The organism is Nonomuraea dietziae (assembly GCF_014195505.1).
GTDB classification, from domain to species: domain Bacteria; phylum Actinomycetota; class Actinomycetes; order Streptosporangiales; family Streptosporangiaceae; genus Nonomuraea; species Nonomuraea roseola.
Genome location: NZ_JACIBV010000001.1, coordinates 7024079 through 7243889 on the forward strand (window position 1 = coordinate 7024079; position 219811 = coordinate 7243889).

Here is a 219811-nt window from a genome sequence, read left to right on the forward strand (position 1 = left end):
GCCCGAGGGCTCGTGGTCGGCGCCGCCGTCGCCGATCGGCACCATGAACCCGGCGGGGTTGGTGGAGTGCATGATGAAGCCGCCCAGCTTCGACCAGCGCGCGGAGATGTCGCCTGGCACCTTGCGGCCGCAGTCCTTGAGGTTGGTCATGGCGACCTTCAGCCGGTCGTGGACGTAGATCGCGTAGCGGGGGGCCTGCTCCATCAGCGCGCCCTGCGAGTCGATGTCGAGCTTCACGGTCTTGGTGAGGCGCCTGATCGCGTGGTCCTGCCAGCGCCTGTCGTTCAGGCGGCAGCCGATGCCGAGCAGCGCGATGTCCTGGTCGATGCCGTGGTTGTGGCCCCACTCGTAGAGGCGGTCGTCGCCGAGGACCCTGGCGTGCTCGGACAGGCTGTCCTTGAGCCACTTGGCGTCGACGTGCCTGCTCAGGCAGACCAGCGCGGGAGCGCGCAGCGCGATGGGGTGCTCGGCCCAGGCGTACGGGCTGGCGGGCCGGCCGCGCGGGTTGTCCTTCACCCAGTCCTGGGCGATCTCCGTGGCCCTGGCGAGGTAGCGCTCCTCGCCGTTGTTCTCGTACTCGGCCACCAGGCGGCCCATCCACCGCAGCGAGTGGAACACCATGCCCCACGAGCGGTTCTTGTACGGGTTGGTGCGCCAGTCGACGTCCTGGCCGACCTTGACGGGCGGCAGGTCGAGGAAGGCGACCTCGCCCTTCATCACCTCGGCCGCCGTCGGCGTGGCGGGCAGCCAGTCGCCCTGGCACTCCGCGGTGCGTTTCACCGTGGCGCCCGCGGTGTCGGCCGGCCCGCCGAGGGCGAGCAGGAGAGCGAGGGGGAGAGCGAGGCGACGCACGCCAGATCCTTCCGGGCCGAACCGAGGGGGCGGAACATGCTGTCCGGAATAAGATCACCTGGTCAAGCTGGTATGAGACATCGTTATCGTGACGGCATGAACCTCGTGATCCCGGACACATCGGCGTGCCGAGCGTCGCTCGAAGTGGCGACCGCCTACCACTCGCCCGCGCTGCTCAACCACTCCGTGCGCTCTTATCTGTGGGCCGCCTACTACGCGCGCAGAAGGGGCATCCACTTCGACGCCGAGCTGCTCTACGTGGCGGCGATGCTGCACGATCTCGGCCTGGCCGAGGCCTTCGACAACCACAGCCTGCCGTTCGAGGAGGCGGGCGGGCACGTGGCGTGGGTGTTCGGCGCGGGCGCGGGCTGGCCGGTGGAGCGCAGGCGGCGCGCGGCCGAGGTGATCGTCCGCCACATGTGGGACGAGGTCGACGTGCGCGACGACCCCGAGGGCCACCTGCTGGAGCTGTCGACGGGCATGGACGTCTCGGGACGCGGCACCGACGCGATCCCCGGCGACGTGCGCGAGGAGGTGCTGGGCCGCTACCCGCGCCTCGGCCTCGCCGAGGAGTTCGTGGCCTGCTTCGAGAGCCAGGCCGCGCGCAAGCCGGACAGCCTGGCGGCCAGCTTCGTGCGGAGCGGGTTCGCCGCGAGAGTGGCGGCGAACCCGCTCGACCACTAGCCCTTGGGCCCCGTGCTCTGGACGACCTCGAAGGACCACAGCTCCGCCCCCGAGGCGGCGGGGCCCTGGCCGTGACCGTGTCCCTGCCCGTGGCCCTCTCCCTGACCGTGGCCGTGCCCGGGCCGCTCTCCTGCGGCCTGGGCGTGGCCGGCCTGGAAGGCCCTGCTGGACTGCCAGGCCTGGAAGTCCTCCTCGCTGCGCCAGCGGGTGTAGACGAGGTAGGTGTCAGTGCCCTCGACGGGGCGCAGCAACTCGAACCACTCGAAGCCGTCGGACGACTCCACCATCCCCGCCCTGCCGGAGAAACGCCGCTCCAGCTCCTCGCGCATCTCGGCGGGCACGGTCAACGCGTTGATCTTCACCACGGACATGTCAGGCTCCCTTCACCCTCCTGCCAGCCTTCCACACACCCGTCACGTGATCGGGATCGGACATGGCCGTGATGTCGTCGAGCGGGTCGGCGTCGAGCGTGATCACCTCGGCGTCGTACCCCTCGGCCAGCACCCCGCTGCGCGGCGCCTGGGCGCCGAGCGCGAGAGGGCCGTGCGTGGTGGCCGCCCTGATCGCCTTCAGGGGAGGCAGCGGGCGGCGCGCAGGCCGGGGGAGACGGTGAGGACGCGCGCGGGGTCGAGGTCGGGGGCGCCGAACAGGTGGATGTGACAGTCCCACAGACCAGGCATGACGACGGGCGCGGAGGTGTGCGTCGCGCCCCTCGTGTCGGGGGCGTTCCGGGCGGAGCCCGCGTAGCGAACGAGGCCGTTCTCGATGACGACGGCCGCCTGCCGTACGGGCTGGCCGTCGCCCGGAATGAGTAGATCGGCCGTGATGAGCCCCATGCGGCTGATGATGCCAATCTTTTTGCCCACTGTTGGCACCCGGCTTGGTACTTCGCTCGTCTGCGGAGCCGATTGCGGGGTAGGGTCCGCAACGCAGCCCTGCTGAAGTAGCGGGGCTCATCAGAAGGAGAAGCAGTTGTCTGAAGGCACCGTGAAGTGGTTCAACGCCGAGAAGGGCTTCGGGTTCATCGCGCCCGACGACGGCAGCGCGGACGTGTTCGTGCACTACTCGGCCATCACCACCAACGGCTACCGCTCGCTCGAGGAGAACCAGCGGGTCTCGTTCGAGACCACCCGTGGGCCGAAGGGTCTGCAGGCTGAGCAGGTTGTTCCGCTGTAACCAACGATGAAGCGGGGCCCCTTCGCCGGGGCCCCGCTTCTTCATCTCACCACTCGTTTGGGCGGAGCCGCCGATTCCAGGCTGACCCTGACGATCGTGGGCAGCCGGTCGGCCCCGAGCGCCAGCCTCATGTGTGGCACGGTCACCGTGCTCAGCTCCTCGCGCAGCGCGCTCATCGGCATCCGCTCGTCGGCCGCCAGGCGCAGCCGTACCTTGGGGTGGTCGTGGTCGCCCGCCAGCGCCGCGGTCGCCGACGTCACCGACGGCACGGCGGTCAGCTCGGCCGCGGCCGCCTTCGCCACGGCCGCCGAGGTGACGGTCGTCTGGCCCTCGGCTCCGTCTTCCACCCTGACCTCGCCCATGGTCTCGTGACGGCTCTGCGCGACCAACCACCGCAGGCCGGCCAGCGCGAGGACCACCGCCAGCACGGCCAGCGCCCACCAGAGCCATGGGGAGAATCGGGTGAAGAACTCCCGGACGGGCCCGTTGACCAGCGGTTCGTCGGCGGGCGCCCAGTTCTGCGGGAAGGCGCGCAGCCCCCTGGCCAGCGCCAACCCGCCGCACACGAGACAGATCAGGCCGAGGACGGCCAGCCCGATGCGGTTGGCGCGGCCGGTGCTCATCGCCGCTCCTTCATCGTGACGGACACCCTGTAGGGGTTGATGGGGCCGATCGTGCCGAGCCGTGCGAGGACGGCGTGCCGGACGGCCTCCGTCAGCCTGGCGTCGTTCCACCCTGACGCGTAGGCGGTCACGGCGACCCTGCCGCCGCCCACGCTGGCCTTGGCCGAGTGGACCCCCGGCACGTCCTCGGCCGCGCGGGCCAGCGCCGCGGCGAAGCCCTTCGGCTGCAGCCCGATGATCAGGTCGGGATCGCCCGTGCGCACCGGCACCAGATGAGGACGGCCCGCCTTCATCGCCAGCGCCAGCAGCCCGAGCCCCACCAGGACGAGGACGCTCGCCGCAGCCAGGACCCGCGGGCTGCTCCACGGGGTCGCCGAGGCCCACGACAGCGCAGGAGCCTTGGGCAGCCAGCCGACCGGCCTGTTGACGAGCGTCGAGATGATCTCGACGGCGGCCACGAAGCCGATCCCGATCAGCACCAGAGCCGCCACGGAGGCGGCGACCATCCTGCGCGGTTTGAAGGCACGGAGCGCGGCCTTGTCGGCCGCAGGATCGACCGGCGCGACGGGAGCGGTCTCCGGCGCGGTCTGCTGCTGCGGCGTCGTCTGCGGCTCCGGCTTGGCCTCCAGCGTCATGACCTCACCTCCAGGCTCGTCACGCGCACGTCGACCTGGGCGACCTCGAGGCCGGTCAACTCCAGCACCCTGCGCGCCACGTGGTTTCTGATCTCGGAGGCGATCGTGCGGACCGGCGCCGGATAGTCCAGCGCCACGTCCACGCGGATCGTCGTCAGGTCGCCGTCCACCCTGGCGGCGGGTGAGCGGCGGTGCAGCACCTCGCGCACCTGCTCCACCTCGTTGGCCGCCTGCAGCGCGATGCTGGAGACGACCCTGTCCTCGATACGCGTGCGTCCCCGCTGCTCGGCGGGGATCCGCTGGGCGGGGATGAGCACGCCGTGGGCGGGGAGTGTCATCGTCGCCTCGCTGTGAGGTGCGACAGGTCGATCTCGCCGCCCTCCGCGATGCGCCCGACCAGCAGGCCCAGCGCGCCGAGCACGAGGACCAGCAGGAACGCCCCCAGCCCGCCGAAGGCGCCGGCCAGGCCCAGGATGATGCCGACCGCCATGCCGATGATCGGCAGCACGGGGATGGTGTTCATGAGTCCTCCAGATCTTGGATCGCCACGTTCACGCGGCGGCCTTCCGTCAGCGGGACGACGACGCTGCGCACCTGGTCGGCGGTTTCGAGGAGGGAGCGGCCGGCCCGGGCGACGATGGCGATCTCCACCTCGTCGTCGCGAACGGCCACCCCCTTCAGCCGCCTGCCCGGCAGGTACGTCGCCACGGTCCCGAACGGGCCGCCCGAGAGATCCGCCACACCCGGGCAGCTCCGTACCCGTTCCGCTATGGCATGGGCCAGCCCGTCATCTGTCATTGGACTCGTGGCCCCCTCTCCCTTTCGGTGGACTCCTCCTCGTTCTTGGGCGACTCGGGCAGGTGCACGTCGTTGACGCTGACGTTCACCTCGGTCACCTCCAGGCCGGTCATCCGCTCGATCGCCGAGATCACGTTCCTGCGGACCGCGCCGGCCAGGTCGGGGATCGCCGCGCCGTACTCCACTGTGAGGTCGAGGTCGACGGCTGTCTGCCGCTCGCCCACCTCCACCGACACACCCTGGCTCACGCTCTTCTCGCCGCCGACCATGCCACGCATGGCGCCCAGGGCCCGCGCGGTGCCACCGCCCATGCTGTACACGCCGGAGACCTCCCGCGCGGCCAGTCCTGCGATCTTCGCCACGACGCCGTCGGCGATGGTCGTCCTGCCCTGCTCGGTGACGAGCGAGCTGCCGCCCTGCGTCCGTGCTCTCGGTACGGCCGGCGTCGCCGTGCCGCTGTCTCTGGCCATCGTGTCAGCCACGATCAGTCACCCCCGGTGTCGATATCGACTCACTTCGACCTGTTACCAGGCGGTTCACTGCCATTCAGGGTTTAAAGCGGGTTTTGGGGATTAATAGACCCGACGAGGCACCAGGTGGACGGCACTAGCCTTGTCATGTGCGTATAGCGAGGTTCTCCACAGGCGACGAGGTTGTCTTCGGCGTGGTCGAGGGCGACGTCATCTCGACGATCGCCGGTCATCCGTTCAACCAGATCCAGTTCACCGGTGAGCGCTACCCGCTGGCCGAGGTGCGGCTGCTGGCGCCGATGCTGCCCAGCAAGGTCATCGCCATCGGCAGGAACTACGCCGAGCACGCCAAGGAGCTCGGCAACGAGGTCCCCGAAGAGCCGCTCATCTTCATGAAGCCGTCCACCTCGGTGGTCGGCCACGGCGACGCCATCGCCTATCCCACCTCGCAGTCGGAGCGCGTCGACTTCGAGGGCGAGCTGGCCGTGGTGATCGGCAGGCTCTGCCGTGAGGTGCCCGCCGAGCGGGCCAAGGACGTCATCTTCGGCTACACCTGCGCCAACGACGTCACCGCTCGCGACCTGCAGAAGAAGGACGTCCAGTTCACCAGGGCCAAGGGGTTCGACACCTTCTGCCCGATCGGCCCGTGGATCGAGACCGACCTCGACGCCTCCGACCTGGCGCTGACCACCACGGTCAACGGTGAGATCAGGCAGAGCGGACGCACCTCCCAGCTCATCAACGACATCCCCGCGCTGGTGGCCTACGTCAGCGCGGTCATGACGCTGATTCCCGGCGATGTCATCCTGACCGGCACCCCGGCGGGCGTGGGCCCGATGGAGATCGGTGACGAGGTCAGCGTCGGCATCGAGGGCATCGGCACTCTGACGAACAAGGTGGTCTCCCGTGACTGAACCCGACGCAGTGAGCGGAGTGGGCGGCGCCGCGACGCGGGCCGGCCGCGCTACTGACATACGGGTGCGCTTCGCCCCGTCCCCCACTGGCATGTTCCACGTGGGCGGCGCCCGCACGGCGCTGTTCAACTGGGCGCTGGCCGAGCAGTCCGGCGGCAGGTTCGTGCTGCGCATCGAGGACACCGATGCCACGCGTAACAGGCCCGAGTGGACCGAGGGCATCATCTCGGCGCTCGACTGGATCGGCATCAACGGCACCAACCCGGTCTTCGAGGGGCCCTACTTCCAGTCGGCCTTCGAGCCCCAGCACCGCGAGGCGGTCGAGCTCCTGCTGGCCAAGGGCATGGCCTACTACTGCGACTGCACCCGCGACGACCTGGTCGCGCGCACGGGCTCGGAGCACAAGGGCTACGACGGCCACTGCCGTGATCGGGGGCTGACCTCGGGTGCGGTGCGCTTCCGCACGCCGGACGAGGGCGTCACCGTGGTCGAGGACGTCATCCGCGGCCGGGTGGAGTTCCCCAACAACGCCCAGGAGGACTTCGTCGTCGCGCGCACCGACGGCTCGCCGCTCTACGTGGTCGCCAACGCCGTCGACGACATCACCCAGAACATCACCCACGTCGTGCGCGGTGAGGAGCACCTCGGCAACGCGGCCAAGCAGATGCTGCTGTGGCCGGCCCTCGGCGCCCAGCCGCCGGTGTGGGCGCACCTGCCGGTGATCGTCAACGAGCAGCGCAAGAAGCTGTCCAAGCGCCGCGACAAGGTGGCCCTCGAGTCCTACCGCGACGAGGGCTACCTCGCGGAGGCGATGGTCAACTACCTCATGCTGCTCGGCTGGGGCACCGGCGAGGACCGCGAGATCATGCCGTGGGCGGAGATGGTCCCGAGGTTCCGCCTCGAGGACGTCAACTCCGCCAGCGCCTTCTTCGACGAGAAGAAGCTGCGCGCCTTCAACGGCGAGTACATCCGCGCGCTGCCGCTGGAGACGTTCGAGGAGCGCTGCCTGCCCTACCTCGATCCCTCCTGGGACGCCGAGCTGTTTAGCAAGGTCGCCTCGCTCGCCCAGACCCGTGTCGCCGTGCTGTCGGAGATCAGGCAGAACGTCGACTTCCTCTTCCTCGAGCAGCCGGTCTTCGACCAGGCCTCGTGGGACAAGGCGATGAAGGCGAACGCCCCCGAGGTCATCGAGGGCTACCTGGCCAGGCTCGACACGGTCAACTGGGACCCCGAGTCGCTGAAGGAGGCGCTCGAAGAGGTCGGCGCCGCCCTCGGAGGGCTCAAGCTCAGCAAGACCCAGGCGCCCATCAGGGTCGCCGTCACGGGTCGCACCGTGGGTCTGCCGCTGTTCGAGTCGATCGAGGTGCTGGGCCGGGAGCGCGCCCAGGAGCGCCTGCGCGCCGCACTGGAGCGGCTGCGAGGCTGACCGTGGTCCCGGCCGCCATGGCCAGCCACACACCCGGGAGACCGAGCCAGGAGCTCAGCAGATAGGCGAGGGGCAGCTGCACCGCGAAGCCCGCCAGCGTGGCGGCCAGCAGGCGGCTGCCCCTTCCGCTCGCCTGGGCCACCCCGCCCGCCGCGATCAGGCCGCCGAAGGGGATCAGGTAGAGCGTCATCCAGCGCAGGAAGCTCACCGCCGCCTCGGGGTCGTCGGTGAACAGGCCGGCGGCGGGCGCGGCGACGAGGTTGAGCGCCGCCGCGACCGCCACCCCTGCCAGCAGCCCCGTCCTCAGCGGCGAGCCCGTCTCCTCTGATCGGGCCGTACGGATCATCGCGGCCTGCCTGAGGGCGTAGAACGCCATCACCCCCACCAGCATGATCTTCAGACCGATGCCGTAGCCGGCCTGGGCCGCGAGGCCGAACCTGGCGACGATCTCCATCAGGAGCAGGCCGACCACGGCACGGGCCAGGAAGTCGCCCGACATGGGCAGGCCGGTGCCGATGATCTGCCAGGCGCCTGCCCGGCCCTCGGCGTCGCGGGGAGCCAGCCGGGCCAGCGTCTTCAGGGAGACGGCCAGGGTGAGGGCGCGGGCTAGCACGGTGGCCAGCGCCGCGCCCTGGACGCCGAGGCCCAGGCCGTAGATGAACAGGGGGTCGAGCGCGATCACCAGGGCGTTGCAGATCAGCGCGTTGCGCATCGGGATCCTGGCGTTGCCGAGCCCCTTGAGCACGCCGTCGGCCACCGTCTGGGCGAAGTAGATCGGCAGCCCCGCCATCGCGACGAGCAGGAAGTCCGCGGCCAGCGCGGCCGTGGCGGCGTCGGCGGTGAGGAGCCTGGCCAGCGGCTCCCTCAGCAGCACGCAGGGGAGCGCGATCGCGGTCGAGCCGGCCAGCCACAGCAGCCAGCCCGACCTGATCAGTGGGGCGACGGGGGCCACGCCGTCTCGCCTGCCGACCAGGACCGTGAGGCCCGTCGGCAGCGCCAGGATCAGCCCGTAGGCGAAGTACTCGACGGTGGTGGCCATGGTCACGGCGGCGATCGCGGCCTCGCCGAGCCCGGAGACCCAGAGCAGGTCGATCACGCTCACGGCGACGACGGCGGTGAGCAGCTCCACGTAGATCGGGACGGCCAGCTTGAGCATCTTTTCGTTATACATCGAATAGAGGTATAGCGATACGATGCTTCCATGGCAAGTGGCGGTGATCTGACGCTGATGATCCTGGGGTTCCTCAACCGGCGGCCGATGCACGGCTACGAGCTCAAATCGCGCCTCACCGCGCTGAGCGGGCATCTGAGGCCCGTCAGCGACGGCGCGCTCTATCCGGCCATCGCCAGGCTGGAGGCCAGGGGCCTGCTCGAACGGCACGAGGAGGAGGGCGCGGCCGCGGCGCGCAGGCAGGTGCTCACCATCACCGCCGAAGGGCGGGAGGAGCTGCTCAGACGGCTGCGGGAGCCGTCCGAGCTGGACATCAGCGACCAGACGCGGTTCTTCGCGCTGCTGACGTTCCTGTCGGCGCTGGAGGATCCCTCACTCCAGGCCGGGGTGCTGCGCAGGCGCCTCGACTTCCTCGAGGCGCCCGCGAGCTTCTTCTACGAAGGGGACAGGCCGCTGCGGGCCGAGGAGGTCTCCGACCCTTTCCATCGCGGCATGCTGCTGGTCGCCAGAGCCACAGGTACGGCGGAGCGTCAGTGGCTCAAGGAGACACTCGCCGAGCTCAGTCGAGGCCGCGGCGCTTGAGCAGCGGCTCGATGCGCGGGTCGCGGCCGCGGAAGTTGCGGAAGGCGGTCAGCGGGTCCATGCCGCCGCCCCGCGAGAGCAGCTCCTTACGGAAGTGGTCGCCGTTCGCGCGCGTGAGCCCGCCGTTCTCCTTGAACCACTCCACGCTCTCGGCGTCGAGCACCTCGCTCCAGATGTAGGAGTAGTAGCCGGCGCTGTAGCCGCTGGCGAAGATGTGCTGGAAGTAGTTGGTCCTGTACCTCGGCCGGACCAGAGGGAAGGCGATCTGCGCGGCCTCCAGTGCCTCGGCCTCGAACGCCTCGGCGTCCTCGACCGTCTGTCCGTGCTCCAGCTTGTGCCAGGCCCAGTCGAGCAGCGTCGCGGCGAGGTACTCCACCGTGGCGAAGCCCTGGTTGAACTTCTCCGCCGCCTTCATCTTCTCCACCAGCTCGGCGGGCATGGGCTCGCCGCTCTCGTGGTGCCTGGCGTAGTTGGCCAGGATCTCGGGCCAGGTCGTCCACATCTCGTTGACCTGCGAGGGGTACTCCACGAAGTCGCGCGGCACGTTGGTCCCCGACACCCTGGGGTAGCGCACCTCCGAGAACAGGCCGTGCAGCGCGTGGCCGAACTCGTGGAAGGCGGTGTTGACCTCGTCGTAGGTCAGCAGCGTCGGGCCGGAGGCCGGCTTGGTGATGTTGAGGTTGTTCATCACCACGGGCTTCTCGCCGAACAGGTACGACTGGTCGACCAGGTTGTTCATCCACGCCCCGCCGCGCTTGGTCGGCCTGGCGTACGGGTCGAGCAGGAACAGCCCGAGCGCCGAGCCGTCCTCGTTGAACACCTCGAAGACCGTCACGTCGGGGTGGTAGCCCTTGAGGTCGGGGCGCTCGGTGAAGGTCAGGCCGTAGAGCTTGCCTGCCGCGTAGAAGATGCCGTCCTCGACGACCCTGTTCAGCTCGAAGTAGGGCCGCATCGCGTCGGCGTCGAAGTCGTAGCGGGCCTGGCGCACCTTCTCGGCGTAGAACGACCAGTCCCACGGCTCGATGTCGAAGCCCGCCATCTCGGCGAGCGCCTGCGCCTCCTTCTTGGCATTGCGTACGGCGGGCTCCACCAGCTGGCCGAGCATCGCCTCGACCGCCTCGACGGTCTTGGCCGTCTGGTCGGTGACGGTGTAGGCGGCGTGGTTGGGGAAGCCCAGAAGAGCGGCCCGCTCGGCGCGCAGCGTGGCGATCCTGATGGCCAGCTCGAAGTTGGGCCGGGCCCGCTCGACGCTCAGCTGGTAGAGCCTGCGCCTGGTCTCCCTGTTCGTCAGCTGGGCCAGCCCCGGCTGGTTGGTGTAGTTGAGCAGAGGAAGGACGTACGCGTCGTCCTTCCTGATCGACTCGATCCTGGCCTCGTCGAAGCCGTCGAGCTCCTTGGCGTCGTGGACGACCAGCGCCTCCTCCGTGGAGGCCTTCAGCAGGTTCTGTGAGAACTCGGTGGAGAGCTTCGACACCTCCTCGTTGAGCTCCTTGAGCCTGGCCTGCTCGGCCTCTCCGAGGTCGGCGCCCGCGCCGATGAAGTCCTCGCGGTACTTCTCCAGCAGCCACGACTCCTCGGCCACGTCCGTGGAGACCTGCTTGATGCGGGCCCACAGCGCCCGGTTGAGCTTGACCTCGTCGGTGTGCTTGGTCAGCTTGGGGGAGATCTCGGTCTCGATCGCCATCATGCCGTCGGTGGAGTCGGAGGCGGCGACGCTGAAGAAGGCCATCGCGGCACGCTTCAGGACCTGGCCCGCGCGCTCGAGGGCGGCGAGGGTGTTGTCGAAGGTGGGCGGCTCGGTGCTGTTCGCGATCGCGTCGACCTCGGCGAGGTGCTCGGCCATGCCACGCTCGAACGCGGGCAGGTAGTGCTCCTCGCGGATCTCCTCGAACGGCGGCAGCTGGTAGGGCAGGCTGCTCGGTGCGAAGAACGGATTCTCAGCCAACGCTTGGCTCCTCCACGTGGTGTTTTGTCCCCTTCAGCTTGGCATGTGCGGGGCGTCGGCGCGCTTGTTGAGCAATCGTTTTGGTCTTGTCCCCCTACCTGGGCTATTCTTTCGGAGTCGCCAGCGAACGGGCCTCGCAAGAGGGTCGTGGCCGGTGGGGTATGGTGTAATTGGCAACACGACTGATTCTGGTTCAGTTATTCTAGGTTCGAGTCCTGGTACCCCAGCTCTGCAACGGATGTCCGATCATCGGGCATCCGTTTTTGCTTTTCCGGGCTGGTTCCGTGAGTTTGGTTGTGCTCCTCGAGGTGCGGTAGAGTTACATCCGTTGCCGGGGAGGCCCCCGGCACATCGCTTGTGGACAGGGTCCCGTCGTCTAGTGGCCCAGGACGCCGCCCTCTCAAGGCGGTAGCGCCGGTTCGAATCCGGTCGGGACTACCACTGTCACAAGCTGCTTCGGTCCCGTCGTCTAGTGGCCCAGGACGCCGCCCTCTCAAGGCGGTAGCGCCGGTTCGAATCCGGTCGGGACTACACCGAAGAAAAAAGCCCGGCCGCTCACGCGGCCGGGCTTTTTCCTTTCAGCGCCGCAGGTTCTCGGCCACCCGCTCGGCGTGGCCGGCCAGCGTGCCGTGCAGCAGTTCGATCCTGTGCACGACCCGAGGCGCGACCAGCGGCACCGCCGCAGGCGAGGCGGCGCCCGCGGGCAGCAGGGTCAGGCCGTGCCCGGCCGCCACCAGGCGCAGCACGGTGTGGAGGTCGTCGCCCGTGTAGGTCATGCCGATCCTGAAGCCGTCTCCCGCGATGTCGCGCAGCCGTTCCACGGGACACAGCGGGGTCTGCAGCCAGAGCGCGTCCACGAGATCGGCCAGCCGCAGCCCTGCGCGACCCGCCAGAGGATGACCTTCCTGCAGGGCGACGACGAGGTCCTGCTCGCCGACGCCGATCGTGGACAACGGGCCCACGTCGGGCAGCCGCAACGGGTCGCTCGGGGCGGCGATGCCGTCGACCAGGCCCAGGTCCGCCTCGCCCGAGGCGACCACGGCGGCCACGTCGTCGCGACTGGTGGCCCTGATCGTGAGCTCCCCGCGGGGTGGTCTCGCCAGCCGTACGGCCAGGTTCTCGGTGAGGGCGAGCGGGGAGGCGGCGAGGGTGAGCCTGGGGGAGGGGGCGGCCGCCGCGCGCAGGACGTCGGCGCGCGCCGCCCCCAGGCGCAGCAGCAGCGGCTCGGCGTGCTCCAGCAGCCTGGCGCCCGCCGGTGTGGGCTCCACCGGGCGGCGGCGCAGCAGCGCCAGCCCGAGATCGGCCTCCAGCGCGGCGATCTGCTGGGAGACGGCCGACTGGGTGTACCCGAGTTCCTCGGCGGCGGCCGAGAACGATCCGCGGTGGGCGACCGTCACGAAGGTCCTGAGCAGATGGGGGTCCATCAGCAATGCTTATCAGAGCAGCAGCGATTATCGTTGGCGCTTAACTCGGCGGACCCGCAGGATGGCTGGCATGAGACTCGCCCTGGTCGGGGACCGTTCCGCCACCGTCCGCTCCCATGTCCGCGTGCCGCTACTGCTGGAGGCGCTGCGCGAACGTGAAGGACTCACTCTTGACGCCTACTGGATCCCCACCGAGCAGGTGGACGATCTGCGGGGCTTCGACGGCATCTGGCTGCTGCCCGGCAGCCCCTATCGCAGCGAGGACGGCGCGTTGCGGGCGGTCAGGACCGCCCGCGAGCACGCCATCCCGTTCCTGGGCACCTGCGGCGGCTTCCAGCACGCGATGCTGGAGTACGCCCGCCACGTCTGCGATCTGGACGTCGCCCACGCGGAGAACGAGCCCGACGCCGAGCGCGACCTTCTGCTCGCGCCGCTGACCTGCTCGCTGGTGGGTCACGAGGGCGAGGTACGGCTCGCGCCTGGCTCGCTGGTCGGCCAGGCCCTCGGCGCCGAGCGCGCGATCGAGCGCTACCACTGCTCGTTCGGCCTCAACGCGGCCTATCTGCCCACGCTGGAGGAGGGCGGGCTGCGCTTCACCGCGCACGACGAGGACGGGGAAGTACGCGCCGCCGAGCTGCCCGGACACCCGTTCTTCCTGGCCACGCTCTTCCAGCCGGAGCTGTCGGGAGACGGCACCAGGCCGCACCCGATCATCGCCGCCTTCGCCCGCGCGGTCTCCGCCGGTGTCCTCACCGCAGGCAGGCCGTAGCCCTCCAGGGCTTCGGGCGAATCCCGAGCCGTGAAGGACCCCACAGCCGGCCATGAGCCGCTCCCCGCGGCTCTCGGGGTGGGGGTCCTTCGGGTGGCCGTCGGGATCAGGCGGTCGAGCGGGCCTTGAACAGGGCGCGCTTGGCCGCCTTCGCCACGTTCTTGTCGGGGTGGACCTGCGAGATCAGCTCCAGCAGCTCCTCCACGTGCGCGTGCGGGATCTTCCAGATCACCTCGAGCAGGTTGTTGAGCAGGTCAGGCCCTATGTCGCGCAGGCTACTGACGAACTCCGAACGCCCCAGGCCCGCGGAGATCGTCCACATGTCGAGAATGAGCCAGTGGGTGTCGTCCTGGGTGGGCTCGGGCGCGTCCTCCACCTCCAGCTGCGTGAGGTGCGTGGCGGCGTACGGCCGCAGCGACGGCTCCTTCAGCGCGGACTGCCAGGCGGGGACGGCGGCCTCGCCCAGCGTGCCGACCACGCTCGCGGCCTGCACCCTGATCAGCGCGTCGGTGTCGTCCTCCGCCGCAGCCTCGAGCAGCTCACGGGCCGCCTCGGCGGGCTCACGCAGCTCCATCCAGGCGGCGAACTCGGCGTCCGCCTCGTCCTCGGGCAGCTCGGCGCTGAAGGCCAGCAGCTCGAGGGCGGTCATCGCGTCGATCGCAGGACGGGCGTCGAGCTCGATGTCGGAGTCGTCGACCAGGTGCACCACGCCCTCGGTACCGAGGGCCGTCAGCGCGACCTCGTCGCCGTTGACGGTCACCATGCCGTAGCCGACCAGCCAGTCGAGCACCGGCGCCAGCGGGTCGCCGTAGTGGTCGCGGGCCTCGTTCCACGCGTCGGCGCCGAGCTCGTCGAGGTCGGCGGCGGCCTCGGCCAGCTCCTCGCGCAGCTCGCCCAGGTTGCGCGAGCCGCCGCCGATCAGCAGGCGGACCAGCAGCGCGCGGGTGAGACCGACGAGCGTCATCGTGAGGTCGTCGTCCTCGAGCTCGGGGTCGCCGTAGTCGATCGAGTTGAGGCCGAGCATCCAGGCGTCGAGCACGTCCTCGTCGTCGTCGAAGGGCCACTCGGAGGTGTCGTCGTCGACGCCGACGGTGCCGGCGCCCTCGGGTTCGAGGAACTCAAGGTCGACGGCGAGGTTCCAGATGTTCCACAGCTGCGGGACGGCGGCGGACAGCGGGCCGTCGGTCTGCGGCTTGGGCAGGCCGATGACGCCGAGCGCCTCCTCGACCTCGGCGTCGGACAGCAGGCTGTCCTCGCCGACCTCGCGCGCGTCGCCGACCCATACGGCCAGGTCACGAGCCTTGGCGATCAGCGGCACCGCACGCGCGGCCGCGGCCAGCTCCGCGTCGGGACGCAGCCTGATCGTGGGCAGATCGGCCAGCTCGTCGGCGAGAGCCTCGAAGTCGCCGAGGTCGCCGCCCTCTTCACGCACGTCGTCGTCGCCCACGTCGTCGATGAGATCCTCCATGGCCTCGACGAAGTCGTCCTCGAGTTCGTCGAGTTCGTCGAGCAGATCGTCGAGGGAGTCGGACGGTTCGACCAGCTTGCCGGTGTCCGACAGGAAGGTCAGGTAGGCGCGGACGGCGCCGATGGTTCCATCGGCCGCTTCGTCGGGATCCTCCACGACCTTGGGCATGCGCTCGAGCAGCACGGGCCGCAGGTCGGCGCGCCGCCAGCGGCGGACGTCGTCGGAGGCGGCGAGCCTGTGCCACAGCGCCGCCGGGCCGACCAGGTCGGGGTCGCTGCCTGGGGCGTGTTCCCGGGCCCACACGATGAACTCTTCGAGCAGGGGACGCAGCTCAGCGGCGGCTACCTCGATGCGATCTGTCACGCACTCAGGCTAGTGCGCCCTGGCTGCGGTCGGCCCCCGAAATGCCCCTAGCGCCGATCACGAAAAGTCGTGACATGGGGGGATGGTGCGTGTGGGAGCGCGTTCAAAGCCGACCGAACCCCTGCCGCGGGCGTCCCGCGTCTCCCTGCCGACGCGCCCGAAGGAGGCGGGGCTGTGACGCAGGCGAGGGCGAGGGGGAGGGGGAGGAAGGCGGGTGAGGAACGGCCGGAGTCCGACGCCCGCCCTCGCTGCTCGCCCGGCGTGTCTTCGGAGCCGGGGGCGAAGGCGGGCCTGGGGGATCACGGAAGAGGAAGGTTCAGTTGGCGCGGCGCATGGCCTCGGTGATGCGCTCGGCCGCGGCCATCACGGGAACGGCGTGCAGCCGTCCGGGCGTGCGCGTCAGGCGCTCGATCGGTCCGGAGACCGAGACGGCCGCGATCACCTTGCCGCCCGTACCCCTTATGGCGGCGGAGACGCTGGCCACCCCCTGCTCGCGCTCTCCCACGCTGTGGGCCCATCCGCGCCGCCGTACCGAGGCGAGCGTGGCGGCGGTGAACTTGGCCCCGCGCAACCCCCTGTGCAGGCGGTCGGGCTCCTCCCATGCCAGCAGGATCTGCGCCGCCGAACCTGCCGTCATGGGCAGCGCCGAACCAACGGGGACGGTGTCGCGCAGGCCGCTGGAGCGCTCGGCGGCGGCGACACAGACCCGTTCGTCACCCTGGCGGCGGTACAGCTGCGCGCTTTCTCCCGTCAGATCCCTGAGCTGGGTCAACACAGGAGCGGCGACGGCGAGCAGCCGGTCCTCGCCCGCCGCCGTGGACAACTCCGAAAGCCTCGGGCCGAGGACGAATCGCCCCTGCGTGTCACGCGAGACGATCCTGTGGTGCTCCAGCGCGACCGCGAGCCGGTGGGCGGTCGGGCGGGCCAGTCCTGTGGCCTGAACCAACTGGGCGAGGGAGGCCGGACCTGCTTCGAGGGCATTGAGCACGAGAACGGCCTTGTCCAGTACGCCGACTCCGCTAGAGTTGTCCATACACCGATACTGCCGTCTCGACATATGAGAAGGCAAGTCGGGGCAAAGTCTCAAGGAGGAGATCATGGGCCGCACACTCGCGGAGAAGGTCTGGGAGCAGCACGTCGTGCGCCGCGCCGAGGGCGAACCCGACCTGCTCTTCATCGACCTGCACCTCATTCACGAGGTGACCAGCCCGCAGGCCTTCGACGGCCTGCGCATGGCAGGGCGCAAGGTGCGGCGGCCCGATCTCACCATCGCCACCGAGGACCACAACGTCCCGACGGTGCTCGGCCCAATCTCCGACCCCGTCTCCAAGACGCAGGTCGAGACGCTGCGCAAGAACGCGGCCGAGTTCGGCGTCAGGCTGCATCCGATGGGCGACGCCGGTCAGGGCGTGGTGCACATCATCGGCCCGCAGTTCGGCCTGACCCAGCCGGGCATGACCATCGTCTGTGGCGATTCTCACACCTCCACGCACGGCGCCTTCGGCGGCATCGCGTTCGGCATCGGCACCTCCGAGGTGGAGCACGTGCTGGCCACCCAGACGCTGCCCGCCTACCGGCCGAAGACGATGGCGATCGAGGTCTCGGGCGAGCTGCCCCTGGGCGTCACCGCCAAGGACCTGATCCTGGCGATCATCGCGAAGATCGGCACCGGCGGCGGCCAGGGCTACATCGTCGAGTACCGCGGCGAGGCCGTCCGCAAGCTCTCCATGGAGGGCAGGATGACGGTCTGCAACATGTCGATCGAGGCGGGCGCGAGGGCAGGCATGATCGCGCCGGACGAGACGACGTTCGAGTACCTGAAAGGCCGTCCGCACGCGCCCGAGGGCGAGGCGTGGGACCAGGCGGTGGAGTACTGGCGCTCGCTCAGGACCGACGACGACGCCGTCTTCGACAAGGTCGTCGAGATCGACGCCTCGACGCTGACCCCGTTCGTCACGTGGGGCACCAACCCGGGGCAGGGCCTGCCGCTGGACGCCGCCGTGCCCGAGCCCTCCTCGTTCGACGACCCCACCGAGCGGGCCGCGGCCGAGCGGGCGCTGGAGTACATGGGGCTGACCGCGGGCACGCCGCTGCGCGAGATCGAGGTCGACACCGTCTTCGTCGGCTCCTGCACCAACGGCCGCCTCGAGGACCTGAGGGCCGCCGCCGACATCCTGCGCGGACGGCAGGTCAGGACCAGGACGCTCATCGTCCCCGGCTCGATGCTGGTCAAGCTGCAGGCCGAGAAGGAGGGCCTCGACGAGGTCTTCACTGCCGCGGGCGCGGAGTGGAGGCAGGCGGGCTGCTCGATGTGCCTGGGCATGAACCCCGACACCCTCGCGCCGGGCGAGCGCAGCGCCTCGACCTCCAACCGCAACTTCGAGGGCCGTCAGGGCAAGGGCGGGCGCACCCACCTGGTCTCTCCCGCCGTCGCCGCCGCCACCGCCGTCACCGGCAAGCTGACCGCCCCCGCCGACCTGTAAGGACCGCTGATCATGGACGCTTTCACCACCCACACCGGTACGGCGGTGCCGCTGCGCCGCAGCAACGTCGACACCGACCAGATCATCCCCGCCGTCTGGCTCAAGCAGGTCAGCCGCACCGGGTTCGAGAAGGGCCTGTTCTCCGCCTGGCGCGAGGACCCGGCCTTCGTCCTGAACGACCCGTCCTACGAGGGCGCCAGCATCCTGGTCTCCGGCCCCGACTTCGGCACCGGCTCCTCGCGCGAGCACGCCGTGTGGGCCCTCCAGCAGTACGGCTTCCGCGTCGTGATCGCCGCCAGGTTCGGCGACATCTTCCGCAACAACTCCACCAAGATGGGCCTGCTGCCCGTCATCCTGCCCGCCGAGAAGGTCGAGGCGCTGCAGGCCGCCGTCGAGGCGGATCCGAAGCTGGCCGTCACCGTCGACCTGGGCGAACGCCAGGTGCGCTGGGCGGGCGAGAGCGTCGGCTTCGAGATCGACGACTACACCCGCTGGCGCCTGATGGAGGGCCTCGACGACATCGGCCTGACCCTGCGTCACGCCGACGACATCACCACGTACGAGAATGGTCGGCAGCCATGGCTGCCGACGACCGTCTAGAAGACGACGAACTGGCGCGGCGGTTGCGCGAAGCGCACCGCCGCGTCCGCATGCTCCCCGCCGCCGACCGAGAACGCTTTTCCCGCAGATATCTGGCGATCTGTGATCTCGCCAAGCGTGATCCGGACCGGGCGGCGACCCGGCTGGAGACCTTCCTTACCGATCTGACCAGCGATTTCGACACGCCGGACGCCCAATAAAACCGCCAGGGTGATTGAGTTCACAGGCGGTCCCGCTTTAGATTCAACCCGTAAGGGGTTTCTCGACCGTTGGACTCGTCTGCTGGAACCCCGAGCCGTAACAGGGGGAGCGAAACCTAATGAACAAGCGGGAACTCGTCGACGCCATCGCGGACCGGGTGGGCGACAAGAAGACGGCCACCGAGGCCGTGAACGCCATTCTCGAGGCCATCCAGAAGGCCGTGGCGGCCGGTGACAAGGTCTCGATCACGGGCTTCGGCGCGTTCGAGATGGTTCACAAGCCGGCGCGCACCGCAAGGAACCCGTCAACCGGCGCGGAGATCAAGGTCGCCGAGAGCTGGGGGCCCAAGTTCCGTCCGGGCTCCGACTTCAAGGAGCTGGTGAACGTCAGCGGCAAGAAGTCCGCGAAGAAGAAGTAGCCGCAGCGCGACCGCGCCCGGACACCTTTCATGGGTCCGGGCGCTTGTCGTTTTCCTGACGTGATCAGGGCAGCGGAAACGTCGACAGCGTGACGAAGGTGATGTCGTCCCCCGCAAGGACGAGGTTGACCCGCTGGCCCGTCCGCAGCAGCCGCAGCGGGCCGGCGTCGAACGCGCGCGTGCCGAATTCCAGCACGCTTCCGTCGTCGAGGAACACCGACCCCGATCGGGTCACCGGATCGAAACTCCGCACTGTCGCCTGCACGAACCCAGCGTAAATGGTTTGACCGCCGAGAAGGAGGCGGGTGAGGATCACGGGTCGTGCCGACGAAACAGAGCATCTGGCGGAACACCGCCTTCCAGCGGATGGTGGGCGCCGACGCACTCAGTCAGTTCGGCACCCAGGTGACGCTGGTGGCGCTGCCGCTGACCGCGCTGCTGACACTGGAGGCCAGCCCGTTCCAGCTGGGTCTGCTCACCGCCGCCGAGATGGCCGCCTTCCTGCTCATCGGCCTGCCCGCGGGGGTGTGGGCCGACCGGCTGCGCCGCCGTCCGATCCTGGTCGCCGCCGACGCCATGCGCGCCGTGGCGCTGCTCAGCATCCCGCTGGCCGCCTTCGCGGGGGTCCTGTCGCTGGCGCAGCTCTACGTCGTGGCGCTGATCGTCGGCGTGGGCACGGTCTTCTTCGACGTCGCGCACATGAGCTTCGTGCCGTCCATCGTGGACAGGGACGACCTGCCGAGGGGCATCGGCACCATGGAGACGCTGCGCAGCGGGGCGTCGCTGGTGGGCCCCGGGCTCGGCGGCTGGCTGGTGCAGGTACTCACCGCCCCCTTCGCGCTGCTGGCCGACGCGATCACCTACGCCTGCTCCGCGACCGTCCTGGCCACGATCAGGACCGAAGAGCGCCCGGTCCCGCAGGAGCGCAGGAGCCTCAAGGCCGAGGTCGCCGAGGGGCTGAGGTACGTGCTCGGGCACCGCGTGCTGCGCCGCATCGCCATGGTCGGCTCGTTGAACATGCTGGCCAACGGCCTGTGGGCGGTGGTGCAGCCGCTGCTGCTCGTGCGCGAGCTCGACCTCGGCGCCGGCGCCTACGGTCTGATCGTCTCGGCCACGGGTCTGGGCGGCGTGGTCGGCGGCGTGCTGGCGCCGAAGATCGTCGACCGGTACGGCAACGGCGGCGCCATGTACGGCGGAGCGGTCCTCGCCGGGCTCTTCATGCTGGTCGTCGGCTTCACCGGCGAGGGCTGGCAGGTGATCTTCTACCCGGTGGGCATGGCCCTGACGGTCGCCTCCTCGGTCGTGCTCAACGTCGGCCAGGGCAGCTACCGCCAGGCCGTCACCCCCGACCACCTGCGCGGCAGGATGAACGCCAGCATGCGCTTCCTCATGTGGAGCGCGATGCCGGTCGGCGGCATCCTCGGCGGGCTGCTGGCCGAGCAGCTGAGCGTCTGGCAGCTGCTCTGGGTGAGCTGCCTGGCCACCGTCGTGGGGCATCTGCCGTTCATCGTGTCGCCGTGGATCCGCAGGCTTCGCGTCGAGGCGGCCTGACGGCCCTCCCGACCTAGGGAGCGGCGAGCCCGAGCAGCTCCGCCACCGCGGCGGTGTGCGGGCCGAGGCCGAGTCTGATGGCCGCGCGCAGGTCGTCGGGGGTGTCGACGTCGCGCCTGACCGAGTCGATCCCGTCGGGCGTGAGCTCCTTGGCGCCCCCTCCGAGGTGCTTGGCCCTCGACTCGCCGCCGAAGCGAGGCTCGAAGGGCACCCCCGGCCGCACGCCGTAGAAGGTGGTGCCGACCTCCAGGGCGTCGGGCACGAACGACTGGTCGAAGTCGGCCGCCGCCTCCAGCACCCTGCCGAGCTCGGCGGCGCGCAACGCGGGCAGGTCGGCCTGGAGCGCGCCGATCCCGTCGTGTGGCGCCAGCCGTACGGCATGCGCGGCGCCCGCGCGCAGCGCGGTGTTGAGACCGCGGTCAGGGTCGGGGACGACCACGGCCCCCAGGGCCGCCAGCGGGCCCGCGGCGGCGGGGTCGGCGGTCACCACGATGACGCGCGCCACGGCGGGGCAGGCCAGCGCGGCGGAGAGCGTGTCGCTGGCCACCGCGACCGCCAGCGCGGTGCGGTGCGGGCCCGTCGCGGCCGCCAGCCGGGTCTTGGCCGCTACCAGGGTCTTCACCGGGATGACGAGTGACCAGCGGAAGCTCATAGGCTTAAGCATCTCGTCTCGACATCCTGCGCGGCCAACCGGGAGACTTGGGGCGCAAGCCGTCTCTCTTGGAGGAGTTCATGAGCCGCCGCCCCGGCAGACCATCGCGTCCCTGGGAGACCTTCGCCGTCGTGATCGTCAAACCGCTCTCGTGGCTGCTGGTCAAGAAGGACTGGCGCAGGGGCGAGCTCCTCCCGAGGACCGGCGGCATCATCATCGCGACCAATCACCTCTCGTGGGCCGATCCGGTCCTGCTGTCGCACTTCCTCTACAACAACGGGCGCTGGCCGACCATTCTCGCCAAGGCCGCGCTGTTCAGGGTGCCGCTGCTCAAGGTCGCGGTCCGCGCGCTGCAGGCGATCCCCGTCTCGAGGGGCACCAGCGAGGCCGCCAGGTCGCTGGAGATCTCCGAGCAGCGGCTGCGCGCGGGTGGCGCGATCCTGTTCTACCCGGAGGGCACGGTCACCCGTGACCCCGCCCTGTGGCCGATGGTGGGCAAGACGGGCGCGGCCCGCCTGGCCCTGGAGACCGGCACCCCGGTGATCCCCGTCGCGCACTGGGGCGCGCACGAGCTGCTGCCCTACGGCCAGAAGAAACCAAGGCTCCTCCCGCGCAAGACGTTCTCCGTGCGGGTCGGGCCACCAGTCGACCTGTCGAAATACGAAGGGCAGCCGTTGCGAGGGTCCGTGTTGCGTGAGGCGACCGCCGACATCATGGCCGCCATCACCGTTCAGCTTGCCGAAATCAGGGGAGAGAAAGCTCCGGAGACCCCCTACGATCCGGCTGGACGGTGAAGCGGATGACCAAGGCCGCCGTGTTCGGGACCGGATCATGGGGCACGACGTTCGGCATGATCATGGCGAGGGCGGGCGTGGAGACCACGCTGTGGGGCCGCCGCGCCGAGATCGTCGAGGCGATCGACCGCCGCCACGAGAACCCCGACTACCTGCCGGGCGTCACACTGCCCCCCACGATGCGCGCCACGGGTGATCCCGCCCGCGCGCTGGAGGGCGCCGACTTCGTCGTGCTGGCCGTCCCCTCGCAGACGTTGCGGTCCAACCTCACCGCGTGGAAGCCCCACCTGCCGAAGGGCGCGGTGCTCGTCAGCCTGATGAAGGGCATCGAGCTCGGCACGACCAAGCGCATGAGCGAGGTCATCATGGAGGTCGCCGAGGTGCCGCAGGAGCGGGTGGCCGTCGTCTCGGGGCCCAACCTGGTGCCTGAGATCGCCCAGGGCCAGCCCGCGGCGACCGTGGTGTCCTGCCCCGACGAGCGGACCATGGAGCACCTGCAGGAGGCCTGTCACGTGCCGCCGTGGTTCCGCCCCTACACCAACCCCGACGTGGTGGGCGTGGAGCTGGGCGGGGCGGTCAAGAACGTGATCGCGCTGGCGGTCGGCGTCGCCTCGGGCATGGGCATGGGCGACAACGTCGGCGCGATGCTCATGACCCGCGGCCTGGCCGAGATCTCACGCCTGGGGGCGGCGCTCGGCGCCGACCCGCACACGTTCGCCGGCCTGGCGGGCATGGGCGACCTGGTCGCCACCTGCACCTCGCCGCTGTCGCGCAACCGCACCTTCGGCGAGAACCTCGGCAAGGGCATGACGCTGGCCGAGGTCGTCGCGGCCACCAAGCAGACCGCCGAGGGCGTCAAGTCCTGCGAGTCGGTGCTCGAACTGGCCAGGAAGCACGACGTGGAGATGCCGATCACCGAGGTGGTGGTGGGCGTGGTCCACGACGGGATGACCCCGGACGAGGCAGGGGTGCTGCTGATGTCACGCACCCCCAAACCGGAGAGATACGGCGTGTGAGAGAGAACACCAGGTGCGTGCGCGCGCCGGCCGAGGGCCGGTTCGCCGCCGCCGTGGCGGCCCTCGAAGGGGCGGCGGCGCCGGAGAACGTGGCGGGCCAGTCCTACGCCACGGGTGAGGCGGCGCTCGCCGCCGTCCTGCTGTCGTTCCTGCGCGGCGGCACGCACGTGGTCGCCCCCTCGAGGGCGGGCCTCGTCGCCAACGTGCTCGGCAGGTTCGGCGTGAGCGCCGACTTCGTCGACACGGCCGACCTGCCCGCGGTACGGCAGGCCGTCCGCGGCCACACGAAGCTGATCTACGCCGAGACGCTCTCGGACACCGGCGTGGCCGATCTGCGCGGCCTGTACCGCCTGGCCCGCGAGGTCGGCGCGATGCTCGTGGTCGACTCCACCCTCGCCACGCCGATCGTCTGCCGGCCGCTGGAGCACGGCGCCGACCTGGTGCTCCACTCGACCGGCCTCCTGCTCGGCGACCGCGAGGGCGGCGTCGTGGTCGGCAGGCACGACCTCATGCACAGGCTCACCAAGGACCTCGGCGCCCCGCTGTCGCCTGCCGACGAGCCCGCCCTGCTCAGCGCCATGGGGACACTGACGCTGCGGGTCAGGCGCAGGTGCGCGACCGCCATGGAGTTCGCCGCCGCCGTGGCCAAGCATCCGTCGGTCGTCGCCGTCGGCTATCCGGGCCTGCCGCAGGACCCGGGCCACCACCTGGCGCGCCAGCTGTTCGACTCAGGGCCTGAGGGCACCAGGTTCGGCACCCGCGTGATCGTCACGCCACGCGGTGACGCGGACGAGCTGGTCAAGTCGCTGAGGCTGATCGGCGACAGCACATGGGCCGTGAGACAGGGCAAGGCGGTCAGCTTCACGATCGGATTCGAAGACGTCGAAGATCTCGTCGCGGACGTGACACGAGCCCTTGACTCACAAGCAGGGTAGATTCGGGCGTCATGAGCAAGCCACGCGTCGCGGTCGTTTTCGGGGGTCGCAACTCGGAGCATGCCGTCTCCCTCATGGGGGCGGGCAGCGTTCTCGAGGCGATCGACAGGTCGAAGTACGAGGTGGTCCCCATCGGGATCGCCCAGGACGGCCGCTGGGTGCTGGCCGCCGGCGACCAGCGATACGCGATCGAGGACGGCAAGCTGCCCGTCGTCGACACCTCGGGCGCGGAGCTGGCGCTGCCCTCGGGGGAGGCGGCGCTGGTGGCCTACGAGCCGGGCAGCATCCCGGTCGAGCTGGGCACGGTGGACGTGGTCTTCCCCGTCATGCACGGTCCCTTCGCCGAGGACGGCACGATCCAGGGCCTGCTGGAGATGGCTGGGGTGCGCTACGTCGGCTCGGGCGTGCTGGCCAGCGCGGTCGGCATGGACAAGGCCTACATGAAGGCGATCCTGGCCGCCGCGGGGCTGCCCGTCGGGCCGTACGTGGTGGTGCGCGAGCGCGACTGGCGCCTCGACAAGGACCGCGTGGTCAAGGAGGTCGAGCAGCTGGGCTGGCCGGTCTTCGTCAAGCCGGCCCGCGCGGGCTCCAGCCAGGGCATCTCCAAGGCGCACGACCTGGCCTCGCTCGAGACCGCCGTCGAGTTCGCCCAGGCCCACGACCCCAAGGTGCTGGTCGAGGCGGCCATCGTCGGACGCGAGATCGAGTGCGCGGTGCTGGAGTCGCTCGGCGACGAGCCCCCCGCCGCCTCGACGCCCGGTGAGGTGCTGGTCGAGGGCGGGCAGGAGTTCTTCGACTTCGAGGCCAAGTACTACCCCGACCAGATGTCGCTGACCGTGCCCGCCGACATCCCCGCCGAGACGGCCGAGGAGCTGCGGGCGATGGCCGTACGCGCCTTCGAGGCGCTGGGCTGCGAGGGGCTGTCGCGGGTGGACTTCTTCTACACCCCCGACGGCAGGCTGATCCTCAACGAGATCAACACCATGCCCGGCTTCACGTCGCTGTCGGTGGCTCCCCAGCTGTGGGCGGCCAGCGGCCTGACCTACGCCCAGCTGGTCGAGCGCCTCATCCAGCTGGCGCTGGGTCGCAAGGCGGGTCTGCGCTAGCCGGTGGCCTTCTTCACCGGCCCTGAGAGCTCCATCAGGACACCGGTGGCCTCGTGCGTCCTGGCGATCGTCACCTCCACGTAGGCGGTGCTCGTCACGGCGGTGAACAGGGTGGGCACGGTGGGGTCGGCGAACCACCCGACCCCGTCGAGCTCGGCCAGCTGGTCGGTGGCCGCCATCCGCGCAGGGCGGGGCACCCCGCAGCGCAGCGCGATCTCAGCCGACCCCCACACGGCGACATAGGGAGACTCGGGTGTGGAGGTCGTGCGCTCCGCGCCGTCGAGCGTGGCGGGCAGCAGGGGGCTGAGTCTGGTGCAGGCGGCCACCGCGTCACCCTCGGGGACGGGCGGCTCCACCTGGACGGCGCTGCCGCATCCGGCGAGGAGGAGCAGCGCCAGGACGGCAACACCTTGCTTCATATGTGGACAATAGGGCACGTCAGAGTACGGGTGATGCCATCGACGGCCTGGATCTGCGCGACGACGAGCTTGCCGAGCTCGTCGACGTTGCGAGCCTCGGCGCGCACGATGACGTCATAGGGGCCCGTCACGTCCTCGGCCTGGGTGACCCCGGTGATGCCGGCGATCTCACGTGCCACGGCCGCGGCCTTGCCCACCTCGGTCTGGATAAGGATGTACGCCTGCACCATTACGTCCTCCCGGGCGATTGGATCAGCGCCGAAGGGCCACCGTACCCTGTGTGCCGACAGGAGGTGCGCCATCACAGTCGGAGATCTCGGCGAATTCGGAGTTGTAGCACGTATCACCGGACGATTGCCACAGGGCGAGAGCGTGCTGCTCGGCCCCGGTGACGACGCTGCGGTGGTGAGAGCGCCCGATGGGCGGGTCGTAGTGTCAACGGACTTGTTGATCGAGGGTAGGCACTTTCGCCGCGATTGGTCCAGCGCGTATGACATAGGCAGGAAGGCCGCAGCACAGAATCTTTCCGATGTCGCCGCGATGGGGGCGATTCCGACAACCCTCGTGGTGGGCCTCGGGATGCCCGCAGACGTTCCCGTGGCCTGGGTCGACGGCCTCGCCGACGGGTTCCGCGAGGAGTGCGCGCTGGTGGGAGCCAGCGTGGCGGGCGGCGACATTACCCGCTCCGAACTCGTGGTCATCGGCGTGACGGCGCTCGGTGATCTCGGCGGGCACGCGCCCGTCACCCGCTCGGGCGCGCGGCCTGGACAGGTCGTGGCCTTCGCCGGGCGGCTGGGATACGCGGCCGCAGGGCTCGCCCTGCTGGAGGCGGGGCTGGAGCCGGAGGGCGGGCCGCTTCTCGAGGCGGTCGAGGGGCACAGGAGGCCGCGTCCGCCGTACGCGTGCGGGCCCGAGGCAGCGCGCATGGGCGCGGCCGCGATGCTCGACGTGAGCGACGGTCTCCTGCAGGACCTCGGGCACGTGGCCGCCGCGAGCGGCGTGGGCATCACGCTCGACCCCACCGCCTTCCCGATCGGCGAACCGGTGGCCGCCGCCGCCAAGGAGCTCGGCGCCGACCCGGTCGAGTGGGTGCTCACGGGTGGTGAAGATCACGCTCTGGCCGCAGTCTTCCCTCCGGAGGTACGGCTGCCGCCCCACTGGACGGTCGTCGGACACGCCGTGGAAGGCGCGAAGGTCCAGGTCGCGGGCCGTACGACAGGGCTCGGCGGGTGGGACCACTTCAGAGAGTGAAATGTCGGTTTCGAGAAGATACCCCCGTGAAAGTTGAGACAAACGCGTATTAAAGATGTTATTAAGATGGGCGGCCCATGTATCCGGCAGGAAGGGCGCCCATGGCCCGCCACGGCACCGGCGAACCAGAGCACGCGTGGTCTCAGGGGGGACGCGACTCGGAAGACCCGCAGGAGGCGGACTTTCGCTCCTTCGACGACCCCATAACCACGGGAGCCTTCATGGCCCCCGTGGCGGAGCAGTCGGGCTGGCCCGCGCCGCCCGACCAGCTCGACCAGCAGGTCCAGGCAGGGCCCTCCACGGGAGAGTGGGCCGTGCCGCCGCACCACCCTGACGTCTTCGGCGGCCCCGCGACGGGGCCGATGTCGGCGAACGACGCCTTCGGCGGGCCTGTGTCCGCCTTCGGCGGCGCTCCACAGGCCGTCCCAGGGTCTCAGGGGGGACCCACGCCCTACGGTGAGCCCGCGGGCCCTGCCGGCCAGCACGCGACCCCCGGCGGTGAGGGCGTGGGACCGGAGAGCGAGCCCACGGCCGCCTACAACCCGCCGACGGACCGGCTGGTGGCCACAGGGCCTCCCAGGCAGCCGGTGGCCGCCTGGGAGGAGCCCTCCGACGTTCAGGAGACCGGCTTCCTCGGCGCGGGCGGTTGGGACGAGGGGCCCGCGGGCTGGGACGAGGAGCCGGGCGACAAGGGCTCCCGCAGGCGCGGGAGGCGACGCCCCTCGGCCCCTCCGCGTGAAGCGGCGTCCGGCGGCAGGGGCAAGGTCGCCATCCTGTCGGTGGCGGCCGTCGCGATCGTGCTCGGCGGCACCGTCGTCGGCGTGCGGATGGTCGGCTCGTCGGAGAAGACGCCGACGGCGGGCAAGGTGTCGGTCACCCAGGCGCCCCCCTCGATCTCGGATGAGCCCGAGCCGGAGCCTGAGCCCGACGCCGCCGAAGGCACCGAGGAGGCTCCCGTGGCAGGCGGCACGGAGGAGCCGAGCGAGGAGCCCTCGGAGACCAGGAACGTGAGGCCCCGCCCCACGGCCACGGCCTCCGCGCGGGCACCCCGACGTACCAGCACGCCCAGGCCGACCGTCAAGAACACCCCTCGGTCGACGCCTGAGGACGACTTCGCGCCCAGTGAGGAGCCCACGGCCTCGGCCGAGCCCTCGGGGATGAGGGAGGCCGACAACACCGCTCCGCCCCCCGTCAGCGACGTGGAGCCGGGACCGACCGCCACCTCGCAGGTGGGCAGCGGCACCACCAGCAGCACCAACAGCACCAGGAGCACCGCCAGGGGCGGCGCCGCGGTCAACGTCACGTTCGACGTGGTCAGGCAGCGCCTGGCCGGCTACACCGCCGAGCTGCGGGTCGTCAACGAGTCGGGCAAGGCGCTGGCCGACCTGACCGTCAGCGTCCCCGTGGACGGCACCGTGTCCGCCGTGAGAGGCGCGCAGTGGAGCCAGGACGGCCAGCTGCTGGTCATCCAGCCCGACGCGGATCTGGAGGCGGGGGAGGCCGTCCAGATCACCTTCACCGCGGACGGCACCGCCACCGAGCCCCAGACCTGCGGCATGGTGGGCGGGGAGTGCACGGTCGCCTGATGGTTGGATGGAGGCCATGACCGTTTCGTCCCCTCCTCGCGTCCTCACCGTCGCCGGCTCCGACTCCGGCGGCGGCGCGGGCATTCAGGCCGATCTGAAGACGATGCTGGCGCTCGGCGTCCACGGCATGAGCGTGATCGCCGCCGTGACCGCCCAGAACTCCCTGGGCGTCCAGGGGTACTGGGAGCTGCCGCCCGAAGCGGTGCGCGCCCAGCTCGACTCGGTGCTGAGCGACATCGGCGCGCAGGCCGTCAAGACGGGCATGCTGGCCTCGCCCGTCCTGGTGGAGACGGTCGCCGAGGCGCTGGCCGCCGCGGGCGCGCCCGTCGTGGTGGACCCCGTCGGCGTCTCCAAGCACGGCGACTCGCTGCTCGCCCCCGAGGCCGTCGACACCCTCAGGACGCTGCTGCTGCCCGTCGCCACGGTCGTCACGCCGAACCTGTGGGAGGTCGAGCAGCTCACCTCCGTCAAGGTCGAGGACGAGCGCGACCTGCGCCGAGCCGCCGACGCCGTCCTGGCGCTCGGCCCCACCTGGGTCCTCGTCAAGGGCGGGCACCTGCCGGGCGAGCCCGTCGACCTGCTGACGGACGGAGCTGCGGAGTTCCGCTTCAGGGCGCCGCGTCTGGACAACCGCCACACCCACGGCACGGGCTGCACGCTCGCCTCGGCGATCGCGTCGTACCTGGCGATGGGCGACGACGTGCCGACGGCGGCGGGCAAGGCGAAGGACTACGTCACCGGCGCGATCGGCCGCGGCTTCCCCCTGGGCGACGGCATCGGCCCCGTGGACCACGCCTGGATGTGGCGCTCGTAGCCGTTCAGGGCCGTCACGGAAAGCCGAAAGCCCGTCGCTCGGATGAGCGACGGGCTTTCGGAAGTTGTGAAGACTAGCGGGTGACCTTGCCAGCCTTGATGCACGAGGTGCAGACGTTCATCTTCTTGGGCGTGCCACCAACGACCGCGCGCACCGTCTGGATGTTGGGGTTCCAACGACGACGGGTGCGACGGTGGGAGTGGGACACGTTGTTACCGAACGTCGGGCCCTTGCGGCAGACATCGCAGACGGAAGCCACGGTATCGCTCCTTTTCAGTCGATAAGCCCAGTCCGCTTGGATGTTGCGGGCGGAGGGCATGCCGGGGACAACCGGCCAGCCAGACGAGGATATCCGATCCGCACCCCTGACCGCGAACTCGAGCGGCAGCGGGTGGGTGTTGGGGATATTCTCCGCAATAACGCTAGCGCATCGGGGCCGCGAGGGAGCACACATGGAGGTTCTCGATCCGCCCGCGGTGCGCCGCTGGGCGCGGCTGGCCGCCGACACCCTGGGAAGGGCGAGGGCGGAGATCGACGCGCTGAACGTCTTCCCCGTGGCCGACGGCGACACGGGCACCAACCTGCACCTCACGATGCTCTCCGCGGCCGAGGCCGTGGAGGCTCTGCCCGACGACATGGGCGCCGCCGTGGTGTGGCAGACCATGGCGTACGGCGCGCTGGTCGGGGCCAGGGGCAACTCGGGCGTCATCGTCAGCCAGGCGCTCAGGGGGCTGGCCGAGGTGCTCAAGGATCGCGAGGGCACCGGCGCCGACCTGTGCGAGGGACTGGCGCGGGCGGCGGAGCTGGCCAGGTCGGCGGTGGCCAGGCCGGTCGAGGGCACGGTGCTGACCGTGCTCGAGGCGGTGGCGGCGGCCGTACCCGCGGGTGATCTCGCCGCGACCGCGCGAGGAGCGGCGGCGGAGGCGAGGGCGGCGCTGCGCCGCACCCCCGGCCAGCTGGACGTGCTGGCCCGCAGCGGCGTGGTGGACGCCGGAGGTGCGGGGATGGCGATCATCCTGGAGGCGCTCGCCGCGGTGATCACCGACTCCTACGCCGAGCGGTACGACGTGCCCGCGCCGACGGGCAGGGTGACGCCGATGACCGAGTCGGGCGCAGGTTACGAGGTGATGTACCTGCTCGACGCCGACGAGGAGGCGGTGGGCAAGCTGCGCGCCGAGCTCGACTCGCTCGGCGACTCGCTGGTGGTGGTCGGCGGCGACGGGCTGTGGAACGTCCATGTGCACGTCGACGAGGCGGGCCAGGCGATCGAGGCGGGCATGAGGGCGGGCAGGCCGCACCGGATCAAGGTGACCTACCTGGCCGCGCCCGGCCGCACGCACAGGGCCGGCGGCGGCAGGGGAGTGGTCGCGGTGGCCGCGGGCGACGGCATCGCCGCCCTGTTCGAGGAGTGCGGGGCCGTCGTCGTACGGCGGGAGCCAGGTTCGAGCCCTCCGCTGCCGGCGATGCTGGCGGCCATCCGCGAGGCGGGCAGCGAGGTGGCGGTGCTGCCCAACGACGAGGGCGTGAGGGCGGTCGCGGTCGCGGCGTCGGAGATCGCGCGCGAGGACGGCGTGGTGGTGAGCGTGCTGCCCACCAAGGCGACCGTGCAGGGGCTGGCCGCGCTGGCCGTCCACGACCCGCTGCGCCGCTTCGACGACGACGTGGTGGCCATGACCGACGCCGCGGGCCACACCCGCTACGGGCATCTGACGGTCGCCGACAGGCAGGCTTTCACCAGCGCGGGTATGTGCACGCCGGGCGACGTGCTCGGCATGATCGACGGCGACGTCGCGGTCATCGGCGGCTCGCTGACCGAGGTCGCGGCGCTGATCGTGGACAGGATGGTGGCGGGCGGCGGCGAGCTGGTCACCCTGGTCACAGGGGCGGGCGCGCCGGTACGGCTCGCCGCGTCGGTGGAGGAGCGTCTGGCGGCCACCAGGCCCGACGTGGAGGTCGTCGTCTACGACGGAGAGCAGGGCGGTTACCCGTTGCTCATCGGTGTCGAGTGAATCCTGTCGGTCGCAGGCGGTACAACTGGTTGACGTGAGTCGATTCGACGAGCCCCTGAGCAAGGCGCTCGATCCCAAGACCGCCAAGCTGCTGCACAGCGTGCTCGACCTGGAGACGGTCGGCGACCTGCTGCGCCACTACCCGCGCCGCTACGCCGAGCGCGGCGAGCTGACCTCGCTCGACGCGCTCGAGGTCGACGAGCACGTCACGGTCGTCGGCGAGGTCACCAGGCTCATGCGCAAACCCATGCGCAACAGGGGCGGCACCTGGCTCGAGGTCGAGGTCGTCGACGGCACCGGCAAGAAGATCTACCTGTCGTTCTTCGGCAAGGGCTCCCACGTGGCCGAGTCGCGCCTGAAGACCGGGCGGCGCGGCATGTTCGCGGGCAAGGTGGGGCTGTTCGGCGCCAGGGCGACGCCGCGCTGGCAGCTGACCCATCCGGAGTTCGAGCTGTTCGAGGAGGAGGCCGAGGCGAACGCGGCCGAGTTCGCCGCCGCGCCCGTGCCGATCTATCCCGCGGGCAAGGACCTCACCCCCTGGGCCATCCGCAGGGCCGTCGGGGTGGTCCTCGACACGCTCGGCCCGCTGGAGGATCCGCTCCCCGCCGAGCTGCGCCGCAGGCACGAGCTGCCCGACCTGGCCGACGCGCTGGTGGCCGTCCACAGGCCGCGCGACTTCGGCGACGTGACGAGGGCGCGCAAGAGGCTGAAGTTCGACGAGGCGTTCGTGCTGCAGGCCGTCCTGTTGCAGCGCAGGGCCGCGGCGGTGGCCTGGCCCGCCAAGGCCCGCCCACGCGTGGCGGGCGGCATGCTGGCCGCCTTCGACGAGCGGCTGCCGTTCTCGCTCACCGAGGGGCAGGCGGCCGTCGGTGAGGAGATCGCGGCCGACCTCGCCATGGAGCACCCGATGCACCGGCTGCTCCAGGGCGAGGTCGGCGCGGGCAAGACGGTGGTGGCGCTGCGCGCCATGCTGCAGGTCGTCGACGCGGGGGGCCAGGCCGTCCTGCTGGCGCCCACCGAGGTGCTGGCCCAGCAGCACCACCGCTCGATCACCTCGATGCTGGGCGACCTGGCGGCCGGCGGCATGTTCGGCGGCACCGCGGTGGGTCTGCTCACCGGCTCCATGGGCACGGCCGCGCGCCGCTCGGCCCTGCTCGACGCCGCCTCGGGCACCGCGGGCATCGTCGTCGGCACCCACGCGCTGCTGCAGGAGCACGTCCAGTTCGCCGACCTGGGCCTCGTCGTCGTCGACGAGCAGCACAGGTTCGGCGTCGAACAGCGCGACGCGCTGCGCGAGAAGGTGTCGGGCGGGCGTCCACACGTGCTGGTCATGACCGCCACGCCCATTCCGCGCACGGTCGCCATGACCGTCTTCGGCGATCTCGAGGTCTCGACGCTGTCGCAGCTGCCCTCGGGCCGCGCGCCGATCACCACCCACGTCGTTCCCGCCGCGGAGAAGCCCCACTATCTCGAACGCACGTGGGAGCGCGTGCGCGAGGAGGTCGGCCTCGGCCGCCAGGCCTACATCGTCTGCCCCCGCATCGGCGACCTGGAGGGCGACGAGGGAGACCTCGCGGCGGGCGACGACGACAAGCGGCCGCCGCTGGCGGTGCTCGAGGTGGCCGAGATGCTCGCCTCAGGGCCGCTGCACGGGCTGCGCGTCGAGGTGCTGCACGGCAAGCTCCCTCCCGAGGAGAAGGACGCGATCATGCGCGCCTTCTCGCAGGGCGCCGTCGACGTGCTGGTGGCCACGACCGTGATCGAGGTGGGCGTCGACGTGCCCAACTCCTCCGTCATGATCATCATGGACGCCGACAGGTTCGGGGTCTCGCAGCTGCACCAGCTCAGGGGGCGCGTGGGCCGAGGCGGGCTGCCCGGGCTGTGCCTGCTCGTCACCGAGTTCCCCGCGGGCACCCCCGCGAGGGAGCGCCTCGAGGCGGTCGCCTCCACGCTCGACGGGTTCGAGCTGTCGAGGGTCGACCTGGAGCAGCGGCGTGAGGGCGACGTGCTCGGAGCGGCCCAGTCGGGCAAGCGCTCCTCGCTCAAGATGCTGCAGCTGCTCAGGGACGAGGACGTGATCGTGGCCGCCCGCGAGGAGGCGGCGGCGCTGCTGACGGCCGACCCCGAGCTGTCGTCCCTGCCCGGCCTGCGCGCCGAGATCGACAGGCTGCTGGCCGACGAGCGGGCGGGATACCTGGAGAAGACCTGAGCTCCGGTCCACGCAGGTTCGGGCCGGAGCCCCCGGCCCTGCGGGAAGCACGTCCTGCGGGGAGGCCGTGTCCTGCGGAAAGCTCGTCCTGCGGGAAGCTTCGTCCTGCGGGGAAGTTCGTCCTGCGCCGCCCGTCACCACCGCCGATGCGGTGGTGACGGGCCCAGCGCCGGGGACGGCCTCCCCCCGAATGCCGTCCCCGGCTGGGCCCACCCTCGGGTCAGGTGCCGAGGGAACCGGCGTGCGGAAGGGCTCACGATCACGCCGGTCGACCTTCATTTGGGTCACCTCGAAGGTCGCAGAACTCATCATGCGGGCCGATCGGAGCGATAGCTACGACCCTTGCGCAGTCGAGGCAGACACTTGTCCACTCTTGACCTGCGCTGACATGCGGAACAATGGGTGGCATGACGCGGATCATCGCGGGGAGCGCGGGTGGCAGACGGCTGGCGGTGCCGCAGGGCCGTACGACGAGGCCGACGAGTGACAGGGCAAGAGAAGGGATCTTCTTGACGCTCGACTCGCTGCACGGGCTCGGCGGCGCCAGGGTGATCGATCTCTACGCCGGTTCGGGGGCGGTCGGGCTGGAGGCGGTGTCCAGGGGAGCGGCCCACGCGCTGCTGGTGGAGTCCGACCCCAGGGCGGTGAAGACCATCAAGGCCAACATCAGGGAGCTCGGCTTCGGCGAGGCGACGGTGGTGGCCGACAGGGTGGAGCGGCTGCTGGCCAGGCAGGGCGAGCCGTACGACATCGTCTTCGCCGACCCGCCCTACGCGGTCACCGACGAGGACGTCACGAGGATGCTCGAACTGCTGCGCGACAACGGCTGGCTCACGCAGGACGCGCTCGTCGCGGTGGAACGCGAGAGCAGGGGGAAGGACCTGGTGTGGCCCCCTGGCTACGAGGAGGAGAGGGTCCGTCGTTACGGCGAAGCGTCCGTTTGGTACGGTCGCGCCGCCGGGAACCCGTAAACGTGGGAGGCGATGTGCGCCGCGTAGTGTGCCCAGGGTCGTTCGACCCCATCACCAACGGACACCTCGACATCATCGGCCGGGCCGCCCGGCTGTATGACGAGGTGACAGTCGCCGTACTGATCAATGTCGAGAAGAAGAGCCTGTTCACGGTCGAGGAACGCATCGACATCCTCACCACGGTCACCAAGGACTACCCCAACGTCAGGGTCGAGAAGTTCCACGGCCTGCTCGTCGACTTCTGCCGCCAGAACGACATCCCGGCGATCGTCAAGGGCATCCGCGTGGTCAGCGACTTCGACTACGAACTGCAGATGGCGCAGCTCAACTACCGCCTGTCGGGCGTGGAGACGCTTTTCATGCCGACGAATCCGGAATATTCGTTCCTGTCGTCGTCCAGGGTGAAGGAGATCGCCCGGTACGGTGGCGATGTCTCCGGGCTCGTCCCTGATCTGGTGCACAAGCTCTTGATCGAACGGCTCAGGGGCTGACCCGCGCCTGGTATCGTTGCTATCTGGCCTTGTACGACGGCGATATTTCGCCATGCCTAGCGAGAGCAGGATGACTCAGCACCTCGACCCCCGCGCCCCTTGGGTGATCTCCACTCATGACCTGGGCAGGCGGCCGGGCTCGATGCGGCAGATGACTCTGTCCCTCCCGGCACCGGCAAATCTCGGCGTCGACATGATCGGTGTCCCCAAGGACACCGAAGTCGAGCTGAACATCAGGCTCGAAGCAGTGATGGAAGGCGTGCTCGTCTCGGGCACCGCACACGCTCCCCTCGCGGGGGAGTGCTCGCGGTGTCTCGACCCGTTGTCCTCGGAGATCGAGGTCAACCTGCAGGAGCTGTTCTTCTACTCCGACGAGGACGCCTCGGAGGAGGACTCACTGCTCGACGGTGAACTTCTCGACCTCGAGCCGACGTTCCGCGACGCGGTGGTGCTCGCACTGCCGCTCAGCCCCGTGTGCAGGGAAGACTGCCAGGGGCTGTGCGTGGACTGCGGGGTCAAGCTGGCCGAGGCCGGCCCTGACCACGGGCACGAGAAGATCGACGCTCGCTGGGCGTCGTTGCAAGGTCTGATTTCCGAGAACGATAACGATCAGGAGAAGTGACGTGGCCGTCCCGAAGCGGAAGATGTCGCGGAGCAACACCCGCTCCCGCCGCGCCCAGTGGAAGACGTCTGCTGTCGCGCTGGTGAGCTGCCCGCAGTGCCGTTCGCCCAAGCAGCCGCACATCGCGTGCCCGACCTGCGGCACCTACAACCGCCGTCAGGTCATCGAGCCGTCTGCCTGATCGCACAATGACGGAATGCCGGCCGGTGCCCATGCTGCTCCGGTCGGCGTCACCGTCTCAGGTGCGTGCGGCGGCGGTTCGCCCGCGGCCGTGGTGGACGCCGGGGCTGGTCCCCGACGCCCACCACGTTTTCGGGCATCTCTCAGTTCCCTCGCCCACGCGCTTCGGAGAGATGCTCTGAGGAGGTAACACGTGGGCGCAGGTCCCAAGCCGGTGGCCGTCGAGGTCGCCAGAGACGAGCTGGAGCGGGTCCTTTCCGTCAGGCTCGACGCGGACATTCTCGAGCGGGCGCTGACGCACCGCTCCTATGCGTACGAGAACGGCGGCCTGCCCACCAACGAGCGCCTGGAGTTCCTCGGCGACTCGGTGCTGGGCCTGGTGGTCACCGACACGCTCTACCGCAACCACCCCGACCTGCCCGAGGGCCAGCTGGCCAAGTTGCGGGCGGCCGTGGTCAACATGCGCGCGCTGGCCGACGTGGCCCGCCACCTCGGCCTGGGCCGCTTCATGCGGCTCGGCAGGGGCGAGGAGGGCACCGGAGGGCGCGACAAGTCCTCGATCCTCGCCGACACCCTCGAGGCGCTGATCGGCGCCGTCTACGTCGACCTCGGGCTCGACGAGGCCTTCAGGGTCGTGCACCTGCTGTTCGACCCGCTGATCACGCGCTCGGCCTCGCTGGGCGCGGGGCTCGACTGGAAGACCTCGCTGCAGGAGCTCACCGCCTCGGAGGCGTTGGGCGTGCCCGAGTACCACGTCGAGGAGAGCGGTCCCGACCACGCCAAGTCCTTCACCGCCGAGGTGCGGGTCGGCGGCGAGTCCTACGGATCGGGCAAGGGCCGCAGCAAGAAGGAGGCCGAGCAGCAGGCGGCCGAGGCGGCCTGGACCCGCATCAGGGCCCGCAGAGAGCAGCGCGAGAGCCAGCCGGCGGGCTAGCATGCCTGAGCTTCCCGAGGTAGAGGTCGTCCGCAGGGGTCTGGCCGACTGGGTGACAGGGCGTACGATCGGCGCCGCCGAGGTCCTGCACCCGAGGGCCGTGCGACGCCAGATCGGGCCGTTCCTGGTCGCGGGGCGCACGATCACCTCCGCCGAGCGGCGCGGCAAGTACCTGTGGTTGCCGCTCGACGGCGAGGAGGCGATCCTCGCCCATCTCGGCATGAGCGGCCAGTTGCTCGTGGTCTCGCCCGACTCCGTGCTCGAGAAGCATCTGAGGGTACGGCTGGCCTTCGCCGACGGCGGCAACGACCTGCGCTTCGTCGACCAGCGCACCTTCGGCCACGTCATGCTCACCTCGCTGGTGAACGGCGTGCCCGAGCCCATCGCGCACATCGCCCCCGACCCGTTCGAGGCGGCCTTCGACGACGACGTCTTCGCCCGCAGGCTCAGGGCCAGGCGCACGGAGATCAAGCGGGCCCTGCTCGACCAGTCGCTGATCAGCGGTGTCGGCAACATCTACGCCGACGAGGCGCTCTGGCTCGCCAGGCTCCACTGGTCGCGCTCCACCGAGACCCTCACCAAGCCGAAGATCGCCGAACTGCTCGCCGCGGTCCGCCAGGTCATGGGCGCCGCCCTCCTGCAGGGCGGCACCTCCTTCGACAGCCTCTACGTCAACGTCAACGGCGAGAGCGGCTACTTCGACCGCTCCCTCGAGGCGTACGGCAGGCGCGACCAGCCGTGCTCGAGGTGCGGCACGCCGATCAGGCGTGAGGCGTTCATGAACCGATCGTCCTTCTCCTGCCCCAGGTGCCAGCGTAAGCCGCGGTGAGCAGGGCGAGCACGGCCCCGAACCACATCACCGCGCTGGGGGAGGCGGCGTCCACGATCACCCCGCCGAGCAGCGCGCCCAGCGCGATGGCCGCGTTGAAGACCGACGACAGCATGGCCATGCCCGCCTCGCCGCCGCCCGACCTGGCGACCCAGAGCTGTCCGGTCACCGAGACGCCGCCGTAGGAGAGGCCCCACAGCAGCAGCATCGCGGCGCCCGCCAGCGGCATCCCCATGGTGGAGACGGCGATCAGCACGGCGAGCACCACCATGATCTGCCTGGGCCCGCGTGCGGCCTGGGCTCCCGAGCCGAAGTTGCCGACCACGCCCGCCACGCCGTACGCGAGGAGGAGGCCGCTGATCAGCGCGGGCCCCGCGCCGGAGACCTGCTCGAGGAACGGGCGGATGTAGGTGTAGGCGGCGAAGTGGCCCGTCACGACGAGCGCGGTGGCGACCAGGGCGGTCCTGAGCGCGCTGTCGCGCCAGACGGCGAGCAGCTGGGCGGGCCGTACCGCCTGGGTGGCGGGCAGCGGCGGCAGCACCAGGACCAGCGCGACCAGGACCACGACGGCGAGCACGGCCACCGCCACGAACGCCGTGCGCCACCCGGCCAGTGACAGGATCAGGGTGCCTGCCGGCACGCCGAGCACCGACGCCACGGAGACACCGCCCGCGATCATCGCGGCGGCCCTGCCGACGTGCTGCTCGGGCACCAGCCGAGTGGGGAGGGTGGCGGCGAACGCCCAGAAGCCCCCGATGCTGACACCGACCAGCACCCTGGCGACCAGCATCACCGCGTAGGTGGGAGAGTAGGCGGCCAGGAGGTTGGCGCCGGCCAGCAGGGCCATCAACGCGATCAGCACGATCCGCCGGTCGAGCCGTCCTGCCACGACGGTCAGCAGGGGCGCGGAGAGGGCGGCGACGACTCCCGGCGCCGACATGGTCAGCCCGGCCACGCCGTCGGAGACGCCCAGCGTGGAGCCGATGGGCGTCAGCAGGCCGACGGGCAGCATCTCGCTGGTCACGATCGTGAAGGTGCCGACCGCGACGGACGACACGGCAGGCCATGGCGCGCGGGCGGTTTCGATTGTCGTCATGACCCCCAGCGTTCTGGGCCTGACGTGCGGGAACAATGGCGAAGATCGAAGCCTTGGTTTAGTCAGGCTAAGGAGTCGTAGATGGAGTTCAGGGAGCTGGAGTGCTTCGTCGTGCTCAGCGAGGAGTTGCACTTCGCCAGGGCCGCCGAGCGGCTCTACCTGTCACCTGGCAGGGTCAGCCAGCTGGTGCGGGCGCTGGAGACCCGCGTCGGCGCCAGGCTGTTCGACAGGACCAGCAGACGCGTACGGCTGACGCCGCTGGGCGAGCGCTTCCTCGCCGACCTGCGCCCCGCCTACGAAGGGCTGGGGGCCGCGCTCACCAGGGCGAGGTCGGCCGCCCGGCTGGTCGAGGGCGTGTTGCGGGTCGGCTTCCTCGGCACGCCGACGGAGGTCGTCACCAGCACGGTCAGGGAGTTCGAGCGGCGCAACCCGGCCTGTGAGGTGGAGCTGGTCGAGGTCCCGATGGCCGATCCCTTCGGCAAGCTGCGCGTCGGCAGGGTGGACGTGAGCTTCACCCTGCTGCCCGTGGACGAGCCCGACCTCGAGACGGGAGCGGGCCTGAACAAGGTCCAGATGCAGGTGGCCCTCTCCCCGCGGCACCCACTGGCGGACAGGGCGCGCATCGAGGCCGAGGAGCTCGCGCAGCTGCCGCTGGTCGGGCTCGACGATCCCGCGCCCCGCAGGTGGCGTGAGCTCGTCGCTCCCACGAGCACGCCGATGGGCCGGCCCATCCCTTCGGCGGGTACTGTCTCCACCAGCCAGGAAGGCCTGACTCAGGTCGCGCTGAACAGGGGCGCCATGCTCTTCTGCACCCCCACGGCCGCCTACCACGGGCGCGACGACGTCACATTCGTGCCGGTCGCCGGCCTGCCCGACTCGGTGCTCGGCCTGGTCTGGCGCAAGGAGGGGGAGACGGCCGCGGTGCGCGCGTTCCAGCAGGCAGGAGTGGATCATGAGTGACGTGGTGAGGCTGACCGCCTGGGTGCGCGGACGCGTCCAGGGCGTCGGGTTCCGATGGTGGACCAGGGCGAGGGCGCTGGAGCTCGGGCTGGTGGGCTGGGCGCGCAACACCGACGACGGCCGGGTGGAGGTGGTGGTCGAGGGCCCTCGCGAGGCGGGAGTCAAGCTCCTGGAGCTGATCAAGGGTTGCGACACACCCGGCCGAGTCGATGGAGTTGTAGAACGCTGGAGTGAAGCCCGAGGTAGTTTGCGAGGCTTTGTGGAGCGGTAGCCCTTCCGCCAAACCAGCCAAATAGGGTATATTTATATGTCGGGAGTGCCCGACGGTAGCCCTGTGCGGTGCGTTCGACTTGACCACCCACACTGCCGGTGCGACTCTTGTTAGGTACCACGCGCACCCCTCCCGCGGAACACGAAGTGCGCGAACCAGTCTGGTCACTCAGCGTGGAGGACCCTTTACTATGGCGAAGGCTCTACTCGGCCACGTCGGCGGTCCTGACCCTCGGATGGTCTCGGAGATGCGCCGCTTGCAGCAGCGAATCCGCGACCTGGAGGCAGAACTCACCCGGCTCCAGGCACAGAACGACGCTCTTGCAGCGCAGACCCGCGATGAGGCGTTCAGCCGCCTGCAGGAGCGCGAGCCGGCTCTCACCTGAGAGGTCGGAGCGCGAATCAGGGACGTCTCGGAGAGGCGTCCCTCGTAATTTTTCGACCCCCGTCCGCGGGGGTCTTTTTACTGCCCACCTGACCGCTGGATCGCTGTGACCAGCGGCGGGCGGCGCGTGCCAGTAGGCTTTCCCGCAGTCGGTTCAGGGGAGGGCAGCGTTCGGTGTACCTGAAGACGCTCACGCTGCGCGGATTCAAGTCCTTCGCCTCCGCCACCGCCCTGCGCCTGGAGCCCGGCATCACCTGCGTGGTGGGGCCCAACGGGTCAGGCAAGTCCAACGTGGTCGACGCCCTGGCGTGGGTCATGGGCGAGCACAGCGCCAAGTCGCTGCGCGGCGGCAAGATGGAGGACGTCATCTTCGCCGGCACCTCCAGCAGGCCGCCCCTGGGCAGGGCCGAGGTGACGCTGACGATCGACAACTCCGACGGCGCGCTGCCCATCGACTACACCGAGGTCACGATCAGCCGCCTGATGTTCAGGTCGGGGCAGAGCGAGTACGCGATCAACGGCGACACCTGCCGGCTGCTCGACATCCAGGAGCTGCTGTCCGACTCGGGCATCGGGCGCGAGATGCACGTCATCGTCGGTCAGGGTCAGCTCGACGCGGTGCTGCACGCCGGTCCCGAAGACCGCAGGGCCTTCATCGAGGAGGCCGCGGGCGTCCTCAAGCACCGCAAGCGCAAGGAAAAGGCGCTCCGCAAGCTCGACGCGATGCAGGCCAACCTCACCCGCGTCCAGGACCTCGCCACCGAGCTGCGCCGCCAGCTCAAGCCGCTGGGCAAGCAGGCGGAGATCGCCCGCAAGGCCGCGGTCATCCAGGCCGACCTGCGCGACGCGCGGCTGCGGCTGCTGGCCGACGACGTCTGCATCCTGAGGGAGAACCTCGCGAAGGAGGCCGCCGACGAGGCGGCGATCCTGACGCGCAGGACCCAGGTCGAGGGAGAGCTGGCCGAGGGCCAGCAGCGCGAGCAGGCGCTGGAGACGGCCGAGGCCGAGGCGCAGCCGAGGCTGAGCGCCGCCCAGGAGACCTACTTCAGGCTGGCCTCTCTGCGGGAGCGTTTCACCGGGCTGGAGCACCTGGCGGCCGAGCGGCACAGGCACGCGCTCGACGCTGCCTCCATCGAGCGGCGCGGGCGCGACCCCGAGGAGCTGGAGCGCGAGGCGGCCGAGGTCCGCGAGCAGGAGCTGGAGCTGGCGGCCGCGCTGGAGCAGGCCCAGGAGCTGCTCGAGGCGGCCGTCGCCAGGCGCGAGGAGGCCGAGGCCGCGCTCGACGCCGAGGAGCGGCGGCTGGCCATGGCCTCGAGGGCGGCGGCCGATCGGCGCGAAGCGCTGGCCAGGCTGCGCGGGCGGGTCGAGTCGGCCCGCAGCAGGGCGCGCGCCGCCGAGGACGAGATCGGCAGGCTGAGCAGGTCCTTCTCCGAGGCCGAGCAGCGGGCCCAGCGCGCGCGCGAAGATCTCGAGGAGCACGAGAGCGAGGAGCCCGCCGCCGATCCCGCGCTCGCCGAGGAGCTGGCGGCCGCGCAGGGCGCCGTCGAGGAGGCCAGGGCGCTGGCCGAGGCGGCCCGCGAGATGGTGGAGCAGGCCAAGGAGGCGCTGGCGGGCCCGCGCGCGGCCCTGCAGGCCGCCAAGTCGGCGGTCGGTACGGCCCGCGCCGCCGACCAGCAGGCCCAGCGCGCGGTCGCGGCGCTCGACGCCCGGCGTGAGGCCCTGGAGCTCGGCCTGGCCAAGGGGGCCGACGGCGGCGCCGCGCTGCTGGCGGCGGGGCTGCCAGGGGTGCTCGGGCCGCTGGCCGCGTCGATGACGGTGACGCAGGGCTTCGAGGTGGCCATCGCGGCCGTGCTGGGCTCGGTCGCCGAGTCGGTGGCGGTCGAGTCGGTGGGCGCGGCCGTGGAGGCGCTCGACCATCTCAGAGCCAAGGAGGCGGGCCAGGCGACGCTCCTGGTGGCAGGCGCTTCAGGAGGCTCTCCCTCGCCCGCGGGCTCGTCCGGGGCGCGGGCCGAGCTGACAGGAGAGGCGCGGTGGGCCGCCGAGCTGGTCGGCGTGCCCGACCACCTCAGAGCGGCGGTCGACCACCTGCTCGCCGACGTGGTCGTGGTCCAGGACCTCGACGACGCCCGCGCGCTGGTCGGGCGGCATCCCGAGTTGAGGGCCGTCACCCGCGGCGGCGACCTGGTCGGCTCGCGTCTGGCGGTCGGCGGCTCCGCGGGCGGCACCTCGGTGCTGCAGGTCAGGGCCGCCCTCGACGACGCCGTCGCCGACCTGGAGGAGGCCAGGGAGCGGGCCGAGCACACCGCGACCGCGCTGGAGGAGTCGGTCCAGGCCGAGCAGGCCGCCCAGGCGGCGCTGGAGGCCGCACAGGCGCATGTCAACGAGGCGCAGACCGCTGCAGGTGGCGCGCAGGCGGGGGTCAACGCCGCCCAGGGCACGCTCGACCAGGTCAGGGCGCGCCAGCGCGAGGCCGACCAGGCGAACGCGGCGGCCGCGCGGCGGCTGGCCCAGCTCGGCGCCGCGGCCAAGGCGGCGGCCGATGAGGCCGAGCGTCTCGCGGGCGGCGTGCGAGCGGCGCAGGAGGCGCGCGAGGAGGGGCTGGCCGAGCTCTCGGAGCTGGAGATCGAGCTGGCCGAGGCCGAGTACTCCCAGGAGCTCGAGACCGAGCCGACCACCGAGCTCCGCGACGATCTGGCCGCGACCTGCCAGGTGGCCAGGCAGGGCGAGATGGAGACCAGGCTGCAGGTCCGCACGGCCGAGGAGCGGGTCAAGGGCATCGCGGGCAGAGCGGAGGGCCTGGTGAGGGCCGCCCAGCGCGAGCGCCAGGAGCGGCTGACGGCCGCCGCGCAGCGTGAGCGGCGCAGGAGGCAGGCGGTGGTCGCCGAAGCCGTGGCGCTCGGGGCCAGGCAGGTGCTGAAGGCGCTGGGCGCCTCGGTCGAGCGGGCGGCGCGCGAGCGCGACGAGGCCGACCTGGCCAGGGTGGCGATCGACGCCGAGCTGAAGCAGGTCAGGGTCAGGGTCCGCGAGCTGAGCCAGGAGCTCGACAAACTGGTCAACAGGGTCCACGGCAGCGAGGTGGCCAGGACCGAGCAGCGGCTCCGGCTCGAACAGCTCGAGCAGCGGGCGCTGGAGGAGTTCGGCGTCGAGGCCGAGGCCCTGGTCGGCGAGTACGGCCCCGCGGCGCCCGTGCCAGGCGATCCTCCCGTGCCCTACGTCAGGGCGGAGCAGGAGAAGCGGATGCGCGCCGCCGAGCGGCAGATGAACCAGCTCGGCAAGGTCAACCCGCTGGCGCTGGAGGAGTTCGCCGCGCTGGAGGAGCGCCACGCGTTCCTGACCTCCCAGCTGGAGGACCTCAAGAAGACCAGGCGCGAGCTCATGACCGTCGTGCAGGAGGTCGACAACAGGGTCGAGCAGATGTTCTCCTCCGCCTACGCGGATGTCGCCCGCGAGTTCGAGCAGATCTTCTCCAGGGTCTTCCCCGGCGGCGACGGCAGGCTCGTGCTGACCGATCCCGACAACATGCTGACCACCGGCATCGAGGTGGAGGCCAGACCGCCAGGCAAGAAGGTCAAGCGGCTGTCGCTGCTGTCGGGCGGCGAGCGGTCGCTGACGGCCGTGGCGTTCCTGATCTCGATCTTCAAGGCCAGGCCCTCGCCGTTCTACGTGATGGACGAGGTCGAGGCCGCCCTCGACGACACCAACACCCAGCGGCTGCTGACCCTCTTCGAGGAGCTGCGGCAGAGCTCCCAGCTGATCGTCATCACGCACAACAAGCGGACGATGGAGATCGCCGACGCCCTCTACGGCGTCTCGATGCGCGGCGACGGTGTCACCCAGGTGGTCTCCCAGCGGCTCAGGGAAAAGGTCTGACTCGCCAGGGTGGGTCGTAAGGCGTGACCATCCCGGACGATCTGGAAAACTGAGTGCTTGTGAACGACTACCTCGGCATCATCGTGATCGTGGTCGTCGTCGCCCTCTTGGCGGCCGGCGGCATGTTCTTCCTGTTCAGGCCGGGCGGAAAGGCCGTGCCCCCGCCGGCCGAGCCGCCCGAGGTGAAGCCTGCGCCCGAACCGCAGGTCAAGCCGCCCGCGCCGGAGGAGGAGGGCAGCACCACCACGGTGCCGCCACCGGTCAAGCCGGCCGAGACCGTCATCAAGGCGCCCGAGCTCGAGGTTCCTCCGCCGTCCGCGGGCCGGATGGTGCGGCTGCGCTCGCGCCTGGCACGCTCGCAGAGCGCCCTCGGCAAGGGCCTGCTGGAGCTGCTGTCCAGAGACCGGCTCGACGATGAGGTCTGGGACGAGATCGAGGAGAGCCTCATCACCGCCGACGTCGGCGTCGCGCCGACCCAGGCCATGGTCGAGGAGCTGCGCACCAAGGTCAAGGTCCTCGGCACCCGCACCCCCGAGGAGGTGCGCGGCCTGCTGCGCGAGGAGCTGCTCAAGCAGATCGACCCCAACCTCGACCGCACCCTTCACGTCGCCAAGCACGGCGAGCGTCCCGCGGTCGTGCTCGTCGTGGGTGTCAACGGCACGGGCAAGACCACGACCACGGGCAAGCTGGCTCGCTCGCTGGTCGGCGACGGGAAGAAGGTCGTGCTCGGCGCGGCCGACACCTTCCGCGCCGCCGCGGCCGACCAGCTGCAGACCTGGGGCGACAGGGTCGGCGCCGAGGTGGTGCGCGGCCCCGAGGGCGGCGATCCCGCCTCCGTGGCCTTCGACGCGACGGCCAAGGGCATCGAGGACAAGGTCGACGTGGTCATCGTCGACACCGCGGGCAGGCTTCACACCAAGACGGGCCTGATGGACGAGCTCGGCAAGGTCAAGCGCGTCATCGAGAAGAAGGCGACGGTCGACGAGGTCCTGCTGGTCCTTGACGCCACGACGGGCCAGAACGGCATGCGCCAGGCGCAGGTCTTCGCCGAAGTGGTGAACATCACGGGCATCGCGCTGACCAAGCTCGACGGCACGGCCAAGGGCGGCATCGTCATCTCGGTGCAGCGGGAGCTCGGCGTGCCCGTCAAGCTGGCGGGGCTCGGAGAGGGCCCTGACGATCTGGCGCCCTTCGACCCCGAGGTGTTCGTCGACGCCATCCTGGGTGACTGACCAGGCGAATAGCTCGCTCTTTAAGCGACAGTAGGGAAACCAGTAGGGAAATGTCCCTTACCGGTCAGGGGCTTGTGGGTACACCGTTCCCGTGTTGATATTGGGCGATCGTCTGTCATTGATCCGAAAGAAGGCCGTATGAAGAAGGTCGTTGTTCACAAGCCCGGCACGGTCAGGTTGACCGGTGCCGCGACTCCGAAGCACGCGGCCTGACCAAGGCTGAGGGAGTCGGTGCCTACGGTGAGGGCATCGGCTCCCTTCCGCATCTTATGAACCAGATCGTTCTTGACGCAGACAGGCGGCTGCGCGGGCCGTACACGCTGGCCGGCGGGCTGCTGCACGTGCTCGTGCCCGAGGCGCTGGCCCGGTGGCCCGAGCTGGTCCACTCGCACGACATCGAGATCAGGGCGGCCGCGCCGGGGCTGAGGGAGCTCGTTCCGGCCAGCCGCACGTCGCTGGCCGACAGGGTGGCGCAGGAGGAGCGCATCCTGGTGCCGGCGCCCCGCCGTACGCTGCGGCTGGCCAACGGGCTGGCCGAGTTCGTCCGTGACCACCTGGCCCGGGGTGGCCCCTTGACGGTCACGGTCGCCAACGCGGGCGAGGCCGACGCGACCGACATCGAGTTCCTCGAGGTGCTTCGGCGCAGGGTGCCCGCCGAGCTGCTGGTGGTCGTCGAGGGGCCGAGCACGCCCAGGGACGGCACGCTGCCGCTCGACACCGACCGCTACCGCAACGAGGGCTTCCACCACGCGATGGCCGAGGCGGGCGGCCTGCTGCTGCCCGAGCTCGCCGAGGACTCGGAGGAGTGGTGGACGATCCTGCACAGGACCACCACGGCCCTGGCCGCGCTGGAGCGGGAGGAGGAGGCGCGGGCGCTGCTCGACCACGCGAGGCGGGTGAGCGTCACCGCCAAGCACCGGGCGACGTGCGCGTACGCGACCGCGATGCTGCTGGTCAGGCACCACGACCCGGCCATGCGCGACCCTGAGGAGGCGCTGGCCTGGATCAACGAGGCCATCACGATCACCGACCTGCTGCCCGACACTCGGCTGCGCGCCTTCCACCTGAGCTTCGACCTCAACGGCAAGGCGCTGGTGCAGGTGCGGAGGGGCCGCTTCGAGGAGGCCACGGAGCTGGTGGAACGCGCCATCGAGCTGGCCGAGCGTGATCTCGGCCCCGGCGAGCAGCCGATCCACAAGCTGGTCCTGCGCGCCAACAGGGCGTTGCTTCGGGGCACGAGCACGGCGGCGCTGGCCGACCTCGACCACACGATCGCCGCCGACCCCGGCTACCCCGACTACTACCTCGACAGGGGAAACCTGCTGGTCAAGCTGGGCAGGTCGCAGGAGGCGCTGGCCGACTACGAGCGGGCGATGCGGGTCGGCCCCCCTTTCCCCGAGCCCTACTACAACAGGGCCGAGCTGCGGTTCGCCGAGGACGACCTGGAAGGGGCGCTGGCCGACCTCGACTACGCGATCGAGCTGGACCCCGATTTCACCGACGCCTACGTCAACAGGGCCGGCCTGCTGGTGGCCATGGGCGAGTACGGCAGGGCGAGGGCCGACGCCGAGCGCGACGCCGCCAACCCCTACCTCCTGTGCGCGCTCGGGCAGGTGGAGGCGGCCGAGGGGAACCCGGAGGAGGCCTACAAGGCGTTCGGCTCCGCGCTCGAACGCGACCCCTCCATGGTGACCGCGCTGGCGGCCAGGGGCGTGCTCTCCTACGAGAACGGCGACCTGGCCTCGTCGGTCGCCGACCTGACCAGGGCGATCGAGCTGAAGGAGAGCGCCGAGCTGCGTTTCAACCGGTCGGTGGCGCTACGGGCGCTGGGCAGGCTGGAGGAGGCGCGCGCCGATCTGGTCAGGGCGAGGGAGCTGGCCCCCGCCGACGAGGACGTACGGCGGGCGCTGGCCGAGCAGTGACGCGCGGGGCCGGGCGCGGGCTAGGACCTGCGGCCGATGGGCACCACCAGCGGGGTGCCCGCGACCGGGTCGGCGATGACCTTGGCGTCCAGGTCGAACACCCCGCGCAGCAGGTCCTCGGTCAGCACCTCGTGCGGGGTGCCCGCCGCGACCACCCTGCCCTCGCGCATGGCGACCAGCCTGTCGGTGTAGCGGGCGGCCAGGTTGAGGTCGTGCAGCACCATGACGATGGTCCTGCCCGCCTCCTGGTGCAGGTGGCGTACCAGCTCCAGCACCTCCACCTGGTGTGACAGGTCGAGGAAGGTGGTCGGCTCGTCCAGCAGGAGCAGGTCGGTGCCCTGCGCCAGCGCCATGGAGATCCACGCGCGCTGACGCTGCCCGCCCGACAGCTCGTCGAGCGGGCGCTCGGCCAGGTCGGCCAGGCCGGTCATGGCCAGCGCCTCGGTGACCGACGACTCGTCGTCGGAGGACCACTGGCGGTACCAGGTCTGGTGCGGATGCCGGCCCCTCGCCACCAGGTCGGCCACGGTCAGCCCCTCGGGCGCCGTGGGCGACTGGGGCAGCATGCCGAGGACCTTGGCCACCTCGCGGGTGGGGATCTTGTCGATGCGCTTGCCGTCGAGCAGCACCTCTCCGCCCGTGGGCTTCATCAGCCTGCCGAGGGCGCGCAGCAGTGTGGACTTGCCGCAGCCGTTCGGCCCGATGATCGTGGTGACGGTGCCCGCCTCGATGCCGAGGTCGAGACCGTCCACGATGACGCGCTCGCCGTAGGCGAGCCTGACGTCGCGTGCCTGAAGTCTCATTTGCGGGCCCTCCAGATGAGGTGGATCAGGTACGGCGCGCCCAGTACCGCTGTGACGACGCCGACGGGCAGCTCGATGGGGGAGAAGGCGGTGCGGGCGATGAGGTCGGCGGCGGTGGTGAGCAACGCGCCGACGACCGCGGAGGCCAGCAGCGGCGGCTGCGCCGACCTGGTCAGGCGCAGCGCGATCTGCGGCGAGGCCAGAGCGACGAAGGCGATGGGCCCCGCCGAGGCGGTGGCGACCGCGGCGAGCAGGACGGCGGCGAAGATCATGAGCCCGCGTGCGAGGTTCATCCGCACGCCGAGCGAGGTCACGGTGTCGTCGCCGAAGCGAAGCGCGTCGAGCGAGCGGGCGCCGAGCAGCGTGGCGGGGATCAGCAGGACCAGCGCCAGGGCGACGGGTCCGACGTGCTCCCATCCGCGCCCGTTGAGCGAGCCGCTGATCCAGACCATGGCTCTGCCGGTGTCGTTGACGTCGCCGACGGTCAGCAGCCAGAACTTCACGTTGGTGAACACCGCCGCCACGCCGATGCCGACGAGGACCAGCCGGTAGCCGTCGAGGCCGCGCCGCCACGCGAGCGAGTAGACGATCACCGCGCCGGTCAGGCCGCCGAGCAGGGCCAGGGCGGGGATGCCGAAGCTGGCCAGCGCGCCGCTCACCCCTCCGGCCGCGCTGCCGCTCAGCACCACGCCCGCGACCACGGTGACCGAGGCCCCCGTGGTGACGCCGAGGATCTCGGGGCTGGCCAGCGGGTTACGGGCGATCGACTGGGTGATCGCGCCCGCCAGCGCGAGCGCCGCGCCGACCAGCGCGCCGGTCAGCGCGCGGGGCAGGCGCAGTTCCATGACGACGAAGTGGTTGTCGCTGCCGGCGTCGACGACCGCGCGCAGCACCTCGGCCACGCTCATCGGGATGTCGCCGAGTCGCATGTTGAGCGCCATGAGCAGTACCACGGCGGCGAGAGCGCCGACGGTGACCGCGACGCCGCGCGGCCGCACGCGCCAGGACAGCCCCGCCACCCGCAGGGCGAGGGCGCTCACAGCCGCACCGGCTTCCTGCGCCTGACCAGCGCGACGAAGAACGGCGCGCCCATCAGGGCGAGCACGATGCCGACCTCCAGCTCGCCGGGCGGCGCGACCACGCGGCCGATGACGTCGGCGAACAGCAGCAGCGCCGCTCCCACCAGCCCCGAGTACGGCAGCAGCCACCGGTGGTCGGTGCCGGACAGCGGGCGGACCAGGTGCGGGACGATGAGCCCGATGAAGGACAGCGAGCCGCACGCCGCGACGCTCGCCCCCGACAGCAGGGTGACCGCGGCGATGCCGATGCCCCTGGTGAGCGCGATGTTCTGGCCGAGGCTGCGGGCGACGTCCTCACCGAGGGAGAGGGCGTTCAGTCCTGGAGCGTTGATCAGCGCGAGCAGCAGCCCCGCCACGATGAAGGGCAGCACTTGCCACACCACCTCCTCGCCTCTCGCGGCGATGGAGCCGGACTGCCAGAACCTGAAGACGTCCATGGCCTGCTCGTCGATCAGCACCAGCGCCGAGGTGAGCGCGTAGAGGAAGGCGCTGACGGCGGTGCCCGCGAGGGCCAGTGTGACGGGAGTGGGGCCGCCTCTGCCGCCGACCATGCCCAGCGCGAAGACTCCGACGCTGGCGATCAACGCGCCTGCCATGCCGAACCAGATGTAGGCGTAGAGGCTGGTCATGCCGAGAAAGATGATGCCTGCCACCATGGCGAACGCCGCGCCCTGGGTGACTCCGAGCAGCCCTGGGTCGGCCAGCGGGTTGCGGGTGTGGCCCTGCATCAGCGCGCCCGCGACGCCCAGGGCGATGCCCGCCAGGACGCCCAGCACGGTGCGCGGCACGCGCAGCGAGCGGATGACGATGTCGTTCTCCGTGCCGGTCGGTGAGGTCAGCGCGTGCCAGGCGTCGGTCAGCGGGACGGACTTCGAGCCGATCGTGATGCTCATCACAACGGTGATCAGGACGATGACGAGAAGCGCGCCGAACACGGCGGTGCGTCTCCTCACCTGCTCCTCCTCGCTGTTGCTGACCCGGGTGAAGTATGCCAGCTTAGGCATAGCTAATCTAAATGAGGTTTGCCTTACCTAATGCGAGAGGGATCCTGATGAGAGCGTTTCGCGCCGTGGCCATGGGCGTGGCGGGGGCCGTACTGAGCCTGGGCCTGGCCGCCTGTGGCTCGACCAGTACCACCGCCGGAAGCCAGCCCGCCGGGACGCAGCCGGCTGAGGGTCAGCCGTTCCGCGTGATCAAGCACGCGATGGGCGAGACGAAGATCCCCGCTCAGCCGAAGCGCGTCGTCGCGCTCGACCAGAGCTTCGTGGACGCGGTCCTCACCCTGGAGACCCCGGTGGTCGGCTACTCGACCTACCGCTCGATCGAGGACAAGCTGCCTGACTACCTCGGCTCCGTCGCCGCCGAGTACGGCAAGGAGGCCACCCCTGTCGGCACCCTCGAGCAGCCGAGCCTTGAGAAGATCATGGCGCTCAAGCCCGACCTGATCGTCTCGGCGAAGGTCAGGCACGAGGCCCTCTACGCCAAGCTGTCGCAGATCGCGCCCACGGTGTTCAGCGAGACCACCGGCGCCATCTGGAAGGAGAACGTCCGCCTGATGGGGCAGGCGCTCGGCAAGGAGGAGCTGGCCGACACCAAGCTCAAGGAGTTCGAGGCCCGCGCGGCGAAGGTCGGCGAGGCGATCAAGGCGAAGGAGGGCAAGCTGCCGACCGTCTCGGTGGTCCGTTTCGCCGGTGAGCCGACGACCAGGCTCTACGTCGAGAACTCCTACTCGGGCATCGTGCTGAAGGACGTCGGCTTCCCCCGCCCCGACAACCAGCCGAAGGACCCGAACGCGATCGCCGTGGACATCAGCCAGGAGCGCATCGCCGACTTCGACGCCGACCACATCTTCGTCTCGACCTACGCCGACCCGTCGGCCGAGGGGCCGAAGAAGCAGTTCGTGAACAACCCGCTGTGGGGCAAGCTCAAGGGCGAGAAGCACGACGTGACCGACACCACGTGGATGAGCGCGGTGGGCATCCAGGGCGCCCACTCCATCCTGGACGACCTCGCCAAGATCTTCGAGGTCGACCCGGCGCGCGGCGCCTGACCTCTTCCTCTCCCGAAGCACGCGAGCCCCGCGCCGTACAAGGCGCGGGGCTCGCGTCCGTCCTGGCCCCTGCCGGGGCCTGCGCCTTCACGCGGGCCGCTCGTCGTGAAGGAGGCCACCGGAGTCCCGCTGGGCGGGTGTCTTCGGCGGAACCGCGGCGAGGCCGGCGTGCCTGCCGTCCTAGCTGGTCAGGAAGGAGCGGAAGGCCGCGAGATCGGCGGAGATGTCGATGCCCTTGGCTGCCAGCCACGCGTCGTCGCCGTAGGTGCCTCGGTAGCGGTCGCCGCTGTCGCAGATCAGCGTGACGACGCTGCCCTGGTCACCCGCCGCCCGCATCTCGGTGATGAGCTGCACGGCCGCGGCCACGTTGGTGCCGGTGGAGCCGCCCACGTCGCGGCCCGTGACCTCGCGCACCCAGCGCATCGCGGCGATCGAGGCCGCGTCGGGCACCTGGATCATCCTGTCGATCACACCGGGCAGGAACGAGGGCTCCACCCTGGGCCTGCCGATGCCCTCGATGCGCGAGCCCGGCGCGCCGACCTCCTCGCCCGTGGTCCACGACGGGTAGAACGCCGAGCCGGCGGGGTCCACGACGGCCAGGCGCGTGTCGTAGCGCCGGTAGCGGATGTAGCGGCCGATCGTGGCCGAGGTGCCGCCGGTGCCCGCCCCGACCACGATCCACTCGGGCTCCGGGAAGGGCTCCATGGCCATCTGCGCGTAGATCGACTCGGCGATGTTGTTGTTGCCGCGCCAGTCGGTGGCGCGCTCGGCGTTGTTGAACTGGTCCATGAAGTGGCCGCCGGTCTCCGCGGCGATCCTGTGCGACTCGTCGTAGATCGAGGACGGATCCTCCACGAGGTGGCACTTGCCGCCGTAGAACTCGATGAGCGAGATCTTCTCGGGAGAGGTGGTCGCCGGCATCACCGCGACGAAGGGCAGGCCGACGAGCCTGGCGAAGTAGGCCTCGCTGACCGCGGTGGAACCGCTGGAGGCCTCGACGATCGTGGTGGTGGGGCCGATCCACCCGTTCGCGAGCCCGTAGAGGAAAAGGGAGCGGGCGAGGCGGTGTTTGAGTGAACCGGTGGGGTGGACCGACTCGTCTTTCAGATAGAGGTTTACCCCCCAGTGCGGGGGCAGCGGAAACACATGGAGGTGAGTGTCAGAGCTGCGGTTGGTGTCGGCCTCGACCCTACGAATGGCCTCAGCCACCCAGCGCCGGGCTCGACTGTCGTGTCGGTCCACGTATTCCATGGTCAATACGCTATCTCATGTGACTCTGACCACTATTCAGGCAAAATTGAGTAGAGAGTGTTACGATAATGAGACTTGTCCGGCCGTGGACGTGATGGTGCACGCCGCGAGCATACGGACCAAATGGCCCCCTGACCAGGTAGAACCCCTAACGCCGCCCTTACGCCGGGCTTGCGAGGATGGTTACGCCTGGGCGATTGACAGGCATCCGGGGGGAGAGCACGGAGGGGGATTCCATGATCACTATGACCGATGAGCAGCGCCAGGACTGGTTCGAACGCGACGTCGTTCCGGTGACCTCACAGCTGTTCGCCTCCGCGATGCGCCTTACCCGCAACACGGCCGACGCCGAGGACCTCGTCCAGGAGACGGTGGCGAAGGCGTACACGTCCTATCACCAGTTCCGTGAGGGCACCAACCTCAAGGCATGGCTGCACCGCATCCTGACCAACAACTTCATCAACGACTACCGCAAGAAGCAGCGCTCGCCGAAGCTCGCCGCCGCCGAGGAGGTCGAGGACTGGCAGCTGCACGCGGCTGAGTCGCACATGTCCAGCGGGTTGAAGTCGGCCGAGACCGAGGCGCTTGAGCGGCTGCCCGACAGCGCGGTGATGAACGCGCTGCGCGCCCTTCCCGAGGACTTCAGAGTCGCTGTCTACCTGGCCGACGTGGAGGGCTTTCCCTACAAGGAGATCGCCGAGCGCATGGGCACCCCCATTGGCACCGTGATGTCGCGTCTGCACCGCGGCCGGCGCCAGCTGCGCTCCATGTTGGAGGGGTACGCCCTCGAGGAGGGCGCCTTGCGCCTTCCCGCCCAGCGTGCCGCCGCCTAGATTCTCATGTGCAGGCGCACGCGCAGGCCGTCGCTGTCGGCCCGTACCAGCACCTGATCGCACAACTGACGACTTATCCAGAGCCCGTATCCCCGAGGGGATTCGGGCTCTGGCGGTATGTAGCCGGGTAAGGGATCGTCCAGTTCGCCGCCGCCCGGATCGAGGATCTCGCACACCACCTCGTCGCCCTCCGTCCACATGGCGACCGTGCCGTGGCCTGCGCCGTGCTCGACGCTGTTGGCGGCGATCTCCGAGACGCTCAGCACGAGGGAGGCGACGAGGTTGCGGTCCATGCCCGCCTGCCTGGCGAAGTCGGAGACGCTCCTGCGCAACCGGTTGAGCGTCCGGGCGGCGAACGGCGTGATCACCGTGGTGCCGTTCGGCTCGGGGAGCGGGGCGAGGTCGCCGTCGAGCACCAGCGACCACGGCTCCACGTAACGGGTGCTGAGCACCTCGGGGTGGGTCAGGTAGGCCCGCGAGGCGAACTCCGTGCGATAGAGGCACAGCAGCGTGGCGTCGACCCCGCCCAGCGCCGCGTTGGTGATCGACTCGTAGCGGATCCACTCCCTGGACTCGCGTTCGTCCCAGCCCTCCCACGGCGGCTCGCCGACGACCAGCGTGCGCCTGCCGCGCATGTAGTCGAGATAGGCGGCCAGCGTGCGGTGCGGGTGACCGTACCAACGGCTGGCGAGCCTGGTGTCGACGTCGAGGCCCAGCAGCGCGAGCTTGGCCTCGTCGGTGACCACCAGCACCTGCCTGCCCTCGGCCAGCGCGTGCCGCACCCTGGGCAGGACCATCCGGAGGAAACCCTCATCGGAGTCGTACGGCACGGCGACATGCCTGAACGTCCGATGGGCGCGCACGGCCAGACCGTAACAAGCGCTTGACTAACTGGCAACGGCTATCAGTGCGACCGCGCCGAGCGCGAAGGCGACGCCCGCCATCTGGATCGCCTGCAGCCGCTCGCCGAGCACGTATCGCGCGAGCACCAGCGTGCTGGCCGGGTAGAGCGAGACCAGCACGGCGACCAGGCTGAGCAGGCCCTGCTGCTCGGCCAGCAGGTACAGGACGTTGGCCGCCATGTCGAGCACCCCGGCCAGCGCGATGATGCCGAGGGCGCCCCCGCCAGGCTTCAGCGTCCTGCGGGTGACGACGGCCAGCAGGACCACCAGGCTGATCGAGGCGAGCCTGGCGCCGACGAGGGGCCACAGACCGCTGCCGTCGGGCGCCTGGGCGAGCAGGATGAAGAAGCCGCCGAAGCCCGCGCCGGCCGCCAGCGCCATGGCGATCGAGGCGGGCGAGGAGGGCTGCTCGGCCGAAGGGCTCCTGCTGACCAGCAGCACCGACAGCAGGGCGAGCACGACGCCCACCACCTGCACGACGGCCGGACGCTCCCCGCTGACCAGCCCGAACAGCACGGGCAGCGCCGCCGAGGTGACCGCTGTCGTGGGCGCCACCACCGACATCACGCCGGCGGCCAGCGCCCGGTAGAACAGCACCAGGCCTGCCGCTCCGGCCGCGCCCGCGCCGAGGCCCCAGCCAAGCGCGGCCTCGGAGGCCGCCCCCGGCAGGACCGGCATCATCGCCAGGACCAGGGCGAATCCGGCTATCTGCGACAGCGCCACGACTGAGAGCACGCGGGAGCGTCTGGTGGCCAGTCCGCCGCAGAAGTCCGCTGTGCCGTACACGATCGCGCAGGCTGTCGCCAGGATCACCGCCGTCATGGGCTCAGTACACCACATTGATAAGAGTGTTCACTACACTGGACTACATGGACCCCGAGACGATCACTGCGGCGATCGCCACCAACGTGCGCGCCCAGCGCGCCCACCGAGGGCTGACACTCGACGCCCTCGCCGCCAGGTCGGGAGTGAGCCGCGGCATGCTCGTGCAGGTCGAGCAGGGCCGTACCAACCCGAGCATCACCACCCTGGTCAGGATCGCCGACGCGCTCAGCGTCAGCGTCGCCCGCCTGCTGGAGGTCTCCGACACCCCGCTGGTGCGGGTGGTGCCCGCCGCCGAGATCGTCACCTTCAAGCAGGGGGAGGGCTCGGCCAGGCTGCTGGTCGGCACCGACGCCCCGGCCATCCTCGAGCTCTGGGAATGGCGTCTCGCGCCGGGCGAGCACCACGACGGAGACGCGCACCTGCCGGGCGCGCGCGAGATGCTCTGGGTGCTGTCGGGCGAGCTGACGCTGAGCGTGTACGGCCAGAGCCACGCCGTCGCGACAGGCGACGCCGTCGTCTTCTCCGCCGATCGCCCACACCGCTACGCCAACCAAGGAGAAGATGAGCTCCGGATGGTGATGGTCGTGAGCGAGCCAAGGGAGACCCCTGATCACTAGGCCCCGAAACCCCGGCGTTCGCGGACTCGATCGTGTCCAAGCTGGGTACATCCCTAGTTGCTGGGACACGTCCTCGACAGGGGGTTGTGCGTTGACTGAGTCCCGTGCGGCGATCGAGAAGCTTCACGCGGAGTTGACCGGCCTGGGGGTGACCAGCGCCTACGAGGTGGGCGACGACGCCACTCTTTCGGTCTGGATCGGGCTTGTCGTGCGGTTCCGTGAGGGGTTCTACCGTTGGCAGGAGGGCCCGGTGAAACGTCGGCATCTGGGTACGGATCCGGTTGGATGTGCCATACGCGTGGCGCGTCGTTACACGGAATTGCAGGCTGATGTCCCAGTCTGGTGGGAGGACCTGGCCAAAGAGCTTCGGGGGGGCTCTGTTCAGGACTATCCGTGATGTGACCCCCCGTGTCGCTTTCGGGGGGAAGCATGCGGGTGTGGTCGGCGCTGCTCGCCTTGGCGCTGGTTGCCGGGTGCACCGCCCACGAGACGGTCAAGGAACCCTCGGCCGTCCCCCTCAACGCCAGGATTCCCGCCCAGCTCGAGCCCGAGATTCTGGCCAAGCTGCTGGCCGCCGTCCAGCCGGACTGGCCGCGGCCTACCGAGCCTGTCGACTGCACCAGGTCCAAGTGCGTGGCGCTGACCTTCGACGACGGCCCCGGTGACCACACGAGGCGGCTGCTCGACCTGCTCGACGAGCGGGAGGCGAAGGCGACCTTCTTCGTGGTCGGGCGGATGGTGGCCGCCGACAGGCACCACAATCTGCAGCGCATGGTCGAAGACGGGCACGAGCTCGGCAACCACTCGTGGAGCCACGCCCAGCTCACCGCGCTGCCGCTGGACGGCATCAGACACGAGCTCCTGCGCACCCAGAACCTGGTGGAGAAGATCACCGGGGTCCGGATGAGGGTGATGCGCCCGCCGTACGGGGCGACCGACGGCAGGGTGGCGGCGGAGACCCGCAGGGAGCGGCTCGCGCAGATCCTGTGGAACGTCGACACCTTCGACTGGCGCGACCGCGTGCCCTCCATGATCGCCCGGCGCGCGGCCAGGGCGACGAAGGGCTCCATCGTGCTGCTGCACGACATCCATCGCACGACGGTGCAGGCCGTGCCCCACCTGATCGACACCCTGGCCAAGCGTGACTACAGGTTCGTCACCGTCTCCGAGCTGTACGGCGGGACGCCCGATCCAGGCAGGAAGTACACCGAACGATGACGCAAGGCTATGACTTCGAGGGGCCCGCGCTGCAGCTGGGCGTCCTCATGGAGAACGGCGAGCCGCGTCCCGGCGCGCCCGTCAGGGTGCCGCTGCGGATGTTCAACAGGCACGGGCTGGTGGCCGGAGCCACGGGCACGGGCAAGACCAAGACCCTCCAGCTGATGGCCGAGCAGCTGTCGGAGCAGGGAGTACCGGTCTTCCTCGCCGACATCAAGGGCGACCTGTCGGGCATGGCCTCGCCAGGCGAGCCCTCCGAGGGACTGCTCGAGCGGACGGCGGGCATCGGCCAGGACTGGTCGGGCGTCGCCTGCCCCGTGGAGTTCTACGCGCTGGGCGGGCTGGGCGAGGGCGTGCCGCTGCGCGCCACGATGACCGCCTTCGGGCCGACCCTGCTGTCCAAGGTGCTCGAGCTGAACGAGACCCAGGAGTCCTCGCTCGGCCTCATCTTCCACTTCGCCGACACCAACGGCCTGCCGCTGCTGGACATGAAGGACCTGAGGGCGGTCATCCAGTACCTGATCGACAACCCTGACGTGCTGAAGGGCGTCGGCGGGCTGTCGAAGCAGACGGCGGGGGTGATCCTGCGCGCGCTGACCAACCTGTCGGCGGAGGGCGCCGACCGGTTCTTCGGAGAGCCCGAGTTCGACACCCACGACCTGCTGCGGGTCACGCCCGACGGCAGGGGAGTGGTCTCGATCCTGGAGCTGCCCTCGGTCCAGGACAGGCCCCTGCTCTTCTCCACCTTCCTGATGTGGCTGCTGGCCGACCTGTTCAGCGACCTGCCGGAGGTGGGCGACCCCGACAAGCCCAAGCTGGTGTTCTTCTTCGACGAGGCGCACCTGCTCTTCACCGACGCCTCCAAGCCGTTCCTGCGCTCGATCACCCAGACCGTGCGCCTGATCAGGTCGAAGGGGATCGGCGTCTTCTTCGTCACCCAGACGCCCAAGGACGTGCCCGCCGACGTGCTGGCGCAGCTCGGAGCGAGGGTCCAGCACGCGCTGCGGGCCTTCACCCCGCAGGACGCCAAGGCGCTGAAGGCGACGGTCTCCACCTTCCCGCACTCCTCCTACGACCTCGAGGAGCTGCTGACCCGGCTCGGCATCGGCGAGGCGGTCGTGACGGTGCTGTCGGACAAGGGCGTGCCGACCCCGGTGGCGTGGACCCGGCTGCTGGCGCCTCGCTCGCTCATGGCGCCCTCGGATCCCTTGGTCGTCGGCGGGATCGTCGCGGCCTCGCCGCTGCGGCCCAGATACGGCCAGGAGATCGACAGGCAGTCGGCCTACGAGCTGCTGGCGGCGAGGGTCGCGCCGCCGCCCGCGGCGCCCGAGCCCGTGCCGTCCTCGCCCGCGCCCGAACCCGCTCCCGAGCAGCCGTCGGTGCTGGAGTCGGTGCTCGGCTCGTCGATCTTCAAGTCGTTCGCCAGGTCGGCGGCCAGCTCCCTCGGACGCGAGATCAGCCGCTCCATCTTCGGTACCGCCAAGCGGCGGCGCTAGGTGTCGGTGCCGCATGGCACGCTGTGAACATGGGATTCACCGGCTTCCCCGACGAGGCCTTCGTCTTCTACGAGGGCCTCGAGGCGGACAACAGCAAGACCTACTGGACCCGCCACCGGCAGCTCTACGAGGAGGCGGTCAGGGCTCCCATGCTGGCGCTGACCGAGGAGCTCGCGACGGAGTTCGGGGCCGCCCAGCTGTTCAGGCCGCATCGCGACGTGCGCTTCGCCAAGGACAAGTCGCCCTACAAGACCCATCAGGGCGCCTTCGTCGACTTCATGCCCGGCATCGGCCTCTACGTGCAGCTCGACGCCTCCGGCCTCTACACCGCGGGCGGCTTCTACTCCACCGCCACCGACCAGGTGGCCCGCTACCGCGCGGCGGTCGACGAGGACCTGTCGGGCAAGCGCCTGCAGCGCATCGCCGACGAGCTCACCGCGAAGGGCTACGCCGCCGAGGGCGACAGGCTGAAGACCAGGCCGCGCGGGGTGCCCGACGACCATCCCCGCATCGAGCTGCTGCGGCACCGTTCGCTCTACTTCGGCCGCCGTTTCGAGCCCGAGCCGTGGGTGCACACCGAGCAGGCCGCCGACAGGGTCCGGGTCACGTGGCGCGACTACAGCGCGCTGGTCGAGTGGGTCTGCACCCATGTCAGGGGCAGCGAGCTGCCTGCCCGCTGACCCATGGTGCTGAGTGCGGCCCACCGCGCCCGGATCCCCGCCTCTGTGCGCTTCGAGCCGCGTCCCATGCTGTGGCGGTGGCCGTTCCTGGTCGCGGCGGGCCTGCTGTTCGCCGGCAACGCGCTGATCCTGCGCGACCCCGCGGGCGTGCTGGTCGCGCTGCTGCTGGCGCTGCCCGTCGCGCTGTGCTGGTACCGACCGATGGCGGCGTGGTGGGTGATGGTGGCGGGGCTCGCCGTCGCCACGCCCTTCACGATGCTCGCGGGCGGGCTCGTCGTGCCGCCCTGGTACCTCAACCAGCTGCCCGTTCCGCTGATCGTGCTCTACGTGCTCGCCCTGTCGGTCCCGCTGAGGGTGGCGCTGCCCGCGCTGACGATCACGCTCGGCGTCGGGTGCGCCATCGCGGTACTGGTCGTGGCCGGTGGGCCGAACACCCCGATGGGCGCGCTGACCTGGGCGCTTGCGCTGGTCGTGGCGCTGCTCCTCGGACACGCCAGCAGGGCGCGGAGGGAGAGCACGCTGCGGATCGCCGACGAGCGCGGCCTGCGGAGGGTGCTGGAGGATCGCGCGCGGATCGCGCGCGACCTGCACGACGTCGTGGCCCACCACATGTCGGTGATCGCGGTCCAGGCGGCGACCGCGCCCTATCGGATCGGTGAGGGGATGTCCGAGCGGGTGGCGGAGGAGTTCGAGACCATCAACGCGGCCGCCCGCTCGTCGCTCGGCGAGCTGCGGCAGCTGCTGGGCGTGCTGCGCGATCCGTCGGCGCCGCAGCCGGGGCTGGCCGAGCTGCCGGGGCTGGTCGCCGCCACGCGGAGCGCCGGGCTCCCCGTACGGCTGGAGCTGCCCGATCCGCTGCCCGACCTGCCGGAGGAGGTGTCCCAGGCGGCCTACCGGATCGTGCAGGAGTCCGTGAGCAACGTGGTCAGGCACGCGGCAGGGGCTTCCACCGTGGTCCGCGCCCACCTCGACGAGAAGGGCGGCGGTCTGGTGGTCGAGGTGGTCAACGGGCGGCCGGCCGCGTCGCTGCCGCCGCTGCGGTCGGGTAGCGGCTTGGCGGGCATGCGCGAACGGGTCGCCGCCCTCGCCGGTTCGTTCACGGCCGGCCCGGACGGCGAGGGCGGCTTCGCGGTGCGGGCGATCCTGCCCCTGGAGTTCGATGGCGAGCCGGCACGGTGAGGTGGTGACGATGATCTCGGTTCTGGTCGCGGAGGACCAGGGCATGGTCCGCGCGGGGTTCGCGGCGCTGTTGGCCGCTCAGCCCGACATGCGGGTCGCGGGGGAGGCCGCCGACGGGATGGCGGCGGTCGAGGCGGCGCGCGAGCTGCGACCCGACGTCGTGCTCATGGACATCAGGATGCCGCGCATGGACGGCCTCGAGGCCACCAGGCGGATCATGGCGGCCGGGCAGGCGACGAAGGTGCTCATCCTCACCACCTTCGACGTCGACGACTACGTCTACGCGGCCCTGCGGAGCGGCGCGAGCGGGTTCCTGCTCAAGGACGCGCCGCCGTACGACCTGATCAACGGGGTCAGGGTGGTCGCCGCCGGCGACGGGCTGCTCGCGCCCTCGGTCACCCGCAGGCTGATCGAGGAGTTCGCCGCGCGGCGGCCGGCTGACACCCGCGAGGCGCTGAGGCTCAACGCGCTGACCGCCCGCGAGACCGACGTGCTCAGGCTGATCGCGGGTGGGCTCGCCAACGCGGAGATCGCCGCGGAGCTGACGGTCGCCGAGGAGACGGTGAAGTCGCACGTCGGCCGCCTGTTCGGCAAGCTCGGCCTGCGCGACAGGGCCCAGGCCGTGGTGTTCGCCTACGAGAGCGGGCTGGTCGTCCCCGGCGGGTGAGTGCCTCCGTAGGGGGAGCCCGAGACCGAGCGGTGCGCTCCACGGAGGGATCCCCACGCACCCTTCGCCTTCCTACCGTCTCCCTGTCACCACACGGACGGGGAGATCATGTTGACGAGACTGGACCTCATGGCAGGCGCCTTCCGCGCGGGCGCCGCGCTGGCGCTGAGTGAGCCGGAGATCCGCGGGCTGGGCCGGCTCGTCCGGCAGGGCGACGTCTGCTTCGACATCGGGGCGGCCTACGGCATGTACACCTATCCGCTGGCCGCGCTCGTCGGGCCCGGCGGTCAGGTGCACAGCTTCGAGCCGCTGCCCAATCCCTTCCGGCTCCTGGCGGCGGGGCGCCGCGCCTCGGGGGCGGAGCGCATCCGCGTCAACAACGCGGCGCTCGGCCCCGCGCCCGGCCGCGAGCTCATGACCCTGCCCTACCGGTTCGGCCTGCCCATCCACGGCTGGGCCCATCTGCGGACCGGCCAGCGCCGTCCGGGCCGGCCGATCTCCTTCTCCTCCACCAGGACGCTGAAGGTGGAGGTGCGGGGCGTCGACGAGTACTGCGAGGACCACGGCATCGACAGGGTCGCCTTCATGAAGGTCGACGTGGAGGGGTTCGAGGCCAGGGTGCTGGAGGGCGCGGCGCGGACCATCGACAGCCACCGCCCTTCGCTCCTGCTCGAGATCGAGGACCGTCACCTCGACAAGTACGGCATGACCTCGGCCGACCTGGCCGACCCGCTGCGCGAGCGCGGCTACCTCATGTACGCCTGGCACCGCGGCCGCTGGGCCAGGGTGAACTCGGTGACGACCGCGCGGCGCAACTACCTGTTCGCGGCTCAGGGCGGGCTCTGACTCGTGGAGGAGCCGCCCTTGAGGATGCGGTCGACGGTGTTGCCCGCGGCCGAGGTGGCGGCCGCCGTGCCAGCCGCGATCACGACCGCGACCACCGGGGTGGCCAGGCTGCGCACGCTCCTGATGTTGCGCACCCTGGCCCACGGCTCGCCCGCGACGTACATGATCCGCCACTCCCAGTAGAGGCCGAGGCCGATGCTGACCAGCGCCACCTGTCCGACCACGATCGCCAGCACCTGCAGCTTGTCCCAGCCGCCGATGTCGGGGTCGACGAGCGCGGGGATGTAGGCCGACAGCTCGGTGACCAGCGCCGCGCTCATCAGGTAGAGCGCCTTGGTGACCGGCTGGGTGCCCCTGATGCGGGGATAGAAGTAGCCGTAGACGAACCCGAAAGCCGACAGCGCGACCAGGAAGCGCGAGTCGAACACCCAGCTCGTCAGCTCGACCCCCGAGGGCCAGCCGTAGATGAGCGCGAAGGGCATTGACAGCAGCACGCTGACGACGAAGGCCGCCAGGCCGTTGTGCCACGGCGAACAGCCCGCGGAGGAGGCGAAGGCGGTCTCGGTGTGCGGAGGGTCCCTGGTGAGGGCCTCGTCGAGGACGAGACGCTGCTGCTCGAAGTCCTCCATCGTGATCTCGCCCGTGCCCAGCCTGGACCTGCCGAGCCGATAGAGCTCCTGCTCCGACACGTGCAGCAGCCGCCGGTGCAGCGCCTGCCTGATCAGCTCGCGGTGTTCGAGGCGGGAGGCGGGCTCGGGGATCTCGGGCCTGGGCCCGCTCAGCAGCCAGCCCGCAGCGGCCCACGCCACCAGCGAGGTGATGGCCAGCGACGGCAGCGGCAGGTCGATCACGCTGGATCCCGCCTCGGCGCGCGGGGTGAGATAGAGCACCATCAGGCAGACGAGCACCGTCGCCTGGACCGCCGGGTCCGCCATGGCGGACAGCTCGGAGCCGAGGCGGCGCAGCCTGAGCACGAACAGCACGAAGGTCAGCAGCAGCAGTCCGAGCACGCCGCGGGTGACCTCGTTGAGCGGCTGACCGAGCACGGGAGGCAGCGGGCTCTTGGGCGGCTGCTGGTCGGGCTGCACACTCCACGAGCCGGTGTCGAGCCACTCGGTGGGCCAGCCGAGCAGTAAGAGGCTGCCGAGCACCGCCACCACGATCGCCGTGCGCGACCACGACCGCGTGGCGACCGCCGCCCCCGAGATGGCGATCAGCGACCAGCACAGCGCGAGGACCAGCCGTACGCTGTCGGGCGGGTAGTAGCCGCCGCTCATCAGCGCGCGCACCCACAGCGCCAGCGCCAGCGCGCCGACGGCGACGCCCGCCGTCACCCCCGCCATCCTCGCGATCAGGACGGGGATGCCGAGATCGCCGCCGAAGGCGACCGCCGAGCCCGCAGCCGCCAGCGCCGCCGTCACGGTGCCCACGACCAGGGTCTGCGGCGGCACCTGCCCGTGGATGAACGACCAGGTCAGCATGCCGCTGGCGACGAGCACGCCGATGAGGGTCACGAGCAGCGCGTCCATGGAGCTCCATGGGGGCGGCCCCGGCACGACGCGGCGCGCGTGCCGCAGCGCCAGCACCGGCAGCGCGCCGAAGAGGATCACCGGCCCGAGGTACGGCATGTCCGCCATGAACATCGCCGCCGCGAGCGCCACCGCGCACAGGCCGACGCCCGCGACCAGCTCGCGGTTGGACCGGCGCCGCCACCAGATCGGCCCGAGCGCCCTGACCATGTAGACCGTCAACGCGATCGCGGTGAAGACGCTGAGCACGGGGGTCCACGAGAACAGGTCCTGCGGCACGGCGTCAGGCCTGCCGTACGTCTTGTGGGCCAGTTGGAGGCGCACGGGGCTCGCGTGGGCGGTGAAGTCGAGCCGCCCCGCCTCCTCGCGCTCGGGAGTCACCCTGTCGGCCCTGAACACGACCCACTGGGGAGAGATCACCGCGATCTCCCGCTCGGACACCGCCCCGGGCGCGGTGGGCGGAAGGAGGTCGAGCGTGGGCAACTCGTCCTGCCCGATCTGGCGCAGCAGCGTGAGGGTGAAGCGGATGGTGGTGCGCTCGCCCGAGGTCGACAGCACGGGCGCGAGCCTGGTGGTGGGGGCCAGGACGGCGCCGCCCTCGGCCTTCACCGCGCCGAGCTGCCGGTCGGTGAAGCCCTGGATGTCGTCGGGGAAGGCGCCCTCCGAGCGGAGGATCGCGGCCTGCGGGTCGGTGCTGTCGAGCACGAGACGATGCTCGACGACGATCTTCAGCTGTCGGAGGCGCTCGTCGATCTTGCCCTGCGGGACCGCGGACAGGTCGGCGTCCGTCGCGTCGGTGACCCTGATCTCGGTGACCAGCTCGGGAGGGGTGCGCGGGGTGTGCTCCTGCAGCCCGTAGGTCTCCAGCAGGGAGGGTGAGTGGGGGGCGGGGCGCGGGACCGCCGTGGTGACCGGCCTGGCCTCGACCACGCACCAGACGATCGCCCCTATGGAGAGCGCGGCGAGCGCGTACCCGACGATCTTCCGCAGCCAGCCCACACCCAGCATGATCCACGGCATACGGTAACGGAGTGGTTACCGGGGAGCACCAGCAGGAGCACGATGGCCGCCGCCCTGTGGACAGGACGGCGGCCGAGGCGAGGGCGTCAGTTGGTGCGCTTGGCGCGGGCGGCGGACCTGCCGCGGGTGGACGCGTCGAGCACCACCTTGCGGATGCGGACGTTCTCCGGCGTGATCTCCACGCACTCGTCCTCGCGGATGAACTCCAGCGCCTGCTCGAGCGAGAGCACCCTCGGCGGGATCAGCGTCTCGGTGACGTCGGCCGTGGAGGAGCGCATGTTGGTGAGCTTCTTCTCCTTGGTGATGTTGACGTCCATGTCGTCGGAGCGGGAGTTCTCGCCGACGATCATGCCCTCGTACACCTCGGTGCCGGGGGAGACGAACAGGATGCCGCGCTCCTGCAGGTTCGTCATCGCGAAGGCGGTCACGGGCCCCGAGCGGTCGGCGACCAGCGAGCCGTTGTTGCGGGTGCGCAGCTCGCCGAACCACGGCTCGTAGGCCTCGAAGACGTGGTGCACCAGGCCGGTGCCGCGCGTCTCGGTGAGGAACTCGGTGCGGAAGCCGATCAGGCCGCGGGCGGGGACCACGAACTCCATGCGGATCCAGCCGGTGCCGTGGTTGGTCATGTGCTCCATGCGGCCCTTGCGGACGGCCAGCAGCTGCGTGACCGCGCCGAGGTACTCCTCGGGGCAGTCGACGGTCAGGCGCTCGACGGGCTCGTGGATCTTGCCGTCGATGGTCTTGGTGACCACCTGCGGCTTGCCCACGGTCAGCTCGTAGCCCTCACGGCGCATCTGCTCGACCAGGATGGCCAGCGCCAGCTCGCCACGGCCCTGGACCTCCCACGCGTCGGGCCTGTCGGTGGGGAGCACGCGCAGCGACACGTTGCCGACGAGCTCCTTCTCGAGGCGGTCCTTGACCATGCGGGCGGTGACCTTGGAGCCCTTGACCCTGCCGACCAGCGGGCTGGTGTTGGTGCCGATGGTCATCGAGATCGCGGGCTCGTCGACCGTGATCAGCGGCAGCGGGCGCGGGTCCTCGGGGTCGGCGAGGGTCTCGCCGATCATGATCTCGGGGATGCCGGCGATGGCGATGATGTCGCCGGGGCCGGCCTCCTCGGCCGGCTTGCGCTCGAGCGCGTCGGTCATGAGCAGCTCGGTGATCTTGACCCGCTGGATCGTGCCGTCGGTGCGGCACCAGGCGACCTGCTGGCCCTTCTTGATCGTGCCCTGGTGGATGCGGCACAGCGCGATCCTGCCCAGGTAGGAGGAGGCGTCGAGGTTGGTGACGTGGGCCTGCAGCGGCGCGCTCGGGTCGTAGGTCGGCGCGGGGATCGTCGACTTGATGACGTCGAAGAGCGGCTCGAGGTCCTCGGAGTCGGGCAGCCCGCCGTCGTCGGGACGGTTCAGCGAGGCGCGACCCGCCTTGGCCGAGGCGTAGACGATCGGGAAGTCGATCTGCTCCTCGGTGGCGTCGAGGTCCATGAAGAGCTCGTAGACCTCGTCGACGACCTCCTTGATGCGGGCGTCGGGGCGGTCGACCTTGTTGATGCAGAGGATGACAGGCATCTTCGCGGCGAACGCCTTGCGCAGCACGAACCGCGTCTGCGGCAGCGGGCCCTCGGAGGCGTCGACGAGCAGGACCACGCCGTCGACCATCGAAAGGCCGCGCTCGACCTCGCCGCCGAAGTCGGCGTGCCCAGGGGTGTCGATGATGTTGAGCGTCATGTCGCCGTGCTTGACGGCGGTGTTCTTCGCGAGAATGGTGATGCCCTTCTCGCGCTCGAGGTCGTTGGAGTCCATGACGCGATCGTCGACGTCCTGGTTGGCGCGGAAGGCGCCTGACTGCCAGAGCATGGCATCCACGAGAGTGGTCTTGCCGTGGTCGACGTGCGCGATGATCGCGATGTTCCGCAGGTCGTCGCGGCTGTTCAAAGGCATGATGAGGTCTCACTCTGGGTTCGTGGAAGCTGGCCGCGGGACGTCGCGACACACCCAGTTTAGTTGATCCCGTTACCACCCTTGGTGCGGTGGGCAGAACGAGGCACACTTCACCCTGTGTCCCCCCATCTGCGGCATGTCCGTCACCTGCTCGACAAGGGTCGTTTCCCCTGGGCGCATTCGTACGTGGATCGGCTGATATCCGAGGCGCCCGGCGATCCGGAGCCGCTGTTGCTCAAGGCGCTGATCCTGGATCACGAGGGCCGTTCCTTCGAGGAGCAGGCGCGACGGGCGGAGGCGCTGGGCGGCCGCTACACCCCGCTGCTCGAACGGCCGGCTCCCGCCCCGCCTCGGCGCGACGCCCTCGGGGTGTGGGTCTTCTGCTTCCTTCTCCTGACGAGCGTGTTCGAGGTCGCCGGAGAGCGGGTCACCGGCCTCGACCACCTGCCGGGGGGAGGCGCGCCCGGCGTGCTCCTCGCGGTCGCCGCGTGCGTGGCGGGCTGGGCCGCCGTGGTCAGGCTGAGGGGACAGCCGCCCGCCGAGGTGGCCCGGGGGCGGATCGCCGCGGTCAGGGCCTTCTACGCAGGCCTGGACGACCGGAACCTGCGCTTTCGCGCGGGCCTTGCCTCTCTGGCCCTGTTCGTCGTGCCTGTCATGTCGAGCCTGGGGTCCGAGATGATCCCGTTCGTCGCGCCCGCCGTGTCCAGGATCGTCTGGACCGCGATGCTCTGCGTGGCAGGCGCGGCGCTCGCCTGGCTCTTCATGGGGGACGCCCTCCTCAGGGCGTTGCGGGTGAGCGGGGTCGTGCGGGTTAACGTGGTGCTGGCGGGGGCGCTGCTGGCCGTACCGGTGTGGGCGCTCGGCGGCTGGCTGCCGACTCTGCCGTGGGTGATCGCGCTGGGTGTCAGGCTCAGGCGGGAGGGCGCGCTTCAGCGCCGCCCGCGCTGAGGAAGGGCACCAGGTGGCGGCGGGCGAAGGCCCTGGCCTGCTCGTCGTTCTCCAGCGGAATCGCCGACGACGGCGTCAGGAGGAACGACAGGGAGATCCTGATGAACATCTCCGCGATCGCCTCGGCGTCCGGCGAGTCGAGGTGCGAGGCCACGAACTGCCTGGCCACCGCCATGTACGGCTCGGCGCCCGTGGTCAGGTGCGGCAGGATCGTCTCGGGCTCGCCCGCGAGCAGGCGGCCGAGCAGGGAGTGGCCGCGCACCAGGCGCAGCGTCACCGCGAAGCCCTCCACGACCTGCTCGGCAGGCGTGGGCAGCCCCGCGACCGCCTGTTCGAAGTCGCGCAGGAAGCGGCGCAACTCTCTCAGGATGACGCCCTGGATGAGGTCGTTCTTGCGCGAGAAGCGCCGGTAGACGGTGATGCGCGACAGCCCCGCCTGCCTGGCGACGTCGTCCATGGTCGTGCCCCGCACCCCGTACGCCAGGAACCGCGCGTAGGCCGCGTCGAGGATCCGCTCGCTCGCCGCGTCGGTGCCGTCGTCGGCGTGGAGCAGGTCGAGCAGCGTCATGAGACAACAATAGGAGTTTTGTAGCACCATGTCCCCGCCGGCGGTGGGCGAGGGTCCGGGAAGAGATCGAAAGCCCGGAGATGCCGCTCGATGTGCGCGAAGATGAGAGCGCGCCGCTGCTGGACCCGGAACCGCTTGTGCGACCGAGTGATCGCATGCACACTCGCGGTGACGCCTGCCCCATATACCCGGTCGAAGGCATGACATCGCATAACCTCCCGGCTGAACCCAACCGTTTCGTCGGCCGCGCCCGCGACGTCGACGAACTGCGCGGGCTGCTGCGTGACCAGCGCCTGGTCACGCTCTGCGGTGTGGGCGGCATCGGCAAGACGCGCCTCGCGCTGCGCGTGGCGGGCAGCCTCGTCGGCGAGTTCCCCGACGGCGTGTGGCTGGTCGAGCTGGGCAGGATCACCAGCCCCGACCTGGTCGCGCACGAGATCGCGACCGTGCTCGGGGTCAGGGAGGAGCGCTCGCGCCCCGCTCTCGACGGCCTGCGCGTACGGCTGCGCGGCGCGCGGGCCCTGCTGCTGCTCGACAACTGCGAGCAGGTCGTCGAGCGCTGCGCCGAACTGGTGGCCGAACTGCTCGCCGGCTGTCCCGACCTGCGCATCCTGCTCACGACCAGGGAGGCGCTGCGCATCCCCGGTGAGCTGGTCTGGCGGGTCCCACCGCTCGACCTGCCCGACGCGCGCCACCCCGACGCCGAGGCCGTGCTGCTGTTCACCGACAGGGCCATGGCCGCGGGCACCCGCCTGGCCGCCGGCGACTTCGACGACGTCGCCAGGCTCTGCGTGGCGCTCGACGGGCTCCCGCTCGCGCTCGAACTGGCCGCGGCCCGCACGAGGATGCTGAGCCCCGCGCAGATCGCCGACCGGATCGGCGACAGGTTCAGGCTGCTGACCACCGGCGACCGTACGGCGCCCGCCCGCCAGCGCACGCTGCTCGCCACTGTGGAGTGGAGCCACGACCTGCTCACGGCCAAGGAGCGGGTGCTGCTGCGGCGGCTGTCGGTCTTCGCCGGGCACTTCGACCTCGACCTGGTCGAGCAGGTGTGCGCCGACGAGCGGCTGCTTCCCCGCGAGGAGGTGCTCGACCTGCTCGGCGGCCTGGTGGACAAGTCGCTGCTGCTGGCCGACGGCGGCCGCTACCGGCTGCTGGAGACGATCAAGGAGTTCGCCGGCCGGTTGCTGCGCAAGGAGGACGAGCACGTCTGGTTCCGCGACCGCCACCTGCAGGTGGTCTGCGAGATGGAGGAGCGCTGCTTCGAGGCGGGCCTGGCCGCGCCGCGCGCCTCGTGGCAGGAGCGCAGGCGGTACTTCGTGCGCTCGAGGAACCTGGTCGACGACTGCAGGGTGGCGGTCGACTGGGCGGTGGAGTCCGGCAACGCCCTGCTCGGGCTGCGCCTGGCCTACGTGGCCTCGGCCATGCTGGCCGTTCACGGGGAGATCGCCGAAGGCGTCGACTGGTTCGAGAGGCTCCTGCTGCTCGACCTCACCGGCGTGCCTCCCGAGGTGGTCGCGCTCTGCAAGGGCGCTCTGGCCTACGGCATGGAGGCGAGGGACGACCTGGCGGGCTGCGAGCGGGTGGTCGCCGAGGCGCTCAAGGAGCAGGAGAAGGTCCCGCACAGCCTGGGCAAGGGCGTCACCCTGAACGTCGCGGGGGTCCTGCTGCTGCGCACCGGCCAGTTCGACAGGGCCGAGCGGCACTTCGACGAGGTCGTGGCGACCACCAGGCAGCACGACGACACCTTCAACCGCGTCATCGCGCACTCGTGCCTGGCCGTGTTGGCCGGCGTCAAGGGGCAGCTGAGGCTCGCGCAGCGGCACGCGGGCGAGGCGCTGGCCGTCGCCAAGGAGAACGGGCACCCCTGGCACGTCGCGATGGCCACCAGCCAGCTGGCCGCGGTGGCCGAGTGGCGCGGCGACACCGAGGCGGCCGTGACCCACTACAGGGCGGCCGCGGCCATCTTCGACGAGCTGGACAACAGGGTCGAGATGGAGCGCTGCCTGGTCATGGTGGCCAAGGTCGCGATCGCGCGCGGCGACCACGTCACGGCGCGGTGCCTGCTGGCCGAGTGCCTCGCGCTGGCGCAGAGCACCGGCCAGCGGCTGGGCATGGCCAGGGTCCTGCGGGTGCTCTCGCGCCTGGCCGACGTCGAGGACGACATCCAGGGCTCGGTGCTCGCCTCGGCCGCCGCGGTCGCCCTCGCCGAGGAGATGGGCGAGCCCGTGGCGTCGGGCAGGATCGAGCAGGTGCTCGCGCGCGCCCGCGACAGGCTGGGGGAGGGCCGTACGGCGCTGCAGTGGTCGCGCGGAAGGGAGCTCGACCCGGTCGAGATCGCCCGCCTCATTCTGGACGGCAGGCGCGAGCAGGGCCCGCTTCCCGTTCCCGCCGTGGCGGAGGTGCCGCACCCCGTGCTCACCGCCAGGGAGCAGGAGATCGCAGGGCTGCTCACCCGCGGCCTGTCGAACAGGGCCATCGCCGACGAGCTGGTCATCAGCCCCGCCACGGTCGCCAGGCACATCGCCAACATCATGGAGAAGCTGGGCTTCACCTCGCGTTCGCAGATCGCGCTCTGGGCGGTCGAGCACAACCTGGGTTCTGCATAACGGTCTGCATATTACGCCCCATGTGCGGGCGAAGCGCGCTCCCTAGCCTGATCGCATGAGCACAGAAGACCTGCTCCGAAGCCGAGGGCTGCGCCCCGGTGATCGGGTGGTCGTCTGCCTGCCCCGGGGAGAGCACCTCAGCGCGGCGGTGGACGGCGCGATCGCCGTGGGGGCCATCGTCACGGTGCTGCCCGCCGGCTTCGAGGTGGACGAGCACATCAGGGCCAGCGCCGCACGCATCATGATCTCCGACTCCGACGACGCCATCAAGGCGGCGGAGGACTCACGCATCAGGCAGGTCATCGGCAGCCGGGAACTCAAGGGATCATAAGCTCGTCCTATGTCTTTCGCCGCCAACTTCCCCGTCATGCTGAGGACCGACGACGGCGTGCGGATCGACGCCGCGCACACCCCTTCGCGAGGCAGAGGCGATCTGGGCATCGTGGTGGCACACGGCTTCACCGGCTCGTGGCGTGACCGCACCGCGCGCCGCATCGTCCACGTGCTCAGCGGCTTCGGAGGGGTGGTGGCCTTCGACTTCCGCGGTCACGGCCACTCGGGCGGCGAGACGACGGTGGGCGACCTGGAGGTGCTCGACCTCGACGCGGCCGTACGGCACGCGAGGATCATCGGCTACTCCTGCGTCGCCGTGGTGGGCTTCTCGATGGGCGCGGCGGTCGCCGTACGGCACGCGGCCCTCTACCGCGGCGTGGACGCGGTGGCGGCGGTCAGCGGCCCCGCCCGGTGGTACTACAGGGGCACCAAGCCCATGCGGCAGGTGCACTGGGCGATCGAGCGGCCTGTGGGCAGGTGGGCGGCGCGGATGGTCAAGCGCACCAGGATCGCCAGGGGCCGGTGGGACCCTGTCCCGATGGCGCCCCACGAGGCGGCGGGGCTGATCTCGCCGACCCCGCTGCTCGTGGTGCACGGCGACGCCGACACCTTCTTCCCCGTCGACCACGCCCACCAGGTGTTCGACGCGGCCCGTGAGCCCAAGGAGCTGTGGATCGAGCCCGGTTACGGCCATGCCGAATCGGCGGCCACTCCGGCGCTCATCCGCCGCGTCGGCGCATGGATTTCAACTAATGCGACAAAAGATCGAACCTTTCCCGCATGAATCGCGTCTACCTAGGACGTACGGCAGCAACTCGCGAGGGGACCGCCCACGGCGGACGCGGGGCATCACGCTGCCGCGGGTGAACGCCCAGCGTCGCGGGGGCGCGCTGGGTGCAACTCGGCCAGCGGGCTCCGGTACGGCACGCCGTACCGGAGCCTGGAACGGTCAGCCGAGCCTGGAGATCGTCTTGTACTCCAGGTAGCTCGACAGGCCCTCGGGGCCGAGCTCGCGGCCCACGCCGCTGGCCTTGTAGCCGCCGAAGGGCACGTTGGCCTCCAGCATGAAGCAGTTGACGCCGTAGGTTCCGGTGCGGACCTGGCGGGCCACGTCCATGCCATGGTCGGCGTCGGCCGTCCAGACCGTGCCGGCCAGGCCGTAGTCGCTGTCGTTGGCGATGCGGATGGCGTCGGCCTCGTCCTCGTAGGGGATGACCGCGAGCACCGGGCCGAAGATCTCCTCGCGGGCGATGCGCATGTCGTTGGTGACGCCGGAGAAGACGGTGGGCGCGACGTACCAGCCCCGGTCCTGGGGGCGGTCGAGGCCGCCGACGACGACCTTCGCGCCTTCGTCCATGCCGATCTTGATGTAACCCTCGACGCGCTCCTGCTGGCGCTTGGCGACCAGCGGGCCGATGCCGGTGGCGGGGTCGGAGGGGTCGCCGACGGCCTGCGAGGTGACCATGCCCGCCACGGCCTCGACGACCTCGTCGTAGCGGCGGTGCGAGGCGAGGATGCGGGTCTGCGCCACGCACGCCTGGCCGTTGTTCATGAGCGAGGCGATGGCGAGCATGCCCATGCTGGCGGCGAGGTCGGCGTCGTCGAGCACGATCGCCGCCGACTTGCCGCCCAGCTCGAGGCTGCAGCGCTTGAGCTGCTCGCCGCAGATCGCGGCGATGCGACGGCCCGCCGCCGTGGATCCGGTGAAGGCGACCTTGTCCACGTCGGGGTGGGAGATCAGGTGCTCGCCGCTCTCGCGTCCCGCGGGGACGATGTTGAGCACGCCGCCGGGGATGCCGGCCTCCTGCACCATCTCGGCCAGCAGGTAGGCGTCGAGCGGGGTCTCGGGGGCGGGCTTGAGCACGATCGTGCACCCGGCCAGCAGGGCGGGTGCGATCTTGGTCATGGAGACGAACTGCGGGACGTTCCACGGCACCACGGCCGCGACGACGCCCACGGGCTCCCTGCGCACGGTGGAGGGGCCGAACAGGCCAGGACGCTGCTCCTCCTGCTGGAAGGTCCTGCCGTACTCGGCGTAGTACTGCAGCATGCCCAGCGGCTGGGGGGCCTGGGCCAGCTGCGAGAAGGTGATGGGCGAGCCCATCTCCTCGGTGATGAGCGCGGCCATCTCGCCCTGCTTGGCGGCGTAGATCTCGGCGAGCCTGCCGATCGCCTCGGCCCGCTCGGCGAAGCTGAGGCGCGGCCACGGGCCGTGGTCGAAGGCCTCGCGGGCGGCGGCCACGGCGCGGTCCATGTCGGCGGGCGTGCCGTCGGGCACGCGGCCGATGACCTGCTCGGTGTGCGGGTTGACGACCTCGATCGTCCCTGATCCCGCGGGGGCCACCCATTCGCCCCCGATGAACAGCGTGTCGTGCTGGCGCATGTCGTGACCTTCCCGCTTGACCGAGTGCTTGGTTCCCAGGGAGACCGAATCATGTTCTGTGCGGGCACGCAAGAGGGGTACGGCTCCGGCGAGCCGTACCCCCCGGCGGGTTACCTGGGGTCGCCGATCAGGTAGGCCAGCGACCGCTTCACCAGGTCGGTGCGCTGGGCCTGCGTGGTGACGCCCTCGACGCCGTACCCGAGCAGCACGGTGTCCTTGGTGAGGATGCCGCCGCCCTCGTCGAAGACCTTGTCGGTGCGGATCCAGTTGTTGAACAGGGGACCCGAGCCGGGCGGCGGGCCGCTCGCGCTCCAGCCGCCGAAGTCGGACTCGAAGGAGGTCTCCTCGGCCACCGCGCCGTCGAGCGTGACCTTCGCGTCGTCGAGGAAGACGCCGGCCTGGTGGGTGCTCCAGTCGGTGATGGAGGACAGCGAGATCTCGACCTTCTTGCCCGCGTAGGGAGTCAGGTCGATCTTCCACTGCTGCCAGCCCGCCGAGTTGCCCGAAGCGGCGTGCCAGGCGCCGCTGCTGCCTGTCGGCTCGCAGTTCGGCCCCTGGTAGCGAGTGGTGAACGGATGGATCGTCCGCCAGTGCTGGCCGTTGGGCGTGGCGCAGCTCGAACCCGTGGACTGGCTGGTGTGCCCGTTCACGTCGGGCAGCGTCGTCCAGTCGTCCTGGCCGACGGTGTGCGCCTCGACGGTGAAGAAGTCCCAGTCGGCCTCGGTGTCCAGCGAGGCCCAGAACGTCAGGTCACCGCTGGTCTTCCCGGTCAGGTCGATGGTCTTGGTCAGGCGTTTCCACGAGGCGTCGGCGATGCCGCTCTGCACGTCCCACGCGCCCGTGTGCGGGTCGAACGGGCCGCCCGGCCTGTCCCACGTGATGCCCGCCCTGCTCTCGAACTGCGGGAAGGTCGCCACCGGCAGGATCGCCGAGGTGGCCACCCACGAGTTGTTGTGGTCCTGGTTGTCCGCCGAGTCGCCGCCGTTGAGCGTGGCGGTGAAACCGGCGAACGGGCCCTCGGCGCCCTTGAGTCCGAACGGCTCGTGGGTCTGCGGGCTCGTGCCGCCGTTGTCGAACCAGATGTAGGCCCCCAGCCAGTACTGCTGGAAGTCGTTGTTGAGCTCGAAGCACGGCGGGGTGGTGGCTGTCACGCACTCGCCGAGCGCCGCGTCGGGCTGGAAGAAGAAGCCCTGGTTGGCGTGGCGCGCGTAATGGGCGTACTTGCCCGCCGACAGCAGCTTGCCGCCCTCGTTGAGGTAGTCGCGGACCGCGAGCTCGGTCTCGACGCTGTGCCTGGCGATGGTGCCGGGCACCTGCTCGGGGTTACGCGGGTTGATGTCGTCGCCGGTCTCCCAGATCACGGCCTTGTAGTGGCTGAGCACGCCCAGCGGGTGCGGGGCCTTGCGGCCGTTCCTGTCGATGTCGTAGACGTCGGAGCTGTATCCGGCCTCGGAGACGGCCTTGGCGTAGTCGTCGACGTACTTCGACTCCGTCACGCCCTGGGCGGGGCTGATGCCCGTGACGTCCTCGGCCGCCAGGATGAGCACCTTGCCGCCGATGTCGTCGGCCACCTTGTAGGTGAAGTTCGCGCTCTGCTTGGTCAGCGACCTGAACCAGACCTTGACGCTGTCACCCGGCTTGGTGCCGCTGATCTTGCCGCGCAGCCGGTGGTAGTAGACGTCGTAGCCCTTGCCGTAGCGCTCGCCGCCCTTCCACTCGGTGGTCAGGGCGGTTTTGGTGCGTCCGCCGTTGACCTGGTACTGCACGACGACGGGCCCCAGCTTGCGCTTGGCGTTGACCTCCACCACCTGGTCCCTGCCGTGGCTGACCTCGAAGGGGTCGACGACGAAGTCGGGCGTCTTGTTGCCGAGGTGGGTGACGGGTTCCACCGGGTTGGCGGCCGACCTGGCGATGTCGAGGGCGAAGGGGAGGTTCCTCTCGAACTCCGCCTGCACGAGCGCCTCGTCGTCGGGGAAGACGAAGCCGCAGCCCTCGCAGCCCTCGTTCAGCTCGGGCGTCCACGACAGCGTGCCGTACTCGCCGTGGGCGCGGTCGTTGGTGTCGCCGTTGGTGATGTACAGCTCTCCGGCGGCGAGGCCGGGGTTGTACCCCGGTACGGCGGGCTTGGCGTCGGTGCCGGTGAGCGCCTCGTAGACCGGGTTGTCCGCGGTCTCGGTGTACATCTGCCAGCCCGCGGGATAGAGCAGCAGCGGGCCGAAGGAGTGGTAGTTCAGCTGGAGGGCGAACCTGATGCGCCGCATCAGCCCGTCCATGGCCTTGGTCTCGGGCTCGCTGGCCGGGCCCGTGCCCCTGTAGGTCTCGCTGCTGGGGATGCTGGAGGCGCCCTCCTCGTCGTAGTGGAAGTTGGTCGGGAAGTTGCGGTTGGGGTCCACGCCGTCGCCGCTGGCGATCTGCCCGTCGCCGTTGTTGTCGCGCAGGTTCTTGCGCCACAGGCGGTTGCCCTCGGTGAAGGTGAAGTCGTAGCCGTCGGGGTTGGCCACGGGGACGAACCACAGCTCGGTCGTCCTGAGCAGGTCGGCCAGCGCCTTCTTGTTGGCGACCACGTGCTTCAGCAGCCGCATGTCGACCTCGGTGGCGATCCACTCGCGGGCGTGCTGGGTGGCCGAGTAGAGCGCCGCGGGCTTGGCCCCGTCGGGCAGCGTCCTCGCGTGCCTGGTCACCTTGACCGCGAGGATGTCCTGGCCCTTGATCGTCTTGCCGATCGACTGCAGCTTGACGACGTCCTTGTTGGCGTCGGCGATGGCCCGGAGCTGGTCGGCGATGCCGCCCTGCTCGGAGTAGCTGCGGAAGACCGTGTAGCCGCCCGAGGCCTGCGCCTTGGCGGCCTCCAGCTGGGTCTGCCCCTGCGGGTTGCGCACGGGCTCCGGCTTGTGGCCGAGCTTGCCGACCTTGGCCAGGTCGCCCTGGTCCGCGGTGAACTCGATGTGCTCCTTGCCCGCGGCGGCTTCCTTCCGCACGACGTCGATGCCGCTCTCCGCGAGCGCCTGTCCCGTGCCGGGGGTGGCGTCGAGCTGGTAGAGCTCGATCCTGTCCGACGGGGGTAACGGAGGGTCTTCGGAGGCGACGGCCTGGCCCGCCACGAGGGAGGTGGCGAGGCAGGCGGTCACGGCCGCGATGAGGGTGAATGTTCGAGCCAAGTTCTGCCCCTTTGCAGAAGACGGGATGCTCGCAATGTCGCCCTCGGCGATGGTCTCGGCAAGACCCAACTGTTGGCCTGCGACCCGACAAAGTGGTAGATACTTCGCCAAAGGCGCACGAGTTCCACGGTTCGGGTGGCAAGCATCAAGATCATCTTCTATAGTCGCTCCGTCTATGAGGGGAGGACGAGCGTGAGATCAGGGCGTCGTGCCGTGCTCGCCGCCACTCTCGTCGCGCTGCTCGCCACCCCGCTCCCGCACGTGGCGGCCGCTGACCCCGACAGCCAGTCCAAGCTGCGCAAACTCACCAAGCAGGCCACGGCGCTCAACACCGTCTACCGGGGCACGATCGAGAGCCTCGAGGACACCAGGCTGTCGGCCAAGCGGGCCACCGAGAGGGCGGCCAACCTCAAGGCGTCGCTGGCCGCCGCCAGGGTCGAGGTGACCCAGATCGCGCAGACCACCTACATCCAGGGGCCGCTCGACGGCACCAGCCTCTTCACCACGGGCGGCGAGCCGTACCAGGTGCTCGGGCAGGCGGCGAACATGGCCTACCTGGCCGCGGAGCGCACCTCCACGCTCAACCGCGTCGAGGCGATGGTCGCCGACGCGCAGAAGGCGAAGAAGGACGCCGACGAGAAGATCGACGACCTCGAGCGCGACATCAAGAAGATGCAGTCCAAGCGGCGCGACATCGAGAAGCTCCTGGCCAAGTACGGCATCCAGCAGCCAGGAAGCGCCTCGGGTCTCACCCAGCGCATGATCACGCTGCGCGACGAGGTCATGCGCAACTTCCCGATGTTCTACGGCGTCGGCTGCCTGCGCGTCGGCGACCCGGGCGAGCACGGCAAGGGCCGCGCGTGCGACTTCATGATGAGCCCGGGCGGCAGCATGGCCACGGGCGCCAACCTGGCCAGGGGCGACGAGCTGGCGCAGTGGCTGATCGCCAACGGCTCGCGCTACGGGGTGATGTACATCATCTGGAAGCAGCGCTACTACGACATCCGCACCGGCGGCGGCTGGGACATGATGTCCAACCGCGGTGGCGTCACCGCCAACCACTGGGACCACGTCCACGTGTCGGTGTTCTGAGCCGGCCTTCCGCGCCCGCCCGGTGACGCGGGCCCTGGAGCGGCGCAGGTCTCCAGGGCGTGGGCCACTCCTTCGGCCGTCTGGCGGCACAGGTTTGCCGCCCGCCGTCGCACAGGCCCTCCCCGTCGTCGGGGATGCCGGCCACGGTCGAGGGCGGGTGGAGCGGGCGTAGGCCCGGCGGGGGGCGGCGGGCTACTGGCGGGCGAGGAAGTCCTTGTACCAGTGGTAGGAGGCGCGGGGCGTGCGGCGGCCGGTGGGGAAGTCGACGTGGACCAGTCCGAAGCGCTGGTGGTAGCCCTCGGCCCACTCGAAGTTGTCCAGCAGCGACCAGACGAAGTAGCCGCGCACGTCGACGCCCTCGTCCTGGGCGGCGCGGAGGGCGGTGAGGTGGCCGTCGAGGAAGTCGACGCGGGCCTGGTCGTCGAGTTCGGGGTAGGAGCAGCCGTTCTCCGTGACGTACACGGGAGGCAGCGCGTCGCCGTAGCGCGCCCGCAGGCCGACGAGCAGCTCGCGCAGGCCGTCGGGGACGACGGGCCAGCCGAAAGCCGTGGTGGGGTAGCCGGTGATGCCGAGGTCGGTCCACGGCAGCGAGTCGTCGGTCGGGGTGCCGATCCGCGTCGGGTTGTAGTAGTTGACGCCGAGCCCGTCGAGCGGAGCGGAGATGATCTCCAGGTCTCCTTCGCGGACGCAGTCGAGCGTCACACCGTACGCCGACAGGTCGGGGTAGGAGCCCAGCAGCACCGGATCGTTGAACAGGCGGTTGTGCAGGATGTCGTAGGCGTCGCCCGCGGCGGCGTCCTCCGCCCAGACAGGCGTGCAGTTGTTGGTGATCAGCACCCGCTCGGCCCCGGCCGCCCGCAGCGCCCCCACGGCCAGCCCGTGCCCGAGCAGCTGGTGGTGGGCGACGGGGAGGGCGTCGAGCATGAGGGCGTGGCCGGGAGCGTGCACGCCCATGGCGTAGCCGAACACCATGTGCACGAACGGCTCGTTGAGCGTGATCCAGCCGCTTACCCGGTCGCCGAGGCGTTCGGCCACGGTCGCGGCGTAGTCGGCGAAACGGTGAGAGGTGTCGCGGTTCAGCCAGCCGCCCCCGTCCTCCAGGGCTTGGGGCAGGTCCCAGTGGAAGAGCGTGGGTAGCGGGGTGATCCCGCGCTCGCACAGCCCGTCCACGAGCCGGTCGTAGAAGTCGAGGCCCTTCGGGTTGACCGGCCCCGAGCCCTCGGGCTGGATCCTCGGCCACGACAGGGAGAACCTGTAGGCGTTGACGCCGAGGTCCGACATGAGCGCCAGGTCCTCAGGCCAGCGATGGTAGTGGTCGCATGCCACGTCTCCGGTGTGCCCGTCACGGGTTCTGCCGGGCTGGCGGGCGAAGGTGTCCCAGATGGAGGCGCCGCGGCTGTCCTCGTCTGCGGCGCCCTCGATCTGGTAAGCGGCGGTGGCCGTACCCCACAGGAACATAGTTGGTCATCCTAAACATGGGCCAGGATGAGGGGTATGACGAGTACTCTGCGCCGCCGTCCCTCCCAGCGCCGCAGCGCCGAGCGGGTCGAGCGCATGCTCGACGAGTGCGCCACGCTGCTGGAGGAGGTGGGCTACGACGGGCTGACCACCAAGGAGGTCGCCCGCAGGGCCGAGGTGCCCATCGGCACCTTCTACCAGTTCTTCCCCGACAAGCAGGGCCTGGTCAGGGCGCTCGCGATGCGCAACCTCGACAGGTTTCTCGTCAGGGTCACCGACAGGATCGCCGCGGCCGAGCCCGCGCACTGGTCGCAGCTGTCCGACCTGGCGATCGACGAGTTCGTGGCGATGAAACGCACCACGCCGGGCTTCGCGGTGGTCGACTTCGGCGAGGTGCTGCCCTCCCCGGGGGGCCCGGCGCTGCAGGGCACCAACCACATGCTCGACAGCGTCCTGGAGAACAGCGCCGTGGTCGCCCAGCGGCTGCGCGCCCTGGTCGCGGGGTTGCACGACAAGCCGGCGGGGGAGGGCCTCGACCTGGCCCTGCGCGTGGCGGTCGAGGCCGCAGACGCGGTGCTGAAGCTGGCCTTCCGCACCCACCCCCAGGGCGACGCCACGCTGATCGCCGAGTGCAAGCAGCTGGTGCGCCGCTACCTCGCCGAGCACCTCAGCGCGGCTCGTCCAGACGCGCCATGAGCGCCTCGTCGAGCGTGATCCCTGCGGCGCCGATGGCCTCGTCCAGCTGGGCCGTCGTCGTCGCTCCCACGATCGGCACCAGACCCTGGGCCAGCAGCCACGCCAGCACCACCTGGTTGGGCGTGGCGCCCAGCTCGTCCGCGACCTCGCGCAGCGCCCGCAGCCGTCCCGTGGTCCCGCTGTGGTCGTAGAACTCGGGAACGGGCCGGTCTGCCCTGGTGTAGGCGCCTGACATCAGCGTGTTGTACACCCACAGCGTGAGGTCCCTCTCCTCTCGCGCGTAGGCCAGGCTCTCGTCGGTGGCCAGGACGTGCCCGCTCTCGGGAAGCCTGGTCAGGGGCCTCGGACGCAGGTAGGTGTGGCGCAGCTGCAGCGCGGTGTAGGGCATCCAGCCGTGGGCCGCGGCGAGGTTCCTCGCCCGTTCGAGCCGCCACGTCACCATGTTGCTCGCGCCGAGCCTGCGGATGGCGCCGGCCCGCGCGAGCTCGTCGAAGGCCCCGAGAGACTCCTCCAGCGGGACGGACCTGTCGTCGATGTGCGACCAGTACACGTCGACGTAGTCGGTCCCCAGCCGCCGCAGGCTCCCCTCCACTCCGGCGCGTACGGCCTTGGCCGACAGTCCCTCCGCCGAGCCGAGCGTCCTGTCTCCCGCGATCGTCGGGCGTCCGCCGACCTTGGTGCTGAGCACGACGCTGTCACGGTTGCCGCGCGCGGCCAGCCAGGCCCCGATGGCCGCCTCGCTCTCGTCGCCGGTGCATCCCTCGTTCCAGAACGGATAGTTGTTCGCCGTGTCGATCATCGTGCCGCCCGCCTCGGTGAAGCGGTCGAGGAGCGCGAAGGTGTCCTTCAGACCGACCCTGGTGCCGAAGTCGATGGTGCCGAGTGCGATGTTCATGGCCGAGACTGTGCGACCTGGAGCGCACTCCATGTCAAGCGGTTGACCTGGAGTCCACTCCAGGTGGGAGGATCGGGCCCGTGAGCGTCTACACCCCTGCCGAAGTGGTCGAGGAGACCGGCTTCAGCATCGACACCCTTCGCTACTACGAGAAGATCGGCCTCCTGGCCCCCGTAGACCGCAACTCCGCGGGCCAGCGCAGGTTCTCCGAGGACGACCTCGGATGGCTCGGCACGATCAGATGCCTGCGCGACACCGGCATGCCGATCGCCGAGATGCTGCGCTTCGCCGAGCTGGTGCGCGCGGGCGACCACACCATCGCCGACAGGATCGCGCTGCTGGAGGAGCACGACCGGCGCGTCAGGGACCAGATCGACAACCTGGCCGAGCGCCAGCGCTACATCCACAACAAGATTTCCTACTACCGCAGCGTGCTGTAGCACGCGCTTGGGGTTGCGGTTGTTAGACCGGAAGGTATGGCCGGACCCCGGGCGAGACGAATGAACATCCCGCTGCGTCGTGTGGCGCTGGTGTGCGCGGTGATGATGTTCGCCCTTCTCGGCAACGTCACGGTCATCCAGGCTTTCAGGGCGCAGACGCTGAACGCCGACCCGCGCAACCAGCGCACGCTGATCGCCAAGTTCGACCATCCGCGCGGCAGGATCCTCACCGCCGACGGCACGGTCATCGCGGGCAGCCGCAGGGCGAGCGACGCCGGCTACAGGTACCGCCGCACCTACCCCGAGGGCAACCTCTACGCCGCCGTCACGGGGTACGCCTCCCTCTACACCACCACGGGACTGGAGCGGGCGGAGGACGCCAGGCTGTCGGGCAGCGATGCCAGGGTGCGGGTGCGCGCGCTGGTGAGGGACGGCACGATCGAGGGCGCCGACGTGCGGACCACGATCGACACGCGGGCCCAGCGGGCCGCCTACGCGGGGCTGGCCGCGACAGGCAGGCGCGGAGCCGCCGTCGCGATGGATCCGGCCACGGGCGCCATCCTGGCCATGGTCTCCTACCCGTCCTACGACCCCACCCTCTACACCACCTTCGACAGCGAGAAGCTGGCCAGGGCCGACGAGCAGTTGCGCAAGGATCCCGGTCAGCCGCTGCTCAACAGGGCGATCAACCAGAACTACCCGCCAGGCTCCACGTTCAAGATCGTCACCACCGCCGCGGGGCTGACCTCGGGCAGGTACACGCCGGACTCGCAGGTCGAGGCGCCCGCCCGCATGCCGCTGCCCGGCACCTCCATCGACCTGGGCAACGCAGGAGGCGAGGCGTGCGGCGACGGGCACCCGCCGGTGGCCTACGCCTTCCAGATGTCCTGCAACACCGCCTTCGCCAGGATGGGCATCGACCTCGGACAGGACGTGCTGCGCCGGCAGGCGGAGGCGTTCGGGTTCGACGACGACAGCCTGACCGTGCCGATGCCGGTCGCGCGGAGCGTCTACCCGGCAGGCATGGACCAGGCGCAGACGGCCATGTCGGCGATCGGGCAGTTCGATGACAGGGCGACGCCGCTCCAGATCGCGATGATGGCGGCGGCCGTGGCGAACGACGGCTCGCTGATGCGGCCGTACCTGGTGGAAGAGGTGCGCCTGCCGGACGGCTCGGTGGTCGAGCGGGCCGAGCCCTCGCGGTGGCGCTCCGCCATGAGCGCCCAGGACGCCGGCGCCCTCACGGCCATGATGGTCAGCGTCACCCAGCCTGGAGGCACAGGGGCGGCCGCCGCCATCCCAGGGGTGGAGGTGGCGGCCAAGACCGGCACGGCGGAGAACCTGCCGGGCGCCCAGGACCACGCGCTGTTCACCGCCTTCGCCCCCGCCGGCGAGCCGCGGGTCGCGGTCGGCGTGGTGGTCGAGCGGGCCGGATTCGGCGGCGACGTGGCCGCCCCCGTCGCCAGGCAGATCATGCAGGCGGTGCTGGACTAGCGGTAGGCCTGCGCCTGCAGGGTGTAGAGGTCGGCGTAGAGCCCCTCGACGGCCATCAGCTGCTGGTGCGTGCCCTCCTCCACCACCTTGCCGTGGTCGAGCACGTAGATGCGGTCGGCGTAGCGGACGCTGGCCAGCCGGTGAGTGATCAACAGCACCGTCCTGCCCTCGGAGTGGTGGCGGATGCGCTCGAAAAGCGCGTGCTCGGCCCTGGCGTCGAGCGCGGCGGTGGGCTCGTCGCAGATCAGCAGCGGCGCGTCCCTGTGGAAGCCGCGCGCCACCGCGATGCGCTGCCACTGGCCGCCGGACAGCTCGTGGCCGTCCTTGAAGCGGCGGTCGAGGAGCGTGCGGTAGCCGTGGGGGAGCTCGGCGATCACCTCGTCGGCGCCCGCGACCTCGGCGGCCGAGACCAGCGCGGGCTCGCCCTTGTCGGTGCCCATCGTGATGTTGTAGCGGGCCGTCAGCGGCCACCTGGTGTGGTCCTGGGCGATGACGGCGGTGGCCAGGCGCAGCTCATCGGGAGGAACCTGGCTCACGTCGAGGCCGTCCCACGTGACGGTGCCGCCCTCGGGCTCGTAGAGGCCTGAAAGGATCTTGGCGAGCGTCGACTTGCCCGAGCCGTTCTCGCCGACGAACGCGACCACCTCGCCCTTGTTGATCGTCACCGTGACGCCGCGCAGCGCGGGGCTCTCGGCGCCCGGGTAGGTGAAGGTGACGTCGTCGGCCCTGATCTCCTCGAAGGCGGTGGGCGCGGCGGTGGGCCTCGACTCGGAGATCCGCCGCTCGGCGTCGGCGCAGAAGTCGAGGAAGTCGGTGAAGTAGAGGCCCTCCTCGTAGAGCCTGTTGGTGGCGTACATCAGGTTGCTCAGCGACATCTGGCCCTGCCTGATCGCCAGGACGGCGGTGCGCGCCACGGCCAGCGGCAGCGCGCCGAAGGCCAGCAGCAGGCCGAGCGCGAGGTAGACCAGGCCGCTGCCGAGGCCGCCCAGCGCCTCGCCGACCAGCCTGGCCACGGTCTGCCGCCTGGCCAGGCGGAGCATGACCTCCTGCTCGGCCCGCGCCACCGCGTCGTACATCCGCAGCAGGAAGCCGCGCATCGTGAACGAGCGCACCTCGGCGGCGGGGGAGCGGTCGGCCAGCAGCTCGGCGATGATCCACTTGCGCCTGCTGGCGGGGATCAGGGAGTACATGGTCGTGTAGCGCATCCTGGCCGAGCGCACCGCCGCCCACGCGTCGGGCAGCACCGCGAGCAGCAGCAGCGGCAGCAGGACGGGATGCAGCACGCCGAGCACGCCCGCCACGGCGGCGATGCCGACCAGCGCCGTCATCACGTCGATGGCGGTCATCACCACCACGTCGGCCATCGACACGCCCCGCATCCTTGCCCGCTGGAGCGCGTCGTGGAAGTCGGGATCGTCGTAGGCGGCCAGGGGAACCCTGCTGGTCAGGCCGTACAGACGCTCCTCGGTGAGCCTGGAGACCTGGGGGTCGAGGCGCGACTGCGCCCAGCCGGCCGCGGCCTGCGTCACCGTGCGCAGCGCGGCGGCGACCGCCACCAGGGCCAGGCTGGGCAGCGCGGCGCGCACCCTGTCGGGCGTGGGGCCCTCGCGGAACAGCGCGTCGAGCACGCCTGTCGTGGCCAGCAGGCCGAAGGCGGTGAAGATGCCGCCGGCCAGGTTGAAGCCGATGGTGGCCGCAGTGTCGCGGGGGCTGGCCCGCCAGGCCATGCGCATCGCCTGCCCCACGAGGGCGGGCAGGCGCCTGGCGATGGTCAGGAAGCCGACCTCGGTCATCTTGTCGGTGTGGGCGTGCCAGTCGGAGAAGGAGATCTCGCCTAGTTCGAGGGGCTCGTCCGCCATACAAGGAGTGTGACCGGCGCCACTGACAATTCTCCACAGCCTTTCCGCCAGGGGCCGGTTGGCGCGCTGCGAGAGGGTCGGCGAGGAAGGGCCGCGCCGCCACCCGTCGCCGGCCGTGCCCCCGCATGCATAAGATCGCCTCGGGGCGGGTAATCGGTGTAACACTGTCGGTAACGCCACTTCCCCCTGGAGAAGCCGCTGTGCGCCTGAGGCCGCCCACCGAACCGAACGACTTCGTCGGCCGCGAGTCAGACGTGGACGCACCGCCGGGGCGCGCCGATCGCGGCCAGGGCGAGCGCGAGCAGGCGGCCGTGAGGCCGGCTCTCACGTACACAGGTGCCCGCTCCGCTCAGGTGACGCGGCCACACGGCGACCGCCTCTCTACACACCCTTGACCCCCCGCGGATACATGCCCGAATGGCCATCTCGGAGCATGTGCCAGGAGCGGGCTCGGCCTAGCGTTGCCTCTGTGATCGACCGGCGGCGCGCATCGCGAACCCAGGTGCGGGGGCGCCCGCACGCAGGGCGAGCACGGCCTGTCGATCCACCCGAGACGTCGCGTTCGCTGATGGGCCTGGCCTCCTCGGAGGGGTGGAGGTCGTGGTCCTGCGGGCGCGACAGCGGGCTCGAGCCGCGCAGGGCTCGAGCCCGCCCAGCCTTCTGCGGCGCCGGTCGAGTACACATGGCCATACATATGTGAGGCGCTCTGAAGCCGGGGGGCTCGCCGTGGCGTGGCCCTGGGTCGCCGGCGCCTGGCGGCCGGCCTTCCTGCCGACGCGTGGCGTGGCCTGCGCGCCCGACCGGCGATCGGGCCTCTGCAAAGAGAGCGCTCCCCGAATATGCCGAGCTGTTATCCGCACATGCCTTGACGTCGCCAAGTGCGAAGTGGGTTGATGGCCCTACTGACAACGTTGTCACCGACCGTGGTGAAGGAGCGGTGTGCGATGAGACGACGGTGGCTGGCAGGCATCACCATGGCGGCCCTGCTCGGTCTGGCGGCCTGCGGCGGAGGGGGAGGCACTCCGGCTCCCTCCGGCCAGGCGTCGGGCACGGGTGGCGGCGGCAAACAGCAGGTGGAGGTCTTCTCCTGGTGGACGGGCCCCGGCGAGGCCGACGGTCTGAAGGCCATGAAGGAGATCTTCGAGAAGGAGAACCCCAACCTCACGTTCTTCGACGCGGCGGTGGCAGGAGGGTCGGGCGACAAGGCCAAGGCGCTGCTGCAGTCCAAGCTCCAGGCCGACACCCCGCCCGACACCTTCCAGGGTCACGCGGGCGCCGAGCTGCTGGGCTACATCAAGGCGGGCGACCTCGAGGACCTCACCTTCCTCTATGACGAGCTCAAACTCAAGGACGCCTTCCCCGCCCAGCTCGTCGAGCAGATCAGCCACGAGGGCAAGATCTACTCGGTGCCGGTCAACATCCACAGGTCGAACATCCTGTGGTTCAACCCGAGCGTCCTGAAGGAGGCGGGCGTCGCGGCCGCGCCCAAGACGATCGAGGAGTTCATCGCGGCGTTGGAGAAGGTCAAGGCCAAGGGCAAGATCCCGCTGTCCATCGGCTCGGAGTGGACCGTCACCCACCTGATGGAGAGCGTCCTGCTCGGCTCGCTGGGCACCGACGCCTACAACGCGTTGTTCAAGCCCGGAGCCGACTGGGGCTCGGCCGCGGTCACCAAGGCGCTGAACGACTTCGCCAAGATCATGTCCTACGCGGGCGACCCGCAGGACGACTGGCAGCCGGCGGCCGCCCAGGTGGCCGAGGGACAGGCCGCCTTCAACATCATGGGCGACTGGGCCTACGGCTACTTCCACAACCCGCCGGAGGGCGGCCTCGGCAAGAAGTCGAAGACCGACTTCGACTGGGCCCCCTCGCCCGGCACCGAGGGCACCTACATGTGGCTGTCCGACAGCTTCACCCTGCCCAAGGGCGCCAAGAACAGGGACGGCGCCGTCGCGTGGCTCAAGGTCGCGGCCAGCAAGGAGGGGCAGGACGCCTTCAACCCGAAGAAGGGCTCCATCCCCGCCCGCAAGGACGCCGACGCCGCCCTCTACACCGACTACCTGGGCGACGCGCTGAAGGACTGGTCATCCAACAAGCTGGCCGGATCCGTCCAGCACGGCGTGGCCGTCAGCCAGCCCTGGCTCGCCTCGATCAACGAGTCGGTCGGTCTGTTCATCGGCACCAAGGACGTGGCCGCGCTGCAGAAGGGCCTCGTCGACGCGGCGGCGGCCAACGCCCAGTGAGGCAGGCACGGTGATGGCGAGAAAAGGCGGGTCCGCCCTGCGGCGGGCCCGCGCCTGGTTGCCGGGGCTGCTGCTGGTGACGCCCTCGATCATCGCGATCGGCGTGTTCGTCTACGGCATGCTCGGCTGGAACTTCAGCCTGGCGATGACCGACAAGCACGACGAGGTCTCCGAGGGGAACTTCGTCGGCCTGCAGAACTTCGTCGACATCTGGGACGAGCCCCGATGGCACCTGTCGGTCAACCACGCGATCCTGTTCACCGTCGTGTTCGTCCTCGGCGCGCTGGTGCTCGGCTGGTTCCTCGCCTTCCTGATGGAGAAGGGCATCAGGGGGGAGGGCACCTTCAGGGCGATCTACCTCTTCCCGATGGCGATCTCGTTCGTGGCGACGGGCATCGTGTGGCGCTGGCTGATGAACTCCGGCCAGGACGAGAGGGCCGTCGGCCTGAACCGGCTGTTCGACGTGGTCGGCCTGCCTCAGTGGGCCTGGTTCAGGGACCAGGACTGGGGCATGGCCGCCATGGCGATCCCCGCCATCTGGCAGATGTCCGGATATGTCATGGCACTCTTCCTCGCAGGGTTCAGAGGCATCCCTGAGGAGCTGCGCGAGGCCGCCCGAGTCGACGGCTGCACCGAGTGGGGCGTCTACCGGCACGTCGTGCTCCCACTGCTGCGGCCTGTCACGCTCTCCGCGCTGATCATCCTCGGGCACATCTCGCTGAAGACCTTCGACCTGGTCATGGCCGTGTCGGGCAAGCAGATCATCACCGACGTGCCCGCGGTGTTCATGTGGGTGGCCGTCTTCGACTTCCACGACCCTGCCAAGGGCGCGACCATCGCCGCCTACATCGTGCTGAGCGTGGCGGTCTTCGTCATCCCCTACCTGATCTGGTCGGTCCGCAAGGAGAGGCGCTCGTGATCCTCCGCCGTGGGTTGCTGATCGTCTTCGCGGTCGTCTTCCTGATCCCGGTCTACGTGCTGCTGGTCACCAGCTTCAAGCCGCTCACCGAGGCAAACCCGTCGCAGGCCTGGAACCTGCCGCAGGTATGGACCCTCGAGGCATGGCGGGTGGCGTGGGAGAAGCTGGCGCCCGGCATCTGGAACAGCGTGCTGCTCGCCGTGCCGGGGTCGCTGCTGTCGTGCGTGCTCGGCTCCATGAACGGCTACGTGCTGTCGAAATGGCGCTTCCCCGGCGCGGACGTGCTGTTCACGCTCTTCCTGTTCGGCATGTTCATCCCCTATCAGGGGGTGATGATCCCGCTGGTCCAGCTCATGGTGAACATCGGGTTGTACGGCGAAATCTCGGGGCTGGTGCTCGCGCACGTCGTCTACGGCATCCCGATCTGCACGCTCATCTTCCGCAACTACTACGTGACGATCCCCGACGAGCTGATCGAGGCGTCGAGGGTCGACGGCGCGGGCATGCTGCGCACCTACTGGTCGGTCGTGCTGCCGGTGTCGGCGCCCGCGTTCGCCGTAGTGATCATCTGGCAGTTCACCTCGCTGTGGAACGACTTCCTGTTCGCGGTCTTCCTCACCGGCCCGACGAGCTGGCCCACCACGGTCATGCTGAACAACATCGCGGGGGCGCAGGCCACGCCGTACAGCCAGCAGATGGCGGCGGCGCTGCTCGCCTCGATCCCGACGATGCTGATCTACCTGCTGCTCGGGCGCTTCTTCATGCGAGGGCTGATGGCGGGCGCGCTCAAGGGGTGAGCCGGGAGGTTGCGGGAGCAGACCACGCCGCGTCCCGCGCGGGCGCCGGTGACCGGGCCGGCGTCCGCGCGGGCGGCGAGGTGGCGCCCCGGGAGAGCCGCGCGTGCTCTGTGCTCACGAACTCCGCGGGGCCTCGGGCGGGAGCTCTCCCGAGCCGCGGGGGATCAGCCTCACCGGCAGCTGGACGCGCTCCGCGGGGCCGCCGCCGCCCGCGATCCTGCGGAACAGCAGCTCCGCGCTCACCCTGCCCAGGCCCGCCGAATCCTGTGACACGACGCTCACCCCCGGGCTCAGCAGGTCCGCCAGCTCGAAGTCGTCGAACCCGATCAGCGCCATCCGCCGTCCGGCCAGCGCGCGCAGGACCGTCATCGTCAGCCGCCCGTTGCCGGTGAACAGCGCGGTCGGAGGGTCGTCCATCCCGAGCATCCTGTCGAGGTCGGCGCGCACCCTGTCGAGCTCGGGGTGGGCCATCGAGATCAGGCGCTCGTCCACGAGGTCGCCGAGCGCCTCGCGGTAGCCGTGCTCGCGCTCGCCAGCCGTGTAGATGGTGGGGCTGTCCCCGAGGAAGGCGATCCTGCGGTGCCCGTGGGCGAGCAGGTGGGCCGTGGCCATGCGCGCCCCGCCCCTGTTGTCGCAGAGCACCGTGTCGACGTCCAGGCCAGGCCCTGCCGGACGGTCCACGAAGACGGCCGGCGTGCCCGCCGCCAGCTCCGACCGCAGGTACGAGTGGTCGGCGCCGGCCGGCACCACGATGAGCCCGTCGACCCTTCGCGCGCAGAAGGTGAGCACCAGCTCCCGCTCCCTCGCGGGCTCCTCGGCCGAGGAGCCGCTCAGCACCAGGGAGCCGTGCCTGATCGCGACGTCCTCGACCGCCCTGCTCACCCCCGAGTAGAACGGGTCGCCGACGTCCTCGATGACCAGGCCGATGCTCGACGTCCTGCCCTGCCGCAGCACCCTGGCGCTCTCGTTGCGGCTGTAGCCCAGCCGTTCGATCGCGGCCCTGACGCGGTCAGCGGTGGCGGCGTTGACGCCGGGCTCGTTGTTCACGACCCTGGACACGGTCTTGAGCGCGACGCCCGCCTCGGCGGCGACATCCTTCATCGTCGGTCTCACACCCCGATCATTTCCCATGCCGGACCCTCTGACAACGTTGTCAGCAGGCAGAAGGGCCCTCAAACCCGTGGCCGTCGTGATCACCTTCTCGACGATGACGCAGTGGGCGACGATGCGGGCAGATGCCGCCACCTACCCGTTCCGAGCCGGAGGCCGCATGGCAGAGTGGGCCTGGCTATGTCCTTGAGATCAACTTTCGTGGTCGCCGGGCTGGTCCTCGCCGCGCTCAACATGCGACCCGCCCTGGCCGGAATCTCCCCCCTCCTCGACGAGATCATGACCGACGTGGGCCTCACGCCCGCGGGCGGCGGTGCGATCACCACGGTCATGGTCGTCTGCCTGGGCCTGTTCGGTCCCGTGGCGCCGCTGCTGGCCCGCAGGATCGGCCTGGACCGCACCCTCCTGGTGGCCCTGCTGATCCTCGCGGCGGGCGTGGTGATCCGCAGTCTCGACGGCGCCCCCGCCCTCTACACGGGCGCGGCCATCGCGGGCACCGCCATCGCGATCATGAACGTGATCATGCCGGGCGTGGTGAAGCAGCACTTCCCCGAGAAGGCGGGCCTGCTCACGGCCATCTACGTCTCGGCTCTCGTGGGCGGCGCCGCCGCGGCCTCCGCGCTGGCGATCCCCATGGAGCACCTCACGGGCTACGGCTGGCGCGGCGTCTCCGCGCTGGTCGCCGTACCCGCCGTGGCCGCGGCCGTGCTCTGGCTGCCTCAGGCCTTCGGCAGGCAGTCGGCCCCCGCCAACGGGCCGAGGCCGTTCAGGGCGCTGATGCGCAGCCCCGTCACCTGGAAGCTGACCGCGTTCATGGGCATCCAGTCGCTCACGTTCTACGTGATGCTCGCCTGGCTGCCCACGATCTTCCAGGAGGCCGGCCTGCCCGCCGACCACGCGGGGTTCCTGCTCGCCATCTCCAACCTGGCCCAGGTCGCCGCGACGCTGGCGGTGCCCGTGCACGCCGAGCGGAGCAGGACGCAGGTCCCGCACGTGGCAGGCGCCGCGCTGCTGACCGTGGCGGGCTATCTCGGCGTGCTGCTCGCGCCGACCACCGTGCCGTGGCTGTGGATGATCGTGCTGGGCCTCGGGCAGGGCGCGTCACTCGCGCTGGCCCTGCTCATCATCACGCTGCGCGCCCCCGACCCCTCCTCGGTGACCGCGCTGTCGGCGGTGGCCCAGTCGGTGGGGTACGTGCTGGCCGCGCTCGGCCCGCTGGTGATCGGTCTGCTCAGGCAGGCGACGGGCGGCTGGACGGTTCCGCTGCTGGCAGGGCTCGCCGCGTGCGCGGTGCAACTGGTGGTAGGGGTACTGGCGGGACGTCCTCTGATATCTTAGGCAAGGCTTACCTATTCGACTGAAGGGCCTGCCGTGCCGCTCGCCGAGTTGACCGGAGTGCTGGAGCGCGTCGCCGCCGCGCGAGGGGGCGTGCTCGGCGTCCTGCCCGGCCTGCTCGTCGAACCCGACGACTCGTGGACACCGCTCCAGGAGCTGACGCGCGAGCCGTACACCCTGCTCAGCGCCCTGATCGAGCAGACCGCGGGCCGCTACGACGCGCCGAGGCACGTGGGGGCCGCGCTGCTGTGGAAGACGCTCGGCTACTGGCTCACCTTCCCGATGGCCGTCGGCTGGGCGCTCGACGGGCGGGCGCCCGTCATGCGGTACGAGGACACCTACTTCAAGCAGTCGGAGGCGGGGGTGACGGTCGCGGCCACGGAGGTGACGGTCGTCGACAGCCCGCAGGCCATCGCCGAGGCCCTGCGCCAGTCGCAGGAACCACTGGTCAAGGCGATCAGCGGCCAGGCGAGGGTCGGCGCGCGCACGCTGTGGGGCTCCACCGCGGAGGCGTTCGCCCATCCGATGACCGCGGTGCTCCAGGGCGACTACATGGGCCTGCTGCGCGCGGTCGGCCGGCCGGTCGACGGTCTGCTCGAGCAGACCGCCGACGGCTACCGGCGCAGGACCTGCTGTCTGTGGGTCACGCTGCCCGAGGCCGAGCCCTGCTCGACCTGCTGCGTGCTGCGGGAGTCGTGCGCGGCCTGAGCTCAGGCGACCTCGGCTGCGGGCACCTCGCCCATGAAGTCGTCGTCGATCGGGCGCAGCTCGTCGGCGTAGCTCACCGAGACCCTGCGCATGAGCCCGGTGTCGTCGATGGAGTACTGCCCCAGGCGCCACAGCGGAGGGGAGTAGGCGTGGATCGACACGCTTCTGTCCACCGCCCCTGTCAGCCGGTGGATGTGGTCGGGGCCGAAGTGGAAGGACTGCCCTTCGGCCACCACGGTCTCCAGGTGCTCGCCGCCGATGCGCGGGTTGCACTCCAGCAGCGCGCCCTGCACCACGTGGACGGCGCCGGAGGAGATGTCGTGGTCGTGCCAGCCCGTGTCGTCCTCGGGACGCCAGCAGAGCAGCCACACGTCCACATAGGCGTCACGGTAGAGCGAGGCGTAGTGCCGGCCGCCGTCGGCGGGGAAGTCCACCTGGTCCTGCCACTGGGCGGGGTCCGCGGCCAGGTCGTCGACCAGCTCGCGTAGCTCCCGCCGGTCGAGCGTCCTGGCGGGAAGGTTGGTGCTCACGTGCGTTTACTCCTTTCGTCCGAGTAGACGTCGAGGGTTGGCGACCCTGATGGCGTGCGCCGCGGCGGCGCCCATCCCCGGGTCGGGGGCGGTGGCGTACGGCGCGTCCGAGCCGTTCACCACCACGTCGATGCCGAGCTCGCGGACGATCGCGTCGATCGCGCGCGGGCCGTAGGAGGAGGTCTCCACATAACAGAGGGGGTCCACCTGGCCCCTGCCGCCGCCCCTGGCGATCAGGCGCTCGGTGTGCAGCGGCGCGAGCCCCGCCAGCAGCGCGAAGCAGACCCGCAGCCTGGGGTGGCGCGGGCGCACGACGGCGTGGAAGTGATGCCAGGCAGCGTGCATCTGCTGGACGTACGGCACCAGCGCCGGCCACCAGCCCGGCACGCCAGGCGTGGCGGCCGCGGGGGCCCGGATGGACGAACAGCGGCAGGTCACGCTCGGTCAGCACGTCGAGCAGCCGGTCGTCGGGCTCTGCGGTCGCGGGGATCTGCAGCCCTGCGAAGCCGCGGTCGAGGTCGGCGGCCAGCCTGGCCGGGTCGACGTCGCTGTGGCAGGTCGCCGCCCACGCGCCGAACGGCTCGGGCAGCTTCAGCGCGCCCTCGTGGTAGGCGTCGATGAGCGGCCAGGCCTCCTCGGGCGGCAGGAACTCGATGCCCAGCGGGCTGGAGAGGGAGACCAGCGCGAGCTCCAGGTCCGTGGTGTCGCGAGCGTCGTGGTCGGCGGGGTCGACCTCGTACGGCGGCTCGCCGTCCAGGATCAGGGTCCAGCCGTCGAGGTAGGGAGGGCGCGACCTGGCGCGCAGCGCCTCGACGAACGAAGGCGTCCACAGGTGCTGATGGACATCGATGCTCACGGCCACACCTCCCTCTATTTCCTACCGAGAATACATGTAAACCCTGGGACTGCCATGTGAAGCGATTCAGTGATGCGTTTCAGTGAAACGCTTCACCCCCGGTTTTGTCAATGCTGGCTACGCTGGTCCGATGGCCAGAAAGCGAGCGACCATCAAAGAGGTCGCGCAGGCGACCGGCCTTTCGCCTGCAGCCGTCTCCTACGCGCTACGCGGGCTCCAGGTCTCTGAGGAGACCATGGAGCGCGTGCGGGCCGCGGCGGCCGAGCTCGGCTACGAGGCCGACCCCATCGCCCGTGCGCTGGCCAGCGGGCGCACCGGCATGATCGGCGTGCTCTGCGGCTCCCTCGAGGACCTGTGGCAGCAGTCGCTGGCGGTCGGCATCAGCAGAGGGCTGAGGGAGAAGGATCGCTACGCGCTGATCCTCGACGCCGTCGGCGACCCCGCCCGCGAGCGGGCCCTGGCCCAGCAACTACGTGACCAGCGCGTCGACGGCCTGATCGTGCAGCCGGTCGATCCCGCCGCGGCCTTCTGGGCCGACCTGTGCGAGTCGGTGCCCGTGGTCGCGATCGGCGACGGGCTGCCCGGCACGGCCGGTGAAGTGATCTTCGACAACAGGCGGGGCGTCACCCTCGCGCTCGAGCACCTCAAGGAGCTCGGCCACGAGCGCATCGCCGTGCTCACCCCCACAGGCGCGCGCACCCCCGACAGGCCCGCCGACGTCCACGCCAGCGCCGAGGCCGACAGGCTCGGCCTCGACATCGAGGTGGCCACCGCCTCCTACGGGCTGACGGCGGCCACCGAGGTCGCCCGCGGCATCCTCGACAGCGGGCGCCACACCGCGGTGTTCTGCTTCTCCGACTCCATCGCCTACGGCGTCTACGCCGCGGCGGCCGAGCGAGGGCTGTCCATTCCAGGCGACGTGTCGGTGATGGGCTACGACGACCATCCCATGTCGGGCCTGCTCAGCCCCGGCCTGACCACGGTCGACTGGAACATCGACGGCATCGTGCGCGCCGCCGTACGGCTGGTCGCCGCCGCCGCGGACGGCCCCGCGCGGCGGCGCAGGGTGGTGCAGCAGCCCACGCTGTGCGAGCGCGGCTCGGTGCTGCGGATCAGCCGCTGAGCTCCCTGCGCGCCTCGTCCAGATCGGTGTCGAGAGGGCGGTCGGGCTCGCTGGGGGAGCCCGGCTGGGCCAGCGCCCTGCGGGCGGCGACCAGCTCGCAGGCCAGCACGATCTCCAGGGGCTCCACACAGCGCAGCGCCGCCCTCGCCGCCTGGGTGGCGAAGCTGGCGTGGTCCTCGGTGCCGCGGGAGATCACCGCCGTGCCGCTCGCGACGGGCGCGGACAGCAGGCGTAGCTCGGCGAGCGCGTCCTGCGCCACGTACTCGAGGATCATCGCGCCCGACCGGCCCTGAGCCCCACCGAGGAAGGGCAGGAGCCCCGTGTAGGCGGGCTCCATGAGCGTGGCCAGCCTGGCGGCCGACAGCTGCGCCGCGGGCACCAGCGCCGCCCGCATCGCGTCTAGCGCGAGGGCGACGGGGGCGGCGTGGAAGTTGCCGTTGTGCCAGGCCAGCTCGCCGCTGAACAGCGGGTTCTCCGTGGCGGCGTTGAGATCGACCTCGACGACGCGCCCGGCCCTGGTCAGCGCGTCCATGGCGGCGCCGTGCACCTGCGCGAAGGCGCGGTAGCCGTAGGGGTCCTGGACCCTGACCGCCTCCTCGGCGGCGAGCATCCCGCGCAGGCGGGCCGCCACGTCGGCCTGACCCGGCTGCGGTCTGGCCTCGTGCACGGCCGGCGCCAGCGGCTCGGCGGAGGCGTTGACCGCGCTGAACGAGCGCGCCGCCACGGTGACGGCGGACTCCATGAGCGTCCGCAGCCTGTGGACGGCCAGCGCCGCGTCGGCCAGCGTGGCCGCGCCCGAGCTGATGAACGGCAGCGCGTCGCCCGACGACAGCGCGAACCTGGGCCCAGGCCCTGGCCGCCCTTCGGGCCCCCCGCCATTCGCGCTCGCCCAGCAGGCACAGCGCGGTGGTGGCCAGAGCTGTCAGGTCGCCGGTGCCGATCGCGCCGTAGGTGCGGACAGGAGGTGTGAAACCATCGTTGATCGCCTCGGCGAGCACGGGGAGGAGGGCGGGGTCGACCCCCGAGCCACCCGCGAGGAGCTGGTTGAGCCTGACGACGAGCATCGCGCGGGCGCGCTCCTCGCCGACCAGCGGTCCCGCGCCTCCCGCGTGACTGCGCAGCAGGTCGAGTCCGCCCTCCTCGACGGTGGTGTCCTTGTTCGCGCCGACGCCCGTGCTCTGCCCGTACACGGGAGCTGTCAGTGTCCGGGCGGTCCGCCAGGCGGCCCCGGCCCGATCGAGGGAGCCGATCGAGACGGGGACTCCTGAGGCCACCTGCGCGCAGGTGAGGGTGGCGCCGTCGAGCAGCATCAGTCGGGCAGGACCAGGCTGAGCACCCAGCTGACGATGGAGACGACGAGCGCCCCCCAGAAGGCGGCCCAGAAGCCGGAGACATGGAAGGGGACGTCGATCTGGGAGGAGATCCAGCTTGTGAGCAGCATCAGCCCCGCGTTGACGACCAGGGCGAACAGCCCCAGGGTCAGCACATAGAAGGCGCAGCCGATGGTCTCGATGATCGGCTTGATCACGGCGTTGATGACACCGAAGATCAGCGCCACCACGAGCAGCGTGCCCCAGTAGTTGGCCGTGCCCGTGGGAGTCGTGATCTCGACTCCGTCCACGAACTGGATGGCGACCCAGAGGGAAGCCGCCACGACGAGAATTTTGATGATGAACTTCACGCCACAGGATCCTCGCATTTCTGATCGGCGATTCGATAGAGCCGCGGTGCGGCCAAGGGATAGATCATCACGCTGGACACACCCGCGGCCACCATCGCGGCGGCCGTGGCGGGCGTGACTCTGATCCACGGTTTCAGCCGGTCAGCGATGATCGGCGCCACAATCGTGGCGAGCGTGACGACCGGAGAGGTCGTCAGCTGACGATCAGGCATGCACGCTATGTGCCCAGAGATGACTCCACGTAGTCACGTGAGGGCGTTACCGAGAGGGGTTATGGGGAAAGAGCCGATTCTGGGGAGGAAGTGACATGGACACTGAGGAACTCGAGTCGATGCCGGCCAGCGAACTTCACGAGCGGGCCGTGCGCTATGCCGTACGCCACGGGGACTTCGGGTTCCTCTGGGAGCTGTTGAGGGCCATCCCCGCGGCGGAGGCGGCCAGCGGTCACGGCGGCGAGGTCGTCAACGACCTCAGCCACCTGTCCGCGCTGCTCAGCGACGCCATGAGCTCGGGCCAGGGAGAGCTGGGCGAGGCGCTACGACCTCTCTACGTCGAGTACCTGGCCAAACATCCCGAGGCCTAGCCCGCGAGCCTGGTCTCAGCGTCATAGGTCGCGAACCCCGGCGTGAGCGTCGCGCGCCCGTCGGGGCCCACGACCATGCTCTGGTACGGCTGGGCGCCCCCGTTCCACCCGGCGCCGGGGTGCGGAGCCGCGCCCGTACCCGGGTCGGCGGCGAGGCGCATGGCGAAACGCCTGGCCCTGGCGGTACCCATGGCGTGCATCGCCGAGGCGTACGCGCCCGCCACGCCCAGGTCGGGTCCGATCACGCACACCCACGCCCTGCCCTCGCCGCTGAACTCCGAGCCGCCCGCCGTGGCCACAGCGGCGTCGTGAGGGAAGAGCACCCGCGTGGTGACACCGTCGTAGGGGTCGCGGACGCCGAGCCGCCACCGGCGGCCCGGCGAGGAGGAGCCGCGCACCCGCAGGTCGTGACCCGCGCTCACCCTGTGGTCGACGGCGCCCGCGATGGTCAACGCCCGTGACAGGCGTTCCACCGCCCACCCCCTGACGTAGGGCATCGGGTCGAGCCTGCCGCCCGCGCGTCCGTCGAACCAGCCGCCCGTCGCCTCGTGCAACGTGTCACACCTGTGCAGGATCTCCACCACCTCGGGGACCTGGTCGATCGTCTGGCCCCTGTTCAGCCTGGCGACCTGACTGTCCTCGCGGTCGGGGCTGAAGGTGTCCTCCACCCACCGCAGCCAGGAGAAAGCGTCGTCGAGCAGGGGCGTCAGCTCCCGCTCCGGCAGCGCGGTGCGAATGTCCACGCACACGGGAAGGTCCATCACCATCTGCACACCAGCGACACCGGGAAAGGTCATAGGAGTCACCGTGGCACGAGCGGGATAACGCACGGCTAAGCCCTTTGCCGGAGCTTGGACAGCGCACCCCTGACGTACCTCACGAAGCCGCGAGGACCGTAGACCACGACCCTGCGCTCGGAGATGTCGGGGACGAGACGGCTCAGGCCCGAGGCGCTGACCGCCTCCTTGGCCCTCGGATCGTGCTCGGCGCCCTCGACGATCATCACGGGCACGCCGCGGGCGCGCAGCTCGCGGGCGGCCGCGGCCTCACGCGGGTCGCGCGCCCTGTAGAGCACCAGCGTGCGCTCAGGATCCTTCACCCTGGAGGCGATCCTGTCGGCGCCGACGCCCTCGGCGATCAGCAGCGTCCCCGCTCTCTGCTCGGGACGGCGCCGCCAGAGCGCCACCGCCAGCGCGGCGCCGTACAGCAGGAAGGAGCCGGTGCGGCTCAGCCCCGTCACGTCGGCGGGGGTGGCGAGCTGGTGCGCGACCAGCAGCGCGCCGGCGAGGGCGGCCACCACGCGGACGCTCGGAGGCAGCGGCGCGGTGCGCCGCCAGCGGACCGACACCAACCCGAGGACGACGAGCAGCGCGGCGCCGACATACGCGGTGGGCAGCCACGGATAGCTCCAGCCGGGGTGGATCGCTCCGAAATGCCCCACTGCCGCGCCCGCCCAGAAGAGCAGAGGCGAGAGAGACTGGGTGCTGGTAGTCATAGAACCGACGGTGTGCGACGTACATGAGAGTTGCCTGAACAAAAGATGGGTAAGCCCGAAGTTTTGGTGGTGGACGACGAGCCGCAGGTGCGGGAGGCGGTCACCAGGGCGCTGCGCGTCCAGGGGTACCGGGTCAGAGGCGCCGCCGACGGGCCGACCGCGCTGGCGGTGGTCGCCGTGGACAGGCCCGACCTCATCGTCCTCGACGTCATGATGCCCGGCATGGACGGTCTCGAGGTCTGCCGCCGCCTGCGCGCCGAAGGGGACAGGACTCCCGTCCTCATGCTCACCGCGCTGTCCGGCGTGGGGGACAGGGTCGAGGGGCTGGACGCGGGGGCCGACGACTACGTGGTCAAGCCGTTCGCCCTGGAGGAGCTGTTCGCCAGGGTGAGGGCGCTGCTGCGCCGTACCTCCTCGTCGGGCGGAGCGCTGGAGTTCGCGGGGCTCGCGCTGAACCCCGCCAGCCGCCAGGCCAGGCGCGGCGGCAGGGTCTTCGACCTCACGGGCACGGAGGCGGCGCTGCTCGAACTGCTCATGCGCAACGCTGGACAGGTGCTCACCCGCGAGGTCATCTTGGAGCGGATCTGGGGTTACGACTTCACCCCCGGCTCCAACTCGCTGGAGGTCTACATCCGATACCTGCGGCGCAAGACCGAGCACGACGGGGAGCCGCGGCTCATCCAGACCGTGCACGGCCTCGGATACGTGTTGAGGGAGCTATGAAGCTGCATCTCCGGCTCGCGATGGCGGCGGGCCTCGCGGCGGCGCTGTCGGTCCTGCTGGTGCTGGGCGCCGCCTACTACGTGACCTGCCGCAGGGCCGAGAGCGTCATGGGGCAGATCGGGCGGTGGCAGGCGGAGTTCGGCTGGCCCTTCCTGGCCGTGGCGGCCGGCGGGCTGGTCATCGCGGCGTTCTTCGGCTGGCTGGCGGCGGGCACCTCGCTGCGTCCGCTGTCGACCCTCACCGCCACGACCTCCAGGATCGCGGTGACCCGAGACCTCGGCCTGCGCATCGCCGTCACGCGCGACGACGAGATCGGCAAGCTGGCGGCCAGCTTCAACACGATGCTGGACGCCCTGGAGCGCTCGGCCAAGGCGCAGAAGCAGCTGGTCGCCGACGCCTCGCACGAGCTGCGCTCGCCGCTGACGGCGGTGCGCACCAACGCCGAGCTACTGGTCAGGGGCGACGTGCCGGAGTCCGAGCGGGCCGAGGTCGGACAGGCGGTGGTCCTCGGTCTCGAGGAGCTGACGGGGCTGGTGTCCGACCTGGTCGAGCTGGCGAGAGACGAGGAGCCCGCGGCCCTGGTGGAGGTCGTGCGCCTCGACGAGATCGTCTCCCATCAGGTGACGAGGGCGGCGTCGCACTGGCCAGAGACCCGCTTCACGGTGTCGGTCTCGCCGACCCTGGTACGGGGCGTGCCCGACCGGCTGGCGCGGGCGGTGGGCAACCTGCTGGACAACGCCGCCAAGTACGGCGCGCCCACCGACGCGGTCGAGGTGACGCTGCACGACGGCGTGCTCGAGGTGCGCGACCACGGGCCGGGGATTCCGGTGTCCGACCTGCCGTTCGTCTTCGACCGGTTCTACCGGTCGGCGCAGGCGCGGGCGAAGCCTGGCTCGGGGCTGGGGCTGGCGATCGTACGACAGGTGGTGGACAGTCACGGAGGAACGGTGGCGGCGGTCCCCGCCCCGGACGGCGGCACCCTGGTCCGCCTCGTTCTCCCCACCCCGGCCTGACCCGCGGAGAGGCCCCCACTGCCCCGCGCGGCGCCCTGATACTCCCGGTAGGTTTGCGAGCATGGCGAACGTACGTGTTGAGCGGACAGATGACGGTTTCGTGGCGACCAACGCGCGGGGCGCGCGCGTGGAGATCGGCGGCGGGGACCAGGACGGCGTGTTCACCCCGGTCGAGCTGCTGCTCGCCGCGGTCGGCGGCTGCAGCATCGTGACCGTGGAGCCGCTCACGGCCAAGCGCGGGCACCGGCTGCTGAAGCTGGCGATGACCGTCGACGCGGAGAAGGTCGAGCCGAACAAGCTGGGCCCCGTCACCATCACCTACGACGTGGAGCTCCCCTCGGAGCAGGCCGACGAGGTGTTCAGGGCGGTGGCGGAGCGCGTGGAGGCCAAGCACTGCACGGTCAGCCGCTCCCTACGGGAGGGCACGGAGGTCCGCTTGGAGCTCCCCTAGGCTGATTAGGGCGATTATCGACCCTGGTATGACGCGTCCGTTGCATTCGGCTCTGTAACGTTGAAGCAGGTCAAGGGTGCTGCGACTGACTTGCAGAGCTTTTGCCGATGCGGACGCGGAGGGGGACCGTCGTCTGCTGTGCGGGACCGCCGGGCGCTTCGGGGGAAGGTGCCCGGCCTGGACCGCGATAGATCGGGGTCGGGCAGTTTTGGGGGAAACTGCCCGGCCCCGATTCATATGTACTGTCTTAGGGTGAAAAAGCTCCTTATCGACTGTGATCCCGGTATCGACGATGCCCTGGCCCTCGCGCTCGCCGGAGGCTCTCCCGAGATCGACCTGGTCGGCATCACCACCGTGGGCGGCAACGTCAGCCTCGAGCTGACCACCGCCAACGCCCTCGCGCTGCGCGAGTTCTACCGACTGGGCGACGTCCCCGTGACGCCCGGCTGCGCAGGGGCCCTGATGGGGGAGCGTGTGCGCGCCGAATCCGTCCACGGCGCCACCGGCCTGGGCGGCGTCGAACTTCCCGCGCCGGTCAAGGGGGTGTCCGACGGCCACGCCGTCGACTTCATCATCGAGACCCTCCGCGCGAATCCCGGGGAGATCACCCTCGCCGCCGTCGGCCCGCTGACCAACATCGCCATGGCCGTACGGCGGGAGCCGCGCATCGTGGAGTGGGTACGCGACTTCGTGATCATGGGCGGCTCGTACACCCGCGGCAACCACACCCCCGCGGCCGAGTTCAACATCAGGGCCGACCCCGAGGCGGCCTCGATCGTGTTCAGGGCCGGATGGACGGTCACCATGGTCGGCCTCGACGTGACCCTCACCGCGGTCGTCACCGAGGCGATCCTGGACCGGATGCGCACACTCGGCCGCCTGGCCGACCTGGTGGTGCCGATCTCCCAGTTCTACGGGATTGTGACGGCGGAGGGAGGCCCCGCCATCCACGACGCGGTCGCCGTCGCGCACGTGATCGACCCGACGCTGCTGACGTGTGTGCCCGCGGTGGTCGACGTCGAGACGATGGGGACGTACACGGCCGGCATGACCGTGACGGACTTCAGGATCGACGAGCGGACGGCCAACGCCTCCGTGGCGACGGGCCTGGACGTGGACCGGTTCTGGAAGCTGACGCTGGAGGCTTTCGAGCGAGTGGGTGAGCGGATCGGGTGATGTGCGAGTGGTGCTCTGCTGCTGCTAGAGTTATCGACGTCGCAAGCGCCGCTAGCTCAGTTGGTTAGAGCAGCTGACTCTTAATCAGCGGGTCCGGGGTTCGAGTCCCTGGCGGCGCACCGACCGAAGCCCTGGCTCTCACTTATGAGAGCTGGGGCTTCTTTGTTTGTGGTCCCACCAAAGGGTGAGCGGGACCCGGCCGCGTGGTCCGTCCGGGCGGAAGGGCCGCCGCGATCGCCGCCGCCAGAACAGGTATCCCGGCGACCAGAATGGTTATCGCCGCCCACGGGGTCTCGAAGGGCACCCGCGCGATCGGCTCCCAGGCGGCCGAGGCGGTCATGGGCCACGCCAGTGACCGGCCGATGACGTACCCGGCGGCCGCGCCCATCAGCGCTCCGCAGGCAGCGCCGAAGCCCGTACGGCACGCGACGAACAACCGCACGGTCGCCGTGGAGCCCCCGCTGACCCGCATGAGCACGCGCCTTGATCGCGAACGGGTGGCCGCCGACCCGGTCGCGGCCCACGCGCCGGCGAGGGCGACGAAGGCCATGGCCACGACGAAGTACCACCAACCGGTGGATGCCTGGTATCCCCGCTCGACGTAGACGCCCGCGGTGTCGCCCAGCCGCCGCTCGATCCGCTCCTGCTCGATCGCCGAGGTCCGGTGGACAGTGGGGTCGATGATCAGCGTCGTCGGTTTCAGACGCAGGCCGAGATCGCGCATCATCTCCGAAGGGATGAAGATTCCCTCGACGCCGGGGCCGGCGGGGCGGGCGACGCCCCCAGGGAGGACCTTCGTCGATTCAAGGTGGTACGGGTCACCTGAGCGGTTGTATCGGATCTCCACGGAGTCAGCCGTGATGTTCTCCGCTGTGACGGCCACGGCGGTGCCCTCGTCGTAGGGCGTGGAAGAGTCTCCCGTCAGATAGCGCAGCAGCGCCTGCTCACCGATGAGGACGGGCCACGCGAAGCCAAGATCGGCCGACGGCACGTCTGCGGTGAGTGTTTCGACGGTGGCGTCGATCCTCGTGATCGGTTTTCCGGGTAACGCGTGCTGGATGGCCGCCCGCGCGGCCACCTCGTCGGCTGAGTACAACGCCACGACGAGGGCGCCTGGCAGGGCTTCGGGATAGTACTCTGCCCTGTTCTGCGCCGTCACGGCGGTAGCGACGATCATCACGGTCACCGCGAGGGCGGTCGCGTTCATCGTCGTCGCGACCGCGCCGACCGTACGGCCATCGGCCACGTCATGGGTGGCCATCCTGAACAGCAGCGGCCCTCTTGCCGCGTGGCGCCCAAGAGTTCTCAGCAGCCACGGTACGAAGGGGCTCAGCCCGCAGAGCAGCATCCCACCGCCCATGATGCTCGCCAAGACGATCATGGCCGATCCGAAGTCGTCGTAGTGAACGTCTTCGTGCGTGGACCACGCGGTGAGGGCCAGAACCGCGAGGCCGACCACAGCAAGGATCGCCCCCCAGTGCAGTTGACGGCCGCGGGCTCGGGCCGCTCGTGTCGCGAGCACCACAACGCCGCAGACGAGCGCCAGGGGGGAGGCTAACAACATCACGAGGGATAACGTGATCGCCATCTCGAACATGAGGGAATGGTACGCAGCCCCACGACGGCGTCCAGGAGTGCGTGACGCATGGTCACGGGCATACGTACTCTGTGGGAAGTATCCCCATCGTCGCCCGCTGTCGGATGCGTGCGAGGCAGCCGTGTCCGACCGTGGGGGCATGGAACTCTTGCGCCTGCTCCTCCTCTTCTTCCACCTGGCCGGGTTCGCCGCGATGGTCGGCGGGTTCTTCTACCAGATGCGCGTCAAGCAGCCCGAGATCGGCGGCTACATGATCGGCGGCGCGATCGGCCAGGCGGTCACCGGCGCCGCGCTGATCGGGGTCAGGTACGCGCTCGACCTGCCCGTCAACAACCCCAAGATGGGCCTCAAGCTGGGGCTCGACCTCGTCCTGCTGGTGCTCGCCGTCGTGGGGGTGCGGCAGCGGGTCAAGCGGCCCGCCGTCTTCTACGGCGTCGGCGCGCTCGCCGTGCTGACCGCGGCGGTGGCGGTTTTCTGGAAGTAGAACTGTCGGTGACGATCTCTAGTGTCCCCGGCATGACGAACGCGGTGCAGGCGTACTCCTACGCGGGGCCCTCGACCCTCGACGGCTCCAGGCTAGACCTGTCGACCTCCGGTGGCCGGGCGCTGTCCGGACCTCAGGCCCATCCTCGCTTCTTCAGCGGGCTGATCACCGAGGCCGCGCCCGCCGCCGCCGGCCTGCTGGCGCTGGCCGACGTGGCGATGACCCGCTATCACCAGCCGCGGCCCGGCTGGACCCGCGACCCCGTGGTGACCTGCGACGGGCAGCGGCTGCGCCTGGAGTCCTTCTCCGCGTGCGGCGGCGTCTACGCCAGGCTCGACCTCGACGCGCTCGACGGCGAGGTGCTCGACAGGGGCACCACCAACGTCGACGTCAACGGTCCGCTGCGCGAGGCGCTGGTCAGGGTCGGCGGGAAGGATCCGCTGCACCTGGGCGTGGGCCCCGACGAGCTGACCGTCACCACGCTCGAAGGGGCGGTGGTGGAGAAGAAGGTGCCGCTGCCCACGCGCTGGCTGCGTGGTTTCGCCGAGGTCCAGGTCATCGCCGCGGGCTTCGACCTGCGCGCGGAGCTTCGAGGGCCGCAGGCGGTGCGCTTCCTGCGCGGCCTGCCGCGCGCGTCCAAGACCACCGTCTGGGTCGCGCCCGCGGGGCGCGACCTGCGGATGGTCTCGGGCCCCACGTCAGGCGCGGTCTGCCTGTCGGGGGCAGGGCGGATCACCACGCTGATGCCGCTGCTCAGGTTCGCCAAGGCCCTCAGGGTGTACGGCCCGGCGGCCGGGAGCGAGTTCGAGGCGAGCGCGTGGGAGCTCGAGCTGCCCGGCATGCGCTACACCCTGGCGATCTCACCCCAGCCCTGGCGCGGCTTCTCCGGCGAGGGCGCCGTCCTCGACGACCTGTCCACCGACGAGGCGGCCGGCGACGCCGACGTGATCGGCATGCTGCTCAACTTCGAGCCCTCGGTGGAGATCGGCCTGCTGGCCGACCGCTCAGGGCTCTCCCCCTCGCGCGTGCGGGCCGCCCTCACCCAGCTCGGTACGGCAGGGCGCGTCGGCTACGACCTGCACGAGGCCTCGCACTTCCACAGGGAGCTGCCCTACGACAGAGACCAGGTCGCCGAGCTCAACCCCAGGCTCACCGCGGCCAGGGCGCTCGTCGACTCCGGCGGCGTGCGGCTCGACGGCTCGACCGCCGAGGTGACCACCCCCGGCGGCGTCCGTCGGGTGAGCCTCGCCGAGGGGAGCTGCACCTGTGAGTGGTGGTTCGACCACCGCGGCTCGCGCGGACCGTGCAAGCACGTCCTCGCGGCCAGGATCGCCGCCAGGGTCGCGGTCGAGGCCGAGGTGACCGCATGAGCGCAGAGCAGCCGACGCAAGTGGTGCAGGCCGAGCGCGCGGACGCGTGGGAGGCGGTGGCCGAGGCGATCGACAGCGGTCAGGCCGACCGGGTGGCGGAGGTCGTGGTCCGGCTGGACGAGGCCGAGCGCAGGCGGGTCGCGGCCGAGTTGCCCGGTCACCTTCCCACGGCCAGGCGCAGGGCGCACGAGCGGTACGAGACGCGGCAGGGCGAGGCGCACCGGCGCTACGAGCGCGCCCAACAGGATTTCCTGCGCGAGGCGACGGAGGGCGGCCTGTCGGAGGAGCAGGCCCACGCGCAGTGGTGGTCGGGCCATCACTACCGGTATGAGCAGTGGGTCGACTGGCGTGAGCGCGACCGGTGGATCGAGCCCATGCGGGTCGCCGGCGCGGGCACGATCGGCGGAGCCGCGGCGGTCGCCGCCTGGCTGCACCGCCGAGACCTGGCGGAGGCGGCGGACGACCTCGGCCCGATCCTGCGCGTCATCGGCGAGCGTCCGGCCGAGTGGCAGGCCGACCTGGCGGTCAGGCTGGCCACGCGGATCCGGGCGACGCGGCGGCGCGACACGGGCAACGCGGCCGAGCTCGCGCTGGAGCTGCTGCGCAGGAGCGGAGCCGAACCTCCCGAGCACGACCCGCTCGTCGTCGCGTGGGTCGCCGCCGCCCGCAGATCACGTCCCGACCCCCGGAGCGATCGATGGACGGACGCGCTCACCTGGGACGACCAGGGCAGGGGAGCGGTGCCCACCCTTCGTGACGATCCTCTCCTCGTCCACCTCCTGCCGCGGCTCTTCGAGGCCGAGGGCGCGGGGAACACGCTGCGCGACGACCCCGCCGACCCCGGTGCCTCAGGCTCCTGGCTGGGTGCCTTACGGCGGCTCGAGCAGGAGGGCAGGATCGACCGCACGCTGCTGCTCGACGGCTGCGTCAGTCGCTTCCTGCGCGGTGGCGGCGCCACGGACCTCCGCTTCTTCGCCCGCCTGCACGAGCTGCTGCTGCCCGCCCCGGACGAGACGGCCCCGTACACGCGCGACTATCTGCGGCTGTTGCCGGCCGCCCCAGGGCCGGTGGCCGAGCTGGCCGTGCGGCAGTTGCGCGGGGTCGGTCTCGGCGCCGACGACCTCAACGAGGCGATCGAGGCGCTGCTGTTCCGCGCCGAGAGCAAGCTCGTACGCGCCGGGCTGACCTGGCTCGACCAGGCCGCCCGTGCGGCGGCGGGCGACCTCGACCATCTGGCTCCCGCGCTGGGCTCGGCGTTCCTGTGCGACTCCTACGACGTGCGGGAGCGGGCCGTACGGCTGGGGGTCAAGCACGCTCGCCGCTTCACTCCCCTCGGTGCCGACGCCGTCCGCGAGGCCGGCGCGGTCCTCCCCGCCGACCTGGCCGTACGGCTGGCCGAGGCGTTCGGCGGTGAGGTCGTCCCCGAGGCGGAGGCCGACGACTTCCAGCCGGGAGAGCTCCCTGTCGTCGACGAGCGGCCAGAAGCCTTCCCGCCTCCGGCCGAGCGGGTGCCCTCGCAGGGCGGGGTCGCCTTCGAGAGCTGGTTGGCGTGGTTCGTCGGTGAGGGGGCGGCCTGGCGAAGGCCCGTGGAGGGGGAGACCTCCCTCTACGACCGGCGTGAGTGGCACCACCTCGAGGAGTGGGCGGAGGCGATGCTGCGCGAAGCCGCCGCGCCCGGCCAGGAGCCGCCCATTCCCGAACCTGAGGAGCCGCCCGCGTACGCTCACCACACCATCGGCGTCAGCACCTCCGAAGGCCACTTCGAGGTGGAGTTCGGGCAGCTGCCCGCCGCCGTGCGAGAGAGCATCACAGCCGATCTGAACGCGCGCGGGGTGCCGCTGGGCAATCTGGAGCACGTCGGGGAGGCCGAGCCGGTCGGCGGCGAGATCCTCGCGATCTCGATGGGGACGACGGGCAACTGGCCCACGCGCGACAGGAAGCAGGAGCCGCCACGCGACAGACTGCCCAAGAACGTCTCCATGCCGCATCTGGTCATGCTCCGCCGGTGCGCGGAGGTGCACGCCGCGCTCAAGGCCGGGACGCTTCCGCCGTACCTGCTGGCCACGCCGACCCGCACGGACGGTCACCTGGACCCGGCGGTGCTCGTGGCCAGGCTCGAGGGTTACGCGCGGGCGGGTGTCGAGGCGCTCCCCCTCGACCTGCAGCAGGCGCTGCTCCGGGTGCCCCGCGAGGTCGCGCCCGAGGTGGCAGGCCGGGCGCGGGCCCTGGGCACCCGGGCGGGCGCCACCCTGGTCGGCTGGCTGACGAACAGGCCGGAGCCGGTGACCCGCGTCGACTGGACACACGGCGACGGCGACTACACCCACGACCAGCAGCCAGGCGAGCGCCACTCGCTCCGCCTCAAGCCCCGCATCGTGATCGAGCCCACCGGTCTTGAGATCGTCGACGCGCTGCTGTCCGATCCTCAGCCCTACCGCTGGGAGGAGCACGGGCGCTACATGGAGTCCTGGCCGATGCTGCTGCCCGCGGATCGGGAGGTCGTGGCGATGCACCTGCTGCCGCATCTGCTCAACGAGTGGGACAGGCCCGGCTACTTCCACCGGTCCGTCGCCGCGCTCGTCGACGGAGACGGTCCCGCCGGAGAAGGGCTGGCCCTGCTGCTCGCCCGGCTCCTGGCAGAGAGAGGGCCCTGGCACGCGCGCGACGCCGGGACCACGCTGCTGCTCAGAGCCGTGGCACGCGGCAGCCTGCCCGCCGTCGAGTGCGGCCGCCAGCTGGGGCTGGTGCTGCGCAGGACCGAGGTCAAGCTCGGACGCGTCCTGGAGTCCCTGGAGGACTGCGCCAGGCAGGGCGCCCACCGCGAGATCTGGCAGCTCGTCGCGGGGATGCTGCCGGTCCTTCTGCCCGGCACGGACGAAAGGGCGCACGCCGGGCACACCCAGGTCCTCGGCTTCGCCGTAAGGGCCGCCGGTTGGGCGAAGGCGAGCGGCCCGATCCCGGCCGTCGCCGAGGTGGCCGCGCGCACGGGGTCGAGCGGCTTCGTACGGACGGCACGCCGCCTGCACGAACTGCTGACCCGCTAGGGCGACGCCCCGAGAAGTGTCGGTGGCGCTCTGTTCAATGGAGCGCATGCACAAGGAGACGCGGCGGCGCGGACTGTTCTGGGATGTGCAGGAGGGGCGGGTCGCGCCGCCGCCGCGGCGGTCCTTCTCGGCTGGGAGCTGGTCGGGGTGGATCTCGAGCAGGGGACCATCGAGGTGGCCTTCGTGGCGAGCGAGCAGTTCGCGAACCCCGTCGGGGTGATCCAGGGCGGGTTCCTGGCCGCGATGCTCGACGACACCCTGGGGCCCGCCCTGGTCGCCACCCTGCCGGAGGGCCAGTTCGCGCCCACCCTCGACCTGCACGTCCAGTTTCTTCGTCCGGCCCGTCCAGGACGGCTGCTCGGCCGCGGGCGCATCGTGCAACGCGGCAGGGAGGTGTGCTTTCTCGCCGGAGAGCTGCTCGGGCCCGATGGCCGTCCCGTGGCCGTCGCCACCGCGACCGCGCGCATCCAGACCGTTCGAGGGGAGGGCGCGCCGCCGTCCCGAGTGTCAGCCTGACGCGTGCGGGTGTGAGCGGTTCGCCACCAGCGGCTCATTCTGAGGAGGGGATGACCCAGGCGTCCAGGAGGGGCCCCAGCTCGCGCGCCACGGTGGTCAGGGCGCGCACGTCCCGCTCGGTCCTGGCCATCAGGATCGCGCCCTCCAGCGAGCTGATCATGAGTGTCGCGAGGGCCCTGGCCCTGGGGCCCGGCACGCCCATCCCCTCCAGCGCCTGGGCCACCGCGCTGCTCCAGTGGGCGAAGGCGGCGGCGGCAGCGGCTCTGACGGAGTCGCTGGAGTCGGCGCAGTCCACCGTCGCCGCGGCGACGGGGCAGCCCGCGACGAACCCGGCCGTCTCGAACTCGTCGGTCCACTGGCGCACCATCGCGGCGAACAGCCCGCTGGGCGAGGGCTCGGACAGCTCGCCGACAAAGCGGGCGACCCGCTTGCCCGCGTAGGCGCCCGCCCATGCCACGGCCTCGTTGACGAGCTGCTCCTTGCCTCCGGGGAAGTAGTGCTGGAGCGATCCCCTCGGCGCCCGTGCGTGGGCGGCCACGTCGCGCATGCCGGTGGCTGTGACCCCGTCACGCCGGATGAGCTGAGCCGCGCCGAACACCATCCGCTCGCGCGGCCCCCGTCCGGAAACCGCCACGATGAGCCTCCTCCTCTATGACGAGTGTCATAAGGCTACTACTATGACAGGTGTCATAGCGGACGCGGAGACGGCGGTGCGTCGTGGACGTGGGTTTCATCGGACTCGGCGTCATGGGGCAGCCCATGGCGCTCAACCTGGCCAGGGCGGGCACGCACCTCGTCGTGTGGAACCGCACCCCCGCCAGGTGCGAGCCGCTGCGGGAGGCCGGAGCAGAGGTGGCGGGCAGTCCCGCCGAGGTCTTCAAACGCGCCAGGACCGTCATCCTCATGCTGGCCGACGGCGCCGCGATCGACTCCGCCCTGGGCCGCGGCACTCCCGACTTCGGGGCGAACGTCGCAGGGCGCACGATCGTCCACATGGGGACGACGTCGCCGGGCTACTCACGCGGGCTCGAAGCCGACGTCCGTACGGCAGGCGGCGGCTACGTCGAGGCCCCCGTCTCGGGATCGCGCAAGCCCGCGGAGGCCGGGCGGCTCGTGGCGATGCTGGCCGGAGAGCGGGCGGCCGTGGAGGCGGTGCGCCCCCTGCTGCGGCCGATGTGCCACGAGGCGTTCACCTGCGGGCCGGTGCCGAGCGCGCTGCTGATGAAGCTCTCGGTCAACCTGTTCCTGATCACCATGGTCACCGGCCTCACCGAGGCCTTCCACTTCGCCGATCGACACGGGCTGGACAGGGCGCAGTTCCTGGAGGTCCTCGACGCCGGCCCGATGGCCAGCGGCGTCTCCAGGATGAAGGCGCCCAAGCTGCTGGCGCGTGACTTCGCCGTTCAGGCCGCGGCCAGGGACGTCCTGATGAACAACCAGCTGATCGCCGACGCGGCCAGGGCGTCGGGCATCGCCTCGCCCCTGCTGGACGTCTGCCACGCCCTGTTCGGCGAGGCCGTCGCGCTGGGGCACGGCCAGGCCGACATGGTGGCCGTCCTCCACGCGCTCGAGGCCAGGACCGCGGGCCAGGCGCCCTGACATCGTCCGCCAGGGCGCGAAGACCTCCGACGGCCAGCCGGTGGGCGCCCTGGCCGTCCGCGACGCGGCGGCTACACCGTCGAGGGCCTGTCGAGTGAGGGAGGCCACGTGCTGACCTCTTCCAGGCCTCGGGCTCGTCTTCCGCAGCCCCCGACCCCCCGGCACGGCGCGCCAGGCGCGCGGAAATGCAGTTGCGGGTTAATGGGGTGATTCGGGATGCTTTCCTCATGTACCGCAGCCGAATGTGCCACAGGGCTCGCACGCGACGTTAGGACGTCGCGTGCGAGCCGTCATGGCGGGTGAGGGTGCTGGTGTGCTCGGCGGTTTCATAAGCCGCACAAGGCGGGTTCGATTCCCGCACCCGCTACGACGCGGCGAAAGTCAGCAACGGGGGCAGCGGGTGCGCCGCCGCCTCGTGTGGACCGTTCTCATGGTGGGCGTGCAGGCCGTCAGTGAGGCGTCGCTGGTGAGAATGGCAAGCTCCAGCCGGCGTAGTTCGGCGCCGGGTTCGAGGCCGAGGTCCGTGCTGAGGATGTGCCTGCCCGCGCGGTAGACCTCCAGGGCCTCGGCCTGGCGGCCGGCGCGGTAGAGGGCGAGCATGAGCTGGCCGCGGAAGCGCTCCTGGAACGGATGCTCCTCCACGAGGACCGACAGCCGTCCGATGAGGTCGGTGTGGCGGCGTAGGCGCAGGTCGGCGTCCATGCAGTCGCCCAGCGCCGACAGCCGCTCCTCGTTCAGCCTGGTGGCTTCCTGGTTCAGCAGCGGGGCCCCTTCCAGGCCGGAGAGCGCGGGTCCGCGCCACAGGGCCAGAGCGGTGTGGAGCAGGTCGCTCGCCCTTTCGACCAGGCCCGAGGCCAGGGCCTGTCTGCCCTGGTGGGCGAGGTTCTCGAAGCGATGGGCGTCGAGCGAGCCGGTGGGGATGTCGAGGGCGTAACCCTGGGCGCGGTGGACGATGGCCTCCGGGGAGCCGAGCGTGCGTCGAAGCCGGTGAAGGTGCAGGCGCAGGCGTTTGACGCCCTGCTCGCCCGCCTCGTCGCCCCACAGCGCGTCGACCAGCGCGTCGCTGCGGACGACCTTGCCCGCCTGGCACAGCAGGAGGGCCAGCAGCGCCTGCTGTTTGCCGGATCTGACCGTTAGAGGGCGATCATCCTTTATCACGTCGAGCGCGCCCAGAATTCTGAATTCCATGGCACTCAAGAGCTTTTCCACGAACGGAGGATAGAAGCGCGGATCGAGAAATGGAGGAGAAACCCAAGAGAAATCCTCTGAACCCACACTCAAGCGAGAAGTCATCGGCCTCGCGGGCTTTAAACCCACCAAGAGGGGGAATGTCGTGAAAAAAGCCTGGTTTGTGCCGGTCGCGATCGGCGTCGTCGCCGCGCTGCCCGCCCCTTCGATCGCCGCGCAGAAGCCACCGCAGGGAGAGATCCGCGAGGAGACCCACGCCCACGCGGGTCCCGAACGGTCGGACGTGACGCGGCCCAGGCCGGAGAAGGCCAGGCCGCTCCCCAAGGCGAACCTGCGAGCGATCGAGGTCGAGCAGGAGCCGAGCGCCCGCGTGACCGCCTCTGGCAGGGTCGCGCTCAGGGCGCTGGTGATCGCGGTGGACGGCGCCGACTTCGGCCTGGCCACCTGGAAGGCGGCGCTCGATCGGGCCGGCATGCCGTACGACGTGGTGGAGAGCAGGTCGCAGAGCCTGCCCCCGCTGGTCAGGCAGGACGGCACGGGCGCGTACAACGCGATCCTGCTCACCAACGGCTCGCTGCTCCACCAGGGCGGCGACGGCTACGTCAGCGGGCTCGACCCCGAGGAGTGGAACACGCTGTGGGCCTACGAGCGCGACCACGGCGTGCGGCAGGTGTCGCTCTACACCGCCTACGGCGCCTTCCCCGAGGACTACTGCCTGCGTCCCGGCAGTGAGGGCGGCATCGGCGCCACGCCGGTCAACGCCACCCTCACTCCTGCGGGCGCTGCCGTCTTCGACCAGCTGAAGGGGACCGTCCCGATCAGCCAGTCCTACCTCTACCGCAGCGTCGTGCAGCAGGGTTGTCAGGCGGAGCCGATCCTCACCTCGGGCAGCGACGTGCTCGGCGTCAGGAGCACCTCGCCAGACGGGCGCGAGCGGATGGCGCTGACCTTCACCTCCAACCAGTACCTGCCTCAGGCCGACCTGCTCACCCCCGGCCTGCTGCGCTGGGCGACCAGGGGCGTGATGCTGGGAGAGCGGCGTCACTACCTCAACGTGGACGTCGACGACTGGTTCTCCCACACCGACCATCTCAGGACCGACGGCACGATCGACAGCACGCCGGGTTTCAGGATCAGCAGGAACGACGCCGAGGCGACCTACAACCAGCAGCAGAGCTTCAGGGCGAACAACCCGCTCGCCGCGAACTTCAGGCTGGCGCTGGCCTACAACGGCGAAGGGGCCAACCCGGGCGCGCCCAAGACCTGCGTGCTCACGCTGCTCAGCCCCGACCCGCTGACCAGCTACTCCCGCTGCAGAGCCGGCGCGTTCACCTGGATCAACCACACCTTCACCCACCCGAAGATGAACTTCACCGACTACCAGACCAGCTACAACGAGATCGCCGACAACCTCACCAGGGCGCAGCAGCTCGGGCTGAGCGTCGACAGGACCGTGCTGAAGACAGGTGAGTACTCAGGGCTCGGCGTCTATCACCCCGACCCCGCCAACGACATCGACCCGCCCACCGACCACGGCCTGGCCGCCTCCAACCCCGGCCTGCTCCAGGCGGCGAAGGCGGCGGGGGTGAAGTACCTGCACGGCAACATGTCCTTCGCCAGCCACCGGCCCTCCTGCTTCAACTGCGGCACCCGCCACCCGCTCCAGCCCGAGCTGCTCGTGGTGCCCGACTGGCCCACCAACGTCGCCTACCACGTGACGACCAGGGCCGAGCAGACGCTGTTCTACAACTCCTACTACGGGCCGCGCGGCAGGTTCCCCCACTGGCCTGCCGACCAGACCTACGCGCAGATCCTCCACCACGAGAGCGAGGTCGGCCTGCAGCATGTCATGTCGGGCTCGGTCTACGCGCACACCTTCCACCAGGGCAACCTGCGCGGCACGCCGAACCTCGTCTTCGACTGGGTCAACGCCGTGATGAACAAGTACAAGGGCCTGTACAAGGTGCCGGTGCTCACGCCGACCTGGACCGAGCTGGCCGCCTACGTCGAGGCCCGCGGCGCCCACTTCGCGGCGCTGCCGAACGTCGACGCCGTCCTCGACCGGGAGGCGGGCACGGTCACCCTCACCTCCCCGACGGCGGGAAGCGTGTTCGTCACGCACGCGGGCACGGGCGGCACACCGTACGGCACCGACAGGATCGCCAGGGTCACGCTCGGCGCCGGCACGCCGGTGACGCTCCCCGCGAGCGTGCGTCCGTGAGGGTGACGCTCGTCTCGGAGGGGACCTACCCCTTCGCCATGGGCGGCGTGAGCGTGTGGATGGACCAGCTCATCCGCGGCATGTCCGACTACAGCTGGGACGTCGTCACGCTGACCGTCGACGGGACCGAGCGCTCGCTGTGGGAGCGGCCCGGCAACCTCGCGACCGTGACCGCGCTCCCGCTGTGGGGGCAGCAGGCCAGGAGGAGCGCTCCCGTCCCGCCGTCCTACGCGGAGTTCCTGCGACTCATCCTCACGCCCGCGGTGATGGGGCAGGGCAGCGCCGCCTTCCTGGCCGCGCTCGAAGACCTGTCGCGGTGCGAGGACCTGCTCGGCGCGCTGACCGGCGCGCGGGGGCTCACGCTGCTCATGGACAGCTGGTACGGCCATCGCATGGACGGCATCAACCTGGCCGACGCCATCACCGCGGCCCATCTGCTCGGCCACATGCTGCGCCCGCTCACCGAGCCGCCCGTCCGCTCCGACCTGACGCACGTGGCGATGAACGGGCTGAGCATGCTGGTCGCCATGGCGGCCAAATGGCGGTACGGCACGCCGATCGTCCTGTCCGAGCACGGCGTCTACCTGCGCGAGCGCTACCTGCAGTACCTCACGGAGCCGGCCTCGCACGCCGTACGCGTGCTGCTGCTGAGCTTCTTCAGGCGGCTGGCGGGCGCGTCGTACGCCATCGCCGACAGGATCGCCCCGCACTCCTCCTACAACAAGCGCTGGCAGCTGAGGGGCGGCGCCGACGACGAGCGGATCAGGGTGATGTACAACGGCGTGGACCCCGACGACTTCCCCGTGGCGAAGGGGGAGCCCGAGGCGCCGACGCTGGTGTTCATGGGCAGGATCGACCCGCTCAAGGACATCCACACGCTGATCCGCGCCTTCGCGGTCGTCAGGGACAAGCTCCCCGACGCGAGATTACGGATCTTCGGAGGGGTGCCCGACGGCAACGAGTCGTACCAGGCGAGCTGCGAGGCGCTGGTCGGCGAGCTGGGTCTGGAGGGTGCGGCGATCTTCGAGGGCAGGGTCGCCTCACCGCTCGAGGCCTACCACGCCGGGCACGTCGTGGCGCTGACCAGCATCTCGGAGGGCTTTCCCTACACCGTGGTCGAGGCGATGGCCTGCGGCAGGCCGGTGGTGTGCACGAATGTCGGCGGCGTCTCCGAGGCGGTGGCGGGAGCGGGCTACGTCGTCGCGCCGCGCGATCACCGGGCCGTCGCCGAGGCCGCGCTGCGGCTGCTGACCGACCCTCCGCTCAGGCGCAGGCTCGGCACGCTGGCCAGGTCGCGCGTCATGGAGAGGTTCACGCTCCGGCAGTCGCTCGCCGACTACCGCCACGTCTACAGGGAGGTCGTGCCGTGAAGATCATCGTCGAGCCGATCGACGAGCTGGTCGAGCAGCTGCGGCCCAGGCTGGCCAGGGCGGTCGAGCCGCTGCAGGTGGCCGCGGCGCTGGAGTCGGAGGGGCTCAACGACAAGCTGGCGCGCGAGCGCTACGGCCATGCCGACGTCTTCTCCCTCGCCGAGAGCGTCTACGCGCGGCTCGTCAGAGCCGAGCCCGCGCCGCCCGCCGAGGCCGGCCGCGACACCACCTGGCGCTCGCTCGTCCACGGGCCGCTCTACGCCATGCCCGCCGCGCTGCTGCCCGCCGTGACGGCGCTGGTCGGAGTCGAGTCGCTGATGCCCGGTCTCGTCGTGACGACGGGGATCGGGTGGGTGCTCGGCTCGGTGCTGTCGCGGCTGGCCTACGGCCTGACCGGGCTCGGCGCGCCGGCCTCCGCGGCCATGACGCTGCGCAGGGGGCTGGTCCTCGGGGTGATCGTGGCGGGCGGCACGGCGCTGCTGTGGGGGCCGGTGTCGATGGTCGTGCTGGCCGTCGCGCAGCTGACCTTCCAGGTGTGCTCGGGGATCCTGCTGTTCCACCGGCGCGAGGGGCTGCTCGCGCTGCTGATGCTGCCCGCCACCGTGGCGGGAGCCGGCTACGTGGTCGTGGGCGAGCCGGTCGTCGCGCTCGTCGCCGTGGCGCTGGGCGTGCTGTCCATCGGCGCGGTGGCGTGCGCGGCCGTCCTGCTGACCAGGCACGGCAGGCCGGAGCGGCCGGTCAGGGGGCAGTTCACCGCGGACCTGGCGCTCGCGCTGGTCTACAGCGCGCTGACAGCCGGCTTCCTGCTGCTGGCTGAGGGAGCCTACGTCGTCTCCAGGCCCGACCTGGCGGTCGCGGGCGCGGGCCTGGTGCTCGGGATGGGTGTGCTCGAATGGCGGGCGCACCGCTTCGAGTCGGCGGTGCGGGGCGTGGTCAGGCAGGTGTGCTACCCGGTGGAGTTCACCGCCCAGGGGCACAGGCTGCTGCTGCGCGGCCTGCTCTGCTGCCTCGCCGCGCTGACCTGCCTCACCGTCGCCGTGCTGGCGATGACCGAGGTGAGCCTGCAGGGCGTGGTGATGGCCGCCGCGCACGTGGTGCTCGGCGGCGCCTACTTCGTGGCCTTCCTGCTGGCCAACCAGGGCAGGCTGGTCGAGCTCTGCCTGGCGCAGGGCGCGGCGCTGCTGGTGCACCAGGGCGCGGGGCCGCTGCTGCCGGAGGGCCCGCTGGCCGACGTGCTGCTGTTCCTCGCCGCCTGCCTGCTGTTGCTGTCGCTGCTGCTGGCCCTGATGTCCGGCAGCCTCAAGGACGTGTGGCACTACCGCTGAAGGAGCGCGCGTGAGATCCCCGATCTGTTTCTACTACGGCGACGGACGGCTCGACCGCCTCGCCGCCTACGAGAAGGTCGTCCTGCAGGCCGACTTCTACACCCCCGAGCAGCTGGCCGTCCTCAAGGGTCAGGACGTGCACACGCTCGGCTACCTGTCGCTGTCGGAGGACGTCGGCCCGCCCGCGCCATGGCAGCGGGCCGAGCGCAACCCCGACTGGGGCGGCGCGTTCGTGCACGTGGGCGACCCCGGCTGGGTCACCCACGTGGTGGAGCAGGCCAAGGCGGCGATCGCCACCGGCTTCACCGGGCTCTTCCTCGACACGCTCAACCTCGAGCAGACCTTCCCGGAGGACCTGCCCCACCTGCTCGCCCTCATCGCCGCGATCAGGGAGGAGGCGGGGCCCGACTACCTGCTGGCCAACAGGGGCTTCGCGCTGCTGCCCAGGATGGCCGAGCTGGTGGACGGCGTGCTGTTCGAGTCGTTCTCGGCCCGCTGGGTCGACACCGAGACCTACGCGCCGTGGCCCGACGACGTGCTGGAGGTGCACGCCACGGTGGCCGAGCACCTCCTGGAGTACGACCTGGACCTCTACGCGCTCGACTACGCCGACACCGCCGAGCTGGCCGACTTCGCCCACCGCAGGGCGGCGGAGTACGGCATGCTCTGCTTCGTCAGCGACCGCGTGCTGTCGAGGGCGTAGGGCGGATGCCCGCGCCCGCCACGATGGCGGCCACGCCCGGGTCGTCGTCGAACGCCTGCTGGGCGAGGGTCGTGTTGCCGGAGAGCGTCACGCCCTCAGGGGCCTGGCCGGGGTCGGCGTCCCAGAAGTTGCCCGTGAAGGTGACGTGCTCCAGCGGCGGCGACACGTTCAGCACCACGGGAGCGTCGGCCCGATGGACGACGTTGCCCTGCACGGTGACCCACGCGGCTCCGTAGTCGGTGTAGAGGCCGAAGTTGTAGGGAGTGATCGTGTCGCGGACGACGTTGCCGCGGATCAGCGCACCGGTGTCCCGCGAGAGGCCCTGGCTGCCCGAGACGTAGATGCCGCCGCCGTCGGCCAGCACCTGCATCGTGTCGTGCACCAGGTTGTCGAGCACCTGGGCGCCGCGCCCCTCGTAGACCACGATGCCCGCGTGCGGCACGTCGTTGACCTCGTTGTGCGACAGGACGGTGTCGCGGGTGCCGGACAGCAGGATGGCCGGTGAGCCGTGGTAGTCGCGCCCGATGTGGTGGACGTGGGTGTTCTCGATCCGATGGCGCAGCGCGCCCGAGCCGATGACCACGCCGCCGCCCGACACGTCGTCGACCACGCTGTCGCGCACCACGTTGTCCGCGCCTTCGCCGCGGAACTCCAGCGCCACCCCGCCCATGCGGGTGAACCTGCAGCCCTCCAGCGTGACCCTGGAGGCGCTCTCGAAGATCACGTTCCCGGGCATGGCCGCGGGGTCGCCTGGGACGGTGACCTGTCCCTGCCCTTCGGCGAAGGTGACCGTCTGGAGCAGGCCGCCGTCGTAGTAGCCGTTGCCGTGGTAGTGCAGGAAACCCTCGGGGGCGCTGGGCCGCAGCCAGGTCGCGTCGGCGAAGGTGATGCCGAGGAAGGAGACGTCGTGCACGTCCACGGCGTGCAGCAGCGTCTCCAGCACCGGCGCCACCACCTCGCCGAGGTCCTCGCCCGGCAGCGGCAGGTAGTGCAGGACCCCGCCGGCCAGGGCGAAGGAGCCCTCCGTCAGGAAGGCGGGGCTGTTCTCCGCGGAGGTCGGGGCGTCGGCGCCGTTCGACTCCCCGGCGCCGGGGCCGTCCCAGGAGATGATCGAGTGGTAGAGCCGCGCCGCCCAGCCGAAGGCCGGCTGCGCCATGGTGACGGTGGCCGAGCGGTCGTCGCCCGAGATCCGCGCCACCGGGCAGCGCGCCTCGGACCACGGATAGGCGCCCCTGTAGACGAACTCCACCTCGCCCTGCCACGAGGCTGGAGCGGGGTCGTCGGTGACGTAGCCGGTCTCGGTCCTGGTCAGGCGGTGATCGAGGGTGATGGCCGCGCGGGCGGCGCGCCGCCCCGAGACGTAGAGCTGGCGGGTGGCGAGGCCGGGGACCTCGGCCCTGTGGACGCCGTCGTCGTCCCTGCGCCAGCCGGTGACCGGCCGTCCTCCGCTGATGACGACGCTCTCCTGCTCGGCGGTGCCGTAGCCGTGGGCCTGGTAGACCACGCCGGAGTCGGCGGCCGAGAGCCTGAGCGGCTGGGTGAGCCGGTGGACGCCGGCCCTGAGGCTCACCACGGTGCCGGGCTCGGCCGCCGCGCGGGCCCGCTCCAGCGTCGCGAACGGCCGCTCCTGCGTGCCGGGACCTGAGTCGTCGCCTGCCGGATCAACGAAAAGCATGGGGGAGTCCTCTCGCGTGTATGGTGTACACATCTGGTATACAGCATAGACAGGGAGGGAGGTCAAGTTGAGTGATCCTGAGCGCAGTACAGAGCTGCTGTGGGGCGAGAGGTCCAGGAGCGGCCTCAGTCTGGAGCGGATCGTGCGCGCCGCGATCGAGCTGGCCGACGCCGAGGGCCTGGCCGCCGTCTCCATGCGGAGGGTCGCCGAGCGGCTCGGCTTCACCACCATGTCGCTGTATCGTCACGTGCCGGGCAAGGCCGAGCTGGTCGACCTCATGTGCGACGAGGTGATGGGCGAGACGGCCGGCGAGGACACGCGGCCGCGCGACGGCTGGCGGGCGGAGCTGGATGGGTGGGCGCGCGCCGACCTGGCGCTCCACCGGCGCCATCCGTGGCTGGTCGAGGCCGCGCACTCCAGGCGGGTGCCGGGGCCGAACGCGCTGGCGGGCTTCGAGTGGGCGCTGGAGGTGGTGTCGAGGACAGGGCTGCCGCACGCGCAGGTGGTGGCCGTGGTGACCCTCGTCGGCGGCTTCGTCGAGAGCGCCGCCAGGCAGATGGCTCAGCGGATGCGCACCGAGCGGCGCACGGGCGTGAGCGAGGAGGAGTGGTGGGGTGCGCGCGACTCGCTCTTCCAGCACATGGACAGGTATCCGACGCTGAGCCGCATCTACGAGGAGGGTGGCTACGACGCCCCTCTCGACCCGTTCGAGTTCGGCCTGCAGCGGGTGCTCGATGGCATCGAGGCGCTCATCCGTGATGAAACACGTGACGAAAATCGGTGTGCGGTATGCGGGAAGGCCCTCGACGAGATAAGTAAGGGCAGGCCGCGAGACTACTGCTCCCGCGCCTGCCAGCAGCGCGCCTACCGCATGCGCAAGGGCTAGAAGGCGAAGGCCGCCTCGAAGGAGTTGCGGGCCAGCTGGTCGAGCTGGGCCTCGCTCATCCCCAGCTGCTCCCGCAGCGCCCGGTAGTTGTCCTCGACGTACCCGCCGAAGTAGGCGGGGTCGTCGGAGTTCACGGTGACGAGCAGGCCCTCGTCCAGCATGGCCGGCAGGTTGTGGTCGCGCAGCGAGGGCACCGCGCGCAGCCGGACGTTCGACAGGGGGCAGACGGTGAGCGGGATCCGCTCCTCGCGCAACCTCGCCACCAGCGACGGGTCCTCCATCGCCCTGATCCCGTGGTCGACCCGCTCCACGCGCAGGACGTCGAGCGCCTCCCACACGTAGTCGGGCCCGCCCTCCTCGCCCGCGTGCGCCACCCTGTGCAGCCCCTCGCCCGCGGCGATGTCGAAGACCCTGCGGTACAGCGAGGGCGGGTGGCCCACCTCCGCCGAGTCGAGCCCGACCCCGATGAACTGCTCCCTGTACGGCAGCGCCGCCCTGAGCACCTCCTCGGCCTCCTCCGGCCCCCTGTCGCGCAGGAAGCACATGATCAGCGCGGCCGGGATGTCGCTGTCCTTTAGCGCCGCGTGCAGCCCGCCGAAGACCACCTCGAGCGGCACGCCCCTGATCAGGTGCGCCTGCGGGTCGAAGAAGATCTCCGCGTGCTGCACGCCCGAGCGCTTGAGATAGGCGGTGGCCAGGTCGTAGAAGTCCTGCTCGGTCCGCAGGACGGCCATGTTCTCGTAGTAGATGTCGAGAAAGGACTGCAGGTTCACGAAGTGGTAGCGGGCCCTGATGGCCTCCACGTCGAAGGTGGGCAGCTCGACCCTGTTGCGCCTGGCGAGCTCGACGACGAGCTCGGGCTCGAGGGTGCCTTCGATGTGCAGGTGGAGTTCAGCTTTCGGCCGCATGGGATCGAGTAAACCCGAGGGACGGCGGGGCGGGTATCGTGCAAACCTCCCAACTCTCGCCATACGACCTGGGGAAACAGCCATGAGAGTGGCCGACCTGCTCGCGCGTGCATGACGGTCCTGCGCAAGGTCGCCGTCCCCACGGCCATGCCGGCCGTCTTCGCCTCGGCGCGGATCTCCGTGCCGGCCTCGATCATCGGCGCCCTCATCGCCGAATGGCTGACGACGGGCGAGGGGATCGGCGCGGAGATCCTCCGGGCGATCGGCGGGTTCCGCTACGACGAGGTGTGGACGGACATCGTGGTCGTCACGGGGGTGTCGTTCCTGGCGTACGCGGTGGTGGGCGTCATCGAGTCCCTCGTCCTGGCCCGCTTCTCCGACGACCCCTGCGCGCGTCGCGCTGAGAGAGCCGCCTGTAGGGTCTGCGCATCGCAGTCGAGGCCGGGAGGCGCAGGTGAGGAGAGACTGGGCGTGGGCCCTCGGCATCCCGCTGTCGGTCATCGCGTGCGCCTGGGTGGCGTTGAACCCGTGGCTGTTCTGGCCGGGGATCGTCGTGGGAACGCTGCTCTGCTTCATGGCGTGGATCGTGACCTCGATGCCGCACGACCGGCATGGGCCCGGCGTGCTGGCGATGTTCGGCGCCTTCGCCCTCCTGCTGTTCGCCGGGTCCGCGGCGTACGAGGCAGCGATGCGGGCGTACGGCGTGCGCGCCGACGTCGTGGTGGTGGCGGTGGAGCACAGGGAGAACGACGGGGGTGCCGACTGGGAGTGCCAGGTGGCGCGGCTCGACGGCACGGCACTGCCGTACACGCTGACCGAGGCGACGGGGTGCGGCGAGGAGCTGGCGCGCGGCCGGCACGTCCGGGTGGTGGAGGACCCGCTGGGCTGGCTGCGCCCGAGGCTGGACGAGCCGCCGACCTTCTCGGCGGCGACCCAGCTGGGAGTCGCGGGTGGCGTCACGGTAGGCGTCGCCGCCTCGATCCTGTGGGGGCGGTCGCGCCCTCGGCCCGGTCGGGGAGCGTCCGTCGGGAGGGGCTCGTCAACCGGTCCATACCAGTATTGACCGGGCGGCACCCGGGTGATCTCATATGAGCAATCCTGCACCCTTTAAGGGTGGATTGCGCATAGGAGGACGAGTGCCCCCCAAACGTCCCGGTTTGATCATCCTTGCGACTGCTCTCATGGCCTCATCGCTGTTCGCCCCGGTCTCGGCGCACGCCGACGCCGTGGAGATCTATCCGACTCCTCAGCAGGTCACCACCCGCGACGACGGTTTCCCCCTCAGCCCGGTCGTCGGACTGGTCCGTACCACCCGTAGCGACCCTCAGGCCGAGGCCGTCGTACGGCAGGCGCTCCGAGCCGCAGGGGTGAAGCGCGTCAAGACGACCGACGGCGAGGACCCCAGGACCCCCGTCACCCTCTGGCTGGGCGGCGGCGCCGACAAGCTGGGCGTGGAGGGGTCGCAGGGCCTGCCCGCCGAGGGCTACGTGCTGGCCGCGGGCGAGGGTGTGGGCGGCAAGCACGTCGCCCTCGACGGCGTCGACGCCGACGGCACGTACTACGCCGCGCTCACCTTCGCCCAGCTGATCCGGCAGCGCCAGGGCAACGACAGGATCCCCGGCGTGGTCGTGCGCGACTGGCCCTCCATGGCCTACAGAGGCTCGATCGAGGGCTTCTACGGCACGCCGTGGTCGCATCAGGACAGGCTCGACCACCTGGACTACCTCGGCGCGCACCGGATGAACACCTACCAGTACGCGCCCAAGGACGACCCCTTCCACAGGGACAGGTGGCGGGATCCGTACCCGCAGGACAAGCTGGCGCAGCTCGGTGAGCTGATCGGGCGCGCCAGGGCCAACAGGGTGGACTTCACGTTCGCGATCTCGCCAGGCCTGTCGATCTGCTACACCTCGGCCGACGACGTGAACAAGCTGCTGGCCAAGTTCGAGGCGATCTACGCCCTCGGCGGCAGGTCGTTCAACGTCGCGCTCGACGACATCGACCCCGACCGGTGGAACTGCGAGGGCGACAGGGCGAAGTACGCGGCGAAGGGCCCAGGGTGGGCGCAGACCGACCTGCTCAACACCGTGCAGGACTGGGTGCGCGGCAAGGGTGACGTCTCGCCGCTGCAGACCGTGCCGACCGAGTACTACAACGCCACGGAGACGCCGTACAAGAAGGCGTTCAGGGACAACCTCGGCCCCGAGGTGATCGTCCACTGGACCGGAAGGGGCGTGGTGCCGACGGCGATCCTCAAGAGGGACGCCGCCGAGGCCAAGGCGGTCTTCGGCCACAAGATCCTGGTCTGGGACAACTACCCGGTCAACGACTACGCCCCGGGCAGGCTCCTGATCGCCCCCTACACCGGGCGGGAGAACGGCCTGTCCGAGAGCCTCGTCGGCATCATCTCCAACCCGATGAACCAGGCGGCCGTCAGCAAGATCTCGCTCTACTCCTTCGGCGAGTTCGGCTGGAACGACCACGCCTACGACGCCGAGCAGTCGTGGTTGAGAGCGCTGTCGGAGCGGGCGGGCGGCGACGAGGCGACCGTGCGGGCGCTGCGCGACTTCGCCGATCTCAACACCCTGGACGGCACGCTGCACCGCCGGCAGTCACCGGTCCTGGCCGAGGCGATCGCGAAGGGCGAGGGGCTGCGCGAGCTCGCCGAGAGGTACGCCAAGGCGCCGGACCTGATCGAGAGCGGCGTGCGTGACAGGGCCTTCGTCGAGGAGGCCAAGTCGTGGCTCGACGCGACCAGGTTGTGGACGAAGGCGCTGGTCAGGTCGCTGGACCTGCTCGAGAAGGTCCGCGCGGACGACGGGGCGGGCGCGCTGGCGATCCGCGGCGAGATCACCCGGCTGGTCGCCGAGGCCAAGGCCATCAGGGACGTGCGGCAACCCCACTCCACCACCTCCCCCAAGATCGGCGACGGTGTCCTCGACAGGTTCGTCACCGACGCGCTCAAGACGTACGACGCGTGGATCGGGGCCGGCTCGGGTCGCGCCACCGCCTCCAGCACGCTCGGCGTGTACTCCGGTCACGGGCCCGAGCTGATGACCGACGGCGATCTCGGCACCTTCTACTGGAGCCCCTCCTCTCCGCGCACGGGTGACGCGGTCACGCTCGACCTGGGCGCGGTGAAGTCCATCGGCGACATCGCGGTGCTGATGGGCAAGTCCTCGAGCCCCAACGACTACATCCGCTCCGGTGTGCTGGAGCACTCCCTCGACGGGCAGTCCTGGACGAGGCTGACCAGCGGCACCACCGCCGAGGTCCGGTTCAAGGCCCCTACGGGCACGCTCGCCCGCCACGTCCGCTACCGCTCGGCGGGCGCGCAGGACAACTGGCTCGTCGTGCGCGAGTTCACCGTCGCCACGATGGACGACTCGGAGACCAGGTTGACGGCGAGCGGCACCCCCGCGGGCGCCCTTCAGGCCACGGTCGACGGCAACCTGGACAGCGTCTACACGGCCTCCGCCGTTCCGGCCGAGGGCGACGCGCTCCAGGTCGCGCTGTCACGGCCGCGCCTGATCGACAAGGTCGTCGTCATCGGCACGGGAGCCGCCGAGGTGCAGGTCAGGACCGGCGGACAGTGGCAGGGGGTGGGCTCTCTCACGGGGCCCTACACCGAGCTGGACGTCACCGACACGACAGGCGACGCCGTACGGCTGGCGTGGACGGCAGGCGGCGCCAAGCCGCAGATCGCCGAGATCGTGCCGCGCTACGCCGACGTGCCCGCCGCCGAGCTCAGGATCACCCCCGGCACGCTGGTGGTCACGGCGGGTCAGCAGGCCACCGCCACGGTCGTGGTGAGCTCTCAGCTGGCCAGGCCGGTCACCGAGACGCTCAAGGTGGCCGCGCCCGAGGGCTGGACCGTGTCGCCCGCCCAGAAGGAGGTCACCGCGCCGCGGGGCGGCCAGGTGGCCGTCCCCTTCGAGATCACCCCACCGGCGGGCGCGGCGGGCCGTACCGAGAGGCTGTCGTTCGCCTTCGGCTCGGTCACGCAGGAACTCCAGGTGGAGGTCCACCGGCCGGTGGCGGCGGACAACCTCGCCAAGGGCAGGCCCGCCACCGCCTCCAGCGTGGAGGGCGGCACCGTCTTCGAGGCGGCCAAGGCCGTGGACGGCGACCCCGCCACCAGATGGTCGTCCAGGGCGGCCGACGGCGAGTGGATCCAGGTGGAGCTCGCCCAGTCCGTGGACGTGGGCAAGGTCGTGCTGCGCTGGGAGGCCGCCTACGGCTCGGCCTACCGGATCGAGGTGTCGGCCGACGGCGCCACCTGGACGCCCGCCGCCGAGGTGGGCGCGGGTAACGGCGGCGTCGACGAGGTGTGGATCGACTCGCCCAACAGCACCAGGTTCGTCCGCATGCAGGGCGTACGGCGGGCCACCCGTTACGGGTACTCGCTGTGGGAGGTGGAGGTCCACAGGGCCGCCTGATCGATGAGCGTCAGGACCTGCGTCGACCCCCCTCCGCGACGGTTCGTCCCTGGCCGGTATGGCCTGGGGCAGTCGTCCGGGAGGGGGCCGGCGCATGCGAAGGAAGCCCGAGGGTTTCGGGTGGATGCGGGGTGGTTTGCCGACTTGGGGCGGTCGGTTGGTGTTGCGCCGAGGCCCTGCTGGCAAGGCACTACAGCATGGGGAGCGAGAAGAGGGGGAATGTCCGACGGACCGGATCCATGCTCACCTTCCTCGGCCGGGATCTGGCCATCGATCTCGGCACCGCGACCACGCTGATCCACGTCAGAGGACGCGGCATCATGGTCAACGAGCCCTCCGTGGTCGCGCTCGACACCAGGACGGGACGGATCGTCGCCTACGGGTCGGAGGCGAGGCGGCCGCCCGCGGGGTCGGTGACCGTACGGCCGGTCAGGAACGGGGTGATCGTCGAGCCCGACATCGCGCGCCGCATGCTTCGATATTTCGTGAGAAAGGTGCACGGACATCCGTTCGCCAGGCCACGGATGACCATCGCGGTCCCCGGAGGGATCACCTCCATCGAGCGGAAGGTCGCGTGGGAGGCGGCCTACGAGGCAGAGGCCCGCAGGATCACCTTCATGGAGAACACCCTGGCCGCCGCCTTCGGCGCTGGACTGGGCACCGGCGACCCCATCGCCGCCATGGTCGTGGACATCGGCGGAGGCACCACGGACGTCGCGGCCGTCTCGCTGGGCGCCGTCGTGGCGGGCGTCTCCAGGCGGGCCGGTGGCGAGGAGATGGACCAGGCGATCAAGGCCGCGGTCCGCCGCCTCTACGACCTCGAGATCGACGACAGGACCGCCGAGACGCTGAAGAAGGAGATCGGCGGGGCGGGGGCGCCGCCGAAGCACCGCGGCCTGCGGGTGAGCGGGATCGATCCCGACACCGGCAGGACGGGATATGCCACGATCTCGGCCGTGCACGTCCACGAGGCGATCGACCCGACGGTCAGGACGATCATCGACGCGGTGCGCAGGGTGCTCGAGTCGTGCTCGCCCGAGATCGCCACCGATGTGGCGCGCCGGGGGCTGTTCCTCGCGGGAGGGGGAGCGCTGCTGAGCGGCCTGCCCGCGCGGCTCGGCGCCGAGCTCGGCATCCCCGTGTCACGGGTGGAAAGGCCCGAGCACTCGGTGGCCCTCGGCCTGAGCATGTGGTCGGCCGCCTCCCGAGCCCTCAAGGCCTGAGCCACCAGAGCCAGGGGCGGCGGATCGTGTGCCCCCGCCCCTGGTCGCGTCGTCAGCCGGGGACGCGCTCCAGCAGGCTCTTCATGTCGTCCGCGTGCTCCTCCTCCTTCGCCAGCAGCTCCTCGAAGATCCTTCGCGTCGTCACGTCCTTGTCGCCGAGCCACTGGATGATCTCGGTGTAGGCGGCGACCGCGATGCGCTCGGCGACCAGGTCTTCCTTGATCATTTCGGAGAGTCCGAGACTGGCGTCGTACTGCGAGTGCGAGCGCGAGGTCAGCGTGTCGGGGTTGAAGTCGGGGTCTCCGCCCAGTTGGACGATCCTGGCGGCGAGCTTGTCGGCGTGCTCCTGCTCCTCCGCCGAATGCTCCAGGAACTCCGACGCCACCGACTCGGCATTGATGCCGCTGGCGGTGTAGTAATGGCGCTTGTATCGCAGCACGCAGACGATCTCCGTCGCCAGCGCCTCGTTGCAGACCTGGATCACGCGCTCCAGGTCGGCGCCGTACGCGTCGGTGATCGGGCCCTTGCCGATCTCGGCCCTGGCGCGCTCGCGGATGGTCTTGATATCGGTCAGGAACTCAGCCATGGCCCGCATATGCCCAGGAGCCGGTCCGTAACGCACCGGACGCCGCAAAGGATGACCCTGCACTTCCTCTCCAGGCTCGGAACCTACGGATAGAGCCTGAGCAGGTCCTCCTCGCTCTCGCGGCGGACGATCACCCTGGCCGAGCCGTCGGCGACCGCCACGACGGGGGGCCGTGGCACGTGGTTGTAGTTGCCTGCCATCGACCGCTGGTAGGCGCCGGACACCGGTACGGCCAGCAGATCGCCAGGGCGCAGGTCGGAGGGGAGCGGGAGGTCCCTGACCAGCACGTCGCCGCTCTCGCAGTGCTTGCCCACGACGGTCACCTCGCTGAGCGGCGCGTCGGAGCGGCGGTTGGCCAGGGCGGCGGTGTAGGCGGCGCCGTACATGCCGGGTCGCGGGTTGTCGCTCATGCCGCCGTCGACGCTGACGTAGCGCCCCTTGACGGTGCCGACCTCGTAGAGCGCGACCGTGGAGGGCCCCGCGATGGACCTGCCGGGCTCGACCGCCAGGCGCAGCCCCTCGGTCTCCTTCCTGAGGACGGCCAGCAGCTCGGCGGGCGTGGGCGGGGCAGGCTCGCCGGGGGTGTAGGCGACGCCGAGGCCGCCGCCCAGGTCGAGCCTGGTGACCCCGGTCGAGGCGGCGAACTCCGCCATCCTGGCCGCGGCCAGGCCGAAGGCCTCCAGCTCGACGATCTGCGAGCCGATGTGGGAGTGCAGGCCGTACAGCTCGAGCGAGGGCTCGGCGGCGACCCTCGCCACCGCGCGGTCGGCCAGCCCCGCGGCCAGCGAGAATCCGAACTTGGAGTCCTCGCCGCCGGTGGCGATCGCGGCGTGGGTGCGGGGATCGACGCCGGGCGTGACCCTGATCATCACCCGCTGCCTGACGCCCAGCTCGGCGGCGACGGCCGCGAGCCTGTCGATCTCGGTGAAGGAGTCGACGACGACGCAGCCGATGCCCCACTCCACGGCGCGGCGCAGCTCGGCGGGCGACTTGTTGTTGCCGTGGAAGACCACCCGTTCGGGCGGCATGCCGCCCGCCCTCGCCACGGTCATCTCGCCGCCCGTGCACACGTCGAGCGACAGGCCGAGCTCGTCCAGCCAGCGCACCACCTCGGGGCAGAGGAAGGCCTTGCCTCCGTAGTGGACGTCACCGTCGGGCAGCGCGTCGAGCCACGCCTGGGCCCGGGCCCTGAAGTCGGCCTCGTCGAGCAGGTAGGCGGGCGTGCCGTACACCTCGGCCAGCTCGACCGCGCCGACGCCGCCGAGGTGGAGTTGCCCGCCGGTCCACGCGGTGGTCTGGGGCCATATGTCCAAGCTCATGACGTGCGAGCGTAGGCAGAGGCGATGCCTATGAGGGTCGAGCCTCGAAGATTTCGTGGCTGAGGGCCGCATGCCTTCACGGGCCTTGGTGGCGCGCGGCCCGCTCACCACCATGGGCCCATGCGGAAACACCTGGTCATCGCCCTGGCGGCGGTCTGCGCACTGAGCGTGGGATGCGGGAGATCAACCTCGGGTACGGCTGCGCCCACACCCTCCTCCTCAACCGGCAAGAGCGCCAAGGAGCTCGTACCCGAGGCGGTCAGGAAGTCGGGCGAACTGCGGATGGCCACCTCGGAGGGCTATCCGCCGATGGAGATGTACAAGCCGGGCACCCAGGAGATGACCGGTGTCGACGCCGACCTGGCTGTCGCGATCGGCGCGAAGCTCGGGCTGAGGACGCGCATCGTCAACGCCTCCTTCGACGGCCTGATCCCGGGGCTGCAGGGCGGCAGGTGGGACATCGCCATGGCCGCGCTGAGCGACCTGGAGCAGCGGCGCAAGGCCGTCGACTTCGTCGACTACTTCAACGCGGGCGGCGCGATCATGGTCGCCAAGGGCAACCCCGAAGGGATCAGGACCCTCGCAGACCTGTGCGGCAAGAAGGTCGTGCTGGCCAAGGGCAGCTCCAACCTCGAGATCGGCAAGCGGCAGAACGACAAGTGCGCCCAGAAGATGGAGATCATGCAGAGCGAGGACGCCCCGACGGGCCTGCTCAGCATCGACTCGGGACGCACGGTGGCCACGATCGTCGACTCGCCCGTGGCCCACATGTACGCCAAGGAGACCGGCAAGTACGAGGTCCTGCCCGAGCAGTACGACGCGGGCCCCTGGGGCATCGCCGTGGACAAGAGGCAGACGGGCCTGCGCGACGCCATCGCCATGGCGCTGCAGGAGCTCATCGACAACGGTGAGTACGGGAAGATCCTGGCGAAGTACGGCACGACGCCGAACGCCGTCGCCAAGGTCACGATCAACACCGGCGCATGATGGAGCTCCCGATCGAGGCGGTGAAACCGTCCAGGGCCTGGGCGGGTGGTCGCGGCGGCGGTGGCGGCGCTCGTCATGGTCTGGCTGGCCTACACGATCATCGTCAACCCCAACCTGCACTGGGATGTGATCGTCGGCTTCCTGCTCGACGGCCGCATCCTCGGCGGCCTGTGGATCACGATCGCGCTCACCGCGCTGTCCATGGTGATCGGGGTCGCGCTCGGCGTGACGGCCGCGGTCATGCAGCTGTCGGACAGCCCGGTGCTGCGCGGCGCCGCAGGGCTCTACACCTGGTTCTTCCGCGGCACGCCGCTGCTGGTCCAGCTCATCTTCTGGTTCAACATCGGCCTGGTCTTCCCCGAGATCGGGATCGGCATCCCGTTCGGCGGCCCGATGTTCCTGCAGTGGCCCGCCAACGAGCTGATCACGCCGTTCACCGCGGCGCTGCTCGGGCTGACCATCAACGAGGGCGCCTACATGGCCGAGATCGTGCGGGCGGGCATCAGGTCCGTCGATCCGGGACAGCGGGAGGCGGCCGAGTCGCTGGGCATGAGGCACCGGCAGATCCTGCGCAGGATCGTGCTGCCGCAGGCGATGCGCGTGATCATCCCACCCACCGGCAACCAGTTCATCTCGATGCTGAAGACCACCTCGATGGTCTCGGTCATCTCGGGCGCCGAGCTGCTGACCGTCTCGCAACGCATCTACCTGGACAACTTCGAGGTCATCGCGCTGCTGGTGGTCGCCTCCACCTGGTACCTGCTGCTCACCAGCGTGGCCACGGTCGGCCAGCGCTTCCTGGAGAGGCGGTTCAGCCGTGGCCACTAGCATGGTGAAGATCGAATCGGTGCGTAAGCGCTTCGGTCGTCTCGAGGTGCTGAGGGGCGTCAGCCTCGACGTGGCGCCGGGCGGCGTCGTCTGCGTGGTCGGCCCTTCGGGTTCGGGCAAGTCCACGCTGCTGCGCTGCGTGAACCGCCTGGAGACGATCGACTCGGGACGCGTCTGGGTGGACGGTGAGCTCATCGGCTTCAGCGAGAAGGCGGGAAAGCTGCACCACCTGCGCCCCGAGGAGCTGTGCGGGCAGCGCCAGGAGATCGGGATGGTCTTCCAGCGCTTCCACCTGTTCCCGCACATGACCGCGCTGGAGAACGTCATGGAGGGCCCGCGCACGGTGAAGGGCGTCGCCCGGCAGGAGTCGAGACGGCAGGCGCTCGCGCTGCTCGACAGGGTGGGGCTCGCCGACAGGGCAGGGCACTATCCCAGCCAGCTGTCGGGCGGGCAGCAGCAGCGCGTGGCGATCGCGCGCAGCCTGGCCATGAACCCCAAGGTGATGCTCTTCGACGAGCCGACCAGCGCGCTCGACCCCGAACTCGTGCAGGAGGTGCTGCAGGTCATGCGCGACCTGGCGGCCAGCGGGATGACGATGATCGTGGTGACCCACGAGATGGGCTTCGCGAGGGAGGCGGGTGACCATCTGGTGTTCATCGACGACGGCGTGATCGTGGAGGAGGGGCCGCCGCGCGAGGTCCTGTCCAACCCTCGGCACGACCGCACCCGTGCCTTCCTCGGGCAGGTCCTGTGAACCTCGAGTTGCTGATCCGCGGGGCGCTCGTCGCCGACGGGACCGGCGCCCCCCTGTGCCCCGCCGACGTCGGCGTCGCGGCCGGTCGCGTCGTCCTGTTCCCCCGCGACCCCGCGGTCGCCCAGGAGCGGGGCGCGGCCAGGGTGATCGAGGCCGAAGGGCTCGTGGTGACCCCCGGCTTCATCGACGTGCACACCCACTCCGACGCCGTGACCCTGCTCGGCGAGCGGGGCAGGCAGCTGGCCGCCGCCCCCGTGCGGATGGGCGTCACCACAGAGATCTGCGGCAACTGCGGGTCCAGCCTCTTTCCCGCCCTGCCCGGGCGCGTTCCCGCCCTGCGCAGGTCCAGCAGGGCAGGCTTCGGCGGCGACATCCCGATCTTCCAGGAGTACGGGGCGTTCGTGGAGGCGCACCGGCAGGCCCCGCGATCGAACCATCTCACCTCGCTCGTCGGGCACGGCACCCTCAGAGCGGGCGTGATGGGCTACGAGGACCGCCCCGCCACCGCCCGCGAGCTCGAGACCATGTGCGCCCTGCTCGACGAGGCGCTGGCGGCGGGCGCGGCGGGCCTGTCCACCGGCCTCATCTACACCCCCGGCACCTACGGCGACACCGCCGAGGTCGTCGCGCTGGCCAGGGTGGCCGCACGGTACGGCAGGCCGTACGTCACGCACCTGCGGGACGAGATGTCGCGCGTCGAGGAGGCGCTGGAGGAGGCGGTCGAGATCGCCAGGGCGAGCGGCGCCGCGCTCCACGTCAGCCACCACAAGACCGCCGGCAGGCACGGCTGGGGCAGGACAGAGCGGACCCTGCCGCGCATCGCGGCGCTGCGCGAGCAGGGCCTCGACATCACCTGCGACGTCTACCCCTACACCGAGGGCAGCACCTCCCTGTCGGCGATGTTCCCCCCGTGGGCCAACGACGGCGGCACCGAGGCGCTGCTCGAGAGGCTGCGCGACAGAGCCGAGCGGGAGCGGATGCGCAGGGCCATCGCCGAGGGCGTGCCCGGCTGGGAGAACACCGTCGGCAACGGCGGATGGGACCGCATCTCGGTGGCGGGCGCCACCGGCCACCCCGAGGTGGAGGGCCGCACGATCGCCGAGCTAGGCGGCGACCCCTTCGACGCCGCCGCCGAGCTGCTGCTCGCCGAGCAGGGCGAGGTGACGATCATCAGTCACTCGATGCGCGAGGACGACGTCGTGCGCGTCCTCGCCAGCGAGTTCGCCATGATCGGCTCGGACGGCGTGCCCAAGCCCGGCCGTCCTCACCCTCGTCTGGCCGGCGCCTTCCCGAGGGTTCTCGGCCGCTACTCCCGCGACCAGGCCCTGTTCCCCCTGGAGACGGCCGTGCACAAGATGACCGGCATGGCGGCCGAGCGCTTCGGCCTCGACGGCAGGGGAGTGGTGCGCGACGGCGCCCACGCCGACCTGGTGCTCCTCGACCCCAGCACCGTGGCCGACGGCGCCACCTACACCGACCCGCTGCTGCCGCCCACCGGCCTGACCGCGGTCGTCGTCGCGGGCGAGGTGGCCGTCGAGGACGGCACGCTCACCGCCAGGCGGCCAGGAAGGATCCTCGCCCTGTGAACGCCATCACGCTCGCCATGGCGACACGCGACCTGCTCACGGGGGAGGCCCACGGCGTCAACGAGGACGTCGAGCTCCCTCTGGCCAGCGTCGGCAAGCTGCTGCTGCTGGCAGAGGTGGCGATGAGCATCGAGGGCGGCATCCTGGGCGCGGACGAGCCCGTCGAGCTGCTCGACGACGACTACTGCGCAGGGTCCGGGCTGCTGACCTCGCTCGCGAACAGGGCGTGGACCGTCGGCGACCTCGCCCTGCTCACCGCCGCGATCAGCGACAACACCGCGACCAACGCGCTGCTGCGCAGGGTCGGCGTGGAGCGCGTCAACGCCGCGGCCGCCGCGCTCGGCCTGTCGAGGACCAGGCTGCTCGACCGTGTCAGGGAGCCCAGGGGCCCCGAGCACCCGCCGACCTTCGCCATCGGCACCGCGGCCGAGCTGGTCTCGCTGGCCGTCCTGGTCAGCGGCGAGGAGGGCTGGCAGGTGCTCATGCGCGGCTGGATGCGGCAGAACACCGACCACAGCCTCGTGCCCGCTCTGGTCAGGCACGACCCGGAGGGCGGCTGGCTGGCCAACAAGACCGGCACGGACGACGGCGTCAGGACCGACGTCGGGATCATGTCAGGACGGGTGGCCTACGCGGTGCTCGCCTGCGGGCCGCCCGGCAGCGACCACGAGCTGGCCACCGCCGTACGGCAGGCGGGGCTGGCCCTCGCCTCACCTGAGCGCGGGCTCCAGTGAGTTCCTGAGCTGGGCCGAGGCCGTGCGCAGATAGGCCAGGAACGAGATCGCGGCGGGGTTGGGGTTGGTCGGCCTTCGCGCGACGCCGATCCTGCGGAACAGGTTCGGCGTCGCCAGGCGGCAGATCTGCAGCCCCGAGGCGCCGTGCAGGCCGAGGCTCGGCACCAGCGCCACGCCGAGCCCGGCCCGCACGAGCCCGATGGTCACCTCGTAGTGGTCGCTGCGGCAGCGGATCTGCGGGGAGAAGCCCTCCAGCGTGCCGGCCCGCTCCAGGATCGACACGGGGTGGTCGGCGCCGAACGTCGTGATCCACGGCTCGTCGGCCAGCTCCGCCAGCCGTACCTTGGGTCGCAGGCCCGCGGGGTGGCCTGCGGGCACGACGAGCAGCTGCGGCTCGTCGAACAGGTGCACCACCTCCACCCCCTCGGGGCACTTCCACGGGTCGAGGGCGTGCTCGAAGACCACCAGCACGTCGAGCGCGCCGCGCTCCAGATCGGGCAGCAGCTCGTACGGCTGGCCCTCCACCAGGTCGAGCGCCACCTGTGGATACCTGGAGGCGAAGCGCGACAACGCGAGGGGCAGCAGCCGGTAGCCCGCGGAGGCGAAGAAGCCGATGCGCAGCTCGCCCGCGTCCACCCTGGCCTGGGCGAGCAGATCCTTCTCCGCCGCCTCGATGATGTCCACGACCTCCTGCGCCCTGAGCGCCAGGCGACGGCCCGCCTCGGTCAGGCGCAGGCTCTGGGCGTTGCGCTCCACCAGCCCGACGCCCGCCTCCTGTTCCAGACGGGACAGCTGGTGGGAGACCGCCGAAGGAGAGAGCCTCAGCACCCTGGCCGCGCCCGCGATGCTCCCCGTCCTGAACACTTCAAGGAGCACCCGCAGGCGATTACTACTCAGCACGCCCCCAGGGTAGTGACCCTTTCCTGGGGAGCCTCGGCCGGTGACCGGGCCTACGTCCTGGAGGGGCCCTCCGAGATCACGACGTCGTGCCGGTCCTCCGGTGCCAGGAAGGCCAGCAGCCTGCCGGCCCTCCTCGACCGCCTCGGCAGGGTCGAACGGCTCCCACCGGTGGATGGTCAGCGTCGTCGTCCCCTTCGCCCGAGCCGTCGTCCAGTCGCCCGCGGGGAACCCGTCCACCAGGATGGTCCTCGGCTGCACGTTGTAGGGGGCGAACCGCCTGAGCAGGTCCACGTGCTCGACCACCCTGGAGCGGTCCTCGTGGGAGAGGAAGAGGTTGTCGAAGTCGTACATGAACCGGACGGGCACCGGCAGATCCTCCGGCGGCAGCTCGGCGTCGGGAAGGTCGTACAGCACCCGCCCCGAGGGGTCGCGGTAGGTCACCAGGTCGAGCGACGAGACCACCTCCGACAGGCGCGTCAGCCCCGACCACGTCTGCACGTCCTTCACCCCGGCAGGGCCGAAGGCCCTCAGGTAGCGCAGCACCAGCTCGCCGGGCGTCATCGGGGGCGCCTCGAATCCCAGCCACGACGCGGCGCTGGTGTGGGCGATCGGCCCGCTCCTGCCCCACACCCCTCGCGGCGGCACCTGCACCAGCGGCACCAGCCAGCGCACGCCCTGCCCGAGCGCGTGCTGGTCGTGGCCGGGCCAGCGCTCGCCCAGCGCCCTGCCCAGCGCGGCGAACGTCATCGGCCCCCGCTCCAGCAGCGAGCGCCCGAGCCCGGCCAGCTCGTCGAGGTCGACGCCCTCCAGCTTCCTGCCGAAGGTGGAGCGCGTCATGCGCTCGGTCACGACCTGCACCAGCGGCCGTATGGCCAGGCAGTCGCGGGCGCTCACCAGGTGGATGGTCGAACGCTGGAGCGCGATGCGGACGATCTGCCTGCTCTCGAGCAGTTCGGCGGCGTCCTCGGGGCGGAAGTCCTCGATGCGGTTCCACAGGCCCGTGTACCAGGAGTGCGGGGTCTGCGCCTGCAGCCCCACCACGTGCTCGATGACCTCGATGACCGGCCTGGTGGTTCTGGTGATCAGGAGCTGCCTGTCGAGGGTGGCCCTGTTGAGAGCGCGGCGGCTGAGGACGGGATCCATGAGCGCAACCCTAGAGCCGCTTAGGAACACATCCCGCCGGGATAGGGCGTTTCAGGGAAAAGCCGCTTCCAGCCCTCTTCGTCCAGCGCGCCTCCCGCCTTGGCGCACACCGCCTTCGCGGCCATGGAGGGGTCGACGGGGCTCTCGCGCACGGTGCCGTCCTTCAGCAGCCCGATCAGGCGGGTCCCGTCGGCGCTGAAGGCGACGTCGGCGACGTCCTGCCCCAGCGGCACCCTGCTGATCTCGTGCAGCGTGGCCGCGTCCCACAGCGAGGTGTACTCACCCGTCATCGCGATCAGCTTGCCGTCGGGGGAGAACCTGATGCCGGTGCCGTACCCGGACGCCTTCATGACCGGCCGCTTCGGCCAGGTGGACAGCTCCCACACGAAGAAGAAGTCGGCGTCGGTGATGAAGGCGCCCCATCGGCTGTCGGGGCTGAAGGCGGTGGCGATGGTGCTGCCGCCTCCCGTCTCCTTGACGGTTCCGGTCGCCAGCTCGACCACGTCATCACCGGCGAACAGCCGCCTGCCGTCGGGTGTGAAGGCCAGCGGCGTTCTGGTCGTGTCGAGGGGGCCCTTGACCTGCCTGCCCTCGGGGACACTCCACAGCCTCAGCCCACCGTCGCCGGAGGTGGCGAGCAGCTCGCCGTCGGGCGACAGCGCCACGGCGAAGACCTGGCCTGTCGGCACCTCGGCGACCCTCTCGCGCGTGTCGACGTCCCAGACGGTGGTGGCCGGCTCTCCCGCCACGGCCAGCAGTCTGCCGCGCGCGTCGAAGGACAGCTCGCCCGCGACGGGCAGGTCGCCGAGAGGTCTGCGCGCCTCGACGTCGTAGAGCCTGGTCGAGGACTCCGCCCCGATCGCGGCGATCCTGCCGTCGGGCGAGAGCAGGCGCTGGGCGGGGGCGTAGGCGGACTGCGTGGTGGCGCTCAGCGCCACGGTCTCCTGCCGGGGAGACTCGGTGAGCACGTCGGAGACGTCGAGCGACAGCACCCTGCCGCCCTCGGCGGTGTAGCGGAGGGCCCTTCCGTCGGCGGAGAAGGCGAAGTCGCCCGTCGCCTTCCTGGCGGGGAAGGTGCCGAGCAGCCGGCCCTCACGGACCTCCCACAGGCGGACCTCCTGGCCGATCTCGGGCTCGTCCGGCTGCGGCTGTTCGGGCGGCCGCAGGGAGGGCGCGTCCGTCACAGGGCCGCTCCGTGCGCGCGTCACGGGGTCGACCTCCTCGGGTTCGAGCGGCTCGAGCAGGTAGCGGCCGTCAGGTGAGAAGACCAGCGGGCCCCAGACGCCGGTCCTGCGTTCGGCCAGGCTGAGGGTGGCCGCTGGCTCGCCTGTGACGGTGTGGAGGACCAGCCCTCCCTCGCCGCCACCGATCACCAGCAGCCTGCCGTCGGGGCTGAACGCCGTGGTGGGCGGGTACTCGATCCGCATCGTGCTGACGGACGGCCGCGTCGTACGGGCGTAGAGGCGCCTGCGCCGGTCGAGATCCCACACCACGACCTCGCCCGTCACCGAGGACACCGCCGCCCAGCGGCCGTCGGGGGAGGTGGTGATCGCCCTGTCCGTCACGTCGAGCAAGGGTCCGCCGCCACCGCCGGCGTCACCGCCCGCTCGGTAGAGCCTGGTGCGGAAGCCGTTCGAGACCGACACAAGCTCGCCCCTCCCGTGGAGCGCGGGCTTGCCACCAGGCCACTCGCCCTCGATCTCGGCGCCCGACTCGAGGTTCCACACCCGCACCGCGGCCTCGTCGCCCGCGGCGTAGACCCTGCCGTCGCCGGTGAGGGAGGTCCAGGCGTCGGCGGGCACGGGAAGCCGGTGCTCGGCCGTCCGCCGCTCCGTGGACAGGTCCCATACCTCCACCTGGTCGGAGCGCTGCTTGAGCAGGCTCTTCCCGTCGTCGGCCAGCCGGTAGGCGGCTCCGCCGCTCTGCCCGGGGTCGGTGAAGGCGCCCAGGTCGGTCTGGCCGAGTGAGCGCTGCAGGGCGTTGCGCGCCTCGGGCACGGGCGCGAGCCTCCACGCCGCCACGCTGAGCTTCATCGCGGTCCTGGGGTCGGCGCTGCGCAGGCTCTCGGCCCGCGCCGCCACCGTCCGCGCGACCGTCTCCGCCGTCTCGTGCCGGCGCTCCGCGCCCTGCCGTACGGTCACGGCCGTGACCGCCAGCACCATGGCCACGCAGGCGGCCAGGCCCGCGACCATGGCCCTGCGTACCAGTTTCCGCCTCCTGAACGGAGTGACATCCTCCGACCATGAGCGCAGCCTCGGCCATGCGTGGAACAGCGCGGGGCTGACCGGGCCTATCGAGTCGTCGGCGACCGCCACCAGGCGGCCCTCAGGACGGTCGGAGGGAGGGACGGCGATGCTCCGCCGTACGAGCAGGCCCGCCTCGGTCAGCGCGGCGACCACGGGCTCGTCCTCGACCTCGGCCAGAGGGAGCCTGCCCGGCTCGCGCATGCGCAGCAGCAGCTCGGGCAGCGCGCTCTGCTGCTCGGGCGGCAGCTCCTGGTAGACCTGCTCGGCCACCTCGCCGAGCGGGCGGGGGCCCGGCAGGTCCTCGGGCGGCCTGATCTCGGCGGCCAGGTGCGCGCCCACCGCGGGCTCGGCGCTGCCGGTCAGCCCGATCAGCAGCTCGCGCGCCGTGGGGCGGTCCTCGGGCCGCTTGGCCAGCGCCCTGGCGGCCATCGACCTGAGCGGTTCAGGCAGGTCGCCGACGTCGGGGTCGACGGTCAGCACCGCGTGCATGAGCTCGCCCAGGCTCTCCGCGGCGAAGGGGTCACGGCCCGTCGCCGCGAACAGGACGGTCGCGCCCCAGGAGAAGACGTCGGCCGGCGCGCCGGCCTCGCTGTCGGTGAAGACCTCGGGAGCGGGGCCCTGCGTCCGCGCCGTGCCCACCCCTGTGACCTTGGGGCCCTCAGGGCCGAGCAGCAGGGAGTCGGGCCCCAGGTGGCGATGGGCCGCCCCCGCGTCGTGGATGGCGACCAGCGCCGTGGCCAGCGCCACGGCCAGCCGGTGCAGCCGGTCGCCGGCGTAGGGACCGGCGTGCGCCACGGCCTCACGCAGGCTCGGGCCCTGCACGAACTCGCTGACCACGTAGCCGGGCCCCGACTCCACCACCCTGGCCACGCAGTGCGGTGCGACCGACGGCGCCCTGCCGCGCGCCCTCTTGATCACAAAACGTCTGCCGCCACTGTCGTAGGCGTCGAAGCACGAGCCGAGCCGCCCGGCCAGCCAGTAGCCACCCAGCCGGTCCGGATCCCCCGGGAGCAAACGCGTCGTCACGGCAGCTTAGATGCGCCAATCCCAGGTTTGGTTGTGACCCATTCCTCGCGCAGCACCGACATCACGATCTCGTCGTGCCACCGGCCCTCCCACAGCAGGGCGTCGCGCAGGACGCCTTCCTGGACGAAACCCACCTTCTTGTACACGTGGAGAGCTCGCTCGTTGAAGGCGTAGACACCCAGGCTGACGCGGTGCAGCGGGGTGGTGGCGAAGGCGTGGTCGAGCACCAGCCTGATCGCCTCGGTGCCGAAGCCGCTGCCGGGCCTGGTCAGCATGATCCGCAGGTTGCAGGAGAGGTTGTCGGCGTCGAGCTCGTTCAGCACGATCTCGCCCACGTACTCCTCGTCGTGGCAGACGGCCAAATCGAGACGGTCGGCGTGGTCCTTGCGGGTGGCGTACCACTGGGCCAGGGCAGCCGGCTCGTCCGCGCCGGCGTGCGAGCCGGTCAGTCGCTGGAGCTCGGGGTCACGCACGCCCTCGAGCAGACCTGCGACGTGCTCGGGGCCGACGGGGCGGAGCGTGACCAGCTCCCCGACGAGGGTGGGTTTGGTGGCGAACATGCGTCTTGGGTATCACATGGCGTCAAGCGCTTTGTCGGCCGCTTCCTGGGGAAGCGTCGAGGTCACGTCCACGCGCAGATCGGCGATCTGCCTGAAGTAGGGGTCGCGGCGGGCCTTCATCAGGGCGGGGTCGAAGTCGGGGCGGTGGTCGCTCGACTTCATCCGCTGGGCCAGCACCTCGGGCGTCGCGTCCAGCCAGATCACGAACGCCCGCTTGAGCGCCTCGCGCACCTCCGGGCGTTCGACGGTGCTGGCGGCCGCGGTGATCACCTGGTTCTCGCCCAGGGCGCTCAGGACGTGCTCGGCCTCCCGCTCGTGCAGGACGCCGGCGCCCTCCTCCTTCGCGATCTCGGCGGCGCTCCTGCCGTACCGCTCCCTGAGATAGGGGTCGCTGTCGCTCATCGGCACGCCGAGGGCCTGCGCGAGCAGCAGCGCCACGGTGGTCTTGCCCGAGCCCATCAGCCCGACGACGACGACGGGTTTGTTTCTCGACATGGGGATAGAAGTTTCCTTGGCTTTAGGGAGGTATTCCATGACCATCGCCGGAAGCATTTTCCTCATCATGCTCGGCGCCGTGCTCACGTGGGCTGTCGACTGGGACGTCGCCGGCCTGGACATCAACGTCGTGGGCGTCATCCTCATGCTGGGCGGCATCGCTCTGATGCTGTTCGGTCTCTACAGGGTCAGGGTGACGCGGGAGATCGTGGCTCCGGTGGAGACGGAGAGGGACAGGACAACGGTCTACGAGGAGCGACGCTACACCGATCCTCCGACGATCTAGAACAGCGGGAAAGGGGGCTGTCATGCCAGCACGCCAGGAGATGCCGTCGACCATCGCCAGGTCCCCCAAGAAGGCGCAGGAGACGTGGATCAAGGCCCACGACTCGGCCGTCGAGACCTACGGCGAAGGCGAGCGGGCCCACCGGACCGCCTTCTCGGCCTTGAAGCACTCCTTCGAGAAGGTCGGCGACCACTGGGAGCCGAAGGCGCGTAAGGGTCCCTCCGACAAGGGCGCGACCGACCGCTCAGGACGGACCGACGAGGGCGTGGACGCCAACGCCAGCAAGGAACACCTGTACGGCGTGGCCGCCAGGCTCGGCGTCAGAGGGCGCTCCAGGATGACCAAGTCCGAGCTGGTCGAAGCCATCAAGAAGGCCAACAGGCGCGAGAGCGCCAAGTCGCGCTGAAAGCCAGGGGGATCCCGACACTCACCGGGATCCCCCTGGCTTTCAGAGCAGCCGCCTGACCGCGGCCACGATCGCGTCCCTTCCGATCCCCGCGTCGGCCAGCTGCTCTCCAGGGGCGGCTGAGCCGGGCATCCCGCGCACCGCGAGCTTGACCACGCGGGGGCCCAGCTCCGAAACCGCCTCCAGCACGGCGTCCCCCAGCCCGCCCTCGGGCCGGTGATCCTCGACCGTGATGAGGTTGCCCGTCGTGGTGGCCGCCTCGTTCAGCACCGCCCTGTCGACGGGCTTGACGGAGTACATGTCCACCACCCCGACGGAGATGCCCTCCTGCTTCAGCAGGTCGGCCGCGGCCAGCGCCTCGTGCACGGTGATCCCCGCCGCGACGATGGTGGCCCTGTCGTCGGAGGCGTGCCGCAACACCCTCGACCCGCCGACGGGGAACCTCTCGCCCGGCTCGTAGATGACAGGGGTCTCGCCTCGCGTGGTCCGCAGGTAGGAGATGCCTGAGACGTCGGCCATCTCGGCGACCAGCGCGGCGGTCTGGTTGGCGTCGCACGGGTACAGCACGGTGGTGCCGTGGAGCGCGCGCAGCATCGCCATGTCCTCGAGCCCCATCTGGGAGGGGCCGTCCTCGCCGATCGACACCCCCGCGTGCGAGCCGATCAGCCGCAGGTCGGCGCCGCTGATCGCGGCCATCCTGATGAAGTCGTAGGCCCTGGTGAGGAAGGCGGCGAACGTCGCCGCGTACGGCACCCAGCCGCGCACCTGCAGGCCGACGGCCGTGGCGATCATCTCCTGCTCGGCGATGTAGCACTCGAAGAAGCGCTCGGGGAAGGCGTGGGCGAACTCCTCCGTCTTGGTGGAGTCGGCCACCTCGCCGTCGAGCGCCACCACGTCGCCACGGGCCGCGCCGAGCGCCTTCAGCGCCGCGCCGTACGCGCTGCGGGTGGCCGCCTTCTCCCCGAGGGGATAGGAGGGCAGCGCCAGTGGCCCGCCGGTGAAGGTGTGCGGAGGGCGGGAGACCTCGGGCGGGCTGACCTTGACGGTGACGCCTCTCTCACCGCCCAGCTCCACGATCGCGTGCTCGGCGTCCTTCAGCGGCTTGCCGTGCGCGCCCTCGCGGTTGTCCACGTCGTTGACGCCCTCGCCCTTGCGGGTGCGGGCCAGGATGACGGTCGGCCGCCTGCGGGTGTTCCTGGCGTCGCCGAGAGCGAAGTCGATCTGGCCGGGATCGTGCCCGTCCACCTCGATCGTGTGCCAGCCGAAGGCGCCGAACCTGCGCGCGTACGCGCCGGTGTCCCACCCGTGCCGGGTGGGTCCCCGCTGACCGAGGCGGTTGACGTCCACGATCGCGGTGATGTTGGAGAGCCCCTCGTGACCCGCGTGCTCGGCGGCCTCCCAGATCGAGCCCTCCGCCAGCTCGCTGTCCCCGCACAGCACCCACACGTGGTACGGCAGGCGGTCGAGGCGCCGGCCCGCCAGGGCCACGCCCACGCCCACGGGCAGCCCCTGGCCAAGGGAGCCCGTGGCCACGTCCACCCAGGGAAGGCGCGGCGTCGGGTGCCCCTCCAGCCGGCTGCCCCTCTTCCTGAAGGTCAGCATCTCCTCGTCGGTGATGGCGCCGGCCGCCTTGTAGAGCGCGTAGAGCAGGGGAGAGGCGTGCCCCTTGGAGAAGATCAGATGGTCGTTGGCGGGATTGTCGGGGTGGTCGAAGTCGTATCTGAGGTGGTGGGCGAACAGGACGGCCATGAGGTCGGCCGCCGACATCGACGAGGTCGGATGGCCTGAGCCTGCGGCGTCGGAGCTCCGCACCGAGTCCACCCGTAGTTGCATGGCCAACTCACACAAGTACTGAACATCCCGCTCGGGCATCGGTCCTCCTAAGGTTTCCCGCCGCCTACCCCGCCCGGCTCTCGCTATGTCAGCGGCGCGCCAGTGTCACCTGCGCAGCGCGCGAGCGGCCAGGGCGCCCGCCGCCGCGGCGCCCAGTGTGACGAGGACGGGCCTGCGGTGCTGGGACAGCCAGAGCTGCGCGCTGTGAGCGTGCGACCTGTCGTCGAAGCTCCCGTGCGCCCCGTAGTCGTGCTCCTCGTCGGCCGGCTCCCAGAGGTTGGCCACGCCCGTCGGCGGCTTGTCGGTCGCGACCTGCGAGGACTTGCCCGTTCTCGCCAGGTAGCGGTCGACGAGACCCGGCGCGAAGCGCTGACCGAGCAGGGTGAGCGCCGTGGAGGAGCCGACCCAGTACTCCCTGCGCTCGGGATGGTCGGCGGCGTGGACCAGGGCCCGCGCCGCGACCTCCGGCTGGAAGATCGGCGCCACCGGCTGCGGATGCCGCCGCAGCCGCGACAGCACCCAGTCGAACTGCGGCGTGTTCAGCGCAGGCAGCTGGACCATGCAGACCCGCACCCCGCTGTCCTCGGCCATCAGCTCGGTGCGCACCGACTCGGTGAACCCCTTGATCGCGTGCTTGGCGCCGCAGTAGGCCGACTGCAGCGGGATCCCCCTGTAGGCCAGGGCGGACCCGGCCTGGATCACGACGCCCTTGCCGCGCGGGCGCATCAGGTCGAGCGCCACCTTGGTGCCCCACACGTAACCGAGGTAGGTCACCGCCGTGGTCCGCTCGAACTCCTCGGGGGTCACCTCGGAGAAGGGCGCGAACACCGAGGAAAAGGCGACGTTCATCCACACGTCGATCGGCCCGAGGTCGCGCTCGACGCCCTCGGCGGCCTGCCGTACCTCCTCGTAGGAGGAGACGTCGGCGGGATAGACCACCCCCGCGCCGCCCGCGGCGCCCACGTCGACCGCGGCGGCGGCCAGTCCGGTCGTGCCCCTGGCGATCAGCGCGACGGAGTCGCCGCGCGCGCCGAGCTCACGCGCCACCGCTCTGCCCACACCACCGCTCGCCCCCGTGACCACCACCACGCGAGACGAGCGCATCAACCCGCCTCTCCCGCGCCACGCTCTTTCTGCCGCCGGACGGCCAGCACGATGTCCACGATGGTGGCCACGACCAGCACGCCCGCCACGATGGCCAGCCAGCCGATCCCCGCGATGATGCTGATCGCGCCGATCGCGAAGAGGAAGACCAGAATGAAGGAGCCCGCCCTGATGTGGACGACATCACGGGGAGTCGAAGGAACCATGGGCTTGCCGGAAGAGGAGTGCTCTTCGGGACGGTAGTCATCGTCATGCATGTGCGTCCCCTGCCCGTGCTGTTTGCCGCATAACGTGCCGGGTAGCCGGGCCACGTGCACCCCAGTGACCAGAACGAGCCTGGAATCAGACGCAGGCGCAGGGGGCGGGGGTTCAGCTACTCCTATCCCGACGGGCGCCCCGTGCGCGATCAGGCCACGCTGCGCAGGATCAGGGAGCTGGTGATCCCTCCGGCCTGGAAGGACGTATGGATCTGCCGCTCGCCCGACGGGCACCTGCAGGCCGCGGGCACCGACTCCGCGGGGCGGCGGCAGTACCGCTATCACGACGAGTGGCGCGCCCAGCAGGACCGGATCAAGTTCGACAGGGTGCTGGAGATGGCCGAGCGGCTGCCGGCCTTCAGGAAGGTCGTCCAGGAGCAGCTGGAGAGCAAGGGGCTGACCAGGGAGCGGGTGCTCGCGGCGGCCGCGCGCCTGCTGGACGTCGGCTTCTTCAGGGTGGGCGGCGAGGAGTACGAGTCGTACGGCCTGGCCACGCTCAGGATGGACCACGTCAGCTGCGCGAACGGCAGTGTCGTCTTCTGCTATCCCGCCAAGGGCGACATCCCCCGCGAGGTGCGCGTCACCGACGCCTCGGCCTGCAAGGTGATCAGGTCGCTGAAGGCGCTGAGGCACGACGGAGAGCTGCTGCGCTACCGCGACGAGAACGGGTGGGTGGACGTCCGCAGCGCCGACATCAACGACTACGTGCGCGAGACGCTCGGCTGCGAGGCGACGGCCAAGGACTTCCGCACCTGGCACGGCACCGTGCTCGCCGCCGTCGGCCTGGCCCGCACGCCGAACGTGAGCGAGGTGATGCGGGAGGTGGCCGAGTACCTGGGAAACACCCCCGCAGTCGCCCGCGCCTCCTACGTGGATCCGCGGGTGATCGAGGCCTTCGAGCAGGGCAGGACGATCGGGCAGGGAGACCCGGAGAAGGCGGTCATCGAGCTGATCAGAGCCGTTTGACCGGTTCGGCAGCGGGCATGCGAGCGATTTGACGAAGGAGGAAGCGATGGAGGCTCCGCAGTACGTCGCGGCGCGCGTCCAGCGGGCGCTCGCCGAGGACGACAGGACCCATGAGCTGGGCATCCGCGTCGACGTGCGTGGGGATCAGCTGTTCCTGCGCGGCCAGGTCACCGGCGAGGAACACAGGCGGCAGATGGAGAGGGTCGCTCAGGAGGCCGCGCCCGAGCTGCACGTCCACAACGAGCTCCAGGTCGTGCAGGTCCGAGAGCCCGGAGAGGATGAGCATCTTGACTGAGCTCCGTATCGCGGCCGTGGGTGACGTGCACCTGGGCGACGACGTGCAGGGCAAGTATCGTGCCCGGTTGACCGGAATCGAGGACAGGGCCGACGTACTGCTGCTGGCGGGCGACCTCACCAGGCACGGGACGATAGCGGAGGGCAGGCTGGTCGGTCAGGAGTTCCGCGACCTGCCGGTTCCCGTCGTGGCCGTGCTCGGCAACCACGACTACCACTCCGACCTGCAGTACGAGATCATGAGCGAGCTGCGCGACAACGGCATCATCGTGCTCGACGACGAGTCGGCCGTCATCACCTGCCGCGGCGCGCGGCTGGGCGTGGTGGGCGGCAAGGGCTTCGGCGGCGGTTTCGCAGGCAAGTGCGCCAGCGAGTTCGGCGAGCGCGAGATCAAGAACTTCGTCCACCACACCAGGGGCATCGCCGACAGCTGGCAGCGCGCGCTGAAGGAGCTCGACACCGACTACAAGGTCGTGCTCTCGCACTACTCGCCGGTCAAGGAGACCCTGGAGGGCGAGCCGCTGGAGATCTACCCCTTCCTCGGCAGCTACCTGCTGGCCGAGGCCGTCGACACGGTCGGGGCCGATCTCATCCTCCACGGCCACGCGCACAAGGGCGCGGAGAAGGGCATGACACCGGGCGGCATCAGGGTGCGCAACGTGGCGCTGCCGGTGCTGGGCAGGGCCTACGGCATCTACTGCCTGAGTGAGTCCGACTCATGTTAGGTCTTGACCGGGTGGTGGCGCGGTGTTGATGTCAGTGCATGGTCCTCCGCCGTGTCCTGGCTCTCATCGCCCTGCTGGGCGCGGTCGCGATGGCCGCGCCCACGCCCGCACCGTCCGCACCCGTGCGCGGGTTCGTGGACGCTCACAGCCATCTGATGTCGTATGAGGCGTTCGGCGGCAAGCTGCTGTGCGGCAAGCCGTTCGACCCGGCAGGCGCCGCCCGCGCGCTGCTCGACTGCCTCGACCACCACCCGAACGGCGAGGCCGCCTGGTTCGAGAACTTCACCAGGACGGGCTCGCCGGTCGGCACCCACGACCCCGTCGGCTGGCCGACCTTCAAGGACTGGCCGGCCCACGACTCCCTCACCCACCAGCAGGCCTACTACGAGTGGATCGAGCGCGCGTGGCGTGGCGGCCTGCGCGTCATGGTCAACGACCTGGTGGCCAACAGGCAGCTGTGCGAGATCTACCCGCTGAAGAGCAACCCCTGCGACGAGATGTGGGCGATCAGGCGCGAGGCCCAGCGCACGGTCGAGCTCCAGAACCACATCGACACGCTGTCAGGCGGTCCTGGGCTCGGCTGGTTCCGGGTGGTGAAGAGCCCGCAGGAGGCGCGCGAGGTCATCGCGGCGGGCAAGCTCGCCGTCGTGCTCGGCGTCGAGACCTCCGAGCCGTTCGGCTGCCGCACCACGCTGGGCGTCCCGCACTGCACCAGGGCGCAGATCGACCGAGGGCTCGACGAGATGCACGCGCTCGGCGTGCGCAGCATGTTCGTCTGCCACAAGTACGACAACGCGCTGTGCGGCGTGCGCTTCGACTCGGGCACCCAGGGCGCGATCGTCAACCTGGGCAACCTGCTGTCCTCGGGTGGCTTCTGGCGGGTCGAGAGGTGCAGGGGGCCCGAGCACGACAACCCGATCTCCCCCGCGGTTCTCCCGCCCGAGCTGGCCCGATGGCTGCCGCCTGGCGTCGGCCTGCCGGTCTACCCACCCGCCCCGCACTGCAACCCCAAGGGGCTGACCTCGCTCGGCCGCCACATGGTCGAGGGCATGATGCGGCGCGGCATGATGATCGAGATCGACCACATGAGCGTCAAGGCCGCCGACCAGACTCTCGACCTGCTCGAGGCCGCCGGCTACCCGGGCGTCATCTCCTCCCACAGCTGGGCCGACCCCGCCTTCCTGCCGCGCATCTACCGCCTGGGCGGCATGGTCACCCAGTACGGCCACGCGGCCGAGGAGTTCGCCGAGGAGTGGCGGCGCACCCAGCCGCTGCGACAGGAGAGCGGACGTCCCGGCTACGGCTACGGCCTGGACGCCAACGGGCTCGGCCCACTGCCCGCGCCACGGGCGGGAAGCGCCGTGACCTACCCCTTCCTCTCCTTCGACGGCGCCGTCTCGCTGGACAGACCACGCACGGGCGAGCGGGTCTGGGACTACAACGTCGACGGGGTGGCGCACTACGGCCTGGTGCCCGACTGGATCGAGGATCTGAGACAGCTGGCGGGCCAGCCGATCGTGGACGACCTCGCCTCGGGCGCGGAGGCCTACCTCAGGACCTGGGAGGGGGCTACAGCACCCGCAGCGCGATGACGCACACGTCGTCGGAGATGTCGCCGTCCAGGCGGGCGAGCACGCACGCGATGCTCTCCTCAGGGTCGTCGGTGTGGCAGTCGGCCGCCGCGCCGACCAGGGCGTCGAGCCCCGCCTGGACGTCGAGGCCGCGCCGCTCGACGATGCCGTCGGTGTAGAGCACCAGCACGTCGCCGGACTCGAGGACGGTGGTCGTCAGCTCGTAACTCATGGACTCGAAGGCGCCCAGCATCACGCCGGGCGAGTGGTCGAGCAGCGCCGCCTTGCCCTGGCGCACGAGCACGGGGGAGGGATGACCCGCACTGGTCCACGTCAGGGTCCTGTCGGCGGGGTCGAAGTGCCCGATGATCGCGGTGCCCGTCGCGGTGACGCCCTCGTTGTTGTGGTACATCAGGTCGTTGAGCCAGGTGGCCAGCTGGGCGGCGTCCGCCTTGGTGTAGGCCAGGCCGGCCAGGCCGTACCTCATCTGGGCCATCAGGCCGACGGCGGTCAGGCCGTGCCCCATGGCGTCGCCGATGGCCAGCAGGACCCTGCCGTCGGGCAGCGGCCTGGCCTTGAACCAGTCGCCGCCCAGCCTCAGCACGTCCTCGGCGGGCCGGTAGCGCAGGCCCATCCGCAGTCCGGGCAGGTCGAGCACGCCCGTGCGCCTGGGAAGGATGGAGTCCTGGAGCCGGACGGCGACCTGGTGCTCCTCCTCGGCCCGCTGCCGCTGCGTGACGACCTGCTCATGGGCGACAGCCAGCGCTCTCTCCCTGCGGCGGCCGGCGGTGGTGTCCTGGACCAGCATCCGGATCTTCACCGGCAGGCCGTCCTCGTCGAGGATCGGCTCGCTCACGGTGCGCAGGTGGCGCAGGCCGTACCTGTTCTGGACCCGGTACTCGTTCTCGGTGGCCTCGCGGTACCTCAGCAGCGTGCGCATCTGCTCGTCCACGAGCGGGACGTCCTCGGCCACGACCGCGGCCGGCAGGTCCTCGAGCCTGATCGGGCCCTCCGCGGGGCGCCTGCCGAACATCTCGTACATCTGCTGGGTCCACACCGCCGTGCCCGTGGCCAGGTTCCACTCGCCCCAGCCGAGTTCGGCGATCCGCTGCGCCCTCTCCCACCCGGCGACCAGCCGCTCCTCGTCGTCGAGGGTGCGCCAGCTGGCCAGCACCCCGCCGCCCGCCCTGACCGCCCGCACCATGATGGAGGCGGGCCAGAGCAGCCCGTCGCGGGCCTCCACGAACTCCAGCGGACCGCGCGTGAGCGGGGCGCCGCTCTCGTAGACGGACAGGTAGTCGTCGAGGACGCCCGACTTCACCACGCCAGGACTGGTCTCGACGAGACGACGGCCGCGGAGCTGGTCTGCTCCGCGGCCTGTGACGTCTTTTGTGTGCCGGTTGGTGGCGGCGATCAGGAAGTCCACCACCCGCCCTCCCGCGTCCTTGACGGGCACCAGGTAGGCGGCGGAGGCGTGCAACGCCTCCAGCACCCCCGTCATCCACGCGGGGACGACGAGCTCGCGCGTCTCCGCCTGCGCCAGGGGCGGCGGGGTGACGTCCCTGGCGACCTCCAGCAGGTCGATTCCGCTGTCGCGCGAGAGCCGCCTGAGGTGGTCGGCCGCCTCGTCGGGGCGGAGGTTCATCCGCGCCGCGAGCCTGCAGACCGCCTCGTCGATGGCGGCCTCACGCCGCATCCGCCTGCGGAGGACGGCGAGCTGGTCCCTGATCATGGCCTTGGTGGCCGTGCTGTCCTGGCTCACGTGTGCCTTGTGCCCCGCTGGAGGGCAGAAAGGCAGGGCCATATCTTATTTTGGGCAAAGCCTCAGGCAGACAGGGCGCTCGTCCCTGCCCACCCGAGGTGGTCATACGTTGAAAATACTGACGCCTCCGGGGCCGACGAGGAATCCGAGTACGATGAGGACGATTCCCCAGAGAATGTCGCGACGGGCCAGGATCACGTAGATCCCAGCGATGACGAGGATTACTGCGATGATCCAGAGCAAAGTAGCCATGGGAACTGAGCTGCCCCAGAGGAAAGCCGTCTAACATTCAACCCGGCGGGAATGGGCCGATTCATGACAACATTCGGCTATTTCCTGGCATCGGAGGAACACGGCCCCAACGAGCTCGTACGGCAGGCCCAGCTGGCCGAGCGCTCGGGCTTCGAGGCGCTGTGGATCTCCGACCACTATCACCCGTGGCTCGACGAGCAGGGCCACAGCCCGTTCGTGTGGTCGGTCATCGGCGGCGTCGCGGCCACCACCCGGCTGCCCGTCACCACCGCCGTCACGTGCCCGCTGGTCCGCATCCACCCGGCCGTCATCGCCCAGGCCGCCGCCACCAGCGCCGCGATGACCGAGGGCCGCTTCCGCCTGGGCGTCGGCACGGGGGAGGCGCTCAACGAACACATCACCGGTTCGGCGTGGCCGCCGGCCGAGGAGCGCCTGGAGATGCTCGAAGAGGCCGTCGAGGTCATGCGCAAGCTGTGGCAGGGAGACCTCGTCACGCACAGGGGCGCCCACTACCGCGTCGACACGGCCAGGCTCTACACCCTGCCCGACCAGCCGCCGCCGATCTACATGTCAGGGTTCGGCGCCAAGTCCGTCGAGCTGGCAGGCCGCATCGCCGACGGCTACATCTCCACCGGCCCCGCCGCCGAGATGGTGGAGCTGTTCCACAAGTCGGGCGGCGAGGGCAAGCCGGCGGCGGGCGGTCTCAAGGTCTGCTACGCCCCTGACGAGGCGCAGGCCAGGGCGACGATCCACCGGCTGTGGCCCACGCAGGGCATCAAGGGCGAGGCCGCTCAGCTCCTGCCGCTGCCCAGGCACTTCGAGCAGCTGGCAGAGATGGTCACCGAGGAGGAGGCGGCGGGGTCGAGCCCCTGCGGGCCCGACCCCGAGGTCCACGTCGAGGCCATCAGGAAGTACGTCGAGGCCGGGTTCGACGAGGTGTACATCAGCCAGATCGGACCCGACCAGGACGCGTTCTTCTCGTTCTACTCCGAGGAGGTTCTGCCGCGGTTGCGGTAGAGGTCCACGAGCGGCTGGAGGATCCAGAACCACGCGCCGCTCACCGCCACGGCGCCGGCGAACAGCGCGGCGGGCCAGTTGTTGATCACGGTCTCGGTGACCAGCGCGACCGCGCTGGTCATCGCGATCAGGAGGAACACCGCGCCCGCCACGCCCAGCTCGTTGGCCCTGTGCAGCATCTTCTCCTTCAGCCCCGTGCGGAAGAAGAGCCGATGCTGGGCGGCGGGGGTGATGAAGCAGACCGAGGCGAACGCCGCGGCCATCAGCGAGACGAAGAACAGCCAGCGGCCCAGCGTGTCGACCCTGGGGAAGCCTGCCTGGAAGGGGAGCGTGAGCAGGAAGGCGAACAGCACCTGCACCCCGGTGACCGCCACCCGCAGCCCCTGCAGCAACTCGGCCAGCTCGCGGTCCACCCGCTCCTTGTGGCTCTCGCCGGGTTCACCGTGAGACTCCCTCACTCGGCCTCCTTCATGAGCTTGGCATAGCCGAACTGCAACCAGTCGGAGACGGCCACGGCCGTCATCGTCGAGCCCGCCAGGCGGGTCATCCGGGGGGCGAAGACCAGGCCCGCGGCGTAGGCGGTGGCGATCCACTGGGCCAGGCAGAAGGGGCAGGCGAGCAGCTCGCCCATCGCGCTGCGCGGCTCCTCCTTCAGCTCGGCGGGGCCGCTCACCCCTTTGAACCTGGTGAACGGGGCGCGCAGCGGGCTCGTCACGCTGTCCTTGGCCAGCGTGCGCGACAGCCGATGGGTGCTCACGCCCATGAGGAAGAGATCGAGAACGCCCACCCGCTCGGGCGGCTTCTTGCCCAGGAAGGCGGCCAGCGCGACCGCGGCCGTGACGGCTCCGCCGTACGCCGCCATGATCCGCAGGTAGCCGCCGACAGGGCGGCCGTACTCCTCGGTGATCTCTGTCATGGAGGGCTCGCTACCCCCACCGGGCAGGTCTAGTCGCCGATCGTGCGGGTAGCTGTCGCCACATGGGCAGCCACAGCCACGAGGTCACCGATTCGATCTTGGAGACGTTGAAGCGAGCCAGCTCCGGGCTCAAGGACGCGGGCGTGCGGTTCGCGCTCGCGGGAGGTTGCGCCGCCTATGCGAGAGGAGCCGCCCCTTCCCTGCACGACGTGGATTTCGTGATCATGGAGAAGGACGTGCCCGCCGCGCTGGAGGCGCTGATCAGGGTCGGTTTCACCACCGCGAAACCGCCCGAGGACTGGCTGGTGAAGGCGTACGACGAGGGCCGTCTGGTGGACCTCATCTTCAGGGTCTCCGACCGGCCGGTCACCGAAGAGTTGCTGGCCAGGGCCGAGCCGCTGAAGGCCTCGGCGGTGATCGTGCCGGTACTGGAGGCCACCGACCTGGTGATCTCCTGGCTGCTGCCGATGTCGGAGCACGCCTGCGACTACGGATCTCTGCTTCCGCAGGTGCGCGCGCTGCGTGAGCAGGTCGACTGGAACAGGGTGGCGGCGGTCACCGAGCACTCTCCCTATGCCTTCACCTTCCTGACGCTGCTGGAACGCCTGGAGGTCATCGACAAGCCGGTCGAGGCGGTGATGGACGACAGGTGGCCGTGACGGCCCCGGCCATGTGACACCAGGGATGAGACACCTGGCCGTGAGAAACCAGTCGTGAGAAGCCGGCAATGAGAAAGGGGCCGCGCCCCCTGCGGGGCGCGGCCCTTCTGCCTCCTGTGTCAGAAGGTCTGGGGGAAGCGGCCGTAGTAGTCGCCCAGCCGCTGCCGGTAGTCCGGCTCCTTGAACGAGCCCTCGTCGAACTCGGGGGCGTTCTTGATCTCTTCCTTCGTCCTGGAGACGTAGACGTTGCGCTCCTGCGGGTCGATGCGGGTAATCACCGAGCCGGGCAGCATGACCTTCTTACCGAAGATCCACGGTCCGGTGTCGATGATGACGTAGCTCTCGCCGACCTCGTAGGTCGCCTCGTCGATTGACCCGATCTTGCCGTCCGTCGCCTGGACGTGGTATCCCACGAGGTCCAGACTCTGGTTGCGGTCGTAGACGTCAGGACGATAGTTCCAGAGCTCCATAGGTGCTCTCTCCCTCTCTTCTTTCGTCTTGTTCGGGCCCGCCCCCACTACCCCGGCAATTCCCCATCAATCAATCCGCGCGCGGGAAACAGCGCCGCCGTCCAATCGGTTTCGGGAAATGGCCAGGTAAAAGGGTATTTAACCGTGCCGGACCGCCGAGGTAACTCTCTTGAGGATGCGGTCCCATTCGGTGCCGAACGGGTTTTCCTGCACCATGTACGTCCATGTCGCCGAGGGGCGCTTCAGGTCACGGGCGGGGTCCTCGAACGACTCGAGCGAGCGCCGCTCCACCTCGGCCAGCAGCGTCTTGTACTCCGCCACCGCCTCGCGCTGGAACTCGTCCACCGGGCTCATGCGCCCGAGAGCGCGCAGGTGGATGCCCTCGCGCAGGTCGCTCAGGAAGGCCAGGTGCTCGGTCCAGCAGGTGTCGATGGCGTGCAGGACGATCTGCCTTGCGCGATCGTCGCGGGTGTCCTCGTCGAGGGACTCCCAGCGCTCGGGGTCGGCCTTGGCCAGCGCCTGCGCGGCCGAGTCGCCGTGCAGGACCTTGTCACGCCACTCCAGGATGAGCTCGCGCTGGTGCTCGAGCAGGCGGGTGTAGCGCCAGGTGTTGCGGTGGATCTCCAGGTTGACGCCCTCGGCGACGCGCTGCGCGTGGGCGATGAGGTAGGCGCCGCGGCGGTGCCGTACGACGCCGTCGGGGTCGGCGGCGGGCGGGCGCTCGTCGGGCACGTACTGGGTGATCAGGTCGTCGCGCATGCTCGCGAAGAAGACCGAGCCTCCCGGGTCGCCCTGGCGGCCCGCGCGCCCGCGCAGCTGGTCGTCCAGGCGGCTGCTGACGTGCCGGCCGGAGCCGATCACGTAGAGGCCGCCGAGTTCGGCCACGCCCTCGCCGAGGCGGATGTCGGTGCCCCTGCCCGCCATCTGGGTGGAGACGGTGATCGCGCCGAGCGAGCCCGCCCTGGCGATGATCGAGGCCTCCTCCGCGTCGTTCTTGGCGTTGAGCACGACCGGCTCCATGCCGCGGCGCTGCAGCAGCTTGGCCAGGTTCTCCGACTCGGCCACGTCGAGGGTGCCGATGAGGATCGGCCGCCCCGTGGCGTGCATCTCCTGGATCTCCTCGACCAGCGCCGCGTCCCTGTCGGGCCCGGACGGGTAGAGACGGTCGGGCTCGTCCAGCCGCACACACGGCTTGTTCGGCGGGATGACCGCCACCTTGAGCCCGTAGAACTCGCCGAGCTGCTCGCTGACCGCGACGGCGGTGCCCGTCATGCCGCACACCTGCGGGTAGCGCTTGATCAGCCCCTGCACGGTGATCTGGTCGAGGATCTCGCCCTTCTCCGTGGGGGAGAGCGTCTCCTTGGCCTCCACCGCCGCCTGCAGCCCGTCGGGCCAGCGCTGCAGCAGCGCGACCCGCCCGCGCGAGGGGTTGATGAGCTGCACCTTGCCGTCGCGCACGATGTAGTCGACGTCGCGCGTGAGCAGCGCGTGCGCGTGCAGCGCCAGGTTGAGCTCGATCAGCGTGCCCGGCTCGTTCTCGTCGTAGAGGTCGACGCCGAGGATGGACTCCACGCTGTCGGCGCCCTTCGGCGTCAGGAAGACGTTGCGCGACTGCTCGTCGATCTCGTAGTGATAGCCCCTGACGAGGGTGCGCACCAGCGCCGCCATCTCGGGCACGGCGTCGCCGGGGTCGGCCGCGCCCGCCAGCACCAGCGGCACGCGCGCCTCGTCCACGAGCACCGAGTCGGCCTCGTCGACCAGCGCCACCTCGGGTGGGGGCATGATGATCTCGCCCGCGTCGGTGCGCATCCTGTCGCGCAGCACGTCGAAGCCGATCTCGCTGACGGGCCCGTAGCAGATGTCCTTGCCGTAGGCCTCGCGACGCTCCTCGTGCGTGGAGTTCTGGCCGATCCAGCCGACGCTGACGTCGAGCGCCTCGTAGAAGGGCGCCATCCACTCCGCGTCGCGCTGCGCCAGGTAGTCGTTGACGGAGATCACGTGCACGCGCTTGCCCTGCAGCGCGTAGCCGGCCGCGGCCATCGCGCCCGACAGCGTCTTGCCCTCACCGGTGGCCATCTCGGCCACGTGTCCGTGCAGGAGCGCCAGCGTGCCGAGCAACTGCACGTCGTACGGCCTGAGCCCCAGTGTCCTGTCGGCGGCCTCGCGCACGACGGCGCAGAAGTGCGCCAGGTCGTCCATCTTCGGCTCGGGCAGCTCGTCGGGGAAGGACAGCTTGCCGGCCGCCTCGACGATCTTCTTGTAAGGGGTCAGGTTCAGGCCTCCTGGCCGGTCCAGAAGATTCCTGAAAAACCCGGAAAACGACGCCACGACTCCTCCAACGAGCGCTCTGTCGGCACCGGTTCCCGTACGTGTCCGGTACGGCGGCGCCCGCCGTACCGGACACTAGCTCATCCGCGCTCGTGCACGGTGAGCACGACAACAGCGCCGAGCAGAACGAGGCAGCCCGCCGCGGTGAGAGCCGTCAGACGCTCACCGAACAGCAGCACTCCCAGGGCCGCCGCGCCGACCGCCTCACCCAGGGAGATCACCGAGACGGTGGTCGCCTTGAGCGCGGACAGGCTCCTGAAGTAGAGCCCGTACGCCAGGGCGGTAGGCACCGCGCCCAGGTAGAGCAGCAGGGCCACGGTCGGCAGCGTCACCTGCGGAACGATGCCCTCGGTCATGGCGAAGGGCGCCAGGCACAGCGCGCCGATCGCGAACCCGCCGACGGCGGTGCCGTAGGGGTCGTCGTGGTGCCGCCTGGAGTGCAGGGTGACGGCGGCGTACCCTGCCGCGGACAGCAGCGCGAGGCCCACCCCGGCGAGTGTGGCGGTGGCCTCGGGCCCGGCGCCGCTCGAGCCCGCCGTGAGCACGACCAGCCCCAGCAGCGCGGCGCCGACGCAGGCCGTGCCGACCCTGTCGAGCCGCTCGCCGAGGAAGAGCCTGCCGCCCACCGCCGTGAACAGAGGCGTGGCGCCCATCGTGACCACCGTCGCGATGGCCACCCCCGAGGTGGCGATCGCGCCGAAATAGGCGGTCTGGTAGATCGCCATGCCCACCCCCACCAGCAGCAGCCTGCGGTGGGTGCCGGGCCTGCGGCGCACGATGGTGATCAGGAAGAGCGCGCCGAGCAGATAGCGCCAGAGCGAGACCCCGAAAGGGCCGAGGCTGGTGGACTGGAAGAGCAGGGACCCGGCCGCGCCACCGGTGCCCCAGGCGGCCGCGGCCACCGAGACGTACAGCACGCCGCGCCGTACGGAAACTTGCGTCATTGATCTCTCCGGAAGGAGTGGTTGTCGACGTTCGGCCCGTAGGCGGGCGGCAACCACCCCCGGATCGCCCAGGATCCGGAGAAGAACTACAGGGGAGTGCCGCCCGCTAGTGCGCGGGGGGCGGAGAGATCACGAAGTACGGCACGTCTTCACCTTATCGTCTGCTGTACCTGACAGCAGCTGACAGGTATGCCTGCCAAGGTGGGCCCATGACAACGAAGGCAAGCCTGATCGCCGTCACCATCGACTGCGAGGACCCGGTCAGGATGGCGGAGTTCTGGTCCAAGGTGACCGGCTTCGACATCCAGGTCGCCGAGACCGAGTACTCCGCGGTCGGCGACGGCACCACGAGCATCTACTTCGGCCGTCTGCCCGGCTACAAGGCTCCCGCGTGGCCGAGCGACGACAAGCAGTTCCACCTCGACTTCCGCGTGCCGGACGTGGCCAAGGCGGTCGAGGAGTACGAGGCGATCGGCGCCACCAGGCCCGAGTTCCAGCCGGGCGAAGGGTGGGTCATCATGCAGGACCCTGAGGGCCATGTGTTCTGCGTATGTCCTGAGAGGTCCACCTAAAGTCTGATTCAAGCGATGGCGCAGGGACTCTAAGCTGGACCAATGCTCCTGAGAGGTTCCACGCCCCTGCGCGGGCGCCCATGACATGGGTAGGCCTGATCATCGCCCTCGCCGGGGCACTGGGATACGCGGTCGGCGCCGCGCTGCAGCAGTTCGAGGCGGTCGCCGAGGGCGCCTCGTTCAAGCTGGTCAAGCGCCCCCGGTGGTGGATCGGCGGCGTCATCGGCTTCACCGGCGCCAGCCTCCACGCGGTGGCGCTCAGCTTCGCGCCTCTCGTGGTGGTGCAGCCGGTGTCGGTGGCCACGCTGGTGTTCGCGGTGCCGCTGGCCGCCTACCTGTACGGCCGCAAGCCGTACAAGGCGGAGATCTTCGGATCCATCGCCGTCGCGGTCGGCCTGCTCTGGCTGACGCTGCTGGTGCCGCACACGAACGTGAGGCCGGAGCTGTCCTCGGCCGCCGCCCTGGGATTCCTCGCGGTCATCGGGGCGATCGTGCTGGTCGCGAACGCGGCGGCGCGCAGGTCGCGAGGGCCTGCCAAGGCGCTGCTGCTGTCGGTGGGCGCGGGGGTGGTGACTGCGAGCGTGTCCACGTTCGTCCGCGTGGTGGGCGGCGGCATGGAGGGGGACCTCTCCAGGCTCGTCCACTGGTTCACGCTGGCCATCCCCCTCCTGCTGGTCTGCGCGGTGGTGCTGCTGCAGCGCTCCTACGCGGTCGGCTACTTCGGCATCGCCTACGCGGGAGTGCAGGTCATCGACCCGATCACCTCGGTGCTCGCCGGCGCGATCCTGCTGGGCGAGCCGCTGCCCACCTCTCCCTCCACGGCCGTGCCCGCGCTGCTCGCGGCGGCGCTCACGGTCGGCGGCACGATCACACTCGGGCGTCTCGCCCCTGACCAGTCCAGGCCGACTCCGGAGGTGTCCATCCCAGTACCTCATCCATCGAGCGCAGCATCAGATCGGAGCTGAGCCTGCCGGCCAGCGACATGCCCATGTCGCGCAGCCGTACGGCCAGCGGGTTGCGTATCGTGGTGGCCCTGCAGATCTTCGTCGACTGCGCCACCACCTTCGAGGTACGCGCCAGCCTCGCCTCGGTGTAGGCGGGCAGGTTCCGCGCGTTGGCGGCCAGGACGATCGCGTCCTCGATGGCCTGGCACGCGCCCTGACCCAGGTTCGGCGTCATGGGGTGCGCGGCGTCGCCGAGCAGCGCCACCCTTCCCCTGTGCATGGCCGGCAGTGGCGTGCCGAGGTAGTAGACGTCGTTGCGGATGATGTTCTCCGGCCTGGCCGACTCCAGGAGCGCGGGGATGGGCCGGTGCCAGTCGCCGAACCTGCGCAGCAGCCCCGCCCGCTCGTCTCCGTGGGGCTCTCCGGCGGGCGCCAGGTCGGTGGCGTAGAGGTAGACGAGGTCGCCGGCCAGCGCGTGGACGCCGACGACCAGGCCCCTGCCCCACGACTCGGTGCTCTCGACGACGAGGCCGCCCGGGTTGGGGACCAGCACCCGCCACGCGGTCACGCCCGAGTAGACCGGGTCGGGGTGGCCGGGGAAGAGTGTCCTGCGCGTGGCGGAGTTGATGCCGTCGCCCGCGATCACCAGCTCGGCCTCGAACTCGCCACCGGCCCCGCCCTGGCCGGTGACCGTGCTGACCACGCCCTTCTCGGCGTCGACGCCGGTGACCGCGGTGCCGAGACGCAGGTCTCCGACCCGGTCGGCCAGCAGGTCCATGAGGGTGGCGCGCAGCATGATGGCGCCGGAGTCGCCGTAGCGGGCCGCCGCCTTCTCCTCGGTGGTGTGGATCAGCCACCTGCCGCGCCACGTGCGGACGCCGCCCCTGCCCTGGAGCCTGGAGAGCCGGCGGACCTCGTCGCCCAGCTCGATCGTGTCGAGCGCCTTCAGTGCGTTGGAGGCGATCGCCAGGCCCGAACCCACAGGTTCGAGCCCTGCCGCGCGCTCCAGGACGGTCACCTGCCACCCGCGCCGCTCCAGCGCGACGGCTGCTGTCAGCCCGCCGATGCCCGCCCCGATCACCACAGCTCTGGACATGCCGCCCCACTTCCTTACTACGTCTGTAGTTCGCGACGCTACTACAGGCGTAGTTGGACTACAAGTGTAGTCTTTGCTTCGTGAAACGTTCGGAGACCGTCGCGGAGGCGGCCATCACCCTGCTCGCCGAGCGCGGCATGCGCGGCCTGACCCACAGGGCGGTGGACGAGCTGGCGGGGCTGCCGCCGGGCTCCACCTCCAACCTCGCCCGGACGCGTGCGGCCCTTCTGGAATTGACGTTGCTGCGGCTGACGGAGCTGGAGGAGTACGCCTTCGCCCCGGCCATCGAGGCGGGCGGCTTCCCCACTCCCGGCGCCACCGCGGAGACCGATGGGCCTCGGCGCGCAGGGGCCACCCCGGCAGCCGACGCCTCCCCGCCTGCGAAGGCCGCGGAGAGGTCCGGCGGTCTCCCTCCCGCCGGGGCCGCTGAGGGAGCCGGCGGGTTTCCGTCCGCCGGGGCCGCTGAGGGGGGCGGCGGGTTCTCTCCCGCCGGGGCCGCTCAGGGGGTCGATGGAGTGAGGGCGATGGGGCTCGGCGAGCTCGTGGGGCTGATGGCCGAGGTGCTGGTCGTCCAGTTGAGTGACAGGCGGCGCACGTTGGCCCGCTACGAGCTGGCGCTGGAGGCGACGCGCCGTCCCGAGCTGCGTGAGATCTACGACAGGGTGGGCGCCAGGTTCCGCGAGCCCGCGGTCGCGCTGCTGGCCGCGGCGGGCTCGCAGGACCCCGTACGGCACGGCCGGCAGCTGGTGGCCTACGGCGAGGGCATCATGTTCGACGCGATCGCGGGCGCCGGAGTGACCCCCTCGATCGAGGACCTCACCGCGGGTTTGACGGAGTTCCTTTCCGGCATGCTCAGGTGACGGGCCGTGCTCAGGCGGAGGCGGCCCGGGTGAGCCTGGCGCGGTGGGCGGGCCACTCGTCGTCGAGGATGCCGAAGACGACCGTGTCGCGCCACGTGCCGTCGGGGCGCGGCCTGTGCCTGCGCAGCGTGCCCTCGTGCACCCCGCCGATGCGCCTGATCGCCGCCTGCGACCTCGTGTTCAGGTGGTCCGTCTTCAGCTGCACGCGGTTGTAGCCGATCACGTCGAAGGCGTGGTCGATGAGCAGCACCTTGCACGAGGTGTTGACCGCCGTGCGCCACACCGCCCTGCCGTACCACGTCCAGCCGATCTCCACGCTCTGGTCGAAGCCGGGCACGTCGAGGTAGGTCGTCCAGCCGACCGCCCTGCCGCTCTCCTTCAGGACGACCGCGTGCGCCGCGTACTTGGGGCTCTCGATCACCTCGGCGGCCACCGACGCGAGCTGCTCGGCGGTGCGCGGTGTGGCGACGGACAGCCAGCGCCAGACCTCGTCGTCTCCTCCTCCCGCGAGGAAGAGGTCGGTGACGTGGTCATAGGTGAGCGGCTCCAGCCGTACGACGGCGTTCTCGAGCACGACGGGAGAGGGCAGCTTCGCGGTCATGCCGGACACCGTATCGACCGCTCCCACCTGCTCTTATGGCCACCGGTGCGAAATTTCGCGGGACCACTTGTCGACAGCCATACCGGCCGGTCGGTAGGGTCGGCTCATGGACTTCGCCTTCGACAGCGTCACCGAGGACCTGCGCGAGCGACTGCTGCGCTTCATGGACGAATGCGTCTACCCGGCCGAGGAAGCCTTCGAGGAGCAGGCGGCGACCAGCGGCTGGGGGAGTCCCCCGCTGATGGCCGATCTCAAGGAGGAGGCCCGCAAGCGGGGTCTGTGGAATCTCTTCCTGCCCGGTGACCACGGAGCGGGCCTGACGAACCTCCAGTACGCGCCGCTCGCCGAGATCATGGGGCGGAGTCCGAGCATCGCTCCGACGGCGACGAACTGCGCCGCGCCCGACACCGGCAACATGGAGGTGCTGGCCGGGTTCGGCAGCGAGTGGCAGCGCAAGGAGTGGCTGCGCCCGCTGCTCGACGGCGAGATCCGTTCCGCGTTCGCGATGACCGAGCCCGACGTCGCCTCCTCGGACGCCACCAACATCTCCACCCAGATCATCAAGGACGGCGCCGAGTACGTCATCAACGGGCGCAAGTGGTTCATCTCCGGAGCGATGAACCCGAACTGCAAGATCCTCATCGTCATGGGCAAGTCCAACCCCGACGCGCCCAAGCACCGGCAGCAGAGCATGGTGCTCGTCCCGCGCGACACCCCCGGTCTGCACATCAAGCGAGGCATGCACGTCTTCGGCTACAGCGACGCCGACCACGGCGGTCACGCCGAGGTGGTCTTCGAGGACGTGCGGGTGCCTGCCGACAACCTGATCGGCGAGGAGGGCGGCGGCTTCGCGATCGCCCAGGCCAGGCTCGGGCCTGGCCGCATCCACCACTGCATGCGCATGATCGGCATGGCGGAGCGCGCCATCGAGCTGATGTGCAGGCGCGCCATCGCGCGCACGGCGTTCGGCAAGACGATCGCCGAGCAGGGCGTCGTCCAGGACTGGATCGCCGAGTCGAGGGTGCGCGTCGAGCAGCTCAGGTTGCTGGTGCTCAAGACCGCCTGGCTGATGGACACCGTCGGCAACAAGGGCGCCCACACCGAGATCCAGGCCATCAAGATCGCCACCCCCAAGACCGTCGAATGGATCCTCGACAAGGCCATCCAGGTCCATGGCGCGGGCGGCGTCAGCCAGGACTTCCCGCTGGCAGGGCTCTGGGCGGGAGTGCGCTCGCTGCGCTTCGCCGACGGCCCCGACGAGGTGCACAAGAGGTCGCTCGCGCACAGGGAGCTCAAGAAGTGGATGTAGTCGACAGATTCCTCGAGAACGCGCCCGGCGACCGGCTGGAGTTCCTGCGCGCCAGGTTCGACGCGGGCCTGGCGTGGGTGCACTTCCCCGTGGGCCTCGGCGGCCTCGGCGCGCCGCGCGAGATGCAGCAGGAGGTGGAGCGCGCGCTCGCGCACACCCCGCAGCTCGACACCGGCGTGCAGGCGATCGGCCTGGGCATGGCGGCGCCCACGATCCTGGCCTTCGGCACAGAGGAGCAGAAGAAGCGCTTCCTGCGCCCGCTGTGGACGGGCGAGGAGATCTGGTGCCAGCTCTTCAGCGAGCCCGGCGCCGGATCCGACCTCGCCACGCTCGCCACGCGCGCCGTCAGGGACGGTGACGAGTGGGTCGTCGACGGGCAGAAGGTCTGGACGTCGGGCGCCCACCACGCGCGCTGGGCGATCCTCGTCGCCAGGACCGACCCCGACGTGCCCAAGCACCGCGGCATGACGTACTTCATCTGCGACATGCACGCCCCCGGCGTGGACGTGCGGCCGCTTCGCCAGATCACCGGCGAGGCCGAGTTCAACGAGGTCTTCCTCACCGGAGTGCGCCTGTCGGACGACCTGCGGCTCGGCGAGGTCGGCGACGGCTGGCGGGTCGCCCAGACCACGCTCATGAACGAGCGCGTGGCCATCGGCGGCGCGCCCGTCCGCAGGGGCGGCGGCATGATCGGCCTGGTCGCCGACGCCTGGCGCGAGCACCCCGAGCTGCGCACCCACGACCTTCACCAGCGCCTGCTCTCGCTGTGGGTGGAGGCCGAGGTCACCCGCCTTTCAGGGGTACGGCTGCGCGAGCAGCTCGCCGCCGGACAGCCCGGACCCGAGGGCTCGGGCATGAAGCTGTCGTTCGCCAAGCTCAACCAGGAGCTCACAGGGTTCGAGGTCGAGTTCAACCGCGACCTGGGCTACGACGACTGGGCCTTCCGCCGTTCGGAGTCGGTCGACTTCCTCGGCCGCGACCCCGGCTACCGCTACCTGCGCGCCAAGGGCAACTCCATCGAGGGCGGCACCTCGGAGATCCTGCGGAACATCATCGCCGAGCGCGTGCTCGGCCTGCCCTCCGAACCCCGCGTCGACAAGGACGTGCCCTGGAAGGACCTGCCGCGATGACGCTGCTCTACACCGACGTCGAGGACGAGCTGCGGGCCGCCGTGCGCGACCTGCTCGCCGACCGCTGCCCTCCTGCCGCCGTGCTGGCCAGGGTCGAGGGCGCGCCGTACGACCTGGGCCTGTGGAAGACGCTGGCGCGCGACATCGGGGTGGCGGGGCTGCTGGTCCCCGAGGAGTACGGCGGGGCGGGCGCCTCCGCGCGCGAGGCCGCGGTCGTGCTGGAGGAGCTGGGCAGGGCCGTGACGCCCGTCCCGTTCTTCACCAGCTCGGTTCTGGCCACCCACGCGCTGCTCCAGGTGGGGGCGGGCGAGCTGCTGCGCGGCGTGGCGGAGGGCGATCTCACCGTCGCCCTCGTCGTGCCCTTCTCCGCCTCACCGTACAGAGAGGCCGGCGGGCAGGTCAGCGCCACGGACGGCCGGCTGACCGGCGTCGTGGGCGCGGTGGCGGGGGCGGACGTGGCCGACGTGCTGCTCGTCCCCGTGAAGGGGACGCTGCACGCGGTCCCCGCCGCGGAGGCCACCGTCGAGGTCGCGCCCTCGCTCGACCTCACCAGGCCGATCGCCACGGTCACCTTCGCCGGCTCCGTCGCCGAGCCGCTGGGCGCGGTCGACGTGGCCGAGACCCTGCGGTTCGGGGCAGGGCTGCTGGCCTCCGAGCAGCTCGGCGTGGCCGAGTGGTGCCTGGAGACGACGCTCGCCTACGTGAAGGAGCGCTACCAGTTCGCCAGGCCTGTCGGCTCCTTCCAGGCGATCAAGCACAGGCTCGCCGACCTGTGGCTCGACGTCGTGCGCGCCCGCGCCGCGGCGCGCGGCGCGACGGACGGCGCGGCGATGTCGGCGGCGGTGGCGCAGGCGTGGAACGCGGGCGTGGCGGTCCACGTGGCCGAGGAGGCCGTGCAGCTCCACGGAGGGATCGGGATGACCTGGGAGCACCCGCTCCACCTGTTCCTCAAGCGCGCCAAGTCGGCCGAGATCGCTCTCGGAACCCCCGGAGAGCACAGGGAGGCCCTCGCCGCGCTGGCCGACCTCCCTGGCCCCGCCTGACCGGGACCTGACCTGCCTGGGCGGAGAGTTGCCCAGGCAAGTCCGACATATGACCCCCTGAGGTGAGTGACAGAGCGCCGACCTGGGTAAGGTAAACCTGGCCTAATTTAGGTTTGCCTCACTTAGGGGATTTGACGTGTTCGCCAGCTTTCTCATCGGACTGCGGGAAGGCCTGGAGGCGACCCTCGTCGTCTCCATCCTGGTGGCGTTCCTGGTCAAGAGCGATCGCAGGGACAAGCTCCCCCTCGTATGGGCAGGCGCCGGCCTCGCCGTCGCGCTGTCGGTCGGGTTCGGCGCCCTGCTGTCGTTCACGGCCGCCAACCTCACCTTCGAGCAGCAGGAGCTGTTCGAGGCGCTGACGTCCATCGCCGCCACGGTGTTCGTCACCTGGATGATCTTCTGGATGCGGGGGGCGGCCCGCACCATCGCCGGCGACCTCCGGGCCAAGCTCGGCCGGGCGCTCAACGTGGGCGGGGTCGCCGTCGCCGTGATGGCCTTCCTGGCGGTGGTCAGAGAGGGCCTGGAGACCTCGCTGCTCTTCTACGCCTCCGCGCAGGGCGCCGCCGCCACGGCGCTGCCGTTGATCGGCATCAGCCTCGGCGTGCTCACCTCGATCGTGATCGGCTGGGGGATCTACGCCAGCGCGATCAGGATCAACCTCACCACGTTCTTCACCTGGACGGGCCTGCTGCTGATCCTGGTGGCCGGGGGCATCCTCAAGTACGGCGTGCACGACCTGCAGGAGGCCGGAATCCTGCCGGGACTGAACACGCTGGCCTTCGACATCTCCGCCGTGCTCGACCCTGGCGCGTGGTACTCCGCGCTGCTGGCCGGGATGTTCAACATCACCCCCGCGCCCAGCGTCCTCGAGATGGCGGCCTGGGCGCTCTACGTGATCCCGGTGCTGTTCCTCTTCCTCCGCCCGGCCGCCGCGCCCAAGGCCGCCGAACCCGTTTCGTAACAGGAGACACCCGACATGCGCACTCCATCTGTCGTCGTCACGGGCCTGCTCGCCCTCGGCGCTCTCGCGGGCTGCTCCCAGGATGCTCCCTCCGCCCAGCCGGGCGCCGCGGGGAGCGCCCAGGCGGGCGGCCCCATCAAGGTGGCGGCCAGCGACACCGCCTGCACCGTCGCCACGTCGGAGGTCGCGGCGGGGACCTCCACGTTCGCCGTCACCAACGGCGGCACCAAGGTCACCGAGTTCTACGTCTACGCCCCCGGCGACAGGGTCATGGCCGAGGTGGAGAACATCGTTCCCGGCCTGACCCGCGAGCTGATCGTCGAGCTGCCCGCGGGCGTGTACGAGACGGCCTGCAAGCCGGGGATGGTGGGCAAGGGCATCAGAGGGCCGCTGAAGGTCACGGGCGAGGCCACGCCGCTCAGCGCCGACGCCAAGCTGGCCGCCGCCACCGCCAGCTACCAGCGCTACGTCAAGAGCCAGACCGACGCCCTGCTGATCAAGACGCAGGAGTTCGTCGACGCGGTGAAGGCCGGCGAGCAGGAGAAGGCCAAGGCGCTCTTCCCCGTCGCGCGCACCTACTGGGAGCGGATCGAGCCTGTCGCGGAGATCTTCGGCGACCTCGACCCCAAGATCGACGGCCGTGAGGAGGTCATCGAGGAGGGCATGGAGTTCACCGGCTTCCACCGCCTCGAGCGCGACCTCTGGGTGGACAAGGACGTCAGCAAGTCGGGCCCGATCGCCGACAGGCTGATGGCCGACGTGAAGCTGATCGTCGAGAAGGCCAACAGCGAGAAGCTCTCGCCGCTGCAGCTCGGCAACGGCGCCAAGGAGCTGCTCGACGAGGTCGCCACCGGGAAGATCACCGGCGAGGAGGACCGCTACTCGCACACCGACCTGTGGGACTTCGCCGCCAACCTGGCCGGCTCGAAGGCGTCCGTGCAGGCGCTGCGCCCCGTGCTGGAGGAGCGCGCCCCCGACCTGGTGAAGACGCTCGACACGCAGTTCGCCGCCGCGGAGGCCGCGCTGGAGGAGCATCGCAAGGGTGACGGGTGGAAGCTGCACAACGAGCTGTCGAAGGCCGAACTGAAGAAGCTGTCGGACGCGATCAACGCGCTGGCCGAACCGGTCAGCAAGATCGCTGCCGTCGTGGCGAAATGAGGTCGTGATGAGCGGGGTCAGCCGCAGGAAGCTGCTCGGATTGGGCGCGGCGGGCGTCGCCGCGGCCGGGGCGTCCGTCGCGGGCGCCAGGATGCTGCTCGACGAGCCCGCGCCGATGCCCGTCAGCGCGGTCTCGGCCCTGGACTCGGTCGCCTTCTACGGCGAGCACCAGGCGGGCATCGCCACCCCCGCGCAGGACCGCCTGCACTTCGCCGCGTTCGACGTGATCACCACCAAGCGGTCCGAGCTCGACGCGCTGCTCCAGGAGTGGACGGCCGCCGCCGCCCGGATGACGCAGGGCCAGGAGGCGGGGACGTTCGGCGCGGTCGGCGGCGTGCCTGAGGCGCCGCCCGACGACACGGGCGAGGCGCTCGGCCTGCCCGCCTCGGGACTCACGCTGACGATCGGGTTCGGCGCCTCCCTGTTCGACGGGAGGTTCGGGCTGGCGGGGCGGAAGCCGGCGGCGCTGCGCGAGCTGCCCCGCTTCCCCGGCGACGCGCTGCTGCCCGAGCTGTCGGGCGGCGACCTGTGCGTACAGGCGTGCGCGAACGACCCGCAGGTGGCTGTGCACGCGATCCGCAATCTGGCGCGCATCGGCTTCGGCAGGGTGTCGGCGCGCTACTCCCAGCTCGGCTTCGGCCGTACGTCCTCGACGTCGAGGACGCAGGCCACGCCCCGCAACCTCATGGGCTTCAAGGACGGCACCGCCAACCTGAAGCTGGAGGACACCGCGATGCTCCGCGACCACCTGTGGGTGGCGGAGAAGGACGGCCCCGCGTGGATGAGGGGCGGCACCTATCTGGTCACCAGGAAGATCCGCATGCACATCGAGACCTGGGACCGCACGTCGCTGGCCGAGCAGGAGGCCATCTTCGGCCGCGACAAGGGCGAGGGGGCGCCGCTCGGGCTGGCCAAGGAGTTCGACGAGCCCGACTTCGCGAAGAAGGGCCCCGACGGCGCGCCGCTGATCGGCGAGGTCGCCCACGTGAGGCTGGCCCACCCCTCCAGCAACGGCGGCGCCAGGCTGCTGCGTCGCGGCTACAACTACGTCGACGGCTCCGACGGGCTCGGCCGCCTGGACGCGGGGCTGTTCTTCATGTCCTACCAGCGTGACCCGCACCGCCAGTTCGTCCCCGTGCAGCGGGCGCTGGCGAAGAACGACGTGCTCAACGAGTACATCAAGCACATCTCGAGCGGCCTGTTCGCGATTCCGCCGGGGGTGCGCGACGGGGGCGACTACTGGGGCAGGGCGCTGTTCGCCTGACCCCACTCCCTCACCTGGGGGCGACACCGTGCATGAGGGTGTCGAGCAGCCGCGCCGCCAGCGCGTCGGGGTCGGCGCCCTCGCGGGCGGAGTGCGCCGACTCGGCCAGGAGCGCGAGGTAGGCCTGCCGTACCCAGGCCACGTCGGCGTCGGGCCTGATCAGCCCCGCCTCGCGCGCCCTGGTGAAGACCTCGTCGCACTTGGCCATCACGCCCTCCTGCACCGCGCGCGCCTCGGCGCCCAGCGGGACGGGGCCTGCCAGCGTGAAGCGCCAGCCCGGCTTGATCCGCAGGATCGCGGCCGTGGCCTGGTGCAGGGCGACCAGTGGGGGAGCGGTTCTCGGACGGGCGGCCTCGACGACCGCGTCGAGCTCGCGCCATGCCGCCAGCTCCATCGACTCGATCAGCGCCTCCCTGCTGGCGAACCGGCGGTGGACGGTGGCCCGCGCGACGCCCGCCGCCTCGGCGATCTGCTCCATCGTCGCCGCCGGATTGGCTCCGAGCAGCCGCTCGGCGGCCTCCATGATCGAGCGGATGCTGCGCTCCGCGTCCGCCCGCAACCGCCTGTCTGTCATGCGGCGAACGTTACCGCACATATCTGAGACAGAGTGTTGCAGTTAGGGAAATAAGTGCTACATTCCATCTCATGAACAAGACTTCACTGGTGACCGGCGCCTCGTCGGGGATCGGCGCCGAGTTCGCCACGCAGCTGGCCGCCCAGGGCTATGACCTCGTGCTGGTCGCCCGTTCCGTGGGCAAGATGGACGAACTGGCCGAGCGGTTGCGCGCGGCCCACAGCGTGGAGGTCGACGTGATCGGCCAGGACCTGTCGGCCCCTGACGCCGTCGGCCGGATCGCCGAGCGGCTGGCGGGCCGTCCGATCGACCTGCTGGTCAACAACGCCGGATTCGGCACGGCGGGCCGCTTCCAGGACATCGACCCCGGCCGTGAGCACGACGAGCTGATGGTCAACGTGGTCTCGCTGGTCGGCCTCACCCACGCGCTGCTGCCGGGGATGCTGGCCAGAGGCCAGGGCGCGGTCGTCAACGTGGGTTCGACGGCGGGCTTCAACATCGCGCCCTACTTCGCCACCTACGCGGCGTCCAAGAGCTTCGTTCTCAACTTCAGCCTGGCCCTGTGGAGCGAACTGCGCGGCACGGGCGTGAAGGTGCTCGCCGTGACCCCCGGCCCCGTCGAGACCTCGTTCTTCGAGGTGATCGGCACGCGTGAAGCGGCCATCGGGGCCAGGATGGCCACCCCCGAGCAGGTGGTCGCGGCGGCGCTACGCGGGCTCGAACGCGACCGCGGCTACGTGGTGCCCGGCCTGGGCAACTTCGCGATGGCCCATCTGATGCCGCGCAGGCCGCGCAGGCTCCTCGCGCTGGTCGGCAGGATGGCGACCAGGGGAGTGGTCAGGACGCCTGCGGCCGCAACGACGTGAGCAGCAGGTCGGCGAACTGCGCGCCCACCTGGCCGCCGGTCAGTGGCCCCTCGACGCGATACCAGGAGCCCAGATGGTGGACCGAGCCGAAGAAGTAGTCGACCACGATGTCGGCGGGCACGTCGGCGCGGAAGACGCCTTCGCGCTGCCCCTCGGCCACCAGGTCGCGGAAGCGCTCGTGGTAGCGGCGGCGCTCGGCCCGCACGGTCTTCTGCGTCTCGGGGGCGAGCAGGTGCATGGACCTGAAGAAGATCTTGGAGTCGTCGAGGTTGTCCGCCGTCGTCTCGACGACGTCGGCCGCCGCCGCGTAGAGCCGCTCGGACACGGTGCCGGGCCCGTCGGCGATCCGCGTCAGCCGGTCCATCTGCATCCTGAGAACGCGGGCGTAGATCTCGTGCAGCAGGTCGTCCTTGGAGTCGAAGTAGTGGTACATCGCCCCCTTGGTGACCCCGGCCGAGACCACGATCTCCTGCACCGATGTGCTCTCGAAGCCGCGCTCGGCGAACAGTCGCGTCGCCTCGGCGAGCAGCCGCTGTCTGACCGGTTCATCCTGTGCCATGGTCAACAGCATACCGACTGGTCGGTTGAGCGTCCGGTAGGGGCTCATCACGCCTAAGTTAGGCTTGCCTTGGGTATCTTTTGACCGGCGAGGGATCTTCGGCGTGGCAGATCCATGTTTAACCTACTGAACTCGGGGAGTTTGCCGTGCCCGGTGGTTCAATCTACGTGCAGCAGGACGAGAAGTTCACAGGCTCGTCCCCGCAGTGGTGGTACGAGAAGTTCTGGCGCGAGGACGCGAAGAACCGGCAGCGCTCCAGGGCCGTCAAGGCAGGCTTCGGGTTCGTGGCGGGCGTGGCGCTGGCCATCCGCTTCGAGCTGCCGTGGCCTCCCGCCTTCGGCCTGCTGTTCGCCGCTCTCGTGGCCGCCCTCGACTGGGCGATCGTCTGGCACAACTTCAACGCCACCTCCGTCTGGCGGGGGCCGCCGCCACGGCGAGGTGATCACCCAGCGCAAGCTCAGGCGCGGGCTCAGCAGGCACGGCTACCACATCCTGCAGGGCAGGGCCATCCGAGGCCAGGCCTCGATCGACCATCTGGTCATCGGTCCCGGCGGGGTCTGGATCGTCGACAACGAGTCGTGGGCGCCGGACACCGACATCGCCGCCTACGGCGGGCGGCTGTTCTTCGGCGAGAAGTTCGGCTCGCACGTGGCCAAGCCGCTGGTCGCCGCCGCGGGCGCCTTCGCCGAACTGCTCGGCAAGGAGACCGGCATCCCGCTGACCATCCATCCGCTGCTTGCCGTCCACTGCGGGAGGCTGCCGCGCGGCGGCGTGGTGAACGGCGAGGGCATCACGCTGCTCAAGCCGTCGCTGGCCGCCAAGCTGATCAGGCGGTCGGACCGGGTGGTGCTGACCGAGGAGCAGATCGAGCTGCTCGCCCGCACCGCGGCGCGGGAGCTGGCTAGGCGAGCCGCTCGATGAACTCCGCCAGCTGGGCGATGTTGCGGCACTCCCGCATCGGCACGATCGAGCCGTAGGACGTGGCGAGCGAGTCGCCGCTGTCCCACTGCTGCCTCGGCTCTGGGTTGAGCCAGTAGGCGTGCCTGGCGTCCTTGACCAGCCGCTTGAGCGTGTCGAGCGCGGGCGGCTGGTAGTTGGAGCGGGCGTCGCCCAGGATCAGCAGGCTCGTTTTCGGGCCGATGACGTCTTTCTCGGCGAACTCCTCGAATGCCCGCCCATAATTTGTCCTCCCAAAGCGGGACATATTGGCTTCTGTAGCGAGTTTGGCTAGCGCCTCGCTGACGTCACCGCCCGGCGTGAAGAATCGGGTGATCTCATCCACGGTGTCCACGAATCCGAATGCCCTGACTTTCGTGAACTGCTCCCTGAGCGCGTAGGTCAGCAGCAGCGTGAAGTGGGCGAAGGAGGAGACCGAGTCGCTGGTGTCGCAGAGGATGACCAACTCGGGCTTGTGCGGGCGGGGCGGCCTGAACCTCGGGTCCATCGGCACCCCGCCGGTCGACAGCGACGCCCGCACGGTCCTGCGGAAGTCGAGCCTTCCCCGCCTGCCGTGCCGCTGCCTGATGGCCAGCCGCGCCGCCAGCCTGCGCGCGAGCGGGTGGACCTCCCTGCGCAGCCTCGCGAGGTCCGCCCTGGTGATCCGCAGGAAGTCCAGCTGGTCCAGCGGCGGCCGTACGGCGGAGCGCGCGATGCGCTCGATGCCGGAGTCCTCGGCGATCCTGCGGCGCACGTCAGTGGCGACCGCCTCCTCGAAGCGCTTGATGTTGGCGTTGACGCGCTGGCGGGTGGTCTTCTCCTCCAGTCCGCCTCGCGGCACGCCCCGCAGGATGCGAGCCATGAGCGTCTCGGGTGACAGCGCGCGCATGACGCTGTAGGAGAACCAGTTCTGGCGGCCCTCGGCGGCCGGCTGCCTGCCGAAGCGCTCGACCATCGCTCTGGCGAACTCCCTCATCTCAGGGTCGGTCGAGCCGGTCAGGAGCCTGGCCAGATGCTCGCGCAGGTCGGGCAGGGGCGCGTCGTCGTCCGGCCTGCTGTACAGGCCCGTGGTCGAGGAGGGGAACCACAGGTCGAACAGCATGTCGAAGCCAGGGCGGTAGGCGGGCTTCTTGACCAGCGTCGCCGCGTAGGCGGCGCGCAGCGACTCACGCTCGGTCAGGTCGATCACCCGCAGCGCTCTGGCCGCGTCGAGCCCCTCGGCCAGCGAGACGGGCAGCCCCGCCTCGCGCAGGGCGTGCACGAAACCGACGTGCCTGTCGACCAGGCTCACAGGCCCAGCTCCTTGCGCGCCCTGGCCTGGTCGGAGGCGTGCTTGAGCACCACGCCGAGCGTGCCCGCGACCGTGCTCTCGTCGAGCTCCTCCCGGCCCAGGGCCAGCAGCGTGCGTGCCCAGTCGATGGTCTCGGCGACGGAGGGCGCCTTCTTCAGCTCGAGGGCCCGGAGCGTGGCCACCGTCCTGGCCAGCTGCTCGGCCAGGTCGCTCGTCAGGGTCGGCACCTGGGCCAGCACGATGTCGCGCTCGCGCTCCTGCGTCGGGTACTCGATGTGCAGATAGAGGCAGCGTCTCTTCAGAGCCTCCGACAGCTCGCGCGTGGCGTTGGAGGTCAGCACGACGAACGGCCTGAGCGTCGCCTCGATCGTGCCGAGCTCAGGGATCGTGATCTGGAAGTCGGACAGCAGCTCGAGCAGCAGCCCCTCGACCTCGACGTCGGCCTTGTCGGTCTCGTCGATCAGCAGCACGGTCGGCTCCGCGCTCCTGATCGCCTTCAGGAGCGGGCGTTCCAGCAGGAACTCCTCGGAGAAGATGTCGTCGTCCGAGCTGGTCGCCTGGATGCGCAGGAGCTGCTTCTTGTAGTTCCACTCGTACAGCGCCCTGGCCTCGTCGAGGCCCTCGTAGCACTGGAGCCTGATGAGGTTCGCGCCCGTCGCCAGCGCGACCGCCTTGGCAAGCTGGGTCTTGCCCACCCCCGCGGGGCCCTCGGCGAGCAGCGGCTTGCCCAGCGCGGCGGCCAGGAACACCGAGGTGGCGATGGAGGCGTCGGAGAGGTAGTCAACGGCGGCGAGGCGCTCGCTCACGTCGGCGGGCGAGTTGAACATCGATGCTCCTGTCTGCGGGGACCGAACTTTATTCTAGCACTAGTGGCAATAAATCCAGAATTAGGGGGATTCGTGGATGGCGATGAAAACCGCAATAAGGAGTGCTCTGCCTTATTGCGGTAATGGGCGGGGCAAGAAGCTGATTTGCCCGGTTCGGCGGATGAGACATAGGGGGATTTCATCGCATGACTTCTCAGTCATTGAAGGAGGAAACGCGATGCGTATCGCAGTTCTCGCCGCCGGCCTCATCCTGGCCTCCGGCTTCGGCGTCACCGCAACGGCGACCGCCGCTTCGGCACAGGCCCAGACCGCGGCTGTCGTCTTCACGGGAGACGACGACGGCGACTGGGGCGGTCGCGGCGCAGACCGCGGCTGGGGCCAGCACCGAGGCTTCGACCACGACCGCAAGGGCTTCGACCACGACCGCAAGGGCTTCGGCCACCACAAGGGCTTCAAGGGCTTCGGCCATCACAAGGGCTTCGGCCGCCACGGGTGCCGTGGCGGGGGCCATGGGTGCGGTGGCGGAGGCCACCACGGGTGCGGTGGCAGGGTCCCCCACTGGGGCGGCCACCACTGCGGCGGGGGCCACGGCGTGGGCTGGGCCCCCGGCGAGGGCCCCGGCTGCGGTGGCTGGGGCTGGGGCGGGGGCGGCGGCTGCGGCCGCGGCCCGCACACGGGCGGCGGCGGAATGGCGACGGTGTTCGCCCGCTAGCCATGACGGGACGCTTCATTGGCCGCCACGCTCTGCGCGTGGCGGCCTTCCTCACCGCTCTCGCCATGGCGTCGGCGCCCGCACAGGCCGACACCAAGCCGCCGACGCCCGCACCGGCGGACCCCAAGCCGAAGCCTGGACAGGCGGACAGCAAGCCGCCGACATTCGTACCGGTGGACAGGAAGCCGCCGAAGCTCGCGCCGGTGGACAGGAGGCCGCCCCAACCCACATGGGTCGACGCCAAGCAGCGGAAGCCCGCGCAGGCGGACACCAAGCTACGGCCGAAGCCCGTGCGGACGGACGTCAAGCCGCTGAAGTCCGTGCGGGCGGAGGTGAAGCCGGCACAGCCTGTGCGGGTGGACACGGAGCTGTCGCGGCCTGTGGGGACGGATGCCAGGCCGCCGAAGTCCGTGCAGGTGGGCGCGAAGCCGGTGCGGCCTGTGCGGACGGACGTCAGGCCGCTGAAGTCCGTGCGGGCGGAGGTGAAGCCGGCACAGTCTGTGCGGGTGGACACGGAGCTGTCGCGGCCTGTGGGGACGGATGCCAGGCCGCTGAAGCCCGCGCAGGTGGGCGCGAAGCCGGTGCGGCCTGTGCGGACGGACGTCAAGCCGCTGAAGTCCGTGCGGGCGGAGGTGAAGCCGGCACAGCCTGTGCGGGTGGACACGGAGCTGTCGCGGCCTGTGGGGACGGATGCCAGGCCGCCGAAGTCCGTGCAGGTGGGCACGAAGCCGGCACAGTCTGTGCGGGTGGACACGGAGCTGTCGCGGCCTGTGGGGACGGATGCCAGGCCGCTGAAGTCCGTGCAGGTGGGCGCGAAGCCGGTGCGGCCTGTGCGGACGGACGTCAGGCCGCTGCCGCCTGCGCAGGCGGACATGAGGCCGTCGGACACGAAGTCGTCGGACTCGCCTCCCAAGGCCATCCAGATCCCGAGCCTGGCCCTGGGCGCCCGGATCATGCCGGTCGGTTTCGAGGAGGGCAGGATCGCCTCCCCGCCGCTCAGCGCGTCGCAGCGGGTGGGCTGGTTCTCCATGGGCCCCAAACCCGGCGCGACCGGCGCGGCCATCCTGGTCGGCCATTACGACAGCACCACGGGCCCCGCGGTCTTCTACCGGCTGAGCGAGCTGCGTCCAGGCCGGCTGATCTACGTGACCAGGAAGGACGGCCGGCGGCTGCGCTTCCGCGTCACCAGGAAGGCCACCTACCCGAAGGACGACTTTCCCGGCATGGAGGTGTACGCCGACCCCGGCCGGCCGGAGCTGCGGCTGATCACCTGTAGCGGGGCGTTCGACACCAGTACCAGGCACTACGTCGACAACACGGTCGTCTACGCGACGTTGGTCGGCAGGGGCTAGAGGTCCTGATTGCTGCTGATTCGACCTGCGTGGCGAAGCCAGGTATATTTCTTCCCGCGGGCGCCGCTAGCTCAGTTGGTTAGAGCAGCTGACTCTTAATCAGCGGGTCCGGGGTTCGAGTCCCTGGCGGCGCACAAACAGAAGGCTCAGGTCATGTAAATGGCCTGAGCCTTCTTTTGTTTTCGCCATTTCAGGGCGCCTCCGTCGGCTGGAAACGCGAGGTCAGGGGCGCCGGGAAGTCGCTGATCAGCAGCGCTGTCAGGGCGGGCGCTCATTCCTATAAAATCAATAGGAAATGCATGGAAGAGTCAAGGAAGGGCGAAGGTCCATGAGCGTTGCCGGCCAGGGTCCTACTGTCGTGCCCATGTCGATCGATAGGACGTTTCTTCCCACGCCGGACCGTTCGGTGGCGGCGGTGGTGCCGGCCGTACCCGGCGAGGGGCACTGGGCGGGAGCGCCCAGCGCGGTGGCCCATGACGGGTGGATCTACCTGGCCTACCGCCTGCGCAGGCCGGTGGGGGAGGGCAGGGGCCATGCCGTCGTGGTGGCGCGCTCGGCCGACGGCGAGCGCTTCGAGACCCTGCTGACGATCACGAAGGAGGAGGCGGACGCCGAGTCCCTGGAGCGTCCGTGGCTGATGCGCACCGCCGAGGGTCGCTGGCGGCTCTACCTCAGCTGCGCCACCCACGGCACCAAGCACTGGCGGGTGGAGGCGCTCGAAGCCGACGACCCGTCCGCCTTCGACCCCAGGCTGCGCACGACGGTGCTGCCGGGCGATCCGAAGACCGGGGTCAAGGACCCGGTGATCGTGCGCAGGGGCGGCACCTGGCACCTGTGGGCCTCCTGCCACCCCCTGGCCGACCCCGCCGAGGCCGACCAGATGGTGAGCGCCTACGCCACCAGCGCCGACGGGCTCTCCTGGACCTGGCACGGCACCGCACTGAGCGGCCGTCCAGGGGCCTGGGACGCGCGCGGCACCCGGGTGAGCGCTGTCCGCTTCACCAGCGACGGCGTCCTGGCCTTCTACGACGGCAGGGCGAGCGCGGCGGAGAACTACGAGGAGTGCACCGGGGTCGCCGCGGGACAGGACCCGGCGGCGCTGACCCCCCTGGGCGCCGGGCCTGTCGCCTTCTCGCCCCACCACGGTGGCGGGCTTCGCTACCTCGACCTCGTCGACCTGCCGGGGGGAGGGGCGCGGCTCTACTACGAGTACACGCGGGCCGACGGCGCCCATGAACTGCGCACCGAGCTGCGAGCCGCACCGCGCCTCGCGGACTGATCATCCCGGCAGGGGGCGGCCGTTGCGCGACTGCCGCTGGCCGGGAGGGCGGGCCCCGACCAGCCCGCCCGAGCGGTCCCTCGGCCGCAGCCAGTCGCTGAAGTCCTCCCCTGTCACCTGCTGGAGAAGCTCGATGTCGGCGGCGAAGTAGGGGATCAGCCGCCGCCGCTGGTCCCAGGTGAGGGGCCGCCGTGAGACGCCCCTGCGCTGCAGCAGGTGCTCGATCGGTTCGGCCAGCGCCCGGCCCACGCCGTGGGGCAGGACCTGCGCGCACGCCCTGAGCGCGGCGGACAGCAGGCTGTGCCGCCCGCCCGGGTCGGGGTGGGCGGTCACGTTCTCCCGAGGAGCGTGCGTGAGCAGGCCCTGCTCGACGCCGAGGAAGGCGCAGATCCTGTCGAGGGTCTCCACGGGCCTGTCCACCAGGTCCCGGTACCTGAAGACCAGGACCTGCTCGCGCGGGAACAGCGTGAACAGGTGGGCGAGCTGCTCGCCGTACCGGCCGAGCCCGATGTAGTGCCAGAAGTGCGCCCATCCCGCCGAGATCCTGTGCTCCTCCGCGGCGCACGCCCGCACCACGTCGCCGATCGGCTCCAGCCCCGCCGACCACAGGTGGGTCCAGTTGGAGTGCGCCCGCTCGACCGGGTCGCGGAGGATCGCGATGAGCCGCGCCCCTGGAACGGTCTCGCGCATGCGGCGCTGGGCGTCCAGGTCGTAGAGGTAGAAGGGGGTGGCCTCGCCGAGAAGCGCGCCTTCGGGCGCGTCGTCGAACAGCGCCTCGTAGTCGGCTCTGCGCCAGACGTGCTCGCGGTAGGTCTGGGCGTCTCCGGGGCCGCCGTGGGAGGGAGGCGGCCCGTCGGTGAGGAAGAACTTGGGCTCCTTGACCCGCGACAGGTGAAGTGCGGGATGCTCGCGGAGCGCGGCGTGCAGGGCAGTGGTGCCGGCCTTCGGGGCGCCGATCGCCAGGAAGTGCGGCAAAGGCATCGTCCTCGTCCTTCCTACTCCCTGTCCTTTGCAATCCATGCATAACAAGTAGGGAATATTGACTTCAGGGAAAGAGGCCCATAGGTTGGCGCCATGAGACAGCGCCTCCTGCTGACCAGGCGCCCGCACGTGGACTTCGGCCACGTCGCCGGCGCGCGGTGTCGTTGATCGCGGATCGATGTCTTCGACTTCCGGCCCGCGTGTCCCTCGCGGCGGCACGCCCTTCCTCAGGAGGACCATCCCGTGATCAACACCGTGCGGCCCAAGACCCCGATCGAGGCGACCCAGGAGGAGCGGTTCCCCGGCGATGTCCACTGGTACGACCTGCCGGACGACGACGTGGAACTCGACGAGGACGACACGCTCCCGCACGGCCCTTCCCAGGCCGTCGCATGACGCTGCCTCGCGGCCAGGCCGGGTGACCGGCACGTCGCGGACGATGCGGCGGCTTCGCCCCCGGCCGTGAGCGCGGAAGACCCGGCGCGGGCGCGCTCACGGCGCTGTGCTTGGATGGCCGCCTAGGGGCCGCGAAGGAGCGAGATGTCTGTGGAATGCCGCCAGGACGGTGCCCAGGGGACCGGCGGCCGGGTGGCGGCAGGCGGAGCGCTGTTCTCCGTCGCGGTGGCGCTCACCGCGTTGAACCTGCGACCGGCGGTGACCAGCGTCGGCCCGCTGCTCGACGAGACGCGCGCCTCTCTCGGCGCGAGCGAGACGTGGGCGGGGCTGCTCACCACCGTCCCCGTCCTGTGCTTCGCGGTCGCGGGCCTGATCGCGCCGCTGCTGGCGCGCCGGGCCGGGGTGGGCGCGGCAGTCTCCATCGCGCTGGCCCTGCTGGCGGGCGGGCTCGTGATCCGTGTGCTGGACGGCTCACTCCTCATGATCGGGGGGACGCTGGTCGCCGCCGCCGGCATCGCCTTCGCGGGCGTGCTGATCCCCGTGGTGGTGAAGGAGTCCTTCCCTGCCCGCATCGGCTTGATGACCGGCGTCTACACCGCCGCCCTGCAACTCGGCGCCACGCTCGGGTCGGCGCTGACCCCGCCGCTCGACACCGCGCTCGGGGGATGGCGGCCCGCGCTGGCCACGTGGGCCGCGCCGGCCGTACTGGCGCTGGTGGTGTGGACGGTCGCCGCGCGAGGGGGCGGGTTCGGGGCCGCCGCGCAGGCCGACCGGCGGGGGCGCTCGCTCCTGCGCAACCGGCTGGCCTGGATCATCACCGTGTTCTTCGGACTGCAGGCGCTGCTCGCCTTCGTGGTGATCGGCTGGCTGCCCAGGGTCCTCATGGACGTCGGAGGGGTCAGCCGCGGTGAGGCGGGGTTGCTGCTCGGCCTGCTGGCGCTCCTCGCGCTGCCGATCAGCCTGGTGGTGCCCGCGCTCGCGGCCAGGAGCGGCAGCCAGAGCGGATGGATCGTGGGCCTCGGCGGGTGCGGGCTGGCCGGTCTGCTCGGCCTGCTGCTCGCGCCCTCCTTCTCGCCCCTGCTGTGGACGGTGCTGCTCGGTCTCGGGATGAGCGTCTTCTCGCTGGCCCTGACCACCATCGCGCTGCGGGCGCGCACCGGTCAGGAGACCGCGAAGCTCTCCGGCATGGCGCAGGGGTTCGGATACCTGCTGGCCGCCGCGGGCCCGTTCCTGTTCGGCCTGCTGCACGATGTCACCGGTGGTTGGACGGTCCCCTTCCTCATGCTGATCGGCGTGCTCGTGGTCCAGATCGGGGTCGGCGCCCTGGCCGGCCGCCCCCGCTACGTGTAGGGAGCGCTCCTACGCCTCCGCCCCGTGGCGCGAGGCCCCCTGCGGCAGGTGCCGGGTGAACCACTCGCGGGCCAGCGCGGAGACGGCTTCGAGCGCTCCAGGCTCCTCGAACAGGTGCCCCGCGCCCGGCACGACGGCGAGCCGGTTCTCACAGCGCAGCAGTGCCTGGGCGGCTCGGTTCAGCTCGAGCACCTGCCGGTCGTCGCCGCCCACGATCAGCAGCGTGGGCGCCTCCACCTCGGCGAGACGCGCCTCGGCCAGATCGGGCCTGCCCCCTCGGGAGACCACGGCCGCGACATCGGCGTGCGGGACGGCCGCGGCCCACAGCGCCGCCGCCGCTCCCGTACTGGCCCCGAAGTAGCAGACGGCGACGTGCGGCAGGTACGCGCGCAGCCATTCGGTGGCCTGACCCAGCCTGCCGGCCAGCAGCGAGATGTCGAAGACGTTGGCCCTGTGGGTCTCCTCCGCCGAGGTGAGCAGGTCGAACAGCAGCGTGCCGAGCCCCGCCTTGTGCATGGCGCTGGCGACGTAGCGATTGCGCGGACTGGAACGGCTGCTGCCGCTGCCGTGGACGAACACGACGACCGTGCGGGCGCCGCGCGGAACGACCAGCTCACCCGGCAGCGCCGTGTCGCCCGCCTCGATCCACACCTCCTCCGACATCCCCGTGACGCACGAGAGCAGCTCGCTCACCTGCTCCTCGCCGATCTGCGTGAAGTCGGCGTACCACTGGCCGATGGAGGTGAGTGAGCGAGGGGTGAGCACGCACACGACGTCGTCGGCCTCCTGGCGCAGCCGTACGGCGGTGTCGGGAGGGCAGACGGGCGTGGCCACGACGACGCGAGCGGCGCCCTGCGCCCTGGCCACCTGGCAGGCGGCCCGGATCGTCGCGCCCGTGGCGATGCCGTCGTCGACCACGATGGCGGTCCTGCCGGTCAGGTCGACCTTGGGCCGCCCCCTGCGGATGTGCGCGGAGCGTCGCTCGAGCTCGGCCCGCTCCCTGCTCTCCACGGTCGCCATGTCCTCCGGCCGGAGGGCGGCGCCCTTGATGATGTCGTGGTTCAGAACGCGCACGCCGTCCTCGCCGATCGCGCCGAACGCCAGCTCAGGCCTGATGGGCACGCCGAGCTTGCGCACCAGGATGACGTCGAGCGGCGCCCCGATGGCGTCGGCCACCTCGAAGGCGACAGGGACGCCGCCGCGGGGAAGACCGAGGACGACGACGTCCTCACCGGCCAGCGGGCGCAGTTTCTCAGCGAGACGCCGTCCCGCTTCGCTGCGATCGGCGAACATCGGCGTGCTAGTTGTTCGCGGGAGCGGCGCTGATGTCGGCGAGGACGGAGCGAGAGTCCCGCTCGAGGGCCAGGTCGCCCAGCGACACCACGCCCACGGGCCTGCCGTCCTCCAGTACGGGGATGCGCCGGATCGCCTTGCTGCGCATGAGCTCCACGGCCTGCTCGGCGTCGTCCTGCGGTGTGACGCAGGTCAGCCCCTCCCTGCTGCACACCTCGCCGAGCGAGGTCCGCCCAGGGTCGCTGCCCTCCGCGATCGCGCGGATGACGATGTCCCTGTCGGTGACGATGCCGAGAAGCCGGTCGTCGTCCACGACGAGCACGTCCCCGATGTGGTGATCACGCATCTGCTTCGCCGCCTCCGCCAGCGTCGCCCCCGACGGCAGAGACACCGGCGCCGGTGTCATGATCTCGCGTACCTTCTGCATCATGGGATGCCTCCCCGTCTCGCGCCCGCGTCCGGGCGTGATGCGGTCGGTTCAGCTGGGCGTGGTGGCCGCGTTCTGGGCGACGTCCATGTTGGCCGTTCCGAGCAGCTGATAGGTCAGGTCCTGCAGGGCCCGGCCGGCGGCCAGCTCGTCCCCGATGTCGGGGGCGGGCGGGTCGTTGGGATTGCGGTGGGCCTCGCCGTAGCCGGCCAGCCGTCCGCCGGACAGAGTGGCGTGGGCCTTGGTGAGATCGCCCTCTTCGGTGATGTCGATCTGCACGACCCAGCGTTTGTCGTTCATGGGTGCGCCTCCTTCTCCTGAGGGGCATCCCTTACCCTCGATGTGGCGCTCATCACAGTGCGGAAGGTCCGGGTACGGCAGGTTAGGGTCGTTTTCCGGTTCACGCCGAGGGCAGATGTCTCCAGAGGAGTGCCCTGAGGCAGGTGAGCGAACATGCGAGGCCCTGTCATAGCGGGAACCGACGGGTCGCCGGCCGCCCTGCGAGCGGTCGAGTGGGCTGCGGAGGAGGCGGTCTTCCGGCGGGCGCCACTGGTCATCGCGCACGCCATCCCACGCTGGGCCGTCGACATCCCGGTCAACCAGTCGCCCGAGGACGACGAGCGCGCGCGGATCATGCTGGCGGAGGCGGTCTCCATGTCGTGGGCGCGACGCGACGGCCTGGAGGTGACCACCGAGATCCTGGACGGCAGGCCGGAGGAGGCGCTCGCCGAACGCGCGGCCGACGCCCAGCTCCTCGTGGTGGGCAGCAGGGGCGGCGGTGAGCTCGCCTCCCTGCTCATGGGCTCCACGAGCCGCGCGCTGACGGCCCGGCCGCCGTGCCCGACCGTCGTGGTCCGCGAGAGCTCGGCCCACGGCGAGGTCGTGGTCGAGATCACCGGCGCGCACGGGCAGGACCCGGTCCTGGCCTTCGCCTTCGAGGAGGCCGCCCTTCGCGAGGCTCCCCTGAGGGCCGTGCATCCCTGGTCCCACCCGAAGCGGCGCGGGCACGACGACGACCTGCCCGAGGAGCGCCGCCTGCTGACCGACGTCCTCGCGGGGTGGCGGGGCGCCTTCCCCGACGTGGCGGTGGTCCAGGACCTCCCACACGACCGCCATCGCGAGAGGCTGCTCGTCGAGGCGTCCGAGCGGGCCGCCATGGTGGTGGTCGGGGCGCACGGCTGGCCCGTCGGGCTGAGCACGCCCGCCTCACACACGCTGCTGCGCCGCGCCCACTGCCCCGTCGCGGTGGTCGCCCGCTGACGACCTCGGGCGGGGTCTCAAAGGGCGGCCGGTTTCGCGGCGTACGCGCGATCGTGCGAAGCTGTCTTTGTCCCCAAGACCAGGAGGTCCTGATGGCTGAAACACCAGCGGAACCCGAGCCCACCGAGGCCCCCGAGGAGGAGCTGAAGCGGAAGTTCCGCGAGGCGCTGGAGCGCAAGAACAACCAGCACGCCGACTCGGTCGAAGGCGGCAGGGGGAAGGATCCGTCGAAGATCCATGGCGCGCACGGTCCCGCTTCCAACAAGCGGACCTTCCGTCGTAAGAGCGGCGGCTGACGCCTGGTCTCCAGAGGAGGGTACGGCCTGCCGTACCCTCCTCGGATCTTGTCTGGAGCCGCGAGGGCCGATCGCCGGCCTCGCGGGCAGGCTTGCCACTCTGGCGTAGTTTTCCGCCCCTCCAGTTATAGATATCCATAACCGGCGACATTCCCGACCAACGCTGGAACGTCGGCCCCTCCGGCCCCCTCCTACGCTGTCCCGATCAGCACGACGGCGAGGGAGGTCCCGTGCTCGGACTCGACGACTGCCTGGCCGAGGTCATGGCCATTCCAGGCGCGCTCGACGCGATGGTGGTCGACCACGCCAGCGGCATGGCGGTGGCCGCGACAGGCGGCGACGTCGACGTCGACGCCGCGCGTTCGGCGGCGGCCATCAGCGAGACCCTGCGCGTCACGATGGACGGCCTGGCACAGTCGGCGCCGGGTGGAACGGTCCGGGTCGACGACATGCTCGTCACCACGGACAAGGGCCACCACCTGCTGCGTCCCCTGGAGACGCCGTTCGAGAGCCCGCTGGTCATCTACGTGCGGCTCGACAGGGACAGGGCCAACCTCGCCCTGGCCCGCTTCCGCCTGCAGGCCATCTCCCGTCAGTTGACGATGTGACATGCCTGCGCTGGACATGCTGCTCGCGGGACTGGCCAGAGAGCGGTCGACGGGCGCCCTGCGCGTCGGGCGCTCCGGCACGATCTTCCTCGACGCCGGCAGGGTCGCCTACATGGAGTGCGCCGACACGCCTGGCGCCGAGGACGTCCTCGCCGCCAGCGGCAGGGTCTCCGAGCAGACGCTCGGGGCGGCCAGGCGGGAGGGCGCGGGGAGCAGGCTGGTCGAGGAGGGCGCGCTCACCAGGGGCGAGCTGCAGCACTGCGTGCTCGGGGCGGTGCTGGACGCCGCCTTCTTCCTGCTCCAGGTCACCGGCTCCAGGCCGAAGTTCAGGCCGGGCGAGCGGCACTGGCTGGGCGGCCAGTGGTTCTTCGAGGTCGAGGCGATCGTCCGCGAGTGCGCCCGCAGGGCCGCGCAGCTGACGGCGATCTGGCCCTCGGCCGAGCTGGACACCGCCCCGGTCTCGCCGGTCAGGCGGCTGCCCGGGCACCGGGTGGTGCTCAGCGACCTGCAGTGGGAGATCCTCATCCACGCCGACAGGGAGGCGACCCCCCTCGAACTGGCCAGACGGCTGGGCAGACCGGGCTACTCGACGCTGCTCGCGGTGCGCAGGCTGGCGGCCGCGGGACTGCTGCACCGTCCCGCGGCCACGGCGCTGCCCCTGCGCGGCGGCCGCCGGGACCGCGAGCCCAGGCCTCCGCACGACCCCGACGCTCCCGCGCTGCCTCTCGGGCCGGCGGTGAACGGCGACCCGACCGACCTGAACCTGCTGATCCGGCTGAAGAAGGCGCTGGAGGAGCTGTCGTGAGGTTCCCCTCACTCAGAAGGAGACCACCAGTGGAGCTGCGAGAAGAGGTGCTGAGAGAGATGGTCCTCCTCAGGGAGCGCACCCCCGACATCAGCGGGAGCGTCGCCTGCACGGTCGACGGGCTGACCGTCGCCTGCGATCTGAACGCGGACAACGCCGAGCAGACCGCGGCGCTCTCCGCCGCCCTGCTCGCGCTGAGCGCGCGCATGGCCGCCATGGCGGGCAAGGGCGCGCTGGAGGAGACGCTCATCTCCGGTACGGCCGGCTTCGCCGCCTTCTACGCGGCGGGCCCCACGATCGTCCTCACAGTCCTGGCCGAGCCCGGAACCAACCTGGGGCTGCTGCGGCTGGAGGGCCGCAAGACGGCGGCGAGCGTGGCCGCCATCGCATCACGCAAGCGGTGACTCACACCCCGACGGAGGAAAGCATGGCGAGCATGGACGTCTCCCTCAAGGAGATGATGGCGATCGACGGCGCCCTCGGCGCCGTGGTGGTCGACTACGGCAGCGGCATGGCGCTGGGCGCGCTGGGTGGCTCCAAGGACCTGGACCTGCAGGTGGCGGCCGCGGGCAACACCGAGGTGGTCAAGGCCAAGCTGCGCACCATGGAGTCGCTTGGCCTCAAGGACACCATCGAGGACATCCTGATCTCCCTGACCGGGCAGTACCACATCATCAGGCCGATGACCGGCAGGGGCGGGAAGGGACTGTTCCTTTACCTCGCGCTGGACCGCGGGAGGGCCAACCTGGCGATGGCCCGTCACCAGATGCGCGCCATCGAGGAGAAGCTCGAGGTGTGACCCGCGCCTCCCCGTGCCCGCCCTGCGGCGGGCACGGGGAGGGCCTACATGCCCTGATTCGTCAGGGAATTTCATGATTTTCTTGGCTAGATCGCATTAATGATCAGAGCGCGCGTATTCCGCTGTTTTTCAGGGGTTTCGGGTGCCGCCAACCCGGTTGAATCGTGACGATAAAGGGTAGATCTTCTGCCCGATTCATGGGTTTGCTTTTGCCTTTGGGGTGTTTTGCCCCTAGAGTCCATTGCGTTACCAGCTGGTGACCTTGCCCTTCATCAGGAAGGCAGGCCGGCTGGCGCCGAATCCCGCAGTGCGGGAACCGGGGACCCATCTCATTGGGGTGAATCCGGCCCACGGGCCGGTAGGGCATCTCCACGCCCGAACCCGTCAGCTAACCCGGTAGGCGAGATGGAGAGGACCGAACCCCCATGCACTACCGCCACGCCCCTGTAGCGATGATACCCGCCGCCTGCTGAGCGGCCCCTTTACTTCCCCCTTCCTTCCTCCGCGCTCCGCGTAGCGTCCGTTCGGCCTGTGCCCGGCTACGCCTTTCGCTGATCTCACTTTGAGCGCGGCATTCCCATTGCCTCAAACAAAGGACTTTCATGACCGCCCGCTTCGGCATGCGCGTTTCCGCTCTGCTCGTCACCACCGCCTTCACCGTCGGCGCCGGCGCCACCGCCGCTTTCGCCGAGCCCACCGCCCCCGACATCAGCCAGGCCACCGAGCAGCGGACTCTCCTCAAGGGATCCACCACCGCCTCCTACTACTGGGACGACGCCTCCGGCCGCGCCGGTGACACCGGTCTGCCCGCCAGTGGCATCCCGATGCGCAAGGGCCTGGCCGCCAGCCCGAGCTGGCCCCTCATGACCGAGGGCTACGTCGTCTACAAGGGCAAGAAGGCCCCCTTCTTCGTCGGTGACCGCGGTCCCGGCGCCCCCTCGAACAACGGCATCATGCTCGACCTCGACGCCAAGACCTTCGCCGACCTGACCGGCGGCACCTTCAACTCCAGCACGCTGGGCGTGGACGGCAACGGCGGCCAGGGCCACATCAAGGTCCAGTACGTCATCACCAAGTGGGGCAACGGCGTGGGCAAGAAGAACCACCCCGTCGCCTTCTCCACCGGCGCGTGGGGCCGCAAGGACACCAACCCGGCCAAGCCCCCGGTGGACGTCCTCGCCGTCGCGGCCAAGAAGAAGGCCGCCGAGGAGAAGAAGGCCGAGGCCGCGAAGGTGGCCGCGCTGAAGGATAAGGCCGAGCAGGCCAAGGAGGCCCAGGAGGTCGGCAAGGCCGCGGCCATCGCGCCCGCCTCGCTGGACACCGACGCCACCGCTGCGACCACCGCCGCCGAGACCACGTCCGACACCTCCCGCACCGGCACCGCGCTCGCCCTCGTCGGCGGCCTCGCGGTCGTGGGCGGAGTCGGCTACCTGGGCCGCGGCCGGATCCGCAGGGCCGTCCGCCGCTAGGACGGTCTTGCCGTCATGCGGAACAGAATGTCATTCTGTTCCGCATGACGCTCATGGCGAAGAGCAACGGCATCGAGATCGCCTACGACAGCTTCGGCGCCCCCGGTGACCGACCGCTCCTGCTGATCATGGGGCTGGGCTCGCAGCTCGTTCACTGGGACGAGGAGTTCTGCGAGCTCCTCGCCGCGAGGGGCCACCACGTCGTCCGCTACGACAACCGCGACGTGGGGCTCTCCACCCATCTCACCGAGGCGGGAGTGCCCGAGCTCGTCCCCGGTGCGGCCGCGCCCTACCTGCTGAGTGACATGGCAGACGACGCGGCCGGTCTCATGGACGCGCTCGGCTGGCCTGCCGCCCACGTGCTGGGCGTCTCCATGGGCGGCATGATCGCCCAGGCGCTCGCCATCGGCCATCCCGACCGGGTGCTCTCGCTCACCTCGATCATGTCCACGCCCGGCCCCGACGTGGGACCGCCCACCCCCGAGGCGATGGCCGCGCTGTTCTCACCGCCCGCTCCCGACAGGCAGACCGCCGTCGAGCGGGCGCTCGAGGTCTGGGCGGTGATCGGCTCACCCGGCTACGAGATGGACCGCGAGCGCATCGCGAAGGTCGCGGGCCTGGCCTACGACCGCGCCTACGACCCCGCCGGGACCACCCGCCAGCTCGCCGCGATCCTCGCCTCCGGTGACCGTACCGAGGGGCTGGGCGGGCTCACGATGCCCGCGCTGGTGATCCACGGCGAGGCCGACCCGCTGGTGCAGATCGCGGGCGGCAGGGCCACCGCGGCCGCCATCCCCGGCGCCACGCTGCTCACCTACCCCGGCATGGGGCACGACCTGCCCCGCCCGCTGTGGGAGGAGATCATGGACGCGGTCACAGCTGTTCAAGGCCGGCCTTCAGCCGCAGCAGCAGGCTGAGCTCGGCGGGCTCGTGGCGCACGTCGGTGCCGGGCGGCTTGGCCGAGCGCCTCGGCAGGGCGGGCGCGCGCCTCGGCTTGACCAGAAGGTCGGCCGCCGCCAGCTCCCTCACGGCCAGCAGGACGGTGAAGGCCGTCCTGTCGAGCCTTCTGGCCAGTTCGAGCGGGGTGGCGGCGCCGTCGGCGTGCACGAGCACCTCCCACTGGCGGTCGGTCAGCGAGACCCGCTCGCCCGGCAGCCGGGGGACGGGGACCACGGGTGCGGCGTCGAGCTCGTCCGAAGGCCAGACCTGGTCGAGCTCCGCGGTCCTGCGCCCGCACTCCTCGATCAGTTCGCCGACCTCGAAGTGCCAGTGGGGGCCCAGCCAGTGGCGCTCGCTCGGGCGGAACTTCGGCCGCGCGTGGTCGAGCCCGAACAGCAGCAGGGCCGAGTCGAGCACGGTCCTGCGCAGAGCTTCGGCCAGCTCCTCGCGGGTCAGCAGGCCCTCGCTGAACAGCGGCTCGCCGCCCTCGCGCCTGGTCACGGCGCGCTCCATGTCGGCGGTGCTCACCCTGCCGCCACTGGTCAGGAGCTCCTCGACGCCCGGCGTCTCGGCGCTCTCCATGTAGGTCACCTTGCCTTCGAGCAGGTAGACCACCCCGGATCTGCCCACGCGCAGGGCACCCGACGAGCAGACCCCCGCCAGCCCGGTGAGGAGGCTCTCCAGCGGACGCACCGAGCCAGGCTATGAAGGCTTCGGCCGCGCCGGAAGAGGGGGGTAGAGGATATGTTCCTCTTGGGAGGGGAAAAGGCTCACCGTATAGAAAAGATCACTGTGCGTGATCGATGGCCTCGCGGCTCCCCATGATGCGCCCGACGTTCTGCTCGGCCCAGCGCGTGACGGCGGCGACAGGCTCGTGCAGCGAGCGTCCGAGCTCGCTGAGGGTGTACTCCACCCTGGGGGGCACCTCGGCGAAGATCTTCCTGGTCAGCAGTCCGTCGTACTCCATGGCGCGCAGCGTCTGGGTCAACACCTTCGGGGTGACGCCGCCGACGCGCCTGCGCAGCTCGGTGAAGCGCATCGGGCCGTCGGCCAGGCTCAGCAGCACCAGCACCGACCATTTGTCGCCGATGCGGTCGAGAACCAACCTGGTCGGGCAGTTCGGGTCGAAAGCATCGCCAGTATCCATAAGGTACCTATAGCACGATGAAGTAATCAGTATCAAACGGATACCATTGAGTTATGAAGATCCTACTTTTCGGCGCCACCGGCATGATCGGTCAGCGCATCGCGGCGGAGCTGGGCAATCGCGGTCACGAGGTCACAGGAATGAGCAGGTCGGGCCCGGTCAAGGGCGACGTGGCGCAGGCGGGCGAGCTCGCCAGGGGCTACGACGTGGTGGTCTCCGCCATCGCCCCGCCGCGCGACGGCTCCGAGCCCGAGGCGCCCTTCCTGGCCGCGAACAGGGCCCTCATCGACGGCGTCCGCGCGGCGGGCGTGAGGCGCCTGCTCACGGTGGGCGGCGCGGGCGGCCTCGAGGTCGCGCCGGGCGTCAGCCTCGTCGACACGCCCGGCTTCCCCGAGATCTACAAAAAGGAGTCCCTCGCGGCGCGGGCCGTCTACGAGCAGCTCTACCGGAAGGTCGACGACCTCGACTGGACCTACGTCGCCCCCGCCGCGGAGATCGCCCCCGGCGACCGGACGGGCGTCTTCCGCCTGGGCGGCGACCAGCTGCTCACCGACGCGGACGGCAGGAGCTTCATCACCGCCGAGGACTTCGCGGTGGCCGTCGCCGACGAGGTGGAGAGCGGCGAGCACCCGCGGCGCAGGATCACCGTCGCCTACTGATCCTCTTCGGGAAGGAGCGCCTTCTCGTCGGGCTTGTGGACCAGCACGGTGTCCACGTACGACTTCACCGCGGCGGGCAGGCCCACGTCGCCGCCCGCCGTCTCCGAGAGGTACCAGCGGTGGTCGAGCACCTCGTGGAAGAGCTGCGCCGGCTCCAGCTTGCGGCGCAGCTCCTCCGGGATGGCCTCTATCGTCGGCTGGAAGACCTCGGCCAGCCACCTGTGCGCCACGATCGCCTCGTCCTCGTGCCGCAGGCCCCTGGCCACGCGGAAGCCGTCGAGGTCGTTCAGCAGCCGCCGCGCCTGGTTCTCCTCGGTGTCGAGACCGGTCAGGCGCAGCAGGCGGCGCTGGTGGTGGCCGGCGTCGACGACCTTGGGGCGCACGATGAGCCGTCCCGTGCCGACCTTGCGCCGCACCATCATCTCGGCCACGTCGAAGCCGAGAAGGTTGAGGCGGCGGATGCGGTTCTCCACCTTGTGCCAGTCGACCTCCTCGATGATCTCGTCCTGCGTGATCTCCTCCCACAGCCGGTGGTAGCGGGAGGTGATCTGCTCGGCGGTGTCGAGCGGGTCGATCGAGGGGTGCAGCAGCCCGCCCGCCTCGAGGTCGAGCATCTCGCCGAACAGGTTCATGTAGGCGATCTCGATGTCGTGCAGGCGCTGGCCCTCGCTGATCATCGGGTGCATGTCGCCGGTCTCGGCGTCGACGAGGTAGGCGGCGAAGGCCCCCGCGTCCCTGCGGAACAGCGTGTTGGACAGCGAGCAGTCGCCCCAGAAGAAGCCGTTGAGGTGCAGCCGGACCAGCAGCACGGCAAGCGCGTCGAGCAGGCGGGTGAGGGTGTCGGGGCGCAGGGTGCCCGACATGACGGCCCTGTAGGGGAGCGAGAACTGCAGGTGCCTGGTGATGAGCGCGGAGTCGAGCCCCTCGTCCCTGCCCGTCACGTACGCCACGGGCTCGACCGCGGGCGCGTCCAGCCTGGCCAGGTCCCACAACAGCCGGTACTCCCTCTTGGCGTACCGCTCGCTGATCTCCTTGATCGCGTAGACCTTCCCGCCGAGCCTGGCGAAGCGCACCACGTGGCGGGAGATACCGCGTGGCAGGTCCACAAGGTGGCGGGCGGGCCACTCTTCCAGAGGGAGCTCCCAGGGGAGGCGGATGAGGTCGGGGTCGCCGAGCGCACCGGTGATCTGAAGCGGCATTTCATCAGGATATGGTGCGGAAGGTGGACGAGTTTCTGACCTGGTACTTCACCCGTAACCCCATCTCCGCGACACTGCTGGGCGCCGAAGGCTACGACCGCACGCTCGGCGACTTCACCGAGGACGGCCTGCTGAACTACGAGCGCGAGCAGGCGGGGTGGCTGGAAAGGCTCGCGACGTGGGAGACCCCCACCGTCGACGACGAGATCGACCGTGACCTGGCCGTCTCCCAGCTGCGCGGCGACCTGGCGCTGGCCGCGTGGCCGTGGTGGCGCAGGGATCCCAGCGCCTACCTGGGCGGCGTCTTCGCCTCCCTGTTCGTGCCGTTCCAGCGGGCGCTCAAGCCGGAGTCCGAGCTGGTCGAGGCGGCGATCGCGCAGCTCGGCGAGGTGCCGGACGTGCTCGCGGCCTGCCGCGTCAACCTCGAGCCCGAGCTGGCGGCCGACCTGCAGGTGCAGCGCGCCCTCGGCCAGGCCCGCACCGCGAGGGGGCTGCTGACGCAGACCATCCCTTCGATGATCGACGACGCCGTCCTGAGCTCCAGGTTCGCCGTGGCGGCCGAGCCCGCCGCCCGCGCCTTCGACGGCTTCGTGACCTTCCTCGAGGGCTTCGAGGCCCGCGGCAGCTGGCGGATGGGGGAGAAGCTCTACACCACGCTGCTGACCGAGCGGGAGCTGCTCGGGTACGGCGCGGCGGGCCTGCACGAGCGAGGCAGGCAGCAGGTGGCGCTGCTCGACGCCGAGATGCGCGAGGCGGCCCGCAGGCTCGACGGCTCTGACGACTGGCGCGCGGCGGTGGCCGTCCTCGCCGACAACCACCCGCCGACCCTGGAGGCGATGCGCGCCGAGTACGAGGCGGAGACGCAGCGCGCCCGCGAGTTCGTCCGCGAGCGCGACCTGGTCACCTTCCCCGAGGGCGAGGAGTGCCTGGTGCTGCCCTCGGCCGCCTACAACAGGCCGATCCTGTCCGTCGCGCACTACATCTCGCCGCCGCCGCTGACCAGCTCGCGGCGCGGCTACTTCTTCGTGCCCTACACCCCCGACGGCTTCACCGACGAGCAGGTACGGCAGCGCCTGCGCACCAACAGCCGCTTCCAGATGCCGGCGATCTCCGTCCACGAGGCCTACCCCGGCCACCACTGGCACCTGGCGCACAAGGCGGGCAACCCCAGGACGATCCGCAAGGTGTTCAGCACGCCGTACTTCAACGAGGGCTGGGGCCTCTACGTCGAGAAGATGATCAACGAGCAGGGCTACTTCGACACCCCGGCCACCGAGCTGGGCTACCTGGACGCGCGCATCTTCCGCGCCGCCCGCATGGTGGTCGACACCGCGCTGCACTGCGAGGAGATGTCCATCGAGGACGCCGAGGCGTACATGCTGGCCAACTCCTCGCTGTCGCCCGAGACCGCCAAGGGCGAGGTCAACCGCTACTGCGCGTGGCCCACCCAGGCTCCCTCCTACCTGACCGGCGCGATCGAGATCGAGCGGATCGGCAAGGCGTTCAGCGGGTCGCTCAAGGAGTTCCACGACAGGATCGCGGGCTCGGGCAGCCTGCCGCTCGGCCTGGCCGAGAAGGCCGCGCTCAGCGCCTAGCGCGAGAAGCCCGCGATCAGCGCCTGGAGAAGGCCGCGCTCAGCGCCTGGGAAAGACGGGCGGGTTCGCCGCCCGCTCGACGACGGCGGCCAGCTGTTCGTCGGTGAGCACGACCGGCTTGCCGACGGACAGCCCCCGCACGTAGACCTCGCACAGCCACTCGAGCAGCCGGGTGGCCTCGAAGGCCTGCTCCAGCGTGGCGCCGATGGTCACCCCTCCGTGGTTGGCCATCAGCGCCGCCTGCTTGCCCTCCATCGCCGTCCTGATGTTGGCGGCCAGCTCGGGCGTGCCGTAGGTGGCGTACTCGGCGACCTTCACCACGCCGCCGAGCAGCAGGGCGTTGTAGTGGACGGGTGGCAGCTCGGTCATGGTGGTCGCCACCACCGTGCCGAAGACGGCGTGCGTGTGCACGACGGCCTGCGCGGTGGTGCTCCCGTAGATCGCCAGGTGCATCGGGGTCTCCGAGGAGGGCTGCAGCTCACCCTCGACCAGGTAGCCCTCGACGTCCACGACCGGACACATCTCGGGGGTCAGCCGGTCGAGCGCGACGCCCGAGGGCGTGACGGCCACCAGGTCGCCGTGGCGCGCGCTCAGGTTCCCCGAGGAGCCGAGCACCAGCCCGAGCTCGACGGCGCGCCCGCCGTACTCGCAGAGCTGCTGCCTGAGCTGGTCGATGGCGGTCACAGTGCCTCCAGGGTCGTGGTCATGATGCGCTCCAGCTCTGCCCTGCCCAGCCGGCCAGGGTAGAGCAGCGCGCGCAGGCTCAGGCCGTCCACCAGGGCCAGCAGCCGTTCGGTCAGGTCGTCGAGGCCCTCGTCCGCGCGGATCTCTCCGGCCGCGCGCGCCTCCTCCAGCAGGCGCCGTACGGCGGCGCGCAGCTCGGCCGCCTCCGCCCTCTGCACCTCGGCCAGGCGCTCCACGGCGAGACTCCTGCTCCAGAAGCTGATCTCCAGCCGGGTCTCCTGCGCGCGATCCTCGTCGAGCGGCAGGTTGTCCATCAGCACCTCGCGCAGCGCCGCCAGCCCCCGCGCGTCGCCCACCCGCTCGGTGATGCGCGCGCGGATGCGGCGATGGGAGTCGCGCAGCGCGGACAGAAGGATCTCGTCCTTGTCGGCGAAGTAGTGGGCCAGCACTCCGTTGGAGTAGCCCGCCTCCTTGGCGATCGCGCGGGAGGTGGCGGCGTCGATGCCGTCGCGCACGATGACGGCGGTCGCGGCGGACAGCACCTCGCGGCGGCGCTCGTCGTGGTCAACGATCTTCGGCATGGTTCCAGCATATTGACTTTTTATTCGGACGTCTGTCTACTACCGGCCATGAGCGTGGTGACCGTAGGCGTGCACATCGTGGACATCCTCACCCGGCCCGTCGAGACGATCCCGGCGGGGCAGGACACGGTCCTGGTCGACCAGATCCGTCTCACGGCGGCGGGAGCGGCCGCGGGGACCGCCGTCGACCTGGTGAAGCTGGGCAACAAGGTGACGTCCATGGGCGCGATCGGCGACGACGAGCTCGGCGACTTCCTGCTGATGATCATGTCCAGGCACGGCGTGGACGTGTCGCTGCTGGCCCGCCGCACGGGCGAGCAGACCGCCGCCTCCATCCTGCCGATCAGGCCGGACGGCGGCAGGCCCAGCTTCCACGTGCCGGGCGCGAACCTGAGCGTGAGCCTGGCCGACCTCGACGTCGAGGTGCTGCGCGGCGCGAGGGCCGTCCACCTGGGCGGCATGGACGTCACCTTCGGCCTGGGCGAGCCCGCCTTCTTCGACGTCCTCGACTCCCTCAGGGAGCGCGGCACGATCGTCACCATGGACCTGCTGTCCGAGATGCCGGACCTGCTGGCCATGGCGAGGTCGTTCCTGCCGCACGTGGATCACGTGCTGCCCAACGCCGCGCAGGCGCTGGCCATGACGGGCGCGGACACCGTGGAGGAGGCCGCGGCCGCGCTCCTGGCCGACGGCGTCTCGGGGGTGCTGGTCACGCTCGGCGAGGAGGGCAGCCTCGTGGTCACCGCCGAGGGCTCGACCCGCGTCCCCGCACTGGAGGTGGAGGTCAACGACACCACCGGCTGCGGCGACGCCTACTGCGCGGGCTTCCTCACCGGGCTGCTGCGCGGACACGACGTCGTCACCGCCGCCCGGTGGGGCACCGCGGCCGCGGCCCGCGTGGCCACCGGGCTCGGCTCGGACGCAGGCGATCTGGAAGGGATCTTCGATGAAGGACGCTGAGCTGCGCGAGCGCGCGCGGCAGGTCATCCCCGGCGGCATGTACGGTCACCTCAACGCCGCCATCTTCGCCCCCGGTTACCCCCAGTTCTTCGCCAGGGGCGAGGGCTGCAGGCAGTGGGACGTGGACGGCCGCGAGTACATCGACTTCATGTGCTCCTGGGGCCCCGTCGTGCTCGGCCACCGCCACCCCGTGGTCGAGGAGGCCGCCGCCCGCCAGCTCGCCGAGGGCGACTGCCTCAACGGTCCTGGCCCGGTCATGGTGGAGCTGGCCGAGCTGCTCGTGGACACGATCCCGAGCGCCGACTGGGCGATGTTCTCCAAGAACGGCACCGACGCCACCACCCAGGCGCTCATGGTGGCGCGCGCCGCGACCGGCCGTACGAAGGTGCTCATGGCCCACGGCGCCTACCACGGCGCCGATCCCTGGTGCACGCCCTCGACCGCGGGCACCACCCCCAACGAGCGCGCCGACCTCGTCGAGTTCGCCTACAACTCCCTGGAGTCGCTGGAGGCCGCCGCCGCCACCGTCGAGGGCGACGTGGCCGCGATCATCGTCACCCCCTTCAAGCACGACTCCTTCGAGGACCAGGAGCTCGTCGAGCCCGCCTTCGCGCGCGGCGCCCGCGCCCTCGCCGACCGCCTCGGCGCCGCGCTCGTCATCGACGACGTGCGCGCCGGCTTCCGCATCGACCTGCGCGGCTCATGGGAGCAGTACGGCGTGCGCCCCGACCTGACGGCGTGGTCGAAGGCCATGGCCAACGGCTACCCCATCGCCGCGGTCACCGGCGTCGACGCGCTTCGCGGCCCCGCCCAGACGCTCTACTCCACCGGATCGTTCTGGTTCAGCGCGGTCGCGATGGCCGCCGCGAAGGCGACCATCGAGACGCTGCGCGACACCGACGGCATCGCGACGATGTTCCGCTCGGGGACCAGGCTGCGCGAGGGCCTGTACGCCCAGGCCAAGGCGCACGGTTTCACGGTCAACCAGACGGGCCCCGTGACCATCCCCTGGCTGAGCTTCGACGGCGACGCCGACCTGTCGACCGCGATGTACTGGAGCGACGCCTGCCTGAGGAACGGCGTCTACATCCACCCCTGGCACAACTGGTTCCTGTCGGCCGCCCACACCGAGGACGACGTCGCTCGCGCCCTCGAAGGCACCGACAGGGCCTTCGCCGAGACGCGGGCGCACCTGGGTTCCTAGGCGCCGGCGATCTTCGACGACTCCGACGCCGCCCAGGTGAAGATGCCCTTGGACATCAGCGACATCTCGCCGGCCGCGCGCGTGCCGAAGACCTCGGCCCGCACGCGGTGCACCCCGGCGTCGCCGGGCGCGGCCAGCGCGGCCATCTCGGCCAGGTGGCCCGCCAGGCGCTCGTCGCCCTCGCCCAGCGCCTTCAGCGCCGCGTCGGCCAGCACGGCGGGGCCTCCGGCCAGCTCGGCCACCGCGCTGGCGAGCACGGCGTCGGGCGCCGGCTTGAGGTGAGCGGGGTTGCCGTCGTACCAGCCGCCGTACAGCCGCCAGATGTTGCGCACGACGAACTCGGGCTCGTCGTAGCGGGCCCGCAGGTAGGGCCGGTCGGCGTAGCGGTCGAGCGGCCTGACGGTGTGCACGATCTCGTCCAGGCGGGCGCCCGCGTTGAGCAGGTCCAGCGTCTGGGTGACCAGATGCTCCAGCCACTCGGCGGTCTCCAGCAGCGCCTGCCTGACGCGGTCGGCGCCGAAGACGGGCGCCCCGTGGCTGGGCAGCATGATCTCGGCGTCCAGCGAGGCCATCCTGCGCAGCGCGTGCACCCACTCGCGGGGGTAGCGCTGCACCTTCTGCGGGTTGCCGCAGTTGGGGGTCACCCAGATGAACAGGTCTCCGGGAAGCAGCAGCCGGTGCTCGGGGACGTGGCCCACCGTCGCGTCGTCGGTCTCGCCCTTGGCGTGGAACAGCTCGAAGGTCAGGTCGCCCCTGTGCACGGTGAGGGAGTCGCGGTAGGTCACGTCGGGGTAGCGGTAGTCGCTCGGCCAGCGCAGGTTCGGTGCCTGGAACTGGCGCTGGTTGATGACCGCGTTGTATCCGTTGGTGAGGATGTAGCGGTCGAAGCGGGCGCCCACCGCCTCGTGGGCGTAGACCGTGGCCCTGCGGCCCTCCTGCTCGAAGGGGCCGAGGCCGTACACGTGGTCGAAGTGGCCGTGGGAGAAGAAGGCCGTCGTCAGCGGCGCGCCGCTCCACGCGCGCACGTCCTGGTGCATCCGGGCGGCGGAGAATCCGCTGCTGGTGTCGAAGAGCACCAACTCGCCCTCGGTCTCGAAGGCGATCACGTTGCCGAACCCAGGCCACCAGCCGAGACCGTCGGCGATCTGCTGGACGCCCTTGCCGTCCATGCCGTTGTCGACGATGCTGTCAGCCTCTTCGCCACGCCAGACGCGGTCCGCGTACTCCTCAATCATGGAATCAGCCTCACAGCAGAAGAAGGTTCTGGGCAAGGGTCACGGTGTGACATCTCAAGGTCACAGCTGCGTCTCGAGGTCTTGACCCAGGTCGGGAGCCCTCCGTACCTTCAGGCAAACGTTTAGGAAACTTTCCTAATTGGTCCTTTCATGAGGAGAGCCCCCCATGACCCACCCGGGAGAGATCACCAGGCGTCAGCTGCTGCGCCGGATCGGCATGACCGCTCTCGTCGTCGGCCCCGGCGCGGGCCTCCTCAGCGCCTGCGCCACCGGCGGCGGTCCTGAGCCCGTGGCCTCGGCCAGCGCCGGCGCGTCGGCCTCCGGCCTCGTCTCGGCCACCAACCCGCTCGGCGTCGACGCCAAGAAGCCGCTCGAGGTGGTCATCTTCAGCGGCGGCCTCGGCGACGCCTACGCCACAGGCGTCCACCAGCCGCTTTACACCAAGGCCCACGCGGGCGTGCAGATCAAGCACGTCGGCACCCAGAACATCGGCACCCAGCTCCGCCCTCGCTTCCTCAGCGGCGACGTGCCCGACGTCGTCAACAACTCCGGCCCCGAGGCGCTCGACCTGGCCGCCCTGGCCGCCGAGGGCCACCTCGCCGACCTCACCCCGCTGTGGGACGCCCCTTCCGTCGACGACCCCGGCAAGAAGGTCCGCGACACCGTCACCCCCGCCGCCCTCGAGAACGCCAAGCTCAACGGCAAGGACCTGGTCCTCAACTACATCGTGTCGCACCGCGCCCTCTGGTACGACTCGAAGTTCTTCGCCGACAAGGGCTGGACCCTCCCGACCACCTGGGAGGAGTTCAAGGCCCTCGGCGAGACCGCGAAGAAGGAGGGCATCGTCCTGTTCGCCTTCCCCGGTCAGAAGGGCCCGTACTACCAGCTCTGGAACATGCTCTACTCCGCCGCGAAGATCGGCGGCAACCAGGTCATCATCGACATCGACAACCTCGTCGACAACGCCTGGAAGTCCGAGGCGGTCAAGGCCTCCGTGACCGCGTGGCTCGACGTCCAGACCGCCTTCGGCGACAAGTCCTACCTCGGCCTCGACCACACCCAGACCCAGATCAAGCACCTGCAGCACAAGGTGCTGTTCTACCCCTGCGGTTCCTGGCTCGAGAACGAGATGGTCAAGGACAAGCCCAAGGACTTCGAGTACGCCATCGCGCCCATCCCCAGCATCACCGCCGCCGACAAGATGCCCTACGGAGCCATCCAGGTCGGCGTCGGCGAGAACTTCGTCGTCGCCGCCAAGGGCAAGAACCCCGAGGGCGGCCTGGAGTACATGCGCCTCATGCTCTCCAAGGAGGGCGCGAAGGGCTTCACGGAGAAGACCAAGAACCTCACCGTCGTCAACGGCGCCGCCGAGGGCCTCGACCTGACCCCCGGACTGGTCAGCGCCGCCAAGGCGCAGGACGCCGCCGGTCAGAACATCATCACCGACGCGCGCTTCGAGGGCTGGTACAAGGAGCTGTTCGACTACGCCTGGCAGCAGCAGAACACGCTGATGGCCGGCCGCCTGACCGTCGAGGAGTACCTGGACAAGGTCCAGAAGAAGGCCGACGACATCAAGGCCGACTCCTCGATCGCGAAGCAGACGAGGAACGCCTAAACCAAATGGAGCGGTTGCGCAAGTACGGGTTCGTCGCCGGGTTTCTCGTCGTCCCGCTGACCCTCTATCTGGTCTTCGTCATCAGCCCCTACATCCAGGCGTTCCAACTGGCGCTGACGAGCTGGAACGGATACCAGAGGAAGCCGACCTATGTCGGCCTGGCCAACTTCGGCAAGCTCTTCGGTGACGAGGTCTTCTGGCAGGCGATACGCAACCACGCGGTGATCCTGCTCGTGCTGCCGCTCCTGACCATCGCGCTGGCGCTGTTCTTCGCCTTCCTGCTCAACCTGGGCGGCGGGTCGCGCGGCTCGGGCATGAGGGGCGTCTGGGGGTCCACCTTCTACAAGGTGGTCTTCTTCGCCCCCCAGGTGCTCGCCGTCGCCGTCGTCAGCGTGCTGTGGAAGGCCATCTACCGGCCGGACGAGAGCGGTGTCATCAACGGCGCGCTGATCAAGATGGGTTTCGACCCCGTCGGCTGGCTCACCGAGCCCAGCCTCGCGCTGTGGTCGCTGCTGGCCGTGATGATCTGGCAGGCGGTCGGCTTCTACGTGGTGCTGTTCTCCGCGGGCATGGCCGCCATCCCCAAGGACTACTTCGAGGCCGCCGCGCTCGACGGCGCGGGGCGCTTCAGGCTGTTCTTCTCCATCACGCTGCCGCTGCTGCGCGACACGATCCAGGTGGGCTGGGTCTACCTCGGCATCGCGGCCTTCGACTGCTTCGCGCTGGTCCAGGTCCTGTCGGTGACCGCGGGCGGCCCCGACGGCGCCACCACCGTGCTGCCCGTCGAGATCTACAAGACCGCGTTCTCCTACAACAAGGTCGGTTACGCCTCGGCGATGGGCGTCGCCCTGTTCTTCCTGACCATCACCTTCGCGGTGCTGACCCTGCGCGTCTCCAGGCGCGAGAAGATCGAGCTCTGACATGCGGAACAAGCCCAAGCCCAACGTCTTCAGCGGCCTTTCGCACCTCGCGCTCGTCATCTGGGCCCTGCTGATCATCCTGCCGCTGGTCTGGACGTTCCTGGCCGCCTTCAAGAACAACACCGAGATCTTCGGCGACGCGCTCCAGCTGCCGGCCGAGCTGCGCTGGGACAACTGGGCGCGCGCGTGGGACAAGGCGAACGTCGGCACCTACATGATCAACACGGTGGTCGTCGTCCTCTTCGGGACGGCGGGCACCATGCTGTTCGGCTCCATGGCCGCCTACGTCCTGGCCCGCTACACCTTCCCCGGCCAGCGCCTGATCTACCTGCTGTTCGTGGCGGGGATGGCCTTCCCCGTCTTCCTGGCCATCGGCCCGCTGTTCTTCATCGTCAAGCAGTTCGGGCTGCTCGACTCGCACGTCGGCCTGGTCATCGTCTACATCGCCTACTCGCTGCCGTTCACCGTCTTCTTCCTCGCGGCGTTCTTCCGTACGCTGCCCGAGGCGGTCGCCGAGGCGGCGAAGATCGACGGCGCCTCCCACACCCGGACGTTCTTCCAGGTCATGCTGCCGATGGCCAAGCCGGGCATCATCAGCATCACGATCTTCAACGTGCTGGGGCAGTGGAACCAGTACCTGCTGCCGCTGGCGCTGGTGCCGGGCGACAAGGAGAAGTGGGTCATCACGCAGGGCATCGCCGACATCTCCACGATCGCCGGCTACGAGGCCGACTGGCCCGCCCTCTTCGCCGCGCTCAACCTGGCGATCATCCCGGTGCTGGTCATCTACATCATCTTCCAGCGCCAGATCCAGTCGGGGCTCGGAGCCGGCGCCCTGAAGTAACGTGGGCCTCATGAGCGAATGGAAGCAGGAAGGCGAGGAGATCCGGCGCACCGTCACCGCGCCGGACTTCCCCACGGCCATCCGCATCGTCGACGAGATCGCGGTCAAGGCGGAGGAGCTCAACCACCATCCGGACATCGACATCCGATGGCGCACCCTGCACCTCACCCTGACCACCCACGACGCGGGCGGCCTCACCGACCTCGACCACCAACTGGCTGCCATCATCGATGACATCGCCCGTAAACACGGCGCGTGAACATCTGATTACTCACTAGAGTGGACGGCCTGTCGCCACCTCTGGGGAGTTCCCTGATGCGCCTGCCTGCCATGCTGTTCGCCCTCCTGGTCGCCGCGCCGGCAGCCGCGGCCTGCGCTTCGAGCGTCGCCGTCAGCCCCACGCCGAACGGCGTGCGGATCTCGGGAGGCGGCCAGTTCGCCACCACGGGCGCCGTCATCGTCTACGACCGTGCGCTGGCGCCCGACGGCGCGCAGGCCAGCGCCACGGTCGAGTCGGTCGCGGGCCAGACCCGCTCGTCCCTGGTCGCCGAGGGGCTGCTGCCCAACAGGGCGTACGGCGTGCACCTGCACGTCAACCCCTGCGGAGCCAAGCCGGACGACGCCGGCCCCCACTACCAGCACGCCCACTCCCACGCCGACGCCAGCAACGAGGTCTGGCTCGACCTGAAGACCGACACGGTGGGCGCGGGCACCTCCTCGGCCCGCCACGGCTGGACACTCAACCGCGACCGCCTGCCCCGCTCGCTGGTCATCCACGCCGAGCCCACCGCTCCCGACGGCACGGCGGGCTCGCGCGTCGCCTGCCTCACCCTGCAGTAGGCCCTGACGACGCGGAAGGTCCCGCCGCGCTCGCGACGGGACCTTCCGCGGTGTGGCACGCCGGTGTGGCCTGCCGGTGTGGGTCAGTGGCCGGCGGGGACACTGCCGAAGCGCCCCGACTGGTAGTCCTCGAAGGCCTGGACCAGCTCGGCCTTGGTGTTCATCACGAAGGGCCCGTAGTGCGCCACCGGCTCGCCGATCGGCCGGCCGCCCAGGATGATCACCTCGAGGGTCTCCCGCGGGCGGGCCGAGATCCGCAGCCACTCGCCGTCCGTCGTCAGCCCCGGCCTGTTGCCGAAGCCGTCGTAGACCGCCAGCTGCCCGCTCTCGACCGGCTGCCGGTCGGCGCCGACCGTGCCGCGCCCTGACAGGACGTACGCCAGCGCGTTGAAGTCCTTGCGCCACGGCAGGGCGAGCTGCGCGCCCGGGCTGACCGTGGCGTGCAGGAGCGTGATCGGGGTGTGCGTGCTGCCGGGGCCGACGTGACCCGCGACGTCACCGGCGATGACGCGCACCAGCGCGCCGCCGTCGTCGCTGCTGAGCAGGACGACGTTGATGCGCCCGATGTCCTGGTACTTCGGAGCCATCATCTTGTCCTTGCCCGGCAGGTTGACCCACAGCTGGATGCCGTGGAACAGGCCGCCCTTCTGGACCAGCCACTCGGGCGGCGCCTCCTTGTGCAGGATGCCGCTGCCCGCCGTCATCCACTGGGTGTCGCCGTCGGTGATCGTGCCGCCGCCGCCGTGGGAGTCGGTGTGGTCCATGACGCCGTCGATCACGTAGGTGACGGTCTCGAAGCCGCGGTGGGGGTGCCAGGGGGTGCCTTTGGGCTCGCCAGGCGCGTAGTCGACCTCGCCCATCTGGTCCATCATCACGAACGGGTCGAGGTAGGAGGGCTTGATGGTGGCCAGGGCCTTGCGCACGGGGAAGCCCTCACCCTCGAATCCGCTGGGCGCGCTGGCGACCGTCAGCACCCTGCGCTCGGGCACGGTGACGTCGGGCCTGGGCAGGCGGGGCAGGGTCAGCGGGTTCTCTACGGTTACGGCGGGCATCTCGGGCTCCTTCCCTGGAGTACTCGCCCCCTCCAACCCAGTTTAGTTTTCAACTATTCCAGGCCGAAGACCGCAGGGGGAGGGACGGGAGCGAGAACGGCGTCGCCCTGGCGGATGGGAGGGGCGCCCGCCACGAAGTTCGTCAGCGCCTCGCCGTACACGCAGCGGGCCTGGGTGAGGCCTCCGGCGGCGCGGCGGGTGAGCAGGTCGACGGGCAGTTCGGCGGGGGAGGCGGCGACGATCAGGTTGCCGAACCTCCTGCCGCGCATGACGCCGGGGTCGGCCAGCAGCGCGACGTGTCTGAACGTGCCACGGACGGTGGCCACCAGCCGTCTGGCGAAGGTCAGGCCCTTGCCGTCGGCCAGGTTGATCAGCAGTGTGCCGGTGGGGCGCAGGACACGGGCGAGGTCGGCCATGTACTCGGCGGTGGCCAGCTCGACGGGCATCGTGGCCCCGGTGAAGGCGTCGAGCACGAGCAGGTCGGTGGAGTCGTCCCAGATGCCGGCGATGGCCTCGAGGCCCCCCTGCAGGCGCACCTTGAGCTTGGGCACGGAGCGCAGGTCGAGCTGGGAGCGGACGAGCTCGACCAGCGCCGCGTCGGGCTCGACGACGATGTGCCTGGAGCCAGGCCTCGTGGCGGCGACGTAGCGGGGGATCGTGCAGGCTCCGCCGCCGACGTGCACACAGGTGAGCGGGCCGTCGGGCAGGACGTCGATGACGTCGGCCATCAGCCGCACATATTCGAAATCCAGATATGTCGGATCTTCCAGATCCACGTACGACTGCGGTACACCATCCTTGGACAGCATCCATCCGTGCTGCCGATCAAGATCCCTCAGCAGCTCGACTTCGCCGAAGGTCACCGGATAGCGGCCGGGCATCGGCTCCCGCGCTCCACGTGTCACTTCCGGCTCCCTTTCTGGTAAGACGAGGTGGAACTTGTTCCTGGGAGAACCGTATGCGTAGGCGAAGGCTGGTCGGGCTCCTGGTCGCCCTGGCAGTGGTCGTGGGGGCGGGAGCGTTCGCCTTCGTGGCGGCCTCGGGGGTGAGCGGAAGCGCCATGGCGACGGCCGATGCCTATCTGGCCGCGTGGCAGCGCAGCGACATCACCTCGATGGAACGCATGGTGGCCGACCCGCCCAAGGACTTCACCGACAGGCATCTGGCCTTCGCCGAGCAGTTCAGGGTGAACGCCCTCACCCTCAGGGCGGGCGCGCTCAAGGCGACGGGGAAGGAGACGGCGGAGCTGCCGTTCACCGGGACGCGGCAGCTGACGGGCATGGGGCCGTGGGGGTTCGCGGGGACGTTGCGGCTGGCCGTCCGCGAGGGGGCGTGGAAGGTGCTCTGGGGGCCCGAGACGCTGCACCCCGCCCTGAAGGACGGTGGCGCCCTCGCTCTGGAGGAGATCGAGGTCTCCGGGGTCGAGCTGGTCACCAGGTCGGGGGCGGCGTTCCCACACGACAGCGCCGCCGAGCGGTACCTCGACGAGCTCAAGGAGCGGCTCGGCGAGACGAACACCGGCTGGGCGATCAGGGCGGCCGCTCGGGGAGCGAAGCCCAGGACGCTGGTGGTCTTCCAGCCGCCGCCCGCCAGGCAGGTGCGCGTGACGCTGTCGCGGCCGGTGCAGGCGGCCGCGGCCAGGGCGCTGGACGGGGTGGCGAGAGAGGCGGCGATCGTCGCGATCAAGGCGAGCACCGGCGAGATCCTGGCCGTGGCCGACAGGCTGGGAGAGAGGGCGGCCTTCCAGCGGTTCTTCCCTCCGGGCTCGACGTTCAAGGTGGTCACGTCGGCGGGCCTGCTGAAGGCGGGTCTTTCGGCTTCCAGCGGGGTGGCCTGCCCGTCCTCCTTCACGATCCCGAACGGCAGGACCTTCAAGAACGCCAGTGAGAGCGTGACGGCCTCGTCGCTGGCGGGCGCCTTCGCGGTGTCCTGCAACACCACCTTCGTCGAGCAGGCGGTCACCAGACTCGGCGCGACGCGCCTGGACGAGGTGGCCAAGGAGTGGGGCTTCGGCAGGCGGGTGCTGCCCACGGGGGTGGGCGGGCTGTGCGGGGCCATCGATCCGACCACCAACCCCGACAGGGTGGGAGAGAACGCGATCGGCCAGGGCTCGGTCAGGGCCTCGCCGCTGTGCATGGCCACGCTGGCCGCCGCCGTCGGCAGCGGCACCTGGCGCGCGCCCAGGCTCGTCACCGCCAAGGCGGCGAGGAAGCTCGACGGCGCTCCGCCCGCCGAGATCGCGCTCGACCAGCGGGTGGCGGGCGAGCTGCGGACGATGATGCGGCAGGTCGTCGCCGACGGCACCGCCAAGGGCGCGGGGCTCGGCGCCGACGTGGCGGGCAAGACGGGAACGGCCGAGGTCGGCGACGGCCCGCCACATGCCTGGTTCGTCGGCTACCGGGGCGACCTGGCCTTCTGCGTCTTCGTCAAGCATGGGGGATCCGGCGCGAAAGTGGCGCTTCCCATAGCCGCCAGCTTCCTCGGAGCGCTGTAACCTACGCTACCGTAGGTTTCATGACGAGTGTCGCCACCTTCACCAAGCCGCGGCTCCGCGGCTGGCTGCACACCGGAGCCCTGCCCGTCGCTCTGGTCGCCGGATTCGTCCTGGTCGCCCTGGGGCCGACCACGCAGGCCAGGCTCGCCTCCGCCATCTACGCGATCACCTCCGCCCTGCTCTTCGGCATCTCGGCCACCTATCACCGCAGCACGCTGGGCCCCCGCCTGGCCGAGGTGCTGCGCAGGTTCGACCACGCCAACATCTACCTGATCATCGCGGGCACCTACACGCCCTTCGCGCTGCTCGCCCTCGACGGGCTGCCCAGGATCGCCGTGCTCGGCGTGACCTGGGGCGGAGCGCTGGCGGGCGTGCTGTTCCGGATGTTCTGGATGTCGGCGCCCCGCTGGCTGTACACCGTCCTCTACCTGGCGCTCGGCTGGACCGCGATCTTCGTGATGCCGCAGCTGCTGCAGGGGGCGGGGATCGCCGCGGTGACACTGGTGGCCGTCGGAGGGGTGCTCTACAGCGCGGGCGCGATCGTCTACGGCCTGCGCAGGCCCGACCCCTCGCCCCGCTGGTTCGGCTTCCACGAGGTCTTCCACGCCCTCACCGTGGCCGCCTACCTGGTGCAGTACATCGCGGTCTCGATCGTGGTCTACTCCCATGGGTGAAAACGCCCTGATCACCGACATTTGACCAGGCAGGGGGCTGCTCGCGCCGCGATTGTGGATAGCAGAGCGGTATGGAGCAATTGGCGAGCACCTGGTGGCTCATCCTCATCCGAGGCATCTGCGCGGTCATCTTCGGCATCCTGGCGATCGTCTGGCCCGGCATCACCCTGTGGGTCCTGGTCATCTTCTTCGGTGCCTACGCCATCGTCAGCGGCATCTTCTCGCTGGGCGCCGCCTTTCGCCACGACTCCGGCTCGAAGGCGTGGCTCATCATCTCGGGCGTGCTCGGCATCCTGGCCGGAATCGTGGCCTTCGTCTGGCCCGGCATCACGACCCTGGCCCTGCTCTACGTCATAGCCTTCTGGGCGATCTTCACGGGGGTCGCCGAGATCTTCGCGGGAATCCGGCTGCGCAAGACCATCGACAACGAGTGGATGCTGATCATCGGTGGGCTCCTCTCCGTGGTCTTCGGCATCCTGCTGCTCACCTGGCCGGCCTCCGGCGCCCTCGCCCTCACCTGGCTGATCGGCGTCTTCGCCGTCATCTACGGCATCGCCATCATCGTTCTGTCGGGCAAGGTGAAGAACCTCGCGTAAATCGGCATTTTCGACGAAAAGTCTTTACATGCGAGCGGGGTGCGGGGGAACGTATGTCGTGATCCGGCTCGAGGGGGAGAGGACATGGACGTACTCGAAAGGCTCGCCCGCCACCTGCTCGTCGATGGTTACCGGCTGGTGCTCGATCTCGACCGCAGCCAGGGCTCCTGGCTCGTCGACGCCCGCACCGGCCGCCGCTACCTGGACTTCTACACCTTCTTCGCCTCCGCCCCCCTGGGCGTGAACCCGCCGCTCGACCCCGCGCTGCTCGGCAGGGTCGCGCTGAACAAGCCCGCCAACCCCGACATGTACACCGAGGAGCTGGCCGGTTTCGTCGAGACCTTCAGCCGCGTGCTCGGTGATCCCGCCCTTCCCCACCTGTTCTTCGTGGAGGGTGGCGCGCTCGCGGTGGAGAACGCGCTCAAGACCGCCTTCGACTGGAAGAGCCGCCGCAACGAGGCCGCTGGCCGCTCGCCTGAGCTCGGCACCCGGGTCATGCACCTCACCAGGGCCTTCCACGGCCGCTCCGGCTACACCCTCTCGCTGACCAACACCGAGCCGCTCAAGACCGAGCGCTTCCCCGCCTTCGACTGGCCGCGCATCGAGGTGCCCGCGATCCACCACGGCGACGTGGAGGCGGCGGAGGAGCGGGCGCTCGCCCAGGCCAGGGCGGCCTTCGACCGCCATCCGCACGACATCGCCTGCTTCATCGCCGAGCCGATCCAGGGCGAGGGCGGCGACAACCACATGCGCCCCGAGTTCCTGCGCGCCATGCAGGACCTGTGCCACGAGCACGACGCTCTGTTCGTCCTCGACGAGGTGCAGACCGGTGCGGGCACCACCGGGACGCCATGGGCCTACCAGCAGCTCGGCCTCGAGCCGGACATCGTGGCCTTCGCCAAGAAGGTACAGGTCGGCGGCGTCATGGCGGGACGCCGCGTGGACCTCGTCCCCGACAACGTCTTCGAGGTCAGCGGGCGCATCAACTCCACGTGGGGCGGCGGGCTGGTCGACATGGTCCGCTCCCGCGGCCTGCTGGAGATCATCGAGCGCGACGCGCTCATCCCGCGCGTCGCCCAGGCGGGCGTCCAACTGCTCGAAGGGCTGGCCAAGCTCCAGGCCGAACGGCCCGAGCTGGTCTCCAACGTGCGGGGCAGGGGCTTCATGTGCGCCTTCGACCTGCCGGACACCGGCCGGAGGGGGGCGCTGATCACCCGGCTGCGCGAGGAGGAGGGCGTGCTGGTGCTGCCCTGCGGGGAGCGCTCGGTGCGCCTGAGGCCCGCGCTCAACATCGAGGACGCCGACCTCGAGCATGGTGTGGCGGCGCTGTCACGCGCACTGTCCCGCCCGCTGTGAAGCTCGCGCCCGCCCGCCGTACGTTCGTCCGTACGGCGGGCGGGCGCGCGTAGGACGGGCGATCTTCGTCCGTACGGCGGGCGCGTAGGACGGTGGATCTTCGTCCGTACGGCGGGCGGGCGCGCGTAGGACGGCGGGGCGCGACGGTCAGGTGTCGCGGTTGAGCCAGAGGCCGATCGCGGTCATGCGGCAGTCGGCACCCAGCTTGGCGTAGATGCGATTGACGTGGTTCTTGACTGTCTTCTCGCTGAGAAACAGCCGTTGTGCTATCTCGCCGTTGGACTGACCCGTCGCGATCAGATCCATCACCTCGGCCTCACGCTTGCTCAGGCGTGCTGCGTCTTCGACTCTCAATCCGGCCTCCGGAACAGCGAAGTCGGTCAGATCGCCGATTGGCCCCCGTGCTTCCGGCGTAAGCGGTTGACAGCGAGCATAACTCGCATTGTCCGGATTTGGGGCCAAAGTCACCAGAGAAAAGCGAAAGACCGGTCCTGTGGCCCGCCTGTCGCTATGGGATGAACAAGGACGATCAGCTCACCCTGCCACGGCGCTGCGGCTCGCGGCGTTCGCCTGCGCGCCGCCCTGGAACAACGCCGGATGGGCTCTGCACGGGCCATCGCCGGCAACCGGCGTGTGGAGCTGTTCCACGGGAGCGCGGCCAAGGTCGCAGAACGGGTCGCCGATCGGTACTGGCACCGCTACAGCGGCGACGCGGGCGCCAAGGGTCCACGCTTCTCCCCATGGGCCTGGGCCTGCATCGACGCCGGCCGGCGCGACCGGCGTGACCCGCGGCCAGATTGGCGCCGTCGTCGCCAGGCCACAGCCACTACCGGCGCAGATCCGAACCATGATCGCGAAATGTCGCTGGAGTACTGGCTCCCCTTCACCAGCTCAGCAATCACTGGCGACATGGATCCCTCGGCCTGCCGGTGCCCCGGCGAGAGCATACTCGAACGTCTTGAAACTGGAGCCGGACACTGTGGACAGCCCCTGATCGGGCCAGTTCGGCATATCCACACAGAAGGTCCGCGACGTCACGGAGTGTCACTCGGGGACCAGGCCTCGGCGAGCAGACCCGGCGGCCGCCTCCAGCGGCTCCCGATCCGGCAGGCAATGGCGAGTAGGTCCGGCGGCGCCTGGCGCGGCGGCAGATCGTCACCGGTCGTCATGCCGGGCTCGTCATGCCCGGCTGCACGGCCAATCTCGCCCGTCCGCCGTGACATTATCTGCCGGTTCTTCCCGGCAATTCCGATGATTTCTGTCTTGTAAGGCTTCCGTGCGAGGCCAGGGATGCCCCAAGTAGTCAACTCTCTGCCAGCGGGGAGCCAGCATTCCGGCGACCTCTACCTAAGGTGGAGTTTTCTGGGGCCCAAGGGAGGCAAAACGAACAACGACCCTTTCTCGAATGCGAGTAAGGAATGTCCTTCATACACAAATTTTTCGGCTCGCGGTTCGGAGGAAGAGCCCGTGGGACTACCGAAAGAATACTGACCTTTGGTTCGGGGAGGGCGGGACTCTGCTTGAAAGCTGGCGACGAATGGCACATTATGATTGCCGAGCGCTTTGGTGCTCTGCCAGAAACAACTGACGGCAGCGGTAATCCGCAGGCCATCTCAACGGAGGACACAATCATGCTTCGTCGCATTTTCGTCGGTGCAGCGATCGCCAGCACCATCTTCGCCGGCACGAGCGCCGCTTACGCGGACTACAACAAGCCGGAGAAGGACAAGGAGGTTGAGTGCAACCAGACCAACTCGAACGGCGGCCTCGTTCCCATCCTCAACCAGCTGCTCAACCTGAACAACAGCCCGGTCAACGTCAACGTCCTGGGGATCCAGAACCAGCAGTTCGAGTGGTGCGAGGACCAGGACTAGTCTGACGCTCGTTGAACGCGAGAATGTTCTGACACTTATCCGTCCCATTGAAACGAATTGCAATCCCCCTCCTGGCGCAGTTCTTTCGGGTGTCAGTTAGGCGGCCCGCTTCTCCAGAGCGGGCCGTGCATCGCGGCTCAGCATGGCACGAGGCTGGACCCGCCGTTCAGAACGGCACACGCCTGGGCACCCAGGCAGTTCAGGTGACGACGACCAACGCTCTGGAGCGATTCGTCGTCACCTGAACCGGTAGGTCAGCGTGTCCGTCCCGCTCGGGAACCCCGGTCATCCGGTAGCGGCCTCAGAGGTCGTCGGAGCCGTCTCAGCGGGGCGGACCGCCCCCATGTATCCGCGCCTGACCAGCGGCGCGAAGGTCACGAACCCGCCCGTGGACGACGCGTGAACGATCCGCTCCCCGTCGACGGCGATGCCCACGTGCTCGGGGCCCGGTGACACCGGATTGCTGTCATAAAAGACGAGATCTCCCGGTCGCACCTGCCCCTCGGGGACCGGCCATCCGTTTCGCCACTGACCGCGCGCCGTGCGCTTGATGCGCACCCCGGCCCGCGCCCACGCGTATTGTGTGAGCCCCGAGCAGTCGAAACCGACCGTTGTGGCGCCGCGCCCGATTCCGAAACTCGGGCCGTTCGCCCCGCCGCCGCCCCACGAATATGGGACTCCGCGCATTTCCAGTGCGGCGTTCAGCGCCCGCTCCCCGGCATTCACGCTCTCGTACCCGCTTCCCATGCAGCAGAAAAGCAAGACGGCGGCCAGCGCTGGTCTTTTCCTGGTCATCTGTTCACCACGCGATCCTTCTCCCGTGAAAGCCCTACTGCGTAACCCTCACATGCGACACGCGGGGCGTTTGTCGCCAGCAGTCGGATAATTGACGAGAGAATGCGCGTTTCAGTGGCGGCTTGGCGTGCGCGGGGGGTCGTCGCGGCGCGTTCCTGGCCGCCGGGAAGCAACTGGTTGACTTTTTCAGAGACACTCGAGGCTCGCGACGAATGACCATGCAATCGAGCAGGCGGATACGTTATTTTTTTCCTGTCCACCGAAGGGACGGCAGCCTTGCCCGTTTGATTTCAACGGGCAAGGCTCCTGTCCCTTGCTCCTCCCCGGAGCGACACGGCACCCGACGCAGTCCTCGGCGAGGCTCCCGCTTTCAGCTGGTACGGCCGGCTCGCAGTAGGGCCGGCTCGCAGTACGGCCGGCTCGCAGTACGGCCGGCTCGCAGTACGGCCGGCTCGCAGTACGGCCGGTCCGCAGTACGGCCGGTCCGCAGTACGGCCGGTCCGCAGTACGGCCGGTCCGCAGTACGGCCGGTCCGCAGTACGGCCGGTCCGCAGTACGGCCGGTCCGCAGTACGGCCGGCACGGGGACCCCTTCGAGTTGTGCGTGGCGAAGAACAACGGGAGCGTCCGCTCGACGAGTGGAGGCGACCGCGAGGGCCGCCCGACGACGATGTGGAGGCCGGTCCGCTCCCGCCTCTGGGACACCCGGTCACGCAGAAGGCCCGATCACCGGAGTGATCGGGCCTTCTGGCATTTCACCTGGGGTGAGTGAGGGGACTTGAACCCCCGACATCCAGGACCACAACCTGGCGCTCTGCCAACTGAGCTACACCCACCAAGCTCGCGCCGCCGCAGCAGCACATGGAAAAGTGTAGCGGTCTTCGCGACCCTTTGCGCCACTCAGTTACGCGACACACCGTCAGCGAGGGTTCGGGCGGTGGCCGAGTCGGGCCCCGGCTGCGGCACGAACACCGTGGCGCGGTAGTAGCGCAGCTCGCGGACGCTCTCGGTGATGTCGGCAAGAGCCCTGTGCCCGCCCTGCTTCTCGGGCGCGGCGAAGTAGACGCGGGGGAACCAGCGGCGCACGAGCTCCTTGATGGAGGAGACGTCGATCATCCGGTAGTGCAGGTAGGCGTCGACGGCAGGCATGTCGCGGGAGAGGAACGTGCGGTCGGTGCCGATCGAGTTGCCGCACAGCGGCGCCTTCTTCGGCTCAGGGATGTGACCGCGGATGTAGTCGAGCACCAGCGACTCGGCCTCGGCGAGCGTCACGCCCTCGCCGAGCTCGGGCAGCAGCCCTGAGGCGGTGTGCATCTCGCGCACCACCTCCGACATCTGCTCGAGCGCCTCGGACGGTGGCTTGATGACCACGTCGACGCCTTCGTCCAGCTGCCGCAGCTCGCTGTCGGTGACGACGCAGGCGACCTCGATGAGCGCGTCGCGCCCCAGGTCGAGCCCGGTCATCTCGCAGTCGATCCAGACCAGCAAGTCACTCATACGATCAATCTCCTCGCCCAGCGGCTCGGAGCTATCCGCCGCTCGCTCATTAACCCCAGCCTAGTGCCCTGGTCAGGACAGCTTGAGAGAGTTCAGCACCTGAGTGACGAGACCAGTGTCCAGGTTGTCGGGAACCGAAGCGTACAGCAGCGCGGGGCGCTTGCCCTCGCCTCTGTCGACGACCACGACCGCGCCCCGCTCCTTCTTCCACTGGTAGCCGTTCTTCTCCGACTCGGCGGTGAAGTCCAGCTCGTACTCCAGCACCCAGCCCTTGTGGCCGTCGACCGTGATGGCCTTGTCCTGGAGGATCTTGCGCTCGTGCTTGATGGGGTAGAAGCGGGCGAAGTCGATGAAGACGGTGGCGACGGTGCCACGCAGGCCCTGCACGCCTTCGTAGGGGTAGATCGGGTTGAGCTCGCCCGTGTAGATGCTGCCGGTCCAGGTGCTCTCGCCGTCGTACTTCTCGTGCGAGACGGCCGACGTCCCTGCCGACCACTGCTGCATGTTGGGGTCGGGCGCGTTGATCTCGGCGGACTTGGGGACCTCCCACGGGTCGCCTGGAGCGGCGAAGGACAGGCCGGTCCTGGGATCGGTGATGCGGCCGCCCGAGGCGGGGGGCAGCTCGGCGCCGGGGCTCTGCGGCGTCTGCGTGGGCGACTCGCTGGGCGTCGTCGGGCTCGGCGAGGGGGCCGGCTCGCTCTGGCTGGCGCTCGGGACCGGCTCGGGGGTCGGCTGGGCCGTCGTCCCGCTGCTCCTGTTGACGAGGAAGATCGCCGCTCCGGCGATCAGCGCGAGCACCAGGACCACGCCGATCCCGCCGAGTACCCACGGCAGCGCGCCGCCGCCCGACTTGGGCGGCTGGCCGAAGTCGGGCCTGGGCATCTGCGCGGTTCCGCCGCCCCACGGCTGCCGGCCGTACTGCTGGGTGGGGGCGGCAGGCCAGCCGCCGCCCTGCGGCTCCGGCCCCTGCGCCCAGCCTCCGCCGGGCGCGGGGTGCTGCCCCTGCGCCGGGTACGGCTGCGAGGGGGCGGCGTTGCCCCCGTGGTACGGCGTGCTCCCCACCACGGGTGCGTGCGGCTGGTGCGGGGAGCCCGCCTGCGGAGGCCCCGCCTGAGGCGCCCCTCCCTGAGGCGACCCTCCCTGAGGAAAGCCTGCCTGAGGAGACCCCGGGGGCGGTCCTGCCTGCGGAGGCGTGGACTGCTGGGCGCCTGACGGCCGCTGCTCCATCGGGTGCGTGGCGTCGGTCCACTGGGCCCCGTCCCACCACCGAAGCTGCGGCGAGCCGTAGGGGTCGGGGTACCAGCCTGCGGGGGTCTGCGTGGTCATGGCCGCCAGACTAATAACAACCGCTTTGTCGTGGGTAGATCAGCACTTATAGGTGAATGTCGCTTTGTCCTCGATCTTCTGTCCCTGGGGGATGGGTGACAGGACGCGTAGGCGCGCCGTGAGCTTGGCGGTGGCCTCGCCCTTCACCGTCCACCTCAGCTGCACCGTGTGGGTGGTCTTGCCCGAGGGCACGGTCTCGGTCTGCTCGATGGGCTCCTTCCTGTCGCTGCGCAGCCACTGGAAGGTGACCCTGCCCGCCTCGCCGTTCGTGACCAGGCTCCCCGTGATCGTGGCGGTTTTGCGGCAGCCCAGCGTCTTGGGCGCGCTCACCGTCGCCGCCCGCACGACCAGATCGGGTGAGGAGCGCACCGAGAGCCACGCCAGCACCGCGCCTGCGATGACCAGCGCGAACACCGCGGCGGAGACGACCGCCCTGCGGCGCCTGGCTCTGCCGGCCTTCTTCGCGCGCATGCCGTAGCGGGCGGGACCTCCGGGTCTCGAGCCGTCCCTCCAGATCTTCTCCGCCGTGGTCTCGCCGTGGGCGGCGGGAGTGACGCCAGGGCCGAAGTGCACGGGCTCCTGCGTGGGGCCAGGGACCCTCAGCATCGTGGCGATCTCGCCCTCGTCCCTGACCTGAGGGCCCGCGCCGCCAGGCGAGGCGGGCGGCGACCAGCGGCGGGCGGTCTCGGCGAGCAGGTCGCGGCTGATGAGGCCGCCGGGCAGCGCCTCGCGTCCGGCCAGCAGGCCGTCCCTGGCCGCGGGCAGACCGCGGGTGGTGGCGGTGACCGCCGCCCGCTCGAACAGCTCCGCCGCGCCCCGCGCGCCCGAGGCCCAGGTGGCGGCGAGCCCTCTGGCCAGCGCCGCCCAGGCCGTGACGTCCCGTTCGGGAGCGGGCGGTAACCCTCTGACCGCGTCGGCTAGGCCGCGCTCGCTCAGCAGGGTGGCCCCGTCCTCGGCGACCAGCACTGTGCCCGGGTGGAAGGAGCCGTGGGCCAGCCCCGCCGCGTGCAGGGCGGCGAGCGTCTGCGCGCTCTCCACCAGCACCGCCGCGGCGCTGGCGGGGTCCATGGCGGGCGCGCTCAGCAGCTCCGACAGCGTGGGGGAGACCGCGTGGGCGGCAAGCAGCCACACCTCTTCCCCCGCCGTCACCAGGTCGGCGATCGGCACCAGCCCTGACATGCCGCTCTCCGCCAGCCTGCGGTCGACGATCACGGCCTGGACGAGGCGCTCACGCGCGCCCGGCGTGAGCAGAAGCCCGGGATCGAAGCGCAGGGCGCCCGCCCTGCGCCCGTCTGGCCCCGTCGCCTCGACCCACGTGCCCAGCTCCGTCGCCCTGATCCTGTCGGAGAGCAGGAATCCGGCGATCATGCTCATGAATCCCCCGGTCGCTCGCCCCCGCTAGCTCTTTCTCCTGTGCCGCCCCGCGACGCGGCGTTTCACCGCCAGTGTGACCGGTACCGCGCCAGACGTCACCAGTCCGAGCGCGAGCAGAGCGGCGGGCGCCTTCGCGATCACCTCCGCGGGGCTCTCGGTGACCCTCGGCCCGTCGGTGTCCGTCGAGGTCGGCTCGCCCGGCGACTCCGGGTCAGGGGTCTCCCGCGGCGTCTCGGAGGAGCGCGTCTCCGAGGGGCTCGGCGGGGGCGGAGGGGGAGGCGGAGGCGCCGCGGTCGTCGCGGACTGCGAGGGCCTGCTGGACGGCGGCGGCGCGTCGTTGTCCGCCTTGCCGCGCAACGAGGCGTCGGGCGTAGGCGTGGGAGACGGTGTCCTGGTCGCCTTCGGCCGCGGCGGCGCGGGAGAGGCCCTGATCGGCCGCTTCGACGGCGTGGGCGTGGGCGTGGCGGTCGGCGCGACCGCGGCCACCGTCGGTGTAGGCGTGGTCGTGGTGGTGGGTGCCGCCTCGGCGGTCGGCTCGTCCTCCGTGGGTTCCTCCGAAGCCGACTCCGAAGCCGACTCCGACGGCGAGGGCGCCTCGATCAGCGAGGTCGGGGCGCTCGGTGTCGCGGGCGAGGTCTGTGCCCGCAGCGCGGGGTCGTCCTCGCCCGAGGTGAGCAGCACCGTGGTGACCGTGCCGATCACCGCGACCAGCCCGATGCCGACCATCACCTTCACGCCCAGCTTGGCCAGCAGGCGCTGAGGCTCGGCGAACGTCGTCTCCGCCAGCGACGTGCCGGTGTCGGCAGGCGCGTCCGGCGCCTCGGGGAAGAGCACGAGCAGCAGCCCGGCCAGGCGGGCCAGCCGCCGCCTGCCCCGCTCCTCCCAGTCGGGACCGAAGGCTCGCGCCGCCACGCTCTCCAGCTCGGCGAGGAAGGCCTCGGCCGAGGGCGGCCGCTCCATCGGATGCTTGGACAGGCCCCTCTCGACGAGGGGCTGCAGCGCCTCCGGAACCTCTTCGATCGGCGGCGGCGTGGCGTGGTGCTGCCTGGCCAGCGCGGGAACCGTCGCGGCGCGGAAGGGCCGCATGCCGGTGAGGCACTCGAAGAAGACGATCGTCGCGGAGTAGACGTCGCCAGCCGCAGTGGCGGGGCCGCCCGACCACTGCTCAGGTGCCATGTAGGCGGGCGTGCCCGCGGCGTTGACACCCTCGCCCTGCCGGACGGCGATGCCGAAGTCGACGAGCTTGCTGCTGCCGTCGCCCTGGACCATCACGTTCTCGGGCTTGAAGTCGCGGTGGACCACGCCGATCGCGTGCGCCGCCGCCAGGCCCTGCAGCGCGCCCTTGAGCACGACCAGAGCGGCCTCGGGACCCGTCGGCCCCTCGGAGTCGAGCAGGGCGCGCAGGGAGACGCCGTCGATCAGCTCCATGATGATCGCCGCGCCCTGGCCGTCCTCGACGTACCCGATCAGGCGGACGTTGTGCGGACTGCGCATGCTGCCGAGCAGCCGCGCCTCGTGCCTGAACCTGGCCACGAAGCCGACGTCGTCGCGCAGGCTGTCGGACAGGTACTTGATCGCGACCTCGACGCCGTCGTGCTCGCGCCGAGCCAGGACCACCCGTCCTGACGCGCCGGTGCCAAGCTCACGCACCTCGGTATAACCGGGGACCCCCCACCGGTCCATCAGACCACCTCGGATCTATCTGGGCCCCCACCCGTATCAGACGGAGCGTAGCTTAACGGCCCAGACCAAGATCAGGGGTGGAATTGTCGGTATCTGGCCGCTGATCGTCCGGTTTTGGACTCTCGGTCTCGGTCTGCGGGCGGCACGCCGGGGTCTTCCCGCCTGCCGAGTCGCTCCCGTTGGCCGCCGCGGGGCTGGTGGAGGCCGTCACGCCCCACGCCGATCCGCACGGCGTCCCCGCGAAGGTGAAGCTGACGGTCCTGGTGTAGGCGGTCTGTCCCGACAGGTCGAGCGACTCGGTGTGCTGGGCACCTCCCGCGAGGGTGAAGGTCACGCTGAGCCGTACCGGCTGGGTGCCGGTGGCGGTGACGCTCACCACGGCCGTGGCGCGGCCCCTGGCGTTGAGCGAGGCGCGGGCGACGGAGACCTGCCGCACCGCGGCCTCGCACGGCACCGCGGCACTGGCGGTGGCCTGCCTGCCGCCCGCCCTCACGGTGACCGTCACCGTGCCGCCGCACGGGCGCCGGGCGAAGGTGTGGGTGACGTCCTTGGCGTAGGCGTCGCGGCCGGACAGCGAGGCGGAGGTGGTGGACACCCGCTCGCCGTTGAGCGCGAAGGCGGCCCGCAAGCCGACCGCGCCGGTGCCGTTCGTCGCCACGGAGACCCGCGCGGTCACGGCCCTGCCCGGCGCCTCGGCCATGTCGAGCGAGACACGCAGCCCCGTGACGTCCGTGGGGCAGGCGGGGACGGCCGCGCTGACCCTCGTCCGGCCGCCGGGAGCGGCGGGCGAGGTGGACACCGTGAGCCTGACGGTCTTGCCGCACGCGCCCTCGCCGAGGTTGTGGCTGAAGGTGCGGGTGTAGGACAGGGCGCCGCGCACCTGGCTGGTCGCGGTGCGCACGACCTGGCCGTCCACCGAGAAGCGCGCGATGATCGTGACGGCTCCCGCGCCGCTGGTGCGGAGGGAGACGGTGGCCGAGGAGAGGAAGCCGGCGTCGACCGTCAGCTTTCCGACGTTCAGCGCCGACACCGCGGTCGGCGGCTTGGGCGTGGGTGTGGGGGTCGGTGTGGGCGTGGGCGTGCGTGTGGGAGTCGGGGTGGGGGTCGGGGTGGGCTTCGGCGTCGGGGGCTTGGCCGTCGGGGTGGTCTCGGGGTCCGGGTTCGGAGCCTCGCTCGTCGCGGGGTCCGGGTCGGGGGAGCCGCTCGCCTCACCGCCCGCCTCGCCCGTGGGCTCGCCTGTGGGCTCGTCCGTGGGCGCCCCGCCCTGCTCCCCGGCGCCACCACCCGTCTCGGAGATCTCGGAGGGCAGCGAGGCGGGGCTGGGAAGCTCGGGGGAGAGGGACGGCGCGGCCGCCACCGTGTCGACCGTCGTGGCGGGCGGCTGCTGCGCGCCGGCCAGCACGTACAGCGTGGCCCCTGCGGCGACCACCGCCGCCGCGCCGCCCACCAGCAGCCGCCTGCTGTTGCGCCGCGCGGCGTCGAAGACCGTGCGGAAGAACGTCGAGCCCGCGGCGGGAGGAGGCGCTTGCGGCAGCGGCAGCAGGAAGGCCAGCATGGCCACGAGCGCGGCCAGCCGCCGCCTGCCCCGCTCCTCCCACTCCTCGCCGTAGGCCGCCACCGCGGCCTCCTCCACCTCGGTCACGAACGCCGCCGCGCTCGTAGGGCGCTCGGCAGGATCCTTGGCTAGGCCGCGCCCGATCAGCTCCCGCATCTCCTCCGGCGCGTCATGGACGGGGACAGGCGCGTGCAGGTGCTGGTAGCCCAGCACGTGCGACTCCGTCGAGCGGTAGGGCCTGTGTCCTGTCAGGCACTCGAAGAAGACGACCGTGGCCGCGTAGACGTCGGTCGCGGGGGAGGCGGGCTCGCCTGACCACAGCTCGGGCGCCATGTACGGAGGGGTGCCCGTGGCCCTGGTCGCCGTGCCCTGCCGTACGGCGATGCCGAAGTCGACGAGCTTGCTGACCCCGTCGTCCCTGACGATCACGTTCTCGGGCTTGTAGTCCCTGTGGACCAGCTGCGCGGCGTGCGCCCGCTCCAGGCCCAGCAGCGAGCCCTTGAGCACGACGAGCGCCGCCTCGGGGCCCGTCGTGCCGTTCTCGCGCAGCAGCGCGCGCAGGGAGACGCCGTTGACGAGCTCCATGACGATCGCGGCGCCCTCTGGCTCCTGGACGTACTCCCACATCCTGGCGATGTGCGGGTCCACCAGGGTGGTCAGGAGCTCCGCCTCGGCCCTGAAGGCGGCCAGCGCCCCTGGCTCCCGCCGTACGCGCTCGGACAGGTACTTGATCGCGACGTCGGCGCCCGTGTCGTCGTGCACGGCGAGGACGACCCTGCCGCTGCCGCCCGAGCCGAGCTGACGCACCTCGGTGTAGCCGGGGACGCTCCATTCCATGGCGCTCTCCCATCAGGAGTGTGGCCCACCTGATGAGACGACTGAACTGGCGTCCTGGTTTGCTGTCAACGGTCCCTAATGTGAGCGGGTGTCGCTGTGTCTCCTGCGAGCACGGGATCGGGCACCGGCGCGCCCCACGACGAGACCACCGGCAGGACCCCCGCCCAGACAGGAAGCGCGTAGTCCTCCTCCTCGTCCTCCGGCGCACCCGAGCGCACCTTCACCGACGCCTCCTCCAGCGACAGGGCCAGCACCGCCGTGGCCGCCAGCTCCTTGCGGGTGGGCCGCCTGGCGTAGTCCCACTGTCCCGGCGCCAGCTGCTCGGTCAGCGCGCGCAGCCCGTCCATGCGCTCCTGCTCGTCGGTGACCAGCCTGGCCTCGCCGTAGACGACGGCCGAGCGGTAGTTGACGGAGTGGTTGAAGACCGAGCGCGCCAGCACGATGCCGTCGAGATGGGTGACCGTCACGCAGACCTGCTGACCCTGCCCCGCGCGCAGCGACCGGGCGCCGGTGGAGCCGTGGAGGTAGAGCGTGTCGCCGATGCGGCCGTAACCTGTCGGCACCACCATGGGGTGACCGTCGACCACCACGCCCAGATGGCAGATGAGCCCGCTGTCGAGCACCTCGTAGAGGTCGTTCCTGTCGGTGCTGCCGCGGTGCTTCTCACGGCCGAGCGTCGTGCGGGGTGTGGTGGAGAGCATGCTGTCACGGTATTGAGATAGTGGACCTGTCGTTAATGTCCACTAATAACCGCTTCTTGGGGACCACTTCCTTGCGCACGCTCATCGACCTGCCCATCTCCCTGTCGAGAGACGCGGCGCTGCCGCTCTCGGTCCAGTTGGGCGACTGGCTGCGGGGGGCCATGCGGGCGGGCGCGCTCACCGCGGGGACCCGCCTGCCGTCCTCGCGCGGGCTCGCCGCGCAGCTCGGCGTCAGCCGGACGGTGGTCACGGAGGCCTACCAGCAGCTCTACGCCGAGGGATGGCTGGAGGGCAGGCACGGCTCGGGCACCTTCGTGGCCGACCTGTCGGCCGACGCCGCGCCGCGCGCCCCGCAGGAGCTCCCCCCGCCCGAGACCAGGCAGGTACGGCAGGCGCCGCTGATCGACCTCACCCCAGGGAAGCCGTGGGTGCGGGACTACGACGTGGCGGCATGGAAGCGGGCCTGGCGGAAGGCCGCCGACCTGCTGCCCGGCGGCGATCCCGACCCGTACGGCCTGCCGTCCCTGCGCGAGCTGCTCGCCGAGCACCTGCGCAGGTCCAGGGCGATCGCGGTGGGCCCGGAGAACATCCTGGTCACCAGGGGCACGGGCAACGGCCTCGACCTGGTCGCCCTGGCCCTGCTCGGCCCCGGCGCGAGGGCCGGGGTCGAGGACCCCGGCTACCGCGTCGCCCGCAACGCCTTCGCGGCCAGGGGCGCCACGATCGTGCCGTGCCCCGTGGACGAGGACGGCGTCATCGTGTCGGGGCTCCCCTCCGACCTGCGCGTCCTCTACACCACCCCCGCCCACCAGTACCCGATGGGCGGCCGCCTGCCCATCCCGCGCAGGGAGCGGCTGCTGGCATGGGCGCGGCGCACGGGGGCCATGGTGGTCGAGGACGACTACGACGCCGAGTTCCGCTACGACGTGGCTCCGCTGCCCGCCCTCTACGGCCTCGACCCTACGCGCGTCGTGCTCCTCGGCACGCTGTCGAAGGCGCTGGCCCCCGACGTCGGCGTCGGCTGGCTGGTGGGCGAGCCCGCGCTGCTGGGCAGGATCGCCGAGATCCGTCAGAACCTGTCCGACCGCACCAGCGGCCCTGTCCAGCAGGCGGTCGCGACCCTGCTGGAGCGCGGTGACCTCGACAGGCACCTGCGCAGGATGCGGCTGGAGTACGCCCGCCGCCGCGCGGCCGTGGTCGAGATCCTCGGCCCTGTCTGCCGCCTGCGCGGCGACACCGCAGGGCTGCACGTCCTGGCCGAGCTGCCGCCGTCCGTGGTGGAGGAGATCGTCGCCGCCGCCGCCTCCCGTGGTGTCCTGCTGGACACCACCGTCCGTCACCACCACGCCGAATCCCACGTCCACGGCCTGGTCATCGGGTACGGCTCGGCCTCGCTGCCCGAGGTGCGGCGCGGCTGCCGGATCCTCGCCGAGCTCGTCGCCCGCGCCCGCTAGGCGGGGCCCCGCTGGCTCCACTTGATCTCGTACGCCTTGAACGTGAAGGGCTTGCCGTCGACCGTCGCCGTCAGCTCGGCGTCGGTGGTGTTGACCATCACCATCTGGTTCGGCTGGGCCAGCACCCGCACCTTCGGGTCGCTGGTGGTCACCTGCTCCAGCTTCGCGTTGGTGGGGAACCACTTGACGAACCCGCTGAGCAGCCCCGCCATCGGCATCTCGTCGCCGCGCCCCGGCACCCACACGCAGCCGTGGCACTCGCCGGCGGGCTTCTTCTGGGGGTTCCAGTACAGGGCGGTGGTGACGCCGCTCCTGGCGAACTCCATCATCGCAGTGGCCTGCACCGCGGCGACCTTCTCCTCGCTCCACCCGGTGTTCTCGGGCTCGACGTAGTACTCGGCCCACCACACGGGCAGGTCGCCGCTCTTCTGGCGCAGCCACGTCGTGATCGCGGAGAACTTCGCCGTCGCGCCGAACTCGTCGGGCAGCGGCTGCTCCTGCTCCTTGGTCATCGTGGCGCCGTCGACGACGACGAACTCGGCGCCCTTCTTGTGCTTGATCCAGTACTCGATCGCGTCGAGCACCCGCTGGTCGACCACGCCCCACGGCCCGCTGACCTCCGAGGTGCCGATCCTGGGATCGTGGTGGTCGATCGGCACGTAGGGGCCGCCCACCTTGATCTCGGGGTTCACCTTCTTGAGCGCGTCGTAGACCTTGTTGTAGAGCTCGGTGTAGGCCTCGGCGTCCCACCTGTTGGCGGCCTGGTTCCAGAAGCCCTTGAACTCGTTCCACACCATGAAGTGCTTCACGGTCGGATAGCGCTTGGCGACGGTCGCGGCCAGCTTGGCGTAGTCGTCGAAGTGCTCGCGCCTGGGCGCGGTGGTGTGGTTCTTGGACCAGTCGGTACGGCCCGCGGTGCCGCCCTTCATCCAGTCGGGCGCGCAGCACAGTGTGATGACGGGGATCGAGCGCGAGTCCGACATCATCTTCATGCGGCGGTCGAGATCGCGGAAGTCGTACCTGCCGGGGCTCGGCTCGGGGTTGCCCGCGCCCCAGCCCATGATGTGCTGGTTCTGCAGCATCGGCTCACGGGCCAGGATGCCGACGGCGGCCTCCCTGACCTCCGGGGTGTCCTGGTCGGCGCTGTACTGCGTGTGGGTGACCCCCCAGCGCGGCCAGTCCTCGGTCGCGGGCGGGGCGCTCAGGCTGGGCGCGGCCTGCGTGGGCGGGATCGTGGCCTGCTCGCCCGCGGAGCTGTTCCTGGTGCCCGCGTAGATCATGATGCCGGCGACGAGAGCCACCGCGACGATCCCGGCTGCCAGAGCGATCGGCCAGGGGGAACGCCTGTGCGCGTGTCGGCCGTTCGTCGGTATCACCGGGATCCTCCTGCACCGTTCCACATGACGAAGCCGGGTCATAGAGCCCGGCGTCACTCCAAGGTAACCGCCGGGGTTGCAGGACGCTTGAATCTTCCACTAAGGATTAGCTGGGATTCGGCGGCCGCTGTCCTCCTGCCGGCCCGGGCACGCCAGCATAACGGTAGGGGACAGGTGCCCGACCAGGCTGAACGACCAGCAGCGTGCCCGGCTCCTCGGTGTAGAAGGCGGACTCCACGGCGCCCGCGACGTCCTCGGCGGTCAGCAGAGGGAAGCCCGCGCCGACGAACATCTCGCGCTGCGAGGCGACCAGAGGGGTGTCGGTGAAACCGGGGCAGACGGCGCCGATCCTGATGCCGTCGCGGGCCAGCGGAGCCGCCAGCGCCCTGACCAGACCGACGACGGCGTGCTTGCTCATCGTGTAGATCGGATCGCCGTCGAAGCCGACCAGGCCCGCGAGGGAGGCCGTGACGACGATCGCGCCACCGCCCGCCCTCCTGAGCAGCGGCAAGGTGGCGGCGACGCCGAAGACGACGCCGTCGACGTTGACGCCCATGGCGATGCGGTACTGCTCGAGGTCGAAGTCGGCCAGGTCCACGCCGCTGGAGATGCCCGCGTTGAGGTGGACCAGGTCGAGCCTGCCGTACCTCTCCTCGGCCAGCTCGGCCGCGCGCAGCGAGGTGTCGCGCTCGGTGACGTCACCGGCCAGCCAGACGCCGCCGACCTCCTTGGCCATGCGCTCGACGCCCGCTTCGTCGCGGTCGAGGAGCACGCAGCGCGCCCCGCCCGCCGCCATCCTGCGAGCGACGGCGGCGCCGATGCCGCTGGCCGCTCCGGTGATGAGAACCACACTGCTCATCGGGTCACTCCTTGTGGGTCGTCCGCTGCCGCGGAGGAGGGTCAGGCGGGGCCGTCGTCGAGCGTGCGGTGCGCGCGGGCGAGCAGGGTGGGCACGGCGGCTCCGATGCGCTCGAACCCGTCACCCACGGTCTTACCCTGCCTGAACCTGGCGTGGATGCCCTCCACGATGACGGCGAGCTTGAAGTTGCCGAAGGCCACGTAGAAGTCGAGGTCGCCGAGGTCCCTGCCGGAGACCTTGGCGTAGTGGGCGGCGAACTCGGCGGCGTTCAGGAAACCGGGGGCGAGCGTGACGTCGCCTGCCACGGGGATCGACGCGCGCTCCTCGTCTCCTGGGTCGTGCCAGTAGGTCAGCGTGAGGCCGAGATCGGCCAGGGGGTCGCCCAGCGTGGACATCTCCCAGTCGACGACCGCGAGGATCTCGGGAGGATCGGGCCTGACGAGCGTGTTGTCGAGCCGGTAGTCACCGTGCACCAGCGCGGCGGCGGAGGCGGAGGGCAGGCGGGCGCGCAACCTGGCGACCAGCGCGTCGTAGGCGGGCTCATGACGGTCGGCCGACCGTTCCCACTGCTGGCACCAGCGCTCCAGCTGGCGCGTCATGTACCCGTCCGGGCGGCCGAAGTCGCCCAGCCCGGCCGCGCGGTAGTCCAC

The 219811-nt window shown here is 70.5% G+C and carries 220 protein-coding genes, 7 tRNA genes, 2 pseudogenes and 1 riboswitch (2 of these 230 cut by a window edge); of the genes and pseudogenes, 134 read left to right on the forward strand and 95 right to left on the reverse strand.

Features of this window, described 5'->3' with window-relative positions; genetic code table 11:
- On the reverse strand, positions 1-852 hold the 5' portion of the coding sequence (locus tag FHR33_RS33490; RefSeq protein WP_312895835.1) for a heparinase II/III family protein. It extends 780 nt beyond the left edge of the window; the window shows 852 of its 1632 coding nt (coding positions 1-852); it begins with the start codon at positions 850-852; the stop codon falls past the left edge of the window.
- Between the two features lie 96 nt (positions 853-948).
- Here FHR33_RS33490 and FHR33_RS33495 point away from each other — a divergent pair, with 96 nt between their 5' ends.
- Entirely contained in the window at positions 949-1536 is a 588-nt protein-coding gene (locus FHR33_RS33495; protein WP_183656311.1) for an HD domain-containing protein, read from the forward strand.
- Here FHR33_RS33495 and FHR33_RS33500 read toward each other — a convergent pair.
- From FHR33_RS33500 to FHR33_RS49320, 3 genes are read right to left on the reverse strand one after another with little or no spacing between them, the layout of a single operon-like run.
- Complete coding sequence (locus tag FHR33_RS33500; RefSeq protein ID WP_183656314.1) at positions 1533-1907, reverse strand: antibiotic biosynthesis monooxygenase family protein; 375 nt, start codon at positions 1905-1907, stop codon at positions 1533-1535. The genes FHR33_RS33495 and FHR33_RS33500 overlap by 4 nt on opposite strands.
- Position 1908: 1 nt before the next feature.
- The gene (locus tag FHR33_RS49315) at positions 1909-2205 is read right to left on the reverse strand and encodes an amidohydrolase family protein (RefSeq protein ID WP_221241358.1); all 297 of its coding nucleotides are present in this window, start codon (positions 2203-2205) and stop codon (positions 1909-1911) included.
- Positions 2106-2372, reverse strand: coding sequence for a hypothetical protein (locus tag FHR33_RS49320; protein WP_221241359.1), 267 nt, complete (start codon positions 2370-2372; stop codon positions 2106-2108). The genes FHR33_RS49315 and FHR33_RS49320 overlap by 100 nt, the downstream gene beginning before the upstream one ends.
- Positions 2373-2508: 136 nt before the next feature.
- Between FHR33_RS49320 and FHR33_RS33510 the strand changes: the two genes are divergently transcribed.
- Entirely contained in the window at positions 2509-2712 is a 204-nt protein-coding gene (locus FHR33_RS33510) for a cold-shock protein (protein WP_183656327.1), read from the forward strand.
- 41 nt (positions 2713-2753) lie between these two features.
- Here the strand turns inward: FHR33_RS33510 and FHR33_RS33515 are convergent, their stop codons facing one another.
- Genes FHR33_RS33515 through FHR33_RS33540 form a run of 6 tightly spaced genes read right to left on the reverse strand, consistent with a single transcriptional unit; the run spans position 2754 to position 5238 of the window.
- Positions 2754-3335 (reverse strand): hypothetical protein, encoded by a 582-nt coding sequence (locus FHR33_RS33515; RefSeq protein ID WP_183656330.1) that lies wholly within the window; start codon positions 3333-3335, stop codon positions 2754-2756.
- Positions 3332-3970: a DUF6286 domain-containing protein gene (locus FHR33_RS33520; RefSeq protein WP_183656333.1), complete on the reverse strand. Its 639-nt coding sequence runs from the start codon at positions 3968-3970 to the stop codon at positions 3332-3334. The genes FHR33_RS33515 and FHR33_RS33520 overlap by 4 nt, the downstream gene beginning before the upstream one ends.
- Positions 3967-4308, reverse strand: a complete 342-nt coding sequence (locus FHR33_RS33525; protein WP_183656336.1) for an Asp23/Gls24 family envelope stress response protein — start codon at positions 4306-4308, stop codon at positions 3967-3969. Before FHR33_RS33525 ends, FHR33_RS33520 begins: the two co-directional genes overlap by 4 nt.
- A complete protein-coding gene (locus FHR33_RS33530; RefSeq protein ID WP_183660650.1) occupies positions 4305-4493 on the reverse strand; it encodes a hypothetical protein in 189 nt (62 codons plus the stop codon). Before FHR33_RS33530 ends, FHR33_RS33525 begins: the two co-directional genes overlap by 4 nt.
- Entirely contained in the window at positions 4490-4711 is a 222-nt protein-coding gene (locus FHR33_RS33535) for a hypothetical protein (RefSeq protein ID WP_246452260.1), read from the reverse strand. Before FHR33_RS33535 ends, FHR33_RS33530 begins: the two co-directional genes overlap by 4 nt.
- 53 nt (positions 4712-4764) lie before the next feature.
- The gene (locus FHR33_RS33540; RefSeq protein WP_183660452.1) at positions 4765-5238 is read right to left on the reverse strand and encodes an Asp23/Gls24 family envelope stress response protein; all 474 of its coding nucleotides are present in this window, start codon (positions 5236-5238) and stop codon (positions 4765-4767) included.
- Between the two features lie 149 nt (positions 5239-5387).
- On the opposite strand from FHR33_RS33540, the gene FHR33_RS33545 reads away from it, so the two are divergent.
- Positions 5388-6152 carry a fumarylacetoacetate hydrolase family protein gene (locus FHR33_RS33545; protein WP_183656342.1) on the forward strand — a complete coding sequence of 255 codons (765 nt, stop codon included), beginning with the start codon at positions 5388-5390 and terminating at the stop codon, positions 6150-6152.
- A gap of 64 nt (positions 6153-6216) precedes the next feature.
- A complete protein-coding gene (gltX, locus tag FHR33_RS33550; protein ID WP_312896023.1) occupies positions 6217-7578 on the forward strand; it encodes a glutamate--tRNA ligase in 1362 nt (453 codons plus the stop codon).
- Here gltX and FHR33_RS33555 read toward each other — a convergent pair.
- Positions 7472-8749: an MATE family efflux transporter gene (locus FHR33_RS33555; RefSeq protein WP_183656345.1), complete on the reverse strand. Its 1278-nt coding sequence runs from the start codon at positions 8747-8749 to the stop codon at positions 7472-7474. The genes gltX and FHR33_RS33555 overlap by 107 nt on opposite strands.
- Positions 8750-8779: 30 nt before the next feature.
- Between FHR33_RS33555 and FHR33_RS33560 the strand changes: the two genes are divergently transcribed.
- Positions 8780-9331 carry a PadR family transcriptional regulator gene (locus FHR33_RS33560; RefSeq protein ID WP_183656348.1) on the forward strand — a complete coding sequence of 184 codons (552 nt, stop codon included), beginning with the start codon at positions 8780-8782 and terminating at the stop codon, positions 9329-9331.
- Here the strand turns inward: FHR33_RS33560 and FHR33_RS33565 are convergent.
- Positions 9309-11276 carry a M3 family metallopeptidase gene (locus FHR33_RS33565; RefSeq protein ID WP_183656351.1) on the reverse strand — a complete coding sequence of 656 codons (1968 nt, stop codon included), beginning with the start codon at positions 11274-11276 and terminating at the stop codon, positions 9309-9311. The genes FHR33_RS33560 and FHR33_RS33565 overlap by 23 nt on opposite strands.
- 155 nt (positions 11277-11431) lie before the next feature.
- On the opposite strand from FHR33_RS33565, the gene FHR33_RS33570 reads away from it, so the two are divergent.
- The 3 genes from FHR33_RS33570 to FHR33_RS33580 all read left to right on the forward strand — a co-directional run bounded on the left by FHR33_RS33570 (position 11432) and on the right by FHR33_RS33580 (position 11807).
- Positions 11432-11503: transfer RNA gene (locus FHR33_RS33570), tRNA-Gln, on the forward strand.
- 138 nt (positions 11504-11641) lie between these two features.
- Positions 11642-11717, forward strand: a tRNA-Glu gene (locus tag FHR33_RS33575).
- 17 nt (positions 11718-11734) lie between these two features.
- Positions 11735-11807 (forward strand) — tRNA-Glu (locus FHR33_RS33580).
- 47 nt (positions 11808-11854) lie between these two features.
- Here the strand turns inward: FHR33_RS33580 and FHR33_RS33585 are convergent.
- Entirely contained in the window at positions 11855-12700 is an 846-nt protein-coding gene (locus FHR33_RS33585) for a LysR family transcriptional regulator (RefSeq protein ID WP_183656354.1), read from the reverse strand.
- Positions 12701-12770: 70 nt separating this feature from the next.
- Between FHR33_RS33585 and FHR33_RS33590 the strand changes: the two genes are divergently transcribed.
- Positions 12771-13469, forward strand: a complete 699-nt coding sequence (locus tag FHR33_RS33590; RefSeq protein ID WP_246452261.1) for a CTP synthase C-terminal region-related (seleno)protein — start codon at positions 12771-12773, stop codon at positions 13467-13469.
- A 106-nt stretch (positions 13470-13575) separates the two neighbouring features.
- On the opposite strand, the gene FHR33_RS33595 is transcribed toward FHR33_RS33590, so the two are convergent.
- Both FHR33_RS33595 and FHR33_RS33600 read right to left on the reverse strand, forming a co-directional pair.
- Positions 13576-15300 (reverse strand): hypothetical protein, encoded by a 1725-nt coding sequence (locus tag FHR33_RS33595; protein WP_183656360.1) that lies wholly within the window; start codon positions 15298-15300, stop codon positions 13576-13578.
- A 316-nt stretch (positions 15301-15616) separates the two neighbouring features.
- Positions 15617-16333, reverse strand: coding sequence for an IclR family transcriptional regulator (locus tag FHR33_RS33600; RefSeq protein WP_183656364.1), 717 nt, complete (start codon positions 16331-16333; stop codon positions 15617-15619).
- 64 nt (positions 16334-16397) lie between these two features.
- Here FHR33_RS33600 and leuC point away from each other — a divergent pair, with 64 nt between their 5' ends.
- The 4 genes from leuC (at position 16398) to FHR33_RS33620 (ending at position 19002) form a co-directional block, all read left to right on the forward strand.
- Positions 16398-17783: a 3-isopropylmalate dehydratase large subunit gene (gene leuC, locus FHR33_RS33605; RefSeq protein WP_183656366.1), complete on the forward strand. Its 1386-nt coding sequence runs from the start codon at positions 16398-16400 to the stop codon at positions 17781-17783.
- A gap of 12 nt (positions 17784-17795) precedes the next feature.
- Complete coding sequence (gene leuD / locus FHR33_RS33610) at positions 17796-18383, forward strand: 3-isopropylmalate dehydratase small subunit (protein WP_183656370.1); 588 nt, start codon at positions 17796-17798, stop codon at positions 18381-18383.
- The gene (locus FHR33_RS33615; RefSeq protein WP_183656373.1) at positions 18362-18583 is read left to right on the forward strand and encodes an SCO5555 family protein; all 222 of its coding nucleotides are present in this window, start codon (positions 18362-18364) and stop codon (positions 18581-18583) included. Before leuD ends, FHR33_RS33615 begins: the two co-directional genes overlap by 22 nt.
- A 119-nt stretch (positions 18584-18702) precedes the next feature.
- Positions 18703-19002: an HU family DNA-binding protein gene (locus FHR33_RS33620; protein ID WP_183656376.1), complete on the forward strand. Its 300-nt coding sequence runs from the start codon at positions 18703-18705 to the stop codon at positions 19000-19002.
- 64 nt (positions 19003-19066) lie between these two features.
- Here FHR33_RS33620 and FHR33_RS33625 read toward each other — a convergent pair whose 3' ends face one another.
- On the reverse strand, positions 19067-19267 hold the full coding sequence (locus tag FHR33_RS33625; protein WP_183656379.1) for a hypothetical protein: 201 nt from the start codon (positions 19265-19267) through the stop codon (positions 19067-19069).
- A 56-nt stretch (positions 19268-19323) separates the two neighbouring features.
- Between FHR33_RS33625 and FHR33_RS33630 the strand changes: the two genes are divergently transcribed.
- Positions 19324-20553 carry an MFS transporter gene (locus tag FHR33_RS33630; protein WP_183656382.1) on the forward strand — a complete coding sequence of 410 codons (1230 nt, stop codon included), beginning with the start codon at positions 19324-19326 and terminating at the stop codon, positions 20551-20553.
- A 13-nt stretch (positions 20554-20566) separates the two neighbouring features.
- Here the strand turns inward: FHR33_RS33630 and cofC are convergent, their stop codons facing one another.
- Positions 20567-21205 carry a 2-phospho-L-lactate guanylyltransferase gene (cofC, locus tag FHR33_RS33635; protein ID WP_246452262.1) on the reverse strand — a complete coding sequence of 213 codons (639 nt, stop codon included), beginning with the start codon at positions 21203-21205 and terminating at the stop codon, positions 20567-20569.
- Between the two features lie 80 nt (positions 21206-21285).
- Here cofC and FHR33_RS33640 point away from each other — a divergent pair, with 80 nt between their 5' ends.
- From FHR33_RS33640 to FHR33_RS33655, 4 genes are read left to right on the forward strand one after another with little or no spacing between them, the layout of a single operon-like run.
- The gene (locus FHR33_RS33640) at positions 21286-21999 is read left to right on the forward strand and encodes a lysophospholipid acyltransferase family protein (protein WP_183656388.1); all 714 of its coding nucleotides are present in this window, start codon (positions 21286-21288) and stop codon (positions 21997-21999) included.
- Between the two features lie 5 nt (positions 22000-22004).
- Positions 22005-23015, forward strand: coding sequence for an NAD(P)H-dependent glycerol-3-phosphate dehydrogenase (locus tag FHR33_RS33645; RefSeq protein WP_183656390.1), 1011 nt, complete (start codon positions 22005-22007; stop codon positions 23013-23015).
- Positions 23012-23950 carry a PLP-dependent transferase gene (locus FHR33_RS33650; protein ID WP_312895836.1) on the forward strand — a complete coding sequence of 313 codons (939 nt, stop codon included), beginning with the start codon at positions 23012-23014 and terminating at the stop codon, positions 23948-23950. Before FHR33_RS33645 ends, FHR33_RS33650 begins: the two co-directional genes overlap by 4 nt.
- Positions 23951-23961: 11 nt before the next feature.
- Positions 23962-25056 (forward strand): D-alanine--D-alanine ligase family protein, encoded by a 1095-nt coding sequence (locus tag FHR33_RS33655; RefSeq protein WP_183656393.1) that lies wholly within the window; start codon positions 23962-23964, stop codon positions 25054-25056.
- On the opposite strand, the gene FHR33_RS33660 is transcribed toward FHR33_RS33655, so the two are convergent.
- Both FHR33_RS33660 and FHR33_RS33665 read right to left on the reverse strand, forming a co-directional pair.
- On the reverse strand, positions 25053-25475 hold the full coding sequence (locus tag FHR33_RS33660; protein ID WP_183656396.1) for a DUF3515 family protein: 423 nt from the start codon (positions 25473-25475) through the stop codon (positions 25053-25055). The genes FHR33_RS33655 and FHR33_RS33660 overlap by 4 nt on opposite strands.
- On the reverse strand, positions 25472-25705 hold the full coding sequence (locus FHR33_RS33665) for an Lrp/AsnC family transcriptional regulator (RefSeq protein WP_183656398.1): 234 nt from the start codon (positions 25703-25705) through the stop codon (positions 25472-25474). The genes FHR33_RS33660 and FHR33_RS33665 overlap by 4 nt, the downstream gene beginning before the upstream one ends.
- Between FHR33_RS33665 and FHR33_RS33670 the strand changes: the two genes are divergently transcribed.
- The 3 genes from FHR33_RS33670 to thiD all read left to right on the forward strand — a co-directional run bounded on the left by FHR33_RS33670 (position 25689) and on the right by thiD (position 29126).
- Positions 25689-26726, forward strand: coding sequence for a thiamine-phosphate kinase (locus FHR33_RS33670; protein WP_183656401.1), 1038 nt, complete (start codon positions 25689-25691; stop codon positions 26724-26726). The genes FHR33_RS33665 and FHR33_RS33670 overlap by 17 nt on opposite strands.
- Before the next feature lie 221 nt (positions 26727-26947).
- A complete protein-coding gene (locus tag FHR33_RS33675; protein WP_183656404.1) occupies positions 26948-28312 on the forward strand; it encodes a hypothetical protein in 1365 nt (454 codons plus the stop codon).
- A 7-nt stretch (positions 28313-28319) separates the two neighbouring features.
- On the forward strand, positions 28320-29126 hold the full coding sequence (gene thiD, locus FHR33_RS33680) for a bifunctional hydroxymethylpyrimidine kinase/phosphomethylpyrimidine kinase (RefSeq protein WP_183656407.1): 807 nt from the start codon (positions 28320-28322) through the stop codon (positions 29124-29126).
- Positions 29127-29199: 73 nt separating this feature from the next.
- On the opposite strand, the gene rpmB is transcribed toward thiD, so the two are convergent.
- The gene (gene rpmB / locus FHR33_RS33685; protein WP_183656410.1) at positions 29200-29385 is read right to left on the reverse strand and encodes a 50S ribosomal protein L28; all 186 of its coding nucleotides are present in this window, start codon (positions 29383-29385) and stop codon (positions 29200-29202) included.
- Positions 29386-29578: 193 nt separating this feature from the next.
- On the opposite strand from rpmB, the gene fakA reads away from it, so the two are divergent.
- The 8 genes from fakA (at position 29579) to mutM (ending at position 37371) form a co-directional block, all read left to right on the forward strand.
- Positions 29579-31135 (forward strand): fatty acid kinase ATP-binding subunit FakA, encoded by a 1557-nt coding sequence (gene fakA, locus FHR33_RS33690; protein ID WP_183656413.1) that lies wholly within the window; start codon positions 29579-29581, stop codon positions 31133-31135.
- 34 nt (positions 31136-31169) lie between these two features.
- A complete protein-coding gene (recG, locus tag FHR33_RS33695) occupies positions 31170-33344 on the forward strand; it encodes an ATP-dependent DNA helicase RecG (protein ID WP_183656416.1) in 2175 nt (724 codons plus the stop codon).
- Positions 33345-33751: 407 nt separating this feature from the next.
- Positions 33752-34315 carry a 16S rRNA (guanine(966)-N(2))-methyltransferase RsmD gene (gene rsmD, locus FHR33_RS33700; protein ID WP_183656419.1) on the forward strand — a complete coding sequence of 188 codons (564 nt, stop codon included), beginning with the start codon at positions 33752-33754 and terminating at the stop codon, positions 34313-34315.
- A 14-nt stretch (positions 34316-34329) separates the two neighbouring features.
- Positions 34330-34806: a pantetheine-phosphate adenylyltransferase gene (gene coaD / locus FHR33_RS33705; RefSeq protein ID WP_183656422.1), complete on the forward strand. Its 477-nt coding sequence runs from the start codon at positions 34330-34332 to the stop codon at positions 34804-34806.
- Between the two features lie 70 nt (positions 34807-34876).
- Positions 34877-35428 carry a YceD family protein gene (locus FHR33_RS33710; RefSeq protein WP_183656425.1) on the forward strand — a complete coding sequence of 184 codons (552 nt, stop codon included), beginning with the start codon at positions 34877-34879 and terminating at the stop codon, positions 35426-35428.
- 1 nt (position 35429) lies between these two features.
- Positions 35430-35609, forward strand: coding sequence for a 50S ribosomal protein L32 (rpmF, locus tag FHR33_RS33715; protein WP_183656428.1), 180 nt, complete (start codon positions 35430-35432; stop codon positions 35607-35609).
- 213 nt (positions 35610-35822) lie between these two features.
- Complete coding sequence (rnc, locus tag FHR33_RS33720) at positions 35823-36542, forward strand: ribonuclease III (protein WP_183660455.1); 720 nt, start codon at positions 35823-35825, stop codon at positions 36540-36542.
- A gap of 1 nt (position 36543) precedes the next feature.
- Complete coding sequence (gene mutM, locus FHR33_RS33725; RefSeq protein WP_183656431.1) at positions 36544-37371, forward strand: bifunctional DNA-formamidopyrimidine glycosylase/DNA-(apurinic or apyrimidinic site) lyase; 828 nt, start codon at positions 36544-36546, stop codon at positions 37369-37371.
- Here the strand turns inward: mutM and FHR33_RS33730 are convergent.
- Positions 37319-38467: an MFS transporter gene (locus FHR33_RS33730; RefSeq protein WP_183656434.1), complete on the reverse strand. Its 1149-nt coding sequence runs from the start codon at positions 38465-38467 to the stop codon at positions 37319-37321. The genes mutM and FHR33_RS33730 overlap by 53 nt on opposite strands.
- A gap of 81 nt (positions 38468-38548) precedes the next feature.
- Here FHR33_RS33730 and FHR33_RS33735 point away from each other — a divergent pair, with 81 nt between their 5' ends.
- The 6 genes from FHR33_RS33735 to FHR33_RS33760 all read left to right on the forward strand — a co-directional run bounded on the left by FHR33_RS33735 (position 38549) and on the right by FHR33_RS33760 (position 47106).
- Positions 38549-39427: a LysR family transcriptional regulator gene (locus tag FHR33_RS33735; protein ID WP_183656437.1), complete on the forward strand. Its 879-nt coding sequence runs from the start codon at positions 38549-38551 to the stop codon at positions 39425-39427.
- Positions 39420-39698 (forward strand): acylphosphatase, encoded by a 279-nt coding sequence (locus FHR33_RS33740; RefSeq protein WP_183656440.1) that lies wholly within the window; start codon positions 39420-39422, stop codon positions 39696-39698. The genes FHR33_RS33735 and FHR33_RS33740 overlap by 8 nt, the downstream gene beginning before the upstream one ends.
- A gap of 190 nt (positions 39699-39888) precedes the next feature.
- Positions 39889-40083, forward strand: a complete 195-nt coding sequence (locus FHR33_RS33745; RefSeq protein ID WP_183656443.1) for a hypothetical protein — start codon at positions 39889-39891, stop codon at positions 40081-40083.
- A 173-nt stretch (positions 40084-40256) separates the two neighbouring features.
- Positions 40257-43952, forward strand: a complete 3696-nt coding sequence (gene smc, locus FHR33_RS33750) for a chromosome segregation protein SMC (RefSeq protein ID WP_183656446.1) — start codon at positions 40257-40259, stop codon at positions 43950-43952.
- A gap of 122 nt (positions 43953-44074) precedes the next feature.
- Positions 44075-45184 carry a signal recognition particle-docking protein FtsY gene (ftsY, locus tag FHR33_RS33755; RefSeq protein WP_183660456.1) on the forward strand — a complete coding sequence of 370 codons (1110 nt, stop codon included), beginning with the start codon at positions 44075-44077 and terminating at the stop codon, positions 45182-45184.
- Positions 45185-45453: 269 nt separating this feature from the next.
- Entirely contained in the window at positions 45454-47106 is a 1653-nt protein-coding gene (locus FHR33_RS33760) for a tetratricopeptide repeat protein (RefSeq protein ID WP_183656449.1), read from the forward strand.
- 20 nt (positions 47107-47126) lie between these two features.
- On the opposite strand, the gene FHR33_RS33765 is transcribed toward FHR33_RS33760, so the two are convergent.
- From FHR33_RS33765 to FHR33_RS33775, 3 genes are read right to left on the reverse strand one after another with little or no spacing between them, the layout of a single operon-like run.
- Complete coding sequence (locus FHR33_RS33765; protein WP_183656452.1) at positions 47127-47909, reverse strand: ABC transporter ATP-binding protein; 783 nt, start codon at positions 47907-47909, stop codon at positions 47127-47129.
- A complete protein-coding gene (locus FHR33_RS33770; protein ID WP_312895837.1) occupies positions 47906-48949 on the reverse strand; it encodes a FecCD family ABC transporter permease in 1044 nt (347 codons plus the stop codon). Before FHR33_RS33770 ends, FHR33_RS33765 begins: the two co-directional genes overlap by 4 nt.
- Positions 48946-49992 carry a FecCD family ABC transporter permease gene (locus FHR33_RS33775; RefSeq protein WP_183656455.1) on the reverse strand — a complete coding sequence of 349 codons (1047 nt, stop codon included), beginning with the start codon at positions 49990-49992 and terminating at the stop codon, positions 48946-48948. Before FHR33_RS33775 ends, FHR33_RS33770 begins: the two co-directional genes overlap by 4 nt.
- A 47-nt stretch (positions 49993-50039) precedes the next feature.
- Between FHR33_RS33775 and FHR33_RS33780 the strand changes: the two genes are divergently transcribed.
- Positions 50040-51038, forward strand: a complete 999-nt coding sequence (locus tag FHR33_RS33780; RefSeq protein WP_183656458.1) for an ABC transporter substrate-binding protein — start codon at positions 50040-50042, stop codon at positions 51036-51038.
- Between the two features lie 180 nt (positions 51039-51218).
- Here FHR33_RS33780 and FHR33_RS33785 read toward each other — a convergent pair whose 3' ends face one another.
- A complete protein-coding gene (locus tag FHR33_RS33785) occupies positions 51219-52289 on the reverse strand; it encodes a PLP-dependent cysteine synthase family protein (protein WP_183656461.1) in 1071 nt (356 codons plus the stop codon).
- Positions 52290-52525: 236 nt separating this feature from the next.
- On the opposite strand from FHR33_RS33785, the gene FHR33_RS33790 reads away from it, so the two are divergent.
- Positions 52526-53122: a sigma-70 family RNA polymerase sigma factor gene (locus FHR33_RS33790; RefSeq protein WP_183656464.1), complete on the forward strand. Its 597-nt coding sequence runs from the start codon at positions 52526-52528 to the stop codon at positions 53120-53122.
- Here FHR33_RS33790 and FHR33_RS33795 read toward each other — a convergent pair.
- Together FHR33_RS33795 and FHR33_RS33800 are read right to left on the reverse strand one after the other, a co-directional pair.
- Positions 53119-53985 (reverse strand): anti-sigma factor RsbA family regulatory protein, encoded by an 867-nt coding sequence (locus tag FHR33_RS33795; RefSeq protein ID WP_183656467.1) that lies wholly within the window; start codon positions 53983-53985, stop codon positions 53119-53121. The two genes, FHR33_RS33790 and FHR33_RS33795, sit on opposite strands and share 4 nt — an antisense overlap.
- Positions 53986-54009: 24 nt before the next feature.
- A complete protein-coding gene (locus tag FHR33_RS33800; RefSeq protein WP_183656470.1) occupies positions 54010-54846 on the reverse strand; it encodes an EamA family transporter in 837 nt (278 codons plus the stop codon).
- 26 nt (positions 54847-54872) lie between these two features.
- Here FHR33_RS33800 and FHR33_RS33805 point away from each other — a divergent pair, with 26 nt between their 5' ends.
- The 8 genes from FHR33_RS33805 to FHR33_RS33840 all read left to right on the forward strand — a co-directional run bounded on the left by FHR33_RS33805 (position 54873) and on the right by FHR33_RS33840 (position 61552).
- On the forward strand, positions 54873-55466 hold the full coding sequence (locus tag FHR33_RS33805; RefSeq protein WP_312895838.1) for a helix-turn-helix domain-containing protein: 594 nt from the start codon (positions 54873-54875) through the stop codon (positions 55464-55466).
- Between the two features lie 91 nt (positions 55467-55557).
- Positions 55558-55863, forward strand: a complete 306-nt coding sequence (locus FHR33_RS33810; RefSeq protein WP_183656472.1) for a hypothetical protein — start codon at positions 55558-55560, stop codon at positions 55861-55863.
- 32 nt (positions 55864-55895) lie between these two features.
- Positions 55896-56684 (forward strand): polysaccharide deacetylase family protein, encoded by a 789-nt coding sequence (locus FHR33_RS33815; protein ID WP_183656475.1) that lies wholly within the window; start codon positions 55896-55898, stop codon positions 56682-56684.
- Entirely contained in the window at positions 56681-58180 is a 1500-nt protein-coding gene (locus tag FHR33_RS33820) for a helicase HerA-like domain-containing protein (protein ID WP_183656478.1), read from the forward strand. The genes FHR33_RS33815 and FHR33_RS33820 overlap by 4 nt, the downstream gene beginning before the upstream one ends.
- A 29-nt stretch (positions 58181-58209) precedes the next feature.
- Positions 58210-58860 carry a DUF2461 domain-containing protein gene (locus tag FHR33_RS33825; protein ID WP_183656482.1) on the forward strand — a complete coding sequence of 217 codons (651 nt, stop codon included), beginning with the start codon at positions 58210-58212 and terminating at the stop codon, positions 58858-58860.
- A gap of 3 nt (positions 58861-58863) precedes the next feature.
- Positions 58864-60039 (forward strand): sensor histidine kinase, encoded by a 1176-nt coding sequence (locus FHR33_RS33830; protein WP_183656485.1) that lies wholly within the window; start codon positions 58864-58866, stop codon positions 60037-60039.
- A 10-nt stretch (positions 60040-60049) separates the two neighbouring features.
- Positions 60050-60706, forward strand: a complete 657-nt coding sequence (locus FHR33_RS33835; RefSeq protein WP_183656488.1) for a response regulator — start codon at positions 60050-60052, stop codon at positions 60704-60706.
- Between the two features lie 108 nt (positions 60707-60814).
- Positions 60815-61552, forward strand: coding sequence for an FkbM family methyltransferase (locus tag FHR33_RS33840; RefSeq protein ID WP_183656491.1), 738 nt, complete (start codon positions 60815-60817; stop codon positions 61550-61552).
- Here FHR33_RS33840 and FHR33_RS33845 read toward each other — a convergent pair.
- The gene (locus tag FHR33_RS33845) at positions 61537-64089 is read right to left on the reverse strand and encodes a hypothetical protein (protein ID WP_183656494.1); all 2553 of its coding nucleotides are present in this window, start codon (positions 64087-64089) and stop codon (positions 61537-61539) included. The genes FHR33_RS33840 and FHR33_RS33845 overlap by 16 nt on opposite strands.
- A gap of 98 nt (positions 64090-64187) precedes the next feature.
- Positions 64188-66041 carry a translational GTPase TypA gene (gene typA, locus FHR33_RS33850; protein WP_183656496.1) on the reverse strand — a complete coding sequence of 618 codons (1854 nt, stop codon included), beginning with the start codon at positions 66039-66041 and terminating at the stop codon, positions 64188-64190.
- Positions 66042-66227: 186 nt separating this feature from the next.
- Between typA and FHR33_RS33855 the strand changes: the two genes are divergently transcribed.
- On the forward strand, positions 66228-66989 hold the full coding sequence (locus FHR33_RS33855; protein ID WP_183656499.1) for a hypothetical protein: 762 nt from the start codon (positions 66228-66230) through the stop codon (positions 66987-66989).
- Here FHR33_RS33855 and FHR33_RS33860 read toward each other — a convergent pair.
- Entirely contained in the window at positions 66952-67557 is a 606-nt protein-coding gene (locus tag FHR33_RS33860) for a TetR/AcrR family transcriptional regulator (RefSeq protein WP_183656502.1), read from the reverse strand. The genes FHR33_RS33855 and FHR33_RS33860 overlap by 38 nt on opposite strands.
- 200 nt (positions 67558-67757) lie before the next feature.
- On the opposite strand from FHR33_RS33860, the gene FHR33_RS33865 reads away from it, so the two are divergent.
- Genes FHR33_RS33865 through FHR33_RS33875 form a run of 3 tightly spaced genes read left to right on the forward strand, consistent with a single transcriptional unit; the run spans position 67758 to position 71283 of the window.
- Positions 67758-70166, forward strand: coding sequence for a helix-turn-helix transcriptional regulator (locus FHR33_RS33865; RefSeq protein ID WP_183656505.1), 2409 nt, complete (start codon positions 67758-67760; stop codon positions 70164-70166).
- A 55-nt stretch (positions 70167-70221) separates the two neighbouring features.
- On the forward strand, positions 70222-70497 hold the full coding sequence (locus FHR33_RS33870; protein ID WP_183656508.1) for a hypothetical protein: 276 nt from the start codon (positions 70222-70224) through the stop codon (positions 70495-70497).
- A 9-nt stretch (positions 70498-70506) separates the two neighbouring features.
- A complete protein-coding gene (locus tag FHR33_RS33875) occupies positions 70507-71283 on the forward strand; it encodes an alpha/beta hydrolase (RefSeq protein ID WP_246452264.1) in 777 nt (258 codons plus the stop codon).
- 165 nt (positions 71284-71448) lie between these two features.
- On the opposite strand, the gene FHR33_RS33880 is transcribed toward FHR33_RS33875, so the two are convergent.
- Entirely contained in the window at positions 71449-72882 is a 1434-nt protein-coding gene (locus FHR33_RS33880; protein ID WP_183656511.1) for an aldehyde dehydrogenase, read from the reverse strand.
- Between the two features lie 110 nt (positions 72883-72992).
- Positions 72993-76040 carry a M14 family metallopeptidase gene (locus FHR33_RS33885; RefSeq protein WP_221241362.1) on the reverse strand — a complete coding sequence of 1016 codons (3048 nt, stop codon included), beginning with the start codon at positions 76038-76040 and terminating at the stop codon, positions 72993-72995.
- A gap of 192 nt (positions 76041-76232) precedes the next feature.
- Here FHR33_RS33885 and FHR33_RS33890 point away from each other — a divergent pair, with 192 nt between their 5' ends.
- Positions 76233-77132 carry a coiled-coil domain-containing protein gene (locus tag FHR33_RS33890; protein WP_183656514.1) on the forward strand — a complete coding sequence of 300 codons (900 nt, stop codon included), beginning with the start codon at positions 76233-76235 and terminating at the stop codon, positions 77130-77132.
- 192 nt (positions 77133-77324) lie between these two features.
- On the opposite strand, the gene FHR33_RS33895 is transcribed toward FHR33_RS33890, so the two are convergent.
- The gene (locus FHR33_RS33895; protein ID WP_183656517.1) at positions 77325-78590 is read right to left on the reverse strand and encodes a GH1 family beta-glucosidase; all 1266 of its coding nucleotides are present in this window, start codon (positions 78588-78590) and stop codon (positions 77325-77327) included.
- Between the two features lie 36 nt (positions 78591-78626).
- Between FHR33_RS33895 and FHR33_RS33900 the strand changes: the two genes are divergently transcribed.
- Positions 78627-79286 carry a TetR/AcrR family transcriptional regulator gene (locus tag FHR33_RS33900; protein WP_183656520.1) on the forward strand — a complete coding sequence of 220 codons (660 nt, stop codon included), beginning with the start codon at positions 78627-78629 and terminating at the stop codon, positions 79284-79286.
- On the opposite strand, the gene FHR33_RS33905 is transcribed toward FHR33_RS33900, so the two are convergent.
- Positions 79258-80181, reverse strand: a complete 924-nt coding sequence (locus FHR33_RS33905) for an aldo/keto reductase (RefSeq protein ID WP_183656523.1) — start codon at positions 80179-80181, stop codon at positions 79258-79260. The genes FHR33_RS33900 and FHR33_RS33905 overlap by 29 nt on opposite strands.
- Positions 80182-80261: 80 nt before the next feature.
- Here FHR33_RS33905 and FHR33_RS33910 point away from each other — a divergent pair, with 80 nt between their 5' ends.
- Together FHR33_RS33910 and FHR33_RS33915 are read left to right on the forward strand one after the other, a co-directional pair.
- Positions 80262-80621 (forward strand): MerR family transcriptional regulator, encoded by a 360-nt coding sequence (locus tag FHR33_RS33910; RefSeq protein ID WP_183656527.1) that lies wholly within the window; start codon positions 80262-80264, stop codon positions 80619-80621.
- 60 nt (positions 80622-80681) lie between these two features.
- Complete coding sequence (locus tag FHR33_RS33915) at positions 80682-82115, forward strand: peptidoglycan D,D-transpeptidase FtsI family protein (protein ID WP_183656529.1); 1434 nt, start codon at positions 80682-80684, stop codon at positions 82113-82115.
- Here FHR33_RS33915 and FHR33_RS33920 read toward each other — a convergent pair.
- Positions 82112-83974 carry an ABC transporter ATP-binding protein gene (locus FHR33_RS33920; protein ID WP_183656531.1) on the reverse strand — a complete coding sequence of 621 codons (1863 nt, stop codon included), beginning with the start codon at positions 83972-83974 and terminating at the stop codon, positions 82112-82114. The two genes, FHR33_RS33915 and FHR33_RS33920, sit on opposite strands and share 4 nt — an antisense overlap.
- A 944-nt stretch (positions 83975-84918) precedes the next feature.
- Here FHR33_RS33920 and FHR33_RS33925 point away from each other — a divergent pair.
- The 3 genes from FHR33_RS33925 to FHR33_RS33935 are packed head-to-tail and all read left to right on the forward strand — an operon-like array spanning position 84919 to position 87933.
- Positions 84919-86217 (forward strand): ABC transporter substrate-binding protein, encoded by a 1299-nt coding sequence (locus tag FHR33_RS33925; protein ID WP_183656533.1) that lies wholly within the window; start codon positions 84919-84921, stop codon positions 86215-86217.
- A 13-nt stretch (positions 86218-86230) separates the two neighbouring features.
- A complete protein-coding gene (locus FHR33_RS33930; protein WP_183656537.1) occupies positions 86231-87136 on the forward strand; it encodes a carbohydrate ABC transporter permease in 906 nt (301 codons plus the stop codon).
- Positions 87136-87933 carry a carbohydrate ABC transporter permease gene (locus tag FHR33_RS33935; RefSeq protein ID WP_183660461.1) on the forward strand — a complete coding sequence of 266 codons (798 nt, stop codon included), beginning with the start codon at positions 87136-87138 and terminating at the stop codon, positions 87931-87933. The genes FHR33_RS33930 and FHR33_RS33935 overlap by 1 nt, the downstream gene beginning before the upstream one ends.
- Before the next feature lie 114 nt (positions 87934-88047).
- Here the strand turns inward: FHR33_RS33935 and FHR33_RS33940 are convergent, their stop codons facing one another.
- Positions 88048-89046, reverse strand: a complete 999-nt coding sequence (locus tag FHR33_RS33940; RefSeq protein WP_312895839.1) for a LacI family DNA-binding transcriptional regulator — start codon at positions 89044-89046, stop codon at positions 88048-88050.
- A 177-nt stretch (positions 89047-89223) separates the two neighbouring features.
- On the opposite strand from FHR33_RS33940, the gene FHR33_RS33945 reads away from it, so the two are divergent.
- Both FHR33_RS33945 and FHR33_RS33950 read left to right on the forward strand, forming a co-directional pair.
- A complete protein-coding gene (locus FHR33_RS33945; protein ID WP_183656538.1) occupies positions 89224-90381 on the forward strand; it encodes a CynX/NimT family MFS transporter in 1158 nt (385 codons plus the stop codon).
- 33 nt (positions 90382-90414) lie between these two features.
- Positions 90415-91086 carry a hypothetical protein gene (locus tag FHR33_RS33950; protein WP_183656541.1) on the forward strand — a complete coding sequence of 224 codons (672 nt, stop codon included), beginning with the start codon at positions 90415-90417 and terminating at the stop codon, positions 91084-91086.
- Positions 91087-91088: 2 nt separating this feature from the next.
- Here the strand turns inward: FHR33_RS33950 and FHR33_RS33955 are convergent, their stop codons facing one another.
- Together FHR33_RS33955 and FHR33_RS50805 are read right to left on the reverse strand one after the other, a co-directional pair.
- The gene (locus FHR33_RS33955) at positions 91089-91616 is read right to left on the reverse strand and encodes a cysteine dioxygenase (protein WP_183656544.1); all 528 of its coding nucleotides are present in this window, start codon (positions 91614-91616) and stop codon (positions 91089-91091) included.
- A 6-nt stretch (positions 91617-91622) separates the two neighbouring features.
- Positions 91623-92003, reverse strand: coding sequence for an amidohydrolase family protein (locus FHR33_RS50805; RefSeq protein WP_246452266.1), 381 nt, complete (start codon positions 92001-92003; stop codon positions 91623-91625).
- Positions 92004-92031: 28 nt separating this feature from the next.
- Here FHR33_RS50805 and FHR33_RS50810 point away from each other — a divergent pair, with 28 nt between their 5' ends.
- A complete protein-coding gene (locus FHR33_RS50810) occupies positions 92032-92532 on the forward strand; it encodes a hypothetical protein (RefSeq protein ID WP_246452267.1) in 501 nt (166 codons plus the stop codon).
- A gap of 70 nt (positions 92533-92602) precedes the next feature.
- Positions 92603-93595: a LacI family DNA-binding transcriptional regulator gene (locus FHR33_RS33965; RefSeq protein ID WP_183656547.1), complete on the forward strand. Its 993-nt coding sequence runs from the start codon at positions 92603-92605 to the stop codon at positions 93593-93595.
- Here the strand turns inward: FHR33_RS33965 and FHR33_RS52040 are convergent.
- The 4 genes and pseudogenes from FHR33_RS52040 to FHR33_RS33980 all read right to left on the reverse strand — a co-directional run bounded on the left by FHR33_RS52040 (position 93585) and on the right by FHR33_RS33980 (position 95488).
- Positions 93585-94427, reverse strand: coding sequence for an aromatic amino acid lyase (locus FHR33_RS52040; protein WP_312896025.1), 843 nt, complete (start codon positions 94425-94427; stop codon positions 93585-93587). The two genes, FHR33_RS33965 and FHR33_RS52040, sit on opposite strands and share 11 nt — an antisense overlap.
- A gap of 76 nt (positions 94428-94503) precedes the next feature.
- A pseudogene (locus FHR33_RS52045) lies at positions 94504-94905 on the reverse strand (aromatic amino acid lyase); the annotation flags it as partial.
- Positions 94905-95276, reverse strand: a complete 372-nt coding sequence (locus FHR33_RS33975; RefSeq protein ID WP_183656550.1) for a phage holin family protein — start codon at positions 95274-95276, stop codon at positions 94905-94907. The pseudogene FHR33_RS52045 and the gene FHR33_RS33975, both read right to left, overlap by 1 nt.
- A complete protein-coding gene (locus FHR33_RS33980; RefSeq protein ID WP_183656553.1) occupies positions 95273-95488 on the reverse strand; it encodes a hypothetical protein in 216 nt (71 codons plus the stop codon). Before FHR33_RS33980 ends, FHR33_RS33975 begins: the two co-directional genes overlap by 4 nt.
- A gap of 95 nt (positions 95489-95583) precedes the next feature.
- Between FHR33_RS33980 and FHR33_RS33985 the strand changes: the two genes are divergently transcribed.
- Positions 95584-95859, forward strand: coding sequence for a hypothetical protein (locus FHR33_RS33985; protein WP_183656556.1), 276 nt, complete (start codon positions 95584-95586; stop codon positions 95857-95859).
- Here FHR33_RS33985 and FHR33_RS33990 read toward each other — a convergent pair.
- Together FHR33_RS33990 and FHR33_RS33995 are read right to left on the reverse strand one after the other, a co-directional pair.
- A complete protein-coding gene (locus tag FHR33_RS33990; protein ID WP_183656559.1) occupies positions 95856-96656 on the reverse strand; it encodes an FAD:protein FMN transferase in 801 nt (266 codons plus the stop codon). The two genes, FHR33_RS33985 and FHR33_RS33990, sit on opposite strands and share 4 nt — an antisense overlap.
- Before the next feature lie 35 nt (positions 96657-96691).
- Positions 96692-97354, reverse strand: a complete 663-nt coding sequence (locus FHR33_RS33995; RefSeq protein WP_183656561.1) for a ferric reductase-like transmembrane domain-containing protein — start codon at positions 97352-97354, stop codon at positions 96692-96694.
- A gap of 45 nt (positions 97355-97399) precedes the next feature.
- Between FHR33_RS33995 and FHR33_RS34000 the strand changes: the two genes are divergently transcribed.
- The 5 genes from FHR33_RS34000 to FHR33_RS34020 all read left to right on the forward strand — a co-directional run bounded on the left by FHR33_RS34000 (position 97400) and on the right by FHR33_RS34020 (position 100836).
- A complete protein-coding gene (locus FHR33_RS34000; protein ID WP_183656563.1) occupies positions 97400-98077 on the forward strand; it encodes a response regulator transcription factor in 678 nt (225 codons plus the stop codon).
- Positions 98074-99090, forward strand: coding sequence for a HAMP domain-containing sensor histidine kinase (locus FHR33_RS34005; RefSeq protein ID WP_183656566.1), 1017 nt, complete (start codon positions 98074-98076; stop codon positions 99088-99090). Before FHR33_RS34000 ends, FHR33_RS34005 begins: the two co-directional genes overlap by 4 nt.
- Before the next feature lie 61 nt (positions 99091-99151).
- Positions 99152-99541, forward strand: coding sequence for an OsmC family protein (locus FHR33_RS34010; protein WP_183656569.1), 390 nt, complete (start codon positions 99152-99154; stop codon positions 99539-99541).
- Between the two features lie 252 nt (positions 99542-99793).
- Positions 99794-100717 carry a nucleoside hydrolase gene (locus FHR33_RS34015; RefSeq protein WP_221241366.1) on the forward strand — a complete coding sequence of 308 codons (924 nt, stop codon included), beginning with the start codon at positions 99794-99796 and terminating at the stop codon, positions 100715-100717.
- Positions 100718-100762: 45 nt separating this feature from the next.
- A tRNA-Lys gene (locus tag FHR33_RS34020) sits at positions 100763-100836 on the forward strand.
- A gap of 23 nt (positions 100837-100859) precedes the next feature.
- Here the strand turns inward: FHR33_RS34020 and FHR33_RS34025 are convergent.
- The gene (locus FHR33_RS34025; RefSeq protein ID WP_183656575.1) at positions 100860-102314 is read right to left on the reverse strand and encodes a hypothetical protein; all 1455 of its coding nucleotides are present in this window, start codon (positions 102312-102314) and stop codon (positions 100860-100862) included.
- 139 nt (positions 102315-102453) lie between these two features.
- On the opposite strand from FHR33_RS34025, the gene FHR33_RS34030 reads away from it, so the two are divergent.
- The 4 genes from FHR33_RS34030 (at position 102454) to FHR33_RS34045 (ending at position 107728) form a co-directional block, all read left to right on the forward strand.
- Positions 102454-102798, forward strand: a complete 345-nt coding sequence (locus FHR33_RS34030; protein ID WP_183656577.1) for a hypothetical protein — start codon at positions 102454-102456, stop codon at positions 102796-102798.
- Between the two features lie 32 nt (positions 102799-102830).
- Positions 102831-104168: an SWIM zinc finger family protein gene (locus FHR33_RS34035; RefSeq protein ID WP_183656580.1), complete on the forward strand. Its 1338-nt coding sequence runs from the start codon at positions 102831-102833 to the stop codon at positions 104166-104168.
- A complete protein-coding gene (locus FHR33_RS34040) occupies positions 104165-107212 on the forward strand; it encodes a DUF7824 domain-containing protein (RefSeq protein WP_183656583.1) in 3048 nt (1015 codons plus the stop codon). Before FHR33_RS34035 ends, FHR33_RS34040 begins: the two co-directional genes overlap by 4 nt.
- Positions 107213-107359: 147 nt before the next feature.
- Positions 107360-107728 carry a PaaI family thioesterase gene (locus FHR33_RS34045; RefSeq protein ID WP_221241367.1) on the forward strand — a complete coding sequence of 123 codons (369 nt, stop codon included), beginning with the start codon at positions 107360-107362 and terminating at the stop codon, positions 107726-107728.
- Between the two features lie 34 nt (positions 107729-107762).
- On the opposite strand, the gene FHR33_RS34050 is transcribed toward FHR33_RS34045, so the two are convergent.
- Positions 107763-108362 carry a TetR/AcrR family transcriptional regulator gene (locus tag FHR33_RS34050; protein ID WP_221241368.1) on the reverse strand — a complete coding sequence of 200 codons (600 nt, stop codon included), beginning with the start codon at positions 108360-108362 and terminating at the stop codon, positions 107763-107765.
- 83 nt (positions 108363-108445) lie between these two features.
- Between FHR33_RS34050 and FHR33_RS52880 the strand changes: the two genes are divergently transcribed.
- Positions 108446-109327: an NAD(P)-dependent oxidoreductase gene (locus tag FHR33_RS52880; protein WP_183656586.1), complete on the forward strand. Its 882-nt coding sequence runs from the start codon at positions 108446-108448 to the stop codon at positions 109325-109327.
- 294 nt (positions 109328-109621) lie between these two features.
- A tRNA-Met gene (locus FHR33_RS34060) sits at positions 109622-109694 on the forward strand.
- A 14-nt stretch (positions 109695-109708) separates the two neighbouring features.
- Here the strand turns inward: FHR33_RS34060 and FHR33_RS34065 are convergent.
- Positions 109709-110515 (reverse strand): AfsR/SARP family transcriptional regulator, encoded by an 807-nt coding sequence (locus FHR33_RS34065; RefSeq protein ID WP_183656588.1) that lies wholly within the window; start codon positions 110513-110515, stop codon positions 109709-109711.
- 145 nt (positions 110516-110660) lie between these two features.
- Here FHR33_RS34065 and FHR33_RS52885 point away from each other — a divergent pair, with 145 nt between their 5' ends.
- From FHR33_RS52885 to FHR33_RS34085, 4 genes are read left to right on the forward strand one after another with little or no spacing between them, the layout of a single operon-like run.
- Positions 110661-112736, forward strand: a complete 2076-nt coding sequence (locus tag FHR33_RS52885; protein WP_183656591.1) for an Agd3-related carbohydrate deacetylase — start codon at positions 110661-110663, stop codon at positions 112734-112736.
- Complete coding sequence (gene pelF, locus FHR33_RS34075; protein WP_183656594.1) at positions 112733-114106, forward strand: GT4 family glycosyltransferase PelF; 1374 nt, start codon at positions 112733-112735, stop codon at positions 114104-114106. Before FHR33_RS52885 ends, pelF begins: the two co-directional genes overlap by 4 nt.
- Positions 114103-115431, forward strand: coding sequence for a hypothetical protein (locus FHR33_RS34080; RefSeq protein WP_183656597.1), 1329 nt, complete (start codon positions 114103-114105; stop codon positions 115429-115431). Before pelF ends, FHR33_RS34080 begins: the two co-directional genes overlap by 4 nt.
- 10 nt (positions 115432-115441) lie before the next feature.
- Positions 115442-116134, forward strand: a complete 693-nt coding sequence (locus FHR33_RS34085; RefSeq protein WP_183656600.1) for a putative glycoside hydrolase — start codon at positions 115442-115444, stop codon at positions 116132-116134.
- Here the strand turns inward: FHR33_RS34085 and FHR33_RS34090 are convergent.
- Positions 116106-117809: a right-handed parallel beta-helix repeat-containing protein gene (locus FHR33_RS34090; protein ID WP_183656603.1), complete on the reverse strand. Its 1704-nt coding sequence runs from the start codon at positions 117807-117809 to the stop codon at positions 116106-116108. The genes FHR33_RS34085 and FHR33_RS34090 overlap by 29 nt on opposite strands.
- 67 nt (positions 117810-117876) lie before the next feature.
- On the opposite strand from FHR33_RS34090, the gene FHR33_RS34095 reads away from it, so the two are divergent.
- On the forward strand, positions 117877-118695 hold the full coding sequence (locus tag FHR33_RS34095; RefSeq protein ID WP_183656606.1) for a TetR/AcrR family transcriptional regulator: 819 nt from the start codon (positions 117877-117879) through the stop codon (positions 118693-118695).
- Here the strand turns inward: FHR33_RS34095 and FHR33_RS34100 are convergent.
- Complete coding sequence (locus FHR33_RS34100) at positions 118692-119603, reverse strand: adenosine deaminase (protein WP_183656609.1); 912 nt, start codon at positions 119601-119603, stop codon at positions 118692-118694. The two genes, FHR33_RS34095 and FHR33_RS34100, sit on opposite strands and share 4 nt — an antisense overlap.
- Positions 119604-119714: 111 nt before the next feature.
- Here FHR33_RS34100 and FHR33_RS53440 point away from each other — a divergent pair.
- The 4 genes and pseudogenes from FHR33_RS53440 to FHR33_RS34115 form a co-directional block, all read left to right on the forward strand.
- Positions 119715-119942: pseudogene (locus tag FHR33_RS53440) on the forward strand (ABC transporter permease subunit); the annotation flags it as partial.
- Between the two features lie 115 nt (positions 119943-120057).
- Positions 120058-120666, forward strand: a complete 609-nt coding sequence (locus FHR33_RS50815) for a hypothetical protein (protein ID WP_246452268.1) — start codon at positions 120058-120060, stop codon at positions 120664-120666.
- A 118-nt stretch (positions 120667-120784) separates the two neighbouring features.
- The gene (locus tag FHR33_RS34110; protein WP_221241370.1) at positions 120785-124042 is read left to right on the forward strand and encodes a beta-N-acetylglucosaminidase domain-containing protein; all 3258 of its coding nucleotides are present in this window, start codon (positions 120785-120787) and stop codon (positions 124040-124042) included.
- 239 nt (positions 124043-124281) lie between these two features.
- The gene (locus tag FHR33_RS34115) at positions 124282-125265 is read left to right on the forward strand and encodes a rod shape-determining protein (RefSeq protein ID WP_183656618.1); all 984 of its coding nucleotides are present in this window, start codon (positions 124282-124284) and stop codon (positions 125263-125265) included.
- 52 nt (positions 125266-125317) lie between these two features.
- On the opposite strand, the gene FHR33_RS34120 is transcribed toward FHR33_RS34115, so the two are convergent.
- Entirely contained in the window at positions 125318-125851 is a 534-nt protein-coding gene (locus tag FHR33_RS34120) for a ferritin-like domain-containing protein (RefSeq protein ID WP_183656621.1), read from the reverse strand.
- An 83-nt stretch (positions 125852-125934) separates the two neighbouring features.
- Positions 125935-127170, reverse strand: coding sequence for a diaminopimelate decarboxylase (lysA, locus tag FHR33_RS34125; protein ID WP_246452269.1), 1236 nt, complete (start codon positions 127168-127170; stop codon positions 125935-125937).
- A 120-nt stretch (positions 127171-127290) separates the two neighbouring features.
- Here lysA and FHR33_RS34130 point away from each other — a divergent pair, with 120 nt between their 5' ends.
- The 5 genes from FHR33_RS34130 to FHR33_RS34150 are packed head-to-tail and all read left to right on the forward strand — an operon-like array spanning position 127291 to position 132059.
- The gene (locus tag FHR33_RS34130) at positions 127291-128157 is read left to right on the forward strand and encodes an ABC transporter substrate-binding protein (RefSeq protein ID WP_183656624.1); all 867 of its coding nucleotides are present in this window, start codon (positions 127291-127293) and stop codon (positions 128155-128157) included.
- Between the two features lie 45 nt (positions 128158-128202).
- A complete protein-coding gene (locus FHR33_RS34135) occupies positions 128203-128985 on the forward strand; it encodes an amino acid ABC transporter permease (RefSeq protein WP_312895840.1) in 783 nt (260 codons plus the stop codon).
- Position 128986: 1 nt separating this feature from the next.
- Positions 128987-129739, forward strand: coding sequence for an amino acid ABC transporter ATP-binding protein (locus tag FHR33_RS34140; protein ID WP_183656627.1), 753 nt, complete (start codon positions 128987-128989; stop codon positions 129737-129739).
- Complete coding sequence (locus tag FHR33_RS34145) at positions 129736-131325, forward strand: N-acyl-D-amino-acid deacylase family protein (protein ID WP_183656630.1); 1590 nt, start codon at positions 129736-129738, stop codon at positions 131323-131325. Before FHR33_RS34140 ends, FHR33_RS34145 begins: the two co-directional genes overlap by 4 nt.
- Positions 131322-132059, forward strand: coding sequence for a serine hydrolase (locus FHR33_RS34150; RefSeq protein WP_312895841.1), 738 nt, complete (start codon positions 131322-131324; stop codon positions 132057-132059). The genes FHR33_RS34145 and FHR33_RS34150 overlap by 4 nt, the downstream gene beginning before the upstream one ends.
- On the opposite strand, the gene FHR33_RS50820 is transcribed toward FHR33_RS34150, so the two are convergent.
- The 4 genes from FHR33_RS50820 to FHR33_RS34175 are packed head-to-tail and all read right to left on the reverse strand — an operon-like array spanning position 132036 to position 138429.
- Positions 132036-134102, reverse strand: coding sequence for a DNA glycosylase AlkZ-like family protein (locus FHR33_RS50820; RefSeq protein WP_246452270.1), 2067 nt, complete (start codon positions 134100-134102; stop codon positions 132036-132038). The genes FHR33_RS34150 and FHR33_RS50820 overlap by 24 nt on opposite strands.
- Positions 134103-134122: 20 nt before the next feature.
- A complete protein-coding gene (locus FHR33_RS34165) occupies positions 134123-137374 on the reverse strand; it encodes a protein kinase domain-containing protein (RefSeq protein ID WP_183656635.1) in 3252 nt (1083 codons plus the stop codon).
- Positions 137371-137934 carry a GNAT family N-acetyltransferase gene (locus tag FHR33_RS34170; RefSeq protein WP_183656638.1) on the reverse strand — a complete coding sequence of 188 codons (564 nt, stop codon included), beginning with the start codon at positions 137932-137934 and terminating at the stop codon, positions 137371-137373. The genes FHR33_RS34165 and FHR33_RS34170 overlap by 4 nt, the downstream gene beginning before the upstream one ends.
- Before the next feature lie 12 nt (positions 137935-137946).
- Positions 137947-138429: a shikimate kinase gene (locus FHR33_RS34175; RefSeq protein ID WP_183656641.1), complete on the reverse strand. Its 483-nt coding sequence runs from the start codon at positions 138427-138429 to the stop codon at positions 137947-137949.
- 37 nt (positions 138430-138466) lie between these two features.
- Here FHR33_RS34175 and FHR33_RS34180 point away from each other — a divergent pair, with 37 nt between their 5' ends.
- Both FHR33_RS34180 and FHR33_RS34185 read left to right on the forward strand, forming a co-directional pair.
- Complete coding sequence (locus FHR33_RS34180) at positions 138467-138715, forward strand: DUF6458 family protein (RefSeq protein ID WP_183656643.1); 249 nt, start codon at positions 138467-138469, stop codon at positions 138713-138715.
- 22 nt (positions 138716-138737) lie between these two features.
- On the forward strand, positions 138738-139121 hold the full coding sequence (locus FHR33_RS34185; RefSeq protein WP_183656646.1) for a ChaB family protein: 384 nt from the start codon (positions 138738-138740) through the stop codon (positions 139119-139121).
- A 42-nt stretch (positions 139122-139163) separates the two neighbouring features.
- Here FHR33_RS34185 and FHR33_RS34190 read toward each other — a convergent pair whose 3' ends face one another.
- The 3 genes from FHR33_RS34190 to FHR33_RS34200 all read right to left on the reverse strand — a co-directional run bounded on the left by FHR33_RS34190 (position 139164) and on the right by FHR33_RS34200 (position 142315).
- A complete protein-coding gene (locus tag FHR33_RS34190; protein WP_183656649.1) occupies positions 139164-140993 on the reverse strand; it encodes a transketolase in 1830 nt (609 codons plus the stop codon).
- 66 nt (positions 140994-141059) lie between these two features.
- On the reverse strand, positions 141060-142058 hold the full coding sequence (locus tag FHR33_RS34195; RefSeq protein ID WP_183656652.1) for an SDR family oxidoreductase: 999 nt from the start codon (positions 142056-142058) through the stop codon (positions 141060-141062).
- A complete protein-coding gene (locus tag FHR33_RS34200) occupies positions 142058-142315 on the reverse strand; it encodes a hypothetical protein (RefSeq protein WP_183656655.1) in 258 nt (85 codons plus the stop codon). Before FHR33_RS34200 ends, FHR33_RS34195 begins: the two co-directional genes overlap by 1 nt.
- A 54-nt stretch (positions 142316-142369) precedes the next feature.
- Between FHR33_RS34200 and FHR33_RS34205 the strand changes: the two genes are divergently transcribed.
- The 4 genes from FHR33_RS34205 to FHR33_RS34220 are packed head-to-tail and all read left to right on the forward strand — an operon-like array spanning position 142370 to position 145892.
- The gene (locus FHR33_RS34205) at positions 142370-143281 is read left to right on the forward strand and encodes a DNA topoisomerase IB (RefSeq protein ID WP_183656658.1); all 912 of its coding nucleotides are present in this window, start codon (positions 142370-142372) and stop codon (positions 143279-143281) included.
- Positions 143282-143327: 46 nt separating this feature from the next.
- Positions 143328-143576, forward strand: coding sequence for a BON domain-containing protein (locus tag FHR33_RS34210; protein WP_183656660.1), 249 nt, complete (start codon positions 143328-143330; stop codon positions 143574-143576).
- A complete protein-coding gene (locus FHR33_RS34215; protein ID WP_183656662.1) occupies positions 143560-144300 on the forward strand; it encodes a metallophosphoesterase family protein in 741 nt (246 codons plus the stop codon). Before FHR33_RS34210 ends, FHR33_RS34215 begins: the two co-directional genes overlap by 17 nt.
- 38 nt (positions 144301-144338) lie before the next feature.
- Entirely contained in the window at positions 144339-145892 is a 1554-nt protein-coding gene (locus FHR33_RS34220) for a membrane dipeptidase (RefSeq protein ID WP_183656664.1), read from the forward strand.
- Here the strand turns inward: FHR33_RS34220 and FHR33_RS34225 are convergent.
- Positions 145870-147633, reverse strand: a complete 1764-nt coding sequence (locus FHR33_RS34225; RefSeq protein ID WP_183656665.1) for a SpoIIE family protein phosphatase — start codon at positions 147631-147633, stop codon at positions 145870-145872. The two genes, FHR33_RS34220 and FHR33_RS34225, sit on opposite strands and share 23 nt — an antisense overlap.
- Before the next feature lie 102 nt (positions 147634-147735).
- On the reverse strand, positions 147736-147885 hold the full coding sequence (locus FHR33_RS49325; RefSeq protein WP_164903902.1) for a GPGG-motif small membrane protein: 150 nt from the start codon (positions 147883-147885) through the stop codon (positions 147736-147738).
- A 63-nt stretch (positions 147886-147948) separates the two neighbouring features.
- Here FHR33_RS49325 and FHR33_RS34230 point away from each other — a divergent pair, with 63 nt between their 5' ends.
- Entirely contained in the window at positions 147949-148902 is a 954-nt protein-coding gene (locus tag FHR33_RS34230; protein ID WP_183656667.1) for a TIGR03557 family F420-dependent LLM class oxidoreductase, read from the forward strand.
- Here FHR33_RS34230 and FHR33_RS34235 read toward each other — a convergent pair.
- Both FHR33_RS34235 and FHR33_RS34240 read right to left on the reverse strand, forming a co-directional pair.
- Entirely contained in the window at positions 148869-149360 is a 492-nt protein-coding gene (locus tag FHR33_RS34235; RefSeq protein ID WP_183656670.1) for a DUF6328 family protein, read from the reverse strand. The genes FHR33_RS34230 and FHR33_RS34235 overlap by 34 nt on opposite strands.
- Positions 149357-149818 (reverse strand): DUF1360 domain-containing protein, encoded by a 462-nt coding sequence (locus FHR33_RS34240; protein ID WP_183656673.1) that lies wholly within the window; start codon positions 149816-149818, stop codon positions 149357-149359. The genes FHR33_RS34235 and FHR33_RS34240 overlap by 4 nt, the downstream gene beginning before the upstream one ends.
- A 107-nt stretch (positions 149819-149925) precedes the next feature.
- Here FHR33_RS34240 and FHR33_RS34245 point away from each other — a divergent pair, with 107 nt between their 5' ends.
- Positions 149926-150477 carry a nucleotidyltransferase family protein gene (locus FHR33_RS34245; protein WP_246452272.1) on the forward strand — a complete coding sequence of 184 codons (552 nt, stop codon included), beginning with the start codon at positions 149926-149928 and terminating at the stop codon, positions 150475-150477.
- Between the two features lie 119 nt (positions 150478-150596).
- On the opposite strand, the gene FHR33_RS34250 is transcribed toward FHR33_RS34245, so the two are convergent.
- The 3 genes from FHR33_RS34250 to FHR33_RS34260 form a co-directional block, all read right to left on the reverse strand.
- Complete coding sequence (locus FHR33_RS34250; RefSeq protein ID WP_183656679.1) at positions 150597-150947, reverse strand: PRC-barrel domain containing protein; 351 nt, start codon at positions 150945-150947, stop codon at positions 150597-150599.
- A 138-nt stretch (positions 150948-151085) separates the two neighbouring features.
- On the reverse strand, positions 151086-153275 hold the full coding sequence (gene secA2, locus FHR33_RS34255) for an accessory Sec system translocase SecA2 (protein ID WP_183656681.1): 2190 nt from the start codon (positions 153273-153275) through the stop codon (positions 151086-151088).
- A gap of 80 nt (positions 153276-153355) precedes the next feature.
- A complete protein-coding gene (locus FHR33_RS34260) occupies positions 153356-154219 on the reverse strand; it encodes a DMT family transporter (protein WP_183656685.1) in 864 nt (287 codons plus the stop codon).
- Between the two features lie 209 nt (positions 154220-154428).
- Here FHR33_RS34260 and FHR33_RS34265 point away from each other — a divergent pair, with 209 nt between their 5' ends.
- Positions 154429-154791, forward strand: a complete 363-nt coding sequence (locus tag FHR33_RS34265; protein WP_183656688.1) for a VOC family protein — start codon at positions 154429-154431, stop codon at positions 154789-154791.
- Between the two features lie 80 nt (positions 154792-154871).
- Positions 154872-155756, forward strand: coding sequence for a DMT family transporter (locus FHR33_RS34270; protein WP_183656691.1), 885 nt, complete (start codon positions 154872-154874; stop codon positions 155754-155756).
- Here FHR33_RS34270 and FHR33_RS34275 read toward each other — a convergent pair.
- On the reverse strand, positions 155659-156831 hold the full coding sequence (locus FHR33_RS34275; RefSeq protein WP_183656694.1) for an FAD-dependent monooxygenase: 1173 nt from the start codon (positions 156829-156831) through the stop codon (positions 155659-155661). The two genes, FHR33_RS34270 and FHR33_RS34275, sit on opposite strands and share 98 nt — an antisense overlap.
- 80 nt (positions 156832-156911) lie before the next feature.
- Here FHR33_RS34275 and FHR33_RS34280 point away from each other — a divergent pair, with 80 nt between their 5' ends.
- Positions 156912-157691: a TetR/AcrR family transcriptional regulator gene (locus tag FHR33_RS34280; protein WP_312895842.1), complete on the forward strand. Its 780-nt coding sequence runs from the start codon at positions 156912-156914 to the stop codon at positions 157689-157691.
- A gap of 10 nt (positions 157692-157701) precedes the next feature.
- Here FHR33_RS34280 and FHR33_RS34285 read toward each other — a convergent pair whose 3' ends face one another.
- The gene (locus FHR33_RS34285; protein ID WP_183656697.1) at positions 157702-158292 is read right to left on the reverse strand and encodes a GNAT family N-acetyltransferase; all 591 of its coding nucleotides are present in this window, start codon (positions 158290-158292) and stop codon (positions 157702-157704) included.
- 106 nt (positions 158293-158398) lie between these two features.
- Here FHR33_RS34285 and FHR33_RS34290 point away from each other — a divergent pair, with 106 nt between their 5' ends.
- The 6 genes from FHR33_RS34290 (at position 158399) to efeB (ending at position 165157) form a co-directional block, all read left to right on the forward strand.
- Positions 158399-159601, forward strand: coding sequence for an acyl-CoA dehydrogenase family protein (locus FHR33_RS34290; protein WP_183656700.1), 1203 nt, complete (start codon positions 158399-158401; stop codon positions 159599-159601).
- Positions 159592-160731, forward strand: a complete 1140-nt coding sequence (locus FHR33_RS34295) for an acyl-CoA dehydrogenase family protein (RefSeq protein WP_350655716.1) — start codon at positions 159592-159594, stop codon at positions 160729-160731. The genes FHR33_RS34290 and FHR33_RS34295 overlap by 10 nt, the downstream gene beginning before the upstream one ends.
- Positions 160728-161774: an acyl-CoA dehydrogenase family protein gene (locus tag FHR33_RS34300; protein ID WP_183656703.1), complete on the forward strand. Its 1047-nt coding sequence runs from the start codon at positions 160728-160730 to the stop codon at positions 161772-161774. The genes FHR33_RS34295 and FHR33_RS34300 overlap by 4 nt, the downstream gene beginning before the upstream one ends.
- Before the next feature lie 136 nt (positions 161775-161910).
- Positions 161911-162735 carry an iron uptake transporter permease EfeU gene (gene efeU / locus FHR33_RS34305; RefSeq protein WP_183656706.1) on the forward strand — a complete coding sequence of 275 codons (825 nt, stop codon included), beginning with the start codon at positions 161911-161913 and terminating at the stop codon, positions 162733-162735.
- 15 nt (positions 162736-162750) lie between these two features.
- Positions 162751-163893, forward strand: coding sequence for an iron uptake system protein EfeO (gene efeO, locus FHR33_RS34310; protein WP_183656709.1), 1143 nt, complete (start codon positions 162751-162753; stop codon positions 163891-163893).
- Positions 163894-163900: 7 nt separating this feature from the next.
- Positions 163901-165157, forward strand: coding sequence for an iron uptake transporter deferrochelatase/peroxidase subunit (gene efeB, locus FHR33_RS34315; protein WP_183656711.1), 1257 nt, complete (start codon positions 163901-163903; stop codon positions 165155-165157).
- Between the two features lie 10 nt (positions 165158-165167).
- On the opposite strand, the gene FHR33_RS34320 is transcribed toward efeB, so the two are convergent.
- Positions 165168-165731 carry a TetR/AcrR family transcriptional regulator gene (locus FHR33_RS34320; protein ID WP_183656714.1) on the reverse strand — a complete coding sequence of 188 codons (564 nt, stop codon included), beginning with the start codon at positions 165729-165731 and terminating at the stop codon, positions 165168-165170.
- 71 nt (positions 165732-165802) lie between these two features.
- Between FHR33_RS34320 and FHR33_RS34325 the strand changes: the two genes are divergently transcribed.
- The gene (locus FHR33_RS34325) at positions 165803-166597 is read left to right on the forward strand and encodes an SDR family NAD(P)-dependent oxidoreductase (RefSeq protein WP_183656717.1); all 795 of its coding nucleotides are present in this window, start codon (positions 165803-165805) and stop codon (positions 166595-166597) included.
- Here the strand turns inward: FHR33_RS34325 and FHR33_RS34330 are convergent.
- Positions 166569-167156, reverse strand: a complete 588-nt coding sequence (locus FHR33_RS34330) for a TetR/AcrR family transcriptional regulator (RefSeq protein ID WP_183656720.1) — start codon at positions 167154-167156, stop codon at positions 166569-166571. The two genes, FHR33_RS34325 and FHR33_RS34330, sit on opposite strands and share 29 nt — an antisense overlap.
- A gap of 438 nt (positions 167157-167594) precedes the next feature.
- Here FHR33_RS34330 and FHR33_RS52890 point away from each other — a divergent pair, with 438 nt between their 5' ends.
- The gene (locus FHR33_RS52890) at positions 167595-168077 is read left to right on the forward strand and encodes a nuclease-related domain-containing protein (protein ID WP_312895843.1); all 483 of its coding nucleotides are present in this window, start codon (positions 167595-167597) and stop codon (positions 168075-168077) included.
- Here FHR33_RS52890 and FHR33_RS34340 read toward each other — a convergent pair.
- A complete protein-coding gene (locus tag FHR33_RS34340; RefSeq protein ID WP_183656723.1) occupies positions 168058-169383 on the reverse strand; it encodes a vWA domain-containing protein in 1326 nt (441 codons plus the stop codon). The genes FHR33_RS52890 and FHR33_RS34340 overlap by 20 nt on opposite strands.
- Positions 169380-170210, reverse strand: a complete 831-nt coding sequence (locus FHR33_RS34345; protein ID WP_183656726.1) for an AAA family ATPase — start codon at positions 170208-170210, stop codon at positions 169380-169382. The genes FHR33_RS34340 and FHR33_RS34345 overlap by 4 nt, the downstream gene beginning before the upstream one ends.
- A gap of 217 nt (positions 170211-170427) precedes the next feature.
- Between FHR33_RS34345 and FHR33_RS34350 the strand changes: the two genes are divergently transcribed.
- The 4 genes from FHR33_RS34350 to FHR33_RS34365 all read left to right on the forward strand — a co-directional run bounded on the left by FHR33_RS34350 (position 170428) and on the right by FHR33_RS34365 (position 173553).
- On the forward strand, positions 170428-170922 hold the full coding sequence (locus FHR33_RS34350; protein WP_183656729.1) for a hypothetical protein: 495 nt from the start codon (positions 170428-170430) through the stop codon (positions 170920-170922).
- A 38-nt stretch (positions 170923-170960) separates the two neighbouring features.
- Positions 170961-172274, forward strand: coding sequence for a class F sortase (locus FHR33_RS52895; RefSeq protein WP_183656732.1), 1314 nt, complete (start codon positions 170961-170963; stop codon positions 172272-172274).
- 60 nt (positions 172275-172334) lie between these two features.
- Positions 172335-172408 (forward strand) — tRNA-Lys (locus FHR33_RS34360).
- 230 nt (positions 172409-172638) lie between these two features.
- On the forward strand, positions 172639-173553 hold the full coding sequence (locus FHR33_RS34365) for a glycoside hydrolase family protein (RefSeq protein ID WP_183656735.1): 915 nt from the start codon (positions 172639-172641) through the stop codon (positions 173551-173553).
- On the opposite strand, the gene FHR33_RS34370 is transcribed toward FHR33_RS34365, so the two are convergent.
- Positions 173554-174534 (reverse strand): sulfotransferase family protein, encoded by a 981-nt coding sequence (locus tag FHR33_RS34370; RefSeq protein ID WP_183656738.1) that lies wholly within the window; start codon positions 174532-174534, stop codon positions 173554-173556.
- 243 nt (positions 174535-174777) lie between these two features.
- On the opposite strand from FHR33_RS34370, the gene FHR33_RS34375 reads away from it, so the two are divergent.
- Together FHR33_RS34375 and FHR33_RS34380 are read left to right on the forward strand one after the other, a co-directional pair.
- A complete protein-coding gene (locus tag FHR33_RS34375; RefSeq protein WP_183656741.1) occupies positions 174778-174930 on the forward strand; it encodes a hypothetical protein in 153 nt (50 codons plus the stop codon).
- A 144-nt stretch (positions 174931-175074) separates the two neighbouring features.
- The gene (locus tag FHR33_RS34380; protein WP_183656744.1) at positions 175075-176280 is read left to right on the forward strand and encodes a CynX/NimT family MFS transporter; all 1206 of its coding nucleotides are present in this window, start codon (positions 175075-175077) and stop codon (positions 176278-176280) included.
- A gap of 9 nt (positions 176281-176289) precedes the next feature.
- Here the strand turns inward: FHR33_RS34380 and FHR33_RS34385 are convergent, their stop codons facing one another.
- Genes FHR33_RS34385 through FHR33_RS34395 form a run of 3 tightly spaced genes read right to left on the reverse strand, consistent with a single transcriptional unit; the run spans position 176290 to position 178300 of the window.
- Positions 176290-177573, reverse strand: a complete 1284-nt coding sequence (locus tag FHR33_RS34385; RefSeq protein WP_183656747.1) for a phosphoribosyltransferase family protein — start codon at positions 177571-177573, stop codon at positions 176290-176292.
- 7 nt (positions 177574-177580) lie between these two features.
- Positions 177581-178003: a CBS domain-containing protein gene (locus tag FHR33_RS34390; protein WP_183656750.1), complete on the reverse strand. Its 423-nt coding sequence runs from the start codon at positions 178001-178003 to the stop codon at positions 177581-177583.
- 48 nt (positions 178004-178051) lie between these two features.
- Positions 178052-178300 (reverse strand): DUF1876 domain-containing protein, encoded by a 249-nt coding sequence (locus FHR33_RS34395; protein WP_183656753.1) that lies wholly within the window; start codon positions 178298-178300, stop codon positions 178052-178054.
- A gap of 153 nt (positions 178301-178453) precedes the next feature.
- On the opposite strand from FHR33_RS34395, the gene FHR33_RS34400 reads away from it, so the two are divergent.
- The 8 genes from FHR33_RS34400 to FHR33_RS34435 all read left to right on the forward strand — a co-directional run bounded on the left by FHR33_RS34400 (position 178454) and on the right by FHR33_RS34435 (position 184154).
- Positions 178454-179260: a universal stress protein gene (locus FHR33_RS34400; protein WP_183656756.1), complete on the forward strand. Its 807-nt coding sequence runs from the start codon at positions 178454-178456 to the stop codon at positions 179258-179260.
- A 92-nt stretch (positions 179261-179352) separates the two neighbouring features.
- Positions 179353-179556, forward strand: coding sequence for a DUF5302 domain-containing protein (locus FHR33_RS34405; RefSeq protein ID WP_183656759.1), 204 nt, complete (start codon positions 179353-179355; stop codon positions 179554-179556).
- A gap of 230 nt (positions 179557-179786) precedes the next feature.
- Entirely contained in the window at positions 179787-180164 is a 378-nt protein-coding gene (locus FHR33_RS34410; protein WP_183656762.1) for a roadblock/LC7 domain-containing protein, read from the forward strand.
- Between the two features lies 1 nt (position 180165).
- On the forward strand, positions 180166-180969 hold the full coding sequence (locus FHR33_RS34415) for a DUF4388 domain-containing protein (protein ID WP_183656765.1): 804 nt from the start codon (positions 180166-180168) through the stop codon (positions 180967-180969).
- A 29-nt stretch (positions 180970-180998) separates the two neighbouring features.
- Positions 180999-181373, forward strand: a complete 375-nt coding sequence (locus tag FHR33_RS34420) for a roadblock/LC7 domain-containing protein (RefSeq protein ID WP_183656768.1) — start codon at positions 180999-181001, stop codon at positions 181371-181373.
- Positions 181374-181396: 23 nt separating this feature from the next.
- Entirely contained in the window at positions 181397-181768 is a 372-nt protein-coding gene (locus FHR33_RS34425) for a hypothetical protein (protein WP_183656771.1), read from the forward strand.
- 283 nt (positions 181769-182051) lie between these two features.
- Positions 182052-182186, forward strand: a riboswitch (cyclic di-AMP (ydaO/yuaA leader).
- A gap of 184 nt (positions 182187-182370) precedes the next feature.
- Positions 182371-183237 carry a hypothetical protein gene (locus FHR33_RS50830; RefSeq protein WP_246452274.1) on the forward strand — a complete coding sequence of 289 codons (867 nt, stop codon included), beginning with the start codon at positions 182371-182373 and terminating at the stop codon, positions 183235-183237.
- Positions 183238-183281: 44 nt separating this feature from the next.
- On the forward strand, positions 183282-184154 hold the full coding sequence (locus tag FHR33_RS34435) for an alpha/beta fold hydrolase (RefSeq protein WP_183656774.1): 873 nt from the start codon (positions 183282-183284) through the stop codon (positions 184152-184154).
- On the opposite strand, the gene FHR33_RS34440 is transcribed toward FHR33_RS34435, so the two are convergent.
- Positions 184111-184869: a DUF4388 domain-containing protein gene (locus FHR33_RS34440; protein ID WP_183656777.1), complete on the reverse strand. Its 759-nt coding sequence runs from the start codon at positions 184867-184869 to the stop codon at positions 184111-184113. The two genes, FHR33_RS34435 and FHR33_RS34440, sit on opposite strands and share 44 nt — an antisense overlap.
- 94 nt (positions 184870-184963) lie before the next feature.
- Positions 184964-185323, reverse strand: coding sequence for a winged helix-turn-helix transcriptional regulator (locus FHR33_RS34445; RefSeq protein WP_183656780.1), 360 nt, complete (start codon positions 185321-185323; stop codon positions 184964-184966).
- Positions 185324-185376: 53 nt separating this feature from the next.
- Here FHR33_RS34445 and FHR33_RS34450 point away from each other — a divergent pair, with 53 nt between their 5' ends.
- A complete protein-coding gene (locus FHR33_RS34450) occupies positions 185377-185982 on the forward strand; it encodes an NAD(P)-dependent oxidoreductase (protein WP_183656783.1) in 606 nt (201 codons plus the stop codon).
- Here the strand turns inward: FHR33_RS34450 and FHR33_RS34455 are convergent.
- Positions 185976-187181, reverse strand: a complete 1206-nt coding sequence (locus tag FHR33_RS34455; protein WP_183656786.1) for a DUF4032 domain-containing protein — start codon at positions 187179-187181, stop codon at positions 185976-185978. The two genes, FHR33_RS34450 and FHR33_RS34455, sit on opposite strands and share 7 nt — an antisense overlap.
- A 23-nt stretch (positions 187182-187204) precedes the next feature.
- Between FHR33_RS34455 and FHR33_RS34460 the strand changes: the two genes are divergently transcribed.
- A complete protein-coding gene (locus FHR33_RS34460) occupies positions 187205-188776 on the forward strand; it encodes a DUF885 domain-containing protein (RefSeq protein WP_312895844.1) in 1572 nt (523 codons plus the stop codon).
- A gap of 39 nt (positions 188777-188815) precedes the next feature.
- Here FHR33_RS34460 and FHR33_RS34465 read toward each other — a convergent pair whose 3' ends face one another.
- Both FHR33_RS34465 and FHR33_RS34470 read right to left on the reverse strand, forming a co-directional pair.
- The gene (locus FHR33_RS34465) at positions 188816-189460 is read right to left on the reverse strand and encodes a class II aldolase/adducin family protein (RefSeq protein WP_312895845.1); all 645 of its coding nucleotides are present in this window, start codon (positions 189458-189460) and stop codon (positions 188816-188818) included.
- A complete protein-coding gene (locus tag FHR33_RS34470) occupies positions 189457-190041 on the reverse strand; it encodes a TetR/AcrR family transcriptional regulator (protein ID WP_183656790.1) in 585 nt (194 codons plus the stop codon). Before FHR33_RS34470 ends, FHR33_RS34465 begins: the two co-directional genes overlap by 4 nt.
- Positions 190042-190089: 48 nt before the next feature.
- Between FHR33_RS34470 and FHR33_RS34475 the strand changes: the two genes are divergently transcribed.
- Together FHR33_RS34475 and FHR33_RS34480 are read left to right on the forward strand one after the other, a co-directional pair.
- Positions 190090-191001, forward strand: coding sequence for a carbohydrate kinase family protein (locus FHR33_RS34475; RefSeq protein WP_183656793.1), 912 nt, complete (start codon positions 190090-190092; stop codon positions 190999-191001).
- Positions 190988-192205, forward strand: a complete 1218-nt coding sequence (locus FHR33_RS34480) for an aminotransferase class III-fold pyridoxal phosphate-dependent enzyme (RefSeq protein ID WP_183656796.1) — start codon at positions 190988-190990, stop codon at positions 192203-192205. Before FHR33_RS34475 ends, FHR33_RS34480 begins: the two co-directional genes overlap by 14 nt.
- Here FHR33_RS34480 and FHR33_RS34485 read toward each other — a convergent pair.
- The gene (locus FHR33_RS34485) at positions 192202-193440 is read right to left on the reverse strand and encodes an alkyl sulfatase dimerization domain-containing protein (protein ID WP_183656799.1); all 1239 of its coding nucleotides are present in this window, start codon (positions 193438-193440) and stop codon (positions 192202-192204) included. The two genes, FHR33_RS34480 and FHR33_RS34485, sit on opposite strands and share 4 nt — an antisense overlap.
- Positions 193441-193606: 166 nt before the next feature.
- Here FHR33_RS34485 and ngcE point away from each other — a divergent pair, with 166 nt between their 5' ends.
- From ngcE to FHR33_RS34510, 5 genes are read left to right on the forward strand one after another with little or no spacing between them, the layout of a single operon-like run.
- A complete protein-coding gene (gene ngcE, locus FHR33_RS34490; RefSeq protein WP_183656802.1) occupies positions 193607-195055 on the forward strand; it encodes an N-acetylglucosamine/diacetylchitobiose ABC transporter substrate-binding protein in 1449 nt (482 codons plus the stop codon).
- 5 nt (positions 195056-195060) lie between these two features.
- The gene (locus FHR33_RS34495) at positions 195061-195975 is read left to right on the forward strand and encodes a carbohydrate ABC transporter permease (RefSeq protein WP_183656805.1); all 915 of its coding nucleotides are present in this window, start codon (positions 195061-195063) and stop codon (positions 195973-195975) included.
- A 1-nt stretch (position 195976) separates the two neighbouring features.
- On the forward strand, positions 195977-196819 hold the full coding sequence (locus FHR33_RS34500) for a carbohydrate ABC transporter permease (RefSeq protein WP_183656808.1): 843 nt from the start codon (positions 195977-195979) through the stop codon (positions 196817-196819).
- Between the two features lie 10 nt (positions 196820-196829).
- The gene (locus FHR33_RS34505) at positions 196830-197078 is read left to right on the forward strand and encodes a 4a-hydroxytetrahydrobiopterin dehydratase (RefSeq protein ID WP_183656810.1); all 249 of its coding nucleotides are present in this window, start codon (positions 196830-196832) and stop codon (positions 197076-197078) included.
- Between the two features lie 56 nt (positions 197079-197134).
- Complete coding sequence (locus FHR33_RS34510; protein ID WP_183656813.1) at positions 197135-197659, forward strand: superoxide dismutase family protein; 525 nt, start codon at positions 197135-197137, stop codon at positions 197657-197659.
- Positions 197660-197742: 83 nt separating this feature from the next.
- On the opposite strand, the gene FHR33_RS34515 is transcribed toward FHR33_RS34510, so the two are convergent.
- Positions 197743-198711, reverse strand: a complete 969-nt coding sequence (locus FHR33_RS34515) for a pirin family protein (RefSeq protein ID WP_183656815.1) — start codon at positions 198709-198711, stop codon at positions 197743-197745.
- Positions 198712-198764: 53 nt separating this feature from the next.
- Complete coding sequence (locus FHR33_RS34520; RefSeq protein WP_183660469.1) at positions 198765-199592, reverse strand: spermidine synthase; 828 nt, start codon at positions 199590-199592, stop codon at positions 198765-198767.
- A 77-nt stretch (positions 199593-199669) separates the two neighbouring features.
- Between FHR33_RS34520 and FHR33_RS34525 the strand changes: the two genes are divergently transcribed.
- From FHR33_RS34525 to lat, 4 genes are all read left to right on the forward strand, one after another.
- Positions 199670-201205 carry a penicillin-binding transpeptidase domain-containing protein gene (locus tag FHR33_RS34525; RefSeq protein ID WP_183656817.1) on the forward strand — a complete coding sequence of 512 codons (1536 nt, stop codon included), beginning with the start codon at positions 199670-199672 and terminating at the stop codon, positions 201203-201205.
- Positions 201206-201225: 20 nt separating this feature from the next.
- Positions 201226-201879, forward strand: coding sequence for a PAQR family membrane homeostasis protein TrhA (gene trhA / locus FHR33_RS34530; protein WP_183656827.1), 654 nt, complete (start codon positions 201226-201228; stop codon positions 201877-201879).
- 71 nt (positions 201880-201950) lie between these two features.
- Positions 201951-202475, forward strand: coding sequence for an HdeD family acid-resistance protein (locus FHR33_RS34535; protein ID WP_183656830.1), 525 nt, complete (start codon positions 201951-201953; stop codon positions 202473-202475).
- A gap of 84 nt (positions 202476-202559) precedes the next feature.
- Positions 202560-203831, forward strand: a complete 1272-nt coding sequence (gene lat, locus FHR33_RS34540) for an L-lysine 6-transaminase (RefSeq protein ID WP_183656832.1) — start codon at positions 202560-202562, stop codon at positions 203829-203831.
- 147 nt (positions 203832-203978) lie between these two features.
- Here the strand turns inward: lat and FHR33_RS34545 are convergent, their stop codons facing one another.
- A complete protein-coding gene (locus tag FHR33_RS34545) occupies positions 203979-204185 on the reverse strand; it encodes a helix-turn-helix domain-containing protein (RefSeq protein ID WP_183656834.1) in 207 nt (68 codons plus the stop codon).
- Between the two features lie 1166 nt (positions 204186-205351).
- Here FHR33_RS34545 and FHR33_RS34550 point away from each other — a divergent pair.
- Entirely contained in the window at positions 205352-205705 is a 354-nt protein-coding gene (locus FHR33_RS34550) for a hypothetical protein (protein ID WP_183656836.1), read from the forward strand.
- A 285-nt stretch (positions 205706-205990) separates the two neighbouring features.
- On the opposite strand, the gene FHR33_RS34555 is transcribed toward FHR33_RS34550, so the two are convergent.
- From FHR33_RS34555 to FHR33_RS34590, 8 genes are all read right to left on the reverse strand, one after another.
- Positions 205991-206500: a C40 family peptidase gene (locus FHR33_RS34555; RefSeq protein WP_183656838.1), complete on the reverse strand. Its 510-nt coding sequence runs from the start codon at positions 206498-206500 to the stop codon at positions 205991-205993.
- Positions 206501-207259: 759 nt separating this feature from the next.
- Positions 207260-207335: transfer RNA gene (locus FHR33_RS34560), tRNA-His, on the reverse strand.
- Positions 207336-207399: 64 nt separating this feature from the next.
- Entirely contained in the window at positions 207400-207996 is a 597-nt protein-coding gene (gene orn / locus FHR33_RS34565; RefSeq protein ID WP_183656840.1) for an oligoribonuclease, read from the reverse strand.
- A 72-nt stretch (positions 207997-208068) separates the two neighbouring features.
- Positions 208069-209322, reverse strand: a complete 1254-nt coding sequence (locus tag FHR33_RS34570; protein ID WP_183656841.1) for a DUF2510 domain-containing protein — start codon at positions 209320-209322, stop codon at positions 208069-208071.
- Between the two features lie 39 nt (positions 209323-209361).
- Positions 209362-210696 carry a protein kinase family protein gene (locus FHR33_RS34575; protein WP_183656845.1) on the reverse strand — a complete coding sequence of 445 codons (1335 nt, stop codon included), beginning with the start codon at positions 210694-210696 and terminating at the stop codon, positions 209362-209364.
- Positions 210697-210720: 24 nt separating this feature from the next.
- The gene (locus tag FHR33_RS34580; RefSeq protein ID WP_312895846.1) at positions 210721-212346 is read right to left on the reverse strand and encodes a serine/threonine-protein kinase; all 1626 of its coding nucleotides are present in this window, start codon (positions 212344-212346) and stop codon (positions 210721-210723) included.
- An 85-nt stretch (positions 212347-212431) separates the two neighbouring features.
- Positions 212432-214771, reverse strand: a complete 2340-nt coding sequence (locus FHR33_RS34585; RefSeq protein WP_221241373.1) for a serine/threonine-protein kinase — start codon at positions 214769-214771, stop codon at positions 212432-212434.
- A gap of 65 nt (positions 214772-214836) precedes the next feature.
- Positions 214837-215472 (reverse strand): pyridoxamine 5'-phosphate oxidase family protein, encoded by a 636-nt coding sequence (locus tag FHR33_RS34590; RefSeq protein WP_183656850.1) that lies wholly within the window; start codon positions 215470-215472, stop codon positions 214837-214839.
- Between the two features lie 35 nt (positions 215473-215507).
- Here FHR33_RS34590 and pdxR point away from each other — a divergent pair, with 35 nt between their 5' ends.
- Entirely contained in the window at positions 215508-216926 is a 1419-nt protein-coding gene (pdxR, locus tag FHR33_RS34595) for a MocR-like pyridoxine biosynthesis transcription factor PdxR (RefSeq protein WP_183656853.1), read from the forward strand.
- Here pdxR and FHR33_RS34600 read toward each other — a convergent pair.
- From FHR33_RS34600 to FHR33_RS34610, 3 genes are all read right to left on the reverse strand, one after another.
- Positions 216923-218227, reverse strand: a complete 1305-nt coding sequence (locus FHR33_RS34600; RefSeq protein ID WP_312895847.1) for a GH39 family glycosyl hydrolase — start codon at positions 218225-218227, stop codon at positions 216923-216925. The two genes, pdxR and FHR33_RS34600, sit on opposite strands and share 4 nt — an antisense overlap.
- A 181-nt stretch (positions 218228-218408) precedes the next feature.
- Positions 218409-219161 (reverse strand): SDR family oxidoreductase, encoded by a 753-nt coding sequence (locus tag FHR33_RS34605; RefSeq protein ID WP_183656859.1) that lies wholly within the window; start codon positions 219159-219161, stop codon positions 218409-218411.
- 41 nt (positions 219162-219202) lie between these two features.
- Positions 219203-219811, reverse strand: partial view of a phosphotransferase family protein gene (locus tag FHR33_RS34610; protein ID WP_183656863.1) — the 3' portion only. 423 nt of this gene lie beyond the right edge of the window; 609 of the gene's 1032 nt are visible here — the last part of the coding sequence; its start codon lies off the right edge, out of view — the gene reads right to left on this strand; its stop codon occupies positions 219203-219205.

Bases quoted from the DNA above. Each gene is read 5' to 3' on its own strand.
- FHR33_RS33495 (WP_183656311.1), top strand. From the start codon at position 949: ATGAACCTCGTGATCCCGGACACATCGGCGTGCCGAGCGTCGCTCGAA.
- FHR33_RS33500 (WP_183656314.1), bottom strand. From the start codon at position 1,907: ATGTCCGTGGTGAAGATCAACGCGTTGACCGTGCCCGCCGAGATGCGC.
- FHR33_RS49320 (WP_221241359.1), bottom strand. From the start codon at position 2,372: ATGGGGCTCATCACGGCCGATCTACTCATTCCGGGCGACGGCCAGCCC.
- FHR33_RS33515 (WP_183656330.1), bottom strand. From the start codon at position 3,335: ATGAGCACCGGCCGCGCCAACCGCATCGGGCTGGCCGTCCTCGGCCTG.
- FHR33_RS33520 (WP_183656333.1), bottom strand. From the start codon at position 3,970: ATGACGCTGGAGGCCAAGCCGGAGCCGCAGACGACGCCGCAGCAGCAG.
- FHR33_RS33525 (WP_183656336.1), bottom strand. From the start codon at position 4,308: ATGACACTCCCCGCCCACGGCGTGCTCATCCCCGCCCAGCGGATCCCC.
- FHR33_RS33530 (WP_183660650.1), bottom strand. From the start codon at position 4,493: ATGAACACCATCCCCGTGCTGCCGATCATCGGCATGGCGGTCGGCATC.
- FHR33_RS33540 (WP_183660452.1), bottom strand. From the start codon at position 5,238: ATGGCCAGAGACAGCGGCACGGCGACGCCGGCCGTACCGAGAGCACGG.
- FHR33_RS33555 (WP_183656345.1), bottom strand. From the start codon at position 8,749: ATGTATAACGAAAAGATGCTCAAGCTGGCCGTCCCGATCTACGTGGAG.
- FHR33_RS33560 (WP_183656348.1), top strand. From the start codon at position 8,780: ATGGCAAGTGGCGGTGATCTGACGCTGATGATCCTGGGGTTCCTCAAC.
- FHR33_RS33585 (WP_183656354.1), bottom strand. From the start codon at position 12,700: ATGGACCCCCATCTGCTCAGGACCTTCGTGACGGTCGCCCACCGCGGA.
- FHR33_RS33590 (WP_246452261.1), top strand. From the start codon at position 12,771: ATGAGACTCGCCCTGGTCGGGGACCGTTCCGCCACCGTCCGCTCCCAT.
- FHR33_RS33600 (WP_183656364.1), bottom strand. From the start codon at position 16,333: ATGGACAACTCTAGCGGAGTCGGCGTACTGGACAAGGCCGTTCTCGTG.
- leuC (WP_183656366.1), top strand. From the start codon at position 16,398: ATGGGCCGCACACTCGCGGAGAAGGTCTGGGAGCAGCACGTCGTGCGC.
- leuD (WP_183656370.1), top strand. From the start codon at position 17,796: ATGGACGCTTTCACCACCCACACCGGTACGGCGGTGCCGCTGCGCCGC.
- FHR33_RS33615 (WP_183656373.1), top strand. From the start codon at position 18,362: ATGGCTGCCGACGACCGTCTAGAAGACGACGAACTGGCGCGGCGGTTG.
- FHR33_RS33620 (WP_183656376.1), top strand. From the start codon at position 18,703: ATGAACAAGCGGGAACTCGTCGACGCCATCGCGGACCGGGTGGGCGAC.
- cofC (WP_246452262.1), bottom strand. From the start codon at position 21,205: ATGAGCTTCCGCTGGTCACTCGTCATCCCGGTGAAGACCCTGGTAGCG.
- FHR33_RS33640 (WP_183656388.1), top strand. From the start codon at position 21,286: ATGAGCCGCCGCCCCGGCAGACCATCGCGTCCCTGGGAGACCTTCGCC.
- FHR33_RS33645 (WP_183656390.1), top strand. From the start codon at position 22,005: ATGACCAAGGCCGCCGTGTTCGGGACCGGATCATGGGGCACGACGTTC.
- FHR33_RS33655 (WP_183656393.1), top strand. From the start codon at position 23,962: ATGAGCAAGCCACGCGTCGCGGTCGTTTTCGGGGGTCGCAACTCGGAG.
- FHR33_RS33660 (WP_183656396.1), bottom strand. From the start codon at position 25,475: ATGAAGCAAGGTGTTGCCGTCCTGGCGCTGCTCCTCCTCGCCGGATGC.
- FHR33_RS33670 (WP_183656401.1), top strand. From the start codon at position 25,689: ATGTACGCCTGCACCATTACGTCCTCCCGGGCGATTGGATCAGCGCCG.
- FHR33_RS33665 (WP_183656398.1), bottom strand. From the start codon at position 25,705: ATGGTGCAGGCGTACATCCTTATCCAGACCGAGGTGGGCAAGGCCGCG.
- FHR33_RS33675 (WP_183656404.1), top strand. From the start codon at position 26,948: ATGGCCCCCGTGGCGGAGCAGTCGGGCTGGCCCGCGCCGCCCGACCAG.
- thiD (WP_183656407.1), top strand. From the start codon at position 28,320: ATGGAGGCCATGACCGTTTCGTCCCCTCCTCGCGTCCTCACCGTCGCC.
- fakA (WP_183656413.1), top strand. From the start codon at position 29,579: ATGGAGGTTCTCGATCCGCCCGCGGTGCGCCGCTGGGCGCGGCTGGCC.
- rsmD (WP_183656419.1), top strand. From the start codon at position 33,752: ATGACGCGGATCATCGCGGGGAGCGCGGGTGGCAGACGGCTGGCGGTG.
- FHR33_RS33710 (WP_183656425.1), top strand. From the start codon at position 34,877: ATGACTCAGCACCTCGACCCCCGCGCCCCTTGGGTGATCTCCACTCAT.
- mutM (WP_183656431.1), top strand. From the start codon at position 36,544: ATGCCTGAGCTTCCCGAGGTAGAGGTCGTCCGCAGGGGTCTGGCCGAC.
- FHR33_RS33730 (WP_183656434.1), bottom strand. From the start codon at position 38,467: ATGACGACAATCGAAACCGCCCGCGCGCCATGGCCTGCCGTGTCGTCC.
- FHR33_RS33735 (WP_183656437.1), top strand. From the start codon at position 38,549: ATGGAGTTCAGGGAGCTGGAGTGCTTCGTCGTGCTCAGCGAGGAGTTG.
- FHR33_RS33740 (WP_183656440.1), top strand. From the start codon at position 39,420: ATGAGTGACGTGGTGAGGCTGACCGCCTGGGTGCGCGGACGCGTCCAG.
- FHR33_RS33745 (WP_183656443.1), top strand. From the start codon at position 39,889: ATGGCGAAGGCTCTACTCGGCCACGTCGGCGGTCCTGACCCTCGGATG.
- ftsY (WP_183660456.1), top strand. From the start codon at position 44,075: ATGTTCTTCCTGTTCAGGCCGGGCGGAAAGGCCGTGCCCCCGCCGGCC.
- FHR33_RS33760 (WP_183656449.1), top strand. From the start codon at position 45,454: ATGAACCAGATCGTTCTTGACGCAGACAGGCGGCTGCGCGGGCCGTAC.
- FHR33_RS33765 (WP_183656452.1), bottom strand. From the start codon at position 47,909: ATGAGACTTCAGGCACGCGACGTCAGGCTCGCCTACGGCGAGCGCGTC.
- FHR33_RS33775 (WP_183656455.1), bottom strand. From the start codon at position 49,992: ATGCCTAAGCTGGCATACTTCACCCGGGTCAGCAACAGCGAGGAGGAG.
- FHR33_RS33780 (WP_183656458.1), top strand. From the start codon at position 50,040: ATGAGAGCGTTTCGCGCCGTGGCCATGGGCGTGGCGGGGGCCGTACTG.
- FHR33_RS33785 (WP_183656461.1), bottom strand. From the start codon at position 52,289: ATGGAATACGTGGACCGACACGACAGTCGAGCCCGGCGCTGGGTGGCT.
- FHR33_RS33790 (WP_183656464.1), top strand. From the start codon at position 52,526: ATGATCACTATGACCGATGAGCAGCGCCAGGACTGGTTCGAACGCGAC.
- FHR33_RS33800 (WP_183656470.1), bottom strand. From the start codon at position 54,846: ATGACGGCGGTGATCCTGGCGACAGCCTGCGCGATCGTGTACGGCACA.
- FHR33_RS33815 (WP_183656475.1), top strand. From the start codon at position 55,896: ATGCGGGTGTGGTCGGCGCTGCTCGCCTTGGCGCTGGTTGCCGGGTGC.
- FHR33_RS33820 (WP_183656478.1), top strand. From the start codon at position 56,681: ATGACGCAAGGCTATGACTTCGAGGGGCCCGCGCTGCAGCTGGGCGTC.
- FHR33_RS33825 (WP_183656482.1), top strand. From the start codon at position 58,210: ATGGGATTCACCGGCTTCCCCGACGAGGCCTTCGTCTTCTACGAGGGC.
- FHR33_RS33830 (WP_183656485.1), top strand. From the start codon at position 58,864: ATGGTGCTGAGTGCGGCCCACCGCGCCCGGATCCCCGCCTCTGTGCGC.
- FHR33_RS33835 (WP_183656488.1), top strand. From the start codon at position 60,050: ATGATCTCGGTTCTGGTCGCGGAGGACCAGGGCATGGTCCGCGCGGGG.
- FHR33_RS33840 (WP_183656491.1), top strand. From the start codon at position 60,815: ATGTTGACGAGACTGGACCTCATGGCAGGCGCCTTCCGCGCGGGCGCC.
- FHR33_RS33845 (WP_183656494.1), bottom strand. From the start codon at position 64,089: ATGCTGGGTGTGGGCTGGCTGCGGAAGATCGTCGGGTACGCGCTCGCC.
- typA (WP_183656496.1), bottom strand. From the start codon at position 66,041: ATGCCTTTGAACAGCCGCGACGACCTGCGGAACATCGCGATCATCGCG.
- FHR33_RS33860 (WP_183656502.1), bottom strand. From the start codon at position 67,557: ATGACGCTGCTCGACCTGCTCCACGCCGACGACGGCACCGACGCGGCG.
- FHR33_RS33865 (WP_183656505.1), top strand. From the start codon at position 67,758: ATGACATCGCATAACCTCCCGGCTGAACCCAACCGTTTCGTCGGCCGC.
- FHR33_RS33870 (WP_183656508.1), top strand. From the start codon at position 70,222: ATGAGCACAGAAGACCTGCTCCGAAGCCGAGGGCTGCGCCCCGGTGAT.
- FHR33_RS33875 (WP_246452264.1), top strand. From the start codon at position 70,507: ATGTCTTTCGCCGCCAACTTCCCCGTCATGCTGAGGACCGACGACGGC.
- FHR33_RS33880 (WP_183656511.1), bottom strand. From the start codon at position 72,882: ATGCGCCAGCACGACACGCTGTTCATCGGGGGCGAATGGGTGGCCCCC.
- FHR33_RS33895 (WP_183656517.1), bottom strand. From the start codon at position 78,590: ATGTTCCTGTGGGGTACGGCCACCGCCGCTTACCAGATCGAGGGCGCC.
- FHR33_RS33900 (WP_183656520.1), top strand. From the start codon at position 78,627: ATGACGAGTACTCTGCGCCGCCGTCCCTCCCAGCGCCGCAGCGCCGAG.
- FHR33_RS33905 (WP_183656523.1), bottom strand. From the start codon at position 80,181: ATGAACATCGCACTCGGCACCATCGACTTCGGCACCAGGGTCGGTCTG.
- FHR33_RS33915 (WP_183656529.1), top strand. From the start codon at position 80,682: ATGAACATCCCGCTGCGTCGTGTGGCGCTGGTGTGCGCGGTGATGATG.
- FHR33_RS33920 (WP_183656531.1), bottom strand. From the start codon at position 83,974: ATGGCGGACGAGCCCCTCGAACTAGGCGAGATCTCCTTCTCCGACTGG.
- FHR33_RS33925 (WP_183656533.1), top strand. From the start codon at position 84,919: ATGAGACGACGGTGGCTGGCAGGCATCACCATGGCGGCCCTGCTCGGT.
- FHR33_RS33930 (WP_183656537.1), top strand. From the start codon at position 86,231: ATGGCGAGAAAAGGCGGGTCCGCCCTGCGGCGGGCCCGCGCCTGGTTG.
- FHR33_RS33945 (WP_183656538.1), top strand. From the start codon at position 89,224: ATGTCCTTGAGATCAACTTTCGTGGTCGCCGGGCTGGTCCTCGCCGCG.
- FHR33_RS50810 (WP_246452267.1), top strand. From the start codon at position 92,032: ATGGACGAACAGCGGCAGGTCACGCTCGGTCAGCACGTCGAGCAGCCG.
- FHR33_RS33965 (WP_183656547.1), top strand. From the start codon at position 92,603: ATGGCCAGAAAGCGAGCGACCATCAAAGAGGTCGCGCAGGCGACCGGC.
- FHR33_RS33980 (WP_183656553.1), bottom strand. From the start codon at position 95,488: ATGCCTGATCGTCAGCTGACGACCTCTCCGGTCGTCACGCTCGCCACG.
- FHR33_RS33985 (WP_183656556.1), top strand. From the start codon at position 95,584: ATGGACACTGAGGAACTCGAGTCGATGCCGGCCAGCGAACTTCACGAG.
- FHR33_RS33990 (WP_183656559.1), bottom strand. From the start codon at position 96,656: ATGACCTTTCCCGGTGTCGCTGGTGTGCAGATGGTGATGGACCTTCCC.
- FHR33_RS33995 (WP_183656561.1), bottom strand. From the start codon at position 97,354: ATGACTACCAGCACCCAGTCTCTCTCGCCTCTGCTCTTCTGGGCGGGC.
- FHR33_RS34000 (WP_183656563.1), top strand. From the start codon at position 97,400: ATGGGTAAGCCCGAAGTTTTGGTGGTGGACGACGAGCCGCAGGTGCGG.
- FHR33_RS34005 (WP_183656566.1), top strand. From the start codon at position 98,074: ATGAAGCTGCATCTCCGGCTCGCGATGGCGGCGGGCCTCGCGGCGGCG.
- FHR33_RS34010 (WP_183656569.1), top strand. From the start codon at position 99,152: ATGGCGAACGTACGTGTTGAGCGGACAGATGACGGTTTCGTGGCGACC.
- FHR33_RS34025 (WP_183656575.1), bottom strand. From the start codon at position 102,314: ATGTTCGAGATGGCGATCACGTTATCCCTCGTGATGTTGTTAGCCTCC.
- FHR33_RS34030 (WP_183656577.1), top strand. From the start codon at position 102,454: ATGGAACTCTTGCGCCTGCTCCTCCTCTTCTTCCACCTGGCCGGGTTC.
- FHR33_RS34035 (WP_183656580.1), top strand. From the start codon at position 102,831: ATGACGAACGCGGTGCAGGCGTACTCCTACGCGGGGCCCTCGACCCTC.
- FHR33_RS34040 (WP_183656583.1), top strand. From the start codon at position 104,165: ATGAGCGCAGAGCAGCCGACGCAAGTGGTGCAGGCCGAGCGCGCGGAC.
- FHR33_RS34065 (WP_183656588.1), bottom strand. From the start codon at position 110,515: ATGGAATTCAGAATTCTGGGCGCGCTCGACGTGATAAAGGATGATCGC.
- FHR33_RS34090 (WP_183656603.1), bottom strand. From the start codon at position 117,809: ATGCTTTTCGTTGATCCGGCAGGCGACGACTCAGGTCCCGGCACGCAG.
- FHR33_RS34100 (WP_183656609.1), bottom strand. From the start codon at position 119,603: ATGCGGCCGAAAGCTGAACTCCACCTGCACATCGAAGGCACCCTCGAG.
- FHR33_RS34110 (WP_221241370.1), top strand. From the start codon at position 120,785: ATGGCCTCATCGCTGTTCGCCCCGGTCTCGGCGCACGCCGACGCCGTG.
- FHR33_RS34115 (WP_183656618.1), top strand. From the start codon at position 124,282: ATGCTCACCTTCCTCGGCCGGGATCTGGCCATCGATCTCGGCACCGCG.
- FHR33_RS34120 (WP_183656621.1), bottom strand. From the start codon at position 125,851: ATGGCTGAGTTCCTGACCGATATCAAGACCATCCGCGAGCGCGCCAGG.
- lysA (WP_246452269.1), bottom strand. From the start codon at position 127,170: ATGAGCTTGGACATATGGCCCCAGACCACCGCGTGGACCGGCGGGCAA.
- FHR33_RS34130 (WP_183656624.1), top strand. From the start codon at position 127,291: ATGCGGAAACACCTGGTCATCGCCCTGGCGGCGGTCTGCGCACTGAGC.
- FHR33_RS34140 (WP_183656627.1), top strand. From the start codon at position 128,987: ATGGTGAAGATCGAATCGGTGCGTAAGCGCTTCGGTCGTCTCGAGGTG.
- FHR33_RS50820 (WP_246452270.1), bottom strand. From the start codon at position 134,102: ATGGATCCCGTCCTCAGCCGCCGCGCTCTCAACAGGGCCACCCTCGAC.
- FHR33_RS34170 (WP_183656638.1), bottom strand. From the start codon at position 137,934: ATGTTCGCCACCAAACCCACCCTCGTCGGGGAGCTGGTCACGCTCCGC.
- FHR33_RS34175 (WP_183656641.1), bottom strand. From the start codon at position 138,429: ATGTCGAGAAACAAACCCGTCGTCGTCGTCGGGCTGATGGGCTCGGGC.
- FHR33_RS34180 (WP_183656643.1), top strand. From the start codon at position 138,467: ATGACCATCGCCGGAAGCATTTTCCTCATCATGCTCGGCGCCGTGCTC.
- FHR33_RS34185 (WP_183656646.1), top strand. From the start codon at position 138,738: ATGCCAGCACGCCAGGAGATGCCGTCGACCATCGCCAGGTCCCCCAAG.
- FHR33_RS34190 (WP_183656649.1), bottom strand. From the start codon at position 140,993: ATGCCCGAGCGGGATGTTCAGTACTTGTGTGAGTTGGCCATGCAACTA.
- FHR33_RS34195 (WP_183656652.1), bottom strand. From the start codon at position 142,058: ATGCGCTCGTCTCGCGTGGTGGTGGTCACGGGGGCGAGCGGTGGTGTG.
- FHR33_RS34200 (WP_183656655.1), bottom strand. From the start codon at position 142,315: ATGCATGACGATGACTACCGTCCCGAAGAGCACTCCTCTTCCGGCAAG.
- FHR33_RS34210 (WP_183656660.1), top strand. From the start codon at position 143,328: ATGGAGGCTCCGCAGTACGTCGCGGCGCGCGTCCAGCGGGCGCTCGCC.
- FHR33_RS34215 (WP_183656662.1), top strand. From the start codon at position 143,560: ATGAGCATCTTGACTGAGCTCCGTATCGCGGCCGTGGGTGACGTGCAC.
- FHR33_RS34220 (WP_183656664.1), top strand. From the start codon at position 144,339: ATGGTCCTCCGCCGTGTCCTGGCTCTCATCGCCCTGCTGGGCGCGGTC.
- FHR33_RS49325 (WP_164903902.1), bottom strand. From the start codon at position 147,885: ATGGCTACTTTGCTCTGGATCATCGCAGTAATCCTCGTCATCGCTGGG.
- FHR33_RS34230 (WP_183656667.1), top strand. From the start codon at position 147,949: ATGACAACATTCGGCTATTTCCTGGCATCGGAGGAACACGGCCCCAAC.
- FHR33_RS34240 (WP_183656673.1), bottom strand. From the start codon at position 149,818: ATGACAGAGATCACCGAGGAGTACGGCCGCCCTGTCGGCGGCTACCTG.
- FHR33_RS34250 (WP_183656679.1), bottom strand. From the start codon at position 150,947: ATGGAGCTCTGGAACTATCGTCCTGACGTCTACGACCGCAACCAGAGT.
- FHR33_RS34260 (WP_183656685.1), bottom strand. From the start codon at position 154,219: ATGACGCAAGTTTCCGTACGGCGCGGCGTGCTGTACGTCTCGGTGGCC.
- FHR33_RS34265 (WP_183656688.1), top strand. From the start codon at position 154,429: ATGACAACGAAGGCAAGCCTGATCGCCGTCACCATCGACTGCGAGGAC.
- FHR33_RS34270 (WP_183656691.1), top strand. From the start codon at position 154,872: ATGACATGGGTAGGCCTGATCATCGCCCTCGCCGGGGCACTGGGATAC.
- FHR33_RS34275 (WP_183656694.1), bottom strand. From the start codon at position 156,831: ATGTCCAGAGCTGTGGTGATCGGGGCGGGCATCGGCGGGCTGACAGCA.
- FHR33_RS34285 (WP_183656697.1), bottom strand. From the start codon at position 158,292: ATGACCGCGAAGCTGCCCTCTCCCGTCGTGCTCGAGAACGCCGTCGTA.
- FHR33_RS34290 (WP_183656700.1), top strand. From the start codon at position 158,399: ATGGACTTCGCCTTCGACAGCGTCACCGAGGACCTGCGCGAGCGACTG.
- FHR33_RS34300 (WP_183656703.1), top strand. From the start codon at position 160,728: ATGACGCTGCTCTACACCGACGTCGAGGACGAGCTGCGGGCCGCCGTG.
- efeO (WP_183656709.1), top strand. From the start codon at position 162,751: ATGCGCACTCCATCTGTCGTCGTCACGGGCCTGCTCGCCCTCGGCGCT.
- efeB (WP_183656711.1), top strand. From the start codon at position 163,901: ATGAGCGGGGTCAGCCGCAGGAAGCTGCTCGGATTGGGCGCGGCGGGC.
- FHR33_RS34320 (WP_183656714.1), bottom strand. From the start codon at position 165,731: ATGACAGACAGGCGGTTGCGGGCGGACGCGGAGCGCAGCATCCGCTCG.
- FHR33_RS34325 (WP_183656717.1), top strand. From the start codon at position 165,803: ATGAACAAGACTTCACTGGTGACCGGCGCCTCGTCGGGGATCGGCGCC.
- FHR33_RS34330 (WP_183656720.1), bottom strand. From the start codon at position 167,156: ATGGCACAGGATGAACCGGTCAGACAGCGGCTGCTCGCCGAGGCGACG.
- FHR33_RS34345 (WP_183656726.1), bottom strand. From the start codon at position 170,210: ATGTTCAACTCGCCCGCCGACGTGAGCGAGCGCCTCGCCGCCGTTGAC.
- FHR33_RS34350 (WP_183656729.1), top strand. From the start codon at position 170,428: ATGCGTATCGCAGTTCTCGCCGCCGGCCTCATCCTGGCCTCCGGCTTC.
- FHR33_RS34365 (WP_183656735.1), top strand. From the start codon at position 172,639: ATGTCGATCGATAGGACGTTTCTTCCCACGCCGGACCGTTCGGTGGCG.
- FHR33_RS34370 (WP_183656738.1), bottom strand. From the start codon at position 174,534: ATGCCTTTGCCGCACTTCCTGGCGATCGGCGCCCCGAAGGCCGGCACC.
- FHR33_RS34380 (WP_183656744.1), top strand. From the start codon at position 175,075: ATGTCTGTGGAATGCCGCCAGGACGGTGCCCAGGGGACCGGCGGCCGG.
- FHR33_RS34385 (WP_183656747.1), bottom strand. From the start codon at position 177,573: ATGTTCGCCGATCGCAGCGAAGCGGGACGGCGTCTCGCTGAGAAACTG.
- FHR33_RS34390 (WP_183656750.1), bottom strand. From the start codon at position 178,003: ATGATGCAGAAGGTACGCGAGATCATGACACCGGCGCCGGTGTCTCTG.
- FHR33_RS34395 (WP_183656753.1), bottom strand. From the start codon at position 178,300: ATGAACGACAAACGCTGGGTCGTGCAGATCGACATCACCGAAGAGGGC.
- FHR33_RS34400 (WP_183656756.1), top strand. From the start codon at position 178,454: ATGCGAGGCCCTGTCATAGCGGGAACCGACGGGTCGCCGGCCGCCCTG.
- FHR33_RS34405 (WP_183656759.1), top strand. From the start codon at position 179,353: ATGGCTGAAACACCAGCGGAACCCGAGCCCACCGAGGCCCCCGAGGAG.
- FHR33_RS34415 (WP_183656765.1), top strand. From the start codon at position 180,166: ATGCCTGCGCTGGACATGCTGCTCGCGGGACTGGCCAGAGAGCGGTCG.
- FHR33_RS34425 (WP_183656771.1), top strand. From the start codon at position 181,397: ATGGCGAGCATGGACGTCTCCCTCAAGGAGATGATGGCGATCGACGGC.
- FHR33_RS50830 (WP_246452274.1), top strand. From the start codon at position 182,371: ATGACCGCCCGCTTCGGCATGCGCGTTTCCGCTCTGCTCGTCACCACC.
- FHR33_RS34435 (WP_183656774.1), top strand. From the start codon at position 183,282: ATGACGCTCATGGCGAAGAGCAACGGCATCGAGATCGCCTACGACAGC.
- FHR33_RS34445 (WP_183656780.1), bottom strand. From the start codon at position 185,323: ATGGATACTGGCGATGCTTTCGACCCGAACTGCCCGACCAGGTTGGTT.
- FHR33_RS34450 (WP_183656783.1), top strand. From the start codon at position 185,377: ATGAAGATCCTACTTTTCGGCGCCACCGGCATGATCGGTCAGCGCATC.
- FHR33_RS34455 (WP_183656786.1), bottom strand. From the start codon at position 187,181: ATGCCGCTTCAGATCACCGGTGCGCTCGGCGACCCCGACCTCATCCGC.
- FHR33_RS34470 (WP_183656790.1), bottom strand. From the start codon at position 190,041: ATGCCGAAGATCGTTGACCACGACGAGCGCCGCCGCGAGGTGCTGTCC.
- FHR33_RS34475 (WP_183656793.1), top strand. From the start codon at position 190,090: ATGAGCGTGGTGACCGTAGGCGTGCACATCGTGGACATCCTCACCCGG.
- FHR33_RS34480 (WP_183656796.1), top strand. From the start codon at position 190,988: ATGAAGGACGCTGAGCTGCGCGAGCGCGCGCGGCAGGTCATCCCCGGC.
- FHR33_RS34485 (WP_183656799.1), bottom strand. From the start codon at position 193,440: ATGATTGAGGAGTACGCGGACCGCGTCTGGCGTGGCGAAGAGGCTGAC.
- ngcE (WP_183656802.1), top strand. From the start codon at position 193,607: ATGACCCACCCGGGAGAGATCACCAGGCGTCAGCTGCTGCGCCGGATC.
- FHR33_RS34495 (WP_183656805.1), top strand. From the start codon at position 195,061: ATGGAGCGGTTGCGCAAGTACGGGTTCGTCGCCGGGTTTCTCGTCGTC.
- FHR33_RS34500 (WP_183656808.1), top strand. From the start codon at position 195,977: ATGCGGAACAAGCCCAAGCCCAACGTCTTCAGCGGCCTTTCGCACCTC.
- FHR33_RS34505 (WP_183656810.1), top strand. From the start codon at position 196,830: ATGAGCGAATGGAAGCAGGAAGGCGAGGAGATCCGGCGCACCGTCACC.
- FHR33_RS34510 (WP_183656813.1), top strand. From the start codon at position 197,135: ATGCGCCTGCCTGCCATGCTGTTCGCCCTCCTGGTCGCCGCGCCGGCA.
- FHR33_RS34515 (WP_183656815.1), bottom strand. From the start codon at position 198,711: ATGCCCGCCGTAACCGTAGAGAACCCGCTGACCCTGCCCCGCCTGCCC.
- FHR33_RS34520 (WP_183660469.1), bottom strand. From the start codon at position 199,592: ATGCCCGGCCGCTATCCGGTGACCTTCGGCGAAGTCGAGCTGCTGAGG.
- FHR33_RS34525 (WP_183656817.1), top strand. From the start codon at position 199,670: ATGCGTAGGCGAAGGCTGGTCGGGCTCCTGGTCGCCCTGGCAGTGGTC.
- trhA (WP_183656827.1), top strand. From the start codon at position 201,226: ATGACGAGTGTCGCCACCTTCACCAAGCCGCGGCTCCGCGGCTGGCTG.
- FHR33_RS34535 (WP_183656830.1), top strand. From the start codon at position 201,951: ATGGAGCAATTGGCGAGCACCTGGTGGCTCATCCTCATCCGAGGCATC.
- lat (WP_183656832.1), top strand. From the start codon at position 202,560: ATGGACGTACTCGAAAGGCTCGCCCGCCACCTGCTCGTCGATGGTTAC.
- FHR33_RS34555 (WP_183656838.1), bottom strand. From the start codon at position 206,500: ATGACCAGGAAAAGACCAGCGCTGGCCGCCGTCTTGCTTTTCTGCTGC.
- orn (WP_183656840.1), bottom strand. From the start codon at position 207,996: ATGAGTGACTTGCTGGTCTGGATCGACTGCGAGATGACCGGGCTCGAC.
- FHR33_RS34570 (WP_183656841.1), bottom strand. From the start codon at position 209,322: ATGACCACGCAGACCCCCGCAGGCTGGTACCCCGACCCCTACGGCTCG.
- FHR33_RS34575 (WP_183656845.1), bottom strand. From the start codon at position 210,696: ATGAGCATGATCGCCGGATTCCTGCTCTCCGACAGGATCAGGGCGACG.
- FHR33_RS34585 (WP_221241373.1), bottom strand. From the start codon at position 214,771: ATGGAATGGAGCGTCCCCGGCTACACCGAGGTGCGTCAGCTCGGCTCG.
- FHR33_RS34590 (WP_183656850.1), bottom strand. From the start codon at position 215,472: ATGCTCTCCACCACACCCCGCACGACGCTCGGCCGTGAGAAGCACCGC.
- pdxR (WP_183656853.1), top strand. From the start codon at position 215,508: ATGTCCACTAATAACCGCTTCTTGGGGACCACTTCCTTGCGCACGCTC.
- FHR33_RS34605 (WP_183656859.1), bottom strand. From the start codon at position 219,161: ATGAGCAGTGTGGTTCTCATCACCGGAGCGGCCAGCGGCATCGGCGCC.